The sequence below is a fragment of the Pedobacter segetis genome (genome assembly GCF_016623585.1).
GTDB lineage: Bacteria > Bacteroidota > Bacteroidia > Sphingobacteriales > Sphingobacteriaceae > Pseudopedobacter > Pseudopedobacter segetis.
In genome coordinates, this window is sequence record NZ_JAEHFY010000006.1 from 1 (window position 1) to 176406 (window position 176406).

156 protein-coding genes, 1 other RNA gene and 1 pseudogene are annotated in these 176406 nt (G+C 35.8%); 87 read left to right on the plus strand and 71 right to left on the minus strand.

Annotated features, from left to right (window positions below; translation table 11 throughout):
* Positions 1-206: 206 nt before the first annotated feature.
* Positions 207-362 (minus strand): hypothetical protein, encoded by a 156-nt coding sequence (locus I5M32_RS04980; protein ID WP_200585089.1) that lies wholly within the window; start codon positions 360-362, stop codon positions 207-209.
* 250 nt (positions 363-612) lie between these two features.
* Here I5M32_RS04980 and I5M32_RS04985 point away from each other — a divergent pair, with 250 nt between their 5' ends.
* The 3 genes from I5M32_RS04985 to I5M32_RS04995 all read left to right on the plus strand — a co-directional run bounded on the left by I5M32_RS04985 (position 613) and on the right by I5M32_RS04995 (position 2860).
* Positions 613-978 carry a helix-turn-helix transcriptional regulator gene (locus tag I5M32_RS04985; RefSeq protein WP_200585090.1) on the plus strand — a complete coding sequence of 122 codons (366 nt, stop codon included), beginning with the start codon at positions 613-615 and terminating at the stop codon, positions 976-978.
* 94 nt (positions 979-1072) lie between these two features.
* Positions 1073-1552 (plus strand): Fur family transcriptional regulator, encoded by a 480-nt coding sequence (locus tag I5M32_RS04990; RefSeq protein ID WP_200585091.1) that lies wholly within the window; start codon positions 1073-1075, stop codon positions 1550-1552.
* Between the two features lie 33 nt (positions 1553-1585).
* Positions 1586-2860: an adenylosuccinate synthase gene (locus I5M32_RS04995; RefSeq protein ID WP_200585092.1), complete on the plus strand. Its 1275-nt coding sequence runs from the start codon at positions 1586-1588 to the stop codon at positions 2858-2860.
* A 158-nt stretch (positions 2861-3018) separates the two neighbouring features.
* Here I5M32_RS04995 and I5M32_RS05000 read toward each other — a convergent pair whose 3' ends face one another.
* From I5M32_RS05000 to ispE, 6 genes are all read right to left on the minus strand, one after another.
* Positions 3019-3351 carry a type II toxin-antitoxin system PemK/MazF family toxin gene (locus tag I5M32_RS05000; protein ID WP_200585093.1) on the minus strand — a complete coding sequence of 111 codons (333 nt, stop codon included), beginning with the start codon at positions 3349-3351 and terminating at the stop codon, positions 3019-3021.
* Entirely contained in the window at positions 3348-3581 is a 234-nt protein-coding gene (locus I5M32_RS05005) for a ribbon-helix-helix domain-containing protein (RefSeq protein WP_200585094.1), read from the minus strand. The genes I5M32_RS05000 and I5M32_RS05005 overlap by 4 nt, the downstream gene beginning before the upstream one ends.
* 60 nt (positions 3582-3641) lie before the next feature.
* Positions 3642-4244, minus strand: coding sequence for a DNA-3-methyladenine glycosylase (locus I5M32_RS05010; protein WP_200585095.1), 603 nt, complete (start codon positions 4242-4244; stop codon positions 3642-3644).
* 377 nt (positions 4245-4621) lie between these two features.
* Positions 4622-5095, minus strand: a complete 474-nt coding sequence (locus I5M32_RS05015) for a GAF domain-containing protein (protein ID WP_200585096.1) — start codon at positions 5093-5095, stop codon at positions 4622-4624.
* A gap of 1 nt (position 5096) precedes the next feature.
* Positions 5097-6341: a glycosyltransferase gene (locus tag I5M32_RS05020; protein ID WP_200585097.1), complete on the minus strand. Its 1245-nt coding sequence runs from the start codon at positions 6339-6341 to the stop codon at positions 5097-5099.
* Positions 6341-7144: a 4-(cytidine 5'-diphospho)-2-C-methyl-D-erythritol kinase gene (ispE, locus tag I5M32_RS05025; RefSeq protein WP_200585098.1), complete on the minus strand. Its 804-nt coding sequence runs from the start codon at positions 7142-7144 to the stop codon at positions 6341-6343. The genes I5M32_RS05020 and ispE overlap by 1 nt, the downstream gene beginning before the upstream one ends.
* A 585-nt stretch (positions 7145-7729) precedes the next feature.
* Here ispE and I5M32_RS05035 point away from each other — a divergent pair.
* From I5M32_RS05035 to I5M32_RS05145, 22 genes and pseudogenes are all read left to right on the plus strand, one after another.
* Positions 7730-8551: a thymidylate synthase gene (locus tag I5M32_RS05035; protein WP_200585099.1), complete on the plus strand. Its 822-nt coding sequence runs from the start codon at positions 7730-7732 to the stop codon at positions 8549-8551.
* A gap of 59 nt (positions 8552-8610) precedes the next feature.
* On the plus strand, positions 8611-8829 hold the full coding sequence (locus tag I5M32_RS05040) for a hypothetical protein (protein ID WP_200585100.1): 219 nt from the start codon (positions 8611-8613) through the stop codon (positions 8827-8829).
* A gap of 73 nt (positions 8830-8902) precedes the next feature.
* A pseudogene (locus I5M32_RS16985) lies at positions 8903-9256 on the plus strand (HepT-like ribonuclease domain-containing protein).
* The gene (locus tag I5M32_RS05055) at positions 9243-9743 is read left to right on the plus strand and encodes a dihydrofolate reductase (RefSeq protein ID WP_200585103.1); all 501 of its coding nucleotides are present in this window, start codon (positions 9243-9245) and stop codon (positions 9741-9743) included. Before I5M32_RS16985 ends, I5M32_RS05055 begins: the two are co-directional and overlap by 14 nt.
* Positions 9744-9849: 106 nt before the next feature.
* A complete protein-coding gene (secDF, locus tag I5M32_RS05060) occupies positions 9850-12816 on the plus strand; it encodes a protein translocase subunit SecDF (protein ID WP_200585104.1) in 2967 nt (988 codons plus the stop codon).
* 99 nt (positions 12817-12915) lie between these two features.
* Positions 12916-13491: a MarC family protein gene (locus I5M32_RS05065; protein WP_200585105.1), complete on the plus strand. Its 576-nt coding sequence runs from the start codon at positions 12916-12918 to the stop codon at positions 13489-13491.
* A gap of 156 nt (positions 13492-13647) precedes the next feature.
* Positions 13648-13821 carry a histone H1 gene (locus tag I5M32_RS05070; RefSeq protein ID WP_200585106.1) on the plus strand — a complete coding sequence of 58 codons (174 nt, stop codon included), beginning with the start codon at positions 13648-13650 and terminating at the stop codon, positions 13819-13821.
* A 248-nt stretch (positions 13822-14069) separates the two neighbouring features.
* A complete protein-coding gene (locus I5M32_RS05075; RefSeq protein ID WP_200585107.1) occupies positions 14070-14546 on the plus strand; it encodes a Dps family protein in 477 nt (158 codons plus the stop codon).
* A 164-nt stretch (positions 14547-14710) separates the two neighbouring features.
* A complete protein-coding gene (locus tag I5M32_RS05080; protein ID WP_200585108.1) occupies positions 14711-16582 on the plus strand; it encodes a M1 family metallopeptidase in 1872 nt (623 codons plus the stop codon).
* Positions 16583-16643: 61 nt separating this feature from the next.
* Entirely contained in the window at positions 16644-17066 is a 423-nt protein-coding gene (locus I5M32_RS05085) for a cupin domain-containing protein (protein ID WP_200585109.1), read from the plus strand.
* 54 nt (positions 17067-17120) lie between these two features.
* Positions 17121-19037: an ABC-F family ATP-binding cassette domain-containing protein gene (locus I5M32_RS05090; RefSeq protein WP_200585110.1), complete on the plus strand. Its 1917-nt coding sequence runs from the start codon at positions 17121-17123 to the stop codon at positions 19035-19037.
* A gap of 128 nt (positions 19038-19165) precedes the next feature.
* Complete coding sequence (locus I5M32_RS05095; protein WP_200585111.1) at positions 19166-20590, plus strand: type IX secretion system plug protein; 1425 nt, start codon at positions 19166-19168, stop codon at positions 20588-20590.
* A 210-nt stretch (positions 20591-20800) separates the two neighbouring features.
* Positions 20801-21322 carry an acyl-CoA thioesterase gene (locus I5M32_RS05100; RefSeq protein WP_200585112.1) on the plus strand — a complete coding sequence of 174 codons (522 nt, stop codon included), beginning with the start codon at positions 20801-20803 and terminating at the stop codon, positions 21320-21322.
* A gap of 58 nt (positions 21323-21380) precedes the next feature.
* Positions 21381-22661 carry a bifunctional folylpolyglutamate synthase/dihydrofolate synthase gene (locus I5M32_RS05105; protein WP_200585113.1) on the plus strand — a complete coding sequence of 427 codons (1281 nt, stop codon included), beginning with the start codon at positions 21381-21383 and terminating at the stop codon, positions 22659-22661.
* Positions 22662-22671: 10 nt separating this feature from the next.
* A complete protein-coding gene (locus I5M32_RS05110) occupies positions 22672-23223 on the plus strand; it encodes a sugar O-acetyltransferase (RefSeq protein WP_200585114.1) in 552 nt (183 codons plus the stop codon).
* Between the two features lie 252 nt (positions 23224-23475).
* Positions 23476-25131 carry a mechanosensitive ion channel family protein gene (locus I5M32_RS05115; protein WP_200585115.1) on the plus strand — a complete coding sequence of 552 codons (1656 nt, stop codon included), beginning with the start codon at positions 23476-23478 and terminating at the stop codon, positions 25129-25131.
* A gap of 72 nt (positions 25132-25203) precedes the next feature.
* Positions 25204-25749 carry an RNA polymerase sigma factor gene (locus I5M32_RS05120; protein WP_200585116.1) on the plus strand — a complete coding sequence of 182 codons (546 nt, stop codon included), beginning with the start codon at positions 25204-25206 and terminating at the stop codon, positions 25747-25749.
* Between the two features lie 16 nt (positions 25750-25765).
* Positions 25766-26044: a hypothetical protein gene (locus I5M32_RS05125; protein WP_200585117.1), complete on the plus strand. Its 279-nt coding sequence runs from the start codon at positions 25766-25768 to the stop codon at positions 26042-26044.
* Positions 26031-26492 (plus strand): hypothetical protein, encoded by a 462-nt coding sequence (locus tag I5M32_RS05130; RefSeq protein ID WP_200585118.1) that lies wholly within the window; start codon positions 26031-26033, stop codon positions 26490-26492. The genes I5M32_RS05125 and I5M32_RS05130 overlap by 14 nt, the downstream gene beginning before the upstream one ends.
* 7 nt (positions 26493-26499) lie before the next feature.
* Positions 26500-27261, plus strand: coding sequence for a YHYH protein (locus I5M32_RS05135; RefSeq protein WP_200585119.1), 762 nt, complete (start codon positions 26500-26502; stop codon positions 27259-27261).
* 64 nt (positions 27262-27325) lie between these two features.
* Positions 27326-27817, plus strand: coding sequence for a toxin-antitoxin system YwqK family antitoxin (locus I5M32_RS05140; protein WP_200585120.1), 492 nt, complete (start codon positions 27326-27328; stop codon positions 27815-27817).
* A complete protein-coding gene (locus tag I5M32_RS05145; RefSeq protein ID WP_200585121.1) occupies positions 27789-28442 on the plus strand; it encodes an SCO family protein in 654 nt (217 codons plus the stop codon). The genes I5M32_RS05140 and I5M32_RS05145 overlap by 29 nt, the downstream gene beginning before the upstream one ends.
* 157 nt (positions 28443-28599) lie before the next feature.
* Here the strand turns inward: I5M32_RS05145 and pruA are convergent, their stop codons facing one another.
* The gene (pruA, locus tag I5M32_RS05150; protein ID WP_200585237.1) at positions 28600-30234 is read right to left on the minus strand and encodes an L-glutamate gamma-semialdehyde dehydrogenase; all 1635 of its coding nucleotides are present in this window, start codon (positions 30232-30234) and stop codon (positions 28600-28602) included.
* Between the two features lie 166 nt (positions 30235-30400).
* On the opposite strand from pruA, the gene I5M32_RS05155 reads away from it, so the two are divergent.
* The 5 genes from I5M32_RS05155 to I5M32_RS05175 all read left to right on the plus strand — a co-directional run bounded on the left by I5M32_RS05155 (position 30401) and on the right by I5M32_RS05175 (position 35470).
* Entirely contained in the window at positions 30401-31183 is a 783-nt protein-coding gene (locus tag I5M32_RS05155; protein ID WP_200585122.1) for a S1/P1 nuclease, read from the plus strand.
* Between the two features lie 64 nt (positions 31184-31247).
* Positions 31248-32303, plus strand: coding sequence for a tetraacyldisaccharide 4'-kinase (gene lpxK, locus I5M32_RS05160; RefSeq protein WP_200585123.1), 1056 nt, complete (start codon positions 31248-31250; stop codon positions 32301-32303).
* Positions 32284-33099 carry a purine-nucleoside phosphorylase gene (locus tag I5M32_RS05165; RefSeq protein WP_200585124.1) on the plus strand — a complete coding sequence of 272 codons (816 nt, stop codon included), beginning with the start codon at positions 32284-32286 and terminating at the stop codon, positions 33097-33099. The genes lpxK and I5M32_RS05165 overlap by 20 nt, the downstream gene beginning before the upstream one ends.
* Positions 33100-33101: 2 nt before the next feature.
* Positions 33102-35168, plus strand: a complete 2067-nt coding sequence (locus I5M32_RS05170) for a putative porin (RefSeq protein WP_234461863.1) — start codon at positions 33102-33104, stop codon at positions 35166-35168.
* A gap of 89 nt (positions 35169-35257) precedes the next feature.
* Complete coding sequence (locus I5M32_RS05175; RefSeq protein ID WP_200585125.1) at positions 35258-35470, plus strand: hypothetical protein; 213 nt, start codon at positions 35258-35260, stop codon at positions 35468-35470.
* On the opposite strand, the gene I5M32_RS05180 is transcribed toward I5M32_RS05175, so the two are convergent.
* From I5M32_RS05180 to I5M32_RS05270, 19 genes are all read right to left on the minus strand, one after another.
* Positions 35467-36783: a polysaccharide lyase 6 family protein gene (locus tag I5M32_RS05180; protein ID WP_200585126.1), complete on the minus strand. Its 1317-nt coding sequence runs from the start codon at positions 36781-36783 to the stop codon at positions 35467-35469. The genes I5M32_RS05175 and I5M32_RS05180 overlap by 4 nt on opposite strands.
* A 3-nt stretch (positions 36784-36786) precedes the next feature.
* Positions 36787-37995, minus strand: coding sequence for a glycoside hydrolase family 88 protein (locus tag I5M32_RS05185; RefSeq protein ID WP_200585127.1), 1209 nt, complete (start codon positions 37993-37995; stop codon positions 36787-36789).
* Position 37996: 1 nt separating this feature from the next.
* Positions 37997-39169: an alginate lyase family protein gene (locus tag I5M32_RS05190; RefSeq protein ID WP_200585128.1), complete on the minus strand. Its 1173-nt coding sequence runs from the start codon at positions 39167-39169 to the stop codon at positions 37997-37999.
* A 3-nt stretch (positions 39170-39172) separates the two neighbouring features.
* Positions 39173-41632: a glycoside hydrolase family 2 protein gene (locus I5M32_RS05195; protein WP_200585129.1), complete on the minus strand. Its 2460-nt coding sequence runs from the start codon at positions 41630-41632 to the stop codon at positions 39173-39175.
* 273 nt (positions 41633-41905) lie between these two features.
* The gene (locus I5M32_RS05200) at positions 41906-43207 is read right to left on the minus strand and encodes a hypothetical protein (RefSeq protein ID WP_200585130.1); all 1302 of its coding nucleotides are present in this window, start codon (positions 43205-43207) and stop codon (positions 41906-41908) included.
* A gap of 24 nt (positions 43208-43231) precedes the next feature.
* Positions 43232-44821 carry a RagB/SusD family nutrient uptake outer membrane protein gene (locus I5M32_RS05205; RefSeq protein WP_200585131.1) on the minus strand — a complete coding sequence of 530 codons (1590 nt, stop codon included), beginning with the start codon at positions 44819-44821 and terminating at the stop codon, positions 43232-43234.
* An 11-nt stretch (positions 44822-44832) separates the two neighbouring features.
* Positions 44833-48048: a SusC/RagA family TonB-linked outer membrane protein gene (locus I5M32_RS05210; protein WP_234461864.1), complete on the minus strand. Its 3216-nt coding sequence runs from the start codon at positions 48046-48048 to the stop codon at positions 44833-44835.
* Between the two features lie 266 nt (positions 48049-48314).
* Positions 48315-52376, minus strand: a complete 4062-nt coding sequence (locus I5M32_RS05215; protein WP_200585132.1) for a hybrid sensor histidine kinase/response regulator transcription factor — start codon at positions 52374-52376, stop codon at positions 48315-48317.
* Between the two features lie 49 nt (positions 52377-52425).
* Complete coding sequence (locus I5M32_RS05220) at positions 52426-53178, minus strand: SDR family NAD(P)-dependent oxidoreductase (protein ID WP_200585133.1); 753 nt, start codon at positions 53176-53178, stop codon at positions 52426-52428.
* Between the two features lie 18 nt (positions 53179-53196).
* Positions 53197-54477, minus strand: a complete 1281-nt coding sequence (locus I5M32_RS05225; protein WP_200585134.1) for an MFS transporter — start codon at positions 54475-54477, stop codon at positions 53197-53199.
* A 6-nt stretch (positions 54478-54483) separates the two neighbouring features.
* On the minus strand, positions 54484-55491 hold the full coding sequence (locus I5M32_RS05230) for a chondroitinase-B domain-containing protein (RefSeq protein ID WP_200585135.1): 1008 nt from the start codon (positions 55489-55491) through the stop codon (positions 54484-54486).
* Complete coding sequence (locus tag I5M32_RS05235; protein WP_200585136.1) at positions 55488-56369, minus strand: alpha/beta hydrolase; 882 nt, start codon at positions 56367-56369, stop codon at positions 55488-55490. The genes I5M32_RS05230 and I5M32_RS05235 overlap by 4 nt, the downstream gene beginning before the upstream one ends.
* Before the next feature lie 186 nt (positions 56370-56555).
* On the minus strand, positions 56556-56891 hold the full coding sequence (locus I5M32_RS05240; protein WP_200585137.1) for a cupin domain-containing protein: 336 nt from the start codon (positions 56889-56891) through the stop codon (positions 56556-56558).
* Between the two features lie 64 nt (positions 56892-56955).
* Positions 56956-59091, minus strand: a complete 2136-nt coding sequence (locus I5M32_RS05245; protein ID WP_200585138.1) for a heparinase II/III domain-containing protein — start codon at positions 59089-59091, stop codon at positions 56956-56958.
* 49 nt (positions 59092-59140) lie between these two features.
* Positions 59141-59890 carry a FadR/GntR family transcriptional regulator gene (locus I5M32_RS05250; RefSeq protein ID WP_200585139.1) on the minus strand — a complete coding sequence of 250 codons (750 nt, stop codon included), beginning with the start codon at positions 59888-59890 and terminating at the stop codon, positions 59141-59143.
* 82 nt (positions 59891-59972) lie between these two features.
* Entirely contained in the window at positions 59973-61403 is a 1431-nt protein-coding gene (locus I5M32_RS05255) for a T9SS type A sorting domain-containing protein (protein WP_200585140.1), read from the minus strand.
* A gap of 101 nt (positions 61404-61504) precedes the next feature.
* A complete protein-coding gene (locus tag I5M32_RS05260) occupies positions 61505-64060 on the minus strand; it encodes a beta strand repeat-containing protein (protein WP_200585141.1) in 2556 nt (851 codons plus the stop codon).
* A gap of 85 nt (positions 64061-64145) precedes the next feature.
* The gene (locus I5M32_RS05265; protein WP_200585142.1) at positions 64146-64970 is read right to left on the minus strand and encodes a hypothetical protein; all 825 of its coding nucleotides are present in this window, start codon (positions 64968-64970) and stop codon (positions 64146-64148) included.
* Positions 64971-65307: 337 nt separating this feature from the next.
* Complete coding sequence (locus I5M32_RS05270) at positions 65308-67119, minus strand: alpha-amylase family glycosyl hydrolase (RefSeq protein WP_200585143.1); 1812 nt, start codon at positions 67117-67119, stop codon at positions 65308-65310.
* Positions 67120-67425: 306 nt separating this feature from the next.
* Between I5M32_RS05270 and rnr the strand changes: the two genes are divergently transcribed.
* The 4 genes from rnr (at position 67426) to I5M32_RS05290 (ending at position 73093) form a co-directional block, all read left to right on the plus strand.
* On the plus strand, positions 67426-69555 hold the full coding sequence (rnr, locus tag I5M32_RS05275) for a ribonuclease R (RefSeq protein ID WP_200585144.1): 2130 nt from the start codon (positions 67426-67428) through the stop codon (positions 69553-69555).
* A gap of 624 nt (positions 69556-70179) precedes the next feature.
* On the plus strand, positions 70180-71154 hold the full coding sequence (locus I5M32_RS05280; RefSeq protein WP_200585145.1) for a polyprenyl synthetase family protein: 975 nt from the start codon (positions 70180-70182) through the stop codon (positions 71152-71154).
* A gap of 10 nt (positions 71155-71164) precedes the next feature.
* A complete protein-coding gene (locus I5M32_RS05285; protein ID WP_234461865.1) occupies positions 71165-72058 on the plus strand; it encodes a 3-hydroxybutyryl-CoA dehydrogenase in 894 nt (297 codons plus the stop codon).
* 195 nt (positions 72059-72253) lie between these two features.
* Positions 72254-73093, plus strand: coding sequence for an MBL fold metallo-hydrolase (locus I5M32_RS05290; protein WP_200585146.1), 840 nt, complete (start codon positions 72254-72256; stop codon positions 73091-73093).
* A gap of 20 nt (positions 73094-73113) precedes the next feature.
* On the opposite strand, the gene I5M32_RS05295 is transcribed toward I5M32_RS05290, so the two are convergent.
* The 7 genes from I5M32_RS05295 to I5M32_RS05325 form a co-directional block, all read right to left on the minus strand.
* Positions 73114-74706 (minus strand): S41 family peptidase, encoded by a 1593-nt coding sequence (locus tag I5M32_RS05295; protein WP_200585147.1) that lies wholly within the window; start codon positions 74704-74706, stop codon positions 73114-73116.
* Positions 74707-74770: 64 nt separating this feature from the next.
* Positions 74771-75376, minus strand: coding sequence for an HAD family hydrolase (locus I5M32_RS05300; RefSeq protein ID WP_200585148.1), 606 nt, complete (start codon positions 75374-75376; stop codon positions 74771-74773).
* Positions 75376-76077 (minus strand): hypothetical protein, encoded by a 702-nt coding sequence (locus I5M32_RS05305; RefSeq protein WP_200585149.1) that lies wholly within the window; start codon positions 76075-76077, stop codon positions 75376-75378. The genes I5M32_RS05300 and I5M32_RS05305 overlap by 1 nt, the downstream gene beginning before the upstream one ends.
* Before the next feature lie 3 nt (positions 76078-76080).
* Positions 76081-76737, minus strand: a complete 657-nt coding sequence (locus I5M32_RS05310; RefSeq protein WP_200585150.1) for an ABC transporter ATP-binding protein — start codon at positions 76735-76737, stop codon at positions 76081-76083.
* Positions 76738-76773: 36 nt separating this feature from the next.
* Complete coding sequence (gene rpiA / locus I5M32_RS05315; protein WP_234461866.1) at positions 76774-77460, minus strand: ribose-5-phosphate isomerase RpiA; 687 nt, start codon at positions 77458-77460, stop codon at positions 76774-76776.
* Between the two features lie 36 nt (positions 77461-77496).
* Positions 77497-78225, minus strand: coding sequence for a Dph6-related ATP pyrophosphatase (locus tag I5M32_RS05320; protein ID WP_200585151.1), 729 nt, complete (start codon positions 78223-78225; stop codon positions 77497-77499).
* On the minus strand, positions 78218-78910 hold the full coding sequence (locus I5M32_RS05325; RefSeq protein ID WP_200585152.1) for an SIR2 family NAD-dependent protein deacylase: 693 nt from the start codon (positions 78908-78910) through the stop codon (positions 78218-78220). Before I5M32_RS05325 ends, I5M32_RS05320 begins: the two co-directional genes overlap by 8 nt.
* A gap of 223 nt (positions 78911-79133) precedes the next feature.
* On the opposite strand from I5M32_RS05325, the gene I5M32_RS05330 reads away from it, so the two are divergent.
* On the plus strand, positions 79134-80183 hold the full coding sequence (locus I5M32_RS05330) for an NAD(P)-dependent alcohol dehydrogenase (RefSeq protein ID WP_200585153.1): 1050 nt from the start codon (positions 79134-79136) through the stop codon (positions 80181-80183).
* Positions 80184-80255: 72 nt separating this feature from the next.
* Here I5M32_RS05330 and I5M32_RS05335 read toward each other — a convergent pair whose 3' ends face one another.
* Together I5M32_RS05335 and I5M32_RS05340 are read right to left on the minus strand one after the other, a co-directional pair.
* On the minus strand, positions 80256-81350 hold the full coding sequence (locus tag I5M32_RS05335; protein ID WP_200585154.1) for a S1C family serine protease: 1095 nt from the start codon (positions 81348-81350) through the stop codon (positions 80256-80258).
* Positions 81347-81922, minus strand: coding sequence for an RNA polymerase sigma factor (locus tag I5M32_RS05340; RefSeq protein ID WP_200585155.1), 576 nt, complete (start codon positions 81920-81922; stop codon positions 81347-81349). Before I5M32_RS05340 ends, I5M32_RS05335 begins: the two co-directional genes overlap by 4 nt.
* A gap of 200 nt (positions 81923-82122) precedes the next feature.
* Here I5M32_RS05340 and I5M32_RS05345 point away from each other — a divergent pair, with 200 nt between their 5' ends.
* The 3 genes from I5M32_RS05345 to I5M32_RS05355 all read left to right on the plus strand — a co-directional run bounded on the left by I5M32_RS05345 (position 82123) and on the right by I5M32_RS05355 (position 86861).
* Positions 82123-82317: a hypothetical protein gene (locus tag I5M32_RS05345; RefSeq protein WP_200585156.1), complete on the plus strand. Its 195-nt coding sequence runs from the start codon at positions 82123-82125 to the stop codon at positions 82315-82317.
* Positions 82318-82593: 276 nt separating this feature from the next.
* Complete coding sequence (gene smc / locus I5M32_RS05350) at positions 82594-86130, plus strand: chromosome segregation protein SMC (RefSeq protein ID WP_200585157.1); 3537 nt, start codon at positions 82594-82596, stop codon at positions 86128-86130.
* Between the two features lie 191 nt (positions 86131-86321).
* On the plus strand, positions 86322-86861 hold the full coding sequence (locus tag I5M32_RS05355; RefSeq protein WP_200585158.1) for a sigma-70 family RNA polymerase sigma factor: 540 nt from the start codon (positions 86322-86324) through the stop codon (positions 86859-86861).
* 80 nt (positions 86862-86941) lie between these two features.
* Here I5M32_RS05355 and fbaA read toward each other — a convergent pair whose 3' ends face one another.
* Positions 86942-88021 carry a class II fructose-bisphosphate aldolase gene (gene fbaA, locus I5M32_RS05360; RefSeq protein ID WP_200585159.1) on the minus strand — a complete coding sequence of 360 codons (1080 nt, stop codon included), beginning with the start codon at positions 88019-88021 and terminating at the stop codon, positions 86942-86944.
* A gap of 142 nt (positions 88022-88163) precedes the next feature.
* On the opposite strand from fbaA, the gene accD reads away from it, so the two are divergent.
* The 11 genes from accD to hisIE all read left to right on the plus strand — a co-directional run bounded on the left by accD (position 88164) and on the right by hisIE (position 97472).
* Positions 88164-89009, plus strand: coding sequence for an acetyl-CoA carboxylase, carboxyltransferase subunit beta (accD, locus tag I5M32_RS05365; RefSeq protein ID WP_200585160.1), 846 nt, complete (start codon positions 88164-88166; stop codon positions 89007-89009).
* A 327-nt stretch (positions 89010-89336) separates the two neighbouring features.
* On the plus strand, positions 89337-90188 hold the full coding sequence (gene hisG, locus I5M32_RS05370) for an ATP phosphoribosyltransferase (RefSeq protein WP_200585161.1): 852 nt from the start codon (positions 89337-89339) through the stop codon (positions 90186-90188).
* A gap of 293 nt (positions 90189-90481) precedes the next feature.
* On the plus strand, positions 90482-91765 hold the full coding sequence (gene hisD / locus I5M32_RS05375) for a histidinol dehydrogenase (protein ID WP_200585242.1): 1284 nt from the start codon (positions 90482-90484) through the stop codon (positions 91763-91765).
* A gap of 89 nt (positions 91766-91854) precedes the next feature.
* Positions 91855-92907 (plus strand): histidinol-phosphate transaminase, encoded by a 1053-nt coding sequence (gene hisC, locus I5M32_RS05380; protein WP_200585162.1) that lies wholly within the window; start codon positions 91855-91857, stop codon positions 92905-92907.
* Positions 92900-94036: a bifunctional histidinol-phosphatase/imidazoleglycerol-phosphate dehydratase HisB gene (gene hisB, locus I5M32_RS05385; RefSeq protein ID WP_200585163.1), complete on the plus strand. Its 1137-nt coding sequence runs from the start codon at positions 92900-92902 to the stop codon at positions 94034-94036. Before hisC ends, hisB begins: the two co-directional genes overlap by 8 nt.
* Positions 94037-94152: 116 nt before the next feature.
* The gene (hisH, locus tag I5M32_RS05390) at positions 94153-94749 is read left to right on the plus strand and encodes an imidazole glycerol phosphate synthase subunit HisH (RefSeq protein ID WP_200585164.1); all 597 of its coding nucleotides are present in this window, start codon (positions 94153-94155) and stop codon (positions 94747-94749) included.
* Position 94750: 1 nt separating this feature from the next.
* On the plus strand, positions 94751-95500 hold the full coding sequence (locus I5M32_RS05395) for a 1-(5-phosphoribosyl)-5-[(5-phosphoribosylamino)methylideneamino]imidazole-4-carboxamide isomerase (RefSeq protein WP_200585165.1): 750 nt from the start codon (positions 94751-94753) through the stop codon (positions 95498-95500).
* Entirely contained in the window at positions 95501-96256 is a 756-nt protein-coding gene (hisF, locus tag I5M32_RS05400) for an imidazole glycerol phosphate synthase subunit HisF (protein WP_200585166.1), read from the plus strand.
* Positions 96257-96272: 16 nt separating this feature from the next.
* Positions 96273-96497: a hypothetical protein gene (locus I5M32_RS05405; protein WP_200585167.1), complete on the plus strand. Its 225-nt coding sequence runs from the start codon at positions 96273-96275 to the stop codon at positions 96495-96497.
* 159 nt (positions 96498-96656) lie between these two features.
* Entirely contained in the window at positions 96657-96881 is a 225-nt protein-coding gene (locus tag I5M32_RS05410) for a putative toxin-antitoxin system toxin component, PIN family (RefSeq protein ID WP_317193100.1), read from the plus strand.
* Between the two features lie 3 nt (positions 96882-96884).
* Positions 96885-97472: a bifunctional phosphoribosyl-AMP cyclohydrolase/phosphoribosyl-ATP diphosphatase HisIE gene (gene hisIE / locus I5M32_RS05415; RefSeq protein ID WP_200585169.1), complete on the plus strand. Its 588-nt coding sequence runs from the start codon at positions 96885-96887 to the stop codon at positions 97470-97472.
* Between the two features lie 258 nt (positions 97473-97730).
* Here the strand turns inward: hisIE and I5M32_RS05420 are convergent, their stop codons facing one another.
* From I5M32_RS05420 to I5M32_RS05430, 3 genes are all read right to left on the minus strand, one after another.
* On the minus strand, positions 97731-98738 hold the full coding sequence (locus tag I5M32_RS05420) for an NAD(P)H-dependent glycerol-3-phosphate dehydrogenase (protein WP_200585170.1): 1008 nt from the start codon (positions 98736-98738) through the stop codon (positions 97731-97733).
* Positions 98739-98843: 105 nt separating this feature from the next.
* Entirely contained in the window at positions 98844-100196 is a 1353-nt protein-coding gene (locus tag I5M32_RS05425) for an efflux RND transporter periplasmic adaptor subunit (protein ID WP_200585171.1), read from the minus strand.
* A 30-nt stretch (positions 100197-100226) separates the two neighbouring features.
* Entirely contained in the window at positions 100227-101564 is a 1338-nt protein-coding gene (locus tag I5M32_RS05430; protein ID WP_200585172.1) for a TolC family protein, read from the minus strand.
* Between the two features lie 56 nt (positions 101565-101620).
* Between I5M32_RS05430 and I5M32_RS05435 the strand changes: the two genes are divergently transcribed.
* Positions 101621-102313: a polysaccharide deacetylase family protein gene (locus I5M32_RS05435; RefSeq protein WP_200585173.1), complete on the plus strand. Its 693-nt coding sequence runs from the start codon at positions 101621-101623 to the stop codon at positions 102311-102313.
* A gap of 65 nt (positions 102314-102378) precedes the next feature.
* Here the strand turns inward: I5M32_RS05435 and fsa are convergent, their stop codons facing one another.
* The 3 genes from fsa to I5M32_RS05450 form a co-directional block, all read right to left on the minus strand.
* Positions 102379-103038, minus strand: coding sequence for a fructose-6-phosphate aldolase (fsa, locus tag I5M32_RS05440; protein ID WP_200585174.1), 660 nt, complete (start codon positions 103036-103038; stop codon positions 102379-102381).
* Positions 103039-103208: 170 nt separating this feature from the next.
* Positions 103209-103302, minus strand: an RNA gene (gene ffs / locus I5M32_RS05445) — signal recognition particle sRNA small type.
* 83 nt (positions 103303-103385) lie between these two features.
* On the minus strand, positions 103386-104618 hold the full coding sequence (locus I5M32_RS05450; protein ID WP_200585175.1) for a DEAD/DEAH box helicase: 1233 nt from the start codon (positions 104616-104618) through the stop codon (positions 103386-103388).
* Between the two features lie 382 nt (positions 104619-105000).
* On the opposite strand from I5M32_RS05450, the gene I5M32_RS05455 reads away from it, so the two are divergent.
* Together I5M32_RS05455 and I5M32_RS05460 are read left to right on the plus strand one after the other, a co-directional pair.
* Positions 105001-105336: a YbjQ family protein gene (locus I5M32_RS05455; RefSeq protein ID WP_200585176.1), complete on the plus strand. Its 336-nt coding sequence runs from the start codon at positions 105001-105003 to the stop codon at positions 105334-105336.
* Between the two features lie 111 nt (positions 105337-105447).
* Positions 105448-105789, plus strand: a complete 342-nt coding sequence (locus I5M32_RS05460; RefSeq protein ID WP_200585177.1) for a hypothetical protein — start codon at positions 105448-105450, stop codon at positions 105787-105789.
* A gap of 42 nt (positions 105790-105831) precedes the next feature.
* Here I5M32_RS05460 and pyrF read toward each other — a convergent pair whose 3' ends face one another.
* Positions 105832-106659: an orotidine-5'-phosphate decarboxylase gene (gene pyrF, locus I5M32_RS05465; RefSeq protein WP_200585178.1), complete on the minus strand. Its 828-nt coding sequence runs from the start codon at positions 106657-106659 to the stop codon at positions 105832-105834.
* Positions 106660-106885: 226 nt separating this feature from the next.
* On the opposite strand from pyrF, the gene rho reads away from it, so the two are divergent.
* The 3 genes from rho (at position 106886) to purS (ending at position 109437) form a co-directional block, all read left to right on the plus strand.
* The gene (rho, locus tag I5M32_RS05470) at positions 106886-108439 is read left to right on the plus strand and encodes a transcription termination factor Rho (RefSeq protein ID WP_200585179.1); all 1554 of its coding nucleotides are present in this window, start codon (positions 106886-106888) and stop codon (positions 108437-108439) included.
* A 72-nt stretch (positions 108440-108511) separates the two neighbouring features.
* The gene (gene pssA, locus I5M32_RS05475; protein WP_200585180.1) at positions 108512-109186 is read left to right on the plus strand and encodes a CDP-diacylglycerol--serine O-phosphatidyltransferase; all 675 of its coding nucleotides are present in this window, start codon (positions 108512-108514) and stop codon (positions 109184-109186) included.
* Entirely contained in the window at positions 109183-109437 is a 255-nt protein-coding gene (gene purS / locus I5M32_RS05480; protein ID WP_200585181.1) for a phosphoribosylformylglycinamidine synthase subunit PurS, read from the plus strand. Before pssA ends, purS begins: the two co-directional genes overlap by 4 nt.
* Here purS and I5M32_RS05485 read toward each other — a convergent pair.
* On the minus strand, positions 109434-109811 hold the full coding sequence (locus I5M32_RS05485; protein ID WP_200585182.1) for an Hpt domain-containing protein: 378 nt from the start codon (positions 109809-109811) through the stop codon (positions 109434-109436). The genes purS and I5M32_RS05485 overlap by 4 nt on opposite strands.
* 1 nt (position 109812) lies before the next feature.
* Positions 109813-110301, minus strand: coding sequence for a 2-amino-4-hydroxy-6-hydroxymethyldihydropteridine diphosphokinase (gene folK, locus I5M32_RS05490; protein WP_200585183.1), 489 nt, complete (start codon positions 110299-110301; stop codon positions 109813-109815).
* Between the two features lie 79 nt (positions 110302-110380).
* Between folK and sppA the strand changes: the two genes are divergently transcribed.
* The 4 genes from sppA (at position 110381) to I5M32_RS05510 (ending at position 115509) form a co-directional block, all read left to right on the plus strand.
* Positions 110381-112141: a signal peptide peptidase SppA gene (sppA, locus tag I5M32_RS05495; RefSeq protein ID WP_200585184.1), complete on the plus strand. Its 1761-nt coding sequence runs from the start codon at positions 110381-110383 to the stop codon at positions 112139-112141.
* A gap of 199 nt (positions 112142-112340) precedes the next feature.
* A complete protein-coding gene (locus I5M32_RS05500) occupies positions 112341-114023 on the plus strand; it encodes a DNA polymerase/3'-5' exonuclease PolX (RefSeq protein WP_200585185.1) in 1683 nt (560 codons plus the stop codon).
* Between the two features lie 84 nt (positions 114024-114107).
* A complete protein-coding gene (locus I5M32_RS05505) occupies positions 114108-115010 on the plus strand; it encodes a glycosyltransferase family 9 protein (RefSeq protein ID WP_234461867.1) in 903 nt (300 codons plus the stop codon).
* Positions 115003-115509, plus strand: a complete 507-nt coding sequence (locus tag I5M32_RS05510; RefSeq protein WP_200585186.1) for a SixA phosphatase family protein — start codon at positions 115003-115005, stop codon at positions 115507-115509. The genes I5M32_RS05505 and I5M32_RS05510 overlap by 8 nt, the downstream gene beginning before the upstream one ends.
* 5 nt (positions 115510-115514) lie before the next feature.
* Here the strand turns inward: I5M32_RS05510 and dprA are convergent, their stop codons facing one another.
* The 7 genes from dprA to I5M32_RS05545 form a co-directional block, all read right to left on the minus strand.
* Positions 115515-116603, minus strand: coding sequence for a DNA-processing protein DprA (gene dprA / locus I5M32_RS05515; RefSeq protein ID WP_200585187.1), 1089 nt, complete (start codon positions 116601-116603; stop codon positions 115515-115517).
* Between the two features lie 14 nt (positions 116604-116617).
* Positions 116618-117250, minus strand: a complete 633-nt coding sequence (gene rsmG / locus I5M32_RS05520) for a 16S rRNA (guanine(527)-N(7))-methyltransferase RsmG (protein WP_200585188.1) — start codon at positions 117248-117250, stop codon at positions 116618-116620.
* Complete coding sequence (locus I5M32_RS05525) at positions 117240-117857, minus strand: RNA polymerase sigma factor (RefSeq protein WP_200585189.1); 618 nt, start codon at positions 117855-117857, stop codon at positions 117240-117242. The genes rsmG and I5M32_RS05525 overlap by 11 nt, the downstream gene beginning before the upstream one ends.
* Positions 117848-118996 (minus strand): glycosyltransferase, encoded by a 1149-nt coding sequence (locus I5M32_RS05530; RefSeq protein ID WP_234461868.1) that lies wholly within the window; start codon positions 118994-118996, stop codon positions 117848-117850. Before I5M32_RS05530 ends, I5M32_RS05525 begins: the two co-directional genes overlap by 10 nt.
* A 156-nt stretch (positions 118997-119152) precedes the next feature.
* On the minus strand, positions 119153-119575 hold the full coding sequence (locus tag I5M32_RS05535) for a secondary thiamine-phosphate synthase enzyme YjbQ (protein ID WP_200585190.1): 423 nt from the start codon (positions 119573-119575) through the stop codon (positions 119153-119155).
* Between the two features lie 284 nt (positions 119576-119859).
* Positions 119860-120750, minus strand: coding sequence for a glycoside hydrolase family 25 protein (locus I5M32_RS05540; RefSeq protein ID WP_200585191.1), 891 nt, complete (start codon positions 120748-120750; stop codon positions 119860-119862).
* A 39-nt stretch (positions 120751-120789) separates the two neighbouring features.
* Complete coding sequence (locus I5M32_RS05545) at positions 120790-121791, minus strand: hypothetical protein (protein ID WP_200585192.1); 1002 nt, start codon at positions 121789-121791, stop codon at positions 120790-120792.
* 95 nt (positions 121792-121886) lie between these two features.
* Here I5M32_RS05545 and I5M32_RS05550 point away from each other — a divergent pair, with 95 nt between their 5' ends.
* The gene (locus I5M32_RS05550) at positions 121887-122459 is read left to right on the plus strand and encodes a thymidine kinase (protein ID WP_200585193.1); all 573 of its coding nucleotides are present in this window, start codon (positions 121887-121889) and stop codon (positions 122457-122459) included.
* Between the two features lie 11 nt (positions 122460-122470).
* Here the strand turns inward: I5M32_RS05550 and I5M32_RS05555 are convergent, their stop codons facing one another.
* The 4 genes from I5M32_RS05555 to I5M32_RS05570 all read right to left on the minus strand — a co-directional run bounded on the left by I5M32_RS05555 (position 122471) and on the right by I5M32_RS05570 (position 128567).
* Entirely contained in the window at positions 122471-125335 is a 2865-nt protein-coding gene (locus tag I5M32_RS05555; protein ID WP_200585194.1) for a S8 family serine peptidase, read from the minus strand.
* 54 nt (positions 125336-125389) lie between these two features.
* Positions 125390-125599, minus strand: coding sequence for a heavy-metal-associated domain-containing protein (locus I5M32_RS05560; RefSeq protein ID WP_200585195.1), 210 nt, complete (start codon positions 125597-125599; stop codon positions 125390-125392).
* A 95-nt stretch (positions 125600-125694) separates the two neighbouring features.
* Positions 125695-127881 (minus strand): heavy metal translocating P-type ATPase, encoded by a 2187-nt coding sequence (locus tag I5M32_RS05565; RefSeq protein WP_200585196.1) that lies wholly within the window; start codon positions 127879-127881, stop codon positions 125695-125697.
* Positions 127882-127988: 107 nt separating this feature from the next.
* Positions 127989-128567: a helix-turn-helix domain-containing protein gene (locus tag I5M32_RS05570; RefSeq protein WP_200585197.1), complete on the minus strand. Its 579-nt coding sequence runs from the start codon at positions 128565-128567 to the stop codon at positions 127989-127991.
* 1335 nt (positions 128568-129902) lie between these two features.
* Here I5M32_RS05570 and mqnC point away from each other — a divergent pair.
* The 4 genes from mqnC (at position 129903) to I5M32_RS05590 (ending at position 133135) form a co-directional block, all read left to right on the plus strand.
* On the plus strand, positions 129903-131027 hold the full coding sequence (gene mqnC, locus I5M32_RS05575; protein WP_200585198.1) for a cyclic dehypoxanthinyl futalosine synthase: 1125 nt from the start codon (positions 129903-129905) through the stop codon (positions 131025-131027).
* Positions 131028-131085: 58 nt separating this feature from the next.
* Positions 131086-131643 carry an SMC-Scp complex subunit ScpB gene (scpB, locus tag I5M32_RS05580; RefSeq protein WP_200585199.1) on the plus strand — a complete coding sequence of 186 codons (558 nt, stop codon included), beginning with the start codon at positions 131086-131088 and terminating at the stop codon, positions 131641-131643.
* Between the two features lie 134 nt (positions 131644-131777).
* Positions 131778-131942 (plus strand): hypothetical protein, encoded by a 165-nt coding sequence (locus I5M32_RS05585; protein ID WP_200585200.1) that lies wholly within the window; start codon positions 131778-131780, stop codon positions 131940-131942.
* 74 nt (positions 131943-132016) lie between these two features.
* Positions 132017-133135, plus strand: a complete 1119-nt coding sequence (locus I5M32_RS05590) for a GNAT family N-acetyltransferase (RefSeq protein WP_200585201.1) — start codon at positions 132017-132019, stop codon at positions 133133-133135.
* 162 nt (positions 133136-133297) lie between these two features.
* Here the strand turns inward: I5M32_RS05590 and argS are convergent, their stop codons facing one another.
* Positions 133298-135064 (minus strand): arginine--tRNA ligase, encoded by a 1767-nt coding sequence (gene argS / locus I5M32_RS05595; protein ID WP_200585202.1) that lies wholly within the window; start codon positions 135062-135064, stop codon positions 133298-133300.
* A 175-nt stretch (positions 135065-135239) separates the two neighbouring features.
* Between argS and I5M32_RS05600 the strand changes: the two genes are divergently transcribed.
* The 8 genes from I5M32_RS05600 to I5M32_RS05635 all read left to right on the plus strand — a co-directional run bounded on the left by I5M32_RS05600 (position 135240) and on the right by I5M32_RS05635 (position 144586).
* A complete protein-coding gene (locus I5M32_RS05600; RefSeq protein ID WP_200585203.1) occupies positions 135240-136691 on the plus strand; it encodes an arginine deiminase family protein in 1452 nt (483 codons plus the stop codon).
* Between the two features lie 3 nt (positions 136692-136694).
* Complete coding sequence (locus tag I5M32_RS05605) at positions 136695-138005, plus strand: APC family permease (RefSeq protein ID WP_200585204.1); 1311 nt, start codon at positions 136695-136697, stop codon at positions 138003-138005.
* Positions 138006-138014: 9 nt separating this feature from the next.
* Positions 138015-138395: a nuclear transport factor 2 family protein gene (locus I5M32_RS05610; protein ID WP_200585205.1), complete on the plus strand. Its 381-nt coding sequence runs from the start codon at positions 138015-138017 to the stop codon at positions 138393-138395.
* Between the two features lies 1 nt (position 138396).
* The gene (ctlX, locus tag I5M32_RS05615) at positions 138397-139320 is read left to right on the plus strand and encodes a citrulline utilization hydrolase CtlX (protein ID WP_200585206.1); all 924 of its coding nucleotides are present in this window, start codon (positions 138397-138399) and stop codon (positions 139318-139320) included.
* A 336-nt stretch (positions 139321-139656) separates the two neighbouring features.
* Complete coding sequence (locus I5M32_RS05620) at positions 139657-141048, plus strand: type III PLP-dependent enzyme domain-containing protein (protein WP_200585207.1); 1392 nt, start codon at positions 139657-139659, stop codon at positions 141046-141048.
* An 84-nt stretch (positions 141049-141132) separates the two neighbouring features.
* Positions 141133-141960 carry an SDR family oxidoreductase gene (locus I5M32_RS05625; protein ID WP_200585208.1) on the plus strand — a complete coding sequence of 276 codons (828 nt, stop codon included), beginning with the start codon at positions 141133-141135 and terminating at the stop codon, positions 141958-141960.
* Between the two features lie 15 nt (positions 141961-141975).
* Positions 141976-142683 (plus strand): 3'-5' exonuclease, encoded by a 708-nt coding sequence (locus tag I5M32_RS05630; RefSeq protein ID WP_200585209.1) that lies wholly within the window; start codon positions 141976-141978, stop codon positions 142681-142683.
* Positions 142673-144586, plus strand: a complete 1914-nt coding sequence (locus tag I5M32_RS05635) for a DUF294 nucleotidyltransferase-like domain-containing protein (protein WP_200585210.1) — start codon at positions 142673-142675, stop codon at positions 144584-144586. Before I5M32_RS05630 ends, I5M32_RS05635 begins: the two co-directional genes overlap by 11 nt.
* 109 nt (positions 144587-144695) lie before the next feature.
* On the opposite strand, the gene chrA is transcribed toward I5M32_RS05635, so the two are convergent.
* The 3 genes from chrA to I5M32_RS05650 all read right to left on the minus strand — a co-directional run bounded on the left by chrA (position 144696) and on the right by I5M32_RS05650 (position 146489).
* Complete coding sequence (chrA, locus tag I5M32_RS05640; RefSeq protein WP_200585211.1) at positions 144696-145907, minus strand: chromate efflux transporter; 1212 nt, start codon at positions 145905-145907, stop codon at positions 144696-144698.
* Positions 145908-146029: 122 nt separating this feature from the next.
* Complete coding sequence (locus tag I5M32_RS05645) at positions 146030-146191, minus strand: hypothetical protein (protein WP_200585212.1); 162 nt, start codon at positions 146189-146191, stop codon at positions 146030-146032.
* Entirely contained in the window at positions 146175-146489 is a 315-nt protein-coding gene (locus I5M32_RS05650) for a tetratricopeptide repeat protein (RefSeq protein ID WP_394370313.1), read from the minus strand. The genes I5M32_RS05645 and I5M32_RS05650 overlap by 17 nt, the downstream gene beginning before the upstream one ends.
* 197 nt (positions 146490-146686) lie before the next feature.
* On the opposite strand from I5M32_RS05650, the gene I5M32_RS05655 reads away from it, so the two are divergent.
* From I5M32_RS05655 to mgrA, 5 genes are all read left to right on the plus strand, one after another.
* Positions 146687-147424: an electron transfer flavoprotein subunit beta/FixA family protein gene (locus tag I5M32_RS05655; RefSeq protein WP_200585245.1), complete on the plus strand. Its 738-nt coding sequence runs from the start codon at positions 146687-146689 to the stop codon at positions 147422-147424.
* 364 nt (positions 147425-147788) lie between these two features.
* Positions 147789-148061, plus strand: coding sequence for a hypothetical protein (locus I5M32_RS05660; RefSeq protein ID WP_200585214.1), 273 nt, complete (start codon positions 147789-147791; stop codon positions 148059-148061).
* Complete coding sequence (locus tag I5M32_RS05665) at positions 148049-149026, plus strand: electron transfer flavoprotein subunit alpha/FixB family protein (protein WP_200585215.1); 978 nt, start codon at positions 148049-148051, stop codon at positions 149024-149026. The genes I5M32_RS05660 and I5M32_RS05665 overlap by 13 nt, the downstream gene beginning before the upstream one ends.
* 377 nt (positions 149027-149403) lie before the next feature.
* Positions 149404-149994 carry a bifunctional nuclease family protein gene (locus tag I5M32_RS05670; protein WP_200585216.1) on the plus strand — a complete coding sequence of 197 codons (591 nt, stop codon included), beginning with the start codon at positions 149404-149406 and terminating at the stop codon, positions 149992-149994.
* Between the two features lie 75 nt (positions 149995-150069).
* Complete coding sequence (mgrA, locus tag I5M32_RS05675; protein WP_200585217.1) at positions 150070-151062, plus strand: L-glyceraldehyde 3-phosphate reductase; 993 nt, start codon at positions 150070-150072, stop codon at positions 151060-151062.
* 38 nt (positions 151063-151100) lie between these two features.
* On the opposite strand, the gene I5M32_RS05680 is transcribed toward mgrA, so the two are convergent.
* Positions 151101-151982 carry a TIGR02757 family protein gene (locus I5M32_RS05680; RefSeq protein WP_234461869.1) on the minus strand — a complete coding sequence of 294 codons (882 nt, stop codon included), beginning with the start codon at positions 151980-151982 and terminating at the stop codon, positions 151101-151103.
* A 91-nt stretch (positions 151983-152073) separates the two neighbouring features.
* On the opposite strand from I5M32_RS05680, the gene I5M32_RS05685 reads away from it, so the two are divergent.
* The gene (locus I5M32_RS05685; RefSeq protein WP_200585218.1) at positions 152074-152991 is read left to right on the plus strand and encodes a M28 family peptidase; all 918 of its coding nucleotides are present in this window, start codon (positions 152074-152076) and stop codon (positions 152989-152991) included.
* A gap of 12 nt (positions 152992-153003) precedes the next feature.
* On the opposite strand, the gene I5M32_RS05690 is transcribed toward I5M32_RS05685, so the two are convergent.
* Genes I5M32_RS05690 through topA form a run of 3 tightly spaced genes read right to left on the minus strand, consistent with a single transcriptional unit; the run spans position 153004 to position 156468 of the window.
* On the minus strand, positions 153004-153462 hold the full coding sequence (locus I5M32_RS05690; protein ID WP_200585219.1) for a hypothetical protein: 459 nt from the start codon (positions 153460-153462) through the stop codon (positions 153004-153006).
* Positions 153463-153474: 12 nt separating this feature from the next.
* Positions 153475-153882: a hypothetical protein gene (locus I5M32_RS05695; protein WP_200585220.1), complete on the minus strand. Its 408-nt coding sequence runs from the start codon at positions 153880-153882 to the stop codon at positions 153475-153477.
* Complete coding sequence (gene topA, locus I5M32_RS05700; protein ID WP_200585221.1) at positions 153883-156468, minus strand: type I DNA topoisomerase; 2586 nt, start codon at positions 156466-156468, stop codon at positions 153883-153885.
* Positions 156469-156540: 72 nt separating this feature from the next.
* On the opposite strand from topA, the gene I5M32_RS05705 reads away from it, so the two are divergent.
* From I5M32_RS05705 to I5M32_RS16990, 3 genes are all read left to right on the plus strand, one after another.
* The gene (locus I5M32_RS05705; RefSeq protein WP_200585222.1) at positions 156541-156780 is read left to right on the plus strand and encodes a hypothetical protein; all 240 of its coding nucleotides are present in this window, start codon (positions 156541-156543) and stop codon (positions 156778-156780) included.
* Positions 156781-157090: 310 nt separating this feature from the next.
* Complete coding sequence (locus I5M32_RS05710; RefSeq protein ID WP_200585223.1) at positions 157091-160462, plus strand: methylmalonyl-CoA mutase family protein; 3372 nt, start codon at positions 157091-157093, stop codon at positions 160460-160462.
* Between the two features lie 294 nt (positions 160463-160756).
* On the plus strand, positions 160757-161146 hold the full coding sequence (locus I5M32_RS16990; RefSeq protein WP_394370314.1) for a glycosyl-4,4'-diaponeurosporenoate acyltransferase CrtO family protein: 390 nt from the start codon (positions 160757-160759) through the stop codon (positions 161144-161146).
* Positions 161147-161231: 85 nt separating this feature from the next.
* Here I5M32_RS16990 and I5M32_RS05715 read toward each other — a convergent pair whose 3' ends face one another.
* A complete protein-coding gene (locus I5M32_RS05715) occupies positions 161232-162689 on the minus strand; it encodes an APC family permease (protein ID WP_200585224.1) in 1458 nt (485 codons plus the stop codon).
* Between the two features lie 245 nt (positions 162690-162934).
* Here I5M32_RS05715 and I5M32_RS05720 point away from each other — a divergent pair, with 245 nt between their 5' ends.
* Positions 162935-165259, plus strand: a complete 2325-nt coding sequence (locus I5M32_RS05720; protein ID WP_234461870.1) for a sodium-translocating pyrophosphatase — start codon at positions 162935-162937, stop codon at positions 165257-165259.
* Positions 165260-166118: 859 nt separating this feature from the next.
* Here I5M32_RS05720 and I5M32_RS05730 read toward each other — a convergent pair.
* Positions 166119-166472 (minus strand): 4Fe-4S dicluster domain-containing protein, encoded by a 354-nt coding sequence (locus I5M32_RS05730; protein ID WP_200585226.1) that lies wholly within the window; start codon positions 166470-166472, stop codon positions 166119-166121.
* A gap of 90 nt (positions 166473-166562) precedes the next feature.
* Between I5M32_RS05730 and I5M32_RS05735 the strand changes: the two genes are divergently transcribed.
* From I5M32_RS05735 to dnaJ, 5 genes are all read left to right on the plus strand, one after another.
* A complete protein-coding gene (locus I5M32_RS05735) occupies positions 166563-167594 on the plus strand; it encodes an acyl-CoA reductase (protein WP_200585227.1) in 1032 nt (343 codons plus the stop codon).
* A gap of 40 nt (positions 167595-167634) precedes the next feature.
* Positions 167635-167838, plus strand: a complete 204-nt coding sequence (locus tag I5M32_RS05740; protein ID WP_200585228.1) for a fructose-6-phosphate aldolase — start codon at positions 167635-167637, stop codon at positions 167836-167838.
* Positions 167838-168518 (plus strand): cell division ATP-binding protein FtsE, encoded by a 681-nt coding sequence (locus I5M32_RS05745; protein ID WP_200585229.1) that lies wholly within the window; start codon positions 167838-167840, stop codon positions 168516-168518. Before I5M32_RS05740 ends, I5M32_RS05745 begins: the two co-directional genes overlap by 1 nt.
* Before the next feature lie 121 nt (positions 168519-168639).
* The gene (gene grpE, locus I5M32_RS05750; protein ID WP_200585230.1) at positions 168640-169233 is read left to right on the plus strand and encodes a nucleotide exchange factor GrpE; all 594 of its coding nucleotides are present in this window, start codon (positions 168640-168642) and stop codon (positions 169231-169233) included.
* Between the two features lie 91 nt (positions 169234-169324).
* Positions 169325-170488, plus strand: a complete 1164-nt coding sequence (gene dnaJ / locus I5M32_RS05755) for a molecular chaperone DnaJ (RefSeq protein ID WP_200585231.1) — start codon at positions 169325-169327, stop codon at positions 170486-170488.
* A 59-nt stretch (positions 170489-170547) separates the two neighbouring features.
* Here the strand turns inward: dnaJ and I5M32_RS05760 are convergent, their stop codons facing one another.
* The 4 genes from I5M32_RS05760 to dinB form a co-directional block, all read right to left on the minus strand.
* Positions 170548-171015: an RES family NAD+ phosphorylase gene (locus I5M32_RS05760; RefSeq protein WP_200585232.1), complete on the minus strand. Its 468-nt coding sequence runs from the start codon at positions 171013-171015 to the stop codon at positions 170548-170550.
* Positions 171015-171461 carry an antitoxin Xre/MbcA/ParS toxin-binding domain-containing protein gene (locus I5M32_RS05765; RefSeq protein ID WP_200585233.1) on the minus strand — a complete coding sequence of 149 codons (447 nt, stop codon included), beginning with the start codon at positions 171459-171461 and terminating at the stop codon, positions 171015-171017. The genes I5M32_RS05760 and I5M32_RS05765 overlap by 1 nt, the downstream gene beginning before the upstream one ends.
* A gap of 103 nt (positions 171462-171564) precedes the next feature.
* Positions 171565-174540 (minus strand): DNA polymerase III subunit alpha, encoded by a 2976-nt coding sequence (locus I5M32_RS05770; protein ID WP_200585234.1) that lies wholly within the window; start codon positions 174538-174540, stop codon positions 171565-171567.
* A gap of 4 nt (positions 174541-174544) precedes the next feature.
* Entirely contained in the window at positions 174545-175732 is a 1188-nt protein-coding gene (dinB, locus tag I5M32_RS05775; protein ID WP_200585235.1) for a DNA polymerase IV, read from the minus strand.
* Positions 175733-176406: the final 674 nt, after the last annotated feature.

Genomic DNA, 176406 nt, shown 5'->3' on the forward strand with positions numbered 1-176406 from the left:
ATTTCTAATAAAATTAACCCTGTTTGTTTTTGGTTTGCAATTAAGCAAAGCAATTAACTAGCAACTTGAATTAATTATTTAAATAATTTTAGTACTTAGAATAACTATTTTAAATTTTAGTTGAATTTATTATATGGATAATTATAAAACGACCATTTTCGCATTTAGTAAAATGCAAAAATAGCCGTTACAAAAATTAACTCATATTACCCATTAGTTAGTGTTCCATCAATATCTACTTTAGTATTATGTGGTATACCATCTAAAACTCCTGTAACATGTACAGTTAGAGTTGCTTTCGGTTTATCCCCTCCAACAACTTTTGAAAGGTCTTTTACTTCAAATTCTTTTAAATTATCCATTATCTTAAATTTAATATTTTATGTCTTTCTTTCACCACCTTGGCAGGGCAAAGTATTTTCCCTCTTGTAACGCTACTTTTCAAATTTGTAAACAAAAAAATTAAATATTGGAATAAAAATATTCCTCAGCAGAATAAAATATGCTGTTTTAGAATAAAAATATTCCATATCAGCATAAAGTTTCTTGAAAAAGCAAAAACATTTTTTGCGAAAATTACATTATCTTGCTAAACCAAAAACCCTCAATCCTATGAATCAAGACATTGGCGCAAAAATTAAAAAAGTAAGGACCGAAAAAAACATCAAACAAGAAGAATTAGCCTATTTTTTAAGAATAAAGCAAAGTACCCTTTCTAAAATCGAGAATGGAAATATTTTCATCAGTTTTGAGCAAATCATCAATATTGCTTACTATACCAAAACGCCCATTCATGATTTTTTTCCTGATAATTTGACCCATCTACAACAAATTAATTTTAGGATGGAGTTGCAAAATTTAGAAAACGATCTGCGCTACCAAAAAGAATTGAATGCCCAACTCCTTAAAAGGATACAAAACCTGGAAAGGCAATTAACAGAAAATGGAATTACCCCCCACCGCAAACGCAAAGTTTGAGTCGTACCTAAATTCTTGGTAGCAAAAATTTGTTGTTAAACATTTCATTTAGCAAAATGATATTTTTTAATAACTTTGAACCTTAATAACTATTATGGCTTTACAAGAGACCATTGATATGGTAAAAAAGATTTTTGAGACCTATCTCGAAAATAAAAACCTCAGAAAAACTCCTGAACGCTTTGCTATACTAGAAGAAATCTATTCCCGTACCGATCATTTTGATGTCGAGTCGCTTTACATCCAAATGAAGAATAAAAAATACAGGGTAAGTAGGGCAACTGTTTACAACACTTTAGAATTATTGCTCTCTTGCGATCTGGTTACCAAGCACCAATTTGGTAAAAATATGGCGCAGTTTGAGAAATCTTACGGTTTTAAACAGCATGACCATATTATCTGTTTAGATTGCGGTAAAGTGGTGGAGTTTTGCGATCCTAGGGTGCAACAAATACAATCTATGATGGGCGATTTATTGAAATTCGACATCAAACATCATTCTCTAAACTTATACGGCAATTGTACCCAATTAAAAGAAGGGAATTGCGCATCGCAAGAAAATAAATTTAATTAATTCATTTAAACTCATATCCAACCAAAAAAATAAATGGCTGTTGATGTATTATTAGGCCTTCAATGGGGCGACGAAGGAAAAGGTAAAATAGTGGATGTTTTAGCTCCAAAATATGATTTGATCGCCCGTTTCCAAGGTGGTCCCAATGCTGGGCATACTTTAGAATTTGATGGTAAAAAGTTTGTTTTAAATACCATACCATCAGGTATTTTTGAAAAACATACCATGAATTTAATCGGCAACGGTGTGGTGATCGATCCTATCATCCTTAAAAAGGAAATAGATAAACTAAAAGATGCTGGTATTGATCTATTAGCGAAAAAGAATTTGATGATCGCCCGTAAAGCGCACCTGATTTTACCAACACACCAGTTATTAGATGCCTCTTCTGAAAAGAAAATGGGCGATAGCAAAATTGGTTCTACCTTAAAAGGGATTGGACCAACTTATATGGATAAAACCGGTAGAAACGGTTTACGCGTCGGCGATATCAACCTGCCAGATTTTAAAGAGAAATACAACAAACTGGTAGAAAAACATTGTTCTATTTTGGCTAATTACGGCGAAATAGAAGATTTTAGCGAAAGAGAAAAAGCATTTTTTGATGCTTTAGAGCTACTTAAACAATTCCCACATGTAGATAGCGAGCATATTGTGGCTAAATATTTAAAAGAAGGCAAAAAAGTTTTGGCAGAAGGTGCGCAAGGTACCATGCTTGATATTGATTTTGGTTCTTATCCTTTTGTAACCTCTTCAAATACAACAACGGCTGGTGCTTGTACCGGCTTAGGTATAGCCCCAAATAAAATTGGGGAAGTAGTTGGTATTTTCAAGGCTTATTGCACCAGGGTTGGCGGTGGGCCTTTCCCCACAGAGCTTGATAATGAAGTTGGCGAAGAATTAAGAAAAATTGGTCATGAGTTTGGTGCTACAACCGGTCGGCCACGTAGAACCGGCTGGATAGATTTACCTGCCCTTAAATATGCAATAATGCTGAATGGCGTTACCCAACTGGTAATGACAAAAGCTGATGTATTGAGCGGTTTTGATAAAATTTATGCTTGTACCCATTATAAATACAATGGCGAAACAATAGATTATATGCCTTATGATATTTGTAGCATAAAACCCGAACCAATTTACCAAGAGATTGAGGGCTGGAAAGAAGATTTAACAGGCATAAGAAAGCAAGAAGAAATCCCTGCCAAATTACAGGCTTATATAGATTATTTAGAAAAAGAACTGGAAGTGCCCATTAAGTATCTATCGGTTGGGCCGGATAGGTTGCAAACTTTGGTTTTAAACTAAAAGATTTGAAATAAAGTTATTTTAAAGCATTAGCCCTTGGGTTGATGCTTTTTTTTGCTCAATTATTGATGGTGATGCAGCTTGGGCTACCTAACTAATTTAATATCCAATTTGCAAAACTGGTAAACTAATGCTTAACAAAGCAAAAATTAACTAAATCAATACCTCAAGATTTCATTCAAGGTTTTAATCGCCAACTCTAATTCTGTTTTACTGATAAATCCAACTCTTTTAATTAGCCTTTCTTTAGCAATAGACCTTATATGGAAAACGAGAACCTCAGAAATATCAGTTAAGCAATTATTAGCGTTAGGTTCTAATATGGGGTTGCCCTTGTAATTCTTAACTTTAGTAGTTAAAGGAGCTGCAATGATAATTTTAGTATGGGTATTTAACAAATTACCACTCAGTATTACAATTGGTGTATACCCAGCTTGTTCACTTCCTTTAACTGGATCAAGGTTGGTGTACCAAATTTCCCCTTGTTTCAATCTTTGATTTGCTTAAAATAATCACCCATCCCCTCTTCTGCGATAGATAAAATATCGGGATCATCTTCAAAGTTTCTGTAAGAACGTACATATTCTGCCTTATTGATTTGATCAAGATAAATGCGAAGTGCTTTTTCTATCAACTTATTTTTGGGCAATTTAAGTTTAGCAGCTTTTTCTGAAAGCAAACTCATTAAATCATCTGGAAGTGTGCTAGTGAAGGTTGTCATTTCTTAAATATTTATGTAACAAATTTGTATATTTTATTTATGATTTACAAATATAAATCATCAATACTTTGTTTTTGCGCTTACAAATTTATTTCCCTTTAAAAAGAAACGCCAAGGTATAGAAAAATAAGGTTCTGGGCAGCTTAAACCAATTCTCGGACTTTCTATAATATCTTTTTCCAAAAATTCAATTCCTTTGTTTTCAATCCAAATTAAACCATCAGTAAGAGATGAATTATCAAAACTCTTGTTTAGCCCAAGTGCTTTGGCTAATGAGCCAGGCCCTTTTGCCAATCGGTTTAAAGGCACTTGCCCCCTGCGCTGTTGCATAATATCCAAACCAAACTTAGGCTCAACTGCCCTTACCAAAATTACCTGTGAGTTGCCTTCATCACCGGTAACAATATTCAACATATCATGGATACCATAGCAAACGTACATATAAGAAACACCGCCTCTGTTAAACATGGTGGCGTTTCTTTCTGTTTTTCTATTATTAAATGTATGGCAGCTACTATCTATGCTTCCCATGTAAGCCTCGGTTTCTACGATCATCCCACCGGTTAACTTACCATCAACATTGCTGAAAAGGAATTTCCCTATCAGCTCTTTGGCCATTTTAACAGTATCGTTACGATGGTAAAAGGTATTGTCTAAATTCATTGAAAAGAAAATAAAATGTTTCCTTACTAATTTTTATCAGAGTTGTTTGTGCTTTCGATTGTTTTCTATCTTAAGATACCCTAAATAACCAAAAGTAGAAGGGAAATCCTCTAGAAGATTTCTCACTAGAAATAACAAATACTTTTTGCTGATTTTTTTTGAAGAAAGTTCAAAACCCAATCAGCCAGCCAAAAGAAAAACCTATTAAAGCAAACGTTTTTGTTAAATCCAACTGTTTTATAGGCATAACTATTGAATTTGTCTTTTTTATCGGGTTTAACCCTATTGATAAACTTGATTTAAAAATTTTTGAGCGATAGATTTGTAAAAAACCCTTTCATCTGCACCTAAACCAGAAATACAAAATAGGTTTATCTTTAAAATTTGATCAATCCTAAAACTTGTTCTAAATATTGTTGGTCAGTTTCATCAAAATAATCCAATTGCTCACTATCCACATCCATAACCCCAATCACTTCTCCGTTTTTAAAAATCGGAACAACAATCTCAGACTTTGATAAACTGCTGCAAGCAATATGCCCTGGAAATTTATCCACATCGGCAACTATCAAAGTTTCTTCTTTTTGCCAACAAGCACCACAAACGCCATTTCCTTTTTTAATTCTGGTACACGCAACGGGGCCTTGAAATGCAGAAAGCACCAATTCATGTTTCTGTACCAAATAAAAGCCTACCCAAAACCATTTGAATTGCTCTTTTAAAGCAGCACAAACATTACCAAGATTGGCTATTAAGTCTGTTTCTCCGCTTATCAAGGCCTCTATTTGCGGGATAAGTGATTGATATTTAGATGCTTTATCTCCTTTTATGATATTTAGATCTTCTGCCATTTTATTTATTCTTTTCCTCGATCCATTTAGAAAGATATTTTGTGCCCATTGCAGAATGGTATTGCAGCATGGCACCTAAAAAATTACTTTTCCGGTGTTCTTCTAAGTTCTGGTTAAGTCTTTTGATGCTAGATATAAACCTTTGCCGTCCTTTTTCCTCGTCAAAAAGCTGGTTAACAATATCAATTCCGTTCAACTGAAATTTGCCCCAAAGGTTTTTATTTTGATAAAGTTTTACCGCATCATCAGAGAAATCTTTAGGGTTGCTAGCCACAAAACCGCCCCAAGGTAAACCCTCACGCATACCTTCTACGGCAATTGGTGTGCTTACATTTGGTGTTCCGCTTTGCATGGCATCGATCAACTTGCCCTTTAAACCGGCACCAAAAACCAACGGACATAAACAAACCCTTGCTTTTCCCATCACTTCTTTTGCATCCAAAGCCCTTCCTTTTACCAAAAACCCCTCTTTAGGGTTGTTAAGTTGCGTAACCTTTGCCGATGGATAAGCACCATAAACATGAACCTGCGCTTCAGGAAGTTTTTTTCTGATCAATGGCCAAATTTCATTTTTAAGATAAATAACCGCTTGGTAATTAGGTTCATGCAAAAAATTACCAATGGTAATAAAATGTTCCCTATCCTCAAAATTTAACCAATTATCCGCTTCAGAAACTTCAATTTTTGGCAATAAAAAAGGAAGGTAAAGCAACAAAGCTTCATCAATATTAAAAACTTCATTTAGCAATCGCATTTCAAACGATGATATAATCAAAGATAAATCGCACCTTAAAATACTGGCTATCTCGCGTTTAGCGATATCCTCTTTCAGCAAATCATCAATATAAAAATCTCTTTTTTCTTTAAAAGCTTTTTGCCTTGCAGATCTTAAACAATGCAGGTCTTCGGTATCCAAAACCTTTATCGCATTGGGGCAATTCTCGGCAACACGCCAGCCAAATTGTTCTTCCGTTATAAAGCGATCAAACAATACAAGATCCGGGTTTAGGGTTTTTACAAACTCATCAAAACCGCTATCATTTAATTTAATGGTAGCTTTCTCCACATCAAAATTGGCCAGGTTTACCATAAATTCACTATCTGCAGCAGCGCTGGCAAAAGTAATCTTATATTGCTGATTCTTTAGCGCTGTGATCAGCTGCATCATCCGGCTTCCAGCAGCAGAAGAATTTGGCTCGGGGAAAACCGTCCCAATGATCAATATTTGTTGTATTGGTTTGCTCATTAAATATCGGTAAAAACCAAATTATCTTTTTCTAAAAAACTTAGATCAACTTCTTCTTCAAAAATCCCATAAACAGAAGCCCCGCTCCCACTCATTAAAGAAAACAACGCCCCCGCACTTTTCAATTCTTTTTTAAGGGCTGCTATTTTAGGATGATTTTTAAGGATATGAGGTTCAAAATCGTTAACAATTTTACTTTCCCAAGCTGTTAAAGGCAGTTTTATCAATTCCTTAAGCGAATGTTTTGGTGTTTGGGCTTTTACCCCTAGGTAAGCTTCGGCAGTAGAAACATGAACTTGCGGCATTACCAAAACAAGATGATAAGCAGACAAATCAATTTCTATATCCTCAAATTCATCGCCTTTTCCATTCGCAAAAACGGGTTTGTTTTGGATAAAAAAAGCACAATCTGCACCCAGTTTCCTACAATAAGCTTCCATTCTTTCGTTAGTAAGCTTCAAATCAAATTTGTTATCGATCAATTTGATAAAAAAAGCAGCATCGGCAGAACCGCCGCCCAAACCTGCACCAATAGGAATATTTTTATGCAAATGGATGTTAATATTGGGCAAATCAAAATCTTTCCTCAACATATTATAAGCCTGCAAACAAAGGTTTTGGTCTGGGTTACCGGGAATTTCAATCCCAGAAGTCTCAAAATCCATCTCGCTACTTTCCACAACTTCCAGCGCATCCTTAATTTTTACGGGATAAAAAACCGTCTCCAAATCGTGGAAACCATCATTTCTCTTATTGGTGATATTTAAACCGATATTAATTTTGGCATTAGGAAAAGCAATCATCAATATTAACAATTAGGAGTTTTGCACATTAATAGGATGGCAAATATAGATTAATTTAATTTGTAGGATAAAATCTCGTTTTTTGATAAAATAAATATTTGGGCGTTTTATCCGCCAGCTGGCAGATTTCGCTATATCATTTTTTGTCTTATCCTTCGGCTCCCTCTTCGGCTCCGCTCAGAGTGACAAGGCGCAGAGTGACAATGCTAGGGATGACAAAAAAGCCTGCTAGAATTACAGGCGGGGATGCCGCTGCAATCGTTAATGCACTTATAATATTTATAAAAGCGTAATTAATACCTTAATAAATGACATACTGAATGGATGCTTCGACTCCGCTCAGCATAACAAGCTTGAGGGCCTAAGGGAAAGTTTTCCTGAGCGGAATCGAAGGGAATGTCATCCTGTGCGAAGTCGAAGGGAATGTCATCCTGAGCGGAGCCGAAGGGAATGTCATCCTGAGCGGAGTCGAAGGGAATGTCATCCTGAGCGGAGTCGAAGGGAATGTCATCCTGTGCGGAGTCGAAGGAAATGTCATCCTGAGCGGAGCCGAAGGAGAGTGGACAGAAAATTTAAAAACCAAAAATGAAACAATACCTAGATCTGATGCGCCATGTTTTAGAAAACGGCGCACAAAAACACGATAGAACGGGAACAGGGACCATTAGCGTTTTCGGTTATCAAATGCGCTTCAATTTAGCCGAAGGTTTCCCGATGGTTACCACTAAAAAACTGCATCTAAAATCTATCATCCATGAGTTGATCTGGTTTTTAAGTGGTGATACCAATATCAAATACCTAAAAGAAAACGGTGTAAAAATCTGGGACGAATGGGCTGATGAAAATGGGGATTTAGGCCCGGTTTATGGTTCGCAATGGCGATCTTGGCCAAAACCAGATGGTGGGCATATCGATCAAATCGCTAATATCATCAACCAAATAAAGAACAATCCGGATAGCCGAAGGATCATTGTTTCTGCTTGGAACGTTGCCGAAGTAGAAAACATGGCCTTACCGCCATGCCATAGTTTTTTCCAATTTTATGTAGCCCCCGCAGATGAAGCCAAAGGAGAAACAAAAGGAAAATTGAGTTGTCAACTTTACCAACGCAGTGCAGATATTTTTTTGGGTGTACCTTTCAATATTGCCTCTTATGCCTTATTGACCATGATGGTGGCACAAGTTTGCGATTTAAACCTTGGCGATTTTGTACACACTTTAGGCGATGCGCATCTATACAATAACCATATTGAGCAAACCAAACTACAATTATCACGCAAGCCAAAAGCTTTGCCCACCATAAAAATAAACCCCGATGTTAAGGATATTTTCGGGTTTAAATTTGAAGATTTTGAATTGGTGGGGTATGATCCACATCCTCACATAAAGGGGGTTGTGGCGGTATAAGGTCTATTTTAATTAAATCGTCATTAGGTTTATCATATTCAAAAAGTTAATTTTACAATATGTCAATCATTGATCAACACAAAGAACGTTTAGAATTACTTTGTAAAACATACAAAGTTGATAAAATGTATATTTTTGGTTGTGCTTTGAATGAAAAATTTAACAATAAAAGCTACGTTGATTTATTGGTAAAATTTAAAGAATTTGATTTGGCGAATTATTTTCTGAATTACATTAATTTTAAAGAGGAGTTGAAACTTCTTTTGATAGAGAGGTAGATTTAATAGAAAAACAAACATTAAAAAACCCCGTACTTAATTAATTCTATAAATAAATGTAAACAATTGATTTATGGATGAAAGAATTTTTAATTGGCTGTTCGATATTAAAATTTCCATTGATGAAATAACCTCTTATTTTGAAAACGAAGAAAAAGATTTCAAAAAATATAAGAAAAATTTAATGCTAAAAAGGGCAGTTGAAAGAAATTTGGAAATTATAGGGGAAGCATAAAATCGTATTTTGAAAACAGATATAACCTTTATTGATAAAATTACAGATGCAAGATCTATTATTGGTTTAAGAAATCAAGCTATTCATTCTTACGATAATATTTCTGACGAGAATATCTGGTCTATAGTTATGAACCATCTTCCTAAACTAAAAACGGAGATTGAAAATTTGATTCAAAATGATCAAAAATAACTCTAACCTCTCCCTCATCGTAGCCACCGATCAAGAAAACGGTATCGGTAAAAACAATCAGTTACTTTGGCATTTGCCCAATGATTTAAAGTTTTTCAAAAAGACCACTTCTGGCCATAGCATAATTATGGGCCGTAAAACATTCGATTCTATTGGTAAACCCTTGCCAAACCGAAGAAACATCATCATTAGCAGAAAAAAAGATTTAAAGATTGAAGGAGTAGAAGTTTATAATAACTTAGAAAGTGCGGTTAAAGCTTGCGCCGATGATGAAGAGCCTTTTATAATTGGCGGTGGTGAGATTTACCGTGAATCCCTACCCTTTGTAAAACATATTTATATCACTAAAGTACATCATCATTTTAATGCAGATACCTTTTTCCCTAAAATAGAGGCTTTAAAATGGGAAGTAATATTTAAAGAAGACCATCAGAAAGACGATAAACACGCTTTTGATTATTCTTTCATGATATTAAAGCGGCTTTAATTAAAAGCTAATAATTTAATCTTTAGGGATTTTATAAATTAAAAATTTAATTAGCTTTGCCCTCTTGAATTTCAAAATCAAAATTACACCAATCAATTAAAAAAAAATGCAAAACAAAGGAATCATTAAGTTTGCAGCTATTGTATTAACACTTTTATGTTTGTATGCGCTTTCTTTCACTTTCGTAACCAACAAGGTAGAAAATGATGCCAAAGAATACGCTAAAGGCGACCCGATTAAAGAAAAAAGATATTTAGACTCTATGTCTAACCAACCGGTTTACCCTATTTTAAACCATACCTATCAGTATGTTAAACAAAAAGAAATCCCATTAGGTTTGGATCTAAAAGGAGGTATGAACGTTACCATGGAGATTGAATTGTCCCAGCTGGTAAGAAGTTTGGCCAACAACCCATCAGATGCTACTTTTAATCAGGCTTTAAAAAATGCGGAAGCTAAATTATCAAAAAGCCAAGAAGGTTTAATTTCTTTGTTTGTATCAGAATACGAAAAATTGAATCCAAACGGTAAACTATCTACCTTTTTTGCCACAAAAGAAAACGCTAATGATCTTAAATTAAATGCTACCAACAATGAGGTAAAATCATTTTTAGATAAGCAATCTACCTCGGCGGTAGAAAGATCGTTCAATATTTTAAGGACCCGTATAGATAAGTTTGGGGTTACCCAGCCCAACATACAATTACAAGACGGTTCTAACCGTATATTGGTAGAATTGCCTGGCGTAACAGAAAAAGAACGTGTGCGTAAATTGTTGTCTGGTTCTGCAAAATTAGAGTTTTATGAAACTTATGATAACACAGAAATATTCCCCATACTTCAAAACATCAATAATATTTTAGCCGCAAAACAGCCTAAAACAGAAGCTAAACCAACATTAAAAACAGACAGTAATAAATTAGCACTTTCTAAAGATAAGCCAGCCTTATTAAGCGCAAAAAGAGATAGCGTTGGTAAAGATTCTTTAGGTAAAGAAGCGCTAGCTAAAACAAACCCGTTATTTGCGGTTTTATCTCCTGCCACTTACCAAGGCCAAAACGGGCAACAAAGCTTACGCCCTGGCCCAACAGTTGGTTATGCTTCTGAAATAGATACCGCAAAAATAAATTCTATCTTTAACGAAGAAGATGTTAAGGCACTTTTACCAAGTAACCTAAAATTACTTTGGAGCGTAAAATCTATTTCGCCAGATTCTAAAGTTTTTGAACTTTTTGGCATTAAATCTACAGGGCCAAACGGAGAGCCCGCTTTAGGTGGCGACGTTATCTCTAACGCCCGTGAAGATTTTGATCAACGAGGCAACCCAGAAGTGGTAATGGTGATGAAAACCGATGGTGCCAGGGAGTGGAAAAAAATTACCGCTGCCGCAGCAGGTAACCCACAAAGCGAAGACGATAATAAATCTATCGCCATTGTTTTGGATAATTCTGTTTACACCGCACCAAGGGTTTCTGGAGAGATACCAAATGGTATTTCTTCAATTTCTGGAAACTTTACGGTTGATGAAACAAAAGATCTAGCCAATATATTAAAAGCGGGCAAGCTTCCGGCACCTGCAAAAATTGTACAAGAGGCGGTTGTTGGGCCTTCTTTAGGTGCAGCAGCGATCAGCTCTGGTTTAACCTCTGCAGTTGTTGGTTTAATTGTGGTATTAATTTTCATGATGTTCTATTACAATAGAGCAGGTACGGTTGCCAATATTGCAGTATTTACCAACGTATTCTTTTTAATGGGTGTATTAGCATCTTTAGGTGCTGTACTAACACTTCCGGGTATCGCAGGTATCGTACTTACATTAGGTATGGCGGTTGATGCTAACGTTTTGATCTATGAACGTATCCGTGAAGAATTAAACTTGGGTAAATCTTTAAGGTTAGCGATTTCTGATGGTTATAAACATGCGATGCCATCAATTTTGGATAGTCAGGTTACTACCTTGATTACGGGTATCATACTTTATATATTTGGCTCTGGCCCGATACAAGGTTTTGCAACTACCCTGATCATAGGTATCATTACTTCGTTGTTCTCGGCGATCTTAATTTCTAGATTGATCTTTGAATGGATGCTGAAAAAAGAAATGCCGATCAAATTTTCTAACCCTTGGAGCAACCATACGTTCAAAAATGCCAATTATAACTTTGTTGGCAAGCGTAAGATATTTTACTTCGTATCAGGGCTATTTATCACTTTGGGCATTATCTCAATTATCGTAAGAGGGTTTAGCCTAGGCATAGATTTTAAAGGCGGCAGAACTTATATCATCAAATTTGAGAAAGCGGTAAATACAGAAGAAGTTAGGGTAGATCTTAATGATGCTTTTGGCGTAGCCTCTGAGGTTAAAACCTTTGGCAGCGATAATCAGATCAGATTAACAACACCTTATTTAATTGATAGCCAAGCAGATAATGCAGATCAATTAGTAGAAGCTAAATTAAAGGAAGGTTTATCAAAATTACCTAATAATAAAGGCACTATTGAAAGTTCCCAAAAGGTAGGGCCAACCATTGCAAACGACATTAAGGTATCTGCAATTTATGCCGTACTATTATCTATTTTAGCCATTGCGCTTTATATCTTCGTGAGGTTTAGAAAATGGTCTTATAGCGCCGGTGCTTTGGTAGCATTATGCCATGATGTGCTGTTGGTGCTATCTTTCTTCTCTTTATTTAACGGAATTTTACCGTTCTCGTTAGATATTGACCAAGCATTTATAGCGGCAATATTAACGGTAATAGGGTATTCTATCAATGATACGGTGGTGGTATTTGACAGGGTCAGAGAGTTTTTGGATCAGCATCATGCAAAAACCGATAAAATGTCTGTAGTGATTAACGATGCGATCAATAGCACATTAAGCAGAACGGTGATTACGGCTTTAACGGTTATTTTTGTTTTAGCGGTGCTGTTTGTTTTTGGGGGCGAGGTTATCAGAGGTTTCTCTTTTGCGCTATTGATAGGTGTAATCTTTGGTACCTATTCTTCTATCTGCGTAGCAACACCAGTTGTGGTAGATTTTATCAAGAAAGAGAAAAAAGAAGAAAACGGTTAATAACAAATTCGATTTTAAAAACCGCCTAGACATTTAAGCTAGGCGGTTTTTTTATTTTTATCCCAATTATATTAGCTTTCTTTGTATAAATTTCGGTTTATGGAAAATAAATTCAATTTAAAAGAAATCTTATCCGTATCTATGATATTATTTGCCATCATAGATATTTTGGGTTCTATCCCCATTATCATCCAATTAAGGAAAAAGGCGGGCGGCCACATACAATCAGAAAAAGCAACATTGGTTTCTTTGGCTTTAATGATAGTTTTTCTTTTCTTGGGCGAAGGTCTTTTAAACATCATCGGGTTAGATATCTCCTCTTTTGCCATTGCTGGTTCTATCGTGATTTTTATTATCGCCATGGAAATGGTGCTTGGCATCAATTTTTTCAAAGAAGAAATACCCGAAGCTGTTTCTATCGTACCCTTGGCTTTCCCACTGATCGCAGGGGCCGGTACCATGACTACCCTTCTCTCGTTAAAAGCAGAGTATCATACATTAAACATTATATGCGGTATCATTATCAATTTATTATTTGTTTACCTGGTTTTAAAAAATTCTTTAAGGATAGAGAAATTGTTTGGCCCTACCGGATTACACATTTTAAGAAAGGCCTTCGGAATTATTCTTTTAGCAATAGCTATAAAAATGTTCAGAAATAATACCGGACTTTAATAAAAATTACATATTTTAGTAAGCATAAACCTTAGCATTTGTTTATAAGCCCGTTTTTGTGGATATTTTTTTGATCTATCTATCAAAAATCATTTGTTTATAAAGAAAAGTTAAATATCTTCGTTTTGAATATTAACAAAAATTAAATCTTATAACATGGACAAATTTAAAGAATTAAAAGAACTAATTGCATCAGCAGAAGCAGACGCTACTGCATTTTTTGACAAAGGAAACAAAGCAGCAGGAACAAGGTTGCGTAATGCTATGCAAAAATCTAAAGTTTTAGCTCAAGATATTCGTAATGAAGTAACTGCTAAGAAAAACGGTTAATCATTTTTAACAATGAATTAAAGCCTAAATGGGGATCCCATTTAGGCTTTTTTATTTTATTGCTCTTAATACGGAAATATTTTATCTAGTAAAATAGATACACCTTTCTTTATTACACTCAAATTATATTTTTTTCTTGCCAACCAATTTTTTGGTATGTTTTTTTCTTAAGTATTAGCAAACAAAATCGTTTTAAATTCTTTATTAAGTTTAAATAGAATTTTTGATTTTGATAAAAAAATATAATCATGAAAAAAACCAACATCGGCATAACCGACAAAAACAGAGAGCATATTGCAGAACAGCTTAATAAAATACTGGCAGACGAGTTTATACTTTATTCTAAAACACTTAACGCTCATTGGAATGTAGAAGGCCCAGATTTTCATACTGTACACATTTATTTAGAGCAACTGTATAATGATCAGCAACTTATTGTTGATAATGTTGCAGAGAAAATTCGTTCAATAGGTCATTATGCTTTAGGGAATTTAAGCCAGTATTTAAAAGTGAGCCATCTTTCAGAAAAGCTCACTAGTAAGTTTGATAGTCAGAATCTTTTTAAAGAATTGCTAGAAGACCACGAGAGCATCATCATCTTTATAAGAGAAAACATTACTCCTATTGCAGAAAAATTTGGCGCAGAGGGAATTAGCGATTACATTACGGGTTTAATGGAAAAACACGAAAAAACAGCTTGGATGTTGAGGGCGCACTTAAATTAGTAAACACTAATTAATTTAAGAAAGCAAATTGAGAAATCAGTTTGCTTTTTTTTATGCTCTTTTTTATCATAAACCCTAGCCTGTTCTGTAAAATTTCCCGTACATCAACATCAAAAAAGACAGATATTTTTAAATGTTTATTAACTTGTGTTAAAAATTAAACTATGTATAGATTTATATTTGTAACCAGCGGTTTACTGTTGTTTTTCCTTTCTTCAGAAGCTCAGTTGCTTACCATGCCTTCTAAAATCGAGAGTGCGTTCAATAAACAAACCAGATCGGCAGATGGCAAACCTGGCAAAAACTATTGGCAAAACCATGCTAAATATGATATCTCTATCAAAGTTACCCCTCCAAATAAAATCATAGCCGGTACAGAAACAATCACTTATTACAATAACAGCCCTGATAAGCTAGACAGCTTAAACATGAAATTGATCGTTAATGTGCATCGCAACAGCAGAAAAGGTAAAAATACAAACCCTAACCTAGGTCTAACGGTTGATCGGATCATGATAAACGGGGCAAAAGCTTTTTGGGATAATGGTTTAGCCATAAATACTAACTATATGCTTCCTTTAACCAAAGAATTAATGCCCCATGATTCTGTTAAATTAACCATTGATTGGCATTATGAACTTTCTACGGGCCCTGGAAGAGATGGGGTTCTTAATCCTAGCACATTTTTCTTGGCTTATTTTTACCCAAGGGTTTCTGTTTATGATGATTATAAAGGTTGGGATACACAACCACATACAGGTTCATTAGAGTTTTATAACGATTTTAATGATTATACCTTAAATGTTACCGTACCTAAAAATTATATAGTTTGGGCAACGGGAGATTTAAAAAACCCAAACGAGGTTCTTAAACCAGAATTTGCCAATAAGTTGCAAACTTCTTTAACCAGTGATTCTATTATAAACATCGTAACACAAAAAGATTTAGACACCAAAAATATCACCGCCCAAAATGAGGCAAACACTTGGACATTTAAAGCCAAAAACATTACAGACGTTACCACAGCCATCAGTAATAATTATGTTTGGGATGCCAGTAGTGTAATGGTTGACGAAGCAAAAAAACGAAGGGCAAGTGTGCAAGCGGCCTATCCAGATAGCTCGGCAGATTTCCACCAATCTGTTAAAAATAGCAGGTATGCCTTGGGTTGGTATTCTAAAAATTGGCCGGGCGTACCCTACCCTTTCTCTAAAAGTACCGCGGTACAAGGTTTTGCAGATATGGAATATCCAATGATGGTTAATGATAGCCATGAAACCGATTTAACTTTTGCAGAATTAGTACAAGACCATGAACAAGCACATACCTATTTTCCTTTTTATATGGGCATTAACGAGAGTTATTATGCCTTTATGGACGAAGGTTGGGCAACAACTTTGGAATATTTGATCGGGATTACCGAAAACGGCAAGAAGGCCGCCGACGATTTTTATAAGTCTTTTAGGGTAAAACGTTGGATCAATGGCCCCCACGCCCATGAAAACCCCATTATTACACCCTCTCCAGACGTTAATTTTGGTGCTGGCAATAACTCTTACGGAAAACCTTCTTTAAGCTATTTGGCCTTAAAAGATATGTTGGGCGATAAATTATTTAAAAAAGCCTTACATACCTACATGGATAATTGGAACGGTAAACATCCGATTCCTTGGGATTATTTCAACTCTATGAAAAGCGGTTCTGGTAAAAATTTAGATTGGTTTTTCTATAACTGGTTTTATACCCCTTACTATATCGATTTGAGTTTAGATCACATCGCAAAATCATCCAAAAAGAAAACACAGCTTTTCATTAAAAATATTGGCGGTTTTGCCGTTCCGTTTGATGTAATCGCTACTTTTAACGATGGCACTACTCAGTATTTTCATCAAACACCAGCGGTTTGGGAAAAAAACCAAAAAAACATTATAGTAACCATTAAAACCAAAAAACAAATCAAAAATTTAATGATTGATGGTGGAATTTTTATGGATGCCAATATAAAAGATAACACGTTAAATGTAAATCAAAATTGATGGTAAAAAATTGTTTGGTAAAGGTTTACTTAGTGGAGGCTATTTTATCACTTAGATTAATATGACGGTAAAGAAAATTTGCATCATCATCATCTTCTCTTGTATCACATTCCATGTGTTTTCTCAAGAAAAAGACACCAAAATTGAGGTTACTAAACTTGCAGAAAGCACCAAAAGCTGGAACGGTGATCAACTACCTGCTTATCCTAAGGGTAAACCACAGATCACTATTTTAAAAATAGTGATCCCGCCACATAAAAAATTAGATTTACACAAACATTTGGTAATTAACGCCGGTGTTTTGTTAAAAGGCGTACTTACTGTGGTTGATGATAAAGGCGATGTTCTTGAACTCAAAGCTGGCGATAGCATTGTAGAATTGGTAAATACCTATCATTATGGCGAAAACAAAGGCGATGAACCTGCAGAAATCATTGTTTTTTATGCAGGCGTAGTAGGAACGCCAATAACGGTGAAAAAATAAATAGCATAATACGCATCAAATTTCCTGCTGGTATTTTCTTACCTTTGCGCCCAAATGATTTCAATAAACGATTTAACTTTTTTAATTGGCTCTAGGGCTTTATACGATGAGGCCAATTGGCACATCAAACCGGGTGAGAAAATTGGATTAATTGGCGCTAATGGTACCGGAAAATCTACGCTCCTAAAAATTATCGTGGGCGAGTACCAACCATCAAGCGGTTCGGTTTCTATGGCAAAAGACCTAAAAATAGGTTATTTAAACCAAGATTTACTTTCTTACGATTCTCATCATAGTATTCTTCACGTAGCCATGGAAGCTTTTGAGCGCCAAAACCAATTACATGATGAAATTGAGGTTTTACTAAAAAAAATAGAGACCGATTACTCTGAAGAAATTTTAAACAAACTAAGCGATAAGCAGTTAGAGTTTGAAGCTTTAGATGGTTATAGCATAGAATACAGGGCCAACGAAATCTTAGCCGGCCTAGGTTTTTCGAGCGAAGACCAACACCGCCCTTTAAATACCTTTTCTGGAGGTTGGCGAATGCGAGTGATGTTAGCGAAAATACTTTTGCAAACACCAGATATCTTATTGCTGGATGAGCCCACCAACCACATGGATTTACCTTCCATTAAATGGTTAGAAACTTACCTTAACGGTTTTGACGGCGCAATTGTTATCGTTTCTCACGATAGGTATTTTTTGGATAGGATAGTGAACAGAATCGTAGAATCTCGCAAAGGAAAGCTTACCATCTACTCTGGTAATTACACTTACTATTTAGAAGAGAAAGCTTTAAGGGGCGAAATACAAAAAGGAGAATTTAAGAACCAACAGGCTAAAATTAAACAAGAAGAACGTTTAATTGAGCGTTTTAGGGCAAAGGCCTCTAAGGCAAAAATGGCGCAATCTAGGATGAAAGCCTTAGACAAAATGGAGCGTGTAGAAGACGTTGATGATGAAAACCCTACCGTGAACTTTAGGTTTAAATTTTCTAAACCTTCTGGCAGACACGTAATCAGAATTGAGAATGCTTATAAAAGCTACCCTACTATTGATATTTTAAACAATGCCGATGGTGTTATTGAAAAGGGCGATAAAATAGCTTTAATTGGTGCAAATGGTAAAGGAAAGTCAACCCTATTAAGGATTATAGCCGGTACAGAAACCTTTAAAGGCAAATGCGAAACAGGTCACAACGTAACCACAACCTTTTTTGCACAGCACCAATTAGAGAGCTTGCATTTAGATAACTCTATTTTAGAAGAGCTGCAATCTTTTGCACCAAAACATAGCGATACAGAATTGCGTTCTATTTTAGGGTGTTTCTTATTTACCGGCGACGATGTGTTTAAAAAAATAAGGGTGCTTTCTGGAGGAGAGAAATCTAGGGTTGCATTGGCAAAATCCTTAACAACAGATTCTAATTTCTTGATCTTAGATGAGCCAACCAATCACTTGGATATTCAATCTGTAAATATATTGATCCAAGCACTAACGCAATATGAAGGTACTTTTATAGCTGTTTCTCACGATAGGTATTTTTTGGATAATGTGGCCAATAAAATTTGGTTTATAGAAGGACAAGATATACAAGAATACCCGGGTACTTACCAAGAATATGAAGAGTGGCAGGCAAGAAGAGAAAAAACAGGTGATCAAGGCGGCATAAAACCTGCAAAAGCAGAAAAACCTAAAAAAGAAGAGATAAAACCATCAGAAATAGAGGAAAAGAAAAAACAACTGAATAAATTAAATAAGCAGTTACAGACGCTAGAAGAAGAAATTGCCGTTAAAGAAAAAACCGTTAAAGATTTAGAGGGAGAAATTGCAAAGGAAGAAATATACAGTAACCCTAAAAAATTAACAGAAACCAACGAAAGTTATGCAAAGGCGAAAGAAATTTTGGGAGCAGCACAGTTACATTGGGAACAACTAGCCGAAGAGATTATGGTTTTGGAAGGTTAGTCCATTAGTTTAAATTAGGTAATAGTATTTGCAACACGTTTTAATAGTTCATCAATTGAAATAGTTTATCGGTATTTACGAAGTGATTTTTTAACAAGGTTATTAATTTGTTCTTAAGAAAAAATTAGATGGTAAAGAAAAAAGATTTTTTACAATTAAATACTGATGGCAGTAATAAATCTGCCATTAGATCACTTTTTAATTTCAACTTTTTAATTTCAACTTATTACTTTCAGCTTTTAGCCTTTTTAACACTCAATTTTTTACTTTCAACTTCTTGTGCTGCACAAAAAAGACAAAAAAGAGAAAGGGTTCCAAAGATAGAAGTTCCTTCTGTACAAGCTATTTTTGAAAACATTACCTACATCCCCGAAATTAAGAGCGTAGAGTTTTATAATGATAAAAAAGACCAATCTTTCCCAATTTTAAATCTTGGCTCTTCAGAAAGATTGATCTTTAAATTTGATGATCTACGCGGCGGTAGCAGAAACCTGTATTATAGCATTACCCATTGCGATGCAAATTGGAAACCTTCTGCTATCTCTAGCTTAGATTATGCACAGAGCTTTAGTGAAGATAGGATTAACGATTATAAATTCTCTTTCAATACTTTCCAAAAGTACACCCATTACGAAATTGTATTACCAAATTTAAACGTAATCCCTAAACTATCGGGCAATTATCTTTTAAAGGTTTATGAAGATGGCGATCAAACCAAATTGTTAATTACTAGGCGTTTTTATATTTTAGCTCAAAAGGTATCGTTACAGGCAGAAATTGTGCCTTCAAATAAGGTTTCTGATAGGGATAAAAATCAAAAAATAAACTTCAGTATTTTTCATCCCGCTTTAAATATCCAAAACCCTTATCAAGAAATTACGGCGGTAGTGCTGCAAAATGGCCGTAATGATGTTTCACAAAGTACACAACGCCCATTGTTTATTAGAAACAATCAACTGGTATATACAGATAACGGTACATTTGATTTTGCCGCGGGTAACGAGTTTAGGAGGTTTGATACCCGAAGTTTCAGGTTTAAATCCGAAGGCGTTTATGAAAATATAAAGGACTCTATTTACCGTGTAAATTTATTTGCAGATGTAAGCAAAAATATCCTAAATTATTCATTTCAATATGATGAAAACGGCGATTTTTTTGTTTTAAACCAAGATGGCAGTACACCAGATTATGATGCCGATTACGGGAACATCAGCTTTGCCCTTAAGGCCCCGGCCCCAGATGCTAACGGTTTTGCATATATAGTGGGTAAATTTAACGGTTACCAAAAGAATGCACAAAACCGGATGATTTATGATCCTGCTCAAAAATTATTTACGCTCACTATGCCCATAAAACAAGGAGTGGTAGATTACCATTATATCTGGGCCGATGAAAATGGGAAAACGATTGATGAAAATGCCTTTGATGGTACTTTTTACCAAACAGAAAATAATTATCAGATTTTGATTTATTACCGTCCGCCGGGCGGAAGGTTTGATGAACTGATCGCTTTTACAGAATTGAATACTGCAAAATATCCCAGGAATTTCTAAAGGAGTCAGAAGTTGAAAAAAATCAGTAGTCGGTAACCAATTGTAATTAAGAAGTTGAAAAGTTATAAAGTTTGTAGTTTGGTTGGCAACAAGTTGGAAGTCTAAAATTTAATTTTGTAATTGTTTGATAATAAAATACAACATACCAACTTAGAGTGCAGGCCTTGCACTATAGACTGCCAACTACTAATCACCAATAAAAGAAAAAACATGAAAGAAAAATTTCCACAAGCATCTTATATTACCATGAATGAATTGGTGCTACCAAATGATACCAATACATTAAATAATTTGATGGGTGGGCGGTTATTGCATTGGATGGATATTGCAGCGGCTATTTCTGCACAAAAACATTGCAATAACATTGTGGTAACCGCTTCGGTTGATAATGTTTCTTTTCAGCACCCCATAAAATTGGGAGATGTTGTAACCATCCACGCTAAGGTTACAAGAGCTTTTAATACTTCTGTTGAAGTAAGATTAGATGTTTGGGCAGAAAACATCCCATCTGGGCATAGGGTAAAATCAAACGAAGCTTATTATACTTTTGTTGCCGTTGGCGAAGGTTCTAAAACCATTCCGGTTCCTGCTTTGATACCTCAAACAGATCAAGAAAAAGAACTATTTGATGGCGCATTAAGACGCAGGCAATTGCGTTTAATTTTGGGTGGGAAAATGAAACCAGACGATGCTACCGAGCTAAAGGCTTTATTTACTGCCGCAAAACAATAGATCATTAACTCATTTATTAGCTTTCAGCCATAAGCTTTTTGCTTTAAGCACAAAAAAGATGGATTATCAGCAAACCCTCTCTTACCTCTACGCCAAACTACCCATGTTTACCCGTGTTGGTATTTCGGCGTTTAAAAAAGATTTAGATAACACCCTTAAATTCTGTCATCATCTTCATCATCCAGAAAAGAAATTTAAGTCGGTGCACATAGGTGGCACAAACGGGAAAGGCTCCACCTCACATATTTTAGCTGCCATTTTACAAAAAGCAGGCTATAAAACCGGTTTATATACTTCGCCACATCTAAAAGATTTTAGGGAACGTATAAAAATTAATGGCGAAATGATTTCTGAGCAAGAAGTTGTTGCCTTTGTAGAAGAAAACCAAACTTTTATAGATGAAGTTTCTCCTTCGTTTTTTGAAGCAACTGTTGCCCTGGCATTTCAGCATTTTGCAAAACATCAGGTTGATGTTGCCATTATTGAAGTGGGTTTGGGCGGCAGGCTAGATTCTACAAACGTTATCAACCCAATAGTTTCTGTGATTACAAACATCGGTTTAGACCATGTTGATATTCTGGGCGATACTTTGCAAAAAATCGCTTTTGAAAAAGCCGGGATCATCAAAAAAAACGTTCCTGTTGTTATAGGAGAATATCAAGAAGAGGTTAAACAAGTTTTTGAAGATAAAGCCAAAGAACAGGATGCCCCCCTTATTTTCGCAACAAACCAATGGTGTTATGATGATAGCAAAATTGTTGATGGCAAAAGAGAGATCCAAATCCATGGAAAAGAAAAAAGCTATCAAATTGCTTTAGATTTAACCGGGACTTATCAAATAAAAAACATAAAAACCGTTTTAAGCACAATAAATCAGCTAAAGCAAAAAGGCTTTAAAATTGATGATGATGTTTTAATATCGGCTTTTAGCCAAGTAAAAAAACTCACTGGTTTAATGGGGCGTTGGCAAACATTATCAGAAGATCCATTGATTATTTGTGACACCGGGCATAATGAAGATGGGATTAAGGAAGTGCTGAATAACATCAATGAGACAAAATTTGATAGCTTGCATTTTGTGATCGGGATGGTAAAAGACAAAGACATTTCTAAAGTTTTGAGTTTGTTACCCGCTAACGCTACCTATTATTTTTGCGCACCAAAATTAGAAAGGGCAAAACCGGCAGATCAATTGAAAGAAGCAGCTGCAAAATATAATTTAAAAGGTTTGGCTTACGCCGATGTTGAAACGGCCATAAAAGCTGCCCAGCAGAACGCAAAAACAGATGATTTGATTTTTATTGGCGGAAGTACCTTTGTAGTTGCCGAAGCTTTGTAAATTTGCTGCGATGAAATCTGAAAAGGAAAAAATGCTAGCTGGTGAGCTTTATTTAGCCAATGACCCAGAATTATCCAAAGAAAGAAGAAATGCCAAACGTTTGCTTCGCCAATTAAACATCACAGAATATTTGGTTACCAAACCCGCAAAAAACATTTTAAAAGAATTGATACCAAACGCCGGTAAAAATCTTTACATAGAGCCTCCTTTCCATTGCGATTACGGTTATAATATACATTGTGGTAATAATGTGTATTTTAACGTGAACTGTGTGGTTTTAGATACCATACAGATCAATATTGGCTCTAACGTGTTTTTTGCGCCGGGAGTGCAAATTTATGCAGCATCACATCCAGAAGATAAAGAAATCAGAAAAACGCTAGAATTTTCTAAACCCGTTACCATTGGAGATGATTGTTGGATTGGGGGTAATGCCATTATTTTACCGGGAGTAAAAATCGGCGATAATTGTATTATTGGAGCAGGAAGCGTGGTTACTAAAGATATTCCGGATAACAGCATGGCAGTTGGAAACCCTGCTAAAGTGATCAAAGGTTTATAGTTCATTAGCCATTAGTATAGGGAGTTCATTAACAAACTCTGCAAATACCAATCCCCAATGAACTTTTCTAAAAAACCCAGAAAATATTAATGGCTAATGAACCAATACTCAATGAACTTTTCTAAAAAACATTGCAAATACTAATGACTAATGAACCAATCCCTAATGAACTTTTCTAAAAAACCCAGAAAATACTAATGACTAATGAAACAACACCTAACAAACTATTAAATAAATTTGTAGTTTTATCCAATGAGAATTTTTCTGTTTTTCTTCTTAATTATCAATGCTTTAAATCTTAAGGCTCAGGATAAAATCTCTGTACCAGATTCTTTGGATAGAGACAGCATAAGTTATGCAGGTTTTCCGGTTACGGTTTATGATAAAAATCTGTTTTATATCAAAAACAGTATCGGGCCTTTATCTGCAAAAGAAAGGGCAAGGTTAGCAACTGAAAAAATAGTAGAACTAGAGAAAGATTTAGCCACCAAAACAGACTCTATCATACTTGATACAACAGGTGGAAACGCCAACATCATCTATAAAAACATCATTTTAGTTGCCATCACCCAAGCTGATGCAAAAGCTAACCAATCTACGGTAAATCAATTGGCTACAAACTATCAAAAGGCCATTGTTGACATTATCAATAAATATCGTAACGAAAATAACATTGTTGAGATTGCCAAACGTGTTGGTTTTGGCCTGTTGATCATCCTTTTATTGGTATTGATCATTTTTTATCTCAACAGGTACATCAATAGGTTTAAAGAATGGTTAAGCTATAAATTAAATAATAAGATTGATGGCATAAAGATCAGAAATTACGAGCTGCTATCGCAAGATAGCCAGATGATCTTTATACGAAGGGCGATAAACGTAGGTAAATATTTTATCATTATCCTAACCATATACCTAACCCTACCCATCATCTTTCAACTTTTCCCATGGACAAAAACTTGGAGCGATGCGCTCATCAACTTTATATTGATCCCACTTAAAAGCATTGTTTCATCAATTATAGATTTTATACCAAACTTGATAAGCATCATCATCATTGTGATGTTTTTTAGGTACATAGTTAAAGGCTTGGGATATTTAGCAGGCGAGGTTGCCGCCGGAAAATTAAAGCTGAACGGTTTTTATCCAGATTGGGCACAACCTACATTCAAGATTATAAAGTTTGTGCTTTATGCCTTTATGGTGGTGGTAATTTGGCCAAAAATACCAGGTTCAGATTCTGATATTTTCAAAGGCGTATCTGTATTTTTAGGCTTATTGGTTTCCTTTGGTTCTTCATCTGCAATAGGTAACATGGTTGCAGGTTTGGTAATTACCTATATGCGCCCTTTTGTATTAAAAGATCGTGTTAAAATTGGCGATGTTACAGGAGATGTGGTAGAAAAATCTTTATTGGTTACAAGATTAAGAACCATCAAAAATGAAATTGTAACCATTCCTAATTCTGCGATATTGAGCGGTAACACCATCAATTACACGGTAATGGCGAAAAAGGAAGGCTCTATTTTACATACCACCATAACAATTGGATATGATGAACCTTGGCGCAAAATACATGATTTATTGATCAGCGCAGCCTTGGCATCTGAAGGTATAGATACCAAAAGAAAGCCTTTTGTTTTACAAACCAGTTTAGAAGATTGGTACGTGGCTTATCAAATAAATGCCTACACCAAACAACCAGAAAGATCTGCCTTGATCTATTCTAATTTACACGCTAATATTCAAGATAAGTTTAACGAAGCTGGTGTTGAGATTATGAGTTCCCATTATCAAACGCTTAGGGATGGGAATAAAACAACTATACCTTCAGATTATCTGCCGGATGATTATGAGGTACCCAGCTTTGTGATAGAAAAAGACGATAAGAAAGAAGATAAGATATAGGCGTTTGAAGCTAAATACTTGCTCTAACTACCATTAAATTGTTTTGTTTTAAAATATAGTTAGACAGTCTTTATGATAAGTCAAAAAGATTTTAAATCTATTTATGATGAATACAATAAATTGGTTTTTAACCTTGCCCTCTCCTATTGCCAAAACAAAGACGATGCACAAGACATTTCTCAAGAGGTATTTGTAAAACTTTATCAGAAATATCAACAGTTTAATCCCGAGTTATCTTCTCTTAAAACTTGGGTTTATAGGTTAACCATCAATCAAAGCCTAGATTTTCTCAAATCAAAAAAAACAGCTAAAAGATTTGGCTTCCTGGTCAGCATTTTTAAAAACGAATCACGAGAAGAAGAAATTCAGATTAGCGATTTCCAACATCCGGGCATAATATTAGAAAACAAGGAAGAACTACAGATCCTATTTTCTCATATCAATAGTTTGCCGCCCAATCAAAAAACTGCCATTATCCTTAATAAAGCAGAAAATCGCTCACAAAAAGAAGTTGCGGAAATTATGCAGACGAGCATTAAAGCCGTAGAATCATTAATTACAAGGGCAAAAAAAAATATGCAAAAAAAATATCCAAACAGCGAAGGATTTAAAAATTAACATCGTATAAACCATCATGAACATAGAAGAAAGGTTAAATAAGTTGAGTAATATCAACAAGGTGGACTCGCCACCTTTTATGTTTACCAGAATACAACAAAAAATTAACGAGGTTTTGCCTCAAGAAGCACCTTTATATTTTAAATGGAGTTTTGTGTTAACTGCGGTTATCATTTTAGCATTAAATATAGTGGCAATCAAAAATCAAAAAGCTAATGGTAACTCCAGCTTAGAGAAAGTTGCTACAGAAATGCAATTGAAAAACAATAATGATTTTTACAATGAGCAAAATTAAATTATTGACCATAGCAGTCATCGGTCTTTTGATACTCAATTTTTTGATCATAGGTTTTTTATTTACCCATAAACCTCCGCACCCTCCAAAAAAAGGTAGCGAAGGCGAAGGCCCTAAAAATATCATCATCCAAAAATTAAACTTTGATCAACAACAAATAGCAGATTATCAAAAACTAATAGATGATCATCAAACTAAGTTGAAGAATTTAAAAGATCAAATCAAAGAAACAAAACAACTGCTTTATCAACAATTAAATACCGATGATCCTACAATAAGCCACCAACTAGAAGGCAAACTCGGAGCATTACAGACAGAAATAGAACAAACTCATTATCAGCATTTTTTAGAGATAAAAAAACTTTGTAAATCCGATCAATTAAAAAATTATCAAGAATTAACAGAAGAATTGGCTCAGCTTTTTAACCAAAATCAACCTCCTAAATAAAATTATCATGCGTAAATTATCCATTATCCCATTCGCTCTTATAGCTATCTTTTTAATCGGATTTAGCTGTAAAAAAGACGCTTCTGCAAATACTAGCGGTACATCAAACGTTACTGTTCCTGCAGTTTATAGTAAAATATATGGCGCAACCAGCATAACTTCAGATGGCACCTATATTTACATTAAAACCAACGGTTTGCCAGATCACAAATCCGTTTATTATTCTACTTCCAGCAGTTTGTACGAAAGTTATAGTGGGAGTACATTTGGCGGCAATACATTCAAAAAAAATCCAAATACTATCTCATCACAAAATTATACTTTTAAAATCCCCTTAAATCCTAAAGTAGCAAGCAATCATGCAGCAACTCCCTTGGGCCCAATTGGTGTTTCATTAAATGGTGTCCCGTTTTTTAACCAATATGCAGGGCCAAACCAGCCTTTAACAAGTGAGGTGGTTAGCTTTGACAAATATTACGGGCATCCGCAACAATCCGGACAATATCATTACCATGTAGAACCGCTTTATTTAACTACTGTAAAGGCCACAAAATCTTCATTACTTGGTTTTTTATTGGATGGTTTCCCTGTTTACGGCCCAGAAGAAAACGGTAAAACGGTAGCTAATTCAGATCTAGATGCTTATCACGGACATTTTTCTGTAACGGCAGATTATCCAAACGGTATTTACCACTATCACATTACAGATGCAGATCCTTATATAAACGGAAGCGGTTTTTATGGTACGGCAGGTACGGTTTCTAATTAATTTTGTCCTTATCATTCTGATTTTAAGTTGTGAAAGGCAAAGTCAGAAAATTGTTTTGAGAGAAATGGAAAATAGTAGTCAAACTAGTTTTCATAATATAAATGGATTGATGTTTAAGAACGAAAAACCGTACAGCGGTTATATTTATTCTTTATATCCCCAAACAAATGATACCATGGAAGTTAAGTGTTATTATTTAGGAAAAGAACACGGGAATTGGAGAAAATATAGTATTAAAGGTACGCTAACCGAAAGTCGTTTTTTTGTGAACGGAGCTAAAGAAGGCGAATTGAAAGCTTGGTGGCCAGATGGAAAAAGAAAGCTGGATTATCATTTTCAAAACGATGAATACGAGGGCAATTACAAAGAATGGAACTATAACGGGCAGCTTATTCTTAATTTGAATTACCACAAAGGATATGAAGAAGGTGTAGAACAGATGTTTTATGATAATGGGAATATTAGGGCCAATTACATCATCAAAAATGGAAGAAGATTTGGCTTATTGGGAACAAAAAACTGCGTTAATGTATCGGACAGTATTTTTAAGAATTAGTTTTTTTTGTTTTCTTTTTTCTCTTTTGGCTTGCGCCGATAATGATAAAACGGAAAGACTACCCTATTATAACAGCCCGGATTTTACACCAATTTTTTTAAAAACTGATGATGAGGCAAATAGAAAGATAACACATCAAATCGCCAATTTTTCTTGTATAGATCAACATGGAAATATCATCACACAAAAAGACATTATCGGTAAAGTACATGTAGCAAGTTTCATTTTTACCAGCTGTGGAAGCATTTGCCCTATAATTACTAAAAACATGAAACTACTACAAAATGAATTCAAAAACGATAAAAATGTAGTAATGCTTTCTTACAGCGTAACTCCTTGGATAGATGACGTAGAAAGACTGAAAGTTTATGCTCAAGTGAATAAAATCAATGCTGCTAACTGGCATCTGCTCACGGGTAAAAAATATGATATTTATAAATTGGCCCGCCAATCTTATTTTGCCGAAGAAGATCTAGGCTTTACAAAAGACAGTACACAATTTCTGCATACCGAACATATTTTATTGGTAGATAAAAACAGGAAAATAAGAGGGATTTATAATGGAACCCTAGAACTAGAAGCAGATCAGCTGATAAAAGACATTAAAACTTTAGAAAAGGAGTGAAAAAGCTCAGGATTTTGAAAATCCTGAGCTTAAATTTTATTGTTATTCTGTTAACCAGCTTGTTAATAGAAATCTTACCAGTAGGGAAATCTTCATTGTTGCTCATTGGATGCGATGCTGAATCCGCCAACTGGCGGACAGCATGAAAGCATATTCATTACTCTTTATCCAAGAAAGGGTACCTATAATTAACAGGTGGATTAAAGGTTTCTTTGATCGTTCTTGGCGAAACCCAACGTAAAAGATTGATCATGGCTCCAGCTTTATCATTGGTGCCAGAACCTCTTGCCCCGCCAAAAGGTTGCTGCCCAACCACAGCACCGGTACATTTATCATTGATGTAGAAATTACCTGCACAATTTTTTAATTTATCAGAAGCCATTTCAATTGCATATCTGTCTTGAGAGAAAATTGCACCCGTTAAAGCATAAGGAGAAGTTTCATCAATCAGTTTTAACGTATTTTCAAAATCTGCATCGTCATAAACATATATTGTTAAAACAGGACCAAATAATTCTTCGCACATGGTGGTATATTTTGGGTCTTTAGCTACAATAATTGTGGGTTCTATAAAATAACCGACAGATTTATCATAATTGCCACCACAAATAATTTCTACACTCTTATCTCTTTTAGCTTGATCAATATATTTAGCTAGTTTATCAAAAGATTTTTCATCAATAACAGCGTTTATAAAATTGCCGAAATCTTCTGTCCCTCCCATCTTAAAAGAAGCAATATCTTTCAACATCATTTCTTTCATTTTTGGCCATAAAGACTTAGGGATATAGCTTCGTGAAGCGGCAGAACATTTTTGTCCTTGATATTCAAAAGCTCCCCTCACAATCCCTGTGGCAGCAGCCTTCCAATCGGCAGATGGATGTACCAAGATAAAATCCTTGCCGCCGGTTTCTCCAACTATCCGAGGGTAGCTTTTATATTTGTGGATGTTGTTTCCTATCGTTTTCCAAATATGCTGAAAAACAGCCGTAGAGCCCGTAAAATGAATCCCAGCAAAATCTGGATGGTTAAAAATAACCTCGCCAACTTCGGGGCCATCTGCATAGATCAAATTGATCACACCATCTGGCACACCAGCTTCTTTAAAAATTTTCATGATCACGTTTGCAGCGTAAACTTGTGTATCTGCTGGTTTCCAAACCACAACGTTGCCCATTAAAGCGCAAGATGCAGGCAAATTGCCTGCTATGGCCGTAAAATTAAAAGGTGTTAAGGCAAATATAAATCCTTCTAAAGGGCGCTGCTCTAATCTGTTCCAAACTCCACTTGGCGAAACTGGGGGTTGTTGGGCATAAATATCGGCCAGATAGCTCACGTTAAAACGCAAAAAATCTACAAACTCACAAGCTGCATCAATCTCTGCCTGAAAAGCATTTTTAGATTGCCCCAACATGGTAGCGGCATTTATTTCATAACGATATTTATTTGCCACCAAATCGGCTGCTTTTAAAAATATGGCTGCCCTATGCTCCCAACCTAAATTCTCCCAATTGGTTTTTGCAGCTAATGCGGCATCAATTGCCTTAGTTACATGGGTTTTATCTCCATAATTAAAATATCCTAAAATATGTTTGTGATCATGTGGGGGATGCAATGCAACCTTGTTTTTAGTAGTAACTTCCTCATTACCAATATACATGGGTATATCAATTTCCTTACTTCTGGCTTTTGATAAGGCATCTTTTAGTAACGCTCTTTCCTTGGTGTTTGGGGCATAATTATAAATTGGTTCGTTGGTAGGCGTAGGAACCTTAAAAAATCCTTTTAGCATCATTTCAAATTTTGGTAAAAAATAAAGATAAGGATTTTGGGCTAAACATCATTTCTAAAACCAACAATTTGATACAGATGAAGCCTTTGTAAATAGAATGTTATATAAAGTATATTTCCATAAAATTTAAACTGCATCCTTTATATTTACCTTCTAAATTTAAAAAATGAGATCGAGATTTTTTTACCCTTCATTAGCAATTCTGTTTGCATTTTCACTAATTTCTTGGGGTGTAGTAGGGCATCGTACCATAGCTAAAATAGCAGAGAACCATTTAACACCAAGGGCAAAAGCGGTAGTTCAGCAACTTTTAGGCGCAGAAGATATGCCCATAGTAAGCACTTTTAGTGATGAAATTAGATACAGTAATGAATATAAAGAAACTGGCCCTTGGCATTATCTTAATCTACCGCAAGGCTTATCTTATCAAGATTTTGTAACTCGCTTAAAGTCAGACTCAAGTGAAAACGTATATAATGCTTTGCTTAAAATGGAAAAGCAGCTTACTAACCCCAACAGCACTAAAGAAGAAAAAACATTCGCTTTAAAGATGGTTATACATTTAGTTGGAGATTTGCACCAACCCATGCACATCAGCAGGGCAGAAGACCTGGGCGGGAATAAAATTGATATTAGATTTCAAGGCAAGCCAACCAATCTTCACTCTTTATGGGATAGTGGCCTGATTGACTATAACGGGATGACCTTTACCGAAATGGCTACTGCTTATGATAACGTTAGCGATGAGAAAATAAAAGAATGGCAGGCCGATGATTTAACAAAATGGTTATATGAGTCTTATGAAATCTCTACAAAACTTTACGAAGAAGTAGCAGAAAACCCCAATTTAGATTATACCTACTACCCAAAGCATTCTCAAATTTACAAAGAAAGAATACAAAAGGCAGGTATCAGGCTGGCGGGTTTATTAAACACCTTGTTAAAATAAGGCAACCAACTTTTAGCAAAATATCAATTAAAATTTTTGAGTAAATTTGGAGGTTTTAATTGATATGCCTTTTCTCCGTAAATTATTGCTGCCTTTTTCTCTCCTTTACGGAACGATCATCTTTATTAGGAATAAACTTTATGATTGGGGCATATTTAAAATTACCTCTTTTGATACCCCGATCATATCCGTAGGGAATTTAGAAGTTGGCGGATCTGGCAAAACGCCGATGGTAGAATACCTGATCTCTATTTTAAAAAACGATTACAAACTGGCAACTTTAAGCAGAGGTTATGGGCGTAAAACAAAAGGTTTTAGATGGGTTAAACCCGATGATGAAGCCGTTTTTACTGGTGATGAGCCTTTACAGATTGCCAAAAAATTTAAAGACGTTAATGTTGCTGTTTGTGAGGACAGGGTTTACGGCATCAACAAAATCAAATCGGGGAATGATGTGATCTTGATGGATGATGCCTATCAGCACAGGGCAGTAAAACCCGGTTTAAGCATCTTATTGTTTGATTATCATCAAACACAAAAATTTAGATTACTACTTCCTGCCGGAGATTACAGAGAAGGTTTTGGAGGTAGAAACAGGGCCGATATCATTATTATCACTAAATGTCCGCTTGGTTTATCATCGGCCGAAAGGCAAAAAATCACAACGATTGTAAAACCCTTTGATCATCAGAAATTGTTTTTCTCTTCTATAATTTACAATGGGCATTTACAAAGCCTAATTAATCATGAAAAATTTGCCATCGTAAACATTAACGAAGAAACTACGGTTTTTTTACTAACTGGCATTGCAAAAATAGCACCTTTGGTAAACGAGATTGAGAAACATAGTAAAAGAATTATACATCATACTTATGCGGATCACCATGTTTTTAGCAAAAAAAATATGCTTAAACTTGTAACAGAATTTAATGCGTTAAAAACGGATAAAAAAATCATCATCACAACACAAAAAGATGCTGTGCGTTTAAAAACCAAAGAACTTGAAACGTTGATCAAGAATTTACCTATTTATGAGTGGCCCATTGAATTTAATTTTATAGATGGCCGGCAAAACGAATTTAACAAATTGATACAAAATTATGCTGAACAACATATCTGAAACCATTACTTACATTAAGCAAAAAGTTGGCGATTTTAACCCAGAGCTAGGGATTATTTTAGGAACAGGCTTGGGCGGCCTTGTTTCAGAAATTAAGGTAGAACACCAATTGATGTATGCTAATATCCCTAATTTCCCAATTTCTACGTTAGAATTTCATTCTGGGAAATTGATATTTGGCACCTTATCTGGCAAAAAAGTAGTGGCCATGCAAGGGAGGCTGCATTATTACGAAGGTTATAACATGAAACAAATTACCTTCCCGGTAAGGGTAATGAAAATGTTGGGCATACAAAAAATATTTGTTTCTAATGCAAGTGGCTCTTTAAACCCTGCGCTTAAAAAAGGCGACTTGATGATCATAGAAGACCACATCAATTTACAGCCCGATAACCCTTTAATAGGAAGAAATTATGAAGAGTTGGGCCCACGTTTCCCCGATATGAGCCAACCTTATGATAAAATAATGATTGGCAAGGCATTAAGTATTGCAAAAGAGAAAAATATTATATGCCACAAGGGCGTTTATGTTTCTGTTACCGGGCCTAATTTAGAAACCAAGGCCGAGTATAAATACCTAAGGATCATTGGTGGCGATGCCGTGGGTATGAGTACCGTACCAGAGGTAATTGTTGCCAACCACATGGGCTTGCCCGTTTTTGCTATTTCTGTTTTAACAGATGAAGGTTTCCCACAAGATCTACAACCCGTTTCTGTAGAAGAAATAATTAAAATTGCCAGCGAAGCAGAACCTAAATTAACGGCGATCTTAAAAGAACTGATTTTACAGCTATAATATTGAAAAAGCTATTTCTATTATTTTTTTTATTGGTTTCGGCATCTTTTTGCTTTGCACAATTTATCCCACAAAGAGGGAGGCCGTTACCGCTTCCTGGCAGTCCGCAAAACAACCCAACAGACCCAAGAAACCAAGTACCGGCTCAAAACGATGGAGGCGATGGTAAAGGAGACGAGAACATTGATTCTTTAAGGGCAAAATTGGATAAGAAGCAAGACTCGGTGGTGTATAATTCTACCTATATCAAATACACCAAAGAAGAATACTTAAGAGATAGTACCCGTTTATTCCCTATTGATACCACCACAAAAAATTTCCATAGGTATAGGATCATCGATGAGCCAGAGCACCCCACCATGAATTTAGGCTTAAACGGTTTATCCTATCGTGATATGTTGTTTGAGCCGGCCAAAACCATTGGTTTTGATCTAGGCAACCATTATTATGATCGCTATTTGTTAAAACCAGAAGACATCAAATATTACAGGGCCAGAAGCCCATACTCCGATCTATATTATGAAACCCCGGCCTTTGGTAGGTTATCAGAACAAATGTTTTCTGCAACACATTCACAAAACATTAAACCCAATTGGAACATAGGCGCAAGTTTTGCGAAAAAAGGCTCCAGGTCTTATTATGGTGCGCCAGCTAGGTTGGCAGATAGGATCGTGGTAAACCATTTGAACGCTGCACTTTGGACTTGGTATGAATCGCCAAACAAAAGATATAATTTATTGGCAAACGGAACCTTTAACAACCTTAAAGGCTATGAAAACGGTTCTATTTTTAACGATTCTATTTTCACTAAGCCAACCAACGTTAAACCAGAGTTTGAAGCAGCAAGGCTTAATACCGCAAAACATAACTGGCGTGATAACTCGCTTTATATAAAGCAGTTTTATAATATCGGCAAACAAAAAAGTATTGATAGCAACGCGGTGGTTTTACCTACGCAGAGGATCAGCTATACCTTACGGTTACAAACCCAAAAATATTACTTCGTAAACGATGGTTTTGATCAAACAGGTTTACTAAAGCATTATTACATTTACCAAGATTCTTCTAAAACCGGCGATACCACCAAACTTAACCATATAAGTAACGAAATTAATTATAGCTTTTATTTGCGTGGCAAAAGTGTTTCCTTTTTAAGGAACGAACTGAAAGTAGAGGTAGGAATTAAACAGGATTTTTATAAATATCAACAATATACCTTTAAAACCAATTTCCAAAATATTACCCTAAACGGAAATGCCAATTACGGCTTTAATGACAAGGCAAACCTTAACGTAAAACTTTCGCAAATTATACAAGGAAGAAACTTCGGGGATTTCCTTTACGAAGCGCAATCGGAAATTAAACTAGGCAATAAAGTGGGTAACGTAGTTTTAGAGGCCTATTCTCAAAACCAAAGCCCTGCTTTAATTTATGAGAAAGAGATAAGCAACCATTACCAATGGAATATCAATTTTAGCAAAACCACCACCCAGCATTTAGGGTTCTCCTACATCGTTCCAAAATATAATTTTAAGGCAAAAGCCGAGTATTATTTGGTAAACAACCATTTGTATTTTGCCGAGGGCTTAGATGGTGATGCCTACCCTGCCCAGTTTGGAGGCAACATTAGCCTATTAAAATTAACCCTGAAAAAAGATTTCAAGTTTGGGAAATTCACGTTCGAGAATTTTTTGGTTTATCAACAAACAGATCATGAGGATATTTTAAGAACGCCAAGTTTTTATACTTTCCAAAGCTTTTATTATTCTAAGGCCTTCTTTAAGGTTTTAAAGACAGATATGGGTATTGATGTGAGATATTTTAGTAAATATACCGCCAATAAATACGCACCTGCGATAGGGCAATTTTATAACGGCGAGAACGTTCAGTTTGATACCTACCCTATCGCAGACATTTGGATAAGGACCAACTGGAAAAGAGCCAACCTTTTCTTGCGTTATGATTATGTGGACAGGGGCTTATTTAGCAAAGGCTATTATACCGTTAACCGCTACCCTATGCCTTATTCTTTGGCAAAATTTGGTGTGAGTTGGAGGTTTTACGATTAGTGTTCTTTTTCTTTTATCAAAAGCGTAAGCGGTTTTAAAATTAAAACATAAAATATTTTAAAAACTGGCAATAAAATTGTATTATAGTTATGATGGAAGAGCAAAAAAAAGCACATTTAGAAAAAAAATCTCCCGAAGGCGTAGAAGAAGACTATGATAAAAATAAAGAGAACAACCCTTCGCCCGCCGAGGAAGCAATAACAGAAAAAAACGACAAACCAGCGGGCTTAAGCCTAACCTGGATTCTTGTGATCTGTGTGATTATTCTCTTTATCGTATATTTTGTGATAAGAAACAATTAATCGGTTTTTATGTCCCTCATAAAAATTTTCCAGTTAGGGCCGATATGTTCATTTAACCAAAACGGAACTTTCTCTTTCCCTTTGATTTGATAAATGCCTGAAGACCTTACTAAATCGGTTTTAAGAGATTCAAAACCGTCTTCTGAACTTGTTGTACCCTTCACTTTATTGTTTTTTATCGATGCGTCTTTAACATTTTCATTATAAACAATAAGTTTTGTTGGGTTGACGATGACATTATCTTCTAAAATAATGTTTACAGGAGGAACAACCCTTTTACTATCCTTCCCAGAACCAATTTCTAACGCCTCTTTACAATCAACAATAATATTATCGGTAATGTTAGGGTTCTTTACTTGCCAATATTGGTTAAGTTCTGGCTTTTCGTAAGCATTCATCAAAGAAATGGCCGCTCTTAAACCTGTACCCGTTAAGCCTTGTAAATAATTGTGATGCACATTTTGGTTTTCACCGATGATTCTTATACCGCCCGTATTCTTAACCTTGTTCCCGATAAAATAATTATCAGAAACCTCTGAGTTATTACCATGACGAAAAGTTACCGTACCCACGCACTCGTAAAAAAGATTGTTTGAGATAATGTTATGCCCAGATTTAATGGATACGATTTCTGTTTCTCCATTGCATTGATCAAAAATATTATATTCTACTTTTGCATAAGAATCATACATAGACCATTCGCTGGTCCCGATCCTGATGATTTCTCCTCCGTTAACGCCTAGATCTGGGCGTGGGCCAAAATAATTATGGTCTATTTGAGAGTAATTTGGTTGATCGGATAACCAAACAACCAACAACGTACCTTGGTGGGTTTTGCCAGAAAAAGCACAATGATCTACCCTATTATGAATACCAAAAACAGAAACCCATTTGTAATCAAAAGCTTTATCAGGATGGTTATAATTTATGATACTTGTATTTGTTAAACGACAGTGATCAGAAGTTTTTGTGAAAGTAATTATCGCATCTTTTTCAGAGTAACCATCGGCGAAAGCCAAACCATCTACCACTAAGTAATTTCCGTCTATTTTTAATGTAGAATTGCCAGAAGAGATAATATTACCAGGCTTTTCGCTCAATAAAGTTATGGGTTGTGCCTCTGTACCATTTGCTTTTAAAACAATTTGCTGGTTTTTCCAATCGCCATCTTTCATAATGATCCTATCGCCGGGCTGTAACTTTAATGCCGCTATTGCAGAGGCGTTTGTTACCGGGTAATCTTTAGCATTTGCACTAAAGAAGCAAAGCATTAAAAATGCTGATGCACAATGTTTTATTGAAATATTTTTCATTTTTTATTGAATTACGGCTTGGTTATTTTTTAGTCGGTTTGCTCTTGTTAAGGCTTCTAAATAGTAATAATCTGCATAACTAAGCGGTACGTTTACCTCACTGCTATCTGGTTTAGAACCGGTGCTGTGATCAAGGATAAAACCTTTATTTTCCCCAATTTTAGAAGCGTAGTTTCTGCTCAAGTTCTTTAAGATTTTTTGGGCTTTATCTAAATAATTATTTGGTGTTTTTGTATAAGTACTCAATTCTAACAATGCCGAAGAAATTACCGCTGCGGCAGATGCGTCGCGTGGTTCATTAGGTATATTTGGGGCATCAAAATCCCAGTATGGAATTAAATCTGATGGCATATTTTTATTGTTTAAAATAAATTTTGCTACATTTTGAGCTTGGGAAAGGTATTTAGGGTCCTTAGTTTCTCTATAGCACATGGTATAACCATAAAGTGCCCAAGCTTGGCCCCTTGCCCAAGCAGAAGAATCACTAAAGCCTTGTTTGGTTTGCTTATGTTCTACTTCCCCGGTTTCGGAATTATAATCTACCACATGCCAAGTACTAAAATCTTTTCTGAAGTGATTTTTTAAGGTAGTATTGGCATGAGCAACGGCGATATTGTAAAAAGAAGAGTCTCCACTGAGTTTGGTGGCCTCAAAAAGTAACTCTAGGTTTAGCATATTATCAATGATAACCGGGAAATCCCACTTATCACTATTATGGTCCCAACTGCGAATTGCCCCAACTTTTGGGTTAAAACGAGTAGATAAAGTTTGTGCCGCCTTGATGATTACTTGTTTATCGTGTTGGTTTTTAGTTAAACGATAGGCATTGCCGAAACTACAATATACTTTAAAGCCCATATCGTGAGTTGTACCGTTAAATTTTTCTTTTTCTATGGGATCTGTAAATTTAATGGCTTCTTGTCTCCATTTTTCATCTTTGGTCAATTCAAATAAATACCAAAGCTCTCCGGCAAAGAAACCGCTGGTCCAATCTTTTGATGGTACCAGTTTTAATTTACCGTTCTCAATAGTTCTAGGCGAAACAAGCGCTCCGTTTTTATTGTCTGTATTAGAGATTTCCTTCAACATCAATTCGGTTTGGGCCATAGCTTGCTTTACCTCTTTTTCAAAATATAATTTTTGGGCAAAACAACTTGCGCTAATAAATAAAATAGCAAAACAAATTCCAGTTATTTTAATAGGGTTTTTCATATCAATTCATCCAGATCAATGGATATTTAATGGGTAAATTTCTAATTATTTCGGCAACTTTTGGGTTGTGCTCTAGACTTTTCCAAGTATTAAACCAGTTTTGGTTTTGATAGGCAATTGCTCCAAAGATCAAAGAAGGTTGTGCCACTGGCCACTCGTTCCAATACATCACATCTGGTTTCAAAGTCCATTTAGATTTATCTGCTATAAAAGGATACATAAACTCTATTCCCTTTTTGATAGATTTCCCATCGGCAGTTTCAAACGCAAATAAATTATCCTGCGGTGTAGAAAGTATCTGGCAAAGAATAGTGATGGCATCCAAATTAAAGATAGAATAGCCATAAGGTTTTGTTCTTGCCATTTCTAAAGGAAAACTACCATCTGTTGCCATTTGATCGGGTAATAAAACGGTTTTGTATCTAGAAGAACAAAAATCTAATAGTTTTTGATTAGCCGTTAGCTTTGCGAAACCTGCAATCTGCAAAGTAAAACAAGTGCCATGATTGTTTTTGGCGTTCATCTCATCATGTCCGTTTTTGCTGGTCATTAACCACTGAAGATAGTTGGCAAACCAGTTTTTTATCGTTTTTAAATCGTCTGGGTTAATTTTATCGCTCATCACTAAAGTACCTTGGGCAACATCCAAAAGATGGATGGTATCAATAATTCCTATCCCACGCCCAGTAAAACGACCTTTAATAGCTTGTGCGAATTGTAAGTTTGGGTTCATCAAGGTTTTGGGGTTAACAAACCAGGCTTTGAGATGCTTAACTGCTTGTTTCACATATTTTTCGTCGCCCGTAATTTTATAAGCCGAAGCTAAAGCACCAATAATTTTGCTAAAACGTATCATGGCAAAACGGTGAGCTACAAAATTATCAGGATTTGTTAAACCATCTTTTTGGATGTAGGGCCCGTTTGGGTTTTGCGGATCGGGCCACCAATAATCTCCTTCAGAGTAAAAATCATGTTTCCCACCGGCGCTCCTTTCAGAACTTTGTGCCGTAACCGTAATAGGTTCTTGCTTCATTGCCCAATCAGCTTCTTTTAAGGTTTGTTCTTTTAAAACATCCTCGGTTTGCTTAGCAATTGAAGATTCATTTGTATTAATCTTAGGCGAACATGCCATCAAAATCAAGAAAAAAGAAAATAAGCTTAAAGTTTTTTTCATGATTTATAAATTTAAAAACACGGTTTTAATACCTTCGGTTTTAACACTTGCTACGCTTTTTCCACCGTTTGTAAGCAAGCTTATTACTGCCCTCCCGTTATATAGTTCTACTTTTCTAGATCCTGATGAAGTACCTTGGTCATCAATCAGTTTTCCATCTCCGGTTAAACCAATCTCGATAACATTTTTAGCATCTAAACATAAAACATTATTGGCATCTAACAATTTAACTTCAATGGTTATCTTTCCATCGGTGTCTTTAATTTTGCTTAAAGTAAGTTTTGCCGGTTTGCCCCATTTTGCAGTTTGGTATTGTTGTGTAATCTCATCCGTAACTGTTTCCTTTCCTTTTTTGGCAACAACTTTTAGATCATTCTCTCCTTCTTTATAGTTTACCATCCAACGTAAACCTGCCGCCGGAAAATCTTGGCTGTTTCGTTTTCTAACTCCTTGACTTATGCCGTTCACAAAAAGTTCTGCTTCTGTTGCATTAGAATATACTTTTACCATTCTAGCCTCACCGGCATCTCCCCATCTTACCGGCCAACTATGCCCGTAAATATGTGCCATTAATTTATCTGTCCAATAAGATTGGAAAACATAATAGGCTTCTTTTTTAGTGAAATCACGTTCTATCACGCCCTTTTGGTTTACATAAGGAACAGGGTTATCTGGCCTAACCGGGGTAGAGAAATCTTTGAATGGCCAATAAGCAGAACCCGTTAGCCAAGGCATGGTTTCTTGTTCTTTCAAATGCCAATCAATCAAGTTGCAGATGTAAGATTCGCTCCAATCGCCATCTTTAGAAACCCTTGCGCTACCGCCAAAAAGTGAGGCATCCCCTGCCCTTTCGTCTCCTGTACCAGAAGCCTTAACCTTGCTCAAAGCAGCATCCGGGTTTTCAGAATGACGGCCAGCATGGCTATCGCCGCCCCATTCCATATGGATAAACCTATCTACACTATCAAATTCTTTTTGAGCTATTTCTTTATATTCTGTGTAAATGCCTCTGTACCAGCCTGCCCAAATTGAGGGCGAATATACATCAACAATATCTTTACAAAAATCACAACGCCGAATGGCTGTCATCCTGGTTGGGTCCAATTTGTGGCTCAAATCATTTAACTCGCTCATAAACATCCTGATTTTTTCTTCATCAAAGGTGGCAAAATCATTTGGCCAATCGTTTTCATTGCCCAAGCCCCAAATAATTACCGCGGGGTGGTTGTAATGTTGCTCAATCATGTTGGTTAACATTCTTTTGGCTTGCGCCTGATAAATATCGCCCCCTAAACCTCCACGGCACCAAGGGATTTCTTCCCAAACCATTATTCCTAAACTATCGCAAAGGTTTAATACAATTCTTGATTGTTGATAGTGCGCCAAACGTATAAAATTAACGCCCATATCCTTCATCATCAGCATTTCTTTACGGATCATGTCTTCCGTCATGGCGGCACCTACACCTGCATGGTCCTCATGTCTATGTGTTCCTCTTAACAGTAAACGTTTGCCGTTTAACATAAATGGGCCCTTTTTAACAAACTCGAAATTACGAAAGCCCACTTTTTCTGTATAGAAAGCCTGCTCTCCGTTTTGTGAAACGCTTACTTCAACGGTATATAAGAACGGGCTGCTTGGCGACCATAGCATTGGTTTTTTGACTGTTAAATTTTCAAGCTCTTGGTTTAAATTTAATGGCGTAAATTGTTTTTGGCTTTCGCCGATTATTTTACCATTTGGATCTGTTATCTTGATACCTACTTTTACATTTTTGATATTATTGGGGTTATAAAACCTAGATGATATTTTTAATACGCCTTGCTTACCAGCAGCATCTACCTCGGCCAGAGCAAAAACCTTATCGAAACTTAATTGGGGCGTATAAACCAAATTTAAGTATCGATAAATGCCTCCGTAAATATTAAAATCAGATAAATCTGAGGGAATCATCTCTAAATCCCTAGAGTTATCACAACGTATAGCAATTGGAACCTTGCCCTCAAAACGGCCATTAAAAACAGAATCCTTTTTAAACTCGGCAACGGCATCGGTAATATCAACCGTCCATTCGTCATAACCGCCTATGTGTTGGCCAACTTTTTTATCGTAAACATACACTTGTGTTTTTTGGCCGGCACCTTCAAAGTGTAACAAGGTTCTTCCTTTATTGTAAGGATTATCAATTTTTAAATTAGTGCGGTACCAACCAGGGCCTTCATAATAATTTACATCGGGATCAACAGCATCTGTTGCGTTAAAGCAATGTGGCAAGTTTACTTTTTCCCAAACCGGCACACTTTCAGAACTCCCTGGTTTTACAGGGCGCACAGCTTCCCAAATACCGCCCAAATCTTCTCTTAAAAATTCCCAATTGTTATTGAGTCTTTTAGATTGTTGTGCTTGGGTATTTAAAAACGAACATGAAACAACTATGAACAGAATTGATCTTATCTTCCTCATTTAGGTATATATTGTGAATTGGTATTGCTAAAGTAATTTCTGGCGTTTTAAACAATAGAGATTATCTTAAAGAAATAGATGATAATCTTAAATTTAAAAAGTTCAGCCATAAAGATAAACTGGTCAAGTAATTTCAATTAACATCTTTTACCAGGTTTTTTATTGGGTAATATGAGATATTAAGATTAAAATTTACGAAAGACGGCTATTTGTTTTGAACATAAAAAAGCACAAAGGTTATTGTTTGCTCTTTGTGCTTTTTTTCCCAGCAATTTATTTTTGAACGTAAATATCAAATTTAACGGTTGCAAAACCTGCATTGGAAGCATCATAAACCACATTTTTAACAAGCATCAAACAATTGGTAAATGTCCCACCGGTATTTGCAATCTGTATCCAAATCAGTTTAGCCGAAGTAGCATCAAAAGTGCCAGAAGTGCCGGGTAAATATTTTGCGGTATTCCCAGACGGGGCCGATATGCCTGCAAAGAAACCATTATCTTTTAGATCTGGTATGTTGTTGGCATTGAAATTTGTATATAAGGCATCAATTGTAGGATCGCCCGGGGTTAGCACTTTTAATCTGGTGTTTTTAAGTTTAGTGATATCAGGGATGGTCCATATATCTGCACCGCATTTGAAATTTTTTGCAATATTACCAGCATTTTGTGGATTATAAAATTGTAACCCGCTAGAAGAAGATCCATACAGTACAAAATCCATCAGCTCTTGATCGGTATTTAGAGAACAGCTACCTGCAACAGTACCATTACTAACAAAAAAGTGATTATTTGTTACGGTTGAGGTAGCAGAACCTTGCGCACTCATTTCTACGTTTTGATAGAGCGTATATGGTAATGCAGGCACTTTTATGATGTATTCTGCTTTTATATCAAAATTATCTGTTGCAATAATTTTAAGGTTTGCGGTGTTTGCTCTGTAAGTGTAAGTATAATTTACATCATAGGTTTTTGCGCCATTTAAGCTGCTAATAGTGGTAACTACCGTATAGGCACCTTGAGAATCATCTAAAATCTCGATCTTTTTTAAACCAGTTTCTGAACTTGCTTTCCCTGTTATTAAGATCTTATTATTAACATCTGGCAATTTACTATCCGGGAAATTCTCTAGTTTTGGTAAAGGTGGCTGAAACGATGTTAATTTTATGATTGATTGATCTGTGCTATTATCCACTCGTTTTACCACGTTTTTTATAGCGGTGGCAGTGCTTAAATTAGCTTTTCCAAACGCAGAGACAGGGATCATCAGATCATAATCGTTCTTACTATCTGCCGGTACATAAGCTATGTTTATTAAAGAATCAGACTTTTGCAATCTTATTAAATAGCTGTATATAAACTTTAAACCTATTTCAGACTTAATATTTGCGTTTATGCTTGTATCTGGCGTTAGTTTTTTGGTAGCTAAATTATAAACGTAATCGTTAGTAGTAACAACATCTTTAATTGATGATAAACCATTACTCACATTATCTTTATCCTTTTTACAAGCTATCATACCCAATACCAACATGAATATTATGCTAAAGGCTAATTTTATATTTATCGATTTCATATTTCTTTTATTTAAGATGATGAATTAATAACTTGGGTTTTGCGCTATTTGAATCTGATTATTGGTATCGATTTCGCGTAACGGGATTGGGAGCAACAAACGATCTTCTGTAACAAAACCTTGAAGTGTTGCCAAAGGGATCGTTGGGGTATAATTTTTATAATGTACCGCATATTCTTCGGCAAAATAAGCCCTTATCAAAGCTACTGCATCTCCGCTTCTTACCATATCAAAAAAACGTTGATTCTCAAATGCTAATTCTAACCTTCTTTCATTAAATAAAGCTGTTTTAAAACTAGCATCATCAGATATAGAGTTAGATCCGGTAGAGGGGTATTGATAAAATGCTGAAGTAAAATCGACAGTACCAGGATAAACCACCGCACCCGATCTTGCCCTAATTTGGTTGATTATATTAACCGAACTACCACTAGATCCATTAAAACCCTCGGCTTCTGCCTTCATTAGAAGTACATCGGCAAATCTGATAATGGGGAAATCATTCTCTGCATCATATTTACTAATAACTTGTGAAGTAAACTTCTTACAATATGGCCTTGAAGCAGTAAATTGAGCAATTGAAACAGCTTTTCTTTGATCTATACCACCTGTTGCAGGTGTTCTGTAAGCTTTCTTGATGCTCTCTGTTGGAAAATCATAACCGCTTCCATCGTTATTTACTACCGCATTGCCGCTACCGGTTGGTGCAAACAAATTTGCGAATGGAGAACCCAAGCCATAACCTCCAGCTTTATACCTTACCGCAAATAAGATTTCTTTGTTCATCTCATTGTTGATAGAAAACACATCGGCATAAGAATTTAACAAACCATAACCACTATTATTAATTACATCATTTAATAATGGAAGCGCATCTGAATTTTTATGTAGCGTTAGATATACTTTAGCCAATAATGATTTTGCAGCCCAAGCGTTTGCCCTACCTAAATCTGCAGTATTGATACTACCAAATGTACTGGAAGACAAAAGATCTTTAGCTTTCAATAAATCTGCCGTAATAAGCGCATAACAATCTGTCACGCTGCTTCTATTTATTTGTTTTGCCACTTTAGGATCAAGAGGTTCTGTTATTAAAAATACACCTCCAAATAACCTTGTTAACTTAAAATAATGGTATGCCCTTAAAAATAAAGCCTGACCAATTATTTGGTTTTTTTGCTCTGCGGTTATTTCGGCATCCGTATCTCCAATGGTTAAAGTACCGTTGCTATAAGTTACCCCAAGGCTACGCAGTACATAATTTATAGATCTAATATTCTTATAACTGGCCAACCAATAGGTATAAACCTGAGAATGGGAAGAATTTAGTGTAAACTCATCTAAATCATTTAATTCTATATTTGGGGTACTTGTACTATTTGGCACTCCTTGTTTCACATTATCCCCACGAAGTTCTGTAAACATCCATTCGTTGTATAATGGTTCTTGCATTCCATTGTAACAACCTGTTAATGCCACGTTAATTTCGGCATAATTTTTATAAAAAAGATTTGCTTCATTGTTAGATATTGGATCTATATCTATAATTTTCTCACAAGAACTAGCCGTAAACATTACAATTAAGACCAGTGTTATATATTTTATATTTTTCATTATTTTAAAGATTAAAAATTAAGATCTAAACCAAAAGTGAACGAGCGCAAGACCGGGAAAGCACCTCTTTGATAACCATCTACCAATGGCGAATAATAAGGATTGGTAGAATCATTTGAAGTTGCCCTCGCCTCTGGATTTATTGCCCTGTAATCTTTGCCAAAAACATACAACAGATTATCTGCAGACGCATACATTCTTAAACCGCTCAATCCTGCTTTTTTAGCAAACGCTTTTGGAAAAGTATAACCCAAAATCACATTTCTCAATGATGCATAAGAGGCATCTTCTACCACGTAATCTGTTAACATCATATCTACGCCGTTGGTGTAATACGGTGTTTTGCCATCGCCAGGGAACATCTCGCTTACCCAATGTTTGTCATTATTAAAATTTCTGTTAAACTTCTTGGTTTCTTGATAGTAGGCATCGCCATTGATCAATTTACCTCCTTGCGATCCTTGTATGCTCATGCTTAGATCAAAGCTTTTAAATTTAAAGTTATTGGTTACTCCCCAAATAAAATCCGGAAAAGGAGACCCCGTAGTTACCCTATCAGCTTCGTTAATAACATTATCGTGGTTGGTATCTACTATTTTTAACCCCCCAGGAGTATAATATTTAGATATACTGCTGGTTTGCCCCGCAGCCAAAGCATCATTTATCATAGCTTGGGAAGTCCAAACTCCATCGGTTTTATAACCAAAATATTGAATTGATGGTTTACCAACTATTGCATCATAAACTTCTTGACGTTCGCCATAGTTTTTTTGATCTGGCTCTCCTCCCAATTCTAATAAAGTGTTTCTATTTGCCGATAAATTTAAAGAGGTAGTCCATTCAAATTTTTTGGTTTTAACATTGTTAGAACTAAACTCAAATTCTAACCCTGTGTTTTTTATTTTACCAGCGTTATTTATATACGCATTTGAGCCAGTAAAAGACATAGCTGCTTGGTTATACAGTAATTTATCTGTTTTAGAATTATAATACTCAACCGTTAAATTAATTCTATTGTTTAACAGCCCTAGATCTAAACCAAAGTTAGAGGCATAAGTGCGTTCCCAAGTGATAGTTGGGTTTGCCAATATTTCGCCTGATGGCGATAAACCAGAATTAACTGTCCCGTTACCGCCTCCAAAATCGTAATTACCTTGATATAACAAATCTGTATAAGAAAAACTAGCAATTCTATTGTTACCGGTAGCTCCATAACTTGCCCTTAATTTTAGATTACTAAGCCATCTAACATCTTGCAAAAACTTTTCATTACTTGCCACCCAGCCTGCAGAAACCGATGGGAAATAACCATATTTACGCCCCGTATTAAAATAAGAACTCCCATCTGTTCTAAAACTGGTGCTGAATAAATAGGTTGACTTGTAATCGTAAGTTAACCTACCTAAATAAGAGATCAACCCAACCCTATCTTTGTAGGTTTTGGTTTGCAATAGATCTATTTGCGCTGGTTGTGTTTCTAATTGATCTGCGGCGAAATCTCTGCCAACAACTCTTGCCGTTTTAATAAAAGTTTGTTGGGTGGTGTAGCCTAATAAACCCGTAAAATTATGATTGCCCTTTTTCCAACTGTAATTTAAGGTGTTTTCCCATAAAACATCTTTATAGTCTTTATTGGTAACGTCAGATTCGTTAACGGCACCATCTTGTTTAGCGTTGCTCAACGTTAAATCTTTATCATCTTGATTGGTGTAATAACCACCAATGGATGTTTTAAATATTAACTTTGGAATAATTTCATAAGATAAATCACCACTGCTTAATACCCTATAAGACATTCTTGAAACGCTTTCGCGTGATGCGATAGATATAGGTGTATTGTTGTTTGTACTCCAAGGGATTATAGTTCCTGAACTTGTAAAGATAGAACCATCTGGCATCATACCAGAATAATTTAGATCTGCAAAGTGCCTAGCTTGGGCAAAATCCCCCGCTTTAATATTGGCCCATTGTGGGTTTTGATTTACAAAAGCTGCCGTAAAAGCGTTATGTACCGTAGGCAAAAAAGAATAAAACCTATAATAATCTGTAAAATTATTTGCGGGCCTATTTGTACCTACGTAAGAAGGGTTAAAATTTAAGTTAAATTTCAATTTCTTTGTGATATTACCGTTAACTTTTGCTTTAAAAGTACCCCTAGTGTTATCATTAAACTTTATGGCTGCTTGGTTTTTTTGGTAACTCCCAGAAATATAATATTTCAAATCTTTACTACCGCCAGATAGGCCTAATTGAGCATTATAAATAGATGCGTTTTGCAAACCCACCTGTTGCCAATTTGTGGGAGAGCCTGAAATTTGATTCTCTATTATGTAAGCAGCCTTTTCACTCGTAGTTATCAGGTTTTGTTTATTTGTAGCAACAGAAGGATCTTGGGCCCTCAAAGCGGCATCACGATACAAACCATTAACATAATCAGAAAAAGTCATGATATCATTTAATTTGTATGGATCGCTAACCCCATAATAAGTTTTAAATGAATATTTTGGCTTATCAGAATTGCCCGATTTTGTAGTAATTAAAATAACTCCATTTGCAGCTCTAGAGCCATATATCGCAGCTGATGCAGCATCTTTTAAAACCTCTATAGATTCTACATCTTGAGGATTAACAAAAGACATACCGTCTGGCACAGGATAACCATCAACAACAATAAGTGGCCCAGAATCTGTATTGATGGATGCGAAGCCCCTAACCCTAATTTGCGGATCGGCACCTGCCTCTGATGTTGTGTTTTGGATGGTAACACCTGCAATCTTACCAATTAAAGCGTTATCTAATCTTGAAGTAGGTATTTCATCTAAATTGGTGTTTACCAGCTTGCTTACCGCACCCGTAACCGAAGATTTTTTTTGTGTACCATAACCCACCACCACGATCTCATCTAATTTGTTGCTCTCTACCTCCATGGTAACGTTCATCACTTTTTGGGTAGTTACCCCCAAAGCAACGGGCTTGTAACCCAAAAACTTAAATAACAAGATTTTTCCTGGTTCGGCAGAAATGGTGTACTCTCCATTAATATCGGTAACTGTACCTGTTTTAGAATCCTTTATTGATACAGATACCCCGGGTAGCGTCTCCCCATCAGCAGATTTCACTACACCTTTTACTTTGGTTTTTGTTTGGGCCATAGCAGGGTTGTTGCCCAAAAAAAAGCACAGCATCGTTACTGAAAGCAGGTTTAAAATGTAAAACTTTAATTTCATGATCTATTAAAATTGGTTAATTGGTTAAAGCTGATTTTTAAAAAATCAACAAATTGGTTTACCAAAAATTGGTTTACCAAAAGTATCATAAATATTATCAAATACAAAATTTTATACGGATTAGGTTAATCCATATATTACATCTAAATAATGATTACAATTGTTTGGCTCTTTTTGGTGATACTAAATTACGCCTATTGAAAATTTACCGAGAATAAAATCTTAAATGAAAGGTGGAAATTCTTAAAAAAGCGGTAGGTTTTACATCAGTTGTAAGAAGATGGCAACTTACCGTATTGCTTTTTAAACTCCTTACTGAAATATTTGGCATCATTAAAGCCTACCATGTAAGCTACCTCTGATACATTGCCCGCCTTCTGTTGAAACAATTGCAAGGCCCTTTTTAACCGGATAGATTTTATAAAATTATTGACCGTTAAACCCGTTAAGGCATCAATTTTTTTATAAAATACGGGCGTACTCATGCCTATTTCTGATGCGAAAGCATTAACGTTAAACTCTGAATTGCTGATATTATCTTCTAATAGCTGCATCACTTTGTTTAAGAATTCTTGGTCTGACGATTCTATTTGAACTTTTGAAGGCTCCAACGAGAACTGTTGGGAAAATTTATCACGCATATTCTGATGCAGGGCCAAAAGATTTTCTATGATTAAACAGATCTTTTGTGTGCTAAATGGCTTTGTTAAATAAACGTCGGCCCCGGTTTTTAACCCTTCTAGTTCATGTAAATCGCCGGTTCTGGCGGTAAGCAAAACTACTGGGATATGCCTGGTCCTAACATCGGTCTTAATTTTTGCGCAAAACTCAAAACCATCCATTTTTGGCATCATTACGTCGCTAACTATCACATCGGGTATTTTTTCTAGGGCTATACCTAATGCCTCTAAACCATCGTTAGTGGTAATAACTTGATAATATCGGCCTAATGTTTTAACTATAAAATCTTTGACCTCGGGGTTATCATCTACCACCAAAACAAGAGGTTGATTGCTCACGATAGAACCTTTTTTAGGGTTTTGTTGGTAAATAATAGCATCTACTTCAGATTGAAGCTGATAGAGGGCACTATCATCAACATTAAAATTTTGATTTATCTCTTCTGGTTTGTAATGTTCTTTACCTATTTTTAGTGAAAGACAAAAACTGGTGTTTTCTGCATCGTTTTCTAAAAATAAATCGCCATGGTGCATTTTGGCGATACTCTTAGAAAGTGCCAAACCAATACCCGTACCCGTATTTCTTTGTTGATGGTTTGGGACCTGATAAAAATCCGTAAATATTTTGCCCTTATCTGTTTCTGTTATCCCCTTGCCGTTATCTAAGATCTTTATCAACACATGATCATCTTGATGCAAAACTTGTACTCTTATTCTGCCTTTTTTATGATCGGTAAACTTAAAGGCGTTAGAAAGCAGGTTAAAAATTATTTTTTCTAGCTGTTCTTTATCAAAGTAAACCTCTATATCCTTTTTGGTGCTTTTAAATTCGAATACGATATTATTCTGTATCGCCAATTGCTGAAACGAAAGATAAATCTCGTGGACAAAAGATACGATATTATCGGCCATTAGATTAAGTTTCATTTTACCGCTCTCAATTTTTCTAAAATCCATCAACTCGTTAAGCAACCTCATTAAGCGCTTGGCATTTTTATCAACAATTTGCAATTGCTTGTTTAAATCGAAATTTTGCTGCGTGTCTTGTATCAATTTTTCTAGTGGCCCCAAGATCAACGTTAGCGGCGTTCTTATTTCATGAGATACGTTGGTAAAAAAAGCCAGTTTCATCTGATGTACATCATGTTCTCTCTTTAATAAAGCCCTGATCAATAAAAACCTCAAAACCAAATAAAACAAGGCTGCCGATACCAGAAGATAAAACAAGTATGCCCACCAAGTTTTCCAAAATGGGGGTTTTACCCTAATCTTTAAACCCGATGCTGTGTTGTTCCATATCCCATCGTTATTTGCTCCCTTTACCAATAGTTTGTAGTTGCCATCGGGCAGGTTTGTGAAAGTTGCGGTTGGATCTTCCACGTAATTCCAATCTTTATCAAAACCTTCTAATTTATAGGCATAGCTGTTTTTCTTTGCTTTAACAAAATTGAGGGCAGAAAAATCTAAACTAAAAACATTCTGTTGGTAATTGAAAACAAGTTCATCAATGGTGTTTAGAGATTTGGGCAGCAAGTTGCTATCGTCTTTAACATTAATTTCTTTGTTAAAGAGCCTTAAATGGGTAAAAACAACTTTTGGGGCAGTTTTATTTTCATTGATACCTTCGGGATCAAAGCTTACCAAACCATTATAGCCACCAAAATATAGGGTTCCTTCGGTATCTTTTAAAACAGAATGATAATTGAATACATTGCCCGGCAAACCATCATTACGGTTGTAGGTACGGATATTTCCTTGCGCTATTTTTGCAATGCCTTTATCTGTACTTAACCATAATGCTTGTTCATTATCTTCTACAATTGCAGCAATATTGTTTGATGGCAAACCGCTGTTTCTGGTGTTTAGTAAAAACAGTTTTCTTTGTTTTGGTGAATAATAGGCAAATCCATCTCCACTGCTCCCAAACAACAACTTACCATCGCTAGCTTGCGAAATAACTACAACATGGTTTAAAAAAGAGCTTTTTTGCGCAATTAGTTTAACAAATTGATTTTGCCCGTGGCGAAGATAAAAAACACCATTATCTGCTGCAACCCAGATATTTTTATTGCGGTCTTGATAAATATTAATGATGTTTAACGATGGCAAATAATAATCTTTACCGTAAACGCTCAATGGCATAAATTGATCGTTGGCCCTATCAAAAAGGTACAAACCTTTTCCTTTTGTACCCACCCATAACCTGTCTTTATCATCCGAAATCAAAAAAGTAATCCTTTTTTCGCTTAGGTTGTTGCTTTTAGATAATCTATAGTTTTTAAACTTGCCGCTTTGGGTATCATAAAAATCTATCCCTCCTTCATAAGCGGCAATCCATAAGTTTTGGTTGTTATCTAGGCTAACGGCTTTTATTAGGTTAGAACTAAGGCCGTTCTTGCTATCTTCGGCCTTAAAATTGGTAAAATACCCGGTTTTATGATGATAATAATTTAAACCCTCGGCTTCGGTACCGATCCATAGATTACCCAGTTTATCCTCTTCCATTGCGCTTATGATATTGCTGCTTAAAGAGTTTTTGTAAGAGTAGTGCTTATAAACTTTAAAGGTTATCGCGTTTGGGTGATAAACATTTACCCCACCATAATAGGTGCCCACCCAAATAGAACCTACCTGATCTTGAAATATATCGTAAATAGAATTTTGGTTTAAGCTGGTTGATTCTTCTGGGTTGTGTAATTGATTTTTAAATTCTTGGTTAACGGGATCATAAATACTGATGCCGTTTAGGGTGGCTATCCATAAAAAACCATCTTTATCTACCAATATTTTACGGATGATATTGCTGCATAAACCACTATTTAGGGTAGTAAAATGTTTAAACCCAACGTTGGTTTTACTTAATAGATTAAGACCGTTAAAATGCGTACCTATCCATAAATTATGGTTTAAATCTTCGGTGATACTATTAATATCATTGGCAGATAAACTTTGTGCATCATCGTTACTATGGAAATAGGTCTTAAGTTTATAAATGCCATTTTTTAAATTTATAGTAACCAAGCCAGCTTGCGTACCTACCCATAAATTTCTTTTACTATCTTGATAAACGGCCTTTATTATTGGGTTTACCACACCATAGCCACGGCCATTTTCACAAAAGAACCTTTCAAATGTCCCATCTTCATGTAGCTTATTTAACCCGTTTTCTGTGCCTATCCACAAATTACCATCCTTATCTTCATAGATGCACCTGATGGTATTATTACTTAGGCTATTCTTCTTTTTGGGATCATTTAAAAACCTGATAAATGATTTTGTTTGTGGAACATATTTGTTTAAGCCGTTTTGGGTACCCACCCATAAATTACCTTTACTATCTGTTAATAAAGCATTAATGTTTTGGTTGCTGCTTAAAGATGTGCTATCATTAGGGTTACTTTTAAAGATCTCGAACTGACGGGAATCATACCTGTTTAAACCATCCTTAGTGCCAAACCACATAAAACCCATGCTATCTTGTGTAATGGATATTACGCTACTTTGGGAAAGGCCAGACTCTACGGTAAGCTTATCAAACGAAATAGATTTCTTTTGAGCAGAAGAGTTTAACATAAAAACAAAAAGCAATAGCGTTAAGCCAATTGCCTTTTGTACTATTGTTTTATGTGAAACTTTTAAATTGGTCATAAATATCACTCAATATTAAACAAACCAATTTAATAAAAATTATCTTTTACTAAGAAAAGCTCAAACCGCCATTAATGTCAAAATTGGCCCCCGTGATATAACTAGATTCATTTGAAGAAAGATAAATAACCAAATCTGCCACTTCTTTTGCAGCTCCTTCTCTTTTTAATGCGGTTGCGTTGGCAACGTTCCCCCTAACTTCTGGTTTGGTAAAAGTATCGTGAAAAGCGGTTGCTATCATACCCGGTGCAACGGCGTTAACCCTAATTCCCCTTGGACCAAATTCTTTTGCTAAAGCCCTAGTATAGGTCATTACAGCACCTTTTGAAGTAGCATAGGCAGTGGCGCCCGGCCCACCGCCGTCTCTGCCGGCTAAAGAAGAAAAATTAATGATAGAAGAACCTGATGGCATAAATGGAGCTACCGCTTTAACTGCTAAAAAAACAGATTTTAAATTGATAGCCATGATCAAATCCCAAAAATCTTCATCCATTTCTGCAGTTGTTTTGCGGGCAACCAATCCACCCGCTACATTGGCCAAAATATGTATTTCATCACCAAAGGCAGCTCTGGTTTCTTTTACTAAATTTTCTACCTCGGCACTTTTTGTCATATCTGCTTTTACCATGATCGCTTGGCCGCCTATGGCTTTTATCAAAGCAAGGGTATCATCGGCATTTTGCTTATTGCCGAAATAGTTTATCACCACCTTTGCACCTTCTTTTGCTAATTGTAAAGAAACCGCCCTACCTATATCCCTGGATCCGCCAGAAACTATTGCTACTTTATTTTTTAATCGCATATTTTAAATGATTTAATTTTATTTTTTTGTGGTGATATATTTAATGCTTATCCATGTTAAAGGCACTAAAACAGCAGCCAATACAAAAAACGAAACGTAACTTGTTTTAGTGATGATTGGCACTGCCCAAGTGGTTAGCAAAGTACCTGCTACTGCCGCCGTACCCGCCATACCCGCAACCGTACCTACATTTTTCCCATTAAAATAATCGCTTGGCAAAGTTTGTATATTGCCGATTAGAAATTGAAAACCAAATAGCGTAAGCCCGATCAGAACCATCGCTAGTATGGGCTTATCTTTCAAACTTCCTAAAAAATAAACGATGGCAATTAAAGATAGGAGCATAATACCGCAACCTATTGCGATGGCAATTTTTCTGGCCTTCTCTGCATCCGTCCCGTTTTTTATCAGTTTGGAAGAATAATAACCTCCAATTAAACTTCCAACGGCGGCAAACAAATAAGGCACCCAAGTAAAAGCACCAATTTGTTTAATATCAAAATGGAAGGATTCTTTTAAAAAGGTTGGCAACCAAGTTACAAAAAGCCACCAAACCGGGTCGATGAAAAAGCGGCCCATTATTATCCCCCAAGTGTTCCTAAATTTTAAAAGCTCTTTCCAAGTTAGAACTGGTGCTTCTATAACATTGGTAATTATTTCTCGGTTTATAGGTTTATCTAAAATATGGTTTCTTTCTTCTTCGGTAAGCCAAGGATGCTTATCGGGCGTGGCTTTATTGATTACCAACCAAGGAATAACCCAAATTATACCTATACCGGCTATCAAAACAAAGGTTATTTTCCAGCCAAAGGCGATAAAGAGAAAAGCGATAATAGGTGCCGAGATAACAGAGCCTAAAGAGGCACCCGCTCCAAAAATACCTTGTGCCATTGCTCTTTCTTTTGGAGGAAACCACTCTGCATTACTTTTTGTAGCACCCGGCCAATTGCCGGCCTCGCTAAAACCCAACATAAACCTAAAAACACTAAAAGACATGAGCGATCTTGCAAAAGAATGGCAGGCAATAGAAACACTCCAACCGATAATTGATAAAGTCATTCCTATCCTAGTGCCAACTGCATCCATCAATTTGCCCGTAAAGGTTTGCCCTAAAGCATAGGCGATCATAAAAAAGGTGGTAATAATTGCCAATGCGCTTTTATTATCAACATCGGCTATGCCAAAATCTTTATAAATATAAGGCCACATAATATTAATGGCACTTCTATCCACATAATTGATTACGGTAGCCAGCCCAATTAAGGAAATTATCCACCACCTTAAACCTTTAACTTTCATGGTTGCTTAATTTGATAACGGAACATTTGCCACGCCACTTGCTGCATTTATCACTTTATTATTAGAATAGATCTTGTTCCCAACGGCTTCGCCTTTACTGCTTTTCAATCTTACATTAAAACCGAAACCCGAGGAATTTACATTGCAAATGTTATTTTTAAACTCATTATAGCTACCCCAACCGCTTGCCGCACAATTGATTTGAAACCCGTCTAATAGTACCGAAGGTTGGGTATTAAAGCCGGTATTATCTTCAATCAGATAATGATTACCTTTAACATCAATCCAGCTATCGGCACTGTTTGCACCAGTAATGCCCTGTGCTTCAAATGTATTGCCCTTGATCAAACCCCCGGTGGTTCCTTCTTTTATATCGATACACTCTGCAGCAACATAAGGGCCTATTTTATTGTTCAATACTTTGTTAGAATCACACTTATCTGGCTGCCCATCAGAATATTTTGCCCAATTACTAACCGCAGAACCTATATAAATCCCTTCGCCGTAATCTGGGGTTTTTAATCCCGTATAAGTTATTTCTGAATTTTGAATGGTGTTGTGCTTACTAAATTTGCGTAAGTGGATGGCTTCTTCGCCTATTTGGGTCACAATAATCCCATCAATTAGATTATGGTTTGCACCATCTGCAACTATGCCTTTTAAACCGTTTCTAATGCTAAAGCCTTTTATGCGCCAATAATTAGCTTGCAGGCTAAGAACATATCCCGTTTCTTTACTGCCACCATCTAAAATCACATTTCTAGAACCTACCAAAGTTATCGGCTGAGTAGAAGTACCACTATTACTGGCAGTTATTATAAACTTTCCATCGTAAATACCGTCTTTTAATACGATGGAATCTCCGGGTTTTGCTATATCCAAAACATTTTTAAGTTCTTGGGAGTTGGCCACATTGATCAAATTTCTTTTGATCTCTGCTTTTGTTATAACTGCTTTTTGGCTACATGAGATGATTACAACGGGCAATAAAAGCAAATATATTCTCTGTATCATAAACCTGATCCTTTTAAAAATTCTACTATTTTATTATTCAAATCTCTGTTTTGTTCTTCTGTAAACCCACCATGTTTACCACCAGGAACAGTTATAAACTGGTTCTTAACTCCCATTTCATCCAGTTTCTTTTTTAAATCAACAGATTGTTGGTAAGGGACAGTTGGATCAGCATCGCCATGGACAATAAATATTGGTGGACTATCTTTTTTTATCTGATAAATTGGTGAGACTGATTTAGCAAAGGCCTCATCCTTTGCTCTTGTACCCAGCCAACTAATGGCAGATTTACTGGTAATATTTTTACCGTAAGCCCAATCATAAACATCTGTTATACCGTATTTATCTATAATTGCGGCTACTTTAATTTTATTTACTTCTGTACAATTGGTATCAAAAATTGGATTGTTACCCAACAAACCGCCCATTAAAGCCAAATGCCCGCCTGCAGATCCACCCATGATCACAATTTTACTGGCATCAATATTTAAAGACCCTGCATTTTTTATCAAATAAACCAAAGCGCATCGGGTATCTTCTACTGCCGCAGGTGCGGTTGCTTGTGGCGTTAAACGATATTCTATATTCGCAACGGCATAACCCATTTTAAAGAAGGTATTAAAACCTGTCTGGGATTCTTTAACTCCATGGTTCCAACCACCGCCATGTATGTTAACTATAATTGGTGTTGGTTTATTTTTATTTGGGGGCAAATAAATATCCATACGCCCATCCCAATCTCCAACTTGTGTATAGATTACATCAATTTGGGAGGTAAAGCCATCTGGTAGTTTAACTTTTTTAAATTCTGGCCGTTCTTGCGCTTTGGACATAAAAGTTATTAGCAGCATTAAAGAAATTGATAACAGTTTTTTCATTATTGATTATATTTTTAGAAAAGTTATTTTAATATGCCAAACAGGGTTTTATCATGCTAAAAAAGAAGGGCCAAAACAAAAATCCAAATCAACTTAGCTCTGCCCTTCGACTTCGCTCAGGGTGACATTTGCATTTCAAGTTTTTTCGATGTAAAAACACTCGCCTAGTTTTAATCGTAATAGCCGTTATTTTAAAAAATCTGCTCTATGCGGACTAAAAACATCTATTAAAACACCTGTTTCTTTACAAACAACACCATGTGTCTTGTGTGGTGGAGCGTAAAAACCGTCTCCTTGTTTAAGGGTTTTTACATTACCATCTATACTGGCCTCAAAAACACCGCTTTCTACATAGGTAACTTGGGCGTGATGATGTTGGTGTAAAACTCCGATAGCCCCTGCTTCAAATTTTACCTTTACCATCATTACGGAATCATCGTAACCATAAATTTGTCTTTTAATTCCATTTCCAAGGTCTTCCCATGGAGTTTCGCTTTCTATTTGAAATAAATTGTTGTTCATTTTTTGTTGGTTTTGTTAGTTCATTAGTTAAATTAGTTTATTGTTTCATTAGGCATTTGTTGAACTATTTTATTACCACATAGTTATTTTTGTTTTGATAATTGATCATATATTGATAAACCTTATCCTTAAACTTGAAGGAGAATGCCGTTTGCTCATCATTTGTGGTAATTATTTTTAAACCGCTAATACTACTTGCTGCCGCATTTACGGTCTCATTAACTGGATCTACACCCCCATGAACTTCTGTAATACTTATAAAAGTTTGATTTTTAGCCTTTGGCTGAGAAAGAATAAATGCTTTACCATCTACCAAATTCATATGGGGATCATTTGCGCCAACGGAAACCAATTTTACTTGAAGCGGATTTTCTGTTATAAAATGAATGGTATAAAACCTTTTATTGTTAAGGATGCTCACAAAACCGCCTTTATCATCTAATTGGTTTTGAGCGTTGAACCATAAATGCTGATAGCCGAAATCGGTGCCTAATGCCTTCAAATCATCCTTTTTAGCATCAATATCAAAAGAACTATTTACCAATTGCCCGGCATACCAAAATGGAAGATCATACTGGTGCTCTGTTTTAGAAGTTGCTTTAAAAACATCAATCAATAAAGGTTTTGTATAACCTAGAATTTTAACTAGGGCTGATGTTCTTAAAAGTTTTACATCGGCGTAAGCATTATCTTCTTTGGCACTTACCACTTGCAAATTGCTATCTGCTTTAAAATAAACTAGATCTGGATGATATTTTTGGGCCACATCAACTTTGCCTTTAAAATCTGATTGCTCATCTACCACCAAGGTATTATGGGCTACGGTTTGTTTTGCCCACGTATTGTTCTCTGGCAGATAATTCCCCACACCTTTGGTATCTATGTTTATAAACCTTGCAGAACCATAATCTTCAAAAATTTGCGTCCCGTTATCATAAAAAAGGATATTTAAACGATCAAAATGGCCATGCCCCATCCCTTGTGAAGCGGCTTTGAGCAACAAACATTCTTGATCTTCATTTTTACCATAACGCAAAATCCCTAAGCCGCCCTCTTGGCCGCTTGCGCCATCCCTGATCCATTGCGAAACATATTTAAAAGGTTTTGTTTTGCCTTCGGCGATGGCTTTTGCAACTTTTAAACCTGCATCAGAAACTATAACCCTACCTTGCCGATTGGCAATATCCAATAAAAAAGACTCTGGCTCAATATCGGCGTAAGCTATATCTAAACCATAAACCAACTCTATAGATTCATAGGTTTTATCTTTTATCGCATCATTTATGGGGAAAAAAGTTTTATCGGTATAGGTCAATTGCAGGGAAGTATTTATCGCTTTTGCTAGTAATTTATCCCTGTAATCGAATATTTTTAGCCCAGGCTGATAATTGTTGATCGCTTTAGCAAATAGCACAAACGGAAGCATGGCATAGCGTTGATAATAAGGCCCTTCAGAATAATAGCCATCCGGAGAAAAAAGCTGATCAAGTTGTGCAAAGTACCCTGTTTTACCATCTAAATTAGAACCTTTTAGCGCCATTTCTACATATTTAGGTTGGTGCAGTACGTAGCCCGTCATCCCAACGGCAGCCAAAGCCCAAGTACCATGGTTGTGTATCATGTTGAAAACATCGTAATGTTCTTCGGTAATGAATTTTAAAATCGGGATAAAAAGTTGCTCTTCTATTATTGCCCTGTCCTTAGTACTGATAGCGTTATAAGCCATATCATAACCTTGGATCACGTAAAACTGCCAAACAAAATCGTTTAGGCATTGCCAAAAGATTCGGCCGCTATCATCGTCACTTTTTCTTTTTGGATGCAAGCCCCATTCTTTGTAATGCGCTGCATAAACCAATAAAATATTTTTTATGTAATCTGCATATTTTTGGTTCCCAGTTATTTGATAAGCGATGCCGCAATCCAAAATATTACTATAGTTCCTTTTATGTTGCTCATGCGTATAACCACCACCGCCATCTTTGGGCGTAGGTACAATAATTGGATGGGTTATTGCAAAATCTGCCCTTTCCTTTACTTCTTGGTAAGATTTTTTTAATAAAGGATATTTACCGATTCCACTTTTAACAACATTGATATTTGCTTTGGTGAGAATGATATTTGGATGCGTTTGTGCAGCCAATTTTAGGCTACAAAAAACACAAAACATTACAATTACCACCTTTTTTAAGTAGTTCATTTTACAAGAGATCTAAATTTTAAATAATTAGGAGCTATCTTTTGGGGCCTTAACCCCCTTTTATTTCATTGATGATCTTTTTGGTTGCAAAGCCAGCTTTACTTATTTGCCAAATCTCATTTAAGTGCTTTGCCATTGCATTTTCTGCTAAGGCAACATCTTGCTTTTCAATGGCTGCTAATATGGCCTTATGCTCTAATATGGCAGTTTTCTCTCTGTTCTCGCCACATATTTTATTATCTACGATGTTCTTGATCAAATCTGGGATCAAAATTAAAATCATAGACTCTATTACCGAGTTTTTTGAAGCTTTGGCAATCTTTATATGAAAAAGCATATCTTCTTCTACCGCATCTCTATTTCCCTTTTGCACCTTGTATTCATATTCAGAGAGCGCATTTTTAATCTCTTTCAAATCTTCTTCGCTCCTCCTTTCTGCAGCTAATTTAACAGCCGATAACTCTAAATGGTACCTTGCCTCTATTAAAGCGTTAAAATCGTCTTTGTTGTAATTAATGATATCAGAAATAATACTATCAATAACGTTGATGCTTAAACCGGCTACATAAGTACCGCTTTGTGGGTTGGTTTTTAAAAGTCCGTAAAATTCTAATTTTAAAATCGCTTCTCTGATATAACTTCTGCCAACACCAAATTTTTCTGATAGCACACGTTCTGCGGGCAACCTATCTCCGGGTTTTAATTGGCCAGAATTGATCAGTTGCTTTAACTGACCTATAATTTTATCTACAGGGGTTTCTACCTGTATGCTTGTAAAGTTATCTATTAAGGATTTCATACAAAATTTCTGAATTATTGGTTTACCAATTAATTGGTAAACCAAATGTAGCAAAACCTATCGATTAAAAAAATTTTAGCTTTTATTTTATAAATTTTTTATTGGCTTGATAGTTATCGCACTGATAAAAAGCTATATATGTGCCGTTATCATACTCGCTGAAAGGGATATGAAATTCATTATCGCCTTTGGTAATATTTATTTTTTGACGATAAACACGCTTGCCAGATGTGTCAAAAATTGAAAACTCTCCTAAAACAGCTTTGTTGGTGTTTATGTTTAGCTTTAAATCTGAAGATTGATTAAGTAAATTAAGCTTTAATGCCAAGGTTGATCCGAGCATATTTATGCTTGTTGTTGGAGAAAATTTTTCTTTCCCGTCTTTATCAACTTGTTTCAAACGGTAATAATTTGTCCCGATGATTGGGTTGCTATCCTTAAAAAAATAATCCGTAAGGGTATTGCTATTCCCTACGCCATTCTTACTTCCTATATTAACAAAGTTTTTTCCATCCTCAGACCTTTCTATATCAAAATAAGCACTGTTTTGTTCTGATGAAGTTTGCCATTTTAATTGTATTCCATTGTTCAGCTTTTCTGCCTTTAAGAAAGTAAGATTAATGGGCAAAACGGTTAATTCTTCAATAGATATATCTGAGACATATAAAACCTCGTCCCTTAAATCTGCTGGCGTGGCTATACTTCTATATATCCCCCATTTAGGGCGAATGAAACTGTTTGCCGGGTTTGCCATTGTGCCATCGCCAGGCCTAATGGTTTGGATATCGCTATTGTTGTAAGAAAGAACATTTACATCATCGCTCACTCTTTTGATATTGATAGAATAGGTACCGTGTACCCCAATTGTAATGGTTTCGGTAGCTTGTACCCAGGTATTTTCAAATCCCGAAAGATTTACGACCTGTTTTTTATCAGAAGAGGCATCCTGATCTTTAACATAGATCAGTTCTAATTTGTTGGGCGTTCCCTTTCTCAGGGTTAAAGTAAAAATTGGGTCGCTATCATCACCATCAACGGCCTTAACTTGGTGTATATGTGTAAATGATGATGAAGGTTGCCATCCGGTAGGGATCTTGAAACGCCATTTATATTGAACAATTTCTCCATTGGTGCCTTTTAGGGCATCGGGCGAAGACCCAAAAGTTTTGATCTCTACCCTTTGCCTATCGGTTTTATCGGTCGAAACATCATTATCCTCATTTACATGAGAATAAAAAGCAAATACGTTTTTATTAAGATCCGCATCGTAAACCTCGACTATGTGCCTTCCAAATGATTGATGAGAACCATTGCTAGAATTGGCAGAAACTCCTATCTGATCTGGTGCCTCTACCGCCGTAGAACTAGAGCCGGGTTTCACAAAAACACCATTAATTAATTCATAGGTATTGTTTGGGATATTATCTGCATTTAAAACAGTTTGGGCATTTGATTTATTGTTGATTAGCAAAACAAATGTTACGAGAACTATTTTAAAAAGATTCTTTTTCATTGATTTTTGATTTTTCAGGTATAATTATATCTTAAAACAAGAAGACCTACAAAGAATAAATCCTCATAAGTCTTTTTGTTTTTTTATATTGATAATGAAAGTTAGTTTTTAACTATCCTGTTTGTACTGGTTATTTTCCCGTTTCTAGAAACTGACAGTAAATAGACACCAGAATTATTTTGGTCTAAATTTAGGTTCATCGCATTTTCCCCATCATATTTTTTAGATATTAGTGTTCTGCCTACTAAATCTGTAACGATAACCAAATCTCCTTTAACCAAACCTTGAAGATTAACCAAACCTTTGGTAGGGTTAGGATAAACAGAAAGTGTAGCTAAAGAGCCAAAATTTACTGCTTGGATAGCACTTGGATCAATGGTTCCGTCTAAATCTGTACTCAATAACCTATAATAATTAGCACCGAAAGCTGGGTTTTTATCCGTAAAAGAATAATCGAAAATACCAGCTTTATTATTTGCATTTATACTTCCTATTGTTTCAAAAACAACTCCGTTTGAAGAGCGTTGAACATCAAACTTAGATAAGTTAACCTCAGATGTTGACCGCCAGTTTAGTACTGCAGTTTGGTTGACCGCTTTAGCCGTGAAAGAAATTAGTTTTACGGGTAATGTACCAACTTTACCAACCAAAAATGGTGCAAAGCTAGAAACTGTGGTGGTAATGGTATTGGCCGTATTATCGCCAGGGCCAGTAAAAGTACCGTAAGAAGAACCCGTATATTGTGCAACGCCTACACCTGCATCAGCAAATCCATTAAAATTGCTTCCTTCTAAACTGGCATCCCAACCTAATGTTACATCACAATTGCCAGTACCGCTGGTTCTTGCAATATTGTAAATAGCATCTACTAAATCGGCTTTTTGAGTTCCTGATAGTGCAGTTCCGTTTGGTGTGGCATCATTAGTTGCGCCTTGGAAAACGTTGATAGAAAAATCTGAACTTGCTGCGGGATTAAGAGTAACTGGTAAATAATTAGATGTTGAACCCACAGGTACTGATTTTGAAGCTGTTACTCCTAAAACTAAAACTTTACCCACATTGGCACCCGAAGTTTGTGTATTTAAATAGCTGGTTGATGAGCCTCCGTTAATAGAAGTGGTAGAAGAAAGGGTCAAGTTTTGTGATGGTGCAATATTTATCATTCCATTATTTAAGGAAAGATTTCCGACAATATTAAGATTACTACCTATAGTAATTGAAGAATTAGCACCTGTCCTATCCATTATTAAATTATTTAAATTTTGGCTTCCTGAAGTGAATACCAATGTGCCAGAATTACCGCCGGTACTTCCTCCAATTGATAAACTAGCATTTGTGTTACCAGTTATTGTTCCTGTACCAGAAATATTACCATTAACAACCAATGTCATCGTTGTTGAAGGAGTTAAGGCTGTTATCCCGTTATTGACTAAATTTGTAATAGTGCGTCCTCCGGTAATTGTATAAGTAACCCCAGAATTTACAGTTAAAGTCCCAATTTTTCCAGGGGCTTGGGTGCTTGGTAATTCTCCGGTATTAGAAACAGAAGAACCTATTTCTATATTTACCAAATCTGTTGCCTGTGTACCAAGCTGTATAATAGATGTACTTCCAATGGATGTTCCGGAGGTTGTGCTCCTTTTTATTGTAGAACCATTTGCCATGGTACAAATGTTTGAAACAGCCGATAAAGTTGCCGTACCAGAAATCACTAAGCTATTATTTACCGTAAAATTAGTTGAAGCAGTTTTAGTGCTTGTATTGATTAAAACCAAATCATAATAATTATTAATAAGTATTGCGCCATCTGAATTATTTGAACCAGGGCTTAAGAATGTTTGAGTTCCAGCTTTACTGTAAACCACTTTTCCGTTATTGTTAAAGGTTGTACAATCCATTGTAGGCGTTGAGCCGGTAAGCTCTAAAGTTGCACCGTTTTCTATAGTAACGGTACCGCATTTGGTAGTAGAATTATTTCCTACAAAAGTAGATGATGCTCCACTTCTTGAAGTAATTAAAGTTGCCCCGCTCTTTATAGTTAAAGCTTCTGACGAGCCAATTGCAATAAATGACCCTGTAATAACCGTACCACTAGAAATGGTAGTATTCTTAAATTTTATACCGGTATTTAAAGTCCCGATTGCCCCAACATTTAAGGCAAATTCTGCATCATTGGTTGTACCAGATGAATTCCACTCACCGGTCTCTGTAATATTTCTTGTAGCACCAATAAACTTTAAGATGCCAGGTAAAGTATTAGAGATCATACCACTAGCCGTGGCGGTACTGCTCGTTCCTGCATAAGTTCCATCTGATCCAGAAACATCGGCAGTGCCAGAAAATGCCCTAATCTTTCCGCTAACATTTAAAGTGTTTGTTCCAATAGCAACCCCTCCTGTTATGTTGATGTCTAGGTCTTTACAGTTTACGCTCGCAACATCAATCGTAATAACATGGGCATCTTGTATGTAAACATTGTTTGCAGCGGTTGGAGCCGTAGAAGCAGTTGCCCAAGTCCCTCCTGTTCTTATTTGCCAATTTGCAACATCGCTCCAGTTTCCCGTTGCTTTAGATCTATAATCACCATCAGTAGCTGTTTGGGCAAAACCCATTGTTGCAAATGCAAATAGCATTAAAAAGAGTAATAGTTTTTTCATCGTATTTAATTTTAATTGGTTTATAATTATTTGGTTTCAAGTTGGGCAACCCGTTATTAGACAATTAATACGGCTTGCTTCTATTTTATAGATTATCCGCGTACTCTACATTATCTATCCAAGCGTAAGGCTTGGCATCGCTATCTTTTGGCTTGTAACCAAAAATGATGAAAGCATTAATTGCTTTACCCGCTTCTAAACCTGGGTTAGGGAAATCCATTGAGACTTTTGTTCCATTTACCCAAACTTGGCTAGTGCCAGCTTTAATAGTTTGGTTATTGCCTTCCTTGGTATAGGTTTTGTCTTCTTTAGAATTGTTGGCATATATATCCAACATATATTCGGTGTTTTTTGCAAAGGATGTACCTTTTAAAGTACTCCATTTTGTACCGTTTCGGTATGCGAACGCAATTTCGTCTCCTTCGGCCATTTGCCATCTAAAACCCGCAAAAATTTCGTCGCTACCTTCTTTGATGTTAGAATTTCCCCTAAAAACATCTTCATCATCTACAGAGTTTCCATTTGCATAATACCATTGCCCATTTGTAGAATTATCAAATTTGATATTAAAAGAGTTTTTGAGTACAGAAGTACCTGCAATATCATAAATGGCAAATTTACTGGTTGTAGTGCCCGCCAACATCTCTAAACCAGCACCTTTGAAAAAGGAAGGTCCTTTTTTGGTTATGTTTAATTCTCCGGAACCATCAGAGGCATTGCGCACACGTACCGTTTGTTTGCTCTTATCTGGATTAACAGCAGGTTTAGGACCAAATTTTTTAGATGATGCACCAGGGTTTGGATTAAAAATGGATTCAGACTCTCCAAAATCATAAGTCCATTTGTTTGTTTGAGCTTTGGCAGATAAACATATTGAAATGATCAATACAGTAATTAATTTTTTGTACATCTTTTTTAGTTAAATAATAAATTGGCTAACCAAATTTTGGTTAACCAAAACTATGGTTTATTTTTTATTAAGCAAATGATTATTGAAACTTAATGTTTCTGATATTCACTAGTCTAAATAATTGGTTATTATAAAAGTAAATAGATGGCTACTTACCATGGGGTAGGATTTTAAATATTGGGAGTAATATCTTAAAAGCAAAAAAAATAGGGATATATATACTTCAAGATTAAATATTACTGATAAAAAAGTAGGGGGGAAAATTTGAAAGAAAGCAGTAAAAACAAAAAAAGATGCTAAAATTACTCAGCACCCTTTTTGTGATAAAAATAATTTCTCAATCTTGAGATAAAATCAAAGCGGTATAAGGTGCGATAGAAACTTCGGCACTATGCTCAAAACCATCGCAAGCATCGGCGAAAGCCTCTACATCATAAGATTGGTAGTTACCAAACTCTTCGTTATAGCCTTCCCAGTCAGAATTGAACCTTACTTTCCAAATTCCTTCTCCGGGGAAACCTATTCTATAAACCGCTTTTTCATCTGTAGAAAAATTTAGTACAATAACCGTAGTATCTTTAGGGCCACCTTCTTTCCATCGCTGGTAAGCAATCAGTTTTTGATCATTATCTACCCTAATCATTTGGATGTTTTGCCCGCTTAAACCTAAAGTTGTTCCATTTTTATTTAAACGGAGGGCAATCAAATCTTTATGAAGATCAAAGTAACCTTTATATTTTTTCAATAAAGACCAATCTATCGGGTCGGTATCAGAAAACCATTTATCTTCCAATATCTCTTGGCCTTGAAAAATCATCGGGATGCCTGGAGCCGTCATTACCATAGCCATGCCCAAACTTGCCCTTTTTTTAGAAAACCAATTGTTCACATCGCCATGTCCGATCTCTTCCACGATCCTTGCGGTTCCGTTACCAACTTCGTCATGAGATTCTGTATAAATAACGCGTTTAAAAGCTCCGTTACTATAACGTTGGGTTAAAGCTTTAGCCGCCATTTCCATATCTCTATTTTCATCCTCTTGTGTGATCAGCACATCGCGGATGGTATGCACAAAAATAGAATCCCATTGGCTATCAAAACCTACGCCACCAGAAGCGGTATCATTTGTGATGATTTCTAGGTTGTGCAAATCTTCTGCAATCATTATTTTTTGAGGATATTTTTCATTTACCTCTTCATTAATTTCTTTCAATAAACTTATGGCCTCATAAATTCCCTGTGCCATATCTTGTCCTTCTTCCACATGGCGCATATAATAGGTGCTATCCAAACGCAAACCATCAATATGGAAATCCGTTAACCACATCCTAGCATTATCTTTTATATAATTTCTTACCTCTTGCCTACCATAATCTGGCCTTGTATCTCCCCAAGGCGTATTAGATTTCCAATCGTTATAAAAATAGATCCCTCCCTTTTCGTTTTCGCTCCAACCGTCAAATTGCCAAAGATCAATATCAGAAGGGCCAAAATGATTATAAACAGCATCTAAAACTACGGCTATACCGTTTTTATGGGCTTCCTTTACCAATTCTTTTAAAGCATTTGGCCCACCATAATCAGATTCTATCGCAAAGGGATAAGCTGGATTATAGCCCCAAGAATATGCCCCAGGAAACTCATAAGGTGGCATAATCTCTATCACGTTAATTCCCAAATCTTTTAAGTAAGGTATTTTCTCTTTTAAGGTATAAAAATCGCCGGGTTTGTTATCTTCTTTTACGTTAAAAGTACCTATATGAAGCTCATACATAACTGCTTCGTTCCAATAAGGCATAAAAGATTCATCGCCATCCCAATCAAAACTATTGATGTCATAAACAACAGAGTTCCCGTTAGAATTAGTCAATTCCCTAGCATAAGGATCGTTCTTAAAAAGCTTATCATCATTTTGGCTGATGATTATAAATTTATATTGGCTACCTGCTTTGGCATTTGGTACATTTAAAGCATAATAACCATTTTCTTCTTGTGCTAATTCTAGCTCATCATCTGTCCAGTTATTAAAGTCTCCGGTTACAAAAACTTGTTTTGCATTTGGTGCCCAAACCCTAAAGAATACACCTTTATCGTTTACGATGGCTCCCATGCCACCAATATTGTTTTTTTTGTTCGATTCTTTTGCCATAAAACTTTTTATTTAATTGTGATAAGCTAATTTGAAGCCAATAAAATCTGAGGAAAATAAATTTATGGGGTTAAATAGTTAGCCATTGGCTCTTAATTTTTTTGTTCTGTTGTCAACAAAGATCCTGCTACTGGTTTGCGAAGTGGTAAAACGCTCCGATCATTATCAAACCAATGATAAATTATAAAATTAAGATTGGTTAATATTTACCTCAAATAAAAAACCACAACATTAAACAATTGTTAATGTAGATAGAATTAAAAAGTTAATTCTTATTTTGAGCAGCGAACACAAGTACAGAAAAGAATGTCTAATCACAACGGAAACTCTATAAAGCAAGTCCTCTTACAACTTATTTCAAACGTTTTTGAGCAATCTGGCAACAAGCCATTAAATCATAGGCAAGTAGCCGCCCAATTAAACATCATTGATCCCGCTTCTAAGGCCACTATTTTAGAGATTTTAGAAGATGAAACGGTTAACGGTATCTTTTTGGAAGTTGGCAAGGGCAAATATAAACTGCATGAGGTAAAAGCATTCTTAACCGGTAAAATCTCTATGGCTAATGATGGTTCTGCATTTTTGATACCAGATGATGAGTTTGAAAAGGATATTTACATAGGCCCCAGAAAATTAAGAACCGCTTTACATGGCGATTTAGTTAAACTTCATGTTTATGAGAGCAGCAAGGGAAAACGTAAAGAAGGCGAAGTAGTTGAGATTTTGCAAAGGGCCAAAATGGAGTTTACCGGCATTGTCAAACTCTCCCAGCACTTTGCTTTTTTCATTCCGGATGATCGCAAGATGTTGCATGATATCTTTATCCCTTTAGAGGATTTGAACGGTGCAAAAAACGGGATGAAGGCTTTGGCCAAAATAGTTGATTGGCCTTCTGGTGCTAAAAACCCAGTAGGTATCATCAAAAACATTTTAGGTAAACAAGGCGAGAACAATACCGAAATGAACGCTATTTTAGCTGAATACGGTTTTCCCCTAACCTTCCCGGCCGAAGTAGAAAAAGAAGCCGAGAGCATTTCTACGGCGATCACAAAAGAAGAAATCGCAAAAAGAAGAGACTTTAGGGAGGTTACCACTTTTACCATTGATCCTTTTGATGCCAAAGATTTTGATGATGCCATTTCGTTTAAGACTTTGGAAAACGGAAATTATGAAGTGGGTGTACACATTGCAGATGTTTCCCATTATCTAATTCCAGATTCTGCCCTTGATAAAGAGGCTTACGAACGCGGCACTTCCGTTTACTTGGTAGATCGGGTTATCCCGATGTTGCCCGAGGTTTTATCTAACGGTTTGTGTTCTTTAAGGCCCAAAGAAGAAAAATATTGCTTTTCTGCCGTTTTTGAATTAGATAAGGAAGCAAACATACACAGCCAATGGTTTGGCAAAACCGTAATCTATAGTGATAAAAGGTTTGCCTACGAAGATGTTCAAGAGATTATTGAAGCAAAAAAAGGCGAATTTAGCAAAGAGATCCTCACGCTAAATGCCCTAGCTTATAAATTGAGGGAACGTAAGTTTAAACACGGGGCAATCAGCTTTGAAAGCACTGAAGTAAAGTTTAAACTAGACGAGCGGGGTAAACCAATTGGCGTTTATGTAAAAGAGCGTAAAGATGCGCATAAACTGATAGAGGATTTTATGCTTTTGGCCAATAAAAAAGTGGCAGAATATATCGCTAAAAAAGGAAAGGGAAAACACAAATATACCTTTGTTTACAGGGCGCATGATACCCCAAAACCTGAAAGCTTAAAAGCATTTGCAGAGTTTGCCGCAAAATTTGGACATAAAATATCTACCAAAACAGATCGCGAAACCGCAAGGTCCTTAAATAAATTAATGGCAGATGTAGAAGGAACAAAAGAACAAAACGTTTTAACATCTTTAGCCATCCGTTCTATGGCCAAAGCTATTTATACCACAAAAAGCAGCAGCCATTATGGTTTGGCTTTTGATTTCTATACGCATTTTACCTCACCGATCCGCCGGTATCCCGATGTGATGGTACATCGATTATTAGAACATTATTTAAACGGTGGCGATAACGTAAGTGCCGAGCATTATGAAAAAATGTGCCAACACGCTTCACAAATGGAGAAAAAGGCAGCTGATGCAGAAAGAGCTTCCATTAAATATAAACAAGCAGAATACCTTCAAGATAATATTGGCCAAAACTACCAAGGTATTATCTCTGGTTTAACCGAGTGGGGAATGTATGTAGAAATTGAAGAGAACAAATGTGAAGGGATGATCAGGTTAAGGGATATTTCTGATGATTTTTATGTGCTAGACGAAAAAAACTATTGCATCATCGGCCAAAAGAAAAAGAAAAAATACCAATTGGGGGATGAAGTTAAGATAAAGGTAAAACGGGTAGATCTGGCCAAAAGGCAAATCGATTTCATTTTGATGAGCTGATTCTTAATTTTGTGGAAAGCTGTAATCGGTTGCCTGATTTGTGGAAAGATGTAATCTGTTGCTTGTTTTGTGGAAAGCTGTAATCGGTTGCCTGTTTTGTGGAAAGCTGTGATCGGTTGCTTGTTTTGTGGAAAGCTGTAATCTGTTGCCTGTTTTGTGGAAAGATGTAATCTGTTGCTTGTTTACCGATCACAAATAACAAACTATAAAAGCACCGATTACTGAATACCGATTACCAATCACAAATAACAAACTATAAAAGCACCGATTACTGAATACCGATTACCGATCACAAATAACAAACCATAAAAGCACCGATTACTGAATACCGATTACCGATCACAAATAACAAACTATAAAAGCACCGATTACCGATCACAAATAACAAACTATAAAAGCACCGATTACCGATCACAAATAACAAACCATAAAAGCACCGATTACTGAATACCGATGACCGATCACAAATAACAAACCATAAAAGCACCGATTACTGAATACCGATGACCGATCACAAATAACAAACCATAAAAGCACCGATTACTGAATACCGATTACCGATCACAAATAACAAATCATAAAAGCACCTATTACAAAAAAAATACAAAGCACCGAACAAAAAGAATGCACAGCATACAACAATTACAAAATATTATAGATAAGGCAGTTAAAGAAACAACATACCCTCTAGAGCCTAAAGAATTATACCAACCTATTGCTTATTTAATGGCTTTGGGCGGCAAAAGATTGAGACCTGCCTTGGTTTTAATGGCCACAGATTTATTTAATGGCAATATTGATGATGCGCTCTCGCCTGCCCTTGCCGTAGAACTGTTCCATAATTTTACCTTGATGCATGATGACATTATGGATAAAGCCCCTTTAAGACGTGGACAACCAACCGTACATGCCAAATGGAACGATTCTGTTGCGATACTTTCTGGAGATGTAATGTTTGTGAAAGCCTACAAAATGATGATCCAGGTTAAACCTGAGATTTTATCAGACGTTTTGGAAGTTTTTAATGCAACAGCGATTGGCGTTTGCGAAGGGCAACAAATAGACATGAACTTTGAAAACAGAGATATAGTTGAAGTTGATGAATACCTAGAGATGATAAGGCTAAAAACCGCCGTTTTGGTGGGCGGTGCTTTAAAGATCGGTGCTTTAATCGGCAATGCTTCAAAAACAGATGCAGATAACCTTTATCAATTTGGAGAGAATTTAGGTATCGCTTTCCAACTACAGGACGATATTTTAGATGTTTACGGCGACCCTTTAAAATTTGGCAAACAAGTTGGTGGCGATATCATATCCAATAAAAAAACCTTTTTGCTAATTAAAGCTTTAGAATTGGCCAAAGGCGATGATTTAATAGCGCTTAAACATTGGATAACAAAAACTGATTTTAATGCCGAGGAAAAAGTAAACGCAGTAAGGAATATTTATGACAAAATAGGCATTAGGGATTTATCAGAACGCTTGATGCAATCTTATACCCAAATAGCCTTAAACAATCTAGAAAAAATAAAAGCACCTGCAGAAAACAAAAGTGTTTTGATGGATTTTGCGGATATGCTGATCAAAAGAGAAAATTAAAACAAAAAACATGATCAAAAAAGTGGCGATAATAGGCTCGGGAACGATGGGAAACGGGATAGCCCATACATTTGCACAAAACAATTTTCAAGTTTCTTTAATCGATGTTTCTGATGATGCCCTAAAAAAAGCATTGATAACCATAGAAAAAAACCTTGACCGCCAAGTTGTTAAAGGAGTAATATCTGATGGGGATAAATCTAAAACTTTAGCAAATATCCAAACTTTTAATAATTTAAAAGAAGGTGTTGGGGATGCCGATTTAGTGGTGGAAGCGGCATCAGAAAATTTAGAGACCAAACTTAAAATATTTAAAGAATTAGATAATTTAACCAAACCAGAAACCATCTTAGCTTCTAACACTTCATCCATATCTATCACAAAAATAGCTTCTATAACCAACAGAACCGATAGAGTGATTGGGATGCACTTTATGAATCCGGTCCCAGTTATGAAATTGGTAGAGGTAATTAGAGGTTATTCCACTTCTAATGAAGTTACAAATACTGTTTTAGAACTCTCAAAATCATTATCAAAATCTCCGGTAGAAGTAAATGATTACCCGGGTTTTGTAGCCAACAGAATTTTGATGCCCATGATCAACGAAGCAATTTATACTTTATTTGAGGGCGTTGCTGGTGTTGCTGAAATTGATACCGTGATGAAGTTGGGCATGGCGCACCCAATGGGGCCGTTGCAATTGGCAGATTTCATCGGTCTTGATGTTTGTTTATCAATATTGGAAGTTTTGCATAAAGGTTTTGGCAACCCCAAATATGCACCTTGCCCGCTTTTGGTAAATATGGTTGCCGCAGGCAAAAAGGGTGTTAAATCTGGCGAAGGCTTTTATTCTTACGATCATGGAACAAAAGATCTGATAGTAGCCGAAAAGTTTAGAAAATAACACCTTGATCAAATTCTTAGAAACATTGTTTTACCATTAAGGCATGAAGATTTTAAAATTCTTTTAATCTGATGTTATCTGCAAAATCTGCGGGAATAATTTTTGTAGTTTAAATGTTATCTAACCGATAAAATTCTTACACATCGTTTCTATCCAATTAATAATCAAAAAATTAGAATCTCAAAACAAAAAACCATGATACTACATACTATTGATACCGGATTTTTCAAATTAGATGGCGGAGCGATGTTTGGCGTTGTACCAAAGGCCATTTGGCAAAAAACAAATCCTGCTGATGAAAACAATATGTGTAATTGGGCAATGCGATGTTTATTGATCGAAGATGAAGGGCGTTTGATCTTGGTTGATACCGGTATAGGCGATAAGCAAAGTGAAAAGTTCTTCGGTCATTATTATTTGCATGGCGATGATACTTTAGAAAAATCATTAAAAACATTGGGCTTTAGCCGAGATGATATTACGGATGTTTTTCTTACACATCTCCATTTTGACCATGTTGGTGGTGCTATTATACTTGAAAACGATAAATTGATACCCGCTTTTAAAAATGCAACTTATTGGAGCAATGAAAAACATTGGGAATGGGCAACAAGCCCAAATCAGCGTGAAAAAGCCTCCTTTTTAAAAGAAAACATTTTACCGATCAAAGAAAGTGGGCAACTAAAATTTATAAACTGTGAAGATGGCGTTTCTTTCACAAAGAATATTAAAGTCCGTTTTGCTTTTGGGCATACCCAAGCGATGATGCTGCCACAGATTAGTTATAAAGGAAAAACCTTGGTTTACATGGCAGATTTGTTACCTTCCGTTGGGCATATCCCATTGCCTTATGTGATGTCTTATGATATGTTCCCGATGAAAACCCTAGATGAAAAGGCGTTATTCTTAAAAGAAGCCCAAGAAGATAAATACATCCTAATTTTAGAACACGACCCCGTGAACGAATGCTGTACTTTAGAAATGACCGAAAAAGGAATTAAATTAGATAAAGCATTTAGATTATCTGAAATATAAAACCTTTAACAAATCTTTATCTATTTCTTATGCAGATCATCAATCATCCCATTAAATGAATTAGGTTGCCCTATCGACTTAAACATCAATTGATTGGCTGGTGTTTGAGTAGAATTAACTTTTATTGTATTATTGCTAGTAGCGTTTGTAAAAACACCTGTATTAATATAAGACAATGCAGAAGCTAAACTTAGTTCTTGTGGATCGCCAAAATCTCTTGTTACATCATCCTTTTTTGGAGAATCTGGCGTAAAACCAGCAAAATAATTACCTTGTCCTGCAGAATTGGTATTATAAAAAGAAGACATGTAAACATCGTATTTATCAATACGGATAGGGAAAAAGCCCACTGGCTTACCATAAGAAGTAGCACCAACGGTTTTGACATCAACATAAGGTTTTAAACTATTTATAACCAATTCACTAGCAGATGCCGTTCCCCCAGTTGTAATAAATATTACTTTACTTACATTATTTAAAGTACCTGTTTTAATAAAATTATAAGTGTTGCCATTTAAAGAATAATCGTCCTGAAATTGTGTTCCGCTAGTTATATTACCGGCTTGGTCTCTATTTGGTTGATTTTTTAATATAGTAGCTTTCCCTTGTTGTAAAGTTGTATTATAAGTTAAAGAAAACATTTTCTTTCCATTTACACTTAAAGGGGCAATCAAATTAATCATTTGTTGCGCTGTACTCACAAAACCGCCTCCATTATATCTCAAATCTATTACCAAGTTTTCTACGCTTTGAGCAGCAAATTTTGAGAATACAGTATTCAAAATATCTTGTGAATTAGCAGAACTAGAAAACCTGGCGAAAGCCAAATAACCCACTTTTTTACTCCCAACAGTTAAAACAGTATCCTTATATACCGGGCTGCTATCATATTGTGTTCTGTTTACTATTACATCAAATGGTGTTCCATCTGCTCTTTTACCACCAATTGAAATGGTTTGTGAATTATCATCAAAAATAGTTGAGTTTATGTAATCTACTTCATTATCGAAATCGGTTCCAATGTTTTTCCCATTTATTTTATTAATATAAGTACCTCTACCAAGCCTAAAACTAGCTGCTGAAGAACCCGGAGAAACATAATTCAAATAAACTTTATAATCAGCTTTAGAATTACCAACCGCAGATAAACCCCCAAAGCCAAAACCATCTCCTTTTCCGTCTAAACCTACCGAGCTTTTTAAATCCTTTACAAAAGTGATTTTACCACTTGCAACCAAATCTTCTATATAAGAATATTTAGGCCTCATTATTTGAACACCATCAGCATCAGCAATATATTCATAAGGTTTTCCCGTTGTTGGGTTTGTTTTTAATTGGGTAATGGCAAAAAGCTCATCATTTAAGTTATCAAGGATGGTACTCTTGGAAGAATACTTCCTTGGCATAAAAACACCATAAGTTGGCAAAGCATCGTTCCATAAATAAACCTGTTGGGCGTATAGAAACAAAGAATCTTTAGAAAGTTCATCTCTAGAGGCTGTACCTGAAGGCGGACCTGTAATGTCTAAATTAGGCTTGTCCTTTTTACAAGAGGAAAAAGAAATACCCAAAATAAAAATACCGAACACTAATTTGCTAATCACTTTTTTCATGAGAAAATTTATAAAAACTAACAACGTGTAATTTATAAAAAAAGTTTTATCTAATGTTAGATGCTCAAATAATTTTTTGATAGTCTATTTTTAGCATTGTTGCCATTTGCTCATCGATAACATGGTTAGAAACCAGCAAAATATCGTTCTTAATTAATCCGTTCTCTTCAATTAGGTAATTAATTGATGCTGATGATGGTTTTGCTTCAAACTCATCGGCAAAATAAACCTTCAGATATTTATCTAAGCCATGCCACTCTGTTTGGGTGATCTTATTTAATTGCCTTTTCGGATTACCGCTAGTAAGTATATAGATCTGTTTTCTATTGATAGTTAATTCTTGCAACAATTCTAAAACTTCTTTATAGAGCAATAATTTTAGCGGCAACTTGGCATTCTCGAACAGTATATTTAGGTTTTCACGGTATTTCAAATCTAACCCAAAAACATTCGCTGTTTCTTCAAACATTTCTTTTTGCCCATGGGTTTCATACCGCTTTGTGATAAAATTGAGCATTTCTTGTGCAGGCGGAAATGTTTCTAAATATTCTATAAAGTTGGCAAATAGGTAATAAACCTGTAAATCGTAATCTTTTTGTGGGATTAAAACATCATCTAACTCAAAAATGATTGCTTTTTTATTAGGAGGAATATCTTGATATTTTAACATTACGATACTGCGCTTTTTATCCTCAAAATATTCAAACCTTCATAATCTACCTGGTAAAAACCCAATGCGCTTTTATCATAGATCATATTTTCTAATTTAGAGACCATCTCATTTTCGATATTCTCTAAAAAATGAAATTTTTCTCCATCAAACAAAAAATGAGAAGTTTTAATTTTCTTTTGATGGGTGTATAAACTCATTTTTTGAAAATCGGGCCTATTAAACAATTTACCTAATTGGATAAATGAAACAGCGTTTATTTTATTCCAAACGGTCTCAAAATCTTTAGTTTCATCGTTTAACAAAATCAAATCTCCATAGCCTTCTGCATTTGCTAAAGCGATGTTGTGGTTTGGGTAACCTAAAGAAAGGATCATGGACGATAATTCATTATAATTATTGGCTTCTGCCGATGGATTGCTAAAAATCAAGCTCTCATTGTTTGATAGCATGAGTTTTATATCAAACTCTTCAAATAAAACCTTTGACCTCTTAAGTGGCAATAATTCTTCCAAACTCATCGGATAGATGATATTTACCTCATTATCCAAACAAAATCTCAAAATTTCATGGGCAATGGATATGCTTTTTTTTGGTGGGAAATCGGGATGTAAATCTCCAAAAAGAATGGTTTCATTTCTTAAAAGATAAGCTAATTTAAAACTAGCAGGGTTTTCTGAACGCGTTATTAAAACCTTCAATGATTAGTTTTGAAAAATTAATCCGTCTTTCATTGTTATTTTTCTATCGGCCATATCGGCCAAATCTTCGTTATGGGTAACTATGACGAAGGTGTAATTGAATTTATCCCTTAAATCGAAAAATAATTGGTGCAATTCTTTGGCATGTTGAGAATCTAGGTTACCAGAAGGTTCATCGGCCAAAATCAATGCTGGTTTATTGATCAAAGCTCTTGCAACTGCCACTCTTTGTTGTTCGCCACCAGAAAGGGCAGATGGTTTATGGTTTGCCCTATCTGTTAAACCTAAAATATTTAACAGTTCTAAAGCTTTCTTTTCTGTTTCTGCTTTAGGTTTTTTAGCAATGTAAGCCGGAATACAAATATTTTCTAATGCGGTAAATTCTGGCAACAAATGGTGGAATTGAAAGATAAAGCCGATATTAACATTCCTAAAATTACTTAGGTTTTTAGCACTTAAGGAAGAAACATCCACATTGTTGATACTTACCTCTCCTTGATCTTGTTTATCTAAAGTGCCAATAATATGCAGCAAAGTACTTTTACCGGCACCAGATGCACCAACAATACTTACGATCTCTCCTTTGTTTATAGAAAGATCAACACCTTTTAATATCTGTAGATCACCATAACTTTTGGTAATATTTGTGGCTTTTAGCATAATTCTAAATTAATAAGAGGATTGTTACAAAACGGGTTAATCAATTTGTAAAATCCCACCCTCTCCATCTTCACTGATAATTAAATTGGCCATGCCAACAAATAAACCATTTTCTACTACGCCCGGTATGGCATTCATTTTAGCTTCCAATTCTTTGGGGTTTTTGATCTCTTTAAATTTACAATCGGTAATATAGTTCTGGTTATCAGTTATAAAGAGTTTGCCGTCTTTTTCCCTAAATTTTGGTTCGCAACCTAAAGCTTTAAGCTGATTAATGGTTATTTCCTTAGCAAAAGGAGTAATTTCTACCGGTACTGCAAAATCTCCTAAAATATCACATCCTTTAGCTTTATCTGCTATGATCACATAAAATCTGGTAATGGAGGCAATTATTTTCTCCCTCAAAAGCGCACCGCCACCGCCTTTTATCAAATTTTTATGGCTATCATACTCATCTGCACCATCAATGGTAACATCAATTTTTTTTACCTCAGAAATATTCAATAAAGGGATATTTAAACTAAGCGCCAGTTCTTCTGTTGCTTTAGAAGTTGGCACACCTTTGATGTTCAAACCGTTTTTTACCATTTCGCCAATTTTCATAATCGCAAAATAAGCGGTAGAGCCTGTCCCAAGTCCAACGATCATCCCCTCTTTAATATGTTCTGTTGCTTTTTCTCCTACTAATTGTTTTGGGTTCATGATGGTTTGTTTTCTCTTCAAAAATGATGTTTATTTATCTACTAACAAACAGTAATGTTATTTTTCTATCAGATCTATGTACCAAAAACCTAAATTCTTTGGTTTATCCTCCTCTTTTTGGAAACAATTATCATCTGCGCTTTTAGGGGCTTTATAGGCTTTAAAAACCTTCTCTCCCAAAGTAAATGAAATCGGTTTTTTAAAAATTGGCCCTTCAAAAGCAAAAGTATGAAACTCGCCGTTCTCGCCGCAAACGTCAACTTCTTTTGGCAAGTTTTTAATCAATTCAAAATCGATTACCTTGCCTACAAAATCTCCTAAATTTTCTTTTGTGCAAGCAATGATGGTTTTAAAACCTAGATCTATGAATTCTTTTATCAATTCTGATGTTTCTCTCTGCCAAAGAGGAAAAATTGCTTTTAGCCCTGCCTCTGCCAATCTTTCTTCTCTATATTTTTTCAAATCTTCCAAAAAAATATCCCCAAAAACAGAATGGGTAATGCCTTCGTTTTTCAGTTTATCTAAATGGGAACGCATTGTGCTATCATAAGCACTCATAGTGGGCATCTCTGGCAATCTGATCTCATATAATGGAATGCCTATAGATTTTACTTGCTCTAATAATAATTGATACCTTACACCATGCATAGAAATACGGTTTACGCTATCATTTATGGTGGTAACCAAATATTTAATATCTAATTGCGGGTTTTTTAAGCAATGATAAAGCGCTAATGAAGAATCTTTTCCCCCGCTCCAATTAAAAATACAGGATATTTTATTCACTCTGCAAAAGTTTATTTACCAAAAGCGGGACTGCCTTGCTTGCCTTTTCCTGTATCTTGATGAGCTTATTTGGCAAATTTACATTTGGTATTTTTGGGTCGATAACATAAATTGGTGTATGTGGGTTTACATATTGTAATAAGCCTGCGGCAGGATAAACCGCCAAAGAGCTGCCCACCAAAATCACAATATCTGCCTTTGGCATTTCATATATTGCTTTGGTAATCATTGGCACAGCCTCACCAAACCAAACCACATGAGGGCGCAACTGCGAACCTAGCTCACATTGATCGCCCATCTTAATTTCATGGCCGTTCATTTTATAGATTAATGCTGCATTTTTAGAAGATTGGGAATAAATAATTTCTCCGTGTAAATGTATGATTGCTCTAGAGCCTGCCCTTTCATGTAGATCATCTATGTTTTGGGTAATAATGAGGGTATCAAATTTCTGATCTAATTTTGCCAAAGCCAAATGAGCGGCGTTAGGTTTTGCAGCCATTACAGATCTTCTCCGTTCGTTATAAAAATCTTGCACCAATGCTGGGTTTCTTTTCCAAGCCCCAGGAGTTGCCACATCATCAATGTTATAACCTTCCCACAAGCCATCGGCATCTCTAAATGTATTCAAACCACTTTCAGCAGATATACCTGCTCCCGTTAGGATGATTATTTTCCTTTTCATAAATATGATTTGAAGTTAATAATTTTAGATTAAATCCTTTAAACCCACCAAAAATTTAAGCTTTTTTTTATCGTGAGATCATAAAATTAAGTTCAATTGGTTGTTCTAGGCAAGATGTTTGTACTTTTATTGAAACGATACATGAATTATTTTTGGCGATCGTTAATTTTCAAAACTATTGTATCGTATCCATGTTAATAAAATCATAAACAAAAATTAAATTATGACTCAAGTAAAAGCTTACGCTGCCGAAAAAGCAGATAAACCATTGGCCCCTTTTAAATTAGACAGAAGAGAGGTTGGAGAAAATGATGTTGAAATAGAAATCTTGTTCTGTGGTGTTTGTCATTCTGATATCCACACAGCTAGAAACGAATGGGGAGGCACCATGTACCCTGTTGTGCCTGGGCATGAGATTGTAGGTAAAGTAACCAAAATTGGCAGTAAAGTTAGCCATCATAAAATTGGTGATACCGTGGGAGTTGGGTGTTTTGTTGATTCTTGTGGCCATTGCTCTAATTGCGAAGATGATTTAGAACAATATTGCGAAAACGGGAACTCACAAACCTATAATTCAAAACTTCAGGATAAGAAAACCATTACTTATGGTGGCTATTCTACCCATATTGTAGTAACAGAAAAATTTGTTTTAAAAGTTTCTGATAAATTAGAATTAGCCGCAGTTGCGCCACTATTGTGCGCTGGTATTACCACTTATTCGCCTTTAAAACATTGGAATTGCAAAAAAGGGGACAAAGTAGCTGTTGTAGGCTTGGGCGGTTTAGGGCATATGGCCGTTAAACTAGCAGCTTCTATGGGTGCAGAAGTTACCATGCTAAGCCGCTCTCCAGAAAAAGAAAAAGATGCAGAAGAGTTGGGAGCACATCATTTTATGTTAACCACAAATGAGGAAAACATGAAAAAAATGGCCAATTCTTTCGATTTAATTATCAATACCGTTTCTGCAAAGCATGACTATAATGAGTATTTGGCTTTGTTAAGAACAAATGGGACTATGGTATTATTAGGTGTGCCACCAGAAGCAATCCCTGTTGGAGCCGTAAACCTTATCTTTGGAAGAAGGAGTTTAGTGGGTTCTTTAGTAGGTGGAATTAAAGAGACACAAGAAATGTTAGACTATTGCGCAGAACACAATATTGTTTCTGATATAGAACTGATAAATATAGATCAAATTAACGATGCTTACGAGCGTACCTTGAATGGTGATGTTCACTATCGTTTTGTTATTGATATGGCTTCCTTAAAAAATTAAGATTGCTAAAAAATCAAAAAAGGGAATAGTCTTTATAGATGATTCCCTTTTTTTATGCTTTAAACTTTCTACTTAATTATAAACCTTCACTATAAAAATATAATCTTGCATTTTCTTAATTTGAGCAGTTCTATTTAAGCCCGCTAATGTATTCTTCTTGTTAATGTTTATTTTTTCTTTCAAAGAATCTTGAGGGATATTACCGATACATTTCAATAGAAAATCTGACTTTACCGCAAATGCCGCTCCATCTGCTTGGGTCTGTTTACCACTTACAATACCAATTACATTTCCTTTGTTATCCATTAATGGTCCACCAGAATTACCCGGATTAACAGGAATAGAAATTTGATAAGCAGTTGAATCTCCACCATAACCTGTTGAAGAACTTAAATAACCCTTGCCATAAACAATATCATCTTTTGGATAACCGATGGTATAAACATCCTCTCCTAAATCTGCGTTAGATTTTTTAAACGTATAAGGTAAAGGGGATAGATTTTTGAACAATGGATCTATGATTTGAAGGATGGCAATATCATAAGTAGGATCGATGTAAATAGTTTCTACCTTAAAAGATTCCCCTTTTCCGTTTTGCACATAAACAGAATCTGCACCTTTAACAACATGGTAATTGGTTACCAAATACCCGTTAGAAGACAATGCGAAACCCGTACCGCCATATTGGCTATTATCGCTCGGTTGGTTGCTGCTACTATTTATATTGTTTATAAGTGCTCTTTGAGAGCGCTTAATGGTTTCCATATCTCTTTTTAGCTCACTGTAATTAGATACGTGGTTTTGCCCATCAAACTGCCCCGTAAAATATAACGTGGATAGGGTAAAAAGAATGGCAATACTTGCCGCAACGGCTAAACTCCTTTTGGTTTTTCTCCAAAAAGAAATAATTTTAGATGGTGCTTTGTTAAATTCTTCCTTTAAGGCATCCAAATCAATTTCTTCGTGGATTTTGCCCATCTGTATTTTTAGTGCCTTTTTATCTCCGTAAGATTTTAAAGATTGCAAGAAATTGAAATGCTCTGTAACTTTTTTATCAAAAGAAGGGTTGCTTATCCTTTCATCCTCAAAATCTGCGGCCTGTTTGGCATCCATTTCCTTAAACAGATAGGCTTCTATTTCCTTTATCAAATCAATCTCGCTTTTCATATATTCTCTTTACTAAAAAATAGTTTTTTTAACCTTTGTAGGCATTTATACTTTTGGGTTTTGGCGTTATCTGCATTGGTATAGCCAAATTTCTCACTTATATCTTGCATCGATTTATTGTGGATATAAAAATCCTCGATAATTGTTTTACAAGGTTCGCCCAGTTGTTGCAAGGCGCTATCCATCATCACAAACTGCTGGTCTTTTTCTTCATGGCTAACCAGGTCCTGCTCTACCGAAAAATGATCTTCATAATCATTGATGTTTTCGTTATACCTACTTTTATGGTTTAACCTTTTAAGCCACAACCTTCTGCAAACAGAATATAAGAACGTTTTTAATTTACTGGTCAATTCAAAATCACCACTTTTTATTTTATCATGAAGAATGATGATCCCTTCTTGATAAACATCTTTAGCATCATCCTCGCTCCCACTATTGTTAACGATCAATTGATAGACCATCGGAAAATATGCCTTGTAAAGATATTGAAGCGTTGAAGAAGAATTATTAAGAATCCCTAAAATAATCTCGTTATCTGTTGGCTTAAAATAATTTGTCTTGCTGCTCACTGTTTAATACTATTTCCGCTAAATTGTAACCCTTAATCGATAAAAAAAAATAAAATGTTCAATTAATTCTATCCATCAACTAAAATGCTGTTTTAAAGGCGAAAACAAAAAAAACATTTTTTTTCGGTTACGTGGGTTACCTTTTTGTTTTATGCGTATAAAGGGGAAATTAATCACAAATTAAAAAGAAAAAAATTAACATGAAAAACTTATTCAAATTCGGATTTTTCGCTCTAGCATTATCATTATCAGTTGTTGCTTGTAATTCTAACAAAGCTTCTAACGAAACTAAAGATTCAGCTTCTATGGATTCAATTACTGTTGATACTATGGCTGTTGATACTGTTGCTGGTGATTCTTCAATGGTAAAAGTAGATACTACTAAAGCTATGTAATTCTGAAAATCTTAAAAGATTTTTACAAAAACCGCTATCTATCGATAGCGGTTTTTTTTGTCCTTATTTTTTTTGTGGTCGATTTTAATATGGCAGCTATTATTTGATTTATCGTACATATTTTGCCGCTAAGTGCACATTAATCGCAATTCACATTCTCTAAAAAATTTAGCGCCCATTTATGGTTTGGTAGTTAAACGTTTTGTAGATAAACCTACATTAGTTAAATATTCTTTAAAATTTATTTATTTTAACCCTTCTATTTTTCCATTTTAAATGCAGTTAGAAAAACTTGAGATTAAGGGGTTTAAAAGTTTTGGAGATAAAATCACCATCAACTTTAACAAGGGCGTAACAGCTATTGTTGGGCCTAATGGTTGTGGTAAATCTAATGTGGTTGATGCTATACGTTGGGTTTTGGGCGAGCAAAGCACCAGGATGCTACGTTCAGAGAAAATGGAAAACATCATTTTTAATGGTACAAAAACCAGAAAACAGGCCAATCTTGCCGAAGTTTCTTTAACTTTTGATAATACAAAAAACATTTTACCAACCGCATTTTCGCAAGTTACCGTTACCCGCAAATTATACCGCACCGGAGAATCAGAGTATCGTTTAAACGATGTACAATGCCGGTTAAAAGATATCACCGATCTGTTTTTGGATACCGGCATTGGTGCCGATTCTTATTCTATCATTGAGCTAAAAATGATAGACGAAATTATTGCCAATAAAGAAGGCTCTAGAAGAAGTTTGTTTGAGGAAGCATCTGGGATTTCTAAATACAAACTACGCAAGAAACAAACATTCAGTCGTTTAAAAGATACAGAAACCGATTTGAGCAGAGTTGAAGACTTATTATTCGAGATTGAAAAAAACCTTAAAACCCTAGAAAACCAAGCAAAAAAAGCCGAACGTTATTATAAAGTTAAAGAAAGGCATAAAATTTCGAGCCTGGTTTTGGCCTCTTTTAAAATAGTTGGTTTTAAGAATTCTTTAGCCGTTTTAGAAAAACAAGAAGAGAGCCAAGCACAGGGCAAGCATAATTTAGCCGTTAAGATTGACGAGCTGGACGCAACCATACAAAAACATAAGTTTAACAACTTAAATAAAGAAAAAAATCTTTCTACCCAGCAAAAAGCCACCAATGATCTTATTGCAAAAATAAGGGCCTATGAAAGCGAAAAAAAAATAAAGAACGAACAGCTTAAATTCCTTCAAGAAAAAGAGAAAAGGCTTATAGAGGAAACAGAGAAAGATAGGAACCAACAAATACACATCAATTACAATATCAAAAGATTACACGAAGATTATGTTTTAGAAGAACAAACCCTTAAAAAGCTTACAAATGCCTTAAATGAATTAAAAGAAGAACTTGAAGAACTAAGAATACAACAGCAATCTAAAAAAAACCAGGTTGATAGTTTGCAAAAAGAAAATAACGAATTGCAGAACACGCTTTACAAAATAGAAAAAGAGGCTGATATTCTAAACATCCAACAAGAAGCCCTATTGCAAGAAAGTAAGAGAAATTTTGAGGATACCAATAGCAGGGAAAATGAGCTGAATGAATTTAATAATGCCATTGCCATGCTAGCTATTAATTTATCAGAAAAACAGAAAATTTTAGAAGCACTAGAAACACAAGAACTAAACCTTAAAACCCAAATTGAAGATTTAGAAGAGAACGTAAACCAAAACAAAGAAAACCTTAACCAAAACAGCAGAAAACTAGATGCCAAACAAAACGAGTACAACCTAACCAAAAGCATGGTAGATAATCTGGAAGGTTTTCCAGAATCTATACGGTTTTTAAAGAAAAACAACCAATGGAATAAAAATGCGCCCCTACTTTCTGATATACTTTTTTGCCAAGAAGAATACCGGGTTGCCATAGAAAGTTATTTAGAAAATCTGATGAATTACTATGTGGTCCAAGATTTTGAAGAGGCAATTTTTGCCATCAATTTATTGAGCAACGCCGCAAGGGGAAAAGCCAATTTTTTTATCTTAGATAGCCTTAAAAACTTGAAACGAGTTGCTTTTGATCCTCCCAAAAATGCCATTGCGGCATTAGATGTAATAGATGTGGATAAGAAGTTTGATAACCTTTCTAACTATCTTCTGCAAAACGTGTATTTGGTTGATGATGAAATTTACAAAAACCTAGGCCCAGAAATCAATCAGGATGATGTGATCTTGATCGGGAAATCTGGTAAGTTTTATAAGAGCAACCATATACTATCAGGCGGATCGGTTGGTTTATTTGAGGGCAAACGTATTGGCAGGGCAAAAAATCTGGATAACCTATTAAAAGAAATAAAAATACTCACATCATCATCAGAAAAATTAAAAGAAAAAATTACCGAAGAAACCCTTAAAATAAACAGTTTAAAAGCTGCGAGCCAAATAACAGAGATCCAAAATATCAGAAAAGAGCAGAATTTATTGCAAAACGAATCAATATCGGTTAAAACCAAACAAGAACAATACTTATCATTTTTGCAAAACAGCCAAAACCGCAAGAAAGACATCGAACAAAAATTACTGGGCATCCAACACCAGATATTAAAGATCAATCCCAAGATACAAGAACTAAAAACCCAAAAACTAGCCTCAAATAACCAATACCAAGAAGAGCAAATGGCTTTCGCCGAGTTGAGCGAATTTTTAACGGTAAAATCTTCTGCGTTTAATGCAGAAAACCTTAAATTCCATCAACAAAAAAACAAGCTTAACGGCATAGAAAAAGACCTAGAATATAGAGAAAGCCAATTAGAAAACATAGAAAGCAGATTGAATAAGAACCAATCTGATCTTGACATAACCAAAGCCAACATCCTTGATACGGTGCAGCATACAGATAACGATGATGAAGATTTGATAGCCATGTATCAACAAAAAGACGAGATGGAAATTGCGGTACAAGAAGCAGAGAAAGACTATTACAACTATAAAGAAAAAACAAACGAACTAGAGATCCAACTCAGTGAGTTACGTAAAAACAAAGATATTACCGAGCAATTAGCGGCTGATATCAAAGATAAAAAGAACAATCTAAAAATTGAGCTAAATGGTTTAAAAGAACGTTTGGCCGTAGAGTTCAATATCGAGATTGAAGATATTTTAGATGATGAACCGCCAGAAGATGAAAACCAAGAGCAGGTTAAAGCCGATGTGGAAAAACTTAAAAAACAATTAGACGACTTTGGCCCCATAAACCCGATGGCAATGGAGGCCTATAAAGAAATGGAGGATCGTTTTACTTTTATTAATGCCCAAAAGAAAGACCTATTAGAGGCCAAATCATCTTTGCTAGAGACTATTAAAGAGATTGATGATACCGCAAAAGAAAAATTTATGCAGGCTTTTGTTAGTGTTAGGGAAAATTTTATGAAAGTTTTTAGATCATTATTTAACGAAGAGGATAACTGTGATTTGATTTTATCGCAACCAGATGCACCATTAGAATCTGATATTGATATCATCGCAAAGCCAAAAGGCAAAAAACCGCTATCAATCAACCAACTATCTGGTGGCGAAAAAACCTTAACGGCTACTGCCCTTTTATTCTCGTTATATTTATTAAAACCGGCTCCTTTCTGCATTTTTGATGAGGTAGATGCACCTTTAGATGACACCAATATTGATAAATTCAATAACATCATCAGAACTTTCTCTGATCAATCCCAATTCATTGTGGTTTCCCACAACAAAAAAACCATTGCAAGTACCGATATTATTTATGGGGTTACCATGGTAGAGCAGGGGGTATCTAGGGTAGTTGCCGTAGATATGAGGGAAGTTGCTTAAACAAAAAACTTATTACCCTTTTTTTTGCACACAAATGGTTAAACAAAAATTTATGGAACATTTTTTGGGATGAACTTATACGTTCAAACATTATGTTTAATAAAAAGCACAAAAAAGTTAAACAAAGTTTTGTGAATATCAAACTTAATAGTTAAGTTTGTTTAAGTAAACATTACAAAAGGTTAAACAAAATGACTAAAATAGAATTCAACACGCTGGTAATGCGTCAATCTTCTTCATTAAAAGTTTATGCACTACATTTTACACACGATTCTGACGATGCAAATGATTTAGTTCAAGATACTTTACTTAAAGCAATAACCTATTACAATAAGTTTAAAGAAGGAACGAATTTAAAAGGATGGCTTTACACCATTATGAAAAACACTTTCATCAACAATTATAGAAGGTTTATTAAAATAAGTTCTTTGGTAACCAAAACAGATGAAATATCTTCTTCCCAACTATCTTACAGTGCCATGAATAACGGTGGAGAGCAAAAGTTTATCATGGATGATATTAAAAAAGCACTAAACTCTTTACAGCAAGAATATTATGTTCCTTTTACCATGTATTTTGAAGGTTATAAGTACCATGAAATTGCAGACCATCTTGATATTCCGATAGGTACGGTAAAAACAAGGATACACGTTGCCAGAAAATTATTGAAAAAAGATCTAAAGGCTTACGATAAGAAAGGTTTCAATCATCAGAACGAGTTAGCTGCTTAATAGAGCAAAAAATATGTAAAATCAAAAAAGCCAATCCTAAACAGGTTGGCTTTTTTCATGATATAAAAACTATAATTAATCTATAGTTTGTGGTTTACTCCAATGCAATTCAAATCTTCAAAAGCATCAGTCAATCTTTTCACAAACTGATCCTCTCCTTTTCTTAACCAAACTCTTGGGTCGTAATACTTTTTGTTTGGAGAGTCACTACCTTCGGGGCTACCGATCTGAGATTGTAAATAACCTTCCTTCGCTTTGTAATAATTTAAGATCCCTTCCCAAAATGCCCATTGCATATCGGTATCAATATTCATTTTTATAGCTCCGTAAGAAATAGCTTCTCTAATTTCTTCTTGTGAAGAACCAGAACCACCATGGAAAACAAAGTTGATTGGCTTTTCAGCATCCAAATTGAATTTCTCTTTTACATATTCTTGAGAATTGTTTAAAATCACTGGCTGTAACTTCACATTACCCGGTTTATAAACACCATGCACATTCCCAAAAGCTGCTGCAATTGTAAATTTATCACTTACTTTGCTCAACTCTTCATAAGCGTAAGAAACTTCCTCTGGTTGGGTGTAAAGCTTAGAAGAATCAACATCTGTATTATCAACCCCATCTTCTTCGCCCCCTGTTACACCAAGCTCAATCTCTAGGGTCATGCCCATTTTGCTCATGCGCTCTAAATAGCCTTTGCATATTTCTATGTTTTCTTCAATGGGCTCTTCTGATAGATCGATCATGTGAGAAGAGAACAAAGGTTTACCATGTTGGGCAAAATATTTTTCACTAGCGTCTAATAATCCATCTAACCAAGGCAACAATTTTTTGGCGCAATGATCGGTATGTAAAATTACGGCCACACCGTAATGTTCTGCCACCAAATGAACGTGTTGCGCAGCAGAAATCCCTCCTAAAATACAAGCTTGTAACTTGTCGTTTTGCAATGATTTACCGGCATAAAACTGTGCGCCACCATTAGATAGCTGTATAATAACCGGAGAATTTACCGCCTTTGCGGTTTCCATTACCGCGTTAATAGAATTTGTTCCTATTATATTTACAGCGGGTAACGCAAACTGATGTTTCTTTGCAATTTCAAACAATTCTTGAACTTGGTCCCCTGTAATAACTCCTTTAAAATCTTTTAAACTCATTTTTATAATTATTTCTTGGCCTCGAAGTTAAAAAAAATTATCAAATCTTGGATTTTTGGTGGTTAATGTACAAAACAGAAAATAGAACAACATCTGCTTTTCAGCATTTTTTTTGTTTCTTTGCATCACACTATTTTAAAATATGGCTTGGTTTAAAAGAAACACAAAAGGCATCTCTACACTTACCGAAGAGAAAAAAGAAGCTCCAGATGGTGTTTGGAACAAATGCCCAAACTGTAAAAAAGCACTTCATTATTCAGAGCAGGTAGAGAATAAATACGTTTGTCATTATTGCGATTATCATTTAAGAATTGGGTCTAAAGAATATTTTGAGGTTTTATTTGATAACAATTTTTTTATAGAACTCTTTGCTAACCTTACCTCTGGCGATCCTTTAAATTTTACAGATAACAAATCTTACCCGGATAGACTGGTAGAAAGTTACAAAAAAACAGGTTTAAAAGATGCAATAAGAGCGGCGGTTGGTAAAATAGACGGCCAAGACTTGGTAATTGCCTGTATGGATTTCAATTTTATTGGAGGCTCTATGGGCTCTGTAGTGGGTGAGAAAATTGCCCGTTGTATTGATTATAGTATCGAAAATAAGATCCCTTTTTTGATGATCTCTAAATCTGGTGGTGCCAGAATGATGGAGGCGGCTTTTTCATTGATGCAAATGGCTAAAACATCGGCAAAATTAGCTTTGTTAGCACAAGCAAAAATCCCTTATATTTCTTTATTAACAGACCCAACAACAGGCGGGGTAACGGCTTCTTATGCCATGTTGGGCGATATTAACATTGCAGAGCCCGGTGCTTTGATAGGTTTTGCAGGGCCAAGGGTAATCAAAGAAACCATCAAAAAAGATCTGCCAAAAGGTTTCCAAACCTCAGAATTTGTGTTAGAACATGGTTTCCTAGATTTTATAGTGGATAGAAGAGAGATGAAAGCAAAGTTGGCATCGTTTATAAAAATGATGCATAACTAAATTTATAAAGCATAAAAGGAGAGTAAAGGATACCTCTCCTTTTTTAAAAAATTCACTAAATACCTTAAGAAATCACTTCTGCCTAAAATTTATCAATTCCCTTATACTGGTTTTTTATCATTACAAAAACTTGCATATCCCTTTTTGGTTATTATATTTGCGCAACACAATTTCTATCCAAAGAAATTTATAAAGACATGAAAATAAAATTGGCCACATCACATCATCTACATCATCACCATTATGGTGTTGCTATATAGTTTGTTTTGTACGTCAAAACTTTTCAATTCTCAATTGTTTGTCTTTTATTTATAATCTCAAAAAATCTTGAAAACTTTAAAAATCGCTATACAGAAATCTGGCAGATTGAATGAAAAATCTGTAGAACTGCTAAAAAATTGTGGCCTCAGCTTCGAAAACTATAAAAGTTCCCTAATATCCACGGTTTCTAATTTCCCTTTAGAAATCCTATTTTTAAGGGATGATGATATACCAGAATATGTGCAAGACGGCATAGCCGATATTGGTTTGGTCGGCGAAAACGTAATTGCCGAAACCGGTGTTGATGTAGCTTATTTACAACGACTTGGATTTGGGAAGTGCACCTTAAAAATCGCAGTACCAAACAACAATCAATATCAAAACATTGCAGATTTAAGCGGAAAAGCTATTGCAACCTCCTACCCTGTTATTCTTCAAAAATTCTTGGATAAAGAAAAAATTAACGCCGATATTAAAACCATTTCTGGATCGGTAGAGATTGCACCGGGTTTAGGTTTAGCAGATGCCATTTTTGATATTGTTTCTACAGGCGGCACTTTACGTAGCAATGGCTTAAAACCTTTTGCAGATGTAATGTCATCAGAAGCTATTTTAATAGGTAGAAAAGGGATAGAAAATGAACATTTAGTTTTAGAATTATTGCAACGCATACAATCGGTAATGCGGGCAAAAGAAACCAAATATGTGGTCTTAAATGTAGAAAAATCAAATCTCGATAAAATTCTAAATTTATTGCCAGGGGTTAAAAGCCCTTCGGTTTTGCCTTTGGCAGAAGAAGGTTGGGTTGCCGTACATACCGTAATACCAGAACGCGATTTCTGGAGCCACATCAACGAGTTAAAAGCCGCTGGCGCACAAGGAATTGTGGTAATGCCGATAGAGAAGATAATTTTATAGTACCAAGATTATTTAGAATCAAGATTTTAGCATCAAGTATCAAAAACTTTTAAAACGTTTTTATATTTTATAAAATAGAAACATTATTTAATATAGTATTTGGGCGTTTTAACACGCCTGCCCGAACAAGCGGGCTTATCCACTATAGTTTTTTTGTTGTCGGCCTCAGCGGAGTTTAAGGTTAAAGCACCAAAAAAAGCTGTCGTTTCTATCGTTAACGCAAATAAAAAATGGAAAAAATCAATGACCAAAAATCAAATCAAAAGTCTTTATCTTTTGGAGAAGGATTTAGGATGAGGCAATATTCTTTTTCAGGTTTAAGCAAAGCAGCTATTCAGAAATTGGTCCTAAGGAATGTTGATGCTAACAATAACATTCGTGGAACAGTAGAAGATATAATTTCTGAGGTAAAAGCAAAAGGTGATGGAGCTTTAAAATCTTTCGCCCAAAAATTTGATGGAGTTGCGTTGGATAGTTTGTTTATCGATAAAAATAAAATAGATGAATTAGCCGCAACTATCTCTCCAAAAGTAAAAGACGCCATCAACATCGCCTATCAAAACATCAAAAAATTTCACCAAACGCAAATATCAAAAGAAGAAAAGGTAGAAACTACAACGGGCGTAACTTGTTGGAGAGAAGTAAGGGCAATTGAAAAAGTAGGTTTATATATCCCGGGCGGAACGGCTGTTTTGCCAAGTACTTTTTTAATGTTGGGCATCCCGGCAAAAATTGCAGGCTGTAAAGAAATTGTGGTTTGCTCGCCCCCGCAAAAAAGCGGAGAGGTAAATGGCTATTTGGCTTATGTTGCCCAATTATTGGAAATTGATAGAATATATCTAGTTGGCGGTGCCCAAGCCGTGGCTGCAATGGCCTACGGCACAAAAAGCATCACAAAAGTTGATAAGATCTTTGGCCCGGGAAACCAATTTGTTACCATGGCAAAAACCTTGGTACAATCTACCACAAATACCGCTATTGATATGCCCGCTGGCCCATCGGAAGTTTTGGTAATTGCTGATGAAACGGCAAATCCTGTTTTTGTGGCTGCAGATTTATTGGCCCAAGCAGAACATGGCGTTGATAGTCAATCTGTTTTGGTTTGTATCTCCCAAGCAACCATCGATCAAACACAAATTGAATTAGAAAAACAATTAAATATACTGCCGAGAAAAGAAATTGCCGCAAAGGCCATGGCAAATTCATATACTGTTCTGGTTAAAGATTTAGAAGAAGCCATAGATTTCAGTAATGAATATGCACCTGAACATTTGATTTTGGCAACTGATAACTGGAAACCCATTACAAATAAAATAATCAATGCAGGTTCTGTTTTTGCAGGGAATTTAACCCCAGAAAGTGCCGGAGATTATGCCAGTGGCACAAACCATACTTTACCTACAAGTGCTTATGCCCGCTCTTATTCTGGTGTTTCTTTAGATTCTTTTGTAAAAAAAATCACGTTCCAGCACATCAGCGAAAGCGGCATAAAAAATTTAGGGAAAACAATTGAGACTTTGGCAGAAATTGAAGGATTGCAGGCTCATAAAAATGCGGTATCTGTTAGACTGACTTAGATTCAAGAAACAAGTATCAAGAATCAAGACGCTTAAACTGGTTTTTAACTAATGATTAATGAACTATTTCAACTAATGAACTCAAAAAAATGTTTGAATTAGATAAAATTTTAAGAGAAAATATAAAAAACCTAAAACCTTATTCTTCTGCAAGAGACGAGTTTAAAGGGGAAGCTTCCATTTACTTAGATGCCAATGAAAATGCGTTTGGATCGCCACTTTCTAAAGATTATCATCGTTACCCAGATCCAATGGCCTATGCCGTAAAGATGCGCCTGAGCGAAATTAAAGGTGTGCCGGCCAGAAATATTTTTTTAGGGAACGGTAGCGATGAAGCCATTGATATTTTATTAAGAAGCTTTTGTAATCCCGGGGTTGATAACGTAATCGTTGTACCCCCTACTTATGGGATGTATGAAGTCTCGGCAAATATTAATGATGTTGGGATAAAAAGAGTAAATCTTACTGAAGATTTCCAACTTAATTTAGAAAAGATTGCAGAAGCAATTGATAAAAACACAAAGTTGATCTTCATTTGCTCGCCAAATAACCCAACAGGTAATTCTATCAACAGAGAAGATATTGAAACGCTTTTGGCCAATTTTAACGGGATTGTGGTGGTTGATGAGGCTTATATCAACTTTTCACGACAAAAAACTTTTATCCAAGAACTAACGGAATATGCCAATTTGGTGGTTTTACAAACTTTATCAAAAGCATGGGGATTAGCAGCTCTAAGGGTTGGGATGGCTTTTGCAAGCGAAGAAATAATCGAGGTTTTTAATCGTGTTAAACCGCCTTATAACATTAACCAAGCCTCACAAGAATTAGCTTTAGAAGCTTTACAAAATGTAGAACAAGTTAACAATTGGATCAAAGAAATTTTAAAAGAACGTGATGCTTTGGTTTTAGCATTAAAGAATTTTGATTTTGTAATTGATATTTATCCATCAGACGCAAATTTTATTTTAGTGAAAACTGCTGATGCAGACGGGATCTATAAATATTTGACAGAAGAAGGAATTATAGTGAGGAACAGAAATAAAGTGGAACTTTGCGAAGGATGTTTAAGGATTACAGTTGGTACAAACGAAGAAAATAAAGCGATGATCAACAGCTTAAAAAAATTGAAAAATGACTAAATTACTTTTTATAGATAGAGACGGAACGCTTATTCTTGAGCCTGCAGATGAGCAAATTGATTCTTTTGATAAACTGGTTTTTTACCCCGGTGCCATTAGTAACCTATCAAAAATCGTGAAAGAAACCGATTATGAATTAGTAATGGTAACCAATCAAGATGGTTTGGGAACACCCGCCCATCCTGAAGAAAATTTTTGGCCGGTTCAAAATTTCATCGTACAAACCCTTAAAAATGAAGGCATCAGCTTTAGCGAAATAATAATAGATAAAACATTTGCAAAAGACAATGCACCAACCCGTAAACCAGGAACCGCTTTGCTAACTCATTTTTTTGATGCCGATAAATACGATTTAACCAATTCTTTTGTTATCGGCGATCGTTTAAATGATGTTGTTCTGGCTAAAAACCTAGGCGCAAAAGCCATTTGGTTAAACAATAACCCTGATTTGGGTGCAACCGAAGCCCAAAATAAAACCGATAATCTAAAAGAAGTTTTAGCACTTGAAACTTCAGATTGGGATGAAATCTACAGATTTCTAAAAGTTGGGGATCGCAAAATAGAACATATCCGTAAAACAAATGAGACAGACATCCTCATCAAAATAAATTTGGATGGAAAAGGTAATGCAGATATTAAAACAGGATTGAACTTTTTTGACCATATGTTAGATCAAATCGCCCGTCATGGTGGCATAGACCTAACCGTACATACCAAGGGAGATCTACATATTGATGAGCATCATACCATTGAGGATACCGGAATTGCCTTGGGAGAAGCTTTTGCTTTGGCTTTAGCCGATAAAAAAGGAATTGAACGCTATGGCTTTTGTTTACCGATGGATGATTGTTTAGCACAAGTTGCCATAGATTTTGGTGGAAGAAACTGGATAGTTTGGGACGCAGAATTTAAAAGAGAGAAAGTTGGCGATATGCCAACCGAAATGTTCTATCATTTTTTCAAATCTTTTTCTGATGCCTCAAAATCTAATTTAAACATCAAAGTAGAAGGCGATAATGAGCATCATAAAATTGAAGCGATATTTAAGGCATTTGCAAAAGCCATTAAAATGGCCGTTAAAAGAGATATCAATAATATGAGGTTGCCCAGTACAAAAGGAATATTGTAGGGATAACCCTTGGGTTATCCAGATAATTTTGAGGGATAACCTTTGGGTTATCCTTTAGGTTATCCGTATAATTGGGATAATCCAATGATTACCCCTACACAACACAACATTAAAAAATGATAGGAATTGTAAATTACGGAGCCGGTAATATTTTTTCTTTAACCGCCGCATTAGAGAGATTGAATTTAGAATATGGCATGATCAATTCAGAACCTGAATTTGATTTGTATGAGAGGATCATTATCCCCGGGGTTGGACATGCCGGTGCCGCAATGAAAAAACTAATGGATACTGGTTTGGTTCCAAAAATAAAAAGCTTAAAGAAACCGGTTCTCGGTATTTGTGTTGGGATGCAGCTGATAACAGATTTTTCTGAAGAAGGGGATTCTGAAATGTTGAAGATAATACCTGTTAAAACGTTAAAATTTAAAGAAGAAACCTCAAAGAAAATTCCTCACATGGGATGGAACAAAGTTTTTTTAACACAAGAAAATCAATTATTTAACACAATAGTAGATGGGGCATATTTTTATTTTGTGCATTCCTATTTTATAGAATTTAATTCTAAATTTACCATCTCGTATTGTAATTACGGAATAAAATTTTCCGCAAGCATACAAAAAGATAACTTTTACGGAGTACAGTTTCATCCAGAAAAATCTGGCAAGGCCGGAGAAACGCTCCTTAAAAATTTCGCAAACTTAAAACTATAAAATGTACATTATTCCCGCTGTTGACGTTTTAAACCAAAAAATAGTTCGTTTGGTAGAAGGCGATTATAACCAAGTAACACAATATGAAGTTTCTTTAGAAGAACAAATTGAAACTTACCAATCTAACGGGACAGAGTTTGTCCATATCATAGATCTAAACGGGGCCAAAGGCGATTTCAGCAACCAAAAATATTTGTTCGATATCATCAGAAAAACCGAAATGAAGGTTCAGTATGGTGGTGGTGTTAGAAGTATCGATAAAGTTAAAGAGTTGATAGATGCTGGTATTCACAGGGTTATTGTTGGTACGCAAGCTATTACAAACCCTACTTTTTTAGAAGAACTGAGTAACGAGATATGTAATAAAACTAAATGTAGCGATCAGGTTGTGGTAGCTGTTGATGTTTTAGATGAGGTTATCAAATATTCTGGATGGATGGAAAGCTCACCGATAAAATTGATGGATTACATTGATAAATGCTTACAACTTGGTTTTTACCGTTTTTTATGTACCGATATTAATAAAGACGGGAAACTGGGGGGTGCAGGGGTAGATCTTTACAAAAAATTATTAGCCCACTCACCTTTCATTAAGCTAATAGCTTCCGGAGGCATCAGCTCTATGGATGACATTAAGGAATTAAACGATTATAAAATAGAATCTTGCGTAGTTGGCAAAGCTATTTATGAAAACCGCATTTCTATAGATGAAATAAAAAATTGGAATTTGCAGCGTTTATCTTCTATCTAAATGTTAAGTAAACGCATTATCCCTTGTTTAGACGTAAAAGACGGGCGTACTGTTAAAGGTATAAACTTTGTTGATTTACGTGATGCTGGCGACCCCGTTGAATTGGCTTGGCAATATTCTAACCAGGGAGCGGATGAGTTGGTTTTTTTGGATATTACCGCAACCCATGAAAAAAGAAAAACCACCATTGAAATGGTAAAATCCGTGGCTAGGCAAATAAACATTCCATTTACCATTGGAGGTGGGATCACAGAACTAAAAGATGCCGAAGCTTTATTAAATGCTGGTGCAGATAAAATCTCTATCAACTCAGCAGCGGTAAGGAGACCAGAATTGATCAATGAGCTGGCCGATGCTTTTGGTGTTCAGTTTGTGGTTTTGGCTGTTGATACTAAACATTTATCTTCTGGGGATTTTGTACATCTAAACGGTGGCAGAATTGCGACAGCATTAAAAACCCAAAATTGGATCAAAGAAGCAGAGCAACGTGGAGCAGGAGAAATTTTATTGACCTCTATGGATAAGGATGGCACAAAATCTGGTTTTGACAACCTTCTTTTAAAGGAAATAAATGATATGGTCTCAATCCCCGTAATCGCATCAGGCGGAGCTGGTTGTAGTCAAGATTTTATTGATGTTTTCAAAAAAAGTGATGTTGATGCTGCTTTGGCCGCTTCCGTTTTCCATTATGGCGAAATCTTAATCCCAGAATTAAAACAACTATTAAAGAATAACCAAATAGAAATCAGGATTTAATTTTTTATCTTTAAACATGGAAACATTTACTGTAGAACTCATAAACCCAAAAGCTAAAAAGTTATTACAAGATTTAGCGGATATGAATTTGATTACGATAAGCAAATCAAAAAAATCTTTAGATAATCTTTTGAATACCTTGAGGTCTAATGAAACTCCTAGCATCGAAGAAATAACTAAGGAAGTTGAAAAAGCAAGAACTAAGAGGCATGAAAGTAAAACAGCCAATAGTTATAATTGACACTAACCTTTGGATTAGTTTCTTAATTTCTAGAGAGTTATCTTGGCTAGATGATTTAATTAAAATCTCATAAAATTAAATTAGTTTGTAGTGAAGAGTTATTAGCATAATTGAAGTAATAAATCGACCAAAATTTATAAAATACTTTAATTCAACAAAATCAATGCTTTTACAGAGTTGATTGAGAATTATTTAGAAGTTATTAAAGTTGAATCTTCGATATCAATTTGTAGAGATGAAAAAGATGATTTTATTTTAGCCTTAGCTAAAGATGCCAAAGCAGATTATATAATTACTGGAGACAACGATTTATTAGTTTTAAACCCATTTGATAAAACTAATATATTAACGTTTAAAGATTTTAAACAAAAATTTAAAAATTAATTAGTGAAAATAGATTTTACAAAGAGCAACGGATTAGTGCCTGTGATCATTCAGGATGAGCAAACTTTAGAGGTTTTAATGTTAGGCTACATGAACGAAGAAGCTTACCAAAAAACCGAAAAAGAACAAAAAGTTACTTTTTTCTCTCGAACCAAAAACCGCTTATGGACAAAAGGAGAAGAAAGTGGCAACTTTTTAAATGTAAGATCAATTGCTTTAGATTGCGATAATGATACGCTCTTAATAAAAGTTAAACCGGTTGGGGCAACCTGCCATAAAGGTACGAGGAGCTGTTTTGATACGGATTTTAACCAGAATTTTATTTTCCAATTAGAAAATATCATCAACGATAGATATAAAAATCCCTCGGCTAAATCTTATGTTAATAGTTTAAGAGAAAAAGGTTTAAACAAAATTGCGCAAAAAGTGGGCGAAGAAGGTGTTGAGACCGTAATTGCGGCATTGGCCGAAACCGAAACGGATTTAATCAACGAATCCTCTGATCTGCTTTTTCACCTATTGGTTTTATTGAAAGAGAAAGGTTTATCTATCAACGATATTGCTAAGAATCTGGAAGCTAGGCATCAATAAATATCAGAAGAATTAGCTGAAGCTAAAGGCATAAAGCTTAATACTACAAACCTAATATCTAGAATAGTATTCTTTTGAGTAAAACAAGAGCGTTAACGATTGGAGTGGCATCCCCGCCTGTAACTTGAGCAATTTTTTTTTGCCCTCCTGAGCGGAGTTGAAGGATAAGACAAAAAAAGATTACCTGCCAATTGCCATATTTAAAACGGCCATAAGTTTTATATATCTTTAAAAGAATTAAGGGTTTAAAACCACTTTCTAAGAAAGCTCATCGGCCAATAACTTCATTTCGATATTTGGAGCGTGTTTATCGTACAGAACGGCATAAACCGCCCTGGCAATAGGCATATTTACTTTATGTATTTTATTGATTTGATGGATACAATTTACGGCATAATATCCTTCGGCGATCATATTCATCTCCAACTGTGCAGATTTTACGGTGTAGCCCTTCCCTATCATGTTACCAAAGGTACGGTTACGGCTAAATTGTGAATAAGAAGTTACCAGCAAATCTCCTAAATAAGCCGATTCTTTTATATCACGGTTGATCGGATGGATCGCATCTACAAAACGGCTCATTTCCCTTATCGCATTAGAGATCAAAACCGCCTGAAAATTATCCCCAAAACCAACGCCATGGCAAATACCACTTGCAACTGCATAAATATTCTTTAAAACGGCTCCATACTCTGTACCGTAAATATCATCAGAACTGTTGGTTTTTATGTACCTGGTGTTGATCAATTGTGCAAACCTACAAGCTAGGTTCATATCTTGGCAGGCAATGGTTAAATAACTCAATTTCTCTAAGGCTACTTCCTCGGCATGGCAAGGGCCGCTTATCACAACAATATCTTCCAAGGGGATTTGAAATTGACTGTGCATAAACTCGCCTATGATCTGGTTTTCATCTGGTACAATGCCTTTAATGGCCGATATGATTTTTTTGCCCCTTAAATCATCAGCGGTAATATCCTTTAATGCTTCCTTTAAAAAAGCGGCGGGTACGTTAAGCAAAACCATATCTGCTTTAGAAATCACATCTTTAACGTTGGTAGAAATGTTTTCTGGCTTTACCTTAATCTCTACGGAAGAAAGATAATTAGGGTTATGTTGGTATTTGCAAATATGCCTCACGGAAGCTTCATCTCGCATCCACCAAAAAATCTCTTTTTCTTTTAGATTATCTGATAAAATTTTTACGATGGCGGTTGCCCAACTCCCTCCCCCAATAACGGCTATTTTATTTACGCTATCTTCCATATCAAAATGATAATAATTCAAATCGGTTTTTTAAGATTTTATCCAAAAAAAAATCCCAATCCTAAATATCGGATTGGGACAAAATAATCAATTTAAAACGATTTATTACTTCTTATCTGCAGTAAAAAGTTTAGATTTATCAACCACTTCAACATCCATTTTGTCTTTTAATGTTTTAGAAATAGCAGCATAAGGTGCGCTAACAACTTGTTGCCCAGCTTTTAACCCAGAAAGGATAATGATATTCTGATCATCCTGAATGCCAGTTTTAACCTCAACTTGTTTAACCTTATTACCATCAACCACAAATACATATTCTTTGGCCTTTGGCTTGTTTTTATCGCTTTTCTTTTGCTCTCCCTCATCTTTTTTAGGCCCATCAACTGTACTGCTTTTATCCTTGGCATTATCGTCTTCCCTTATCGTAACAGATTGTATCGGAACAACCAAGCCTTTTGTTCTTTCTGTTTGGATATCAACCGTTGCAGATAATCCTGGGCGGAAAGGAGAATTTGAGTTTCCTTTATTTGTTAGATCGTTATAAGAATCTTGTAAGATCTTCACTTTAACGGCAAAATTGGTAACCTGATCTGCCGTAGTACCCACCACATTTGCAGAGCTGGCAATTTCTGTAACTATGCCCTTAAATTTTTTATCCATAAACGCATCCACTTCAATCACGGCAGTATCACCTAAACTTAAACGGTTTATGTCATTTTCGTTCACATCAACATTAACTTCCATACTGCTCAAATTTGCGATGGTCATTATTTCTGTACCGCTCATTTGTGCGGTTCCTACAACTCTTTCGCCCAATTCTACAGAAAGTTTAGATACGATACCATCAACAGGGGCAAAAATATTAGTTCTGGCTAAGTTATCGCTAGCTTCTTTCACACCCGCACCAGATTGTTCTAAACCAAACTTGGCACCAATTAAAGCTTGCTTTGCCGATTCTAAGTTAGATTTTGAGGTTAAATATTCTGCCTGTGCCGCATCAAACTCAGCGGCAGAGATTACTTTGTCTTTATAAAGTTTTTGACTTCTTTTAAACTTAGATTCAACATTTTTTAAATTGGCCTCTGCCTGTACAATTTGTTGTTGTGCGCTTGCCACAGATGCTTTTTGGGCATTATAAGAAGCAACGGTTCTATCATAACCAGAAACTAGGATATCTGGTTTTATACGGCAAAGCAACTGACCTTTTTTAACTGCATCTCCTTCTTTGACGGCAAGCTCTACAATCTCTCCAGAAACCTCGGGGCTTAATTTTACCTCTACTTCTGGTTGTAATTTACCACTTGCAGATACTGTTTCTATGATATCTTTCTGTTCTGATTTGGTTACTGCAACCTGTACCGTTTTGCTTTTTCCTATCCAGCCCATTTTATTGGCAACAATTACGATTACCAGTAAAACACCAACTCCTATGAGTACATTTCTAAGCGTCTTATTCATGTTATATGATTATTAATTTTTGTTTAAAATTTATAGTGTTAAAGGGTTTCCTAAATAAAAATCGATTACTTTTTGTCTAAAAATAACATTGTATTTGGCTTGGATAAAGTCAAACTCGGCTTTATTATAGTTTGTTTGAGAAGTGTTTAACTCGATAACGTTAACCAAACCAACCTCATAACGTTGTTTGATAACGTTAAAAGCTTCTTTAGAAGAATTAAATGCACTTTTTGTTGCATCGTAACTTTTGATGGCAGATTTTAAATCTTGTACCGCTTGGCTAATAATCTTGTTCAGATTATTTTTTGCCAACTGCTCGGCAGCTTTTGCATTATCGTACCTAATTTTGGCTATGTTATAATTGGCCCTATTTCTATAGTTATTGAAAATTGGGATAGAAAGATTAAAACCTAAATATTGGCCAAAGTTTCTATTGGTAATTTGATCATTAAACGAGGAGGGCACAGAGCTAGAATAACCAGTAGATAAACCCCCACCAAAACTTAACGATGGGTAAAGATTCCCTTTTGCAACATTAATTCCGTATTTGAAAGCCTCGGTATTATACTCTGCTAATTTTACATCGGGATAATTAACTACCGCTTTTGTATAAACATCATAACCTGTATAATTATTTTTAATGTTCTCTGGATCAGCTATCGCCGGTATTTGAACCGTAATGTTCTGTTCTGGGTTCATTTCCATCAACTGCTTTAGGTTTAAAACAGAAAGCTCATACGCATTTTGTGCATTTGTTAAACTCAGTTCGTTATTTGCCACCTGTGCTTTTGCTTGTGAAAGATCTGCTTGTGTATTGTTGCCAACATCAAAGTTCTTTTGCGCAACACCCAATTGCTGGTTAGATAAGTCTAATTGCTGCCTGCTAGCCTTTATTAAATCTTGGTTGTTTAAAATTTGGAGGTAGGTATTAACAACAGATAAAGAAAGATCGTTTTTCATCTTTTCGATATTGCTCTTATCAGACATCAAAAAAGCTTTATTCTGTTTAATCTGGTTCATTAATGTACCGCCGCCAAAAAGAACCACTGAAGAGCTTATTCTTCCGTTAACCTGATCTACGCTTGAGTTAAGCAACCTGCCAGATTGTTGGTCAAAAAACAAACCAAATTGCCTATTTGCCGAAGCGTTTGAAGTAACATTAGGATAAAGCTCATATTTAGTTTGTTTCAAATTTTCATCTGTTATGGCAGCTTGGTATTGGGCTTGTTTAATTTGTAAATTATTAGCTAAGGTTTTTTCTACGGCTTGTTGCAAAGTGATCACTTCGGTCTCTTGGGCAAAAGCTTTAGTGCCAATGGTTGTTCCTAAAAAGCAAAAGAAGAGTATTTTTAGTTTTGTATATTTCATTTTTATGATTAATTCTTTCAGTTTATAAATTTATATATACTTTAGTTCTTTAGGCTATGTATCTTGTAAAAACTCCGTTTCTTTTAAAAAAAATCTATCCAAAATCTTTAATCTGGAACAAAAGCAGAGTTAATAAAACCATTTTTCTCACTTTTGACGATGGCCCTATACCAATTGTTACACCTTGGGTATTAAAAACTTTAAAAAACTTCAATGCCAAAGCCACATTCTTTTGCATCGGCGATAATATCACCAAACATCCAGAAATTTTTGAACTGCTTAAAGCCGATGAACATGCCGTTGGTAACCATACTTTTAACCATTTAAAGGGATGGAACACCAACGATGAGGTTTATCTAGAAAATTTTAAAAAATGCCAAGAATTAACACAAACCAATCTTTTTAGGCCACCTTATGGGAGGATTAAGTTTTCGCAGATTAGAAAAATCAGATGTGAGATATTAGATAAGAGATATGAGAACAATTTAAAAAATCAAGATGATTTGCAAAGCTCTCAATACTCAATACTAAATAATCAATACTCTATAATTATGTGGGATGTTTTAAGTGGCGATTTTGACATTCATCTTTCTCCAGAAAAATGTTTAAAGAACGTGATTAAACATACAGAAAACGGTTCTATCGTTGTGTTTCACGATAGTTTGAAAGCTTGGGACAGGTTAGAATATGTGTTACCCAAAGCATTGGAGATTTGGCAAAAAGAAGGATATAAATTTGAGTGTTTGTAATTCTTCCATAAAAAAAGCATCCTTAAATTTAATTCAAGGACGCTCATTTTATGATGCTTTTAAAACTACTTACCAGCAGCTTTTTTATGATCTGCCAAAAATTGGGCTAAACCATTATCAGTTAACGGATGTTTCAACAATCCTAAGATAGAACTTAAAGGGCCCGTCATCACATCGGCACCAATTTTGGCACATTCTACAATATGGGTAGAGTTTCTGATAGATGCCGCTAAGATTTCCGTTTCATAACCGTAGTTATCAAAAATCAGGCGAATATCTTCTACCAATCCTAAGCTATCCGCACCTATATCATCTAACCTTCCCAAAAAAGGAGAAACGTAATTTGCCCCTGCTTTTGCCGCTAATAAAGCTTGGCCGGCAGAAAATATCAAGGTGCAATTTGTTCTGATGCCTTTATCGCTAAAATACTTCAACGCTTTTACACCATCTTTGATCATCGGTATTTTAACAACAATTTTATCGTTTAAAGCGGCCAATTTCTCCCCTTCTTTAACCATCCCGTCAAAATCGGTAGAGATTACCTCAGCACTCACATTGTCATCAACAATTTCGCAAATGGCTTTGTAATGCTTCATTACGTTTTCATCACCCGTAATGCCTTCTTTGGCCATTAAGCTTGGGTTGGTAGTTACGCCATCTAATATTCCTAAATCTTGAGCTTGTTTAATCTCATCCAGATTTGCGGTATCAATAAAAAATTTCATAATTCTATTTTTAAATTTGATTATTTGTTAATTAAGCTTCAATAAGCTTACCATTATGAGCCAAATATAAATGAATATTTAGGAAATGACAGGCAACTAACAGTCTTTTGTAGAAGTAATGTTAAAAAAAGAAAAATCTGGATTTTTTAAAGAAAAGAAAAAAAAGTGGGTTAGCCCCTTCTATCGCACCGCTACAACCTCTTACCCTTGCTGCGTTCCCACCCTGGGGGAGTTCAGAAGGAGCTGGTCGTAGAAGACTAACCCGCCGCAAAGGTATCATTTTTTAACATTATCTTAAACAAGATTTCAAATTGATTGCTAAAACCTTGATATACATTTAATAAAATTTATCTTTTCTTCTTTTTCTTGATTTTGGCTTGTGCTTCGGCCTCTATGATCAATGATTTCCAATCGTTTAGATTGGCCTCAGAAATGGCCAATGTCTCTTCATATTCTGTTTTCTTCAATGCCATCGTTTTGATGGGTTGTGTTAAGTAAGTTTCTATCTCTTCTAAAATAGGCTTTTCTTCCTCGCTACAAAAAGAAACCGCATTTCCTCGGTTGTTACCCCTCCCCGTTCTGCCAACCCTGTGCACATAATTCTCGGCAACATCTGGCAAATCGTAATTGATCACATATTGCACACCCTTAACATCCAGGCCCCTGGCACTAATATCCGTAGCGATAAGCACTTTAATTTTGCCTTCCCTAAAATCTTCCAAAACAGAAAAACGAGCTTCTTGTTCTTTATCGCCATGTAAGGTTGCAGTTACAATATTCACACGCTCCATGGCTTTAAAAACACGCTCTGCCCGCACCTTTGTACGCACAAAAACCAATATTTTTTTATCGGGATGCTCATTAATGATGCGCTCTAAAAAAAACCGCTTGTCGTCCATATCAACAAAAACAACACCATGATCTACATTTTTAGAAACGGGGTCCTTGGGCGAAATCTGGATCCTTACCGGTTTGCTCACCAGCGCATAAGCCAAATCTTTGATGTTCTCATCTATGGTTGCAGAGAAAAACAAGGTTTGCCTCCTTTTTGGCAAAAATTGTATCAAATGCTGAATATCTTGATAAAAACCTTTATTGAGCATGTGATCGGCCTCGTCTAAAACCAAAAAATCTATCTTCTTTAAGTTCAGATGCCCTTTATGCACCAAATCTTGTATTCTGCCCGGAGTTGCGATCAGCACATCTACCCCTTTTCTCAATCTCTCTACTTGAGGGTCAATATCAACGCCGCCAAAGATCGCTATCGTTTCTATATCGGTATATTTTCCCAGCTCATTAAAAACATCTTCAATTTGCAAAGCAAGTTCTCTGGTTGGTACCATCACAACCGCTTTAACATTTTGATCAGGATTACGGCCAATACTCGATTGCAGCATACTGATCAACGGAATAGCAAAAGCAGCCGTTTTACCGGTACCGGTTTGCGCAATCGCCAAAATATCCTGACCAGATAAAATTTGAGGGATAGATTTAAACTGAATGTCGGTTGGCTTTTTATACTCCAACTCCTCTAAGGCCCTTTTTAATTGGGGCACAATGTGGTATTTACTAAATTTCATTCGGCGGTAAAGATAAGCATAAGAAAATACAAGGTTTTGTTTTTTTGAAGCGGTTTATGTTTGCAGGTTTATGGAGCTTGTTCCCGCTATCCATTCATACGCCACAATGCCTTATCCACAGGCAGGTATCCATTGCTATCGGGGCTAAAAACTTAAGTCTTTCTTTTAAACAACCAATTTGCTTTTTATCATCGGTTAAAATTATTTTGCTATATTTTTCATTATCTAAATTTATCCATTTAAAGCCAAAGCTTTTTGCCCTAATTTTTTTAACCCAAAAGTGATTTGGCTATTCGTTTCCAAAATAATATATTTGGGTATGGTAAATTATCAGTGCCATAATAAAACGTATTAAATTGCCTTTTCATTTAGATCATTTATTATGGATCAACATATCCTAATTACAACAAGCACAAATTTAGAAGGTTATAAAATTACCAAACAGCTAGGTTTGGTTAGAGGGATAACCGTAAGATCAAGAAGCGTACTGGGAAACATGGCTGGTGGTTTTATGACCATTTTTGGTGGCAGAAGCGCCATTTTTACAGAGCTTTGCGAAAAGGCAAGGGAAGAAGCCTTACAATTGTTGATTTTACACGGGCAACAAATGGGAGCCAATGCCATTATAAATATGCGATACGACGCAAATGAAGTAATGAACGGTTTAACAGAGGTACTTGCTTATGGTACTGCGGTTGTGGTTGAAAAAACAGAATAATTATTTTAATCTCCCTGCAATTTTAAACTCATATATTCCGTTTTTAACAAACTAAAAACTCACAAAATCGAATATATTTTTGGTAACGCAAATAATTAAAATTTAAAAATCATGAAAAAACTATTGATGCTTGCACTGGTAGCTGTTATGGGCTTAGGTGTTTCTTATGCGCAAACAAAAGCCACAAAACCTATCACTAAAAAAGTAGAGAAAAAAACCGAAATGGCTAAACCTGCAATAACGGCCAAAAAAGACGCAACTAAAAAAACAGTTACAAACCCCAATAAAACTACTGTAAAATCTGCGGAAGTTACAAAGACCGCTGCCAAACCAACAGTTCCGTTAAAAAAAGACGGTACGCCAGATAAAAGATACAAATCAAATGCTGCCAAAACCGGCCCATTAAAAAAGGATGGCACACCAGATAAGCGTTACAAAGCTAATAAGCCTTAGTTTTAGCTTAAACAGCTACGTATAAATTATTTCTGTTTAATTTTAAAAGCCGATCTTTTCAATTTCTATTGCCATCTCTAATTGTAATTTCTCGGCTTCATTTCTTGCGGCATTGGCGAAATCTTCCCCATTAGAAGCGTAAATAATGGCTCTGGAAGAATTTACGATCAATCCGCAATCTTTGTTTATGCCGTATTGGCAAACATCTCTTAAAGATCCGCCTTGCGCACCAATACCCGGGACTAACAAAAAATGATTGGGGGCCAGTTTTCTAATATCGGCGAAAGCCTTACCTTTTGTAGCCCCAACTACGTACATCATGTTTTCTTCATTTGCCCATTCTTGAGATTTTACCAATACGTTTTCGAATAAAAACCCAGATTTGCTCTCTAAAAATTGGAAATCTTTAGCGCTTTCATTAGAAGTTAATGCAAGCAAAACCACCCATTTATCACTATACTTTAAAAAAGGTTTTACAGAATCTGCCCCCATATATGGCGCAACGGTTACAGAATCGAAACTTAAACCAGAGCTTTCTTTATCAAAAAAAGCATCAGCATACATACTAGATGTGTTCCCAATATCGCCACGCTTGGCATCGGCTATAGAAAAAATATCTTTTGGCAAATAATTGAAAGTGTTTACCAAGCACCTCCACCCGGCTAGCCCCCTACACTCATAAAAAGCGGTATTTATTTTATAAGAAACGCAAAGATGTTTAGTGGCATCAATGATTTGCTTGTTAAACTCAAACACAGGATCTTCAAAAGCAAGCAAATGTTTGGGGATTTTGTTAATATCAGAATCTAAACCTATACATAAAAAAGATCTTTTGGTTTTTATTTGTTTTATCAGTTCTTTACGGGTCATTTTAGCGATTCTGGATTATCCCCAAAAGTGATAAAATTTATATTGATTAAAAAAAAGTTTAAAAAGTTTTTTAATTACAAATAATTCTATATTATTGCACCATAATCTCAATTTATCCTTTTTCTACGGATTAAGTCAAACAAATAAATTCACACTAAGATTTTAACTGTTTACCTAGTCAAAATGGATAAATCATATTTTAATCCCTTGACAATAATTCATATTAATGTTTAATAAAACCGAATTGAACGACAAGCTTGTTTCAGAGCTTCGTGAAATCGCAAAAAGTTTTGGAGTAGAAGATACCGATGTTTTGCGTAAGGCCGATTTGATAGCTAAAATTGGCGAACAACAAGATTTGATTACCGCTGCTAGAGGTTCTGGCGAGGTTGTGGAAGAAGAACTGCCTAAAGAAGAGAAAATAAAGAAAAGGACTAGAACACTTGTTTCTAAAGCAGAACCGGTAGAAAGAAAAAGCACTAGCCCTGCAGAAGAAGTTTCTTTATTCGATAACCCATCAAAAGAAGAAGCGCCAAGAGCAAGGGCAAAACATGTTATCGAAACTTCGCCAAAAGATAATCCAGAAAACGAGCAAAGAAGCGAGCCCAAATCCATCCGCCCGGATAAAAATTCTAAACCGAGAAATTCAGACTCTGCCTTTGACTTTGACAACGTAATCATCAATGAAGGTGTTTTAGAAATTATGCCCGATGGTTATGGCTTCTTAAGGTCGTCAGATTACAACTACCTCACCTCGCCCGATGATATTTATGTATCGCAATCGCAAATAAAATTATTTGGATTAAAAACAGGCGATACCGTTAGGGGAAGCATTAGGCCGCCAAAAGAAGGTGAAAAATATTTCCCTTTGGTAAGGGTAGAGTCTATCAACGGAAGAGTGCCCGCCGAGGTTAGGGATCGTGTTCCTTTTGATTATTTAACGCCTCTTTTCCCAACAGAAAGGTTAAATTTATTTATGAAACCTAGTGATTATTCTACCAGGATCATGGATCTGTTTACCCCAATTGGTAAAGGACAACGCGGTTTGATAGTTGCCCAACCTAAAACAGGTAAAACCAATTTGTTAAAAGAGGTCGCAAATGCGATTGCGGCAAACCATCCAGAAGTTTATTTGATCATTTTATTGATAGATGAACGACCGGAAGAGGTAACCGATATGGCGAGAAGCGTAAGAGCAGAAGTTGTTTCCTCTACATTTGATGAACCTGCAGATAGACATGTAAAAATAGCGAACATCGTTTTAGAGAAAGCCAAAAGAATGGTAGAGTGCGGCCATGATGTGGTGATACTTTTAGACTCTATCACTCGTTTAGCAAGGGCTTATAATACCGTTGCGCCTGCATCTGGTAAAATATTATCAGGTGGTGTGGATGCAAACGCTTTACATAAACCAAAAAGGTTTTTTGGGGCTGCCCGCAACATTGAAGATGGCGGTTCTTTAACTATTTTGGCTACCGCTTTAACAGAAACAGGCTCTAAAATGGACGAGGTTATCTTTGAAGAATTTAAGGGTACCGGTAATATGGAGCTTCAGTTAGATAGGAAATTATCTAATAAACGTGTTTTCCCAGCTATTGATCTTACGGCCTCTAGCACCAGAAGAGATGATCTTCTATTAGATAAAGAAACCTTGCAACGCATTTGGATCCTTAGGAACCACTTGGCAGATATGAACCCTCAAGAAGCAATGGAATTCTTGCTTACCCAAGTGAGAGGCACAAAATCTAATGAAGAGTTTTTGGTTTCTATGAATTCTTAAAAGGCAAATGGTAAAAGGTTTAAGGCCGAAGGTTAGAAGCCTTAAACCCTATGCCTTAAACCTCGTAACCTAATGAATATAAAAAAACACATCCCAAACGCATTAACGTGTGGCAATCTGTTATCAGGTTGCGCTGGTATTGTTTACGCATTTAACGGCAACCTTAAAACGGTTGCTTTTTTTGTTTTGGTATCTGGCATTTTTGATTTTTTTGATGGATTTGCAGCAAGGTTGCTAAACGTAAAATCTGATATTGGCAAAGAGCTAGATTCTTTGGCCGATGTAGTTAGCTTTGGTCTTTTGCCGGGCCTTGTTATCTACAAACTTTTATTGATGAGCGGTGCCGGCTATTTAGCTTACGCTGGATTTTTGATTACCATATTTTCTGCTTTGAGGTTGGCAAAGTTTAATATAGACACTAGGCAAACAGAAGATTTTATTGGCCTAAATACCCCAATGAATACTTTTTTTATCATCTCTTTACCTTGGTTGGCAGATGATTTCCCTTTCATCAACAACAATTACTTTTTAATTACTATAGTATTGGTTGTGAGTTATTTATTGGTTAGCGAGATTAGACTATTCTCTATGAAGATGCGTGGATTAAGCTGGACGGCCAATAAATATAAATTCATTTTCCTTATTTTATCGATAGTTTTATTGGCTTTTCTTAAATTCGCAGCAATTCCGATAATTTTAATTTTATACATACTTTTTTCACAAATACATTTTAAAACCACATCATGAAAAAATTCACAGCCGCTATAGATGTAATGCCATTAAAAGAGATCTTAGATCCACAAGGAAAGGCTGTTACAGGCAGCATGAAAAACCTTGATTTATCAGAAATAACCAATATAAGAATTGGCCGCCATATCACTTTAGAGGTAACAGCAGAAAACAAAGAAAAAGCTACTGAAAAGGTAGAAACCGCCTGTAAAAAATTACTGGCAAACGTAATAATGGAAAGTTTCCACTTTGAAATCAACGAGCTTTAACCTTTTGCCAAAAGCTCTTCTTTTTTCTCTTTTAATTTGATATAAACTTTATCAAAAACAAGTTTTAAAGACTCAAAATCTTGTAAAATACCCATGTAATCATCTTGGTTTCTAGCTCTTGCCTCAATGCTTACCATAGTTTCTTTTGCCAATGCCAAACCCATAAAACTTAAGGTAGGCTTTATTTTATGGGCGGCATCTCCAATAGCTTTAAAATCTTTGGCCACAACCCCTGCTTCTAATGCAGCAACATAATCTGGTGTCTGCATCAAAAAAATATCGATCATTTCAACTATAAAATCTGTATTATCATCAGCCAACTCTTGCAAATAAGACAAGTCTAATACCAATTCTTTTTTATCATTTAATTCCATATCATATTTGTTTGTAAAGCTTTACGGGTAGTTGATCCAAACATTGGCTTTTTAACTGGTTAACCGTTAAACCTAAAACAGGGTGATTAAAATCCCCAGCGATCTGGTTCAATGGTGTTAAAACAAAATTACGCTGCGCTATAAAAGGATGCGGGACGGTCAGTTTTTCTGTTTGGATAACCATGCCATCATAAAATAAAATATCAATATCCATTGTTCTTGCGCCCCATTTCGCCTCCCTTTCCCTGCCTAATAAATTTTCTATCTTTTGTGTTTGTGCTAGTAACTCTAGCGGTTTTAGATTGGTTTCAATAGCTACTGCAATATTTAAAAAGTGCGGTTGATCATTTACTCCCCAAGCTTCCGTTTCATAAATTGATGACATTTGGATAGCTTTACCCACCAACTTTTGTAAATGCTTTAGGGCAAGTGAGATATTATTTTCCCTATTACCCAAATTACCCCCTAAAAGTAGGTAAACCTTACACATAAATGTTGTAACAATTGCTTTTAATGCGCATCTAAAAATTATATTTGCAAAATACTATTTTAAAACAAAAAATCTCTAAATGAAACAATTCTTTAAGTTTGTTTTTGCCTCTATGCTTGGTGTAATTATCGCCACCGTTCTTTTATTCGTAATTTTAATTGGTGGGGTTACGGCAATTGTATCTAGTTCTAACGATACGGTAGAGGTAAAAGAAAATACCATCTTGCATATCAATCTTAATGTCCCAATTGTAGAAAGAAGCACTTCTAGCCCCTTAGATAATTTAGACGTAGGCCCATTTAAAGGAGAGAAAACAGTTGGTTTAAACGATATTTTAAAAAGCATCAAAAATGCCAAAGATGATGACCAAATAAAAGGGATTTATTTAGACGTTACCTATCTGGTTACAGGTTTTGCTACCATAGAACAAATACGTGATGCTTTAATAGATTTTAAAAAATCTAAGAAATTCATCTATGCTTACAGCGAGGTTTATACCCAAGGAGCTTATTATTTAGCTTCCGTTGCCGATAAGGTTTATTTAAACCCTCAAGGTCTTTTAGAATTAAAAGGATTTAGTTCTCAGATCACTTTTTATAAAGGTGCGCTTGATAAATTAGGAATAGAAGCCCAAGTAATTAAAGTTGGGACCTATAAGAGCGCCGTAGAACCTTATATATTAGATAAAATGAGCGATGCCAATCGTTTACAAACTAAAGCTTTATTAGGTTCGCTTTATGATCATTTTACCAGTGAGATCTCTAAAAGCAGAAATATCCCACAAGATTCTATTATTGCTATTGCCGATGGCTTATTATCCCGTTCGCCAGAAGATGCGGTTAAACTAAAATTGGTTGATGCCCTAAAATATAAGGATGAAGTTTTGGATGAGCTTAAAGCCAAAACCGAAACCGATAAAAAAGATAATCTGAACACCATAAGCGTTACAGACTATGCAAAAACGATAAAATCATCTTCTTCTGCAAAAGATAAAATTGCCGTTATCTATGCAAATGGAGAAATAAACGGGGGCGAAGGCGATGAAAATTCGATAGGTTCTGAAGGGATTTCTAAAGCTTTAAGAAAAGCCCGGTTAGATGATAAAATCAAAGCCGTTGTATTAAGGGTAAATAGCCCGGGTGGCAGCTCACTAGCTTCTGATGTAATTTGGAGAGAGGTTTTATTAACCAAGAAGGCAAAACCGGTTATTGTATCTATGGGCGATTATGCTGCTTCTGGCGGTTATTATATTTCTTGCGCAGCGGATTCTATTTTTGCCGAACCCAATACAATTACTGGCTCTATCGGCGTTTTTGCCATTATCCCAAATCTAAAAGGTTTTTTAAACGATAAATTAGGGATCACTTTTGATGGGGTTAAAACTGGCCAGTTTGCAGATCTGGGAAATATCTCGAGGCCATTAACATCACCAGAAAAAATGATCTTGCAAAAAGAGGTTAACAGAACCTATGCAGATTTCACTAAAAGGGTATCCGAAGGGAGACATATTTCTCAAGCTTATGTAGATAGTATTGGACAAGGAAGGGTTTGGACAGGTGAGCAAGCCATTAAAATAAAACTAGTGGATCGTATCGGGCATTTAGAAGATGCCATTAAATGTGCAGCAAAAAAAGCTAAACTAGATGATTATAAAATTGTAAACTATCCTGAAATTAAAGATGGCTTATTTGGTTTATTAGATAACTCTGGGGATAAAATAAAAAGTTACATGGTTAAGCAAGAGCTAGGTACAAGTTATCAATATTATCAAAAGGTAAAAGAAATTTCCAATATGAGAGGTTTGCAAGCAAGAATGCCTTTTGATTTAGAAGTGAATTAATAAAATTTTATTCTCTATAAAAAATGGGTTTTCATTAATTTGAAAACCCATTTTTATATTTCTTGAATTCAAGGATTTAATTCCTGACCTTTTTTTATTATAGTTACTATACTCAAGCATAATGATTTTTAAATGCTAAGTTTTAAACCAATTTGAAATCATCTGTCATTTTAATCATGATATTGGTAACTTAGCATCAATGGAAAACAAAGAAATATCCAAGGCCTTTAAATTGCTATCGCAATTGATGGAACTGTACCAAGAAAACCCCTTCAAGATAAAATCTATTGCAAACGCATCTTTCAAAATAGATAAACTACCTTTTAAATTAAAAGATAAAGATCCCGATGAACTAGAAAAGATTGAAGGTATAGGGAAAAGTATTGCTGCTAAAATCGCAGAACTATTGCAAACCGGGGAAATACAAGAATTAAACACGCTAATCTCTAAAACCCCGGATGGTATTTTGGGTATGATGACCATTAAAGGTCTGGGGCCAAAGAAGATAGAAATAATTTGGAACGTTTTAGATATCGAGACCATAGGCGAACTTTATTATGCCTGTAACGAAAACCGGTTAATAGAAGCTAAGGGTTTTGGTTTAAAAACACAAGAAGAAATTAAAAAGGCCATCGAATTTAAGATGGCAAATATGGGCAGGTTTCTTTATGCCAAATTAGAGAATATTGCCCTCTCTTATCAAAATGAATTTGTAAAAGCTTATCAGAAAATAGACAGCAAAGTTGAAGTTTTAATTACCGGCCAGTTTAGGAGAAAATGTGAAATTATAGATGTTCTTTCTTTCTTAGTGGTATCAAATAATGATGAATTACTTCTGGATAATTTTCCGGATGTTTTAGATAGGGTTGAAACTAACCTTGAGAAAAGAGAAATTTTATTTCAAGACAGCAACGGCATCAAAATACAAATCACCATTTGTAAGCCAGAAGAAAAAGGAAATGCACTTTTTAAAACAACCGGTTCTGATTTACATTTAAGTTTGATGGAGAATCATTTTAAATCAAATATGTTATTTGATAATGAGGAAGATCTATATCAGTCTGCAGGTATGGATTTTATTGTTCCAGAACTAAGAGAAGGTTTTGATGAGGTTGAGCTAGCACTTAAGCAGCAACTGCCAAAATTAATAGTGAATGATGATTTAAAAGGCACTCTGCACAATCATAGTACTTGGAGCGATGGCGTACATAGCATTGAAGAAATGGCTTTATATTGTCGCGATGAAATGAATTTAGAGTATTTGGGAATGTGTGATCACTCTAAAACCGCTGTTTATGCCAAAGGGCTAAGCATAGAAAGGGTTTTGCAACAGCATGAAGAAATTGATCATTTGAATAAAAAATTAGCACCTTTCAAAATATTTAAAGGCATAGAATCTGATATTTTATCTGATGGCAGCTTAGATTACCCAGAGGAAATCTTAAAGCGTTTCGATTTTGTGGTTGCATCTGTACATTCTGTCTTAAAAATGGATGAAGAAAGGGCTACAAACAGGTTAATAAAAGCAATCGAGAATCCTTATACAACTATTTTAGGCCACCCAACCGGAAGGTTGTTGCTGAGTAGAAGCGGTTATCCCTTAAATTTTGAGAAAGTGATCGATGCTTGTGCAGCAAACAAAGTAGTGATAGAGATAAATGCAAACCCATTAAGACTAGACTTAGATTGGCGCTGGCACAGATACGCCTTAGAAAAGGGCGTTCTATTATCCATAAACCCAGATGCACACCGCACTGAAGGTTTATTGGATATGCAATATGGAATTAACGTTGCCCGTAAAGGTGGCTTAACACCTTCTCATTGCTTAAATGCCCTAACCCTAAAAGAGATAGTATCTTATTTTAATTCTAAAAAAGCATAGGTGCAGCATAAAAAACTCAAAATATTGGTTATCCGCTTTAGCTCTATGGGAGATATTATTTATACATCTCCGGTTGTTAGATGTTTGAAAAAACAGCTTCCAAACCCAGAAATCCACTACCTTACCAAAGCAAATTTTAAGTTTTTATTAGATCAAAACACATATATAGATCAGCTTCATTTATTAAAACCCAGGCTAAAAGAAACCATTGCAACGCTTAAGGCAGAAAACTTTGATTATGTGATAGATTTGCACAATAGTTTACGCTCAACCTTGGTTAAGGTAAGATTGGGTATAAAATCATCCACTTATAAAAAGGAAAGGTTTAAAAAGTGGTTAGCCTTAAAATGGGGGTTAAACCTTATTAAACCAGATCATTTGGTTGATCGTTATTTAAAGGCCGTTAGCTTTTTGGGGGTTAAAAATGATTATCGACCCATAGATTACTTTTTACCCGAGAACACTAAACCAATACAAGAAATACTCCCAGATCATTACCAAGATCCCTTTATAGTCTTTATTATAGGGGCTACGCATTTTACCAAAAGAATGCCCAATGAAAAAGTTATTTCTTTATGCGAAAAGATAGATTTTCCTATCGTTTTATTAGGCGGAGAAGATGTAAAATTTAACGCTGAGGTTATTTTTAAAGCCTTACCGAAAAAAATCATTAATTTAGTTGGAAAAATCAGCCTAAACGAATCTGTAACAGTGGTAAAAAATGCCACACAAGTAATTGGTTTTGATACTGGTTTAACGCACATTGCGGAAGCATTTAATAAAAAACTGATCACTATTTGGGGAAGCACCGTTCCAGAGCTACTGGGTGTGCAGCCTTACCAAGTTGAAAAACATTATGAAGCAGGGGTTGTTCTATCTTGCAGGCCATGTTCTAAATTTGGTTTATCGGCTTGTCCAAAAGGTCATTTTAAATGTATGAAAAACATTAACGAAAATTTGATTATCGATTTTATCTCCCATGAATAAACAATTACTAATAGTAAGGCATGCCAAATCTGATTGGAACGATCCTTCTATAAATGATTTTAACAGACCTTTAAACAGCAGAGGATCAAAGGATGCGCCATTAATTGGAGAAAAGTTGTTAAAAAAATCTTTTAAACCAGATTTGGTCATATCCAGTCCGGCAAAAAGAGCTTTAAATACTTGTGAGATCGTATGCCAGAAAATAGGTATCGAAAAATCTAAAATCATCACCAATTCTAATGTTTATGAGGCAAGTAGTAAACAATTGTTAAAGATTATCAACCAAATTGATAACCAATATGATAAGGTTGCATTATTTGGGCACAATAACGGCGTTACAGATTTAACCGTTTATTTAAGCGATGCCGATATTTTCAATATCCCAACTAGCGGTATGGTTTTGATCTCTTTTGCTTTTGATGATTGGGAAATGATAGGTAAGGGAACTGGCGAAGTGGTTTTTTATGAATATCCAAAAAATTTGATTGAAGAAGATTAAGATTTCTAATTCATCCTATATACCTTCCCGGGCAGGGAAATGATAACAGATTGCATCTCTAAGTTCAAAAGTGCCATAGTTAGTTTGCTCTGTGGCATTTCTAGCTTTATTTGAAGATCATCAATAGCAATGCTTCCGTTATCTTTAATTATATCTACTATCTTTTTATCATCTGCACTTAGGTTTAAAAGTAATTCTGGTTCTATTTTTTTATTAACCAATAAACCATCTAACCAGCCCATTATATATTCTATGTCCTCAGATTTTGTTAGTAAATGCGCCCTATTGGTTTTTATCAAAAAGTTGCAACCGTCAGAAAACTCATCATCTACCCTTCCGGGTACCGCAAACACATCTCTGTTATAAGAATTAGCAATTTCTGCCGTGATTAGCGCACCGCCTCTTTGCGTAGCCTCTACAACTATAACAGCATCTGCCATCCCCGCTATGATCCTATTTCGTTTAGGGAAATTTTGCCTATCGGGATTGGTTTGCGAAGGAAACTCTGTTAACAAGCCTCCATTAACCAACATTTTTTCTGCTACTGGGCGGTGCAAAGCAGGGTAAATCCTATCCAAACCATGCCCCAAAACCCCAACCGTTGTAACATCCAAACTTACCGCTGCTTTATGTGCGGCAATATCGATACCGTAAGCTAAACCGCTTGCCACCAACAAACCATGATGTTTTAATCCTTGTATCAGCTTTTCACAAAAATACCTCCCATAATTGGTTGCATTACGTGTACCCACAACTGCTACAATTTTTTGGTTGTTTAAATTGGCCGTACCTTTAAAATAAAGCATTGTGGGTGCATCAACACAGTTTTTTAATCTTTTTGGGTAGGTTTTATCCAAATAAAAAAAACTTTTGATTTTGTATTTCTCAATAAACTTAAGCTCTTCTTCTGCCCTGCCAAATGCGGTATGGTTCACAATTGATTCTGCGGTTTTGGACCCTATCCCGGGTATTTTTTCTAATGCTTTTTTTGATGATGAAAAAACTTCTTCTGCACTTCCGCAGTAACTAATAAGTGTTTTTGCGGTAATGTCTCCAATTCCTTTAACAAATGTAAGTGCAATTTCGTGGAGCATCGTTTAAGAATTGTTTATTGTGCAGGAAAATAAACTACGTATTTGGTATCGAAAAAATCTTCACCAAAATAATCTTTTAAAGGATATAACTTGATGTTATTAAGTTGAGAATCTTTTAATTCTTGATCTAAATTGCCACCTTTTAAATATAAAACCCCATTTGGCAATCTGTTTGTGCTTTCTTTTTTAAATTTACCTTTTATCCAAGGATAAAAATCTTTTAATTGCGTTACTGCCCTTGAAACAATAAAATCAAATTTTTCGTTTATTTGTTCTGCCCTGCTATGAACGGCTTTAAGGTTTTTTAACCCAATTGCAGATGAAACCTCATTAACAACTTTTATTTTTTTACCGATAGAATCTACCAATAGAAATTGGGTTTCTGGAAACAAGATAGCTAAGGGAATGCCGGGGAAACCACCGCCCGTACCAACATCCAAAACACTTTGGTTAGGCAAAAACCCGCAAACTTCTGCAATCCCTAGCGAATGTAAAATATGGCGCTCATAAAGCAGATCTATATCTTTTCTACTGATTACGTTTATTTGCGAATTCCAATTCTGATAAAGGCCCAACAACAGATCAAACTGTTTAATTTGGATTTGGGTTAAATTTGGAAAATATTTTTGGATGATTTTAGAAGTCACTTTTTTCGCTTTTCAACCTTTTACTCAAAACGTTGGATAATAAATCTCTGCCCCTAAAAAGCTGGGCTTTAACCGTACCTAAGGGCAGATCTAGTTGTTCTGCTATTTCTTCATAAGAAAGCTCATCAAAATAACGAAGAATAATCAATGTCTTATATCTTGGGGGCAGCTTATCAATAATTTCTTTTAATTGCTCTGTTTGTTGTTTTTTGATGGATGTTTCTTCTGGGTTTAAGACATCGCTCTTTATCTCAAAAACTCTGTCTTCGTTATTCTCCCCTCCGTTTAAAACATCAATTGATGTGGTGGCGATTTTCTTTTTCCTTATAAAATCTATACTACCGTTGGTTGCGATCCTAAACAACCATGTGCTAAAAGCAAATTCTGGCCGGTATTTCTCTAGGTTTTCAAATGCTTTTGCAAAAGTTGTTACGGTAATATCCATGGCATCGTCTTTATTGTTCACCATTTTTAAAACCATAAAAAATATAGAATCTTTATAGCGTTGCATCAACTCTGCGTAGGCCTTCTGCTCGCCAGTTTTTGCCCTTTCTACCAAAGAGAAATCGTTTTTTGCATTATCAGAAAAATTGGGATTTACTTCCATGCTGTTTTTTTTCTAAAAACTCCGGTTATGCCTAATGAAGTTAAATAAATATAATAAAAAGGATCTAAGATTATGAACCACCAAATTAAATCTTTATTTCTAAGTTTTATAAAAGGTTGATAAAAAACATAGATCTGCACAACAAACCTTATTAAAAATATGATGGCGATAAGCAGTGGCTCTATCCTAAAAAACAAGCATAAAACCAAAAGAGCGTAAAACCCAATGGCCGATCCAAACTGTAAACCCAAATTTTTCCTGTCTTGGTTTTTATAAGCCTTGCCTGCACCTAAATGCCTGCTTTTTTGTTTCCAGTAACTTTTCCAGGTGGTTTTTGGCTCGCTCCAAACTTGGCTGTCTTCGCTAAATTCTATCTCTGTATTGTGAGCGTTGGCGTTTTGGTTTACAAATAAATCATCATCCCCAGAAGGGATGTGCATATGGGATGCAAAGCCTTTGTTTTTAAAAAACAACGACTTTTTATAAGATAAATTTCTACCAACTCCCATGTAAGGCATCGCGTTTAATGAATAAGCAAAATAGTTTAATGCGGTTTGATAAGTTTCATACCTGATTAAACGGTTTAAAAAACCTTTGCCCTTTATATACGGTGAATAGCCCAAAACGATTTCCGTTTTATCATTTTGATAATGAGCGGTTATTCTATTTATCCAATTTTCAGATCCTGGTTTACAATCTGCATCTGTAAATAAAATTATATCGTGTATTGCCGCTTTGATACCCAAAGTTGCCGCAAATTTTTTAGCAGTTTTAAATCTAGGATGCTCTTCTATTTTCACTACTTTAAGATGTTTGTACTTAATGGCAAAATCTTTTAAAACATCTTCACTATTATCATAAGAACAATCATTTACCACAATCACTTCAAAATTTGGATGGTTTTGTTCTAAAATAAAAGGTAAATAATTCTTTAGGTTTTCTGCTTCGTTTCTGGCACAAATAATAACAGAAACGGGCTGTGAATAATTAGTTTCTAAATTTTTGTTGGGCTTAAAAACAGAAAATTTTCTTTGTATTACCAGCAGATAGTAAAGCTGGATAATAAAGCATATCTGAAAAAGAAAAAATAATGCGTAGCTGATATAGATATCCAAATGGTTTGTGTATTTAATTGGCAAATTTCACTTTTTTACCTTAAAAACAAATATTTACGTAAAGGCTAAAAGCAAAATGCTGAAAGCAAAAAAACTGTTTAGAGTAAATTGTATTAAATATTAATGTAAAATTAATTAATACATCCAAATTAAGAGGTAATAATTAGGTTTTAAATTACATTAAGTTCCCCATACGGTAACTACAAAATTTCGGCTGCCACCGTAATTACGATGTTCACAAAGATAAACACCTTGCCAAGTACCTAAAGCCAACCTACCGTTTGTAATTGGGATTAAAACCGAAGAGCCTAATATAGAAGCTTTTAAGTGTGCCGGCATATCATCAGAACCTTCATAATCATGTTTATAATCGGTATCGTTTTCTTTTACCGTTTTATTAAAGAACATTTCAAAATCTTGCCTCACGGTTGGATCGGCATTTTCATTGATGCTTAAAGAGGCAGAAGTATGCTGGATGAAAAGCTGCAACATTCCCGTTTTTATTTCTGCGATTTGGGGAATTGCATCAATTACCTCGTTTGTAATCAAATGGAACCCTCTTCTTTTTTCTTTAATGCTAAATTGTTTTTGGTAAATGATCATGATTATATATTTCTATAAAATTTTTGTCTTTTCCGCACAAGCTTTCCTGCCCTCTGCCGGGCAATGGCAATTACTTTTTTCCGCAAGAAGTTACCAAACCCGAGCCAAGCGAACACATGAAAGCCTGTAAAAACAAATAATATTTGTATAAACTCTCGGCTGCGCCCTTTGCTACAATGAAAGTGCTTTAAAATAATTTCTTTAAGCCGCAAAGGCCAAGGCCTAATAAGACCTAAAATTCAATTCTTCTTTTTAAAGCATTCTTCATATCACTTAAAAATTTTCTAATCTTTCGTTTTCTGAACCAATAATGCACTTAAATCTTCAAATTCTCCATTAAAAACATTCATATCTGCCCTTCCTTTTATCCCATCAATATGTGCGTTATCGGCATGTTGCCAAAAATCCCAACGGTTCTTTACATCTAATTTAAGCTTAGGCTGGTAATAATGCGCAAGCCATAATGGGTAACCCTCAAAATTTCCTCTCAAATGATCTTTATAAAATTGATAACCTGTATAAATAATGGGTTTAACCTTGGTTCTCTTTTCTACTTCGTTTAAAAAATCTTGCAAATTAGGTATCAATTCATTGGCACTTAAACCCGCAGACTCTTCAATATCTATAACAGGAGGTAAATCTCCGGCCTCTACTTTTACCGTTTGAAGAAAAAAACGAGCTTGCCAAATACCTGATTTTAAAGGTTTAAAATAGTGATATGCACCCCTGATCACCCCAGAGTTTTTGCTTTCCCTCCAATTTCTTTGAAAATAAGGATCAACCAAAGTAACGCCTTCTGTAGCTTTTATAAATGCGAAATTTATTTTTATACCATTAAATTCCATGGCGTTAACTTTTTGCCAATCAATTTTACCTTGGTAAGAAGAAACATCTATGCCGTGAACGTAATATTTCCTGGGGATTTTTATCCCAAATTTTTCATAATGTGGATATTCATCAAAAATAAAAAGATCATGAAACCATCTTGCGGTAGATACAGCAGATTTTAAGACTTTACCGTAATAAAGAGGAGAAAAAACCGAACAAACAATAATCAGTACGATCAATCTGAATTTCCATTTATTGCCATGCCTTTTTTTTGCTTTCTTAGGCTTGCTTTTCCCCTTTACAACAGGCGTTTTTTTTAAGGTTGTGGTATTCTTTTTGGCTGGCATTTATAAAATAAAAACAGAACGGTAGTAAAATTTTATCTTTTATTTCACAAATTTTTTATCCAGATATTGGTATAAACGATCAACCGTGGTTTGCTTTAAAGACCAATCGTTTTTTAAAGCATAGTTTTTTTGGAGAAAATTATCGGCGGCATCAAAAGTTTCAAACCTGTTAATTATTTCAATTGCCTCGCTGTAAGCCAAGTTATAGCCATTAAATAGCTCTTTGATAAAAACCATTTTATCGTTTAAGCTGATGGCCGTTTTCAAATCTGCAATTTGTTTGGTACTGCCGTTGCCATCCATATTTTTACCCAATTTTGCCGATAACATTTCGTTTAATGTCAATCTTTTTTCTTCTGCTGGTTTTGTTTCTTTTGGCATATCCATCACTTTATCAGCTAATTTTATGATAGGCTCTTCAACTGGATCAATTGTGGTTTCAGTATCTTCTTTAAACATTTCTGGCTCAGAAGCACTCATTTCCTTTGATTTTTCAACCAAAAAAGGTTCTTCTCCAATCTCTTCCTCCTCTAAATCTTTACCTCCATTTTCAAATGGTTTAATTATCTCCTTTTTAGATTTTTCTTCTAAAACACGCTTTTCATCTTCGCTTAAAACCCTATCAAAAACATTTTCTACTTCAATCTTTTTCTCAAAATCAAAGATCATCTCTGCGGGTTCTTCATCAAACGAAAAATCGAACATCTTTTTTTTTGTTTGCTCTTCTTTTTCCTCAATTATAGCTTCACTCCCTTTTCCGTCAACTTCATTTGCAATGGCTTCTTTTGTTTCATCGGGTTTTGGATAATGCTCTTCTAACCTAACTGCTTCTTTAGGCTCAATCAGTTTTTGTTCTAAATCTTTATTAAGGTCTAATTTTTTTAATATTTCGATATGGTCTATCAAAAAATCAGAATTTGCGGTAAATAATTCTAATTCTAACAGGCTGATTTTTTTAGCATTAGTTAAATACTGATGTTGCTCTTCAAGTTCTTGAATAATTTTACCTATTTTTTTTAGGATTTGTTCTTTATTCATCATGATAAGGAAACGTAATTATAGGGCATTTATGTTGGTAAAACGTTCTCAAAAATAACATATAATTCTGATATTAGCCGAAAGGTTTAAGGCGATTTATGTTTGGCGATAATAGGTTAAGAAGAAGAAGCGAATTTGGAGGAAGCATTGAGGTGGTTTGCGGATCGATGTTTTCTGGTAAAACAGAAGAACTTTTGCGCAGGTTAAAAAGGGCCGAGATTGCCAAACTACAAGTAGAAATCTTTAAACCAAAAACCGATACTAGGTATGACGAAACCGCCGTGGTTTCCCATGATCTAAACTCTGTACACTCTACCCCTGTTGATCATTCTTCTGCCATTTTGCTTTACGGTAGCAACGCACAGGTTGTTGGTATAGATGAAGCCCAGTTTTTTGATGAAGAATTGCCAGACGTTTGTGTTAAACTAGCCAATAAAGGCATAAGGGTAATAATTGCTGGTTTAGACATGGATTTTGAAGGAAAACCTTTTGGCCCTATGCCTGCCTTAATGGCCATTGCCGAGGATGTTACAAAAGTACACGCCGTTTGCATGAAATGTGGTAACGCTGCCCTATTTAGTTACCGGTTGGTAGAAAATAAAAACCAAGTGATGTTGGGCGAAAAAGAAAGCTATGAACCCAGATGCAGGGTTTGTTTCAATAATGATTGATTATCAAATAATTACTTCACAACCACCATTTTCATTACCTTTTCCAACCCCTCAAAAGAGGCTCTATAAAAATAGATTCCGGTGTTTAGCTTGTTGGCATCCAAGGTAAAATTATGTGTTCCTTTTTTTAAATCGTTATTAAATAAAGTGTTGATCTTCTTCCCGGCTAGATCATAAATTTCAATGTTCAATTTCCCGTTTGAAGGTAGGTAAACATTAAAACTGCCTTTTGAACTGATCGGGTTGGGGTAATTTTGAGAAACTGAGAATTGGTTCAAAAGAACATTGGGGTTGGTTGCGGTGGTTAACTGTCCGTATTTTGTTTGTGCTGCAACGGCAGAATTTTTAAGATCGGCCAGGTTATCACCCGCTAAAAAAGCAAAGGCAACTTTTACGCTTTGGTTTGGGGCTAAGTTATAAGGCCCATAACCAGACGTGAACATGATATCGATCCCGTCGCCGGTACCCAAAGTATTGGATTTAATCCCACTAGATAAAGTAGAGAATTTTTCTGCAGTGGTAAAATTACCATCTTCTTGAAAATCGCCAGGGATTTGATAGGACATTGGATAAAAAGCCGGTAAGGCATTTGCCGATAATAGCTTTACACCTGCATAATAAGAATTTGATGTACTGGCATAACAATAAGCCAATTTTAAACCATCATCATACCTTAATAGATTTTTTGAACCACCATTTATATCCCAATCTGTAAATAAACCTATGTAAACGTTGCTTATCGCTGAGGTATTCAAATTTGTTACCTCATATTCTGCAATGATGTATTTATCATCTGGTGCGCTTTTGTAAGCGGTCATTCTATTTTTAACGTTAACGCCAATTAAAGAACTATTTCCAAAATCATTAAAAATTGCGTTTGCATCATAATCTGCATTAGTATTTGTAACCTTTGTGATCCTTGCCACTTTCTGGAAATGATGATCGTAAGCACCGCTTAATGCCCTAGCATTGTTAGAAACCTTGGTAGGCGAGTTGCCGATCATTAAGCTGGCCTCATATAATAAATCAGAATCTTTGTAAATAAAGCCTAAACCGTTTGTAGCATCATCACCACTAAAACCTACCTTGCCTATACTAGTGCTTGTACTGTAAACTTTATTTACGGTTATGTTTTGGTAGTCTAAATTTACGGTTGTAGTAAAATATTCTTGATCTTGATAAGAGACCGAAGCGTTATTATAACTTAATTTAAAAACTACCGGCGTATTATCCAGGGTATTAGCTTGAACAACCACTTTAAACGGGCCAATGGTTTTGGTTTGATCGGTATTTATCGGCCCTAAATTTAGGCTGGCCGTTAGTATTTTTACATTCTGACTGCTACTGCTTAAACCTACCAATATATTATCTGTATTTTGCAGAATATCTTTTAAATCAAAATAATAAGATAAAGTATCGCCAGGTGTATAAGAGCCAGAGGAGTTACTATTGATCGTGATCTTCTGATTTTTAATTGATGGGGAGGTATTGCTTGAACTTACCGCTTTAAAAACATTCAATCGGCCTTTTCCCAATTGATCAATATAAGGGCCATTGCCAGATATACCATAAATATCGTCTGCATTTAGTCTTAAGATCTCGCCAGCTTGTATTGCTGTTAGGGTAGGGAATTTCGCCATTACAAGGGCAACTGCACTAGAAACAATTGGTGTTGCCATAGAAGTACCCGTTTTATAACCGTACATGCTTCTATTTACGGTACTGTAAATATTGGTCCCGGGGGCAGAAATAGAAACATTATATCCAAAACTAGAAGAAGGTGCCTTAACATCGTTATCTTTAACGTTAGCAACCGCAAAAACTCCTTTATAGGCAGCCGGATATTCTGGGTCTGCTGTGCCATCATTACCTGCGGCAACAACTACCAAACATCCTTTGCTCACTGCATAATTTATCACATCTTGCCCAAATGCGCCACCTCCGGGCCCTCCCCAAGAACAGCTGATAATTTTAACCCCGTGATCTACGGCGTAAACAATTCCATCGTATCCCCTATATATCGCTCTTGCATTGTCATCAGACCCAACTTTTAAGATCATTAATTTTGCGGTTTGTGCAATACTGGCAATTCCTTTTCCATTATTGGTTACCGCAGAAGCCAAACCACTAACGTGGATGCCATGATCAACAGAATCTGATTTAGCGCCTGGATCATTATCTTCTATAATGTTGTTTGCCGTTAGGCCAACAAAATCCCAGCCTTTATTATTATCTATATAACCATCGTTATCATCATCTATCCCATTTACAGGATCGTTTGTATTAATAAAAATATTATCCGATAAATCTTCGTGGGTCAAATCTGAACCAGAATCTACGATGGCAATCACGGTTCCATTTGCATTGGGCTGTACGTTCCAAGCTTCTTGTGCTTTAACTTGGGTTAAATAGTTTTGGGCTACTGGGAAAAATGGATCGTTAGGGTCAACAAAAGTGTGATATACAAAACTAGGTTCGGCATATTCTACCCTATCGTCTTTTAAAATCTCATTTATGGCATTTTCTACAGATAAATTATTATCGTAACCTACTTCAAAGATCCTGTTTAAACCAGCTTTATCTATTTTCTGCTGATCTGCATAAGATTTTAATGAAACATCGCCAAACCTCAAAACAGCTCTCTGGTATTTGATTTTAATAGTTGATGGATTTTTTTTATCGCCAGTATCAAAAGTTTTAATCCCCGAAGGGGGCATATTTTTATATTTTATGATAACCGTATTTGGCAAATAATCTTTACTGCTCAGTCCTTTTGGAAGATGATAAATACGATTATTGGGTTTAACGCCGATCCCCGTAAAAGATTGGGTTAATATTAAAATGATGAATAAATATAAATAACCCGAGCTTTTCACAAGATAAACTTATTAGAAATTAAATTTTTAAAGCATTAAATATAGCTAAATAAATTAAATTTTATCTGCGGTATAACCAGAATCTTTAACCGCTGCAACAATTTCATGCTCATTAAGTTGATGACCTTCTACGGTTAATATTTTAACGGGCTGGGACAAATCTACTTCCCATTTTTCTATGTTTTGCAACGCATCCATTTTAGGTTGAATTGCTGCCACACAGCCACCACATTTTAAGCTTGTTTTAAATTTTAAAGTTTCCATGTTTTTTTATTTTAATTGAATGAATTGACTGATTACTAATGAACTAAAACCTAATGACTAATGAACTAAAAACTGATGAACCAATGACTAATGAACTAACTAAACTTTAGCCTTAGGCTATTGCTTACCACACTAACAGAACTTAAGGCCATTGCCGCACCGGCAATCATTGGGTTTAGCAGAAAGCCATTTATGGGAAAAAGGAGGCCTGCAGCTAAAGGAATACCGATAATATTATAAATAAACGCCCAAAAAAGATTTTGTTTGATTATCCTAACGGTTTGCTTTGATAATTTAATTGCCTCAGTGATTTTATCCAAATCTGAAGAAATTAATGTGATTTTTGCTACATCAATGGCAATATCAGAACCCTTTCCCATTGCAATGGAAACATCGGCCCTGGCCAAAGCCTGCGAATCGTTGATACCATCGCCAACCATGGCAACCTTTTTCCTCTCAGATTGAAGTTTTTTGACGAAATTCTCTTTATCGCTTGGCATAGAATCAAATTGATAATGTTCTATACCAACATTTTCTGCTACTGCTTTTGCTGTATTTTCACTATCGCCTGTGAGCATATAAACTTCAATACCTAGATCATGAAGATTTTTAATAGCCGTTTTAGAGTTGACCTTAATTTTATCGGCTATCCCTATAATGGCGATCAATTCTTTATCGGTTGAGAAATAAATGATTGTATTGTTATTAAGATTATCGTTTTGCTCCCTCGGGGTATCTATTTTTAAATCATCCATCAATCTATGGCTTCCCACATAATAGGTTTTATCATTAAAATCAGCTTTAACCCCTTTGCCCGTTAGGCTCTCAAAGTTTTTGATATAGATGTTCTCGATATTTTGACTATTCAAATCTTTTATAATTGCATCGGCCAATGGATGTTCTGATCTAGACTCCAAACTTTTTAATATGCTTTTTAATAGCGGATCATCGTTAAACCAAGTTTGATCATCAACGGTTGGTTTTCCTTCTGTTATAGTTCCCGTTTTATCCAAAATTATAGCATTTATGTTTTTGGCTTGTTCTAGGCTTTCTGCGTCTTTTATTAAAATCCCTTTAGAAGCACCCTTGCCTACGCCCACCATAATTGCGGTTGGAGTGGCTAAACCTAAAGCACAAGGGCAAGCAATAACCAAAACCGTTACCATAGCCAGTAAACCGTGGCTTACGGCATTTTCATTGGCAAATATTATCCAAACAAAAAAAGTAACGATTGATAAAATTAAAACCACAGGTACAAATATCCCAGCGATCTTATCTACCAATTTTTGAACTGGTGCTTTAGAACCTTGAGCTTGTTGCACCATTTTAATGATATTTGCCAAGAGCGTATCGGCACCTACTTTTTCTGCTTTAAAAACAAAGCTCCCTTTTTGGTTGATCGTACCTGCATAAACTTTTGAGCCTATCGTTTTCTCCGTTGCTAAAGGTTCTCCATTGATCATAGATTCATCTACATAAGAACTTCCTTCTGTAACCAAGCCATCAATTGCGATTTTTTCTCCCGATTTTACCAAAACCAGATCTCCAATTTTAGCTTCTTCAATATTTTTGGAGATTTCTTTTCCATCAACTAAAACAGTGATGGTTTTTGGCTGCAAACCAATCAGTTTTTTTATGGCAGATGAGGTGTTAGATTTTGCGCTTTCTTCTAAAAGCTTGCCAACCATTACAAATAAAATAACCACTGCCGCTGTCTCAAAATAAACGTGAGGTGTAATCCCCTTAGAAAGCCAATAATTAGGGAAAAAAGTATTGAAAACACTAAACAACCAAGCGATACCGGTACTTAAAGCAACCAAGGTATCCATATTTGCATTGCCATGCTTTGCTTGTTTATAAGCATTTATAAAAAACGAACGCCCAAATAAAAACACAACAGGGGCACTCAGCAAAAGCATGATAAAGTTCGAATAAGGTGTATCCATAAAAAACATTGCGATGGCTACCAATGGAACGGTAAAAATTGCAGCCCATATTAAATTGGATCTTAATTTCTTATAATTATTGATTTGGATTTCTTCTTGCTCTTGCTTGGCATTCATCTCGTCTATCAACAGATCGTAACCTATGGAAACTACGGCCTTCTTAAACTTCTCTGGCGAGGTTTCGTTTTCATCATAAACAACCTTCAAAGATTGATTGGCATAATTTACATCGGCTTGCTTTACGCCCTCTAAACTTTGCACCAATTTTTGTACGCTTATGGCACAAGATGCGCAAGACATATCTGTTACCGGGAAAGTTTTCTCTTTAGTGGCCATAGCTTTAAATTATCTTCAAATTTAAAACCTAATGCTTGGTAAGTGTTATATAATTTAGAAATTGTGTTATAAGATTTTGAAAATCCTCTGAAGCTTGGCTTTAAGCATCAGTCCAAGAGGCTTTCTAAAGACTTTCTTTTGCTGAAGCCTAGCTCTTTAAAATGGGAGGTGGTAAAGCCTGTTTCTTTTTTAAACTGGGCCGATAGGTGTGCCGTACTGCTAAAACCAAATTTATAAGCAATCTCTTTTAAGCTCAACTCATTGTAAACCAGTAATTCTTTTACTTTCTCTAAACGCTGTAAAATAAAATATTTTTCTATAGAAATGCCTTCTGTTTGTGAAAAGAGCGAACTTAATTGATGAAAATCTTGGGTAAAAAAGGAAGCCAACCAATTGGAAAGGTTTTGATGGATGACAGGTTCATCGCTTTGTAATAAAGTGATGATCTTACTTTTTATCTGATTGATCACTATTTGTTCATCCTTATTTAAAAGCTCGAAACCCAAATCATTTAAAGATTTAGATAGAACGCCAAAATCTGGTTTGCTTGTTATAAAAGCGTTCCCCAAACCAACATCAATATATTGATAACCCAAATCTGTTAACAATCTCTTAACCGCAGAGATACACCTGGGGCAAACCATATTTTTTATGGCTAATTGGTAACTTTCTGATTTATTGGGCATAATAACAAAATTACTAATAACGCATGATTACAATATTTGCAAATTGTAATCATAATTTTTAAAAAATCGATGCAATTATCTTAAAACGCAATAAAGCTTTTAACACAATGCACACATAATACTTATCAATTTAACATAAATTTAACATTCGATTTAAAGATTTATCAATAATAAAAACATATGGTTTAAAATTTAATAAATTCATGACAAATTGATGACAAACGGAATACTTCTTAGTGTTACCTTTACACCAAGTAATTCGAGGTGGTTCTCAATTACTTTTTAAATTTCCTATCGTTTAATTTAGGTTTATAATTGGTTAGTTTAAGCTCCATCCTCCCCGTTTGGAGCTTAACTGTTTTATAAGGTTTTTGTTTTTGGTACTTTTCGGGATGGTTCTCGGTGCTTTTTGGGATGTTTATTTGTAATCGATAATCTGTTCTCGGTAATCGGTAATCGGTGTTTTTTGGGATGGTTCTCGGTAATCGGTGCTTTTTGGGATGGTTCTCGGTAATCGGTGCTTTTTGGGATGTTTATTTGTAATCGGTAATCTGTTCTCGATAATCGGTAATCGGTGTTTTTTGGGATGGTTCTCGGTAATCGGTGCTTTTTGGGATGGTTATTTGTAATCGGTAATCTGTTCTCGGTAATCGGTAATCGGTGCTTTTTGGGATGGCAATTTGTGTTCTGATAGTTGTTTACAACTAACTATTAAAACATAATTAAGAAACCTGTTGCAAATCTCTACAAATTAGAAAACCGATTACAACTTCCCACAAAGCAAGAAACCGATTACCGATTACGGCCAACAAAATACTAGAGAACCGATCACAACTTCCTACAACACAAGAAACCGATTACCGATTACGGCCAACAAAATACTAGAGAACCGATCACAACTTCCCACAAAACAAGAAACCGATCACCGATTACGGCCAACAAAACACTAAAGAACCGATCACAGCTTCCCACAAAACAAGAAACCGATTACGGCTAGCAAAACACTAGAGAACCGATCACAACTTCCCACAAAACAAGAAACCGATCACCGATTACGGCCAACAAAACACTAGAGAACCGATCACAACTTCCCACAAAACAAGAAACCGATTACGGCCAGCAAAACACTAGAGAACCGATCACAGCTTCCCACAAAACAAGAAACCGATTACGGCCAGCAAAATACTAGAGAACCGATCACAGCTTCCCACAAAACAAGAAACCGATTACGGCTAACAAAATACTAAAGAACCGATCACAACTTCCCACAAAACAAGAAACCGATTAATTTCATCGAATCAAAAACAATTAAGCAATAACACGTATTTTTGTAGTATGAATATTCCTGAGATATTAAACAGAGCCCAAAACTTTGAGTTTTTAAGCTTAGCAGAAGGTTTACATCTTTACCATCATGCATCAACACCAGAACTGATGTACGTAGCCAACGAGTTGCGAAAAAAGCAAGTCCCACATGGTAAGGTAACCTGGCAAATTGATAGAAACGTGAATACTACCAACGTTTGTATAGCCAATTGTAAGTTCTGTAATTTTTTTCGCAGGCCAGGGCATGAAGAAAGTTATATCACCGATATAGAGACCTACAAACAAAAAATAGAAGAAACGATAAAATTAGGCGGAGACCAGCTTTTATTGCAAGGAGGGCATCACCCAGATCTGGGCTTAAAATTTTATTCGGATTTGTTTAAACAATTAAAACAGCTTTACCCCGATGTTAAATTACATTCTTTGGGCCCGCCAGAGATTGCACATGTGGCAAAATTAGAAGGAATGAGCCATTACGATGTGCTTAAGGCACTAAAAGAAGCTGGTTTAGATTCTTTGCCCGGTGCAGGTGCAGAAATTTTGAACGATAGGGTAAGAAGATTGATTTCTAAGGGCAAATGCGGCGGACAAGAGTGGCTAGATGTGATGAGGGCTGCCCATAAACTGAATATACCAACATCTGCAACCATGATGTTTGGCCATATAGAAACTTTGGAAGAGCGTTTTGAGCATTTGATCTGGATTAGGGAAGTACAAGCAGAAAAGCCAGAAGGTAATCATGGATTTGTTGCGTTTATTCCATGGCCTTTCCAAGATGACGGTACTTTATTAAAAAGATTGAGAGGTATAACAAACAACGTAACCGGCGACGAATATATCAGGATGATCGCTTTAAGTAGGATCATGCTGCCAAATATCAAAAACATACAGGCCAGTTGGCTAACCGTTGGAAAGCAAGTTGCCCAGATTTGTTTGCATGCTGGTGCGAATGATTTTGGATCTATCATGATAGAAGAAAACGTAGTAAGTGCTGCGGGTGCGCCACACCGTTTTACTTCCAATGGCATCCAAGAATCTATCAAGGCAGCCGGTTTTGAACCACAACTGCGCAACCAGTTGTACCAATGGCGTAATGATGTAAAACATCTAGAACAACAAGTAATCGATTATTAATACTCATATCTTGATACTCGGTACTCATATCTTGATACTAAAATCTCAGATCTAAAAAATGATAGAGCAATATATCGAAGCCCTAATTTTCGCCTCAGATGCTAGCATAAGGCTAGAAGAGATCATATTATGTTTACAAGCCGCTTTAGAGCAAGATATTAAAGATGATGATGTGGAGAGAGCAATCCAAAACATCCAAAAAAAGTACAGAGACCAAAACTCTGCCTTAGAACTGGTAAAGATTTCTGGCGGCTATCAATTTCTTACCAGAAAAGAAATGCTGCCTATCATCAATCAATTGCACATCCATAAATCTAAAAAGAAACTGAGCCAATCTGCTTTAGAAACTTTGGCTATCATCGCTTACAGGCAACCCATTACCAAGTTAGAAATTGAACAGATCAGAGGTGTAAATTGCGATTACACGGTGCAAAAACTATTAGAAAAAGATTTAATTAGCATTGCCGGAAAGGCCGAAACACCTGGGAGACCAATATTATACGATCTAAGCCAGTATTTCCTAGATTATTTTGGGATCAATAATGTTTCAGATTTGCCTCATCTAAAGGATATTGAAACCCAAAGCGAGCATGAAGTTGGAGAAAAACCAGAATAATTTTAAAATGTTTTTTTGAAATTAAAATTCATTTATATTTTTGGAGCGATTTTACGAATCCAAAAAAGAAAAAAAAATTTTATATCTTTTTTAAAAAACCATAACTTTATTACCGTAATAAAAAATCGAACAAAATGGGAAAGCAACACAAACCAAAAAAAGAAGATTTTGATGACGAATCTTTAGATTCTAAACCAAAAAAAAGGATTCTTGATGAGGATGATGACGACTTAGATCTACCTTTAGACGACATGGATGATTTTGGTGTTGATTTTGATGATGACGATGACGATTATTAAGTATCCTTAAATAATTATATTTAAAGCATCCGCCAGACGGCGGATGCTTTTTTATTTAATAGCAATAAAACTAAATGACAATTTTAGAGGTAAACTCGCCAAAAAAAGAGAAAGATTTTTTAGATGTAGCAAGGATCATTTACAAAGATGATCCCGTTTGGGTTTGCCCCTTGGATAACGACATTAAAACGGTCTTTGATCCAAATAAAAACAGTTTTCATTCACATGGCAAGGTAATTAGATGGATTTTGTTGGATGAAAACAATAAACTGGCAGGCAGGATAGCTGCCTTTATAAACTATAAAAAAGCAAATACCTTTGCACAACCAACCGGGGGCGTGGGTTTTGTAGAGTGCATAGATAACCATAATGCTTTTAGGTTATTATTTGATACTGCAAAAAAATGGCTGCAAGAAAACGGGATGCAAGCGATGGAAGGGCCAATAAATTTTGGGGAGAACGATACTTTCTGGGGATTATTGATAGAGGGATTTACGCATCCATCTTACGGTATGAATTATAACAAACCCTATTACCAAAAACATTTTGAGGCTTATGGTTTCAAAAAAGAATATGAGCAACTTACCAATCATTTAGACATAAACAAGCCTTTCCCAGAGCGTTTTACCAAAATTGCTAACTGGGTTTCTAAAAAAGAAGGCTATACTTTTGAGTACCTTAACCCTAAAAATTTCGATAAATACGCTCATGATTTTATGGAAATCTATAACGACGGCTGGAAAGATTTTAACCACTTCTCTCCTATCAAATTAGAAACCGTAAAAGAAAGTTTTGAGCAGATGAAGCAGATCATGGATCCAAAATTGATCTGGTTTGCTTATATTAATAAAGAACCCGCCTCTTTTGTAGTGATTTTGCCCGATGCCAATTTGATGATCAAACCACTTAATGGAAAATTGGATTTAATAGGGAAGCTGAAATTTGTGTACAACAGATGGAAAGGCGTAAACAGGATGCGGGCAATTGTAATGGGCACCAAACAGAAATTTCAAAAACATGGGCTAGAGTCGGCTATTTTTATTAAGCTTAAAGAGTATGTTTTACCCATGAAACAATATGATGAACTAGAGCTTTCTTGGGTGGGCGATTTTAACGATAAAATGTTGGCCATACATGATGCAACAGGTTCTGTTTTTGGTAAAAGACACGCTACAATGATCTGTTTATTTTAGAAATTTTAAAAGATTGTTTCAAAAATTTGTGTCATGCTGTCCGCCAACGGGTGGATCTCTTATCCCATTTGCATATTGGCAAACTATATGAGAACTCATTTTGATAAGATGCTGAAATAAATTCAGCATGACATTTATTGTTTTTGATAGATCTTAAATTTTCTACATCCTCTCGGGCATCTCGATCCCCAACAAGCCCATAGATTTTTTTAGCGTTAAGGCAGTATGTTTTGATAGCTTTAGCCTAAAAGTTTTTACTGATCGGTCTTCAACCTTTAGGATGCTTTCTGTTTGGTAAAACTTATTGTAGGTTTTTGATAGATCATAAGCATAGTTGGCAATATCGGCCGGGTTATGGTCTTTTGCCGATATTTTTAAAACCTCTGGATATTTACTTAACAATTGTAACAGTTCAACCTCGGTCCCATTCAGATTTTGATCATAATCTAAAGTGCTTTCGCTATAATCGGCTTTAGCCAAAACAGATTTTATCCTAGCGTGGGTATATTGGATAAATGGACCTGTATTTCCCTGAAAATCAATAGATTCTAAGGGGTTAAATAATAACCGTTTTTTAGGTTCTACCTTTAACAAGAAGTACTTTAAGGCACCCAAGCCAATCATCTCAAAAAGCCGCTCTTTTTCAGCTTCTTCAAAATTATCCACCTTGCCCAAAGCCTCGGTTTTTTCTTTGGCGGTTTGCTTCATTTCCTGTATCAGATCATCCGCATCAACCACCGTTCCCTCTCTCGATTTCATTTTACCCGTAGGCAGATCAACCATGCCATAAGAGAGATGGTACATTCCTTTGGCCCAGGGTTTACCCAGTTTTTCTAAAATCAAAAACAGCACTTTAAAGTGATAATCTTGCTCATTACCAACCACATAAATAGATTCCTGCATTTTAAATTCATCGTATTTTAATTGAGCAGTACCTAAATCTTGTGTGATATAAACCGAAGTCCCATCAGCCCTTTGTACCAGTTTTTCGTCCAAACCGTCGGCAGTCAGGTCTATCCAAACAGAACCATCATCCTTCTTAAAGAAAACACCTTTTTCTAAACCTTCGGCAACTATATCCTTACCTAACAAATAGGTATTAGATTCGTAATAGGTTTTGTCGAAATTAACACCTAAAGCTCTGTAAGTAACATCAAAACCGGCATATACCCATTGGTTCATGTTTTTCCAAAGCGCCATCACCTGCTCATTTCCACTCTCCCACTTTTGCAACATTTCTTGCGCTTGCAAAATTAGCGGAGCTTGTTTTTTTGCCTCTTCTTCGGTTTTTCCTGCTGCTTTTAAAACCTCTATTTCTTGCTTGTAATGTTGATCAAAAATCACATAGTATTTACCCACCAAATGATCGCCTTTTAAACCAGAAGATCCTGGCGTTTCACCATTGCCAAACTTTTGCCAAGCCAGCATAGATTTACAGATGTGTATGCCCCTATCGTTTACCAAATTGGCTTTTATAACCTCAAAACCGGCAGCTTTTAATATTTCGGAGACCGCATAACCCAGTAAATTATTACGAACATGCCCTAAATGCAAAGGTTTATTGGTGTTTGGCGAAGAATATTCTACCATCACTTTTTCGCGGTTAGCTGGTAAATACCCAAAATTGGGTTTTACTATTTCATTCTCAAAAACACCCAACCAATAAACATCACTTAAAACAATATTAAGAAAGCCTTTAATCACATTAAAATCGTTTACTTCTTCACAGGTTTCCTTCAAAAACTCACCAATTGAAGTTGCCGTTTGCTCGGGAGATTTTTTTGTAAAACGTACAAAAGGGAAAACCACAAATGTTACATGGCCTTCAAATTCTTTTTTAGTTTGCTCTAAAACTACTTGGTTATCAGTAAATTCATAATCAAAAAGTTGTAATAATGCTTTTGAGATGGCTTGTTGTAGAAAATTCATGGTGCAAAAATAATTAATAATGCCTGCATATAAAGCATTTAATTCTGATAGATTTGTAATTGATTGAAATTTTAATTAGGGCGTTCGGGCGGGCTTTACATTGTAGTTTTTTGCCAAAAAAAGTCAAAAAAGCTGCCATTTCAATCCCTAACGCGATCCTATACAACTCCATTTTATGTCAGAAACTTTTAATGATTTTAAAGTAAACGTAGGCTCAGAGATTGGTGCTTTGCGCTGCCTCATTATCCATAGCCCAGATAGCGGTTTAGGCAAGGTTGTACCTTCTAAGGCACAAGATTGGCTTTTTGAAGATATAGTACATTTAAAAACTATACGCAAAAACGAATACGACCATTATTTAAAACTACTGCTTTATTTTTTAGATACAGAGAAAATACAAGGGAAATTAAAAGATTTGGATAAAGACTTATCTAGGGATTTTTATAAGCCCGGGCATCCAAAATTCCATAATTCTTTAAAAGTTGTAGAGCTGCAAAAACTGCTATCGGATATTTTGATCAACGAAAATATTAAGCATAAATTGGTGGCTTCGGTTTGTGCTATGGAAAGTTGCACCTATCATTTGCAGAACCAATTAATGGCCAAGTCTAACACAGAATTGGCAAACATCATCATTTCTGGCTCCATGGATAACGACAGGATGATTTTTGCGCCCATCCCAAATTTTATCTTCACAAGAGATGTTGCCATCATCATCAATAATTTTGTGCTGCTAAATAAACCTGCTAAAAAGGCAAGGTTTAGGGAAACCCTAATTGCAAGGTATATTTTCTTTAACCACCCGCTTTTTGCAAGTTATGAGGATAACATTTTAGAAATCCCAGATTCTTTGCCCCAATTTTTACGCCCGGGTGAAGAAAACGAACAACATAGCACTTTAGAAGGTGGGGATGTGATGGTAGTGGCTAAAAATCATTTACTTATTGGCTTTAGCGAACGTACATCGGCGGCAGCCATAAATGAAACCATCAAAATGCTTTTCGATAGAAATGTAGTAGAAAAAGTTACGGTTGTTAAGATCCCACATAAGCGAGATTTTATGCACCTCGATACCGTTTTTACCCAAGTTAAAAAGAATATGTGGGTCATTCTAAAATCCATTGCCATGATCGATCATCGTGGAAACGGAAACGAACCAATTGATCACATCACAGAAAAACAACCAGAAGACAGAACCGAAGTAACCCAGTTTATTAAAGGGAAGATTAACCAACCCATAAAATTTGATTCTGTAGAACAACTTTTAGCCGACATCAGTGAAAACGATTTAAAATCGACAGAAAAAACGGAAATCATTTATTCAGGAAATGAAGAGTTCCCTTATGATTCTAGGGAACAATGGACAGATTCTTGCAATCTGCTAGCTTTAAAAGAAGGTGTGGTATTGGGTTACGATAGGAACGAACACACGATCAATGCTTTTAAACAAAAAGGTTTTAGGATAATTGGGGTTAAGGACCTGCTCCAAAAATTTGAAATTGGCGAATTAAACCCCCGTACTTTAGAAAATACGTTTATTACCATGCCATCGGCAGAACTTTCAAGGGCAAGGGGTGGTTTCCATTGCATGAGTATGCCCGTTTTTAGGGATGAATTAGTAGATTGATCAATGACAAAAAAAAGCACCTCAGATAAAATCAACTTAAAAGATGCCATTTCCATTGGTATTGGAGGAATGGTTGGTGGCGGAATTTTTGCGGTTTTAGGTTTAGCAGTTTCTTTAGCTAAAGGAGCAACTCCTATTGCGTTTCTGTTTGCAGGGATTATTGCACTATTAACCGCCTATTCTTATGCAAAATTATCAAAGGTATATCCAGAAAATGGTGGCACCGTAAACTTTATCCATCAACAGTTTGGCGATGGCATTTTTGGTGGCGGTGTAAATAACTTATTGTGGATAAGCTATATAGTTATGCTTGCGCTTTATTCATCAGCATTTGGCTCTTATACACAACAACTCATTCAATTAACAGGAGATAAAAATTTGGATACCCATATTTTCGAGACTGCAATTATCATCGCTGCATTGCTTATCAATTATTTAAGTATCAAATTAGTTGGCGAGATTGAATCCTATTCGGTTTTCATAAAACTGACCATCCTTATCGTTTTTGTTGGTATTGGCTTTTACGGATTTAGCAATCATACAGAAAATTTGCATCAGCTCAATCCTCAGAATTGGGAAAGCCCCGTTTTAATTTTAAGTGGTGGCATGGTTATTTTTGTTGCCTATGAAGGTTTTGAACTGATAGCAAACTCTGTTGCCGATTTAGAAAACCGAGAAGAAAACACAGAATTAGCCTATTTTATTTCTGTAGGCTTTGTGGTGGTTCTTTACATCTTAATAGCGATTATAACAGTAGGCTCATTGCCCTTTAAAGAAATAGCAGCCGCCAAAGATTATGTTTTAGCAAAGGCCGCAGAACCCTCTTTAGGGCAATTAGGTTTTACAATTATTGCCATCACGGCCGTTATATCAACTTTTTCTGCTATCAATGCTACGGTTTTGGGAAGCAGTAGAGTAAATTATGATATCGCAAACGATAGTGAGTTACCTCACTATTTTACCCGCCAGTTTTGGGGCAAGCCTATCGGATTACTGATAACAGCCATTTTTTCAATTGTTTTGGTAAATCTTTTTAATCTACAAAGCATCTCTACAGCGGGCAGTGCTGGTTTTCTATTTATATTTTCTGTGGTAAATTATATTGGTTTTAGAAAACACAAAGAACTAAAATCTAAAAAATGGATTCATTTTTTTGGGTTTTTATTATGTGGGGCAGCTTACATCACTCTAATTATTCAACAATTTAAAGACAATAGAACTGGTATTATCATATCATTGAGCATTGTTCTATTGTGTTTTATTTTAGAGTATATTTTTAAAAAAACCGTTAGTAAACCAAGTAATTCAAATTGATTAAATCTTATGTTAACCGCAAAAATATCAAATAAAGAAAAGGCAATAGCTTTTTATAAAATGGCCTATAATGGAAACCCTACCGAAGCGGTAAAGTTATATGTTGGCGATAAGTACATTCAACATAACCCTGTTGTTGGTGATGGAAAGCAATCTTTTATAGATTATTTTACCAAAATGCAAGAAGAATATCCAGATAAATCCATAGAATTTGTTCGTTCTGTAGAAGATGCTGATCTGGTAGCTTTACACACCCACCAAACTTGGCCAGGCAATGATGAATATGTTACGATGGATTTTTTTAGGTTTGAAGATGGGAAAATTGTAGAACATTGGGATGCTATACAACAAATACCGGCAGAATCTGCAAACGGAAACAAAATGTATTAAGATGCAAAGCACCTCACAAATTTTAATGGTACGCCCGGTTGCATTTGGTTTAAACATCCAAACGGCCGGCAGCAACGCATTTCAGATAAAATCTGCTCCGCAAGAAAATGTACAAGAAAAGGCTTTGGCAGAGTTTGATGCTTTTGTGAAAAAATTGACAGCAAAAGGAATTGAGGTTACCGTAATAGAAGACACCTTAAACCCCCATACGCCAGATTCTATTTTCCCTAACAATTGGGTTTCTTTTCATGATGATGGTAGCGTTTACCTTTACCCTATGCAGGCAGAAAACAGAAGATTAGAGCGAAGGGATGATTTGATTGATCAGCTGGGTAAACAATTTGACATTAGAGAGATCAATGATATTTCTTTTACCGAAGAGCGAGGACAATATTTGGAAGGAACCGGAAGCATGGTTTTGGATAGGGAAAACAAAATTGCTTATGCTTGTCTTTCTATCCGCACACAACAAAATGTTCTGGATATTTTCTGTAACGAAAGCGGCTTTAAAACCATTACATTTAACGCTGTTGATCAAAATGGTTTTGCCATTTACCATACCAACGTGATGATGTGCGTTGCCACAGATTTTGTGGTGATTTGTTTAGATGCCGTACCCAATCAAAAAGAAAAAGATTTGCTGATCAACTGCTTTAATAAAGCCAAAAAAGAAATTATAGAGATAGATTATTCGCAGATGAATCAATTTGCGGGGAATATGTTAGAAGTTAAAAATAAAGCAGGTAAAAGTTTTTTGGTAATGAGCGAAAGGGCACATCAATCTTTAAATAAAAGTCAAATAGAAAAACTTACTAAACATTCTGAAATATTATCATCTCCACTTACCACCATTGAAGATAACGGAGGCGGTAGCGCAAGGTGCATGATGGCCGAGATTCATTTGGGCAAGCTTGGCTTGCGTTAGGTAGAGTAGCGGCAGCTTTTTTTCATACTTAAAATTGTCGTTTTGTGAATTGTCAATCAGTTCATTGTCAAGCTGGGCATTATCTCTCAGAGAATTGCCTCTCTGTGCATTGCCTCTCTGGGCATTGTCATTCTGAGCGAAGTCGAAGAATAAGAAACCACCTAATTATAAACAAAAAACTACATCAGCCAGCTGGCGCAGCGATGCTTGGCAAAGCGTGGGGAACGCCAAAATATTTATCCTTTCTTAAAAATTACCCTTTACAAATTGTAAAACTTTTCTGATTTCTATATTTTACCATAATTTAATCACATTTTTGCGAAAAATATATAATAAATGCAGAGCTACGAAGAATTTCTAGACCTTAGCGTTGGTTTCCCTCAAGAAGGTTTCGATATTATTGATGATGAACTTTATTTCCATGATCTAAACCTGATGGAAATGATAGAAACTTATGGTACCCCCCTTAGGTTTACCTACTTACCCATCATCAGCAAAAAAATACAGCAGGCCAAGATATTGTTTCATACCGCCATCATCAAAAATAATTACAGAGGATCTTATAAGTATTGTTACTGCACCAAAAGCTCGCATTTTAAACATATTGTAGAAGAAGCCTTAAAAAACGACATCCACTTAGAAACTTCCTCGGCTTTTGATATGCCGATGATCGAAGCCTTGGAGAAAAAGGGAGCTCTTACAAAAGATGTTACCGTAATTTGCAATGGTTTCAAAACCTTTCAATACAAGCAGTACATCATTGATATGCTGCATGATGGTTATAGAAATATCATCCCAGTATTAGACAATAAAGAAGAGTTTAACCTTTACGACGATGAAGTTGACATCGATACGCCTTGTAATTTAGGTATCCGAATAGCCGCCGAAGAACAGCCAGATTCTCAGTTCTATACTTCAAGATTGGGCGTGAGGCAAGAAGACGTTATAGATTTCTATACTTCTAAAGTCTCTAAAAACCCTAATTTCAAAGTTAAACTGCTCCATTTCTTTATCAATTCTGGTATTACCGATACGCCTTACTATTGGAACGAATTAGAGAAATATGTTACGCTTTATTGTAAGTTCAAGAAAATAAACCCAGATCTAGATACTTTGGATATTGGCGGCGGTATGCCCTTTAAAGATTCTTTGGTTTTTGATTTCGATTACGAGTACATGATCAATGAGATCATTAAGCGTATCAAAGAAATTTGTGCCGAGCATGAAGTGATGGAACCTGATATCATTACAGAATTTGGTAAATATACGGTAGCAGAAGCCAGTGGTATCTTATATAAGGTATTGGGGCGTAAACAACAAAACGACCGTGAAAAGTGGTTGATGCTTGATGGTTCTTTTATCACCAATCTGCCCGATGTTTGGGCATTAAACCAACGTTACGTTTTATTACCGATCAATAACTGGGATAGCGAATACGAACGTGTTAATTTAGGCGGTATTACCTGTGACGGACAAGATTATTACAACCAGGAAGCCCATGTGGGTAACGTATTTATGCCTAAAACACGTAAAGTGCAGTTTTTAGGCTTTTTCCATACGGGCGCTTATCAAGAGGTGTTGAGTGGTTACGGAGGGATCCATCATTGTTTGTTGCCATCGCCTAAACAGGTGATCATCCGTAGAAACAGAGATGAAACTTTTAATTACGAGGTTTTTGGCGAAGAGCAAAACAGCAAACAAGTGATGAAAATATTGGGTTATTTATAATCCCTGCAACCATTAAAAATCAGAAACTCCCAATTGGGAGTTTTTTTTTGAATATATTTATCATCAACAAATAAACTAGAAAACATGAAAAAAACCATATTTATTACAGGGGCATCATCAGGGATTGGAAAAACAACCGCATTATATTTTGCAAACAAAGGTTGGCAAGTAGCCGCTACCATGAGAAATATCAACGGTAAGGAAGAATTACAAGAAAACCAGAACATAAAGCTTTATCAATTAGATGTAACCGATGCTTCAAGCGTTAAAAGCGCAGTTGATAAGGCCATCAACGATTTCGGGAAAATTGATGTTTTACTAAATAATGCCGGTTTTGGCCTTTTTGGCCCGCTAGAAACGGTAAGCGAAGAAACTTTGACGAAGCAGTTTAATACCAATATGTTTGGGGTTATTAGAACCATAAAAGAAATTTTACCCAACATGAGGGCCAATAGAAATGGTTTGATCATCAACATTACTTCTATCGGGGGTTTGGTAGGTTTACCTTTTAACGCTATTTACCATGCAACAAAATTTGGACTGGATGGTCTTTCAGAATCTTTAAAATATGAGCTAAAACAATTTAACATTGGTGTTAAAGTGGTGGCGCCTGGAGGTGTAAAAACAGATTTTGCTACCCGTTCTTTACACACCACCATTGCCGAAGGAGAAAAAACGCCCTATGATGAAACCATCCATAAAGTGATGGCGAAATTTGGAGGCAGTAATGATAACTACTCGACACCAGAATACATTGCAAGCATCATTTATACCGCCGCAACCGATGGAAAAACCCAATTGAGATACATTGCCGGGAAAGATGCCGAAGCAACTTATGGTGCTTGGAAACAAACGGATAATGAAAGTTTCTTTGATATGATCGAGGAAAGATTTGGTTTGAAAGACGCATAGCATCAATTTGTTTAAGTGAAAGATTATTTTCTTTTTATCGATACAGAAACATCAGGTTTGCCAAAAAAATGGGATTTACCTTATGATGCTCCCAATAATTGGCCACATATTTTACAATTGGCTTGGCTTATCTTTGATAAAGACGGAAATGAAATCAAAAGAGAAAACCACTACATCAGAAATGATAAGGTAAAAATCTCTAAAACCTCACAAAACATACATCATATCACTAAAGAGTTTTTAAAGAAAAACGGCAAAGAAATATCCCATGTTTTGCCAAGGTTTGCCAAAGATCTAGCAACCTACAAACCTTTAATAGTTGCGCATTTTGTAGAACTAGATTTTCACATGGTCTCTGTAGAGTTCTTTAGGGAAAAAATTAATTCTTGTATTAATGAATTACCCGTTTTTTGCACCATGAAGGCCAGTAAACCGTATATTAAAAATCCTTCTTTAAAATATTTAAAACTAAATAGGTTTTACAAAACACTTTTTAATAAACCTCCAGAAAAACTCCATGATGCGCTTGCGGATGCCGAATTAACATCGGAGATATTTTTTCGCCTATTAAAAAACGGAGAGATAAACAATGAGGCAATTGCGCACCAACAAACCTTGTTCAACGCCAAAGAAGAAGAAATAAACCCTTTTTTTAAGTGGATCGGGTTGTTGATCATTATTTTATTAACCATCTTAATCAGTCATTTAGCCCATGGAAAGTAAACTAGAACTGCTTAAGGAAACGCAGCCGTTTAAACTGTTACCAGAAGATGTTTTGATCGGGATCGCAGAAATTTTGGAAGAAGTATATTATCCTAAAGAAAAGCTGCTTTACCAACAAGATACCACCAAGTTAAAAGGCCTGGATATCATCGCCGAAGGCAATTATGAATCTTTTTTTTACGATGCCGGCCACAACAGAAGAGATTTAGAGATCTTAGAAAGGGGCAGCACATTTGGCGGGATCTCTGTTTTATTGAATAAAAAAAGAGCTTTAAAAACCATCATCGCAAAAAAAGGGACAAAAGTTTATCATCTCCACAGAAAAGAGTTTAGAAGCTTGTGTGCCGCTTACGAAGATTTCTTCCACTTCTTTACCTCAGATTTTGGCAAAAGGATGTTAAACGAAGAATTTGCCAATTTTTATAGAAAACCAGCCTCTTTTGAAGAAAGTTACATTGCCTCAGAACAATTATACTCTCGCAAAATTGAAGGGGTAATCTATAAGGATCTGGTTACGGCAAATCACAACACACCAATTTTTGAGGTAGCAAAAAAGATGTCGGCCAATAAAGTAAGCTGCCTTTTTGTAGAAGATGATGATAAAAACATTGTAAGTTTTGTTACCGATATTACCCTTAGGGATAAGGTAATAGCCGGCCAAAGACATTCTGAAGACCCCATAAACACGGTTGCAGATAAAAATATAGTTGCTATTTCTAAAGAAGCTTACATTTACGAAGCTATATTGATGATGTTTAGAACAAAATCTCGCTACCTTTTGGTAGCAGATGGCAATAATGGTTATTTGGGTTTCTTAAGTAGAAACAGGTTATTGAGCGAACAAGCCCAATCTCCGCTCTTATTTATACAATCGGTTAAACTGGCGCAATCTTCTAAAGAATTAAAATCTAAATGGCAAAAAGTGCCAAACATAGTTTCGCAACTCTTGGGGCGTGGCGTACATGCAGAGATCGTAAACGAGGTCATAACCACCATTGCCGATACCATTTCTTTAAAAGTGATAGAAGAGGTTTTCTCTGAAATTGGCCCGGCACCCGCTAAGTTTGTTTATATTGTTTTAGGCAGTGAAGGGCGTAAAGAACAAACCCTAAAAACCGACCAAGACAATGCGATTATTTACGAAGATAAGGCCAACGAACAGCGAGAATTAGTGAGGGGCTACTTTTTGGATTTTTCTACCAGAATATCAGATAAACTGAACGATATAGGCTTTGATTATTGTACCGGTGGTTTTATGGCCAAAAACCCACAATGGACACATTCTTTATCTCATTGGAAAAACAACTATAAAACATGGATTGAAGATGCCCTGCCAGAATCTGCCATTAAATTTTCTACTTTTTTTGATTGTAGGGCCATTTATGGATATACTCCTATTATTGATGAATTAAGAGAATTTGTTGATAGTGAACTAAAAAACCCCGCCGAGAAATTCTTTGCTTACATGGCCAAAAATGCACTTCAATATGAGCCTCCATTAACCTTCTTTAAAAACATCAAAACCTTTACCCAAGATAAAAAAGAAGTTTTCGATATTAAAAGAGCCATGACACCCATTGTTGATTTAGTTAGGGTTTATGCTTTGCAAAACCGCATTTTCCAGAAAGAAAATACAGGCGAGCGGCTAAAAGCTTTAAAAGAAATCGGGGTTTTTACAGAAACACAACTTAATGAATTGATGCAATCTTACTATTATTTAATGAGCTTAAGGCTAAGAAAACAAGCCCAACAAATTTTAGAAAACAAATTAGAACCTAATAATACCGTAGATATTGAATCTTTGACAAAGATAGAACTGGTTACGCTTCGAGAGATCTTTAAAACCATATCTAATTTTCAAGAGGGGATCAGGATAAAATTTACGGGGGGTAACTTATTGTAAACATGGTCCAAAAACAATCCCATAAATATTAAAATAGATTTTTAGACGTGATAAATTACATTTTCATTTGATCTATCTTACCCTAAACATGGCTTTTTAAATTTGTAAATCAACTCAAAAAAACCCCCATTAAAACCCCAAAAAGAATAATGTAGGGAGTTTTAATCTTAGTGAACCTCAAGATCAAAAAAGTAGCCAGCATAATACCAAAACTCAAAAAATTTAGCCCAACTGGTGCAACCAATAAAAAGAAGGCTGCTATCATAAAGCCAACTGCAACTGCATTAATACCACTTAAAGAGCGTTTTATCCGTGTGATTTTCTTCAAATCTTCCCAAAAAGGCACAATAAATAGCACCAAAATCATTCCTGGCGCATTAATACCAACAACGGCAATTAAACTCCCCAATATTTGCCCACCTATCCCATAACCCCTATTTCCTAGAGACATAGCGCCCAAAAACGAAGTAAATGAAAAAGTTGGCCCAGGTATCATCTGCTGAAACGCAAAACCCGATAAAAATTCGGCACCTGTTAAATAATGTTTAACATCTACAAATTCTGTGTACATCAAAGGCACTAAAACCTGCCCACCGCCAAAAATGATAATTCCGTTCCTATAAAAATTCTCAAATAACCTAATAGGTAAGCTAAATGGGGATGTTCTATTTATTATCGCTCCTAAAAGCCCGAAAAGCAAAAGGATACCAATAAAATAAGCAACTTTTCTGGTGTTGATATTAGAAAACAATTTGGTTCTTAATTGGTCTTCCTCCACCTTGGTTTCAGTTGCCGAACTGATGATGCCTCCCAATAAAATCAATATCGGGAAAGCATAAGGGCTTCTTAAAATTAAACTTGCCGCAATAGCGCATAAACATAAAATAATATTGACTTCTGATTTTAAGGCCGTTTTACCAAAGGAATATGCTGCAAAAGCAACAATACCCAAAGCAACGGGTTGTATAAAACTTAAGACTTTGGTAAATTGGGCGTTTAGCGATAGGCTGCCATAACTAATGGCAATAAAACACATTATCGCTGCCGAAGGAACGGCCCAAATTAAAAAAGTGATAAGCGAAAGCCACAAACCACCAATTTTATAGGCAACGCCAATTATTGTTTGCGTAGAAGAAGGCCCTGGTAAAATCTGGGTTAAGGCATAAAGCTCCATCAACTCCTCTTCTGTTAAATAGTTCCTCTTTCTAACAAAATCGTTCAATAAAATAGCCAAATGGGCCTGCGGGCCGCCAAAAGAAGTCAGCATAAAAGCCAAAACATCTCCCAAAAAAACCAGATTTCTAAACTTCTTGCCTTTCATACATTAACTTTTAGGGAGTTCTAATAATTTTGGATGTTAGTGTTCTTAATGTTAGAACAATGTAAACGTTAAAAACAATTCAATCATTCCGTACTTCAATAATCCATTAATAATTCTTTACTTCAATCGCCCCTTTCCATAACACAATCATCTTGCTTCTTGCCTCTTTTTTTCTTGTCTCTTGGTTCTTGGTTCTTGCTTCTTGGTTCTTGCCTCTTGGCTCTTTTTTCTTGTCTTTTATTTCTCGTCCCTAAAATATAGATCCAATCAATCCTCCATCTCATCTTGTAAGCTATTATAAACGCCCATCAATTCGTTTAGGGCATGCTGGTCTTTTATCTTTTTGGCAACCTCCATTCCTTTTTGGTAAACTTTTAAGGCATCGTAAGGTTTTTGCATCCCCTCATACAATTTACCCAGGTGATAATAGGTTCCCACGTAATCTTCATGGTTTTTTACAAGGTCTAAGTAAAACCATAATGCTTTTTCTTGGTTATTTAAACGAAGATATTCAGTTGCCAAAGCATATTTTAAAAATGGGTCGTTAGGTTCATTACCTATAAACTCTAATAATTTGTCCAATCTGTTTATCATCGTTTTATAAAGCGGCTTATTTAATTAAATTTGTAAAACCAATTATATGAAACTATCATGATTATACAAAACTTCTCTGGGTATCATTTCATGATCGTTTTATTACCATTAAAAATTTAGTGAAACCATATAACTTGAGTACCTTTAAAAACAATAGTAAAAAAACTAAAAACAATAGATAAATGATGAAAATTTTAGTTTGTATTAGTAACGTACCAGATACTACCACAAAAATAACTTTTACCAATGATAACACCCAGTTTAATCAAACAGGCGTTCAATTTGTTTTAAACCCTTATGATGAGATTGCACTTTCTAGGGCTATAGAGCTTACAGATAATGGAAACGGAACGGTAACGGTCATAAACGTTGGCGATGCGAGTACAGAACCAACCATCAGAAAAGCACTGGCAATTGGCGCAACAGACGCGGTAAGGATAAATGCATCACCAAAAGATGCTTATTTTGTAGCAAAACAAATCGCAAATTACGCCAAAGACCAAGCTTATGATCTAATCCTCACCGGACGCGAATCTATAGATTATAACGGGGCAAAAGTAGCAGCAATGCTAGGCGAGCTAATGGACATTCCTTCTGTTTCTATCATAAAAAAGTTAGATGTTGATGGCGATAAAGCAACCGTAGAACGTGAAATTGAAGGCGGCAAAGAAGTGTTGACCATCCCTTTTCCTTTTGTTGCAGGTACCGCCGAAGGCGTTGCAGAATGGAAGATCCCGAACATGAGAGGGATCATGAGCGCAAGAACAAAACCACTGACCGTTGTAGAGGCCATAGAAGTAAAAAAATTGTCGGATATTGTAAAGTTTGAAACCCCGGCTCCTCGTGGCGCAGTTAAATTGGTTGATTCATCAGAACCAGAAAAACTGATCGAGCTTTTACACAGCGAGGCAAAAGTTTTTTAAAATAATTAGGGCGTTCGGGCGGGCTGTACGCTATATCTTTTTTTATTTGTCATCAAAGCATTGTCGCCTTGAGCATTCTCACTCTGAGCGAAGTCGAAGAGAAATCGAGGAGGGAATTAAAGGACAAATAAAAAAAGGATACCGCTTCCATCCCTAACGCAAAACCTATGTTGAGGTTGAGAAATGAGGTTGAGGTTGAGAAATGAGGTTGAGAAATGAGGTTGAGGTTGAGAAAAATGAGGTTGAGAAATTAGGTTGAGGTTGAGAAAAATGAGGTTGAGAAACTAGGTTGAGGTTGAGAAATGAGGTTGAGGTTGAGAAAAATGAGGTTGAGAAACTAGGTTGAGGCTGAGAAAAATTGAGGTTGAGAAAAATTAGGTTGCGAAATGAGGTTGAGATTACGGTTGGGCAAATTTGCAAAGCCAAGCCTAGCGTAGCGCAACCTCAGCCTAGCGAAGCGCAGCCTCAACCTAGCGCAGCGCAACCTCAGCCTAGCGAAGCGCAACCTCAGCCTAGCGCAGCGCAACCTCAGCCTAGCGAAGCGAAACCTAGCGAAGCGCAACCTCAGCCTAGCGCAGCGCAACCTAGCGAAGCACATAAAATTAAAAATAAAAAAATAAAAATATGTCTGTTTTAGTATATGTAGAAAATGCCGAAGGCAAATTCAAAAAATCAATATTTGAGGTTGTCTCTTATGCAAAAGCAATAGCAAAGCAAATGAACACCGGCTTAACCGCCATTTCTATTGGCGATGTAGCTTCATCAGAATTAGAGAACTTAGGTAAGTACGGTGCAGAAAAAGTTTTAAACGTAGGTAACGATAAATTAAAATCTTTTGTTAACCAGGCCTATGCCTCTGTAATTGCCGAAGCCGCAAAAAAAGAAAGCGCAAACGTTGTAGTGCTTTCTAATTCTTTTTCTGGCAAAGGTTTAGCACCAAGAATAGGTGTAAAACTAGAAGCAGCCGTTGCAGACGGGGCAATAGAATTGCCAAAAACAGATGGAGGGAAGTTTATTGTGAAGAAAACTGCTTTTTCTAACAAAGCTTTTGCCATGGTAGAAATGGATTCTGAGAATAAAGTGATTTCTTTAACCCCAAACTCTTATAAAGTTGTAGAAGAAGGCAGCGCAGCCAAGGTAGAAGAATTTACTTCAGAAAATAAAGATTCTGATTTTAAAGTGATCATCAAAGAAATTGTAAGGGCAACGGATAAGGTTTCATTGCCAGATGCAGAATTGGTGGTAAGCGCCGGGCGTGGCCTAAAAGGCCCAGAAAACTGGGGAATGATAGAAGAACTGGCCAATCTGTTGGGTGCGGCAACCGCTTGTTCTAAACCGGTTTCTGATGCAGACTGGCGGCCACATAGTGAACACGTTGGCCAAACGGGTATCGCGATTTCACCAAATTTATATATCGCTATCGGTATTTCTGGTGCCATACAGCATTTGGCAGGTGTTTCATCTTCTAAAATAATTGTAGTAATTAATAAAGATCCGGAAGCGCCTTTCTTTAAAGTTGCAGATTACGGCATTGTTGGCGATGCTTTCGAGGTAGTGCCTAAAATGATTGAAGCCGTTAAGGCTTTAAAAGCAAATTCTTAATTTTTAGCTAAAAATTTAAACTCGTTTGTAATGGTATGCTTACCTTTGCAAGCGAGTTTTTAGTTAAAGAATGGTTTTAAATTATGCTGTTTTTTGCGTTAAAGATTGAAGCGGCATCCCCGCCTGTAATTCGGGCAAGCTTTTTTGTCATCCTGAGCATTGTCACTCTGAGCGAAGTCGAAGAGGGAGTCAAAGGATAAGAAAAAAAGATATATCCGCCAGTTGGCAGAGTGTTAAAACGCCCAAATTATTTATTTTAAAACAAAATTAGACACATTAAACAGATAAAACAAAATTAAAGTTTCCCTCAACTTTTGTAGCACAGATCAAATAAAGATCGTTAATTCTTTGGTAAAGTTTTTGGGTAAAAATATAAAATGAAGAAATTAAAATTAGACATTATAGGTTTATCATACAGCCAAACCCAATCTGGTGCTTATGCCTTGGTATTGGGAGAAGTGAGCGGAAGAAGGAGGTTGCCCATTATTATTGGGGGTTTTGAGGCGCAAGCGATCGCCATTGAGATAGAAAAAATGACCCCTAGCCGCCCGTTAACGCATGATCTTTTTAAATCTTTTGCAGAGGCTTATCACATCCATATACAAGAGGTTATTATCTACAACCTTGTAGAGGGTGTATTTTACAGTAAATTGGTTTGTAGCGATGGTAAAAAGACTTTAGAGATAGATGCCCGTTCTTCTGATGCAATTGCTTTGGCGGTTAGGTTTGGCTGCCCAATTTACACTTATGAGTTTATCCTGGCCTCTGCCGGGATCGTGATAGAAGGCAACGATTTTGTTTTTTTAGATAATATTGAACCAGTTGAGGAGCCAAAAATAACCGGGAACAACTATACCAGTTTCTCTGATCAAGAGTTACAGACCAAGTTGCAACAGGCCTTAACAGAAGAGGCTTATGAAAAAGCCGCCAAGATAAGAGACGAGATAGCCAAAAGAAAAAATACTTAAGAAGTTTATAGAACCGAGCTAACGAATTAATTAAACACATTTAGTTAATTTGCATTGAAATAATTAATAATTTATATGATTTATACTGCTAAACCTAACCGCTATAAAAGCATGCAATACAGACGTTGTGGCAACAGCGGCATCAAACTTTCTGCCCTTTCATTGGGCTTATGGCATAACTTTGGCGGAGTTGACGTTTTTGAAAATTACCGTGAAACGCTGCACTTTGCTTTTGACAGTGGCATTACCCATTATGATCTGGCTAACAACTATGGCCCGCCCCCGGGTTCTGCAGAAGAGAATTTTGGTAAAATACTACACCAAGATTTTAAAAACCACAGAGACGAAATGATCATTTCTACCAAAGCTGGTTATACCATGTGGGATGGCCCTTATGGTGATTGGGGATCTAAAAAATACTTGGTCTCTAGTTTAGACCAAAGCTTAAAACGTATGAATTTGGATTATGTGGATATATTTTATCATCACCGTCCAGATCCAGAAACACCTTTGGAAGAAACAATGGCCGCCTTAGATTTAATAGTGAGACAAGGAAAAGCATTGTACATTGGCCTAAGCAATTACAAAACACCAGAATTTGAAGATGCGGTCTCCATCTTAAAAAGATTGGGAACGCCTTGCTTAATTCACCAGCCAAAATACTCTATGTTTGAGCGTTGGGTAGAAGACAGTTTATTGAACGCTTTAGAAAAGCACCAAGTAGGTTGCATACCGTTCTCTCCTTTAGCGCAAGGTTTATTGACCAATAAATATTTAAACGGAGTGCCAGAAGATTCTCGTTTAGCAAAATCACATGGTTTTTTAACCGAGAGTTACGCAACGCCAGATAAAATCGAAAAAGTAAAAAAGCTTAACAAAATAGCCCTTAACAGAGAACAAAGCCTGGCGCAGATGGCCATTGCTTGGTTGTTGAAAGATGATCGCATCACCACCGTTTTGGTGGGGGCAAGTAAAGCATCTCAATTGGCAGATTCTTTAAAATCTTTAGACAATATTTATTTCGAGGAATATGAATTGAAAGAAATCGATGAAATTTTGGCGGGATAAAAATACCAACGCAGGATAGCTTATCAGCTATCCTGTTTTTAAAATGTTTTAGCAAACTTCTCCTCTACCCCCAAACCAAAAAGAGCAAAATCATATTTTACTGGATCCAGGGGATCCAACTGCCGCAAACTATCTGTTAACTCTAAAGCGGTTTGCCAATCTGTTTGTTTGCGGGTAATAAGCCCTAATTTGCGCCCAACCCTATCCACATGTAGATCGCATGGACAGATCAACCAACTGGGTTTAATACGGCTCCACAGACCAAAATCTACACCGCAATTATCCTTTCTTACCATCCATCGCAAAAACATGTTCAAACGTTTGCAAGTAGATTTTTGCAATGGAGAAGAAACGTGTTTAATGGTTCGGCGAGGATAATCTGGTAATGAAAAAAAATAAGACCTAAAGTAATTCAGATTTCCTTCAATGGTGTTTTCTGCTAATCTAGATGAAAGGCAAACCATAGAATTGTTTTCTTTTTCGGTTTTGGTGGCCATACTTAGTTCCACAAATTCTGTCCTAAATTCATCGTTTTTCTTAAAAGGCAAAAAAGCATCTTCTAAAGAGTCGAAACTAGAATAATGTGTTTTGAAAAACTCGATGAAATAAAGCGTATCCGTTGCGTTAAAAGTACGATGCTTAAAATTCAGCATCCGTTTAAGGTCATTATCTTGATGGTTCATGATAAAATCATGCGGAGCCCCGTCCATCAAAGCGATCAGCTCTTTACATTTATTGATTATAGTTACCCTTTGTCCCCAAGCTAACATTGCGGCCCAAAAGCCCATAATTTCTATATCTTGCTTCTTTTTAAAAAGATGAGGAATAGAAACTGGATCTAACGTAATAAAATTTGGCTGGTTATATAGTGCAACCTTCTGGTTTAAAAAATCTTCTAGTTTTTGCAGTTGAACGTTCAATTGGCAGTAATGATTGATAAACGATCAAAATTAACCTAAAAACCGTACAATCCTATCCAATTCATTATATTTGAAATAAAATAACCCTCAAATGAAAAACGCCTTTTATCTGATCTGCCTTTTAATAACGCTAAATGCTTGTTCTCAAAAAATAAACAATAAAGCGGTGCTCTCTGATTTGAAAGAACTTTCTGATGATAAATACGAAGGACGAAAAACCGGGACACCCGGAAACAACAGGGCAGCGCAGTTTATTATCGATAGGTTTAAAAAAGCCGGTCTTTTTTCTTACTATGCTGATTATAAACAACCTATCGAGTTTAAGAATAAAGCTGGCGAAACCATAAATGGGAACAACATAATAGGTTATATCAAAGGCAAAACAGATAAGGTGATGGTAATTTCTGCCCATTACGATCATTTGGGGATTAAAAACGGGAAAATTTTTAATGGCGCAGATGATGATGCGAGTGGTGTGGTAGCGGTTTTGGCTTACGCCGATTATTTTGCAAAACACCAACCAAATTACTCCATGGTTTTTGCTGCTTTTGATGCAGAAGAAATGGGGTTGCAAGGATCAAAATATTTTGTGGCCCACCCACCGGTTAGCTTAAGAAATATCGCCATTAATATCAATATGGATATGATAGCCCACAATGATAAGAATGAATTATATGCTTGTGGCACCTTTCAGTTCCCTCATTTAAAACCTTTCATTACATCTTCAAACCATAAACCAAATATCCTTTTTGGGCATGATGATCCCAAAACTGGCCATGATGATTGGACTTATCAAAGCGATCAAGGTTCGTTTTACGCTAAAAACATTCCCTTTATTTATTTTGGGGTAGAAGATCATAAGGATTATCATAAAGAAACGGATGAGTTCCAAAACATCAATCAAGATTTTTTTGTGGGTTCTGTCAACACGATCTTAGAAATAATCAAAAATATCGATAAAAATTATGTGGCCGCAAACAGGGTTAGAGAAGATATTATTATGGATTAGGCTAAAAAAAGATCAGATAATATCCAAAATTTTTATGGTTTTATTATTGATTTCAAATGTTTCTGCTACAGACCTACCAAACAAACATTTTGCCATTGGAGATGCGGGAGAGATAAAATAAAGAGATTGGTTGTTTAATTTTACCTCGCCCAAACTAACGGAAATAAAAAATTGGCCGGCATCCGTTAAAACCAAACTCCCCAATAAAATTCTATGGTTCTTACTTTGCCAATCAAGGTTTTTGAGGTTAAAAATATGTTGTTGATTGATGAGCAATTGCTGTTCTAACCTGTTGATCTCTTGTTGAGACATTTCGCGGCTGGTCTCATATTTATCGCCCATGCTACTTTTAGAATCGTTGGCGATCCCGTCCCGCAGTGCAGCAATATCGGCTTGTAAATTTAACTGCTTATCCGCCAGAAGCGAAAGCCCATATTGGTAAGCCTTTTTTTTAAACGCTAGATGCTGCACCTCATCAAAAATTTAATTCCCTATCACAACACCGGGCTTGTTTACCAACGGAACTTTAATAAAGTTGGTATCTAAGATGCTTTCTGGTAAAAAAACAAATTTCTTATCAAAAATTTCTCCATTGATATAATAGCTTACCCAATACTCGTTGTTTAAACCAAAAACCTCTTCTTGTATCAATTCTATCTTAGCAAAAGAGTTAGCTTCCACTTTTTTGATATGATGCCTTAGGATAGAAGTTTTAACGCTTTCGCCATCTTTTAAACCATAGCCCTTAGAGGTGATCAAAACAGTTTCTATAAAAACATTTTTCTGGTTAATTAGATAAACCGCCCAAGATTTGGTCTCTGGGGTTTCAAACTCCAATACTACCGCAATAGAAATATCTACCACCAAATTCTCGGGGATATCTTTCTTCATTTATTTCTTTTTTACCGCAGCTTTTTTTGCGGATGGTTTTTTAGCAGCAACTTTCTTAACGGGTGCTTTTTTGGTGGGTGCTTTTTTAGCTTTTAGCTCAAACGCATCCGGAATTTGTTCGGTAATCAGTTTTTTTACCTCTTCTAAAGAAATGCGCTGCAAATCTTCTGGCAAGTATTTTTCTCCAGAAACAGGGTTTTTACCCAATTTCAACATTGCTTTCCCAAACCTTATAAAAGGGCCCCAACGCCCGTTTTCAATAGCGATTTTTTCTTTTTCCCATTGCTGTATGTAACGATTGGCTTCTTTCTCGATTTTAGCGCTAATCAGTTCGTCTATTTCTGTTTTGGATAAATTATCGAAGTTATACCTAACGGGTACATTAACAAAAATATCCTTCCATTTCAAAAAAGGGCCAAACCTGCCTCTTCCTTTAGTTACGGGCTCTCCTTTAAAAGTTGCTACGGGTGCATCTGCCAATTTCTTTTCTTCAATAATCTCGATTGCCCTTTTGTTATCAACTTCTAAAGCATTTTGGTTTTTGGGCAAAGAAATATAAGTATCTCCCCATTTTACATAAGGCCCAAAACGCCCAACGCCCACAGAAACCTCTTTATCTTCATAATCATTTAAAGAAAATGGCAGTTTAAAAAGCTCTAGCGCATCTTCTAAAGTTACAGATTCTACCGACTGGGATTTCAGCAAACTCGCATAAGTTGGTTTTTCTTCATCCTCAGATTCTCCAATTTGAACCATAGGCCCAAATTTGCCTATACGGGTATAAACATTCTTTCCAGATTTAGGATCAACACCCAACAAACGTTCTCCACTTGCCCTATCGGCATTTTCTAAAGTATCCTGAACTTCAATATGGAAAGGCTTATAAAAATCTTTCAACATTTTGGTCCAATCTTTTAAACCATGGGCAATCTCGTCAAATTCTTTTTCTACATTGGCGGTAAAATGAAAATCTACGATCCCTTTAAAATGCTCTACCAAAAAATCGTTCACTACGGTACCAATATCCGTTGGGAATAATTTACCTTTATCGGCCCCGGTAATCTCAGATTTTATCTGTTGCTTTATTTCTCCCTTTTTTAAGGTTAAAACCTGATAATTTCTTTGCTTCCCTTCACGCTCTTCTTTGGTTACATAACCTCTATTTTGTACGGTAGAAATAGTTGGAGCATAGGTAGATGGCCTACCAATGCCCAGTTCTTCTAATTTTTTTACCAACGCCGCTTCAGAATACCTTGCCGGCGGGCGAGAGAATCTTTCTGTAGCGGTAAGTTCTTCTAGATTTAGTTTTTGCTGAGGAAATAACGGAGGTAAGATTCCCTCTTCAGATTTATCATCATTATCATCGTCATCATCGCTCTCTAAATATACTTTTAAGAAACCATCAAATTTGATTACTTCGCCGTTTGCTGTTAATTCTTCGTTCCTGGTGCTGATGCCTATTTTAGCTGTCGTTTTTTCAATCTGTGCTTCACTCATCTGAGAGGCAATCGCTCTTTTCCAAATTAATTCATACAAGCGTTTTTCAGAAGCATCGCCATCTAAAGTATGCCACTCAAAGTGCGTAGGCCTTATGGCTTCATGCGCTTCTTGTGCACTTGCAGATTTGGTTTTAAATCTTCTTTGCTCAAAATATTGTTTGCCATAAGCAGACTTAATTTCTTGTGCAGCAGCATCTAATGCGGTATCAGATAGGTTCACAGAATCGGTACGCATATAGGTAATTTTACCTGTTTCATACAGTTTTTGTGCAACCGTCATGGTTCTAGAAACAGAAAAACCCAATTTTCTACTCGCTTCTTGTTGTAAAGTTGAAGTGGTAAATGGCGCTGCGGGATTTCTCTTTAAAGGCTTAACATCTAAGCTATTTATTTTAAAAGTTGCGCCATTGCAATCCTCTAAAAACTTTTGGGCATCTTCTTTCTTATCAAATTTAGAAGAAAGTTCTGCTTTAAATATATCTTTTTTATCGGTAGAAAAAACGGCAACCACCCTGTAAGCTGCAGTACTGTTAAAGGCGTTAACCTCGCGTTCCCTATCCACGATCAGCCTTACGGCCACAGATTGTACCCTACCGGCAGATAAAGAGGGTTTTACTTTTTTCCATAAAACGGGCGAAAGCTCAAAACCAACCAAACGATCTAAGACCCTGCGGGCTTGCTGTGCATTTACTAAATCGTAATTAATCGTCCTGGGGTTTTCAATCGCTTTGGTAATGGCCGGCTTGGTAATCTCGTGAAAAACGATACGTTTGGTGTTTTTCTCGGTTAAACCCAAAGACTCGTACAAATGCCAAGAAATAGCTTCTCCCTCCCGGTCCTCATCCGATGCTAGCCAAACCATTTCTGCCGATTTTGCCAACTTCTTAAGTTCTGCAACCAATTGCTTTTTATCTGGCGAAATCTCATAGTGCTGTTTAAAATCGTTATCAACCTCAATAGCGCTATCATCTTTCCTAAGATCGCGGATGTGGCCGTAACTAGATTTTACCATGAAATCTTTCCCAAGATAACCCTCTATAGTTTTCGCTTTTGCCGGAGATTCTACGATGAGTAAATTTTTAGCCATTCAGATTAGATTTTAACGCAAATAAAGGATAATATATTTAGTAATCCCAACAAAAGTAGTATTTATAAAGTTTTGCGAAAATTCAAAGGTTATTTCGGGCGTAATAATAATTCATCAAAAATCGCCTCACAACAAGAAGAATTTGGGCGTTTTAACACTCCGCCAACTGGCGGATGTATCTTTTTTTGTTATTTGCTTGGCGGTAAGAGCAAAAAAAGCCTGCCCGAAAAACAGGCGGAGATGTCGTTCTTATCCCTAAAGCAAAACCTACATAGGGTTTTAGTTAAAGGGAAATCTTGTTTATTTGATTAATCAACAAGTGAGATGCTGAAATAAATTAGGCATAACTCGCATTTAGAAAACCAAATTATGCTAAATGATATTGAAACTCCTCAAAACAAAGCCATAAATACGCTCTTAAAAAACGCATCATGTCTAAGAAAGGAGATATATCACTCGCAAGTTTGCCATCATAATGATTTACCTTTATGTGTGATGTCTAGTTCCTCGATGTGAAGAAAGCGCTATTCATCTCAAAATCCCAACAAACAAATACGCTATTGCCTTAACCACTTCAAAAACGTAAATTTGAGATCCCTAATAAGGATTTTAGCTCATATCCATGCAAGAAACCGATATATATAAGCCCAAGAATAAAATCAGATTTGTAACCGCAGCTTCCCTTTTTGATGGGCATGATGCGACTATCAACATTATGCGAAGGATTTTACAATCTTCTGGAGCTGAAGTAATACACCTTGGCCATAACCGCTCTGTTGATGAGGTAGTAAATTGTGCCATACAAGAAGATGTGCAAGGTATCGCCATGACATCTTACCAAGGTGGGCATACAGAATACTTTAAATATATGTACGATTTGTTGCAGGAAAGAAATGCTGGGCATATCAAAATTTTTGCTGGAGGTGGGGGCGTGATTTTAGCAGATGAGATTAAAGAATTAGAGAAATACGGCATCAATAAAATTTATTCCCCAGATGATGGCAGAAGAATGGGTTTGCAGGGGATGATCAATGATATGTTGCGCAAAACAGATTTCCCAACCATAGAAAAACTGAATGGAGAAATTAAAACCTTGCCCAATAGAAATGTGAATTCCATCGCTTCTGCAATATCTGTGGCAGAGAATTTCCCGGCCGCAGCAGTAGATTTTTTAACCGAAGTAAAAAAACTCATCAATAATAAAACCATTCCCGTTTTAGGGATTACAGGTACGGGCGGTGCGGGAAAATCTTCTTTGGTTGATGAATTGGTGCGCCGTTTTTTGGTGGAGACAGATAAAACATTGGCCATTATTTCTGTAGATCCTTCTAAAAGAAAAACAGGTGGCGCACTTTTGGGCGATAGGATAAGGATGAACGCCATCAACAACCCAAGGATTTATATGCGCTCATTGGCTACTCGCCAAGCTAATTTGGCTTTATCAAAATACGTACAAGAATCTATAAATATTTGCAAAGCGGCAGGTTTTGATCTAGTGATCGTAGAAACCTCTGGTATTGGGCAATCAGACACAGAAATTACCGAGCATTGCGATGTTTCTTTGTACGTGATGACACCAGAATTTGGTGCGGCTACACAATTAGAAAAAATCGATATGCTCGATTTTGCCGATATGGTAGCTATCAATAAGTTTGATAAACGTGGTGCACAAGATGCCATACGTGATGTGCGCAAACAATACAAACGCAACCATTTAATTTTTGAAGTCAAAGACGAAGATTTACCAATTTATGGTACCATGGCTTCCCAATTTAATGATCCCGGTACAAATAATCTATTTTCTGCGATCATGAAAAAGATTTCTGATAAAACCGGAATCGATTTTAAGGCCAAGATGGGTTTTACCAAAGAAGAATCGGAGAAAATATACATCATCCCGCCAGATAGAACCCGTTATTTGGCAGAAATTGCAGAGGCCAATCAGGCTTACGCCGATTTTGTAGCCGCACAAAGCAAACTGGCGCAACAACTCTATCAGCTACACGGCACTATTGAGCTTTTAGAAAATCATCAGGCTACAGCCGAAGAAATAAATTCTTTAAAACAGCTTTACAGCGATATTGAAGAAGGGTTAGATGGAGAATGCAAACGTTTATTACGCCAATGGCCAGAAACGGTAAAACAATATAAACAAGACTATTTCATTTACAAAGTAAGGGATAAAGAAATTAAACAAACTTTATTTTCAGAATCTTTATCAAAACTAAAAATCCCGAAAATATCCTTACCAAAATATGAAGCCTGGGGAGATATCTTAAGATGGTTATTAACAGAAAATTTACCAGGAGAGTTTCCTTATGCAGCCGGTGTTTTCCCTTTGAAACGCGAAGGAGAAGACCCAACACGTATGTTTGCCGGGGAAGGCGGGCCAGAAAGAACCAACAAACGTTTCCATTATGTGAGTTTGGGGCAACCTGCAAAAAGACTCTCTACCGCCTTTGACTCGGTAACTTTATATGGAGAAGACCCAAATTTACGTCCGGATATTTATGGGAAAATTGGCAACTCTGGCGTAAGCATTGCCACTTTAGACGATGCCAAAAAACTATATTCTGGTTTTGATTTATGTGCCGCATCAACTTCTGTTTCTATGACCATCAATGGCCCCGCACCTATGCTTTTAGGCTTTTTCATGAATGCGGCCATTGATCAACAATGTGAAAAATACATTAAAGAAAATGGTTTAGAGCAAGAGGTAGAGGCTAAGATTAAGCAAATTTATAAGGCTAACGGCACTAAAAAGCCACATTACGAAGGCAAATTGCCAAAAGGAAATGATGGTTTAGGCTTGATGCTTTTGGGCGTTACCGGCGACCAGGTTTTACCTTCAGAAATTTACGAAACCATAAAAGCGAAAGCTATTGCAACAGTACGTGGAACGGTACAGGCCGATATTTTAAAAGAAGACCAAGCACAAAATACCTGTATTTTCTCAACAGAATTCGCTTTGCGCATGATGGGCGATATCCAACAATATTTTATTGATGAGAAAGTTAGAAACTTTTATTCCGTTTCTATTTCTGGTTATCACATAGCCGAAGCGGGCGCAAATCCAATCTCGCAATTGGCATTTACGCTTTCTAATGGTTTCACTTTTGTAGAATACTATTTAAGTAGGGGCATGAACATCGATGATTTTGCACCCAACCTTTCTTTCTTTTTCTCTAACGGGATAGATCCAGAATATGCAGTGATCGGGAGAGTAGCGAGAAGAATTTGGGCAAAAGCCATCAAACATAAATATAAAGGTAATGACCGTTCCCAAAAACTTAAATATCATATCCAAACTTCTGGCAGATCTTTACATGCCCAAGAGATCGACTTTAATGATATTAGAACAACCTTACAAGCTTTGTACGCCATTTACGATAATTGCAACTCTTTGCATACCAACGCTTATGATGAAGCCATTACCACCCCTACAGAAGCTTCTGTGCGCAGGGCAATGGCCATTCAGTTGATCATTAACAGAGAATTGGGCTTAACAAAAAACGAAAATCCTTTGCAGGGTGCTTTCATTATAGAAGAACTAACCGACTTGGTAGAACAAGCCGTATTAACAGAATTTAAACGGATTAATGATCGTGGTGGAGTTTTAGGAGCCATGGAAACCATGTACCAACGTAGTAAAATACAAGAAGAATCTTTGTACTACGAAACCTTAAAACATACCGGCGAATTCCCGATTATCGGCGTGAACACCTTTTTAAACAAGGAAGGCTCATTAACAGTTGCTCCCGGAGAAATTATTAGGGCAACAGAAGAAGAAAAGCAATTGCAGATCAAAAACCTCGAGGCTTTTCAGCTCAGAAACGAGGACAAAACAGAAAGCCTGTTAAAAGTTTTGCAGCTAAAAGCGATACAAGGAGAAAACATCTTTGAAGGTTTGATGGAAGCTACGAAATATTGCTCTTTAGGGCAGATTTCTAATGCGCTTTATGAGGTTGGTGGGCAGTATAGAAGGAATATGTAGATTTTTGAAATGAGAATTGAGAAAATGATATAAATTAGGAGGCACAGTACCATAAAACCTAAAAACGGATTATAGATTACTTCTGTTTATATCGATGTGCCAACATCATCAACAACTATAATGACTATTAGTAATCAAATCATTACAAAAAAAAGAAAGAAACTGCTAGCATTGTATAATATGATCCCAAATCTATTTTGGTCTGTTTTAAATCTAGCTCCAATTTCGGTATTTTGTTTTACGCTTATTGGGTTAAAAATAATTTACGTTTTTCTTTCGATTAGTTTTATACCGATGTTCTTAAAAAATTCATTTATTGATAGATTGCAAATTGGAAAAACAACCAAGATTTATAAAAAGTTAGGGGTTAATACCATAAACAAGATTTCGCAGAACGGAGAAATCATAAATAATTTGCTCAAAAAGAAGTTTCCCCAGCATAGGATCCTTACTAAAGACAAAAAATCAATTTCTGCTATTATAAATCAAACTTATGTTTTTGAGAAATTCCATTTAACGTTGTTTCTTTTTTTCTTCTTAATAACCGTCTATTCAATCATCAACAAATATTGGCTTTGGGCATTGGCAATACTGTTAACCAATATTGCTTATAATGTTTATCCAAACTTCTTACAGCAATACATTAGGCTTAAGCTTTCTTTATTTAATAAGAGAAGGATTTAAAATTCAATCCTCAAAATTTCTTTTATTAAAGTTTAAACTATGAAGTGTTTTCTGTTGCAGAAATTATTTAACGCTTAATTCTAATTTAAAATGCTGTTTTCTTTTTGGTTAAATAATAAACAGGAATGCCAAAAAGAACAATGGCTAACCCCCAGCCACAAGTGCCTGGCTTGTAAATCAATAAATCCACACAAATGGCAGATGCTATAATGATGTAAAGTGCCGGTAAAACTGGGTATCCAAATGCTTTATAGGGGCGTTCCCATTCTGGTTTTTTCTTTCTTAAAACAAATAAACCAACAATGGTTACAATATAAAACAGCAAAGAAGAGAAGGTACAATAATCTAAAAGTTGCCCATAAGACCCAGAAAGACATAAAATGGATGACCAAACTGCCTGTAAAATCAAAGCGAAACCAGGTACATCCTTTTTATTTAGTTTTGCCGCTTTTTTAAAGAAAACACCATCTTTTGCCATGGCATAATATAACCTAGCGCCAGATAAAATCAATCCGTTATTACAGCCAAATGTAGAAACCATAATTAACAATGCCATTATGGTAACCGCCGAACTCCCAAAGATCATAGAGGCTGCCGCTGTGCCAACCCTATCTTGTGAAGCAAAAGAAACTCCTCTTGCTAAAGCCGTTGCGCCATCTGGCGAACCGATCATTGGTAACAGCATGATATAAGCAACATTGGCCAAAATATACAGTACCGTAACCGTTAGTGTCCCAAATAATAGGCTTAAAGGAATATTTCTTTGTGGATCTTTAACTTCACCGGCGGTAAAGGTAATCGTATTCCAAGAATCTGCGCTAAATAAAGACCCGATCATTGCTGCCCCAATAGCTCCCCATAAAACTACGCCTCCCAACAATTCTTTAGTTATGGTGCCATCATCGTTTTGTTTAACAGAAAAAGCAGTCCAAAAATCTGCTAGGTTAGTTTTAAATGCTGCGCTATTTAAACCGAAGTAGATTCCCAAAACTATCAACCCCAGTAAAGATAGTATCTTGGCTAAGGTAAAGGTGGTTTGCACAATTTTGGCGCTTTTTATTCCTTGGAGGTTTAAGATCGTTAAAAAGGAAATCAATAATAGGGCAAGAAACTGGGTTGCATTAAAATGAAAGCTCTTTAAAGAAAACAAGATATGCTTTTCATCAAAAAACGGGATTAATTCTGCAGTATATTTTGCAAATGCAATAGCCACTGCCGCAATTACCCCAGTTTGGATTACCGTAAAAACCGTCCACCCAAATAAAAAGCCAACCATTGGGTTAAAAGCTTCTTTTAAATAAACATATTGCCCTCCTGCTTTAGGCATCATACTGGCCAATTCGCCGTAACTTAAAGCGGCAATTAAGGTAATTACACCGGTTAACAACCAAATCAATAATATCACGCCTGGCGAACCAACTGTTCTAGCCATTTCAGAGCTCACTAAAAATATCCCAGAACCAATCATAGATCCAGAAACAATCATGGTAGAATCTAAAAGACCCAATTCTCTCTTCATCTGTGTACGTAAAACTTTATCCATTTTTTAGATTAAAACCTAAAGCTATCTAAAAAATCGAAACCTACAATTAAGTTATTCATAACAATCAAATCGCAATTTCCAAAACAATCTTATCCATTGGTTTTTAATCATTATTGCTACTTTAAAATTTACCATTTTTAGCTTAAGAAAAATAAATGTTTGGAAATACCGATTAGCCTCTTAATTTTGGAAATTCTGCCAAAAATCAGAAGAACCTAAATTTTTGCTTACACTTTATAACTTATATGGATTTTTTACAAACTAATTTACTTTATTTTATCCCAGTTTTAGGGCTTATTGGCATCTTGGTAATGATTTCCAAATCTATTTGGGTATCAAAACAAGATGCTGGTGATGAAAAAATGACCCAACTTGCAGGTTACATTGCAGATGGTGCAATGGCTTTCTTAAAGGCAGAATGGAAAGTTTTAAGCATTTTTGTGCTTTTTGCAGGTTCATTATTAGCCTACTCTGGTACCATCCATCAAATTAACGGCAAAGAAATACACTCTAGCTGGGTAATTGCAATCGCATTTGTAATAGGTGCTGTGTTTTCTGCTTTTGCAGGATATATCGGGATGAGGGCCGCTACAAAAGCCAACGTAAGAACTACCCAAGCGGCAAGAACCAGTTTAAAACAAGCCCTAAAAGTTTCTTTTACCGGCGGAACCGTAATGGGCCTAGGGGTTGCTGGCCTCGCAATATTAGGCTTAGGTGGCTTGTTCATCGCTTTCTTAGCCTATTTCTCAGATTTAGGCACCGAAACCGTAAAAACTTCTATTGAAGTATTAACCGGGTTTTCTTTAGGCGCAGAATCTATTGCGCTGTTTGCCCGTGTTGGCGGTGGAATTTACACCAAAGCTGCCGACGTTGGTGCCGATTTAGTGGGTAAAGTAGAAGCAGGTATCCCAGAAGATGATGTTAGAAACCCGGCAACGATTGCAGACAATGTTGGAGATAACGTGGGCGACGTAGCCGGTATGGGGGCAGATTTATTTGGTTCTTATGTGGCAACCATTTTGGCTACAATGGTGTTAGGGCAAGAAATTAATGCCGTAGGCGATAAATTTGGGGGGATGTCCCCTATCCTATTACCCATGGTAATTTGTGGTTTAGGGATTTTATTTTCTATCATAGGCACATGGTTTGTAACCATCAAAGACGAAAAATCAAACGTTCAAACCGCTTTAAACCTAGGTAACTGGTCATCAATTGCCATAACCGCGGTAGCATCATTTTTTGTTGTTAAATGGATGCTACCAAACAACTTGATACTTAGAGGTTATGAATTTACAAGTATCAATGTTTTTTACGCAATTATAGTTGGTTTAGTGGTTGGCACTATCATGAGCATCGTAACAGAATATTATACCGCAATGGGTAAATCACCTGTCGATTCTATAGTTCAACAATCTTCAACCGGCCACGCTACAAATATTATTTCTGGTCTGGCCGTAGGGATGAAATCTACCGTTATTCCAATCTTAACATTGGCTGGCGGTATCATGACTTCTTATTATTTCGCTGGTTTGTACGGGGTTGCAATTGCAGCTGCAGGGATGATGGCAACAACGGCAATGCAACTAGCAATTGATGCTTTTGGCCCAATTGCAGATAATGCAGGTGGTATCGCAGAAATGGCCCAATTACCCCCAGAAGTGCGTGAGCGTACAGATAACTTAGATGCAGTTGGAAACACAACCGCAGCAACCGGAAAAGGATTTGCGATCGCATCTGCTGCTTTAACTTCTTTGGCCTTATTTGCGGCTTTTGTAGGTATTGCTGGTATAACAGCCATAGATATTTACAAAGCCCCGGTTTTGGCAGGATTGTTTGTAGGTGCAATGATCCCTTTTATCTTTTCGGCCCTGTGTATCCAGGCAGTAGGTAAAGCAGCAATGGATATGGTAAACGAAGTGCGCCGCCAGTTTAGGGAAATCCCTGGCATTATGGAGTATAAGGCGAAGCCAGAGTACGAGAAATGCGTAGCCATATCTACCAAAGCATCCATCAGAGAGATGATGATGCCCGGGGCAATTGCTTTGATCACTCCTGTTATCATTGGTTTTATTTTTGGCCCAGAAGTTCTAGGGGGCTTATTGGCAGGTGTAACCGTTTCAGGGGTTTTAATGGGAATTTTCCAGTCAAACGCTGGTGGCGCATGGGATAACGCTAAAAAATCTTTTGAAAAAGGTGTTTTGATCAATAACGAAATGCACTATAAAAAATCAGAGCCACATAAAGCATCCGTAACCGGTGATACCGTTGGTGATCCATTCAAAGATACCTCAGGCCCATCCATGAATATTTTAATCAAACTGATGTCTATCGTATCTTTGGTTATCGCACCTTACATTGCGCAAACCGGCCAAGTAACCATCAAACCTGCAACTTCTTTAAACATCAACCATCAAGTACAAGATGTTCAGATTGTGAAAACCGAGGATGGCGAATTAATAGGCATACATAAAGACGGTTCTTTTTGTACAGCCCAAGAAATGGATGCCGCAAGAAAAGCAGGTTTAAAATGCTGCTCAAAACCTAGCTTGGTAGATAGGTTTAAAAAATAAATTAAATATCAGGCTGAGCGGAGTCGAAGTCCTCAAAAAATAAATTAAATGTCAGGCAGAGCGGAGTCGAAGCCCTCAATCCCAATCTTTTTTAAAAGGTTGGGATTTTTTTTGAAAAGCAAATCCATCAAAATCAATTACCGGTAGCCGGGCTTTGCGCTATACTCCGTTTTGCCTCCTACCGTCGGCAAAGCCGTGGTGCCGCTTCAATCCCGTTTATTTAACTTAGGTTCTTCACAATTAAATAAGATCAGCAAAACAAAACCTGTAATAAGTATAGTTATTCTAAGATTAAGATTTCTTTTTAAAACAAAAATCAATAAAATTATAAATAATTGATAATTAATAACTTAACATAAAAAGTAAAGTTATAACTTTACTAAATATAGGGATTAAATGGCCTCAAATAAGTTTAGAATTAAAAAATTTGATTGATGACACTAAGTATTGGATAGGAAATAAAACTCACTCACCCAAAGAGATTACCATCAGATTTAAGCATAAAATTGTTTCTATCCATTGTTTTTCTAATAGAAACGGTAGGCACTCAAGATTAATGGCCGATATCGTCATCCAATCAATTTTCGGGAAAGAAATTTTTAACTGGCAAAATTCAAATATGGTTAATGCCAGTGAAATAAGAGAAGAATATATATTTTGGCCTTAAAACAAGCTGATAATGGCAACATAAAACCATTTATAACTTTTGCTGAAAACTAAGTTTAAATCCTATTTAAAAAAAATTATAGTTTAACTAGCTAATATTGTAAACTATAAAAATAAAACAACCTGCTTTTTCCACAAAAAAAGGGTTACCTAAAAAAAAGACAACCCTTTTACCGAATATATTTATCGAAAATTACCCTTCTTGGTGTAACCAAGCTTTTTTAGCCAGTAATTCTTCTTCTGTTTCTCTCACATCTTCATCGTCCACACAGCAATCAACTGGGCAAACAGCGGCACATTGTGGCTCATCATGAAAACCCTTACACTCTGTACATTTATCAGAAACAATGTAATAAACCTCATCAGAAATGGCTGCCTGTACTTCATCAGCATTTAAGGTTTCGCCACCGCCAAAATCTATGATTCCTTTTAAGTTTGTGCCTTCAGAGAATTTCCAAGCTTGCCCAGCGTCATAAATTGCATTATTGGGGCATTCTGGCTCACATGCTCCGCAGTTAATGCACTCGTCTGTAATTTTAATTGCCATATCTTATCTTTTGTAACGCCTTAAACGTATTTTTGTTTTTTCTTAATAAGCTGCAAATATAACACAATTAAATTATTCGGAATTCAGTCAATGTCAGATTTTTTTAAAGAAAACAGAGTAGAAGCATTTACCAGATTAGGAGATTTCTTGTTAAACCCCAACGATGATTTTAAAAATACAATAGAAAGCGCAAAGCATAAAAATGCGTGGTTTAGCCAAGAGCAAGTATTAAGCGCAATTAATGCTAATGGCCAAATGCTTAATAAAGCCGACCTCTTAAAATTTACAGCCAATATTCCAGGTTTAAACCATCATCCAAAAAACGTGGGTTTAATATTAGCAGGTAATATCCCATTGGTTGGTTTTCATGATATTTTGACGGTTTTATTAACTGGCAATATCGCCGTGATCAAATTATCTTCACAAGATGATTTATTGATCCCTTACATACTATCAAAGTTGGTAGAAACAGAACCCAACTTTAAAAATAAAATACAATTTGTAGAAAAACTAGAAAGTTTTGATGCCGTAATTGCAACTGGGAGCAATAATTCTTCCCGGTATTTTGATCATTATTTCTCTAAGGTGCCCAACATCATCAGAAAAAACAGAAATAGCGTGGCACTTTTAACCGGGAAAGAAACCACCGAAGATTTAAAACGTTTAGGCGCAGATATATTTAATTATTATGGTTTGGGTTGCCGCAATGTATCTAAACTTTTTGTGCCAGAGGGTTATGTTTTCAAGCATTTTTTTGAATCGATAGAAGAATTTAGCCCCATCATCAATCATCATAAATACAATAACAATTATGATTATAACAAGTCTATATTTTTAATCAATAAAAATCAACATTTTGATAACGGATTTTTGTTGGTTGCCAAAGATGATAGAATGGTATCGCCTTTAGCAACTGTTTATTACCAAGAATATCAAACCTTAGGGCAAGCTATCGAAATTTTAAATAATAAAGCCAATGAGGTCCAAGTTGTTGTTTCATCTGTAAATGAAAGCATGGTTCCTAGCAAAGTGAGCTTCGGCGAAAGCCAAAACCCCAAACTTTGGGACTTTGCAGATGGCGTTGATACCATTTCGTTTTTAAACTCGCTAAACAGAATTTAAAATTATTAAGCATCCATAAAAAAAACTTTAACTTTGGCCCATGTATATCATTAAAGTTAAAGGAGTAGCAAAAATCCCAGATTATGTGCAGTTACGGGACGAGCAATTTACTCTTTTGGCATATTTTAGGGTAGATAGGCCCGAAAAGCATTTAGAAAAAGTTGGTTTAGGCGATAAGGCCAATTATATCATGAATATAGTAAAAGACTTACCTTTTGGTAAGATCTTAAAATTAGAAATCTAATGGTAGGAAACTCGGTAATAAAATTAAACAACATTGATATTTTTCAACAAAAACATTTAGTGCTATCTAATGTGAACCTGCATGTAGATAAAGGCGAATTTGTTTACTTGATTGGCCAAACAGGATCAGGGAAAAGCAGCCTGTTAAAGATTATCTATGGCGATTTACATATTAAAAATGGCGATGGACATGCCGTTGGTTATGAGCTGAGCAATTTAAAAGAAGGTGATGTGCCTTTTATGCGCCGCAAGTTGGGGATAGTTTTTCAAGATTTCCAATTACTAACAGATAGAAGTATAGAGCAAAACTTGGCATTCGTTTTAAAAGCCACAGGCTGGAAAGATAAAAACCTGATTGACGAGCGCATTAAAGATGTGCTGGAAAAAGTAGGCCTAAGAAGCAAGATGAAAAAAATGCCCCATGAAATATCTGGTGGCGAGCAGCAACGCGTGGTAGTTGCAAGGGCTTTATTAAACGATCCCGAATTAATTTTAGCAGATGAGCCAACCGGCAACTTAGATCCAGAAACATCAGAAGAAATCATGATTTTATTGCGGCAGATCAGTCAATCCGGTACGGCGGTATTAATGGCAACGCATGATTATCATATTATCAGAACTTTCCCATCCCGTATAATTAAGTGCGAGAACGGCAAAGTGATAGAAGACGCAACCGTTTAAAAGCTTATAGCTTAAAAAAACAGTCAATTTGGAAGTTTGATTTATTTTAAACTGACAGCTTGACTGTTTTTGTTTAATGGCAGTATGTTTGGTATTTGAGTTTAATTATATCAAAAACATAATGTTTAAGAAAAAGAAGGTTTCAGAAAAAGAAGAACATAACAAAATGGCAGATAACGCAGAAAACCAAGAACCAGAATATCTTAAAGAAGAGATGAAAGAAGTTAACGAGGCAAGAGTTAACGAAGCTGAAGATAACGAGCCAAGCGAAGCTGACAAGTTAAGAGATGAAGTTGCTCAATTAAATGATAAATACCTACGCCTGTTTGCAGAATTTGAGAATTATAAACGAAGGACCAGTCAAGAGCGCAAAGACTTGCTTCAAACTGCGGGCAAAGATGTGATTGTTTCTTTATTAGGGGTTTTGGACGATTTTGAAAGAGCCGATAAAGCGATGGAAAATGCAACAGAGGTTAAGCCCGTAAAAGAAGGAATCGAATTGGTTCATCATAAATTAAAATCGCTTTTGGTGCAAAAAGGGTTAGTACCCATGGTAGCGAAAGGTAAAACTTTTGATGCCGATATTCATGAAGCAATTACTTCTATACCAGCACCATCTGATGATTTAAAAGGAAAAGTTGTGGACGAGGTTGAAAAAGGATATTTGCTAAATGATAAAGTTATCCGTTTTGCAAAAGTTATAGTTGGGGCATAATGGTTTGACGATGAGTCCATTTGATAATGTGATGATGATTATCAAAACATTTTCAAATAGATAAATTAACAAATCAACAAATTTAAAATAGATGAGTAAAAGAGATTATTACGATATACTTGGAGTTTCTAAAGGTGCTCCCGCAGACGAGATTAAGAAAGCCTATCGTAAACAGGCGATAAAATTCCACCCAGATAAAAATCCGAATGATAAATCTGCCGAAGATAAATTTAAGGAAGCTGCCGAAGCTTACGAGGTATTAAGTAATCCAGAAAAAAGACAACGTTATGATCAATTTGGCCATGCGGGCACACAAAGCGGGTTTGGTGGCGGTTACGGTGGCGGCGGCATGAACATGGAAGATATATTTAGCCAGTTTGGCGATGTATTTGGTGGCGGGGGCAGTCCTTTTGATAGCTTTTTTGGAGGTGGCGGCCAATCACGTGGTGGTGGAAGAAGGGTTCAGAAAGGTACAAACCTACGCATAAAAGTTAAGCTTACATTAGAAGAAATTGCTAACGGGGTAGAGAAAAAGATAAAAGTTAACAAACAGATTGTTTGTAATACTTGCGACGGAACCGGGGCAAAAGACAAAAACTCATTTTCTACCTGTAAAACCTGTGGCGGCCAAGGTGCCGTAAGAAGGGTAACAAATACAATTTTGGGCCAGATGCAAACTACAAGCACTTGCCCAACCTGTAACGGTGAAGGCACAACTATTTCTTCTAAATGCAATACTTGCCATGGCGATGGTATTACCCGAGGCGAAGAAACCATTAGCATAAATATCCCTGCAGGTGTAAGTGAGGGAATGCAACTGAGCATGAGCGGAAAAGGAAACGCAGCACCCCGTGGTGGTGTTCCGGGAGATTTGATTATCTTAATCGAAGAAATTGCGCATGAATCCTTAAAAAGAGAAGGCATCAATGTGATTTATGATTTACATGTAAGCTTTGTTGATGCAACCCTTGGTGCCAGCATAGAGGTACCAACTATTGATGGAAAAGCCAGGATCAAGTTAGATCCCGGGACACAAGGTGGTAAAATATTGAGGCTAAAAGGAAAAGGCATCCCGGAAGTGAATTCTTACCATAAAGGTGATCAATTGGTACAGATAAACATTTGGACACCAAAAATACTAAATAACGAGGAAAGGGAACTTTTAGAGCAGCTAAAAGATTCTCAAAACTTTAAACCTAGTCCGGGTAAAAACGAGAAAAGCTTTTTTGATAGGATGAAAGAATATTTTGAATAGGATTAAAGCAATCTTAAAATAAAAAAAATAGCCTGCATTTTAATTGTAGGCTATTTTTGTTAGAAATTCAATTTTAATCTGGTATCAAAATTAAAAGGAACAACATCCATAACCTTAATCTTAGCAAATTTTGGATGTAAGGGATTTAATAAATAATTATATTCCCTATCAACTATTGCAGACGGAACTTTTAAAACTGCAGAATTCATATCAGAGATCCATTTATTTCCTAATTTTTGGGTAATTGGATAATGTGAAACTATAAACCAATCGGTACTTAATCTTTGCAATTCCTTTAGTTCAATCTCATCAATAGAGATAGAGTCCGGAATATCAATAACTGATATAGAAAACTTACCAGAACTTAATGCAGAACCACTTTTATGAGCTAACACCTCTAAACAAGACAAAGAAGCAGAACCGCCAGTATAGATCATCCCCTCCCCCTCGCTGTTCCATCTTCCCGCAAACCCAGAAGCCACCAATGATTTAGAAAATTTAGTTTGGGATATTCTATAAACCTTCATTAGGCTAAAATACCATGATCAATACGGTTTAATTCATTCATTACCATATTGATACCAGTTATAGAATCTAAAAGATCACTTGGTTTGGCACCTATGCCGATATTATGCTGGGGCAGCCAATTTTTAAATTCTTCAATAGAACCAAAAGTATCTAAACCTTTATCATAAAGCTCTAAAAGAAACAATACATGCTCACTTAAACTTGTACTTAATTCTTTATTATTTGATAAATGCTTTCTTAAAGTTGGCTCCGTAAGATCCAAATTTTTAGCCATATCAAAACGGGTAGAACCGCTTATATTCAATAAATCTTGGATAGATGATGATGCCAAGCCTCCCTTTATTACAGAAAGCCTATTTACAGGAGACTCAAAATAAGTTTGATAGGGGGCTAACGCCTCACTCACAATATTAACCGTATCTTCTAACTCTCCATAAACTTTCATACCCAAATGTAATATTTTACTTTTTAAATTGAAAATATTTTCACATTTTTAATTTAGCATCTTCATATTGCTGCTTTTTACTTTAAACTTTTTACTTCCTGCTTTAACCCAAATCAGGATTCCACCAGCCAGATCTTTTCATTTCAGAAACCTCAACCGTAAAGAAATTAAATTCTTCCGTAACTTTTCCTCTAATCAAATAACATCCTTTCCCTTTAAATGTGTAGCGGGCGGCAATTTCGGGAAACAAAACTGTATCTATCCATTGGCCTTCTTTATCTAAAAAAGTTCCAAAGAACATGGCATCTCCATGTTTGGTTTTGGCATATTTAGTTGTAATCAACTGACCAACAATTTCAATCTCTTTGCCTACATGGGCCGGAATATCCTTAGCTAAAATCCCTTTCCATTCTTGTTTTTCCATTAGTTCAAAAGGAGATGAAAGCATAAAATCCATCAACTCTAATTCATCTAACATATCATTACGTTTATCATAATGCAGCTCGGGAATTTTAAAATCAGACTTAGATTTAGTGTTAAAAAGCTTGTTCTGTACAGCCACAACAGGCTTTTTGTTCGTTAAGAAATGTGCATCCCATAATAATGCTTGTTTAGATTTTTTTGTAAAACGAAATGCGCCAACCCTTATCAAAGTAATCAGCTGCTCTAAACCAATAGAAACTCTATCTACAAAATCATTGATGCTTTTAAAATTGCCACTACGGTTTCTTTCCGATAAAGCATTTTCTATTAATTTAGATTCTAAACCTTTAACATGGGTAAAACCTAAAAAAATAACATCTTCGTTTATTGAAGTTAACCAGACACTATTGTTTAGACATGGGGCTTCAAGTTTTGCACCTGCCCTTTGTGCCTCTTGTACATATAATCCAGTATGGTAAAATCCCCCAAAATTATTGATCACGCCTACCATAAATTCTAATGGAAAATATGCTTTTAAATACATACTTTGGTAACTTTCTACCGCAAATGAAGCAGAGTGCCCCTTTGCAAAAGAATAACCAGCAAAAGATTCTATCTGTCGCCAAACCTCAACCGCTAATTCTCTTGTTCTTCCCAATTCATCACAATTAGAAAAAAACTTATCCTTTACCTTTTGAAATTCTTCTCTAGAACGATACTTGCCAGACATTCCCCTTCTTAAAACATCAGATTCTCCTAAACTTAAACCCGCAAAATGATAAGCAACTTTAATCACATCTTCTTGGTAAACCATCACACCGTAAGTATCCGGCATAATTTCCCATAAAACCGGGTGAGCCAAAGATTTCCCCTTATCCAAGGCATGATGCCTTAAAATATATTCCCTCATCATCCCAGATTGTGCAACACCAGGCCTTATGATAGAACTCGCCGCAACCAAAGTCAGGTAATCTTTACATTCTAACTTTGCCAAAAGCATCCTCATTGCTGGTGATTCTACATAAAAACAGCCAACTAAATCCCCTTTTTCAAGATGTTTAACTATTTTTTCATCTTTCATAAATTTCGGAATATCATGGATGTCGATATCAATCCCTTTATTTTTCTTTACGATAGCTAAAGTATCCTTAATATGCCCCAATCCTCTTTGGCTCAAGATATCGAACTTATACAATCCCAAATCCTCGGCATTGTACATATCAAATTGGCAAATAGGGAATCCTTTTGGAGGATGAGAAGTAGCCGTGTAACGATAAATTGGTTTCTCAGAAATTAAAATCCCACCGGCATGGATACTTAAATTTTTTGGGAAATCCTTTATTTGCGAGGCGTGGTTACAAATCTCAAAATCTAATTTGCTTTTCCTTTTATCTGGTATAATTCCATTTTTTACGCTTTTGATCAATCCTTCAATTTCGTCCACGGGCAAACCATAAACTTTACCCAATTCTCGCAAAGAAGAATTAATTTGAAAAGTAGTATAAGTAGCCTGCAAGCAAGTATGCTCTAAACCATATTTATTAAAAACATAATCTATAACCTCATCCCTATCCTGCCAAGAAAAATCAATATCAAAATCCGGAGGTGTTTTTCTAAAAACATTAATGAACCTTTCAAAATATAAATCTAGATCAATAGGATCAACATCGGTAATTTTTAGGCAGTAAGCCACAACACTATTTGCCCCGCTACCCCTTCCTATGTAATAAAAACCTTTGTTTAGGGCAAAAGATATAATATCATGGTTAATCAAAAAATAAGATATATATCCTCCTTCTTTAATTACCTTTAACTCCTTATTTATTCGCTCTCTTACATCCTTTGTAATTTTTCCGTATCGATATTTTGCGCCTTTTTCAACCAAATTAACCAATCTTTCATAATCTAATTTTCCAGAAATATCTTTTTCAGCAGCAGCATAAAATCTCGATTTATTTTTGTTCATCCCAAACTTAAAATCTATCATTTCACAGTTTTCCAACAAATTATGAGTGTTTTGTACAATTTGCGGATATGCGCCATAATACTTATAAAAGTTCTGTTCATCCAAAAAAACTTCATCAGCCGAAGCCAAGTCATTATCTGATATTTTAGAAATAATCGTGTTTTCTTGTATCGCTCTTAATACCTTGTGTAACCGAAAATCTTTTTCATCGGCAAAACTCACGGTATGTAAGATGACTATCTTATCAAGATAATTGTTCCATTTTTCGAGTTGTAAAAAATGCAGGTCTTTATAACTTATCCCAATAAATTCATTGCTGGTTAAATCATATTCCGTATCGTTTTTAAACGGATAGACTATAAAAACATCAGATTCCACTTCACATTTATCATCAAACGGGATTTCCTCTTTTAAATGCTTTGATAGTAACCTATTCAATTTTTCAAAACCATCTTTGTTTTTAGCTATACCAACAAACTTTTGTACTATCCCGTTTCTAAAATCTATACCTAAAATTGGAAAAAAACACCCTTTTTTATTAAGCCTAAGCGTTTCTAAACAGCCGGATGTATTATTAATATCAGTAAGTACAAATTTTTCTACACCATGCTTTTTAGCTTGTTGCAAAAGTTTTGATGGCGATAAAGTACCGTGTAAAAAACTAAAATAACTATGGCAGTTAATAAACATATAATCAAGTACACATACCATTAAAAGGATTGAAAGATCTAGGGTTTACACCCATCGTTATTGCCCGATGCACAGATTTATTCCCAAATTTTTTATTGATATGATCTAATGCTTGGTATAACTGGATTTGATTTTCATCATCATTAAACAAATGTATCTGTTGATGCCCCCTTACCAATTTACTCAATCTTACGCCAATCAACCTGATCAACATCCTCCGGTTATAAAGTTTTTTAAATAGCAATTTAACTTGTGGTATCAATTGATGGTCAGATGCACTATAAGGGATTTTAACCTGTTGCGTATAGGTATTAAAATCAGAATACCTAATCTTCACACTTATACAGCCCGTCAAAAAATTCTCATTCCTCATCTTAAAACATAAATCTTCCGTCATAGAAACTAATAAACTTTCTAACATTCCAACGTCCATGGTATCCTTATCAAAAGTTTCCTCGTTAGAAAGAGATTTACGATCGGTATAGGGTACAATCGCAGAATTATCAATCGCATTTGCTTTCTCCCACATCATAATGCCCTGTTTCCCAAAAGCAGACTGTAATAATTGTACAGGCATTTGCTGCAAAGTGTAAACCTTTTGTACACCCATTTTTCTCAAACTTTCGCCAGTTTTTTCCCCAATCATAGGTAATTTCCTAACAGGTAAAGGCGCTAAAAAAGATCTTTCATCACCAAAATTTACGTACTTATAATTATTAGGTTTTGCCAAACCAGTAGCAACCTTAGAAACAGTTTTATTTTTAGACATACCAAACGAGATTGGCAGTGATGTCTCTTTAATTATCTTCTCCCTCAACTCTTTAGAATAAGCTAGCGTCCCGTCAAAATCATCAAACCCGGTCATATCCATATAAAACTCATCAATAGACGTTTTTTCAAACACAGGGACAGCCTCGTTTATCATCTCTGTTATCTCGATAGATGCCTTAGAATAACTATCGTAATCCCCCCTAATAAAAAGCAATTCTGGGCAAAGCTGTTTGGCCAACTTTCCTGGCATGGCAGAGTGTACCCCAAATCTTCTAGCCTCATAACTACAAGATGCTACTACACCTCGTTCGCTAGATCCACCAATGGCAACCGGTTTGCCATACAAAAACGGATTAGATCGGCACTCAACCGAAACAAAAAAACTATCCAAATCAATATGTATAATCTGTTTTCCTTCCATTTCTAAAAACCTCAAAACCCAATTCCATCATCATAAAACAATTAAAATTACAAGGGCATTTTAATAATCCGCCAGCTGGCGGATCATATTGCACAAGCCTTAGCCACAAGGCCGGTATCCGCTATTATCGTTAACGCAAAAAAAACTAAACAAGAGTTTCAATTATCCACAAAGCACTTATCAAAAAGTAACAATAAACTTGAAACTTAAATCAAATATAATACTAATATTTTTAGTAATTCAAAGTTATGGAAAACGAATAAGACTGTTCAATGAATAACTGGTTAAATAAGCTTTTTCAAATACAGGTTCAGGGAAAGCTAAGAAAAACATCATAACTCAGGTTGAATTGTAAAGATTATCAAGCGGATGGAGATATAGAAAGAACAAAATATGAGCATATCAATCTCTCTTAAGATATGACATTTTGATTCAGTAAACACTTGTCCGAAAATCACAAAGCATCAGATAATGTCGATAGCATGTATATCACATGAATACCCTAAAAAGATAAAGTTATTATGGTCCGGAAGTGTCGTCGGTAGGGGCAAAACCCTGAGGGGGATTTATGGGATCAACGCATCTATGGCGCCGCACAAAAAAAAGCCCCCCTCCGATGTGGAGGGGGGCGTAGGGTCTGGCACCGACCTACTCTCCCACGTGTTACCGCAGTA

Coding starts and splice junctions, on each gene's coding strand:
- accD (WP_200585160.1), top strand. CDS start 88,164: ATGGCTTGGTTTAAAAGAAACACAAAAGGCATCTCTACACTTACCGAA.
- I5M32_RS05610 (WP_200585205.1), top strand. CDS start 138,015: ATGTTAACCGCAAAAATATCAAATAAAGAAAAGGCAATAGCTTTTTAT.
- I5M32_RS04990 (WP_200585091.1), top strand. CDS start 1,073: ATGGCTTTACAAGAGACCATTGATATGGTAAAAAAGATTTTTGAGACC.
- I5M32_RS05335 (WP_200585154.1), bottom strand. CDS start 81,350: ATGAAAAGCGAGATTGATTTGATAAAGGAAATAGAAGCCTATCTGTTT.
- folK (WP_200585183.1), bottom strand. CDS start 110,301: ATGTGTAAGGTTTACCTACTTTTAGGGGGTAATTTGGGTAATAGGGAA.
- I5M32_RS05730 (WP_200585226.1), bottom strand. CDS start 166,472: ATGGCAATTAAAATTACAGACGAGTGCATTAACTGCGGAGCATGTGAG.
- I5M32_RS05120 (WP_200585116.1), top strand. CDS start 25,204: ATGATAAGTCAAAAAGATTTTAAATCTATTTATGATGAATACAATAAA.
- I5M32_RS05655 (WP_200585245.1), top strand. CDS start 146,687: ATGAAAATTTTAGTTTGTATTAGTAACGTACCAGATACTACCACAAAA.
- I5M32_RS05720 (WP_234461870.1), top strand. CDS start 162,935: ATGGATTTTTTACAAACTAATTTACTTTATTTTATCCCAGTTTTAGGG.
- I5M32_RS05245 (WP_200585138.1), bottom strand. CDS start 59,091: ATGAACTACTTAAAAAAGGTGGTAATTGTAATGTTTTGTGTTTTTTGT.
- hisH (WP_200585164.1), top strand. CDS start 94,153: ATGATAGGAATTGTAAATTACGGAGCCGGTAATATTTTTTCTTTAACC.
- I5M32_RS05770 (WP_200585234.1), bottom strand. CDS start 174,540: ATGTTTATTAACTGCCATAGTTATTTTAGTTTTTTACACGGTACTTTA.
- I5M32_RS05130 (WP_200585118.1), top strand. CDS start 26,031: ATGAGCAAAATTAAATTATTGACCATAGCAGTCATCGGTCTTTTGATA.
- I5M32_RS05670 (WP_200585216.1), top strand. CDS start 149,404: ATGAAGAAATTAAAATTAGACATTATAGGTTTATCATACAGCCAAACC.
- I5M32_RS05145 (WP_200585121.1), top strand. CDS start 27,789: ATGTATCGGACAGTATTTTTAAGAATTAGTTTTTTTTGTTTTCTTTTT.
- I5M32_RS05355 (WP_200585158.1), top strand. CDS start 86,322: ATGACTAAAATAGAATTCAACACGCTGGTAATGCGTCAATCTTCTTCA.
- I5M32_RS05345 (WP_200585156.1), top strand. CDS start 82,123: ATGAAAAACTTATTCAAATTCGGATTTTTCGCTCTAGCATTATCATTA.
- I5M32_RS05015 (WP_200585096.1), bottom strand. CDS start 5,095: ATGGCAGAAGATCTAAATATCATAAAAGGAGATAAAGCATCTAAATAT.
- I5M32_RS05175 (WP_200585125.1), top strand. CDS start 35,258: ATGATGGAAGAGCAAAAAAAAGCACATTTAGAAAAAAAATCTCCCGAA.
- I5M32_RS05510 (WP_200585186.1), top strand. CDS start 115,003: ATGAATAAACAATTACTAATAGTAAGGCATGCCAAATCTGATTGGAAC.
- fbaA (WP_200585159.1), bottom strand. CDS start 88,021: ATGAGTTTAAAAGATTTTAAAGGAGTTATTACAGGGGACCAAGTTCAA.
- secDF (WP_200585104.1), top strand. CDS start 9,850: ATGCAAAACAAAGGAATCATTAAGTTTGCAGCTATTGTATTAACACTT.
- fsa (WP_200585174.1), bottom strand. CDS start 103,038: ATGAAATTTTTTATTGATACCGCAAATCTGGATGAGATTAAACAAGCT.
- I5M32_RS05310 (WP_200585150.1), bottom strand. CDS start 76,737: ATGCTAAAAGCCACAAATATTACCAAAAGTTATGGTGATCTACAGATA.
- pruA (WP_200585237.1), bottom strand. CDS start 30,234: ATGCTAAAAGGATTTTTTAAGGTTCCTACGCCTACCAACGAACCAATT.
- I5M32_RS05540 (WP_200585191.1), bottom strand. CDS start 120,750: ATGCCAGCCAAAAAGAATACCACAACCTTAAAAAAAACGCCTGTTGTA.
- I5M32_RS05140 (WP_200585120.1), top strand. CDS start 27,326: ATGGAAAATAGTAGTCAAACTAGTTTTCATAATATAAATGGATTGATG.
- I5M32_RS05135 (WP_200585119.1), top strand. CDS start 26,500: ATGCGTAAATTATCCATTATCCCATTCGCTCTTATAGCTATCTTTTTA.
- I5M32_RS05265 (WP_200585142.1), bottom strand. CDS start 64,970: ATGTACAAAAAATTAATTACTGTATTGATCATTTCAATATGTTTATCT.
- I5M32_RS05065 (WP_200585105.1), top strand. CDS start 12,916: ATGGAAAATAAATTCAATTTAAAAGAAATCTTATCCGTATCTATGATA.
- hisC (WP_200585162.1), top strand. CDS start 91,855: ATGTTTGAATTAGATAAAATTTTAAGAGAAAATATAAAAAACCTAAAA.
- I5M32_RS05455 (WP_200585176.1), top strand. CDS start 105,001: ATGGATCAACATATCCTAATTACAACAAGCACAAATTTAGAAGGTTAT.
- I5M32_RS05535 (WP_200585190.1), bottom strand. CDS start 119,575: ATGATCATTTACCAAAAACAATTTAGCATTAAAGAAAAAAGAAGAGGG.
- I5M32_RS05450 (WP_200585175.1), bottom strand. CDS start 104,618: ATGAAATTTAGTAAATACCACATTGTGCCCCAATTAAAAAGGGCCTTA.
- I5M32_RS05125 (WP_200585117.1), top strand. CDS start 25,766: ATGAACATAGAAGAAAGGTTAAATAAGTTGAGTAATATCAACAAGGTG.
- ctlX (WP_200585206.1), top strand. CDS start 138,397: ATGCAAAGCACCTCACAAATTTTAATGGTACGCCCGGTTGCATTTGGT.
- dnaJ (WP_200585231.1), top strand. CDS start 169,325: ATGAGTAAAAGAGATTATTACGATATACTTGGAGTTTCTAAAGGTGCT.
- I5M32_RS05645 (WP_200585212.1), bottom strand. CDS start 146,191: ATGAGATGGAGGATTGATTGGATCTATATTTTAGGGACGAGAAATAAA.
- lpxK (WP_200585123.1), top strand. CDS start 31,248: ATGCCTTTTCTCCGTAAATTATTGCTGCCTTTTTCTCTCCTTTACGGA.
- I5M32_RS05485 (WP_200585182.1), bottom strand. CDS start 109,811: ATGGAATTAAATGATAAAAAAGAATTGGTATTAGACTTGTCTTATTTG.
- I5M32_RS05590 (WP_200585201.1), top strand. CDS start 132,017: ATGACAATTTTAGAGGTAAACTCGCCAAAAAAAGAGAAAGATTTTTTA.
- pssA (WP_200585180.1), top strand. CDS start 108,512: ATGAATATAAAAAAACACATCCCAAACGCATTAACGTGTGGCAATCTG.
- I5M32_RS05250 (WP_200585139.1), bottom strand. CDS start 59,890: ATGAAATCCTTAATAGATAACTTTACAAGCATACAGGTAGAAACCCCT.
- grpE (WP_200585230.1), top strand. CDS start 168,640: ATGTTTAAGAAAAAGAAGGTTTCAGAAAAAGAAGAACATAACAAAATG.
- I5M32_RS05760 (WP_200585232.1), bottom strand. CDS start 171,015: ATGAAGGTTTATAGAATATCCCAAACTAAATTTTCTAAATCATTGGTG.
- I5M32_RS05625 (WP_200585208.1), top strand. CDS start 141,133: ATGAAAAAAACCATATTTATTACAGGGGCATCATCAGGGATTGGAAAA.
- dprA (WP_200585187.1), bottom strand. CDS start 116,603: ATGCTCCACGAAATTGCACTTACATTTGTTAAAGGAATTGGAGACATT.
- I5M32_RS05215 (WP_200585132.1), bottom strand. CDS start 52,376: ATGACCAATTTAAAAGTTTCACATAAAACAATAGTACAAAAGGCAATT.
- I5M32_RS05425 (WP_200585171.1), bottom strand. CDS start 100,196: ATGAATAAGACGCTTAGAAATGTACTCATAGGAGTTGGTGTTTTACTG.
- I5M32_RS05180 (WP_200585126.1), bottom strand. CDS start 36,783: ATGAAAAATATTTCAATAAAACATTGTGCATCAGCATTTTTAATGCTT.
- I5M32_RS05685 (WP_200585218.1), top strand. CDS start 152,074: ATGAAAAACGCCTTTTATCTGATCTGCCTTTTAATAACGCTAAATGCT.
- I5M32_RS05040 (WP_200585100.1), top strand. CDS start 8,611: ATGTCAATCATTGATCAACACAAAGAACGTTTAGAATTACTTTGTAAA.
- I5M32_RS05665 (WP_200585215.1), top strand. CDS start 148,049: ATGTCTGTTTTAGTATATGTAGAAAATGCCGAAGGCAAATTCAAAAAA.
- I5M32_RS05190 (WP_200585128.1), bottom strand. CDS start 39,169: ATGAAAAAAACTTTAAGCTTATTTTCTTTTTTCTTGATTTTGATGGCA.
- I5M32_RS05185 (WP_200585127.1), bottom strand. CDS start 37,995: ATGAAAAACCCTATTAAAATAACTGGAATTTGTTTTGCTATTTTATTT.
- hisD (WP_200585242.1), top strand. CDS start 90,482: ATGAGGCAATATTCTTTTTCAGGTTTAAGCAAAGCAGCTATTCAGAAA.
- I5M32_RS05460 (WP_200585177.1), top strand. CDS start 105,448: ATGAAAAAACTATTGATGCTTGCACTGGTAGCTGTTATGGGCTTAGGT.
- I5M32_RS05010 (WP_200585095.1), bottom strand. CDS start 4,244: ATGAATTTAGACAATACCTTTTACCATCGTAACGATACTGTTAAAATG.
- I5M32_RS05715 (WP_200585224.1), bottom strand. CDS start 162,689: ATGGATAAAGTTTTACGTACACAGATGAAGAGAGAATTGGGTCTTTTA.
- sppA (WP_200585184.1), top strand. CDS start 110,381: ATGAAACAATTCTTTAAGTTTGTTTTTGCCTCTATGCTTGGTGTAATT.
- mqnC (WP_200585198.1), top strand. CDS start 129,903: ATGAATATTCCTGAGATATTAAACAGAGCCCAAAACTTTGAGTTTTTA.
- smc (WP_200585157.1), top strand. CDS start 82,594: ATGCAGTTAGAAAAACTTGAGATTAAGGGGTTTAAAAGTTTTGGAGAT.
- ispE (WP_200585098.1), bottom strand. CDS start 7,144: ATGATTGCTTTTCCTAATGCCAAAATTAATATCGGTTTAAATATCACC.
- I5M32_RS05085 (WP_200585109.1), top strand. CDS start 16,644: ATGACGGTAAAGAAAATTTGCATCATCATCATCTTCTCTTGTATCACA.
- I5M32_RS05100 (WP_200585112.1), top strand. CDS start 20,801: ATGAAAGAAAAATTTCCACAAGCATCTTATATTACCATGAATGAATTG.
- I5M32_RS05260 (WP_200585141.1), bottom strand. CDS start 64,060: ATGAAAAAACTATTACTCTTTTTAATGCTATTTGCATTTGCAACAATG.
- I5M32_RS05420 (WP_200585170.1), bottom strand. CDS start 98,738: ATGGAAGATAGCGTAAATAAAATAGCCGTTATTGGGGGAGGGAGTTGG.
- I5M32_RS05220 (WP_200585133.1), bottom strand. CDS start 53,178: ATGCGATTAAAAAATAAAGTAGCAATAGTTTCTGGCGGATCCAGGGAT.
- I5M32_RS05745 (WP_200585229.1), top strand. CDS start 167,838: ATGGTAGGAAACTCGGTAATAAAATTAAACAACATTGATATTTTTCAA.
- I5M32_RS05405 (WP_200585167.1), top strand. CDS start 96,273: ATGGAAACATTTACTGTAGAACTCATAAACCCAAAAGCTAAAAAGTTA.
- rho (WP_200585179.1), top strand. CDS start 106,886: ATGTTTAATAAAACCGAATTGAACGACAAGCTTGTTTCAGAGCTTCGT.
- I5M32_RS05295 (WP_200585147.1), bottom strand. CDS start 74,706: ATGAAAAAAGTGATTAGCAAATTAGTGTTCGGTATTTTTATTTTGGGT.
- I5M32_RS04995 (WP_200585092.1), top strand. CDS start 1,586: ATGGCTGTTGATGTATTATTAGGCCTTCAATGGGGCGACGAAGGAAAA.
- I5M32_RS05635 (WP_200585210.1), top strand. CDS start 142,673: ATGGAAAGTAAACTAGAACTGCTTAAGGAAACGCAGCCGTTTAAACTG.
- I5M32_RS05240 (WP_200585137.1), bottom strand. CDS start 56,891: ATGAACAACAATTTATTTCAAATAGAAAGCGAAACTCCATGGGAAGAC.
- I5M32_RS05055 (WP_200585103.1), top strand. CDS start 9,243: ATGATCAAAAATAACTCTAACCTCTCCCTCATCGTAGCCACCGATCAA.
- hisB (WP_200585163.1), top strand. CDS start 92,900: ATGACTAAATTACTTTTTATAGATAGAGACGGAACGCTTATTCTTGAG.
- I5M32_RS05165 (WP_200585124.1), top strand. CDS start 32,284: ATGCTGAACAACATATCTGAAACCATTACTTACATTAAGCAAAAAGTT.
- I5M32_RS05075 (WP_200585107.1), top strand. CDS start 14,070: ATGAAAAAAACCAACATCGGCATAACCGACAAAAACAGAGAGCATATT.
- I5M32_RS05255 (WP_200585140.1), bottom strand. CDS start 61,403: ATGAAAAAGAATCTTTTTAAAATAGTTCTCGTAACATTTGTTTTGCTA.
- I5M32_RS05430 (WP_200585172.1), bottom strand. CDS start 101,564: ATGAAATATACAAAACTAAAAATACTCTTCTTTTGCTTTTTAGGAACA.
- mgrA (WP_200585217.1), top strand. CDS start 150,070: ATGATTTATACTGCTAAACCTAACCGCTATAAAAGCATGCAATACAGA.
- I5M32_RS05620 (WP_200585207.1), top strand. CDS start 139,657: ATGCAGAGCTACGAAGAATTTCTAGACCTTAGCGTTGGTTTCCCTCAA.
- I5M32_RS05200 (WP_200585130.1), bottom strand. CDS start 43,207: ATGAAATCGATAAATATAAAATTAGCCTTTAGCATAATATTCATGTTG.
- I5M32_RS05285 (WP_234461865.1), top strand. CDS start 71,165: ATGATCAAAAAAGTGGCGATAATAGGCTCGGGAACGATGGGAAACGGG.
- argS (WP_200585202.1), bottom strand. CDS start 135,064: ATGAATTTTCTACAACAAGCCATCTCAAAAGCATTATTACAACTTTTT.
- I5M32_RS05560 (WP_200585195.1), bottom strand. CDS start 125,599: ATGGAAACTTTAAAATTTAAAACAAGCTTAAAATGTGGTGGCTGTGTG.
- I5M32_RS05435 (WP_200585173.1), top strand. CDS start 101,621: ATGTATCTTGTAAAAACTCCGTTTCTTTTAAAAAAAATCTATCCAAAA.
- I5M32_RS05005 (WP_200585094.1), bottom strand. CDS start 3,581: ATGACAACCTTCACTAGCACACTTCCAGATGATTTAATGAGTTTGCTT.
- I5M32_RS05270 (WP_200585143.1), bottom strand. CDS start 67,119: ATGGCAAAAGAATCGAACAAAAAAAACAATATTGGTGGCATGGGAGCC.
- I5M32_RS05090 (WP_200585110.1), top strand. CDS start 17,121: ATGATTTCAATAAACGATTTAACTTTTTTAATTGGCTCTAGGGCTTTA.
- I5M32_RS05325 (WP_200585152.1), bottom strand. CDS start 78,910: ATGAAAAGGAAAATAATCATCCTAACGGGAGCAGGTATATCTGCTGAA.
- I5M32_RS05225 (WP_200585134.1), bottom strand. CDS start 54,477: ATGAAAGTTAAAGGTTTAAGGTGGTGGATAATTTCCTTAATTGGGCTG.
- I5M32_RS05290 (WP_200585146.1), top strand. CDS start 72,254: ATGATACTACATACTATTGATACCGGATTTTTCAAATTAGATGGCGGA.
- I5M32_RS05020 (WP_200585097.1), bottom strand. CDS start 6,341: ATGAGCAAACCAATACAACAAATATTGATCATTGGGACGGTTTTCCCC.
- I5M32_RS05095 (WP_200585111.1), top strand. CDS start 19,166: ATGGTAAAGAAAAAAGATTTTTTACAATTAAATACTGATGGCAGTAAT.
- dinB (WP_200585235.1), bottom strand. CDS start 175,732: ATGGAAGGAAAACAGATTATACATATTGATTTGGATAGTTTTTTTGTT.
- I5M32_RS05695 (WP_200585220.1), bottom strand. CDS start 153,882: ATGAAGAAAGATATCCCCGAGAATTTGGTGGTAGATATTTCTATTGCG.
- I5M32_RS05545 (WP_200585192.1), bottom strand. CDS start 121,791: ATGATGAATAAAGAACAAATCCTAAAAAAAATAGGTAAAATTATTCAA.
- I5M32_RS05300 (WP_200585148.1), bottom strand. CDS start 75,376: ATGTTAAAATATCAAGATATTCCTCCTAATAAAAAAGCAATCATTTTT.
- I5M32_RS05585 (WP_200585200.1), top strand. CDS start 131,778: ATGGGAAAGCAACACAAACCAAAAAAAGAAGATTTTGATGACGAATCT.
- I5M32_RS05525 (WP_200585189.1), bottom strand. CDS start 117,857: ATGGAAGTAAATCCCAATTTTTCTGATAATGCAAAAAACGATTTCTCT.
- I5M32_RS05035 (WP_200585099.1), top strand. CDS start 7,730: ATGAAACAATACCTAGATCTGATGCGCCATGTTTTAGAAAACGGCGCA.
- rnr (WP_200585144.1), top strand. CDS start 67,426: ATGTCTAATCACAACGGAAACTCTATAAAGCAAGTCCTCTTACAACTT.
- I5M32_RS05550 (WP_200585193.1), top strand. CDS start 121,887: ATGTTTGGCGATAATAGGTTAAGAAGAAGAAGCGAATTTGGAGGAAGC.
- I5M32_RS05080 (WP_200585108.1), top strand. CDS start 14,711: ATGTATAGATTTATATTTGTAACCAGCGGTTTACTGTTGTTTTTCCTT.
- I5M32_RS05570 (WP_200585197.1), bottom strand. CDS start 128,567: ATGCCCAATAAATCAGAAAGTTACCAATTAGCCATAAAAAATATGGTT.
- pyrF (WP_200585178.1), bottom strand. CDS start 106,659: ATGACCCGTAAAGAACTGATAAAACAAATAAAAACCAAAAGATCTTTT.
- I5M32_RS05395 (WP_200585165.1), top strand. CDS start 94,751: ATGTACATTATTCCCGCTGTTGACGTTTTAAACCAAAAAATAGTTCGT.
- chrA (WP_200585211.1), bottom strand. CDS start 145,907: ATGAAAGGCAAGAAGTTTAGAAATCTGGTTTTTTTGGGAGATGTTTTG.
- I5M32_RS05070 (WP_200585106.1), top strand. CDS start 13,648: ATGGACAAATTTAAAGAATTAAAAGAACTAATTGCATCAGCAGAAGCA.
- I5M32_RS05235 (WP_200585136.1), bottom strand. CDS start 56,369: ATGAAAAAACTGTTATCAATTTCTTTAATGCTGCTAATAACTTTTATG.
- I5M32_RS05605 (WP_200585204.1), top strand. CDS start 136,695: ATGACAAAAAAAAGCACCTCAGATAAAATCAACTTAAAAGATGCCATT.
- hisF (WP_200585166.1), top strand. CDS start 95,501: ATGTTAAGTAAACGCATTATCCCTTGTTTAGACGTAAAAGACGGGCGT.
- topA (WP_200585221.1), bottom strand. CDS start 156,468: ATGGCTAAAAATTTACTCATCGTAGAATCTCCGGCAAAAGCGAAAACT.
- I5M32_RS05110 (WP_200585114.1), top strand. CDS start 22,672: ATGAAATCTGAAAAGGAAAAAATGCTAGCTGGTGAGCTTTATTTAGCC.
- I5M32_RS05740 (WP_200585228.1), top strand. CDS start 167,635: ATGTATATCATTAAAGTTAAAGGAGTAGCAAAAATCCCAGATTATGTG.
- I5M32_RS05330 (WP_200585153.1), top strand. CDS start 79,134: ATGACTCAAGTAAAAGCTTACGCTGCCGAAAAAGCAGATAAACCATTG.
- I5M32_RS05155 (WP_200585122.1), top strand. CDS start 30,401: ATGAGATCGAGATTTTTTTACCCTTCATTAGCAATTCTGTTTGCATTT.
- I5M32_RS05230 (WP_200585135.1), bottom strand. CDS start 55,491: ATGATACAGAGAATATATTTGCTTTTATTGCCCGTTGTAATCATCTCA.
- I5M32_RS05105 (WP_200585113.1), top strand. CDS start 21,381: ATGGATTATCAGCAAACCCTCTCTTACCTCTACGCCAAACTACCCATG.
- I5M32_RS05195 (WP_200585129.1), bottom strand. CDS start 41,632: ATGAGGAAGATAAGATCAATTCTGTTCATAGTTGTTTCATGTTCGTTT.
- I5M32_RS05210 (WP_234461864.1), bottom strand. CDS start 48,048: ATGAAATTAAAGTTTTACATTTTAAACCTGCTTTCAGTAACGATGCTG.
- I5M32_RS05565 (WP_200585196.1), bottom strand. CDS start 127,881: ATGGCCACTAAAGAGAAAACTTTCCCGGTAACAGATATGTCTTGCGCA.
- I5M32_RS05765 (WP_200585233.1), bottom strand. CDS start 171,461: ATGAAAGTTTATGGAGAGTTAGAAGATACGGTTAATATTGTGAGTGAG.
- purS (WP_200585181.1), top strand. CDS start 109,183: ATGAAAAAATTCACAGCCGCTATAGATGTAATGCCATTAAAAGAGATC.
- I5M32_RS05600 (WP_200585203.1), top strand. CDS start 135,240: ATGTCAGAAACTTTTAATGATTTTAAAGTAAACGTAGGCTCAGAGATT.
- I5M32_RS04985 (WP_200585090.1), top strand. CDS start 613: ATGAATCAAGACATTGGCGCAAAAATTAAAAAAGTAAGGACCGAAAAA.
- I5M32_RS05205 (WP_200585131.1), bottom strand. CDS start 44,821: ATGAAAAATATAAAATATATAACACTGGTCTTAATTGTAATGTTTACG.
- I5M32_RS05280 (WP_200585145.1), top strand. CDS start 70,180: ATGCACAGCATACAACAATTACAAAATATTATAGATAAGGCAGTTAAA.
- I5M32_RS05710 (WP_200585223.1), top strand. CDS start 157,091: ATGCAAGAAACCGATATATATAAGCCCAAGAATAAAATCAGATTTGTA.
- I5M32_RS05735 (WP_200585227.1), top strand. CDS start 166,563: ATGTCAGATTTTTTTAAAGAAAACAGAGTAGAAGCATTTACCAGATTA.
- I5M32_RS05500 (WP_200585185.1), top strand. CDS start 112,341: ATGGAAAACAAAGAAATATCCAAGGCCTTTAAATTGCTATCGCAATTG.
- I5M32_RS05115 (WP_200585115.1), top strand. CDS start 23,476: ATGAGAATTTTTCTGTTTTTCTTCTTAATTATCAATGCTTTAAATCTT.
- scpB (WP_200585199.1), top strand. CDS start 131,086: ATGATAGAGCAATATATCGAAGCCCTAATTTTCGCCTCAGATGCTAGC.
- I5M32_RS16990 (WP_394370314.1), top strand. CDS start 160,757: ATGTTCTTAAAAAATTCATTTATTGATAGATTGCAAATTGGAAAAACA.
- I5M32_RS04980 (WP_200585089.1), bottom strand. CDS start 362: ATGGATAATTTAAAAGAATTTGAAGTAAAAGACCTTTCAAAAGTTGTT.